The following is a 198,640-nucleotide window of genomic DNA, read 5'->3' as shown; positions in this document are numbered from 1 at the left end:
TAGCCTCAGTTTCCCGAGGTTGGCCGGATCTATAGGGTAGTTTGGCCACGTGTTACTGAGCTATCTGCCACGAGTCTGAACTCGTGCGACTAGCATGGCTAAATCGGACTCCAATAGCAATGACCTCCGGCAGGATCAACCGGAATGGTCTCCCCAGCGCGAGGCTGGGGGGTTGGCGGTGAATGCTACTGCACTCACACTAAATGGGTCCACGTTCGGTGAGCGGCCGCGATCGTGAACCGATCGGGCGTCACCGAACTACCAAGGCTTACATCAGATCCCATCTGTACGGCGGACCGCAGGGGTGGAATCCTCATTTCCTTCGGACGTATTCGTAGGTCGTCTGGGGTACTTAACCCCTTCGACCCCGAACCGTCCGAGCGACGACGCGCTGAGAGTTCAGCGAGTCGCCATCACGCGTTTGTTGCGTCATATCCGAGTGCCCTGGTACACTTAAGGGCATCGTCTCGCGGTGCGGGGCACCGCGAGACGAGACCCGGGTGCCAGCCGAGGTGGCTGACGGGCAGGTGGATATGATGCCAACCTCCGTGCCGGGAAACGGCCGGAGGGGACGTGGCGGCGTGGGCCACGTCGTTCACAGTAATGACGAGGCGAGGGTACATATATAAGGCCGTCGTCTCGCAGGCAGTCTGGTCCGTGTTGGTATGTCTCGGGAACGGGAGTATCACAATCGCGTTACTCAACGGGAGATAGCAGAATTGGAGGTTCTACCCGAAGAATCGAGTTCAGAAAGCGATCGAGAAGAAAATCGTGAGGCGTGACCGATATGATTTACCGGCCGGAGTCGTAGCAAGGGATTATGGACCGATCGGGGTTTGTCAAGCTCTCGGTGGTTGCGTTCGGACTCGTTATTCTGAGTTTCTTCGTACGCGGGTTCAGCCAGCTTGCGTTCGGCCGTGGCGTTGCAGATGTGCTCCAGGCACCGGTTGCGATTGTGGGGTTTGGATTGTTGGTGTATCTATTCGTGCGCGCGACGCTTGATGCGGTGGGACTGTGGGAGGTCGAAGAGTCGGAGAGCGAGAGCTAACGCGGGAAGGAAACCGTTTTTCGCCTGCCGCTCTAATCCGGTGATATGACAATTGACGTGCGTGAGATCGCCGACCTTGGACCGGACGATCGTGTCGCGTTCTTCGATCGGGACGCCGGTATTGAGGCGGTCAGGGGAGACGTTCGAGAGATCGTCAATCGAGTTCACGAGGAGGGAGACGTTGCGGTTCGCGAGTTCACAAGTGAGTTCGACGGCGTCGAAGTCGGGAATCTCGAGATCACGGACGAGTGTGAGCGCGCGTACGAGGGGCTCGATACGGAACTCCGTGAGGCGATCGAAGCGGCGGCGACGAATGTCAGGGAGTTTCACGAGGCGCAGGTGCCGGAGGATTGGCGACGAGAGTTCGGCGAGGGACGAGAGCTCGGCCGTCGGTTTCGACCGATCGAACGCGTCGGCGTCTACGTTCCCGGCGGGGAAGCGGCGTATCCGTCGAGTGCGATCATGGGGGTTGTCCCGGCCGTCGTCGCGGGCGTCGAGCACGTAACGGTAGTGACGCCGCCGGCGGACGAACTGAATCCGGCGACGCTGGGAGCGATCCACGCTGCGGGTGCGGATGCGGTCTACAGTGTGGGGGGTGCACAGGCGGTCGCCGCGCTGGCGTATGGGACGGAGACGATCACGCGCGTACAGAAGATCGTTGGCCCGGGGAACAAGTGGGTCACGGCGGCCAAGGCCGAGGTCCGTGGCGATGTCGAGATCGATTTTCTGGCGGGACCGAGCGAGGTCGTCGTCATCGCGGACGAGACCGCCGATCCCGAACTCGTCGCGGCCGAGTTGGTAGCCCAGGCCGAGCATGACCCGAACGCGTCGGTCGTGGCTGTCACCGATGACGAGGAGACGGGGGAAGCAATTGCCGCTGCCGTCGACGCGCAGGCCAGCGCGCGCGAGCGCGAAGATGTGATTCGAGAGGCGCTTGCGAACGAGGCGAGTGGCATCCTTCGGGCGCGATCGATGAGCGAAGCGATCCTGTTCACGGAAGAATACGCACCGGAACACCTCTCGATTCTTGCAGCGGACGACGAGGAAGTGCTCGCGCGCGTCGACAGCGCCGGCAGCGTTTTCTTGGGGCCCGAAACGCCGGTTGCGGCCGGTGATTACGCCAGTGGGACGAATCACGTTCTTCCGACGAACGGTGGTGCACACGTCGCAGGTGGGCTTTCGGTCGAGACGTTCCTGCGATCGACGACGGTACAGCGGCTTTCGGCTTCGGGACTGTCCGAACTAGGTGAGACGATTACAACGTTGGCCGAGGCGGAGGGACTCGAGGCACATGCAGCGAGTGTGCGAACGCGCATCGAGGGGGCTGAAGCCGAGACGGAGCCGACCGATTCGGAGTAACGCGAGGCGTAATCGGAGCCTACAGCACTTGAATGACCTGGCTACTCCGCAGCCTGGTTTTACGTAGCTACGTCTCGAACCCTATCGTAGATACCAATGCAACCGCGTGAGGTCGACCCTACCGATGAGCGAGTTCTCGAGCGCAACTACGATTATGCACAGCGAAACGTTCGGCTTCTCGCGATGTGGTACGAGTGTGATGTCGAGCGGATACTCGTGTTGCTTGCCGAACACGGAATCGAACTCTCCAGGAACGACCGTCTCGAGTTCGGAACGCAGTATCGAGCAGCCAGAGATCGGTTCGAACGAGATGGTGAGTGGACTCACTGAGGCAAGCAAGAGCGAGTTCCGGGGGCGTCAAGGTTAACATCGTTGCCCGGGAATGAGTGTGTATGAGCACGGACAGCGTGGACGGTGGACAGCAAACGCAGCCGGAGATCGAGGTTACGGAAGAGGCAGCGACGCAGGCGCTTTCGCTGCTCGAAGGCGAGGGGATGGATGCCGGAGAGGCGGGACTTCGACTGTTCGTCCAACAGGGTGGCTGTGCGGGACTTTCGTATGGAATGCGATTCGACGATGCGCCGGACGAGGACGACACGATCTACGAGCATCACGATCTGCGTGTGTTCGTCGATCCGGCGAGTATGAACTATATCGAGGGCAGTGTGCTCGATTACGAGAGCGGACTCCAGGCGGAAGGCTTCCACGTGGAGAACCCGAACGTCGTCAGTGAGTGTGGCTGTGGTGAGTCGTTCCGGACGTAAGCCCGCTCGGTGTTCCGGTGTTTGTTGAGGGCCGGAGCAGGGATAGAGTTCAGACGGCTGCTAGTTCGAGAGGCCGAGAAATCGGCCGTAAAACTGTCCGAGATGTGCTGTGGTTGTGGCTCGTTTTCCTGTCGGTGCCAGTAGTTACTGCGTCTGTGCGCTCAGAACGGCGTCACGCTTCGAGTTCAAACGCGACGGTGACTTCGGCCTGATACTCGCGGTTGTCTGCGGTGGCAACTTCGACGCCGAGTTCGTCGACTTCGATCCATTGGACGTTCTGGAGGGTTTCCTCGGCGCGATCGATCGCATTGTCGGCAGCGGTATCGAAGCCCTCGGTACTCGTTCCGATGAGCGTGATCTTCTTGAAGACCATGGCTGCCTGTGCTACACCGTCGGTACCTGTAAAGCTAGTGCCGGCGTGAGAACGAGGTGTGAGAGCGGTGATTCGAGTGAGTGTGGATTCGAGTGGGTGGGGCAGGTAGGGACGTGAGCGAGCAAGTGGGCGTGAGAGGAGGAAAGCGGGTGAGCAAGTGGACGAATACTGTGCCGTCGTACCGCCGAATCGTGGTTATCGGCTGTCGAGACGATCTCGAATCGCTCCCGTCACGTCCGAGAGGTACGCGCCGCCCCACAGTGCGACGATGATCGCACCGATGGAGTTGAAGATGAGATCGAGCATCGTGTCGTCGAGACCGTACTGGGTGAGGACGGCGTTCATCCCGAGGGCATCTGCCGTGAGTGCGATCGCGAACTCGAGGACTTCCCAGAGGACGCCGAACGCGAGGACGAAAAGCAGGATGAAGATGGCGACGAACCGTGGGGGGAAATGAATTCCTGACGAGTGTTCGTCGAGTGCACGGACCGTTGCGTAGCCGACGCCGGCAACGAGTGAGGACGACAGCGCGTGGGTGACGTGGTCCCACCACCAGACCTGGCTGTAGAACGTCGTGGTCGTCCCTGGGAGTCCGACGGTTCCGAGGGCGTGGAGGAACACTGCGCTGGTGATCCAGAGGGTGAGTCGGGGATCCATGGGAATGCCGTAGTCGCGTTCGAGGATGGACGGCAATCGTGTGACGACGAGCGCAACGCCGGTGTTGATAACGATGCCACCGTTGGCTCGCTCGAGGCCGATAAACAGCATCCCGATCAGCCCGAGTTCCATGAGATGCGTGAGCTGGCGCTGGCGACGCGAAGACAGGCGAAGGGAATCGAGTTCAAACATGGTCTCGGTGGTCTTCGTCTTCTGCTTCGGGGTCCGATTCTACGCGGGGAGCCGGCTCTGAGGGTGGGGGAGAAGTCGAATCAGGTCCTGGTTTTGGATCTGACTCGTCAGTGTGAGGTGGCTCGGATTCTGCTTCCGATGTCGGTGATGCCGTCTTGGGGTCGTCACGACCCGAAACTGAACTCGGGGAACTCGGAGTGCCCGGGCCTGATCGCGAGTTCGGTGGTGTTGCAGCCGACGGGATGGAGTAGGACTGGTCGAGACGGCCGAGTCGTCTGAAGTAGACTTCGAAGACGATGCCGCTCCCGAGGCCGGCGACGGCGGAGTAGACGAACTCCCACATGATTTCGTCGTGGGTGCCGGTAAAGGGAGTATCGAGGAGGCCGCCAATGCTCCATCGAAGGAGGGCCCACAGGGCGGCCGCGGAGAGGGTCGAGACGACGACGAAGATGACGGCGAAACCGGGCGTCATGCGGACGGTGGTAAACATCTGGAGTTCGACGGCGAGGACGAGTGCGATGGCCGCGACGGAGAGATACGATGCGAAGTGGCCTGTTAGCCCGGTGGCGTCGAGTGCCATGCCGAGGATCGGGAGGGCTGCGAGCAACAGGACCTCCCAGGGGAGCATCACGAGCGGAGAGCGGAAGGCGATCGATGGGAGGAGCGCAAGAACGAGAAGTGTCGCTGCGAACGTCGTCCAGAGGACCTCGCCGAGGAGCAACTCGCTGAGTCCGATGCCGGCGATGGCGATGACGAGTAGCCACGAGGCGATCGCGTTGGTTCGCCCGTCGGCGATCAACGTATCGAGTGTTGACCGAGACACGGGCAAGTGTAGCGGTCGGGCGTACAAAAACGTACGTAACCGGCACTGTTCGTGCGCCACAGCGATACCTAGACGGAACCGAGTAGAGAGAGATAGACGATGACGTACGCGAGGAACGCGCTCGTGATGGCGGCGAGCCCCGTGAGTGCGGTTACAAGCAGCGACTCCGTTCGTGGCAGCGAAGGGAGAGCTGGTTGCAACCGCGGATGGCGAGCCGCTGAGACCGGTGAGCCCAGCGTGATGCCGGAGAGGAGGCCGACGCTGAGGATCGAGAAGACGAAGTGATAGGACACATCGAGCGTTGGCGGTGTCGTCACGACTGCGGCGAGTCCGTATCCCGCGGCGAGGCCGGCCCGCGGATCGATCGCCGCGAACGCGCTGCGGTCGGTGAGGCGACAGAAGGTGACCGCCGCCAGCCAGATGGTGCCGAGTTCGATCGCGAACGCGGCGAGGAGGTGAAGCGTGGGGTCGGAGTGAAGGACGACTCGGGACGCGAGGAGGGTCGAGTCGGCGGGAAAGAACCAGTCGGGTGGCGAACCGGTGACGAGGTCGCCCCAGGGGTGAGACCAGAGCCCCCAGAGAGCGGCGAGCGTAAGGGTCGATGGAGAGATTGCGGGGAGTGAAGAGTTCGGTACGGCGGTGTCTCCGAGTGCGGAGGCGAGTGTCGATGCGCGGACGCTGGCGAGGGAGAGGAGTGTGCCGGTCCCGAGAAAGAGACTCATAACGAAGGCGGCGAGCGGGCCGGAACGGAGGAGTGCCGCCAGGACGAGGAGACCGAAGAGCGAGAGTGAGGCGAGTGCGGCGAGTGCGGTGAGCGCGCTACCGATCGGTCGGCGGGGACGATCCGACGCTCGCGTTCGCATCGCGAACGCAACGAGTCCGAACGCGGGGGCGGCGACTGCGCCGACGAGGAGCGAGTGGGTCACGGATCGGTGAACGGTTCGGCTCGCGTTCCAGAACGCGGTCGGTGCACCGAGAGCGCCGTCGGCGAGCAGCCAGTGGCCGAGGCCGGTCAGGGCGTACAGGATGTCGATATCCGGCAGTGCGCCGAACGCGCCGGCGATGACGGCGACGAAGAGCGCGTGTTGGCGCGGCCAGCCACGCCAGTCAGCGATGAGGCCGGCGACGGCGAACGCGAGTAGAGCGTGACCGACGAACACGACGTATCGGGTACGCGATGACTCCTCTTAAGCGACTCGCACGTCGGGTATCGGATGTGAGAAAGCGACCGAGGTCGCCGCTGTCGGTAAGTCTTTGCGAGTGGCACTCGAGCACACATCCATGGCACAGGAACCGTCGATCGAGACGGATCGAGCGCCAGCCGTCGGCGAACTCACGCCTCCGGACCGGACCCTGATGGGGCCGGGGCCGAGCGACGTGCATCCGCGTGTGCGTCGGGCGATGAGTACGCCGCTGGTCGGCCATCTCGATCCGTCGTTCGTCGAGATTATGGACGACGTGCAGGAGTTACTTCGGTATACGTTCCGGACGGACAACGAGTGGACGATTCCGGTTTCGGGGACGGGATCGGCGGCGATGGAGGCCGCGATCGGGAACGTCGTCGAGCCTGGCGACACGATGTTGGTTCCGACGAACGGCTATTTCGGCGGTCGCATGGCCTCGATGGCGCGCCGCGCGGGCGGTGAGGTCGTCGAGGTCGACGCCCCGTGGGGCGAACCGCTCGATCCCGCCGATGTTGCCGACGCCCTCGCGGCGCACGATCCCGACGTTTTCGGGTTCGTCCACGCCGAGACGAGCACGGGCGTTCGCCAGCCCGACGTTCCGGAACTCACCGCCGCGGCGCACGACCACGACGCGCTGGTGATCGCCGACACCGTCACCTCCATCGGCGGGGTCGAACTCCGCGTCGACGGGTGGGACATCGACGTGGCCTACGCCGGCCCGCAGAAGTGTCTCTCCTGTCCGCCGGGCGCGAGTCCGCTCACCCTCTCGGACGAGGCCATGGAAAAGGTCCTCGCACGCGAGGAGGACCCCCGGTCGTGGTACCTCGATCTCACCTTACTCGAGGGCTACTGGGGCGAGGAACGCGCCTATCATCACACGGCACCGATCACGAACATCTACGCGATTCGGGAGGCGCTTCGACTCGTCGCCGAGGAGGGCATCGAGGAACGCTGGGCGCGCCACGAACGCCTCGCCGGCGCGTTGAAGGCCGGCGTAGAAGGGATGGGCCTCGAGATGAACGCACCCGACGAGTTCTGGTTGCCGAGTCTCAATGCAGTCCGCGTTCCCGACGGGGTCGACGACGGCGAAGTCTGTGCCGAACTGCTGGAGCGCTACGATCTCGAAATCGCGAGCGGCCTCGGCGATCTCGACGGGGATATTTTCCGCATCGGCTGTATGGGCTACTCCGCGCGCCCGGAGAACGTGATTTACGTCGTGACGGCCCTGGGTGACGTGCTCGAGTCACTCGGGGCGACGGTCGATCCGGGCGCTGGCGTGACGGCGACACGGCGGGCGCTCTCGGAGTAGCACGAAAAACGGGGAAAATGATTCCGGTTAGGGCTTGGGAGTCAGTTGCGGGCGATTCGAGTGGTGTTCGGGCGGTCAAACCCGCTGGGTCACCGTTGGGTCACGCCGAGACGCGGGGCCCTGGCGGTGCACGTTCGACCTGATAGTCGTCGCCGTCGACGACGATGATCGCCCACTCGTAGCTGGGGTTCGTCCGACGGAGTTCAGCTTCGAGATCGTCGGCGTCCTCGGGCTGGGCGACGAAACAGTGAAACTGCCCCGACGACGATGACGAACGCGGAAGCTCTGCGTTCTCGAGGACTGTGTTTACGTGGACGACTTTCCACGCGCGTTCGGCCCGAAACTCGGGGCCGGTTCCTTCAACGGTGTATCCGAGCTCTGCGAAGATCGACCTGGCCTGCTCGACGAGTCGCATGTTAACAGGACCCATTCATAGAAGCCTACGGTACCCACCGATATAAATGTTGGTCTGGAATAGAAAGCCAAGCGTTGCTATACGAACCGGAGTTCAACGCAGTGTTTTATTGACAATGTTTGTCTACTGATCGGTGCTCGATCCGGTAATATCCAATTAGGAAGCGGTGATACCAGCATCGGTCGAGCGAGAAGACACCGTCACCGAAAGAGACAGGAGAGAGAAGACAGAGTACACGTTCGACAAAAGCGACACTGAACTCGTGTTACTCGTGGGCAGCGTCCCACTCGGTCGGCTTCCGGAAGTTCCCACACTGGTTGCACTTGATTCGTCCCATCGAGTCCATGGCGTTATCGATGCGCTCGCAGTTCGTACAGAACCATCCGTACCGACTCTCTGCGTCGTTCGTCTCGTAGACGATCAGAAACGGCCCTTTCGATCCTCTGTCACCGTCGGTCTCCGAGACAAAGACGGTGCCGGCGTCCTCGGTCGTGATCGATCGCAGCGCCATGGGAACCGGTAGTCACGCGCCCAATAAAGGACTTCTGTCCGACTCGAGTAAAACCGGGATGAGACGCTCACCCACGTGAGAGTAGCGCTAACTGAAACCTTTACCCGCACGGAACTCGTTCGATGCTGTAATGGCGCTTGTCGTGGTTCCCGTTCGGTATCCGCTAACGAAACACTCACGACGAACGCTCGAACGGGCCATCGATATCGCCCGCGAGCGCGAGGCGGCGTTGACAGTTCTGCACGTGGACCTCTACCAGAACGGGAAGAAAGTGACGCGTATCGATTTGAAAAATGCCGTCGAGCGGTCGATCGGGCCCGTCGAAAACGCCCGGTACGTCGTTCGGACCGGATTTCTCGTCGAGGAGAGCATTCTCGACGAGGTGGCAGCGGAGGATGCAGACGTCGTCGTCGTCGGCAGCCAACAGGCAAGCCGATTCCGCCGACTCTTCCGCCGACTGACGGATAACCCGGATATCGACCGGTATCTCCGGACCCATCTCGACTGTGAGGTAATCACTGTCGAGAGCGCCCGCGCATAACCTGTCTCGTCCGTTCAGAGACGCCACAGTCTGAACTTATCCTTCGTTTCCGTCCGACACCACCGACTCACCGTGGGACGGCGCGGCTGAACTCGAATCATCTTCGGCTGTCTCGGACTCGTCGAAAACTATCCGTGCAGTCCCGCTTTGCTCGTTAAACACGTGATGACGGTGCGGATAGGCGAACTCGACATCGAGTTCAGCGAAGCGCTCGCGGACCGCCGACTGTACTCGCGACCGGGCGACCATCCGTTTGTAGGGTCGTTCGACCCAAAAGGAGAGTCGGAGCAGGATGCCGTTGTCGGCGTACGATTCGATTGTACAGACGGGGGCGGCCGCGTACCGCGCGCTACCGATGCGGATGTCAGGGCCGCCGGCGATAACAGTCTCGACGCTGCGTGCGGCGCGTTCGGCGTGACGACGGGCGGCTTTGACATCGCTCTCGTACGTAATTTCGAAATCGACGTCGATCCGAGTGCGCTCGTCCTCGGCGGAGTAGTTGATCACGTCGCGGGTGTAGATCTCGGAGTTCGGAATGACCAGCAGCGTATTTTCGAGCGTGAAAATTTTCGTATAGCGGATCGTGATATCCTCGACGAATCCGGTGTGGCCGACGTCGGCGACCTCGATCATGTCGCCGATCTCGTAGGGACGGTCTGCGAGAACGAAGATGCCGGTGATGAAACTGCTGACGAGGGGCGCAATGACGACGGCAACCACGGCGGAGATGACGGTCACCGAGAGAAGGATCTGCGTGTTGCCGATGTCGAGGATACTGACCGCGACGCCCAGTGTTATCAGCAGGACGGAAGCCCGGACGCCACGTAGGACGGTTCGGGTGACGCTCGGACGGTCGATACGGCGAGCGACTGTGCGGCCGGTAAGTCGTACGACGACCTTCGAGAGGTACCACCCGATAACGAGGACGAGAAGCGCTGTGACGAGTTCAGTCGCGCCGAAGGGGAAGTAGCTTTGGGCTCTCTCGAATGCCTCACTTGCAACACCCGGCCAACCCTCGCGCATGGGGTGACACTCATGGCGGGAGTGGTTAAGGGTTCTGTCCGACCGCGGCTGGCGACGGGGAGCCGGTACGAGGCGTCACGGGGCTCGCTGGTTCGGGCGAGCCCGTCGCTTGCGGCCGACAACAGGATAGCGAACTGAACAACCTAATTTCGAAAATAGATGCTACTCGATGCATAATAAATCATTTAGCCATCGGGATCATAGGGTGTGCTATGGCATCAGACGAACTGCGCTCGACGGTCGAGCGCGTCGGGGATCGGTTCAATCTTGGCGAGTACGAGATCGACGCCTACCTGACCGTCCTCGAACACGGCCAGTTGACGGCGAGTGAAATCGCCGATCGAACCGACATTCCCCAGCCCCGTGTCTACGATACTGTCCGGAGCCTCAGTGACCGCGGTCTCGTGGAACTCCGCGAGTCCCGCCCGATGAAAGTCGTCGCAATCGACCCCGGGGAGGCGTTCGACGACGTCCAGAGTTCGCTCGAGCAGATGATCGACGAACTCGAGGCACGATACACCGCGCCGGCCCGGGACACCGAGGCCGTCTCGCTGGTCAAGTCGCGATCGACAATCCTCCGATATCTGGAGGAGGTTATCGACGCGGCAGAATACGAACTCTCACTGTCGCTCACGCCAGGGCTGTTGACGCGGTTCGAGGACGAACTCCGAGCGGCGATCGATGCTGGTGTCAGCGTGGATCTGATCGTCACGCCGGCCACCGAGGCACCCGATCCGGACGAGTTCGACTACCGGGAGGTTGCGACGACGGCCCGGGCTCGACGCGGGATCACGACGCCGGTGATCGCCGTCGCGGACGGGAACTATTCGGTGTATGCGACGCAGGATGCGCTGCGTGACGATCAGGACCGGTACGGCGTCATCTTCAATCGGTCGTCGCTCGGCTTTCTGGTTTCGGGCTTCTTCGGCACCGTTCTCTGGACGACCGCCGAGCGGACGCTCGGTGAGGACGGGTCGAAGCGGACCTATCCACGCAAGTACGCCTCGATTCGGCGCTGTGTGAAGGACTTGATGGAGGACGGCGGCGAGTTCTACGCGACGATCGAGGGTCGTGATGTGGACGTCGGCGGAACGCGGATCGTTCGCGGACGAGTTCTCGATATTTCCTTCGAGGTCAGCGAGGAGGTCGCGAGTCTGACGGTCGAGACCGAAAGCGGCGAGGAAGTCACGGTCGGTGGTCGCGTCGCGGCACTCGAGGACATCGAGGGTCACGAGATCCACATCGGTCGTGACGAGCCGCCGACAATCGAGGAGTGAGTGCGACGGGGTCGACGAGAGTGGCGAGACGGAGCAACGAGGGCGGCGGGACGGAGGGCGGAGAGTAGCGAGTAGCGACGACGGAGCAATGATCCCGGGCGACTCTGTGGCGCGCAAAACGACCGTTTGTTTCTGTCCCCGGTAACGGCTAACTTCGGTCGATAGCGGTGCCCGTAATAGCGTATTATACGAGTCAGCGGACGCGACTCTCTGGAGTAAGGGCTCGTGTGCAAGCCAATCACTAAGATACCAAGCGGTATTGTATTACGTCGGATGGGTCGAGATACCGTGGACCAGGATCCGAGCCCGAGCCCGAGCCCGGACCCGAATCCGAACCTCGCGCAGCCGAGCGCACCGCGCGACGAACGGGGTCGCACTCGTCGGCAGCGGCTTTCTCGCCGCGCGTTCGTGGCCACAGCCTCGGCGACGGCGCTCGGAGCGACGGCGATCGCAGGCTGTCTCGGCGGCGGACCGGGGCCGAACACAGTTGTCATGACTGGGGCAACCGATTTCGAGGGCATTCTGCACACGCCGGACGACGAACCGGACGTGCAGGAGGCCCTCTGGGAGGCGGGGCTCGACGAGGACATCAGGGTCGAAGTCCAGACGGTCGTCAGCGACTCCGTCCAGCGAATGCAGGAGGCCCAGTCGACGCTTCAAGCCGGGCGCGCCCCGCCGGACATCCACATGATGGACACCGGCTGGACGATCCCCTTCATCCTCCGCGAGCAGACGACGAATCTGACGGAAGAGTTCCCCGACGATGTCGTCGATCGCGTCGAGGAGAACTATCTGGAGGAAATCCTCGAAACGGCGCGCCACCCGGAAACCGGGGATATTCACGGATTACCGCTGTTTCCGGATTTCGGCATGATGCTGTACCGCCGGGATCTGCTGGAAGACGCCGGCCACGATACGAGCGACTGGGCGAGCGATCCGCCGACGTGGGAAGCGTTCGCCGGAGCGGTCGCCGACGCCCAGTCGGAAGCCGGGCTCGACTTCGGCTTTACGACCCAGGCGGCCGCCTACGAGGGACTCGCGTGTTGTACGTTCAACGAAGTCATGTCGACCTGGGGCGGCGGCTACTTCGGCGGCACGGAAACCCTGTTTACGGCGGGCGACCGGCCGATCACCGTCACCGACGACGCCGTGATCGATGCCCTCCGAATGATGCGCACGTTCATCCACGGCGACGAGGACGACCACGCGCTCGAGGGCTACCCGCAGATCTGTCCCTCCGCTATCGTCCAGTGGTCCGAGGACGAATCGCTCGCCTCCTTCTCGAGCGGCGACGCCGTCGCCCACCGAAACTGGCCCTACGCGATCGCGGAAACCGGCGGCGACGACGCGTTCGGCGAGAACCTCGGCGTCACAACGCAACCGTACGCCGTCTCCGAAGACGACGCTGAACTCGAGGGGGTCGGCGGAACGGCCGCCGCACTCGGCGGCTGGAATCTCGCTCTCAGTCCCTACACCGACAAAACGGAGCAAGCGCTGCAAGTGCTGGAGGCGTTCACGCACGACGAGGTCATGCTCACCATCTTCGAACTCCAGGGTTTTCTCCCGCCGAATCTTGACCTGGTTGCGGATGCAAATCCCGACGAAATCGGCCCCGTTGCCCGCTACGTCGAACAGATTCAGATGGCGGGGGAAAACGCCGTTCCCCGGCCGGTCACGGACCTGTGGCCGGAGCAATCGGCGCTCATCTTCCAGGAGGTAAACGCAGTCTACCGCGGCGCAAAAGCGCCGACCGCTGCGATGGACGAGTTAGCGTCTCGCCTCGAGCGGAGCGAATCGGAGGTGGCAGCACAACATGGCGGGTGAACCAGAAGCGGGTTCTGGGACCGGCACCGAAACCGGTGACCCCGGTCACGGCGGTCTGGGAAGCCACCCGGAACGGGAGACCGACCAGAAACGGACCGGCAATCCCGTGATCAACTGGATGGAAAACCTGAGCGAGGCGGCGTACGCCTACCTCCTCTTGCTCCCCGCGTTCGCCCTGCTCACGCTGATCGCTTTCTACCCGCTCATCCGAACGTTCATCATGTCCCTCCGTCGGGACGAAACGCGCGGCGCGGACCCCCTCGGGGGATTCGTCGGCATCGACAACTACGTCGACATTCTCACCGGCAACGCCAGGCTTGCCCGACAGTTCGTGGATATCTCGCTGTCGTCGTCGTTCCCGTTCGTCGAACTCGGCGTCCCGTTCCTGCAGCAAGCACTGTTCGTGACGCTCGGCTTTGCAATCCTTAGCGTCTTCTTCGAGACGGTTATCGGCTTCGGACAGGCCTACGTGCTCGACCAGGACTTCCGCGGCCGACGCTGGGTTCGCGTCGCGATCATCCTCCCGTGGGCAGTCCCCATCGTGATCCAGGGGATGATCTTCTACCTGCTATTCCAGCCCGGAGTCGGCTTCGGTAGCGACCTCATGCAGTGGCTCGGTATCTTCGGGCCGAACCCGCTTGCCGACAGCCAGGATGCGTTCATCATCATCCTCGTGGCGGACATCTGGAAATCCGCGGCGTTCATGGCCCTGCTGATCCTGGCCGGGTTACAGAGCATCGATCGGAGCCTGTACGATGTCGCTCGCGTCGCGGGCGCATCGCCGTGGCAACGGTTCAAGATGATCACACTCCCGCTCGTGTTGCCCGCGCTCCTCGTCGCCATGCTGTTTCGCACGATGGACGCCATGCGCGTCTACGGGCTGATCGAGTCGACTGCCGGCTGTGCGTCCGTCCCCTCGCTCACCTGCCTCGTCGTCGAAGCCATGTTCGGCGGCACGCGAATCTTCGCCACGGCGGCCGCCGTCGCGTTCGCAACCGCGCTCGTGATCGGACTGATCATCTCGGTGTACGTGTTCTTCTTCCGCGACACCGAGGGAGGGCTCTACTGATGACCGACGACAGCACACCCACGGACCACCGACGACACCGCCATCAGAACCAGAACCAGTACCAGTACCAGTACCAACACCAGTACCGGCACCAACACCAACACACCGACGAAGACGAAGATAAAGACGAACACCGCCCCGCCGAAACGGACGGCGGCCAACCCACCGATCGCCAGTCGGACAGCGTGCTCGTCGACGGCGAGGACGCCGAACTCGACCGCGGCCCCCTCCAGCGCTGGGTCGCGAACTCGATCTCGAACCCCGGTCGCGCCTACCGCGCGATGTTTTACACCGCGACCATCTTCTTCCTGTTTACGACGCTGTTCCCCTTCTACTGGCTGCTCATGGTCGCGCTGACGCCGGAAGGACGACAACAGGATATTATCCTCACCCCGAACGGATTCAATCCCGGATCGTTCGTCGAGGTCTTTCAGGTGCTGCCGTTTTACCGGTATATGTTCAACAGTTTCGTCATCGCGACCGCCTCGACCATCGTCGTCCTGATCATCGCGAGCCTCGCCGGTTACGCCTTCGGCCGCCTCGAGTTCCCCGGCAGAGTGCCGTTGATGTTGCTCGTGCTGGTGATCTCGTTTTTCCCACCGGCCGCGTTCTTCATCCCGTTGAACGACCTGTTCAATACGTCGTTCTTCGTCCTCGAACCGATTACGGGCGACGGCACGCTCTACAACACGCCCGGCGCGATGGTATTGCCGCTATCGGCGATCTTCATGCCGCTGGCGATTTTCATCCTGACGACGTTCTACTCGCAGATCCCGGACGGCCTGGAGGACGCTGCGCGGGTGGAAGGGACGACCAGACTCGGCGCGCTGTTCCGAGTCATCATCCCGCTGTCGGCCCCTGGCGTGGCGACCGCCGGCGTGTTGACCTTCATCGCCGTCTACAACGAGTTCTTCTTCTCGTTTCTGATGACCGACGGCCAGCCGGAGAACTGGGCCCCGATTCTCGAGGGAATCCTCGGCTATCAGGGCCAGTATCAGGTGATGTATCACTTGATGGCGGCGGCGAGTATCATCGGGGTCATTCCGGTCGCGATTCTCGTGATCATCGCACAGGAAAAGATCGTTAGCGGGCTCACTGCGGGTGCGCTCAAGGAATAACCGTAATCGACAGTACCCTACACCCTACCACTATGGCACGAGTTCAACTCGAACACGTCACGAAGCGCTACGAAGATATCACTGCCGTCGACGATGTCTCGATGGAGATCGAGGACGGCGAATTCGTCACGTTCGTCGGGCCCTCGGGCTGTGGAAAGTCGACGACGATGGAGACCGTCGCGGGACTCACGAAGCCGACCGAGGGCCGAGTGTATATCGGCGAGAAGGACGTGACGACGCTCGCACCCAAGGATCGTGGCGTCGCGATGGTCTTCCAGAACATCGCGCTGTTTCCTCACATGAACGTCTTCGAGAACATTTCCTTCGGGCTTCGCCTCCGGAAGTACGACGACGAGGAGGTGAGCCGTCGCGTCGAGCAGGCGGCGGACATCGTCCAGCTCGAGGGTATGCTCGATCGAATGCCGGACGAGATGTCCGGCGGCCAGCGCCAGCGGGTCGCGATCGCCCGCGCGATCGTTCGCAACCCGGACGTCTTCCTGATGGACGAACCCCTCGCGAATCTGGACGCGAAACTGCGCGTGCATATGCGGACCGAACTCCAGCGGCTCCACCGCGAGTTGGGGACGACGATCATCTACGTCACCCACGACCAGGCCGAGGCGATGACGATGTCGAGCCGGATCGCCGTCCTCAACGAGGGACGCCTCCAGCAACTCGCTCCACCGCTCGAGTGTTACAACCAGCCTGCGAACCTGTTCGTCGCCGGCTTCATCGGCTCGCCGTCGATGAACTTCATGGAGGGCGAACTGACCGAGGCCGGATTCCAGTCCGACAACGTCGATGTCGAACTCGAACCGGAGCAGGTTCCGGGAGTCGGGGTCGGCGACGGAGTCACACTGGGCGTTCGCCCGGAAGACGTTCACATCGCGGAAACAGCGGACATGATCAGCGAGCAAACCGCGCGAATCGGGGCGGAGACCGACGTGATCGAACCGATGGGTGACGAGATATTCGTCTACCTACTCCTCTCGGAGACGGCAGGGCATTCGATGGAGCAAGATCCTGCGTCCGCCCCGGATCAACTGCTCATGAGCGTCACACCGGATACGGATCTTCGCGCCGGAACAACCGTCGATGTCGTTCTCGATCGATCGAAACTCCATCTCTTCGAGACGGCAACCGGCGATGCGCTCCGTCACGGACTTACGGACCGCTCCGAACCCGGTACCGGAACGACGCCGACGGAGGCCGATAGCTGACTGAAAACCACCAATGGACAAAAGGTGGTCCAGAACGAAGATTCGATATAGCGACAAAGGATGTATCGGCTCGAAACCAGTCGTATCCCTCCCGCCGGTGACTGATCGGAAACCGGGTTCTCCGCAGTCACTTCCCGTCGGATCAGGACGGGAGAGACATCGGCGAGTTCCACACCTCCAATGACAGACGATCGCACTGACATCAAGACCGGTATCGTCGGCCTCGGAAACATCGGGCAGTATCACGCCGAACGGCTTCGTGAACTCGGTGTTCCGTTAGTCGGCGGCATGGACGTCGCGGCGGAAGCGCGGCGACGATTCGCCAGACGCTACGATGTCGACGTGTACGAAGACCATCAGGAGCTGTACGAGACCATCGATGCGGTCGTCATCACGACGCCGAACAAGTTTCACGAGGAGTACGCTATTGATGCCTTCGGCCGGGGCATCCACGTCCTGCTCGAAAAGCCCCTCGCACACAGCTATGACAGCGCACAGCGGATCGCAAGGGCGGCGAGAGACACCGATAGCTACTGCATGGTCGGCTTCAACAATCGCTTTGCAAACACCGTCCAAATCGTGAAAAATCGAATCGATCGCGGTGAACTCGGGGAAGTGACTCACGTCGAGGCGAACTACGTCCGTCGGCGCGGGATTCCCGGTCGCGGCTCGTGGTTCACCCGGCGACAGATCGCCGGCGGCGGAGCACTCATCGACCTCGGCGTTCACGCGATCGATCTCGCGTTGTACCTGCTCGGATACCCCGATGTCGAGGAGGTAACCGGCGTCGATCGAAGCGAGTTCGGCTCGCGCGAGGAATACGCCTATCTCGAGATGTGGGGGGACGATACGGGGCCGCGAGGGTTCGATGTCGACGACTCGGCGAGTGCGTTCGTTCGCTGTCCGGGAAAGCGAACGATCAGTCTCGAGGTGGCGTGGGCGACGAATCGGCCGACGAACCACGAGTTCATCGTGCGAGGAACGAGTGCGGCTGCGCGGTTCGACCTCCTTGAAGGGGATCTGACGATCCATTCGGCGAGTACGTCGGGGCCGGATCATCTCGAGAATACGTCGATCGAGGCGCGACAGAACGACACGCATACGGCGGAACAGCGGGCGTTTTTCGATCGGATCGTTCGCGACAATGGCGGCGATGGAACGGTCGAACAGGCGCTGTCGGTACAGCGGATCATCGACAGCATCTACCGGTCGAGTGAGGAGGGGAAAACGGTGACACTCGACGACGTGTAAGCGTGCCGGTTCGCTGATTTGCCGATCCGCCGATCCGCCGATCCGACGGACTGCTGTCAGTCAGTGCCGTCGCACTTGCGACCCGTTCTGCGTCCTGCATCCTGTGTCCTGCGTCTTTCGAGTGCGCCGGGCGATCGGGACAGCGGATCGTACCGTGGCGGCTGGATCGACGTGTAGCGATCAGTATCGTACCCGCATTTTATTTCATCGTCCATCGTTCGTGAGCCCGTATGCAACTCGGCGTTCACACCCCACCGCTTGCCGACGAATCGCTCGAGGGCGCGCTATCGTACCTCGACGAGCAGGGCGTCGACGCGATCGAGCCCGGCGTCGGCGGCCACCCCGGCCAGGATCATCTGCCGCGTACGGAGTATCTCGACGACGAGACGGCTCAGCAGGAACTACAGAACCTGCTCGCAACGTACGGGATGGAGATCAGCGCCCTCGCGATACACAACAATCCGCTACACCCCGATGACGAACGTGCGGCAACCGCAGATACCGAACTTCGCGAGGCGATTACGCTCGCCGGCCAGCTCGATGTCGGCGTCGTCACCTGCTTCTCGGGCCTGCCGGCCGGCGGACCGAACGACGAGGTGCCGAACTGGATCACCGCGCCCTGGCCGCCCGAACATGACGAGGCGCTTTCCTACCAGTGGGAGCAGGCGACCGACTACTGGGTGGATATCGCGGCACACGCCGATACCCACGGCGTCGATGTTGCGATCGAGATGCATCCGAACATGCTGGTCTACGAGCCCCACGGAATGGCTCGGCTCCGCGAGGAAACCGGAGAGCGAATCGGCGCGAATTTCGACCCGTCGCACCTCTACTGGCAGGGCATCACGATCACCGATGCCATCAGGTATCTGGGCGAACGCGATGCGATCCATCACGTCCACGCCAAAGATACGCAAATCTACGACGCACAGGCGCGGGAAAAGGGCGTTCTCGATACGACAGCCTACGACGACGAGCCGAACCGATCGTGGCTGTTTCGCTCCGTCGGGTACGGCCACGACGAATCACACTGGAAGGACATCATCTCGACGCTTCGGATGGTCGGCTACGACGGCACGCTCAGCATCGAACACGAGGACTCGCTGACGAGTTCACGCGAGGGCCTGGAGAAGGCGATCGACCTCTTAGAGCGTGCGATATTCGAGACTGAGCCGGGAGAGGCCTACTGGGCTGAGTGACTGGTGCTTGTGGCTGGTGAGGGAAAATCTGACCGAGTGGGGACAGCCAGCGACTACGGAACCACGGACCACGGGTCGTGGCCACGAACAGAACCCATCCCGTCACTCGTCGACAGCCCCAACGGACTCGTCCTCGTCGGCGGTGACCCCCTCATCGAGGTCGACAGTCCCATCGCTGTAGACGGTCACCGTGTACCCCTCGTACTCCAGCCGAACGTGGCCGGGAGCGGTTGATTGTGAACTCGAGGATGGAGCGCCATCAGTGGTAGTGTCGGGCCCCGAGCCGGTGCTGTGAAAGAGTGCATCGAGCGCTTCCGGATTAATGGCGGCATACAGCGGGTCGTATGCCGGGGGCTCGATGTCGGTGGGGGCAACTCCCTCGCGTGCAGCGATCGCTTCGATGATCGCCTGGCTGAGAGAGACCGCTCCCTCGAACTCGGGCGGCGACTGGTCGTCCGGGGAGGACATATCGAACGCTAAGGGATTCCAGGGGATAAGGATGATGGCAGTCTTCGCTACGGTAGAGACGGGGCACAGACGCTCTCTATGGAGATATGTCGATCGTTCAGCGGTCCGGAAAGACGTGAATTGAGACCTGTACACGGCCTCGGTTGTGCTTCCCGACGACTGCGACCTCGAGGTCGGTCGCTGCGAGCAGCGTCAGTCGTGTCGGTTCCGGTCACGATCGGCGCGCCCGGCCCGCTGAACTCGAGTGTCGATGTACCGACTGATCGACCCGCTGAGACCCCGAATCGTGTATGTTCGGCCGATATAGACACTGAGGGCTGCGAGTGCTGTTCCGGCGGCGACATCCGAGAACCAGTGGATGCCGAGGTACATCGTCGAGACGGCGATACTGATCGCGAGGGCACCCGAGACGGGGACCCACAGCGGGTACTTCTTGCGCGTCAACCACGCGAGGAAGAAGACGGTCATCGACAGGGACGTGTGCAGCGAGGGAAAGACGTTCGTACTCTGGTTCACCTGGTTCGTCAGGCGGCGCATCTGGGGAAAGCCATCGTAGAGAAGTCCCTCAAACAACAGCGGATCGAAGTTCCGCGGGCCATAGGCGATGAAGAGGACGTAACACGCGAGACCGATCGCGTAGTTCACGGTGAACGCGAGCAACAGCGTCGAGAGATCGTCCATCGTCTCGAGTGCGAAGTATGCGACGATCGGGAACAACAGCAGGAAGGCATAGCCGTAGATGTACACGAAAGCGAAGAACGATGTGAGTTCCGGTGACTGAAACGTCTGGAGCACTGCGACCGGATTCACCGGGAACAACAGCTGCTCCAGTTCGAACAGCTGCGGGGTGATGTTGTTCCCGAGCACGCGGTGCTCGATGCGGACGGCAACGTCGACCGTCGACCAGCGCAGGAATAACACGAGCGCAAGCGCCGCGACCGGGAGGAGGCACATCTCGAGTCGCCATCGAACGTCCTGCAACGCCGTGACGAGTCGGCGAGGCCCGATAACGGCGAGCGCCGCCGTCACGAGCATCGTCGCGACCACGAGGGCGAGTTGGAGTACGACGCTAGCGAGAGCCATACGGGAGTCAACCTACAGCAGGAAGGGATTAATAGCGTCCGGTCGATACCGAAGCGGACAGCGATCTCGGAAGCGAGTCCGAGTCGGAATCGGCCGCGGGAGATAGCGGTACGAACCGGACGGCACCCGATAGCTATCGGAGTAACGCGCCGTCCTCGTACCGGTACCCGATCTCGTCGAACAGTCGCCGGACCCGTTCGACATCGAGTTCACCGTCGGTTCCGGGAAATCCGGCCAGTGGTAGCGGCTCCGATCGGTCGTCGCCGTCGCGGTAGCCGAGAAACGATTCCTGCGTCGTCGGGGCCGTCGCCAACCCGTCGAAGAGTTCGGAGACGATGTACTCGCGGTCGATCAGCCGCGAGAGGATCCGCCGCACGTTCGGGTTGCCGAGTTCGGGGTGGTGCGTGTTGTAGCCGATCAGGTACACCGACGTACTCGGCGCCGTGAGCAGCGATACCGCGTTGTCGTCGGCGAGTGATTCGATCTGCTCCGGCGGGAGGGGGCTTGCGGTGACGTCGACATCGCCGGCAAGCAGTGCATCGACCATCGTGCCAACGTTCGGCGAAAGATTGTATCTGAGGCTCTCGAACTGGGGGAATCCATCGAGGACGGCGGGCACGTCGGTCGACGCCGAATCCCGGAGAACGTGACCCGCGACCGGCTCGAGCACGAGTTCCTCCGGCCCCGCCTCGCTGAACTCGAGGAGGCCGGAACCGACGGGTGCGTCGTTGTTGGTTGTCAGCGCTCTGGTCCGGCGTTCCGCGACGAGTTCGGAACGCGGTTCCCAGATGTGTTCGGGCAGGATCGGGACAGTGAGAAATTGGGCGGCAGCGGGGGCGGTGGTGGTTCCGAACGGGATTTCGAGTGTGAGCCCGTCGATAACCTCGATCTGATCGGGCGTGTCGACGAGCGTCTGGCGCCCGCGATACCTGGGTGCAGGGATACCGCTGTCGGCTGTACCGAGCGATGTGTCGGCCAGAAGCCGGAACGTGAAGGCGACGTCGTCGGCGTCGAGCGGTTCGCCGTCGTGCCAGGTGAGTCCCGGGCGAAGCGAGACCGTCGCGCTGAGTCGACCGGTATCGTCCCAGCGAACGTCGTCAGCGAGCCACGGAACGTACTCCTCCGGGGGGACGGATTCTGCGTTCGACGGGGAGTGAGCCGGTGCGACTCCGGCGGCTCCCTCCCACCCCTCACTCGGCCGGCGGACGAGTGGGGCATACACCAGATCGAGCAGCCCGGGAACGCGATTTCGATCGACTGCGATCGGGTTCAGCCGATCCGTTACGCCGTCGCCGTAGATCCCGACCGTAAGCGGTTCATCGCGATCACCCGCTGCGGCGGGCGCGGTCGAAAGCAGATCGATGAACTCGATCGCGCGCTGTGGCGGGGCGGGGGCATCGATCGACTGGCGGGTGCCACCGATCCGATCCGGGTATGCGACGACGGTAAACGGCGTCGTCTCCGCGAGGTACTCGAATAACTCGTCGAGCGTCTCACGGCGCGTTTCTTCGCTCTCCGTTCGCTGTTGCTCCAGGAGATCATCGGCCGTGACAGACGAGAAGTGAAACGGGTTCTGCCAGCCGCCCTCACTGACGAACTGCGAGTGCAAGAGCCCGTACAGATCGTCGAACTCGTCGAACCCCGGATGCCTGATGACGAACACGTCGTACTCCCCCTCGAGAAGCACGTCCCGATACAGCTCCGACTCGGTGATCGGCTCGGGAGACACATCGATGCCGGCCGCTTCGACGTTCTCCCGGAACCGGCTCATGATCATCGACGCCATCGCGTCATCGTCCGCGGGGACCGTCTTGATCGTGAGCGAGACCTGGTCGGGACCGTTGTTTTCCGCGCGCGACCAGAATCGCTCCGCACAGCCGGCGAGCGCGCTCACGCCGAGTCCGCCTGCGCCCGCCAAGAGGTGTCGCCGCGTCAGCGACGGAGCGCCTCGCGTCATATCGAGACCGATACGCAACCGCGATGTATAGGACTTCCCTTCACAGCGACACGTCAGCGCTACCGACCGAAGGACGAACTCGTGGGGTACACCCTGACCCCGACCCCGACTCCGACTCACGACCCCCAACTCCGAGCGTTACGTCAAGCAGCGAACGCAGTACACTCCGTGACGATTCGAACGGGTCGCCAAACAAGCAGCGGGCACTCGATTCGAACGCTCAGTAGGCGATGACTATCACGAGTTCAAGATTGTTGCAGATCGATGACGGTCTTTTCTCCGTTCGTATGCCCGCCATAACAATAGCTGAATCCGAGGACTATCGATTCGTGGCACCAGTTCGCACGTTCCGGCGCGGTCGAGCAGGTCGAGTGGCGTGGGCGACGAATCGGCCACGCGAACGGGCGAGCGTTCGGCCCGACCGCTCGAGAACCTGGCCACCCGCGGAGCGGACGAACGACCACGAGAGACAACCATGAAGCTCGCACTCATCGGCTTTGGGCAAGCAGGCGGAAAGATCGTCGACGAGTTCCTGGCGTACGACAGCGCCATCGACAACAGTTTCGTCGAGGCTGCAATCGCGGTGAACTCCGCGACGACGGACCTGCAGGGGCTCGATCACGTTCCACAGGAGAACCGCATTCTCATCGGACAGACGCGCGTGAAGGGACACGGCGTCGGTGCGGACAACGAACTCGGGGCGGAGGTAACCGAGGCAGACATCGACGAGCTCCAGGGCGCGATCGACCGCGTCCCGGTCCACGAAATCGACGCGTTCCTGATCGTCGCCGGCATGGGCGGCGGCACCGGCTCCGGCGGCGCACCCGTGCTCGCACGCCACCTGAAACGCATCTATACCGAGCCCGTCTACGGACTGGGAATCCTTCCCGGAACGGACGAAGGCGGCATCTACACGCTCAATGCCGCGCGCTCGTTCAAGACGCTCGTCGACGAGGTCGACAACCTGCTCGTCTTCGACAACGATGCCTGGCGCAGCGCCGGCGAATCCGTCGGGAGCGGCTACGACCGGATCAACCGCGAAATCGTCGAGCGATTCGGACTGCTGTTCGCCGCCGGCGAGGTCGGCCAGAACGATCACGTCGCCGAGAGCGTCGTCGACTCCTCGGAGATCATCAACACGCTCGAGAACGGCGTCTCGACCATCGGTTACGCCAGCGAAACCGTCGAGTCCGCGAACGAGGGGCTGCTCTCGTCGTTCCGCTCCGACACCGAGTTCGACGAAGGCACCGCAACGAACCGGATGACGAGCCTCGTCCGGAAGGCGACGCTCGGGCGACTTACCCTCCCGTGTGACGCCGCAAGCGCCGACCGTGGGCTCGTGGTCGCGACCGGCTCGCCGGAGCACCTGAACCGAAAGGGCGTCGAACGCGGCCGCCAGTGGCTCGAGGACGAAACCGGCAGCATGGAAATCCGCGGCGGCGACTACCCGATCCCCGGCCGCGACGATGTCGGCGCGATCGTCCTCCTCTCGGGCGTGACCGCCGTCCCGCGGATCGACCAACTCCAGCAGGTCGCGATCGAAGCCCAGGAAACGACCGAATCGGTTCGGGCAAACGCACAGGAAGACTTCGCCACGCTGGTCGACACCGGCGGTGAACTCGACGCGCTGTTTTGAGACGGTCGGATTTTGCCACGTGAAGCGACGCGTGTTTTTGCGTTCTTTCCGGTCGGAGATACTGGATCAGTCTCGACCGTCTGCAACGCTGTGTTCGGTTGTGAGAGGCCGAGACGGTCACGGACACCAATCAAGTGGCACTAACTCCGGAGTACAGCAGACACCACTTGACCGCGCAATACCGTTTAACCGCCCGCCATCAAGCGGCGAAGTACCCGAAAAGAGTCCCAGTCGACGAATCACCAGTGTATCAGTACTGATTCTGAACGTCCCCGACAAAACCGAGTCGACGACTGGTTACCAGTGGCGTCAGTCACCGTAACCGGACAATAACGAACTATGATATGATCGATCGATCGGGTATGACGAGACAGCACCGGTCTGGCTGGGGGGCAAAACCATCGATGCGAGAGGCGGTCAAATCCGTTCTCCTCGGACGCGGTGAGACGACAACGATCGAGGAGTGTCGTCGCTGCGGGCGGACGACCGACACACCCGATACCGTCTGCCCAACCTGCGGTTGTACGGAAATCGTCACGTATCGAATCGAGTAACCCGACAGCACACTTCTGGAGCGGGTCGCGAGAGAAAGGGAGAAAGGGAGAAAGAGAAAAAGAGAGACCGTTACGCCAGTGGCAACACATCGATCTCCTCTCGTCGCCCATCGAGCACACTGAACCGCTCCTCACGGCGGCTCTCGAGCCACCGGAGCAACCGTTCCGCCCACGCAAGCTTCCGCGCTTTCATCGAACTCACCGTCTCGTCGTCGAAATCCCACCCGACGAAACCCAACCGGGCCGCGCCGAGGTGATCCGCGAGAAACGCCGCCCGGTCGCCGTCGGTGAACCCCCCGAAATTCCGGACCGGTCCCCGCGGCTCCACCTGCGTCGTCGGCAGGACGAACTCGTCGGCACAATCCGGCACGACGCGCCGAATCGCCGGCATATTGTCGCCGTGGGCGTGAACTGCCACCGGAACACCGTCTGCGGTCAGTCGTCGAACCGTCTCCGGGTTCTTATCCAGGTCCGTCACCATACAGTCCACCTCGATGCCGTTCGACGCGAGCACGTCCACCGCTGTCGAGGCCGCGACGACCACATCTGCGGCCCGCGCTCGCTCGAGTTCAGGATCGGTTTCGAGCGACGGGCCGGCACCCGCGATTGCGACGGTCGCACCGTCGATCGACGAAAGCGTGTCGAGATCGAACGGCGTCGTGAGCGAGGCGAGCACGTCGCGGGCCCGCTCGTCGCCGCTGCGCTCGTAGCCGAACTCGCGACGGATTTGCTCGTAGACGGGGTTCCAGGAATCGAATTCCATTATCGAGGGATGGGCGCGCGTACAGTTGTGTGATTCGGCTTTGGCTGCCCCAGCGTCGCCACTTCGGAGCGTAACACCACAATAATTCCGTGTTGTGGGCCGGGGGTCGCCTCCAAAGTACCCCTACCCGGGAGGCCGCCCGGCGTCCAGTCTTCCATTTCGAAGCCTTCGGTATAAGCTTTCTCTTACGACAGTAGGTTGTCGAGTTCGCGCCCGAGGAGACCGATATCCTCTTCAGACGATATGAGACGGCGAGAAACGTCCGAAAGGCTGCCCATCGTTCCGACCAGGAGCGAACGGTTGTCGGCCGTCTCGAACAGTGCGACAGGCGTCGTACGAACACTGCTGTCGTCGCCCCCGGCGCTAGTACCACGACGGCTACCGCGTCCACGATCGCCAGTGCGAGCGCTTGCCCGCTCCGATCGAACGGTTTCGACGGCCACCGCCACCCGCTCGCGCTGGCTTGCAGACAGCCCCTCGAGTTCGATCGCGTGGGTCTGGAACGCGTCCGCAACGTCGGGATCGACACCGCGTTCGGCGAGCTGGCGGCGGAACGTTCGCGTCGAGTCGATATCGAGTTTCGAAATGGTGACGGACTCGGTTGTTGAACTCGCCCGTTTGGTGAACGCAGCGCCGATACGCGCCGCGTCGCGCGTTTCTGCTACGTCGTGGGTTCGGATCACGTGAGCACCGCGTTCGACCGCCATCGAGGTCGCGGCGAGACTAACCGGGAGTCGGTCCTCGGTCTCGCGGTCCGCAATCGTACCGAGGAAGTTCTTCCGGTTGATCGAGACCAGTACCGGCCGTCCGAGCGCGCGGAACTCGCGGAGCCGTCGGAACGTCTCCCGGTCGTCTTCGAGCGTCTGTGCCTCGCTCCAGCCGCCGAATGCGGGATCGATAATCGTCTTGTCCGTGAGTCCGTTCTGTTTGAGCGCCTCGTAGACCTGATCGACGTAGTCGGCCTCGGCTGCCCACGACGGGGATTTTCGGGCCGCCCAGTCGGTTTCCTCGACCGCGCCGGGGCGCTCTAAATCCGGCGGGCTTGCCATTTTCGCGACAGTTGCGTCGTGGTCTGTACAGACTGCAGGTAACTCGGGGTCAGCGAACCCAGCGATGTCGTTGACCATGTCGAACCCCTGCGAGAGGGCGGCGTCCGCGACCTCGTGGTAGCGAGTTTCAATCGAGAAGATCGCATCGCCGGAGACGCTTTCGATCGTTTCCAGGGCGACGTGAAGGCGGTCGAGTTCTTCGTCGGCCGAGAGCACGTCGAAGCGTTTGTTCGCCGATTCGAGACCGATATCGACGATGTCGGCACCCTCGTCGATCAGTTCTTCGTCGACGTACCGGGCCGCCTCGCCGGGGTCGTCGTAGACGCTCGGATCGTAGGGCGACTCCTCGCTGACGTTCAACACACCCATGATCCGCGGCGGGAACTCGTCGCCGATGTCGAGTCCGCCCGCGTCGACACTGTTCATACCCCGAGTGAGGAGCGGAGACTGAAAATCGACGCGGTTGCGGCGAAGCGGCTACGCACGGATCACGTTACGAACGATGTTCGAACGGTGAGAAACGGTCCTTCGGAGCGTCATACAGGAACCAGCCCAGCGAAGGGTGAGGGTACCCGAGGCAGTGACCGTCCACTGATCACCGGTGACAACTGGATCTGAGTTAAAACGACTAGAGGCGGCTGATTACAGCCAGAGATGACCGATAACGGTGAACTCGAATGTTGACCGTCACTGAGAGTTATGCCCAGTGGCCCACACTCGATTGCTCGTCGTCCGTATCCTGGGGCTCATCGCTCGCTCCCTCCTCCAGCGGCGCGAGTCGTGAATCGCGCAACAGGACCTTCTTCACTATCGACGGATTTTCGAGCAACCGATGTTTCGCGTGCGCCCCGCGTCCGCGTCCCCGCCCCTCGCGTTCGGACTGGATCACGTTGAGGAAGTTCTGCTCCTGGAGGATTTCCTGCACCCGACGTTCCGAGAGCACGTCGAAGTCGAGTCGGTTCGCGACCTCCTTGTACTGGTTGTAGATGATCTTCGTCGGGAACTCCTTTTCCGTGCTGTTCTCGGTGAGCAGCGTCAGCGAGTACAGAATCGCTTTGGCCTGCTGTGGCGAACCCTCGATGAGTTCGTTGAACCGGTCGGCTTCGGTCTTCTCTTTGGCGTCGCGGACGTGATCTGCCGTCACGCGCGTGGCGTTTTGCTTCTTTGCGATCCGGCCCGCGTTCCGGAGGATGTCGATCGCCTTGCGCGCGTCACCGTGTTCCTGCGCTGCCAGCGCCGCGGTCAGCGGGATCACGTCCCCCGAGAGCACCCCGTCGTGGAACGCGTCGCGGCGCTTTTCCAGAATTTCGACCAGCTGATTGGCATCGTACGGAGAGAAGACGAGTTCATCGCGGGAGAGGCTGGATTTGACGCGTTCAGAGAGGTGGTCGGGAAAGTCGATCTTGTTCGAGATGCCGATGATGCCGATACTCGAATCCGAAATGCGGCGGTTCTCGCCCGCCCGCGAGAGTTTCCGGAGGACTTCGTCGTCTTCGAGCATGTCGATCTCATCGAGAATAACAATCGTCACGTCGGTGCACTGGTCGACGGCTTGCCAGAGGCGTTTGTAGTAGTCGCCGGTACCGAGACCACGGTCGGGGATTGTGATGCCGCTCTGGTTCGAGTCGTTGACGATCTGGGCGATCGTTTTGATGATCGAAGCCTCGGTGTTCTGCTCGCCGCAGTCGATAAAGGCATACTTTACCGTCACGTCGTCGCGTCGGGCTTCCGAGATCACGCGCTTTGTCACCGAGCGCGAGATAAGCGATTTGCCGGTGCCGGTCTTGCCGAAGATGAACAGGTGGTTTGGCTCGCTCCCGAAGATGGCCGGGTTCAGCGCGTCCGCCACCCGTTGCATCTGCTCGTCCCGGCCGACGATGCGGTCCGGGCCGGGTAGATGCGTGATTTCGAGCAATCGCTCGTCGGCAAAGACCGGATCGTCGTACCGAAAGAGCGGATCACGATCGTCGTTGGCGGACATTGCAGTACCGGGTGTCTTCCAACTGGACTGAAATAAAGGTATGGAGATCGATCGCGGATGTAAATAAGGGCTGTTCGAGCCTCAAACACCACAATAGAAGCAGTACGAAGGATAGGACCGGAATAGCCGGCCTCGCGCTTCTAACGACACCCGTGAGAGCGTGGAAGTTCGCACGATGGCCCCACGCCCCCGACACCCCCGTCGCGGATGTAAATCCCCGACACGGAAGCGCGATCCGAGCGCAAAAGCAGGCGCTACGAATCCGTTTCCGGAACCGGAGTCAGTCACCGAACTGGCGGAGAATCCGTACGAGTTCAGTGATAAAACTAGGAGCAGCGTTTCGACGGTGGCTGGCGCGGCTGGTACGTCGGGACACACACCCCCGTCGCGGATGTAACGCCGAGAGGGGTGGGGTGGTATTCTCGCAAGCCCTTATTTCGGAAAATACTGTGGGTTCCGAAGCGGATTTTACATCCGCGAGACAGGTGTGTTGTCACACAGACCCTCCCCACGCAAACGGCGTTACAAACGCGAGGGTGGTGTGTCCCTGTTCCACAACGCGACAACATGTTCGCTATTCCGACGATTTGTGTCTTCAAACGCTGCTTGCGGACGGGAGTGAGTTCGACACGGGTGAAAGAGGGGAACACAACGCGAAAGCGGGAAACGAGACGGTATGAGAAGGCTCTATCTAGTAGAGCTAGATCTAGCTAGTCTAGCTAGACTAGAACCGTTCTAGACAAGAGAAACAGAACACAACACCTCTGAGAGAACTCAACAGCTACGAGATATCCGAACAGAAGCCGCCAATACTCTCACGATGGACGACTCGACAGCGACGGCGGTCGATCGTAACGGCAACTCGACCGCACCGACGAACACGTCACTTTTGACCGCTCGCTCGATACTCTGTACACACCCACTCCAGCCGTCATGACCGACACTCACTCCTCTTCGAACGGATCCGACGCGTCCGCTCCGGACCACCGAACGCCGCCAGCAGTCGCCGTCGTCGACGCCAAATTCTCCGGCAACGTCGGCACCATCGCCAGGGCCATGAAGAACTTCGGATTCTCCGATCTGCTGCTCGTCGACCCGCCCGAACTCGACCCCGACGGCGAGGCCTACGGCTTCGCCGGCCACGCCCGTGAGGATGTCCTCCCGAACGCGACCGAACTCTCCTTCGACGAACTCGTCTCGTCCTACCACACCATCGGCTGTACCGCCGTCACGAACGAAGACGACCGCAGCCACATTCGATTTCCGTTCTCGACACCCGCTGAACTCGCCGACCGACTCCCGACCGTCGACGCGCCGACCGCGCTCGTCTTCGGCCGCGAACGCGTCGGTCTGACGAACGAGGAACTCGCCCGAATCGACGAGATTTGTTCGATCCCTGCGAACGAGGAGTACCCCGTCCTCAACCTCGGCCAGGCCGCGACGGTCACGCTTTACGAACTGCGGTCGCTCGCACTTGAGGCGGACGAGACGCAACTCCCCGATGTCGAACGAGTTCGCGCGTCCGAACAGACGATCGATCGGGTCTACGACCAGTGGAGCGAATTACTCGAAACGATCAACCACCCGCCCGAAAAGCGCGAGAAGACGATGCGGATGCTCCGTCGCATCTACGGTCGCGCCGACCTCACGGAGCGCGAGGCGAACTCGCTCCTCGGTCTGGTTCGTCGGGCGGCGGAGCGGCCGGCGGAACGGGACTGAAGGCGAACCGCTCAGTGCCTAAAAACGATCAATACTTGCTCAGTACTGTGACGGTAGTACGGAGCGGCCGATCGGCCGATCGGCCGATTAACGGCGTCCGTCCTTCCCCCTCGATACGTTACCCAAACGAAACGAGGATAACGAGCGCCGCCGACCGTACCGACAATCACCGGACCAACGATTGTAGTGCCGGTGGCCATCGCCGGTCTGAGATTTCCGGGACGGTTATCTACAGTCGATGTGCGACGACGCGCTCACGCTCGCTTCTGAATCTCCTCGCGCAGCAACTGACTCACGAGGTCGCCGTCCGCCTTCCCGCGAAGCGCACCCATGCACTCGCCCATGAGCCCGGAGAACGCCTGCATCCCTTCTGCTTCGACCTGTTCTTCGTTTCGCTCGACGACCTCGACGACGGCCTCTCGCACCGCCGCCTCGTCGGCCCCGCCGAGTCCGGCTTCTTCCGCGGCCTCCTCGGCGGTCCGATCGGGTTCCGCCGCCAGCGCGGTCAACAGGTCCGGCACGCCCTCGTTCGGCAGATCCCCGCTCTCGACCATCTCGAGGACCGATACGATGTGCGTCTCCGTGAGCCGTTCGACGGGCACGTCGTCGCGCCGGAGTTCAGTGAGCGTCGATTCGAGCGTCGTCGCCGCGAGGGTGGGATCGACGCCGTCGCCGTCGCCGTCACCGCCGGCGACCACCTCCTCGAACAGCGGCATGTGCTTGCCGTAGGCGACCTGCTCGGCCAGCCCTTCGCCCAGACCGAACTCGTCCTGGTAGCGCTCGACCTTCTCGGTCAGGAGTTCGGGTTCGGGGACCTCGCTCGGGTCCGGTTCGACCGGCGGCACGTCCGTTTCGGGGTACATCCGCGCCGCACCGGGAAGCGGGCGGAGATAGCGGGTCGTGCCGTCGTCGTTCGCGCCGCGGGTTTCCTCGGGGACCCCTTCCAGCGCGGTTGCAGCCCGTTCGGCGGCGGCCTCGATCGCCGCCTCGGCTACGTCGGTATCGGCGGCGACGATAGCGACGGCGTCCTCGGGTCCTGCGCCGACCGCGTCGCGCAGCGCCGCGACCTCGTCGTCGGTCACGCCGTAGGCCGGGAGTTCGTCGGTGTGGAAGATGCCGCCCGCGCCGTGGCGCTTGGCGTGATCGGAGAGTTCAGTGCCGAGTCGTCGGTCGGGGGCGATCTCTCGGCCGACGAGTTCGTCGAAGCCGTAGAGGGGGACGCCCACGACCGACCCGCCGTCGTCGAGCGCGCCGGCGATGACGCCGCTGTCGGTGTCCTCGAAGACGGCGGTCACGTCCTGCACCTCGCCCACGGACGCTTCCCGGGCTTCGAGTTCGTCGCGGATGGCGACGAGTTCGACCTGGCGGGCGGCCTCGGTGCGGACGATGTCGTCGATGTCGTCGAGACTCTGGACGCCCTTGATCTCGACGCGTGCGCCGTCGGCGATGGAGACGTTGACGTCCTGGCGGATCGTTCCGAGGCCGCGCTTGACCTTGCCCGTCGAGCGCAGGAGCATCCCGATGCGCTCCGCGGCTTCGAGCGCCTGCTCGGGCGTCGAGATGTCCGGTCGCGTCCCGATCTCGACCAGCGGGATGCCGAGCCGATCCAGGCTGTAGCGAACCCCGTCGTCGGTCTCTTCGACGCGCTGGGCGCTTTCTTCCTCCAGCATGAGGTCCTCGATGCCGACCGCGCCCTCGCTGGTCTCGATCTCGCCGTCGGTCGCCATGAGCGTCGAGCGCTGGAAGCCAGAGGTGTTCGAGCCGTCGACGACGATCTTGCGCATGACGTGGGCCTGGTCGACGGGCGACATGTCCATCAGCTGAGCGATCTCGAGGACGGTCTCGAGCGCCTCCGCGTCCAGCTCGTGAGGCGGCTCGTCGTCCTCCTCGACGAGACAGGTCGAATCATACGCGAGATAGCTGAACTCGCGGTCGACGCGGCTCTCTTCGAGGGCGGCCTCGTCGATCTCCCCGAGTTCGCTTCGGGTGGGGTGGAGGTAGCGCGTGAACGTCCGCGCTGCCTCCTCGGGTTCGCGAAGGGCGGTCGGACACTGACAGAACAGTTTCGTCGCCGTATCGAGTTGCTGGTGGATTTCCAGCCCGGCGACGAGGCCGAGTTCGTCGTAATCGTACTCGGTCTCGCGTTCGCGTGTAGTCATTGCGCGGTAGTCGGTGACGGAGGGGTAAAAAACCGTCCAGTTGCGGTCTGGTCGCGTCTAGTCGTCCGACGACTCGTGCGGCGGCGTCGGGCCGTCCGCCGCGTCGTCCGCGTTCGCGGGGGCCGTTCCGTCGTCCGGCATCGTCGCATCCGCGGGCCGCCCGGCGTCCCGGGGCCGTTCGGTGCGTTCCGATTCCGAAAGAGCGGTTGCGACGCCCTCGAGCACGTTCTCGGGTGGCACCTCGACCCCGCGCTTCCGGCAGGCCTCGTACCGCGTTCGCGCCGCCTCGCCCGCCCCCGCCTCGTCCGTCGTCCCCTCCCCGCCCGTACTCGCCCCGCTTCGATCGGCGAACCGCTGCGTGTCCACGACGACGGGCCGCTCGACGGACGCGACGAGTTCGAGAACGCGCCCGGTTTCGCCGCCCAGTGCGGGATCGGCGAGGACCGTCGCGTCGGCGGCGTCGATGCGCGCGGCGAGTTCGTCCCGAGCGTCGGCGGAAACCGGCGCGAAGGGATCGACGCGGATCGTCTCGACGCCCGCTGAACTCGACTCGTCGGTGAGTCGCCGAGCGGCTTCCTCCGCGGCATCGCCGGGCGTGACGGGGCCGATGGAGAGATCGAGTTCGGCGGCGGCGAGGCGGGAGAGGACGCCGGCGGCGGCCGTGCCGGTGCCGATGAGGTGGACGCGAGCGGGATTCGAGCGACTTCCGTCGGTATCCTCGTTATCGTGACTCCCGTCCTCGACGTCCGTGGCGATCGAGTCTCGCACAGTAGCGTCGGGAAGCGCCGTCACCGTCTCCGTCCCCGTGATCGGGTTCGTCGTCACCGTCGCCGTCGCGTCGAAGGCCTCGGCGAGGGCGTCGGTCGTGAGCACGCTCGAGGGAGTGCCAACGTCGTGGACCGCGCCGTCCGCGAGCAACGCGAGGCGGTCGCAGTACCGGGCCGCCAGATCGAGGTCGTGGATCGCCGCGACGGCCGTCCGCCCCGAATCGACGAGTTCGCGGACGAGTTCGAGCGTTTCGATCTGGTGGTTTACGTCGAGGCTGGCCGTGGGTTCGTCGAGCAACAGCGCGGGCGTCTCCTGGGCGATGGCGCGCGCGAGGACGACGCGCTGGCGCTGGCCGCCGCTGATTTCGTCGATCGGCCTGTCCGCTAGTTTCGCCGTCCGCGTCCGCTCGAGCGCTCGTTCGACCGCGGCGCGGTCCGCGGGCGTCGGCGACGAAAACCGGGAGCGATGTGGGTGTCGCCCCATTTCGACCACGTCCCGAACCGGGAACGCAAACGACAGCGCGGTGTCCTGCGGGACGACCGCGACGAGCCGACTGGACGCCCGGGAAGAGACGCCGTGAACGGCGACTTCGTCCACGGCGACCGTTCCCGCGTCGGGTTCGAGCGCCCCGCTGATCGCTCGCAGGAGCGTCGTCTTACCGGCCCCGTTCGGCCCGACGACGCCGACGAACTCGCCCGGCTCGACCGAGAGGGAGACGTTCTCGAGCACGGGCACCTCGCCGAACGACAGCGAGAGACCGTCGACGGCGATCGACGCCGGTTCGAGTGCTGTTGTCGCCGTCTCTGTCTCCGCGGTCGTCGCTGACTCTGTCTCCGTCCCTGTCGCCGACTCTACTGCGTTCTCGCGTGCGCGCTCACCCGCGTCGGCGTCGCTCGGCGTCGGAGATTCGGTCACAGCGAGTGCACCTCCCGGCGAACGAGCAAGAAGAGGAAAAACGGCGCGCCGACGAACGCGGTGACGATGCCGACGGGGACCTCGGCCGGACCGATGCGAGCGATCGTGTCCGTCGCGACGAGGAACGACGCCCCGGCGAGCGCGCTCGTCGGGAGCAAAATCCGGTGATCCGGGCCGACGATCAGCCGCATGATGTGGGGAACGACGAGGCCGACAAAGCCGATGACGCCGGCGACCGCGACGCCCGCCGCGGTGATGACACTCGAAAGCGCGAGCAGGAGGAGCTTGGTCCGTTCCACGTCCACGCCGAGGTGGTGGGCGTCCTCCTCGCCGAGTAAGAGCACGTTTAACTCGCGGGCGTAGGCCCCGAGAACGAAGACGCCGAGCAGCGCCACCGGCAGCGCGAAGCGAACGTCGCCCCAGGTGGTGTTGCTCAGGTGGCCCATCATCCAGACGACGGCCCGTCGCAAGTCGTCGCCGCTGTGGACCAGCATGTACGAGATCAACGCGCCCAGAAAGGCCTGAACCGCGACGCCGGCCAGCAGCAACGTGGCCACCGGCGTTCGCCCGCCCTCGGTCGCGATCCCGTAGACGAGAAACGCGGTCCCGAGCGCGCCGACGAACGCCGAGAGGTGGATGCTCGCAAACGGCGCGAGCACGGGAAACGCGATCGCGGCGACGGCTCCCGCCGCCGCACCCGAGGAGACGCCGATGATCGAGGGGTCCGCAAGCGGATTCCGGAAGAACCCCTGCATGACCGTCCCCGCGGCGGCCAGCGAGAAGCCGACCGTCGCGGCCAGCGCGATCCGCGGGAGCCGAATCGTCTCGACGATCAACTGGTGGGATCCAGTCACCTCGAAATCGAAGACGCCGGTGAACTCGAGCGTCGGCACCGTCGTCGAGAAACCGAGCCCCGGAACGGTGGTGGTACCCGTCGACACCCCGGTGGGAACGGCGATCGCGTTGAGCGCGGCCATCGCGACCGTTACCGGATCGATCCTGACCGGGCCGAGCGCGGCGCTACCGAGTGCGACGACGACGAGCAAAACCGTCAACCCCGCCGACCACGACGCCGTCCGACCCGGTCGGTACATACGCTACAACCACGATTGCTTTAGCCAAATATTTGTTGAAGTACGCCCCATCACGGTGCAATGCGACGCCATTTCATCCTCGCACTGACCGTCATCACCGTGGTCGCTGCAGCCGTGGCCGCGCCCGCAGCGGCTGCCGGTTCGTTCGCACAGCCACAGACGCAGATGCAGACACACCCTCAGACGCAGGAGCAGGCACAGACACAGACACAGCCACAAACCGCAATCCAAACGCAGAACGACACGCCAACCTGTGACTACCCGATCGAGGTGACCGACGCGACGGGCGAAACGATCACGATCGACGAGGCACCCGACTCCGTCGTCGCGCTTCAGGCCAGCGACGCCCAGACGATGTTCGAAATCAACGCGGCGGATCGCCTCGACGGCCTCCCGTACAGCCCCGCGACGAGCGAACTCGACCGCGGCGACCGCGCGAATATCGGCAGCGGTTGGAACCTCGACCACGAACAGATCATCGCCACCGAGCCGGACCTCGTCTTGGCCGGGAACACGACGCAGGAAGAAGACATCGAAACCCTGCGCGAGGAGGCCGGTCTCACCGTCTACCACTTCGCCGAAGCCGAATCGATCGACGACGTTCGCCAGAACGTCTTCCGGACCGGCGAACTCGTCGGCGAGTGCGAGGGCGCACAGGACACCGTCGACTGGATGGACGACCAACTCGAAATCGTCGACACCGCGCTCGAAGACGCCGACCGGCCGCTCGCGTACTACGCGATGCCCGATGGCTGGACCGCCGGTTCGAATACGTTCGTCCACGACGTGCTGACGACTGCAGGACTCGAGAACGTCGCCGAGGAGGCCGGCATCGAGGGCTACCGAGACATCAACTCGGAGACGGTGGTCGACGAGGATCCCGAATGGATCATCTACCCCGACGACGCAAACGATGAGCCACCGATCCCAGACGCACTCCAGGCGACCACCGCCGCCGAACAGGACAACGTCGTCGCCGTCAACGCGAACCAGCTGAACCAGCCCGCACCCCACGTCGTCTCCGCAGTCGTCTCCATCGTCGAAGAAATCCACCCCGAGGCCTACGCGGAAGCCAGCGCCGAACTCGAGAGTTCACCCGCCGCGAACGATAGCGGGACGGATGGAGACGGGGGTGACGACGCCGATGGCGGCGACTCGATCCCCGGATTCGGCGTGCCAGCGGCTATCGGTGCCGCTCTCGTCACGCTTACCGCACTCGGCGCTCGAACGCGGCGTCGCTAGCGCTCTCGGCTGGCGACGACCGAAGTTGAAAAAGGTTTACTCACCCCCCGACACACGAACGAGCATGGTCGAGAACGTTATCTGGCCCGCCTATCTCGATGTTACCCTCTCGCGGGCCGACGGACGGCGCGTGTCCGAGGATTTGGCGGTCGAGGAGCCATCGGTCGACGAAATCGCAAAGGCCGTCCAACAGATCGGCTACGACGCGACGATCGAACGGGACAAGGCCTACTCGCGAGAGCCGTGGGCCGACCGCGGCCGCGTCGTCGTCCGCGGTGCGGACGATTCGTCGAAGAACGACCTCGTCCAGGCCGTGGCGGCGTACGTCGTCGCGATGCGCGAGTAACCGAGTACCCGAGACGCAACGCCCATACTCACCGGCCCCGACTGAACTCGTAATGAAACGAATCGGAACGGTCGTTCGCACGTCCCAGGGATTGGCGGTGCTGCGAGCGGACGCCACCGAGACCAGCACTGACGATGCAGACGCACACAGCCACCGAATCGGCACGACCGCGCTCGACGATTCCCTCGCGGAAGTCGGCCGCGTCGTCGATGTCTTCGGTCCCGTCGACCAGCCGTATCTGGCCGTCACACCGGACGACGACGTCCACCTGCCGTCGCTCGTCGGCTCGACGCTGTACGCCAGATAACGCCGTGGAGCAACGTGCCTAGCCACCGTCTTGCTCTCGATCCGTTGCAACTACAGCGCTGTTCGTCCCGCAAAACCGGATGCACTCACCGCGAAATCGGAAGAACTGACCGTCAGAGTTGCGCAGAGATCTCGTCGGCCACCGCGGCGTCCATGAACGCAATCACGTGATCCCCCGTTTGAATGACGGTTCCGCCGCGAGGCGTTCGGAGCGTTCCGCCACGAATCACCGCGCCGACGACGAACTCTTGTGGCAGTTCGCTATCCGCGCCCTGGATCGTACTGCCGGCCAAGAGACTCTCTTCGTCGACTTCGATCTCGAGAACTTCCGCCTCATCGTGTTCCAGAACGGCGACCTTCTCGGAACCGCCCTCGTAGATCGTCTGGAGTATCTCCCCGGCCACGATATCCTGCGGATGAACCACCACGTCGAGCCCCGTCGATTCGAACAGGTCGATGACATCGCGATTATCGACAACTTCGACGGTTTGCTCCACGCCGAGTTCACGAGCCAGTTTTGCGAGCAGGTAGTTCGTGTCGTCGTCGACCGTGCCGACGAGCAGATCCGCCTCGGTGAGGTGGTCCCGTGCGAATCCGTCGACGTCCGTCGCGTCGGCTTCGACGACGGTTGAAGTGCCTAATTGATTGGCAAGCCGGGTAACTCGCTCCGAATCGCGCTCGATGACTTCCGGAGCGAACCCGCGGTCTTCGAACAGTCGAGCGACGTTGTATCCGAGGGTGTCGCCGCCGGCAATAACGATGTCGTCATCCGGTTGCAGCGTCGGTCGGTCGGAAACGTCCTTCGCAAACCGGCTCACGCCGTGGGTGCTGCCGATGACGACGAGACAATCGTCCGGTTTGATGACCGTCCCGCCGTTCGGGATGAGCAACTCCCCATCGCGGATAATCGCGGCGAACGTCACCGACGGGTACTGGTCAGCCTCGGCTACTGACTGACCGGAAATGGGTGTCTCCGCTCCGATGTCGAACTCGGCGACCTCCGCCGTTCCGTCGGCGAACGTATCGACGGCCTTTGCCCCCGGTAATACGACGGATCGAACGAGCGACCGTGCAGCGAGCAAATCGATACACAACATTGCATCCACTCCGAGGCCTTTGTCGAACGATTGCCAGGCGCGATAGAGGCCGACATCCTTGACTCGGGCAATCGTATGCGGATCGGTGGCCTCTTTCGCCGCATTGCAGACCATCACGTTGGCCGCATCGCTATCGGTGCTTGCCACGACGATATCCGCTTCGGACAGGCCCGCCTCATCGAGCGTGCCGACGGATCGACCGTCACCGACAACGCCTGCAAGCGCCGCGTCAGCGGTGAGTGCATCGATCCGTTCCGAATCGCGGTCGATGACCGTCACAGCGTGCGAATCGGCGAGGTCGTGTGCAATATTGGTCCCAACGTCACCCGCACCGACGATGAGGATGCGCATAGTTTTACTTCTCAAAGAATAGAAATAAATCTTGTGGGACGTGTCAATGAGCACCGTACTGCTACACCCTTCTCCGTCGTCGCGACGAGTTCAGTCATCGACCGTACCGCCTCAACCGTCTACCGCACATCCCAAACGAGGTGCCGGTCATAGCGCGACCGTGAACGGCGACGACCGAGCCGGAGACGAAAACACCCATACCACCACGCGCCAAACCTCGCGCCATGAACGACCGGATGCGAGTCGGTGCTGCCGTCGGCGTAACCGTCTTGCTATTTCTCGGCGTCCAGCTCGGTGCCCTGGCCCTTACGGAACCGTTCTACGAATCCGGCCACCAGGCCGTCGAGAATCCCGAGGACCCCACCAATAGTATCGCCTACATCGCGGTCATTCTCGTCGCAACCGCACTCATGCTCGCCGCCTTCAAGTACGACCTCCAGGGGCTCATCCGCGCGCTCATCATCGGCGTCAGCGTCATGATCGCCTGGTACGTCTTCGCCGAACTCGTGCCGCCGGTGGTCACCGCCGGGGCGGCGGGCGTGAACGTCCTCGCCGTCCTCGCCGCGGTCGGCGTCGGGGCTGCACTCCTGTTCTATCCCGAGTGGTATGTCATCGACATCGCGGGCGTGTTGATGGGTGCTGGAGCGGCCGCCCTCTTCGGGATCAGTTTCGGTCTCCTTCCGGCACTCTTGCTCCTCTCGGTGCTCGCCATCTACGATGCGATCAGCGTCTACGGCACCGAGCACATGCTCGATCTCGCCGAGGGCGTCATGGACCTCAAAATCCCGGTCGTGCTCGTCATTCCGACGACGCTGTCGTACTCGTATCTCACGTCTGCAGACGAGCGCGAGGACGGTACCGGTGCTGAGAACGACGGCCAGGGTGAGGACACTCCCGACGCCGACACCAGCGCCGAAACGACACCCGAGACCGCCCCAGAAGATACTCCAGATGCGCGGGAGGGCCAGCGTGATGCGCTGTTCATCGGACTCGGCGACGCCGTCATTCCGACGATCCTCGTCGTCAGCGCGGCCTACTTCGTCGAGGAAGGAGCCCTCGACGTCCCCGGACTCACGCTGAATCTGCCGGCACTCGGCGCGCTTTTGGGAACGATGGCGGGGCTCATCGCGCTCATGGCGATGGTCGTTCGCGGCCGGGCACACGCCGGCCTGCCGCTGCTCAACGGTGGTGCTATCGGCGGCTACCTCATCGGTGCGCTCGCCAGCGGCCTGTCGATCGCGGCCGCGCTCGGTCTGTAAGGTGTACGGTGCCCATTTTGTCGTCGCGGTCTCGCCTGTCGTCGGTGCGGTTCGATAATCGCTTGCGACCGTTCTCCAGAACTCGAACGCCCACACCTACTCTTCGACGAGTTCAACGTCGCCGGCCTCCCGGTCGAGACCGTCTCCGTGCTCGACCCCGTCGATGAGCGTATCGATCCGGTCGACCTCGTTCTCGCGTTGCAGGCGCTGGATATCCGGCGTGACGCCGATAAGGACGAGATGATCGCCCTCACTGGTGAGCTGGGCAACGTCAACGAAAATCTCGATCTCGCCGATACTGACGTGCGTCGCCGTCCCCGGAAACGTCTCGACGGTCACCGGCTGGCCGAACGGCTCCGCGGTCCGTCGCTCGACGACGCGATCGTCGATCGTGAACTCGTCGTACTGGTTCTGGACCCGATTGACGAGTTCAGCATTGGACATGTCGCTGATGGGGTTGAGTTGCGTATCGAGGAATCCGATCTGTGGCGTCGTCGCGACGCCGAAGACGCCGACCGCTGGCGTCTCGTCGCCGAAGAGACCGGCGAGCGCATCGATCGTCCGTGTATACTCACTTGCGTAGTTCGTCGCCTCGATGGGCTGACCGGCAACCGTCTCGGTTTCGGTCACTTCTCGCGTACCCTGATACTCGTAGTCGGCCGTCTCGAGGGCTGTCGATGAGACGATCGCCGGCGTCGCGGAAACCGAGGTCACGTCTTCGAGCATGCCGCCGAGACAGCCGGCTGACAGTCCCAGCCCGCTCACTGCGGTGGCTGCGACGAACGCCCGGCGTTCCATACGCGCTCGACGACGAGCGCCGGCAAAATAGCCGCGCCTGCCATCACCCGGTGACGGCCCGATACTGCATATGCGCCGTCGAATCTGTGCAGCGGAACCTATTCGCCCGACGGCAACCGATACGTCGGTCCCTCGTCCGTATCCTGTACTTCGATCCCGAGCGCCTCGAGTTCGTCGCGCAGGTCGTCGGCGCGCTCGTAGTTGCCGCCGTCGCGCTCGCGTTCGCGCACGGCGAGCACGAGATCGACGACATCGCCGGCGAGGGCGGCGCTGCCGGTCGTATCCCCGGTGAAGGAGAGCCCGAGGACCCCGCCGAGTTCTTCGAGGGCGTCGACGGCCCGGCGGAGACCGCGGTAGTCGTAGCCCTTGTTCTCGTCCGCTTTCTCACTCCCACTCCCACTCTCACTCTCACTCTCGCTGCCGCCGACCGCCGGCTCGTACGCTTCGAGATGCCGATTCGCCGCCGAGGCGATCGACAACAGCGCCGACTGCGCCTCGCGCGTGTTGAAGTCGTCGTTCATCGCCATCCTGAACTCGTCGCGGGCCGTCTCGACGGCCGCGCGAAGCTGCTCGTCTTCGACTTTCGTCCGTGCGTCCGGCGAGTCGACGGCCTCGGCGGCCGCCTCGTGGGCGCGCTCGAGTTGGTCCCAGCGTTCCTCGGCCTCGGCGATGGTCTCGTCCGAGTAGAGCTGCGTGCTGTTGTACGAGCCCGCCGTCAGGAACGTCCGCAGGACGTTCGTCCCCCACCGGTCGACCGCCTCGTCGACGGTGACGAAGTTGCCCAGGCTCGAGGACATCTTCTCGTCGTCCATCTGGAAGAGTTCACAGTGGAGCCAGTAGTTGGCGAAGCGCTCGCCGGTCGCGGCTTCTGACTGGGCGATTTCGTTTTCGTGGTGGGGAAAGACGAGGTCGCGGCCGCCGACGTGGATGTCGAGCGTCTCGTCCAGGTGGGTCATGCTCATCGCGGAGCACTCGATGTGCCAGCCAGGGCGGCCCTCGCCCCAGGGGGAGTCCCAGGTTTGCCCCGCAGGCGGGTCGCCGCCGTGGTCGACGCCCTCGTGGCGGTGTTCGGCGACCGCGTCTGCGTCGACGCCGCCGGCCTTCCAGAGCGCGAAGTCAGCGGGGTGGCGTTTCTCGGAGCGCTCGTCGGGGTCGCCCTGGGACTCGATCTCGTCTATGTCCTGGTTCGAAAGCGTGCCGTAGTCCTCGAAACTGGTCACGTCGAAATAGACCGAGCCGTTTGACTCGTAGGCGTAGCCCTTCTCGATCAGCGTCTCGACGAGGTCGATGATTTCGGGAACGTGCTCCGAAACGCGCGGGTAGACCTCCGCGCGCAGGAGATTGAGCGAGCGCATGTCCGCGAGCGTCCGCCCGATGTACGTCTCGGCCACGTCGGCCTCGTCCTCGCCCAGGTCGTCCTCGCCGACGCGGGCGACAATCTTCTCGTTTACGTCCGTAAAGTTCTCGACGTGGCGCACGTCGTAGCCGATGAACTCGAGCCAGCGGTGCATGACGTCGACGTGGACCCACGAGCGAGCGTGGCCCAGATGGGGTGGGTCGGAGACCGTCAGGCCGCAGTAGTAGAGCAAGACGTGCTCGGGGTCCTGCGACTCGAACGGCTCCGTTTCACCCGTCAACGTGTTCGTCACGTGCAGGGTCATTACGAAGGTGTACCCGTGGCCCGTAGTTAAACGCTGTCAATGCCGTACTGCGGGGACAGTGTATCGAGACCAGCAGAACAGCGGACTACGTCGCAGGAACGCGGTCGAGTGCATCCTCGACCGTCCGGACCGCGTTCGCGCCGTCGAGCCGGTCGACGATCACGATCAGCGTCTCGTCGCCGACGGCGGCCGCCACCGTGTCGATCTCGGCAAGTGCGAGCCGTTCGAGTGTCGTCGCCAGTGCCATCGCGTCGATCGCACCCGTCGCGTAGATCGCCGTCAGATCGCCGCCGTTCGACCCAAACGGCGTGCCGCCGACGGTAATGAGTTCACTGGCGGGGTCATCGCCGTCGACGATTCCGATGCCGCTTTCCATTCTGACGCTGACACCGAGCGATTCGGGGTCATACGCCGGCAGTTCGTCGGCGTACCGACGCAGTGCCGTGGCAATCGCGTCTACGTCGCCCTCGACGTCGAGGAATCGCGCGGCAGCGGTGTAGTTGAGGACACCCGTTCGAAGGGCGGTATGGAGAAACGGGTGAGCCTCGACCGCACGCCGCGTCTCGGCTGCCAGTGACATTCTGTCCGGGTGCTCGAACCCGGCGCGTATAAAGACGCCGACTGTCGCTGGGCTGCCGAGCGTTCGCCGACGCCGGCGACCGGGGCGCTTTTGCCCCGAGCGTCCAAGTTCTCTGTATGGATCCAGCGGATGTCGCAACCATCATCGAATCGGAACTCGCAGACGCCGAGGCAACGGTTTCGCGCGCCCGCGGCGAACACGACGACGACCATTTGACGGCCACCGTCGTCTCCCCCGCGTTCGAGGGCCAGTCGCTGGTCCAGCAACACCAGCAGGTCTACGACGCCCTCGACGATCACATGACGACCGATATTCATGCGCTTGAACTCTCGACGTACACGCCTGATGAGTACGAGGAGTGACTGACGGGACTCGGAAACCGGCGGTACTGACGAGTTCAGCCGAAGCCGCCGAAACCGTCGAGAGTCGTGAGTTAAGAGTCGAGAGTTGAGAGTTGAGAGTTATGAGTTAAGAGTTGGTGGTCGATAGTCAGCATGCAGCACCGAACGGAACTCCGACTCTCGAATCCGGAACCGCAGGTTTCTCCTTCGCTCCTGATACGATAGTCGTATGGAATCGCTTCACACCCGGATCAGACTGCTCTGGATCGCCGAGGTGACGATCGGTGCAGTCGTCCTCGGAATCGCCCTCGCCGCCGTCAATTCGCTGTTCATCAGCGTGCCGGTCGCCGCGCAGGCCGGGGTCGTCGTCGTGGGCATCGTCCTCGGGAGCGCCTACGCCGTTCGGCGCTACCAGGTCTGGCAGTTCGACCTTCAACCCGACGCGCTCTACCTCGAACGCGGCGTCGTAACCTTCGTCGAAACCGCCGTCCCCTTCGTCCGCGTCCAGCACGTCGACACCCAGTTCGGGCCGATCGAACGCATCCTCGGCCTCTCGAGCGTCGTCGTCTACACCGCCGGCACGCGAAACGCCGACGTTCGCATTCCCGGACTCACACCTGATCGCGCGCGAGAACTACAGGATACGCTTCGCGACCTCGCCGTCGAGAGCGAGGCCGACGACGCCGTCTGAACTCGATAGTATGAGTGACTCACTGAACCGACTGCATCCGCTCAGCGCGGTGACGTACGCCCTGCAGCACGGGTTCGTCTGGCTCTGGATTCCGGTGACGCTGCTTCTCGTTCTGGCGGGCGTGTTCGACCCGATTCGCGCAGAGTGGATTCCCTTCGTCGCACCGATTGGCTTTCTCGCGGGTGTCGCCTACGGTGTCGTCTATTACTACCGATTCGGGTACGCCGTGACGCCGGACACCGTCGATGTCTCGTCGGGTGTCGTCGCCCGTCGGTCGAGAGAGATTCCTTACAGGCGCATCCAGAACGTCGACATCAAACAGGGCGTCATTCAGCGAGTGCTCGGCCTCGCCGTCGTCTCGATCGAAACCGCCGGCGGCGGCGACAGCGAAGCGACGCTAAACTTCGTCGGCGAGGCCGAGGCGACGCGGCTACAGCGGGAGATCCGCCGCCGGACTGCGGACAGCCGGGAGCGGCGGCGGTCTCGGGACGAGCAGACGGCGGAATCGGAAGCGACGACCGACGCGAGTGAACTCGCCGATACCGGTCCGTCTGGCGACTCTTCTTCGACTCCAGTTCGAACGCCCGACCCCGAGTCATCCTCGCCGTCTGCGGGGCCCGAACCGGGCGAAGCGGGTGAACCGGGCGAACCGAGTGACACAGGTACGGACGAGTTCAGTGAGCAGCGGCGGCAGCCGCTGTTCGCCCTGCAGCCGCGCGAACTATTGTTGTACTCGTTTACGTCAGTCCGGGCCGCGGCGGTTGCAGGGGTGATGTTCGTCTTCTTCCTCGCGACGGACTCGATTTTCGGATACCTGTTGACCGTGGCCGAACCGGTCGGCGGGCCGGCGGATCTCGGCAGCGGGACGGTGGGTAGTTACGGCGTCTTGACGCTGGTCTCGCTGCTGAACGGGATCGGCGTCACGTACGTGTTGAGCGTCGCCTACACGTTCGGAACGTACTACGACTTCCAGCTCGGTCGGATCGGCGAGGATTTCGTTTATGAGCGCGGCCTGCTGCAGCGCTATAGCGGTTCCATTCCGTCGGAGAAGGTCCAGTCGGTGACGATTACGGACAATCCACTCCAGCGGCTGATCGGCTACGCTGGGCTGTGGGTCGAGACCGCCGGGTACGGCCCCGACAGCAACGGCGGCAGTCAGTCGGCCGTCCCGCTCGCCAGACGGGAACGCGTCCACACGTTTACGGAGAACCTGACCGGCGTCGAGACGCCGACGTTCCAGCGACCGCCACCGCTCGCCCGGCGGCGCTATCTCGCCCGGTACTCGCTGCTTGCCGGCCTGATCGTTCTGGTCGCGTTCGGAATTACACAGGTGACGATCTTCGATCGCTGGTACCTCGCCGCCGTTGTCTTCCTCGCAGTCCCGCCGGCGGCGCACCTGCGCTACGTTCACCTCGGCTACTACGTCGGCGACGATCACATCGTGATCCGCCGTGGCTTCTGGAAACGACAGACGACCGTAATCCCCTACTACCGCATCCAGACGGTCTCGACGCGCCGGTCGGTCTTCCAGCGGCGACTCGGCCTGGCCTCGCTCGTCATCGACACCGCGAGTTCGCGGACGATGACCCGATCCGCGCCCCGGATCTACGATATCGAACTTGTGGATGCGCGAGAGACCCACCAAACCAGTCGCGAGCGACTCCAGACGGCGCTCCGGGAGCGTGCGGCGACGGACGATCCGGGTGTTTCGGTGGATTTTACCTGACTGGCCGAGTGGCCCCGCGTATGGGATCTACAGACGGTAGCGACGGAGAGAAATCCGGTGACAACGGCGAGTTCCGCATCGAGGAGGACAGTCTCGGCGAGATGGCGGTTCCGACGGACGCCTACTGGGGCGCACAGACCCAGCGTGCGATCGAGAACTTTCCGATCTCGGGCATCTCGTTCAGTCGCCGCTTCGTCCGGGGGCTCGGCGTCGTCAAGAAGGCCGCCGCGCAGGCGAACCGCGACCTCGACCTGATCGATGACGACGTGGCTGAGGCCATCATTGCGGCCGCAGACGAGGTCATCGCCGGCGAACACGACGACCAGTTCCCGGTCGACATCTTCCAGACCGGCTCCGGGACCTCGTCGAACATGAACGCCAACGAAGTTATCGCCAACCGCGCCGCCGAGCTCATGGGCGCGGAGATCGGCGACCGCGTCGTGCACCCGAACGACCACGTCAACTACGGCCAGTCCTCAAACGACGTGATCCCGACCGCAATGCACGTCGCCGCCCTCGAAGCCGTCGAGAAGGACGTCATCCCCGCGCTCGACACGCTCCGCGAGGCGCTCGAAGAGAAGGAAGACGAGTTCGACGACGTCGTCAAAACCGGCCGCACGCACCTGCAGGACGCAACTCCCGTCACGCTCGGCCAGGAGTTCTCCGGCTATCGGACACAGGTCGAAAAGGGACTCTCCCGCGTCGACAAGGCCCGCGAGCACCTCGCTGAACTCGCACTCGGCGGCACCGCGACGGGAACCGGCCTCAACACCCACGACGAGTTCCCCGGCCGCGCGGCCGAGTACATCACCAAGGAAACGGGCGTCCAGTTCCGCGAGGCGGACAACCACTTCGAAGCCCAGGCGGCCCACGACGCGATGAGCGAGGCTCACGGCGCACTCCGAGTGGTTGCGGGTTCGCTGAACAAGATTGCCAACGACCTGCGCCTGCTCGCCTCCGGGCCGCGCAACGGTCTTGGCGAGATCGAACAGCCCGAGAACCAGCCCGGCTCCTCGATCATGCCCGGCAAGATCAACCCCGTCGTTGCCGAGGCCGTCAACCAGGTCCACAAACAGGTCGTCGGCAACGACGCCGCCGTCTCCGCCGGCGCTGCGGAGGGCCAGATCGACCTCAACCTCTACAAGCCCGTCCTGGCGCACAACTTCCTCGAATCCGCCGAACTCATCTCGAACGCGAGTCAGGTCTTCGCCACCCGGTTCGTCGACCCACTCGAGGCCAACGAGGAGTACTGCGCGGACCGCGTCGAACAGTCGATGGCGATGGCCACCTCGCTGAACGTCCACATCGGCTACGATAAGGCCAGTGAGGTCGCAAAGACGGCCCTCAAGGAAGGCAAGACCGTCCGCGAAGTCGTCCTCGAAAAGGGCTACCTCGACGAGGACGAGGCCGACGAAGTGCTCGATCCCGCGAAGATGACCGAACGCGGCATCTTGGGTCAGGACGACTAATCTGAGACTCCATCTGACTGTCTTTCCGCTCGGCTGCGCTTCTCTACTACCACCTCTCCAAACCCACCCGCTGGAAGTCACTCTCCTTTCTGACCCCTGATGCAAATTGTTGCGTTCTTCCTGCTCTCGTATGCCCCACTCTCTGTGCTTGCACGTACCAACAATCGATGTACTCGTTTCTGCGTAGTATCAGCATCTGACCAGTATTTGTTTCCGAACGCTTGATCACGAATCAGCCTAATGGAGCCGTATCACCGATGATTTCTGCGGAATAAAAATACCCAAGCAGTTTTGGGGGATGCTCGCGTCAGATATACTATGCACACTTGTCGTAACTGCAACCAGTCGTTCCAAACTGAACTCGCACTCGAACTTCACCGCGACACCTGTCAGGAAGGGCAACTGTTCTGTCAGGTCTGTGGCGACCGTTTTCGAGAAGCCGACGCCACACAGGACGGGTGGCACTACGAGTGCCCGAACGAGAACTGCGACGGCGACGGCCTCCAACAGGATCTCTACCGCGTCGAAGACGTCCGCGCCGCGACGCACTGAACTCGGCCTCGTTTGGCACGGGTCACCTCTGTTCTCTCCTGTAGCCCTCGAGTGCTACCCCATTGACCCCTCCCTGTTTCAGTTCTCCACTTCTTCGCACGCGGTGATGGTGGGAACCGTATTGATATAGCGATATTAGATTTATTAGTCTGAAGCCCCACACCATAAGTATACTATACACAACAATAACTCGACTGTATCACTACCTACTAGCGTCTGATTCCGGCCGCCGCTCACGTCGCCGACTGATCCGATACCCCCTCGCTGATCCGGTATTCACCCACAATCTACGGATCGGCAGACAGCACGATAGATATTGAAAGAGCCGTCTCGATTTCCGAGTTCCTGCAGTCCCCGGTCGCGTTCGGAGCTGTTCTTGAGACCAGTAACGCTGGCTCGAACGGTATCTCAGTTGCCTTCGTTGTAGTCGACAGTCGAATTTGATGACATCTGTACTGTCGGTGTGGTTCCGCCATCTGAACTCCTCGTCAGGTGTTGGTCTTCCATCCGGCTGCCGGCCGAGGACGTTCTCCTTCTTCGGCAACGATCCGAACGGTTTGTGTCCGGTCTCTGCACCGAATTCGGGCGGTCCGTTCTCGCCATCGCTGTCCCAGTATTCCGAGGCGCCATTGCTTCCCGCACCGATCCAGTTCGACTACGGCACCGTCCGTTGCCGCTCTGTCTCTCCTCGCGGAATCACCACCCTAACTGACTATGGCTGTCGATCACGACGAATTCGAACCCATACTGAACTCGGGGATGAGCGTCTCGCACTGCCGTCCAGGGACTATCGTGACTTGTACGGTTCATCGCCGCACAACTCCTATGGGCGTTCTAATCGGACGCCTCGTCCGATTTCCGTTTCTATTCGTTCAGGATGCTCTGTCCGCTCACATACGTCTCACAGGTCCGTCTTCCGCTCTTTCTCACTCCTGAACCACTGGTCGTCCTTGGCCACACGCTGCCGTGTCTCCCGGTCTCGTTCTCGATTCGAGAGCGTCGCAAGCCGAACCGGTCTGGTGCACTACTCGCACCGGCAGCACCGCCCAAAAGAATCGATGACGGTCGATACGAACCGTCCGCTCTAGATTTGTCCCCTCCCTTTCGATCTGCCATCCCGACAAACTAGAAGAGCGAGCAAGTCGTCTTCCACTGACTCACCTTCGCCTCTCTTGTTTTCTACTCGAATGGATTGGCCACCGTTCCACACCGTCCAAACAGCGCATATCGATTTGCTCGATATCGTTCGGCTGAGTCTCGATCGAGACTCACGAGTGCATTCAACCGAGCGATTCTGACTCCGCTCTCGAGTTCGTCTTTCTCAGTTGCCAACACCGGGCCGTTCTCTTCGCTCTCGAACAGTATTAATATCCGAATACATAGAACCACAACTGAATAACTTGTATCTTGATTTATGCCCCGTTAGATATCCTAATCCTAATTGGTGTCACCATAATTGCGACACTAGTGGTATCAATAGATGAGATAAGCTCACTTAGCTCGAATAATGGGAATATTGAATATCACGGCGTGTGATAACCATCGTATGAGCGATTCGACTGGCACCGCTAGAAAATCTGTTAAGACATACGTCCCGGCATATCAGAAAGACGAATGGCAATCTCACGCCGACGAACTCGGTATGAGTCAGAGCGAGTTCGTTCGGACGATGGTCCAGGCCGGTCGAAAAGGGTTCGAACCCGCAACAGCGGAACCCGAATCTCCGGGGTCAAACCCTGGGGGTAACGGCCTCGAAACACGGGTTCTCGAATTACTGTCAGCTGACACGTATTCGTGGGACGAACTTCTCGAGGCAGTCAGCGACGACATCGAGTCACGACTCGACGAGACGCTCGAGCAACTGCAGGCGGACAACCGCATTCGATACAGCGGCCGCCATGGCGGCTACACGACGACCGGCGACGGTGATAGTGATGGCAACTGAGGGTGCCGAGGGCGTGGATACCCCGATCGCGTATTTCCTCGACGATCAGCGCTACCACGGGAAGAGCGAACGGACGCTCGAGGCCTACGAGCGCGTCCTTCGTAAATTCGAGTGCTTCGTCGAACAGGAGTTCGAGGCGATCGAGACCATCGGGGAGGCAGACCGGCGGGCCTGTATGGCCTGGATCCACTCCCTTCGCGGCCAGTTCGAATCGAGTACCATCGCGACGTATGCGTCCTATCTCAACCGCTTTTACGACTATATGACCCGTATCGGTGCGTTTGACGAGAATCCAATGGCACTCGTCATGGAGGAACTGTCCGAATCTATCGATACGAACCCGACCAGACGCGAACTCTCCATCAGCGACATGCAGGCGTTCGTCGCCTCGATCGTGCATCCACTCGAACGGGCCGTCGTTGTCATGCTGCTAAAGACGGGGATGCGCGTCGGCGAACTCTGTAATCTCGATTTGCGAGATTTACACGGCGAGTTCAGCTCGCTCGAACTCGAATGGACGCCTCGCGTTGAACTCGATCAACGGCCGTCGTCGGTATATGTGTCTGCGGAGCCAGCGCGCGGGACCGTGGTGAACGGCGAGGAGCGGACAGCATCGAACAAGCGAAAGCGAGAGACTGTTGTTCCAGTCGACACGGAGTTACAGGCCGTTTTACGCGAGTGGTTAGCTATCCGCCCCGACCCGGTTTCACCGGCGAGGGCGCTGTTTCTCGATACCGGTGAGACGTGGGGTGAGCGCTTGACGCCGTCCGATGTGCGCTATATCGTTGAGAAACACGCTCGCGAACAGGGGTGGTACCGAACTGGCGGCGGAACGACCGAAAACGTCACGCCGCATTACTTCCGGCACTTCTTCACGACCCACTTACGTGACCGGACGGGGGATCGCGGCATCGTTCAGTATCTCCGCGGTGATGTTGCCGGCGACGTGATCGATACCTACACCCACAACTGGGGAGACCGTGTTCGAGAAACCTATCTCAACCATATTTACCGGGTAACGGTTTAGTTTCTGTCCGATGTGTCGGTACGAGTTCATCTATCCACGTGATGCCGTTGTCTGTTTCCGACCGGATAAACCCAATTTCGATATATAGAATTCGAGACTTTCGAGTCACCGACGGTGGCTCGAATGCAAACGGAATCCGCCATCGCGGGCGTTTGTCGGTGTTTTGGGTCCGTTCTTGCAGTGAAAGAGGGGTGATTGGCTCGAACTCCATATCCAGTTAGCGTCGGTGACTCCGCTGAGACGGCATTGTAGCGTACGATAGGTGATCGAACAGCGATTGGAACACGTCGCCGGCGTCTCCGTCGTAAACCGTGACGAGGAACGCCGGTGGCTGGTGTGTGTGTGTGTGTGAGTGTGTGTGGCTCCGTGGTTACTCTGGGACTCCTTTCCGGACGAATGCGCGGTGAGCAATCAATACCGAATCCAAGGCGGTTGGGAGAAACGAGTACAGTTGTCCCGGATTCGAGAGGGTCGATTGACGCCGGTTAGTTGCTATCGGGGGTTTCTACGGTTTCGTCTGTTTGGGTGGTTTGGAGGAGACCTCGGACGTAGCTGATTCCGTCGGAGTTTGCTGGGGTTCGTCGCTCTGGGCTGCGCTGTGCCACGTTTCGGTGGGGAGTTCACGCTCTTCGATGGCGTCTTCGAGGTCGCGCATGAACGTCGCGACGGTGTTGCCCATGATATAGACGGGGCGTTCGTTCTCCAACAGTGATTGGAGGACATCGTCGGCCGGTGTCTCCGTCTCGTGAACCGTGACGGGGAACGTCGCCTTCCGAGCGAACGCACTTGTCGTTCCGCCGGCGACGTGGACGCGGTCAAAGACCGGTTCGTCCCGGTCGTACAGGTCATTGAGATAGTGCAGGAACGAAACTGATCGCCCCCGTCGGTCGCCGCGGAGGTAGAGGAACGGCTCGATGCGGTCTATCGCCGGATCTTTTGAGAAGAGTGCCTGGCGTATCATCTCCGTGCTCTGAACGTCGTTGACTTCCGCTGCGTTGTAGACGCGTCCGTCGGCGAGTTGTCGCCATTCGACGTCCATTTGGTTGCGGTACACTGCGAGTTCATCGTCCGTCAGCGGAATCTCGTCGATAGCCCGCAGGATTTCGTTGAGCGCGTAGATTGACTCGATGCCAGGAATGTGTTCGTATTCTTCGGGGACCGTGACGTGACTCACGGTTGCGTTTCGGCGGTTGATTTCGGTCTCGAGGAACTCCCGTATGTGCGGGTCCTGTTCGGCGTTAATGACGTGGGTGCCTTTCGGAATCGCTCGAACCAATCCGCGGGCGACCTTGTACCGGTCGCTGCCGAGGGTCGATAGATGGTCCTCGCGAACGTTGCTCAACACGACGACGTCCGGATCGACGAACCGAGCGTTTACCATTCGGGTAGTGTACGAGGTAATCGCCTGGTTTTCGACGATGAGGGCATCGTCCGGTGTGTGTGAACGAATCTCTCGTTCGTTTTCATAGAGCGTGACGCGGTGTCCGCGAGAAATCGGATGGGTCTCTCCCGAATGGATCGAGACCGGACGGTTGCCGGTTACCTTCGCAAGCACGTCGTACTCCCTGTCATAAAGGATGTCGTAGACCCATCGGGTGAGACTCGATTTGCCGCGAGTTCCCGAGATCACGATCTGCGTATCGATGTCGTCGAGTCGACGCGTGTGGCGTATCCCGCGAAGACACGCGTGTTTCACGCCGCTGATAGTTTTTCTAATCGTGCTTACGATGTCCGTTTCGCGAGTCATGTCGAGCGGAGAGTTTGCGTTTTCCTGTTTGTCGCTCATGCGAGCACCTGCCTGGAGTGGTAGTTGGCAACCGTTTGTCGACGCGTTTCGAGACGATGCATACAGTAAATGCCGAACAGAACCGCGCCGAGAAGGACGGCGAATTCGGCGGCGGACACCGTGGTCAGTATGCCGGTTTCCCGCGGTTCAACGAACGTCCTCGTCCCGGCGAGAAGCAGGGCGTAAAGCGCCGCTGCGAGCGCAACCGATTCGAGGCGTTCGGCGGACGCGACGCGATGGTAGTTGTACGCACTGATTCCCGCGAGCAAGACCGTGAAGTAAAGCGAGAAGCCGACGGTGGTGGGGGCAACGGACGCGACGAGAACGCCGTATCCCATCGCCGTGATGACGCTGAGGCTTAACAAGACGCGTCCGTATATCAGGGTGATCGCATTGATCGCCGTAATGGACGCGTAGACGACGACCACGCCGGCGAGGAACACGCCGAGCGTCCACGCGTTCGCGATCGAGAGGGCGACGAGAAGCGGAATCGCGATCAATCCGCCGAGTCGGACACCCCACCGGGCGTGTGCCAGTTCGGAGAGGACGAGTCCGCCGAGGAACAAGCAGAGCATCCAGACCCGATCGATCGTCGTCGTCGTGGGAACCGAACCGGCGACTGCGTTCCGATACTGAGCAATGTCGGAGGCCGGTGTAAAGAGGATGGACGTGAGGCTCGAGCGGAGTTGCGTGGCAAGCGTCGGCGAAACGAGCGCGGCCGCGATGGCCACTAATCCGACGAACAGTCCGGCGCTCACGAGGAGATCGAGACGGCGATCCTCCGGATCGAGTTTGTGATAGTTGTAGGCGGCAATACCGGGCAAGATCGTCCCGGTGAACGCGAGTTCGACCGTGGAGCCGAGGATCGCCCACCGATTGAAAACGAGTGCGAGAGTCACCGGACCCAGCGCGCCGGCGGCGAGACTCACGAGCAGTAGTTGGCGGCCGTAAATCAGCGTGTGCCGTCGAATAAGACCGACCAGGCAGTACGCGAGAGTCGCCGTGACGAGAAATAGTGGTAGCGCTTCGAACGAATACAGCGAGTACACGGCGAGGAGTGGGACGACGATCACGCCGCCCATTCGGAGCCCTCGGTACTGTGTGACGCCGATACCGATCGCAATGCCGAGAATCGTAATTGCTGCTGCAACAATCATGTACTACGCTCCGTTCCGATTTTCGCAGATCTCTGCTCTCCAGTGTGGCTGTACCGAAGTTCGTACCCGGTACGAATCGCCGTAGATTTTGTCATACACGCAATTAGAAAGTTGCGATGACATCATCTTAATACTTTATACCATGTTCTTTAGTTTTGTATTTTCAAAATAATTACTCTGTTGATACTATTGGCTATAAGCAATAGTGATATCTGTTGGCATGCATCCTGGGAAGAAACAACGGGTAGCGCTATATTCTTAGATATCTGTAGTATAAACTCACCCCAACGAGTATACCGTTCTCAAGAGCCATCTCATAAATGACATATCAGAAACTACATGTGGAACATGTGTGGTGGTTTATACCAGCTACTTCATTACCCATCTCTCAGTGATTCCACACCGTCGGGCACATCGAATGTCCCCGTTTCCGACGGTTACCGTTCGACGCCGAGTTCAGTATCGAGATCACCGTTCAATAACGCGCGAACGTCCTGTACCGCGGTAGTCACTTCAGGAGTGCTCTCTAGCAGGACGGTCTCGCTCGGGAACAACTGTTCGCCGAGAAGCAGCCCGTGCTCGCGGGCGGTCGAACCCGTTACCGTCAGGTAGACGCCGACTCCGGTGTCGGCGATCGCCGCCTCCTCTTCGCGACCGTCGGCCGGATACCTGAACTCGACATCTTCGAGCGCGCTCGTCCCGAGGACGGCCCGGACGAGTCGTTCGTACCGCGGTTCGATACAGAGCGGGCCGTCGTACTCGGCGAGAAAGTCCCGGTCGAGCGACGTCGCAGATGGGACTGCCTCGGGGCTGCCCATCAGCGTGTGATAGACGGTATCCCCGAGTCCGGTGACGACCTGTACGTCAGTATCTGCGGGATCGATCCGGGCGTTTACATCGGCGATTCGGTCGAGCGGCTCGGGTCGGAGTTCGACGACTTCCTCCAGCACGAGATCGGCGCTGTCGAACCCGAGTGCGAACTCGTGGGTTCGAAGCGAGCGAAACGGTTCCTCGCGTCCGACGAGTTGGATTGCGGTATCGTCGGTGGGCACGTCGAGACAGGTGGTGTCGTCGAGCGGGATCGTCACGCTGTCGAAGACGATCCGACGGGGCTTTCCGGCGCGGGTGTCCCGAACGAGGGTGTACTCGGGTTCGGTCGGGTCGTCGACAGCGCTGTAGTCGGCGAGACGATGGTAGACGTTTTCCTCCGCAGGATCGAGCGTTCCCTTGGTCAGGGCCTTTTCGTGACGAAGCGTCGACGAAATCTCGTCTGCAAGGTCGGCGATATCGAGTCGGCTCGCCAGGCGGTCGAGGACCGACTCGAGCGGTCGTCCTTTTCGAGGAACGGCGATCGGGATCGTCTCGCCCATCGATGAGTGCTCACCTGGCGAGGGATAAACGAGTTGCGTTTCGTGCGGTAGTTGTGTGGGTCCGTTTCGCAGGACGTTCGCTTCCGTCTCCCGTCACCCGAGCGATTGTCGAAATACGGCGGTGGTGACTTACGAATCCGAGAACATCGACCCGAGCTGGTCGCGCCACTCCTGAATGTCGGTGACCTCCCCACGGACGTCGTCGAGTTCGTCTTCGACGGTTTCGAGGTCATCTTCGACCGTCTCGACGTCCGATTCGACGGTCGACACGTCGGATTTGACGGCGTCGATCTCCGTCGAGAGATCGTCGATGGACGCAGACAGATCACTCTCGAGGCTGTCGACGGTTTCCGCGAGATCGTCGACGCGCGAATCGACGTTGGAAACGTCGTCGTCGACGCCGTTGAGGTCGGCTTCCAGTTGCTCGACATCGGAATCGACAGTATCGAGGTTGGTTGCGACATCGTCCACGTCGGTTTCGATGCGACCGGTCCGAGAGTCGAGTTCGTCGACGGTGTCCGCGGTAGTCGCGAGGTCATCCTCGATGTCGGTGGTCCACTCGGTCAGCGTTTCGACCTCGGTTTCGAGGCTCGCGACCTGCGAGTGGGTTCCCGAGAGGCGGTCGTCCATCGACGCGAGATCGTCCTCGAAGGTGGCGAGTTCACTTCTGAACTCGTCGATGATCTGCTCGTCGGTGCCGTTCTCGCCGAGGAACGTTTCGAGGGCGTCCGTGTAGGCGGCGACCTCCTCGACTCGGGACTGGAGGTGGTCGATTCTGGCGATATCGGCGCTCGTCGGTGTGGTCGTGTCGGGTTCGGTGGCTTCGTCGTCCGTGTCCGTGCTGTCGAGTTCAAGCTCGGTTCGGAGGACTTCGAGATCGTCCTCGTCGAGATCGTCGTTGCGGATTTCGGCTGCGAGTTGCGCGCCGAGCGGGCGGGCGGTGTCTGCGTCCGTCTCTGCCCCCGCGACCGGAGCCGCGTCAGATTCGGACACTGCGTCGGTATCGGCAGAATCGGTTGCAGCGCCGGCAGCGTCCGTCTTCGTTTCCGTTCCCGTCGGTGGCGTGTCAGTGTTGTCGGTGTCAGCCAGGGCGGTGTCGGTCTCGTCTTCCTCGGACGCTGTGTCGGCCGGGTCGCCGGTGTCGTCCGTCTCGCTATCCAGATCGAGTTCGAGTCCCGGTCCGTCATCGTCCGGTTCGAGTTCGAGCGCTTCGGCGTCGGATTCGTCCGCATCCGCGTCCGCCGCCGACTCGTCGCTGAGTGCGCTCGAGATCGTTTCGTCCTCGTTGAGATCGGTGAGGTCGTCGTCCTCGAAGCCGAGGTCGATGTCCGGCGTCTCGTCGGATTCGTCACCGGACGGCTCCGAGTCGGGTTCCATGTCGATATCGCCGAGGTCCAGGTCCAGATCGCCGGACTCTTCGAGCGGGTCGGTTTCGTCGTCGGGCGTCAGATCGAGCGATTCGGTCTCGTCTTCGAGTTCAAGATCGAGGTCGCCATCGGACGGCGTCTCGGCTGTGTCGTCGTCCATCTCGGTAGCTGTCGTGTCTGCAGTCGGCTCGTCGGCCGCTTCGTCGGAATCGAAATCGGAATCGGGATTAGGATTAGGATCAGGATCAGGATCGGCGTCCGTCGACTCTTCGTCGAGTCCCGGCACGGAGCCGGACTCGCCGGCGATCATATCTTTGACCGCCTGCGTGCGCTCGTCGGAGACGATGCTGTCGATGATGGCGTCGTCGACCTCGTCACCGCCGGTGCTGGCGTCGGCCTCGGAACTGACCTCGACGATCTCCGGTTCGGTAAGGAACTCGGGGACCGTCTCCTCGTCGTCGATTCGAATGCCGTACACCGTCACGAGTTCGTCGCCCGGCTCGAGCGTGTGGGTGAACTCGACGCGGTTGTCCTGGAAGGCGGTCCAGTCCTCGCTGTAGTAGTCGGGGTGGAACCCGACCTTGTCCATCGGGAACGATTCGGGGATGTCTTCGGAGAGTCGGAATGCGACCTGCTCGTCGTGTTCCGATTCGATCTCGAACCGGAGGGCAGGTACGGGAAACTCGTCCGCCGCGAACGTCTTTTGGACGGTCAACCCGTCGGCACTGACCTCGATCACGTCGTCCGTGTCGGCGGTGCTACTCATGGGACCAACGTTACTAGACCATTACTATAAATGATACGGACGGTACCAGCTGCAATCACCGGCTAGCGTTTGCCATCGGCGGCTTCGGTGTCGTGGTGTCAAATCGAGATACTGCGAGCGGATCGACCACTTACGCGGGGAGATCGACCCGGTCGCCGATCTCGATAATCTCGAGTTCCCGCGGGTAGTCGAAGCTCTTCGCGTGGTGGTGGAGCACTTTCGGGTCCGCGGTCAGTCCTTTCCACATGTCCCAGTGAGTCGGTACCACGCGGTCGAGTTCGAGCGCGGCGGCCGTTTCGACGAGCTGGTTCTCGTCGTTGTACCAGCGCGTTCGCTTCGGTTCGCGGGTCTCCTTGTCCGGGATCTGTCCGACGGTGCCGAACGCGAGCACGCCGAGGTCGATGTCGTACGCCTCGCCGATGCGGTCGAACGCCTCGCCCGGTTTCGTGTCGCCGCCGTGGAAGACGGTTCCGGCGTCGTGTTCGAGGACGTAGCTCACGGGGTGGCTTGCGTCCGGATCGTGGGCCGGCTCGACGTGCAGCGTGAACTCGCCGATTTCGACGGTGTCGCCCTCCGCAACTTCGGAGAGCTGGTCATCGCGTACGTTCCACTCGTCGGTCCAGTTCTCGTCTTCGCGCGCGACCGCGAGGCTGTCGTCGGGCGCGTAGAAGGTCGCGCCCGTATTTTCGAGGATCGGTGCCTGGCTCGGACCGTGAACGTGGTCCGTGTGCTCGTGGGTCGCGAGGACGGCGTCGGCCTCGGTCACGTCCGCGGGGGAGAACGGAACGGGGATCATCCGCACCGTCCGCGGCGGGTCGCCGAGTCCGACGTAGGGATCGATGAAGATCGTCGTTCCCTCGCGGCCCTTCACGATGAAGCCGTTACAGCCGAGGTACCAGATCGAGACGCCGTCCGGCGAGGCGTCTTCGACGTCGCGTACGAGCCAGTCGTCCCAGTCGCTGTGAACCATGGGTATCTGACTGCTGTGCGGACTGGCTGGGTAAGTGTTATTGTCTCCGTAGACTGATCGTCGGTGGGACATCGCGTCCGTACCCTCGCACTATGGAGCCGCTGCTTTCGCTCGCCGGGGCAACGCTAACGGAAATCACTCTTGGTGTCTGTCGGTGATGTCGGATCAGCTACTCGGCTCGGAACCCCAGCGACGGAGCATCTTGCAGACAATCGGCGGCGTCGGCGGTCTCGCACTGTTCAGTTCGGCCGCGGCGGGATCGATGGCCGACTCTGACGACTGCGCCCCCGGCGCATCCGGTCGTCCCGACTATCGACTTCCCGAACTCCCCTACGCGTACGACGCCCTCGAACCGCACATCGACGCGCGCATCATGGAACTCCACCACGACAAACACCACCAGTCGTACGTCGACAGCGCCAACGCAGCAGTCGAAGAACTCGAGGAAATGCGAGCGAACGAGGATTTCGAGGGAATTCGATCGACGAAGCGAGACCTCTCGTTCAACCTTTCCGGCCACGTCAACCACACCGTCTTCTGGGCGAGCATGAGTCCCGACGGTGGCGGGACTCCGGACGGTGCCCTTGCGACGGCGATCGAGAACCAATTCGGCTCATTCGAGGCGTTTCAGGCCGAGTTCACCGCAGCCGCGACCGCGGTCGAAGGCGCTGGCTGGGCGATGTTGTTCTACGAACCGCTCGCGGACGCCCTGGTGATCGGCCAGGTCGAGGACCAGAACGAACTCGCCCATCAGGGCGCGACCCCGCTCTTGCCGCTCGATGTCTGGGAACACGCCTACTATCTGCAGTACGAGAACGACCGCGAGGCCTACGTGGATGCGTGGTGGAACGTCGTCGACTGGACCGCCGTCGGGCAGCGATACGAGATCCTCACCGAACTGCGATGCGGGCTGAACCAGGAGACCGGTGATACCGGTAATGCGACCGCTGGCTCCGACACTACGACTGATACGGATACGGATATGGATACGGACACCGACACCACCGCCAAAGACGCCGACCACTCGAACTGAACTCGAGCTCCGGCTCGTGTCGAGTGAACTCGATAGTATTGGCTGTCGGTCGGCGGTCGGCGGTCGATAATCGCTGGCCGGCAGTCGATCCTACTGGGTGTCGACCGCTTGCCGGTACCCGGTCACCGACCGAGTTCACCAGGTGCCGTGGAAGGTATCGAAGGAGAGTTCATCGAGCGGTTTGTTGCCGACGGCGATCTCGTACTCGCCGGGAGTGAGCATCGGTTTGTGGAACTGCGGACCGTCGTCGGTCGTGATTCGCGGGCAGCCGGTGTTGACGAAGGCGTCCATGTCGAAGTTGCGGAGTCGGTCGGGGGTGACTTCGTCCATCGTGATGAGGTAGGCGTCGTTGTTGTCGTCGATGATTGCCTGCGCTTGATCCCAGCGCCCCTGGCCGATTTTGGTGCAGAAGATGACGCCCCACTTCTGGGCGTCCATGGCCTTGTGGACGGAGGCATAGCGCTGTTTCATGAACTTCTCCGTATCCGCGGGGGTGACGACGTTGTTGACGGGGTCGGCGATGACGACGTGTTTGTCGGGGTGTTCCATCGCCAGCCCGAGGGGGTGGAACTTGCCGCCGCCGACGTAGAGAACTTGGTCCGCGGGCACGTCCGCGCTCGCGTAGTTGCAGCCGAGCACCTGGCCCTCGTGGGTGAGTCGCTCGTCTCCGCGGCGGCTGTGGACCTCGTAGCCGTGTTCTTCGAGGAACGCGGTCATCTCCTCATAGCGGTTCATGTGCTGGGCCGTCGTCACGAGGCCGACGTCTTCGGTGTCGTCCGGATCGTCGAGTGTTTCCAGGGCTTCCTCCATGATCGGGAGGACTTCGACGTTCGAGAACAGCGGCACGTAGATGACCTTGTCCGTGTTCTTCATCGGCGAGTGGCCGAAGTGGGCGAACACGTCGGTCCGTTTCATCAGATAGGTGTCCAGGTCACAGGCACCGTAACACGGCTGGCCCGAGAGCATGAACGTCACGTCGTCGTCCGCGAGTTCGCGAAGGTCGTCGGCGACGGAGGGGCCGCGGCGTTTGAGACCCTCCGGGAACTGGAGCCCGACTTTTTCGGCGTCTCGTTCCTCGATGGCGTCGATGATTCGCTCGAGTTCGTAGTCCCACTCGCGGTCGTGCTTGAGTTGCATTCCGGTGTTCCGAAGGTCCCCCTCGGTGTACTCCGACTCCTGACTCATTGACCGTCCTAACGGCCACGAACGTATAACGGCGGCGCTTCTGGGTGTTGGGGTGAGAGTAACTGCTGGCCAATGATCCACGGGTCGCTTTCGTAACTCACCGGGGAATGTTGCTGGTCACGGCTGGCTGATGTTGACGTCCGAGGGAGAACGGCGGAAGCGGCGCACGGGCGGGTGGTGAGCTGTCGTCAAATATATCTACTATGTTGTATTTACTTTCTTCATACCCGTCCCAACAGTCATAGTACTGGAGTCTAAACGGGGTGGTAATGGCAGCGGAACGGCCCACAGACGGCTATCTCTTCGACCTCTACCGCCGATATATCGGCGAACCCGAGAGCAGGACGGATGTCTATCTCGGGTTCGGCCTGTTCCTCGGCGGTATCGGCCTGGCGGTCGTCGCACTGGTCCTCTTTCTCTGGAGTAGTACGTTCAGTAGATCGAATCCGGCGTACTTCACGTGGGTACGACCGGCTTACGCGCTCGGAATGCTGTCGCTTCCGGCGATGATTCTGGGCGTCGTCGTCCTCTTGCCGTCGGATCGGAAGGTCATCGGCATCTCGGGGGCCGGCGCACTCGTCACCCTCGCGGCGACGATCGGCTTCCTGTTCGCGTATCCGGACAACTGGAACTTCATGGCCGAACGCGACTACACCGTCGAGGTAACGGCGACCTACGCGGTCGGACTCGCGGGGATCACCGCCTCGACGGGCGCGGCGCTCGTCGCCCACTACCTCGAACTGGCGCGCCAAACCGAGGCCGTCGACGCTGGCGATGAAGACGAGACGGAAACCGAGGACGACCCCGAGTTCAGCGATGCGGACATCGAGCGCGATATCGACGCGGCCATGGAGGGCGTTGAACTCTCCTGGGGCGGCGTCGAGAAGACGGAGCACAAGCGGCTGAACTTTTCGGGGAACGAGTTCGACGGCGTCTCCGTCGACACGGATGCGGGGACGAAGACGACCCGATCGAGCGGCGTCGACGACCAGGTTGCGGGTCTCAAGGGGCTGAAAGGCGGCGAGACGAAGACGACGACCTCGCAGTCGACCGTGGACGATCAGACGGCGAAGTTGAAGGAACTGCGCGAGCAGCAACGCGAAGACGAGCAGTCGGCCGAGGGCGGTCGACAGGGTGGCGTCGGTGCCAGCGCCGGCGATGGTCCGTTTGCACCACTCACCGCCATTCTTGAACGGGTTCGATCGGCCATTCGCCGAGAGTAACGCGTGTAGCTTATTCGGACAGTAAATTCTTTGTGAATGCCGTCGGTAGGATTTAGGTACATAGTTTTATAATCTATCGGCCGCCTTGCCCAACTATGGCGAAAGGCCTAGACGTCGGAACTATGAACATTCTGTCTGCACAACAGGATGGGAACGACACGGTGTTCGTGCAACAGCGCAACTCCTTCGTAGAGATCGAGTACTCGGATATGGCCGAGCAGATGCTCTCGCGAAGCGAAGTACTTCACATTCGAAAGGACGACAAGGTGTACGTCGTCGGCGACGACGCCCTGAACTTCGCGAACATCTTCAACAAGGAGACGCGGCGGCCGATGAAACACGGGATCCTCTCGAACGACGAGCAGAGCGCGATCCCGATGATGAAGCTCATCATCGAGCAGGTCGTCGGCGAGCCCGCTTATCCCGACGAGAAACTGTACTTCTCGTCCCCGGCGGATCCCATCGACTCGGATCTGTCGACGCTGTACCACCAGAAGACGATCGAGTCGTTCTTAGACGACATGGGATACGACTCCGAACCGATCAACGAGGGCATGTCCGTCATCTACAGCGAACTCGCGGATAACAACTTCACCGGCCTCGGTATCAGCTTCGGTGCCGGGATGACGAACGTCTGTCTGTCCTACTACGCGGTGCCCGTCATGAAGTTCTCCGTCGCCCGCGGTGGCGACTGGGTCGACGAGCAGGCCGCCCGCGCGACGGGCACGCCCGTCGACAAGGTCACCTCGATCAAGGAGGACGACTTCGAACTCGACTTCACGACGGATGTCGGCGGCGTCGAGGGTGCACTCTCGATTTACTACGAGAACCTGCTCGACTACGTTATCGACAACATCGTCTCGGAAGTCGACGAGGAAGACGTCGAGGAAGGCCTCGACGTGCCGGTCGTCGTCACCGGCGGGACCTCGAGCCCCAGCGGTTTCGAGGCCCTGTTCCGCGATCACCTAGAGGACGCGAGCATTCCGTTCTCGATCAGCGGCGTGACGCACGCGAACGAACCGCTGTACAGTGTGGCCCGTGGTGGCCTCGTTGCCGCACGCTCGGACGAGGACGTCGACCACGACGAGGAAGAGGCAGAAGCAGCTGCGAGCGAGTAACGACTCGATTCACAGCCGCAGACTCAGACTCGGATCAAGATTCAGATTCCTTTCGGTCACATCGTTTCAGCGACGGCTCACGGTTTCGCGGTGTAGCGCTTACTACTCGTAGAATCGGTTGAACGCGTCTCGCCAGGACTCGCGCTCTTCGGGCGGTCGGTCGTGCTCGACCGGAATGTCCGCGTACGCACAGTGTGGACACGAGACGGTCGACGCCTCACCCAGCGAGAGTTCTTCGAGCGAGCCCTGACACCGTGGACACTCCATACCTGACTCTCTCACGGACTCTCCTTAACTCTATTCGAATTCCTTGTGAAACTGTCATCTGTGCGGCCCCTCTATGTGCGAAGGTACCGTTTGGTATGAAATATTATTACTGCGCATTTGCAAATCTTTTTGTATGCAACTCATGTATGGTGTTGTATGAGTACCACGACGTCAGCCGACCGAGAAGTGACGCTCGACCACTGTCGCCCTGCCGACGTAACGCCCGTCTCCGTTGAGGCAGCGGCACTCGAGTCGACGGCACCCGGCCACCTCCGTGATCTGAACCGCGAGTTCGCCGAGGAGAATCTCTCGCCGGTCGAGTTGACCGTCGAGGCCTGCTTCGACAAAGATTGCTCGCTCGCGACGCAGGAGCAGGCCGATCAGCTTCGAGAGTACGTCCGTGCGGCGTCGTTCCTCGGCGTTGGAACGCTCACCGTCGCCGTCGACGACGTTGCCAACGCGGAGAAGGTCCGTCCTGCCCTCGCAGCCTGTGCCGAGCGCGCCGAGCGCGAGGGCCTCGTCTTCGATCTCGAGGGACCCATCACGCTCGAGCACTGAGTCGGCGTCATGACAGGCCGGTCCCGGCGCGCCTTGGCTCGCGAACTCGAGTCGCTCGCCGACTTCACCGATCCCTCGCCCGCGTTAGAGCAGTATCTCACGCCCCCGGAAATCGCCGCACATATCACTCACCTCGCCGGTTTACAGGCCGATCTCGAGGGGCCAGTCGTCGACCTCGGTACCGGGACGGGGATGCTCGCTATCGCAGCAGCCCTCGCCGGTGCCGATCGAGTCGTCGGCGTCGATCTCGATCGCGACGCGCTCGAACTCGCACGCGAAAACGCCGCCAGCGTCGATCGGGCGGCCGCCGTCGACTGGGTGCAGGGAACCGTCACGCCTCACTCGCTTCCACTCGCTCCGTCCGAGACGGATGTCGGATTCGAGGGCGAGGGCGGGAACGAAAACGAAAACGAAGGAGGCGTCACTGTACTCTCGAATCCGCCGTTCGGTGCCCAACGCGGCAACCGCCACGCCGACCGCACCTTTCTCGAAACCGCTCGCTCGATCGCCACCGTCTCCTATACGATCCACAACGAGGGCAGCCAGGAGTTCGTCGAGTCCTTCGCCGCCGACGAGGGTGGAACCGTTACGCACGCCTTCCAAGCGGCGTTTCCGATCGACCGTCGCTTCGAGTTCCACACCGAGGCGAGTACCGAACTCGCGGCGGAGGTCTTTCGGATCGAGTGGTCCTGACTCGTTACAGCTCGAGATGCTGGAGTTTGAGCGTACGCCCGACGCGCCAGCCGGTGATTCCCGCGACGACCGTCCCGACGCCGACCGCGAGTGCGAAGCCGACGAGATAGACTTCGGGCGGCGTTTGCAAGAGATTCTCGAAGCCGACGAGTTCGTGTGCGAGTCGGTTGAGTGCGTGCGTGAGCGGCGGGGTAGCGACGATGCCGACGATGCCGCCCAGGAGGCCGATGACGAGGCCCTGGACGGCGATCATCCCCGCGAGGACGTGCCGCGAGAGTCCGATCGCCCGTAGCGCGGCGAGTTCGCGTCGTTGCTGGGAGACCATGAGCGCGAATAGGTTGGTGGTGAGGACGACGCCGCCGATAACGGCGAGACCGACCAGCGTCGTGCCGCTGGCGAGCACGAGCGGGCGATCCGCGACCATGGCCTCGACCTGCTCGTCGCTCGTCCGAACTTCGTAGTCCGGATACTCGGCCGAGAGGTCGTCACGGACGGTCGCCGGATCGACACCGGAAGCCGCATCGGCGGTGATGAACGTCGCCCGATCGGTCCCCGTCGTTCCGGCGACGACCTGCAGGTCGGGCAGCGGAACCGTTACTGCTGGCGTGCCGAGGAACTGCGAGTAGTAGGACGCGGTCCCGACGACGGTGAACTCGTAGTCGGGTGCGGTCTCGCGGCTGGTGCCGACGTAGACGGTGTCGCCGACGGAGGCCCCGACTGCATCCGCAACCTGCGGGTCGAGGACAATTTCGGCCGTCTGGGGCTCCGTTGGGCGCTCGCCGTCGCTCGGCGGTTCGACGCGATCGAAGCCGCGCCCGCTCTGGAAGTCGAAGCCGTCGTGAGTCTCCTGAACGCCGACTGCGGAGGTGCGTTCGAGGTCGTCCGGCTCGGTACCGATGTACACCTCGTGCATCGCGAGCGGTGCGGCGGAGCTCACGTCGTCGCGGGCGGTGAGTTCGGCCGCCGTCCCGTGGGAGTCGGCGATCGGATTCTCGGTGCCGCTCGCCGACGGATCGACGGGATCGCTCGAGATCCAGATATCCCGATTGGCGTTGTCGAGTCCGGTCTCGCCCACCTCGACGACGCCGGCCCCGAGGCTCGCGAGGAGCGTCACCGCCAGGACCGAGAGGCTAACGGCGAGGACGGCGAGGACGGTCCGTCCGGGTGAGCGCCGAAGGTGAGCGAACGCGAGGCCGATCACGGCCCGAGTTCGGACGACCGGATACCGGAGACTCATCGGCTCACCTCCGCGAGCACGGACGTTCGGGCGGCGATGACGAGCGGGTACGGAATCGCGATCAGCCCGGCGACGCACGCGATGACGAGCGCGTACGGGAGGAACAGCGGATGGGTCTCCGCAATCGCTCCCGGTGCGATGGTCCCGCTCGCGACGGCGTTGAGCGCATGGATGCCGACGAATCCGAGCACACCGCCGAGCAGCGCGCCACACAGCGTCAGCGCCTGCGTCGAGATCGCAACGATCGCGAGCCGGCTGTGCGTCGGGAACCCGACGGATTCGAGCACGGCGAGCATCCGCCGATCCTCGTTGACGGTCATCCCCGCCGTCGTCGCGACGAACGCCGCGCAGATCGCGACGCCGACGACGAGCGCGAGCACGCTGGTCACGAACGCCAGCCCGTCGTCGAACAACAGCGATGGATCGGTGCGATCGGGCGTCTCGATGGTCGCGTCCGGATAGGCCGCTGCAGCCTCGTCCGCGGCCGGGTCGGATTCTCCCCAGACCAGCACTCGATCCGCGAGTTCACCCTCGCTCGCGCCCGACAGCGTCTGGAGGGCGCGCAAGTGGCCGAGCGCGACGGGCGTCTCGTCGTCACCGCTCGTCTCCACGACGGCCGTGACGGTCACCGTCGGCGGTGGCGTGTCCGTCATCTCGAACTGTGAACTCGAGACGGCGAGTTCGTCGCCCGCGGTGACACCGAGGCGCTCCGCGGCGGTCGTCGAGAGGACGAGTTCGCGCTGGCCCGGCCCCTGCGCTGCGGTGGCGTTGGTATCGGTTGCGTTAGCGGTGTCGGCGGTGGTATCCGCATCGGACGCCAGTTCACCCGTCGGCAGTCCGGCGACGGTTCGTGATTCGTCGTCCGGGGTGACGCCGACGAGGAGGATGGTCTGCGGGTCGGTTGCGCTGCGGTTCTCGGTCGCGTTCGCTTCGGATCCGGGTTCCGTTTCGTTCGCACTTGTCGCGCTCTCATCACTCGGCCGCTCGAGTCGCATCGGTTCGGTGAGCACCGGCGTCGCGTGGTCGACGCCATCGGCTTCCCGGATCGACGCCGCGCGCTCGTTGGCCTCGCCGAGCCGCGCTCCCTCGACGCCGTTGATGGACGAGAGCAGGTCCGTCGATTCCGGCATCACCTGCACGTCTGCGTCGTTTTCGGTCGTCGTTCCGCCGTCCGCGAGTGCAAGCGCGACCCCGGTCACCATCACGAGCAGCGCGATCGTCAACGCAACGGCGCTGATCGTCGCGACGACCCGCCGCGAGGTCGTCTTCGTCGTTCGCTTCCACAGCCGCGTCACTGCCAGTTGGCCCAACCCAACCCAGCGAGTTCGATTCGTTCGCCGCCCGCTGAACTCGTCGGTCCTTCGCTCATCGAGTTCGGTTTCCCGCTGACTTCGGTTTTCGTCGTCCGTGTTCGGCGGCTGCTTGTCGTCACTGACCATCAGCGACCACCCGTCCATCGCGCAGTGTGATCACGCGGTCGGCGACGGCGAGCGTGCTCTCGTCGTGGGAGGCGAGCAGGACCGCGCGTTCGCGGCCGACGTCGGTTAACAGGTCGAGAACGGCGTCGCCGGTCGCCGTATCGAGTTCACCGGTTGGTTCGTCGGCGATGACGACGGTGGGATCGGTCGCGAGGGCGCGGGCGATGGCGACGCGCTGGCGTTCGCCGCCGCTGAGTTCGGACGGCAGGTGGGTGGTTCGATCTCCGAGTCCGACCTGTGTGAGGAGTTCGGTCGCTCGCTTTCGCCGGGCGCGCTTTGGCACGCCGGTCTGGACGAGCGGGAGGGCAACGTTTGCGCGTGCGGAGAGCGAGGGGAGGAGATGGAAGTGCTGGAAGACGATACCGACGTGCTGTCGGCGCACGTGGGTTCGCTTCCGGGTCGAGAGCGGCGTCAGGTCGGTTCCGACGAGTTCGACGCTGCCCGAAGTCGGGACCAACAGGCCGGCGACGGCGTGAAGGATCGTCGATTTGCCGCTCCCGCTGGGGCCTTCGAGTCCGATCGTTTCGCCGGGCTGAACGTCGATCGAGACGTCCCGAAGGGCGGTTACGGTTCGTTGCTCACCGGCTCGGAGGCGGCCACCCGTCGCACCGTACTCGTGGGTGACGCCGTCGAGTCGGACGGCGGGTGTCGGTTTCCGCTCGTCCGATGGCTGTGATGCCGACGAGGCCAGGGTTCCCAGTATACGGTGGATCATTTGTCCAGCGCTCAACTCGCGTCGATCAACGGCCCACCCGGGCATTGTTTCTGTCTGGCTTCCGTCTGCCACGTGGCGGTTAACGGGTCGTCGCGGTCGGTGCGGTTCGAATACCGAACTGACCGACCCAGACCGGCCGAACATCACCGCTCTCGACGGGTCTGTGCCGATTGCACGCAGCGAACGACGCTGTAGTCACTCCCAACGGTGTGAAACGTCCACGTACGGGCGAGTGTTCCGTCTCGACGACTGTGTGGTCTGTGTGGTCTGTGTGGCCTGTGTAGCCTGTGTGGCCGCTCTCGATCCAGTGCCGGCCGCGGGTACCGCTATCGTCCCGTCTACGTGCGCCGTCGCTACATTCGTACTAGCTCCCCCTGCTGCCCTGCCACGCCGCCGTCGAGAGCGAGCCCGCCGTCGTCAGTACTCGTACCGCTCGACGGCCGCCACCGCCACTTCGGTTCCGTCCACCCTCGCAAAGACCGTGTCACCGACCCGTTCGAACGTAACCCCACCCGCTTCCGTCGTCGCGTTCTCCGACGGCATTCCCGTCGACGCCGTTGCACCGGTCCCGATCGACTCGACGCGAAGCCCGAACTCACCGCCGTCGGTGGTAACCGTCACGGTCCGCTCGGCCAGAATCACTTCGGCACGGGACGAGTCGGACTCGTGGGCGAGCTGGCGCTCGGTTTTCTCACCGTCTTCCCACAGCCAGATCTGATAGACGCTCTCGTTGCCGACCGGCGTCCAGCCGGTCCGCTCGACGTGGGCCGTCTCCCGCCAGCCGGGGCCGCCGACAGTGATCGTATCCTCGCCCGTCGCGTTCAGATACTCTTTCGTCACCGCTTCCTCCCAGAGGTTGTACCGGTCGCTCGAGACGATCACCCCGCTCCCAGCCATGCTCGAATCGTCGATCATCGCGTCGATTCCGATCCCCGAGACGAGTTCGTTCGTCGCGTTCTCGTCGTACTCGATCGTGTAGCCGCGAATATCGATCCCGGACTGCCCCGTCGCGCCGCCGTCGTCCGCGATCACGCTCGTATTCACTGGGATCGCCATCCCCGCGAGTATTGCGAGTACGAGCAGGACAACCATACCCGCCACACCACGCCGTGTCAGTGCCGACGCCCGCCGTGAGTGCCGGCGATTCCCGGTTGTGACCGCTCGAACGCGATCGCTCTTGTCCGTCCCGGCGAGGTCGAGCGTCCGCTCGATCCGCGCGTCAGCGTCGGTTTCGGATTCGGTGTCGCTCGCTGAACTCGACGAGTGTGGTGTTCGCGATACCGTCTGCGTTCCCCGGCGGCGTGCGAGCCAGCGATCGAGTCGTGCGGGGATGATCGGCCGGTCCGAGGCGGTCAGTGCGAGGGTGATGACGAGGGCGAGGACGGTGATGATCACGATGCCAGGTCCGCGAAGGAGGTAGTAGGTGTTACCCTCGCCGTACCAGTAAATCTGCCAGAGGCCTTTAGAGAACGCCACGAGAAGGACGGCAACCCAGACGTGGAGGGGGTTGGGGCGCGTGTCACGACGGGCGAGGAGGAGCATGCCGAGGACGAGTCCGATGAAGAACCCGAGCGCGTGGCCCTGGATCGCGATGCCGGCCCACGACGGTGCCGTCGGCGGACTCGGCGTTGCGGTGTAGCTGAAGATCGGGTCCTGGAGCGCTCGCCAGACCGTCAGCGCCACGCCCTGGAACCCGATTGCCGCGATGAGCGTTCGAATCGGATAGTGGACGATTGCAAACCCCATGAACGCGAAGACGACGCCGGAAAAGCCGATCACGGGACCGAGTGAGAAGAGACTCGTGACCAGCCCGACGGCGATCACGGCGAGCGGAAACCAGACGACCGCTCGAATCCACGGTGTCCGCCACAGGGATCGTCCCGTCCCGTCCGGTCGAGTTCGCGCTTGATCGCTCGGATAGTGTCCCCAGGCGAACTCGGCGATCGGCGCAACGACGGCCGTCCCGGCCAGGTTCGAGATGAGGTGGCTCGGGCTGGCGTGGGCGAACGACGCCGTGAGCATGCCGACCGGCGAAAAGTACGACCAGGCGCGATAGGGAATCGTGACCGGTTCTGCCGGATCGGTCAGCCCGTCCTGCACGAACAGGTAGACGGCGAGGACGACAGCAATCGCGATGAGAGTCCCCCACGGGACGCCAAAGAGCAACCGGGACTGGAGGCTGTCGCGCCAGCGCCGGTCGGGTTGGAGTCGGCTGACGATGCCGACCGAGAGCGCAAGCGTCGCCAGGATGATCCCCGCAAGGGCGGCCGTGAACGGACGCATATGCCAGTGGTTCGACCGTGACCGTATAGTGGTTACTTTCGCTGTCGCCATCGCTTCGCTCTCTGATGGTTGCTACCGATACTCTCCCGACAGACGCAGGCACTGCCGTTTTACCCGAACGACAACTACCTCACACGAGTCATGAGCAACACTCCATCCGATAGCCCGACCGATAGCGGTACGAGTACCGGTACTGACACCGACACGAACGCAGGCACCGCCCGCAACCGAAACGTCCTCAATACCGACGCGATGCAGTGGCTGAGCGCCCTCGTCGCCCTCGTCGGTCTGTGGCTCGTCGCCTCACCGTTCCTCCTCGAGTCCACGGACGCGGCGATCTGGAACGACACGCTCGTCGGCACCGCCATCTTCCTCCTCGCAGGGTACAACTTCTACCGGCTCACCAGAGATCGGTTAGCCAACGTCAGCCTCGCCTCGCTGACCGTCCTCCTCGGCGTCTGGATCGCCATCTCCCCCGCCGTCATCGAGATGGGAAGCAGTGAACTCGCGACGAGTACCACCCTCTCGGGAATCGTCGTCGCAGCGCTCTCCGCCTACAGCGCCTACGCAAACAACAACGCTGATGCACCCGAGCGCGCACGAACGCGAGCCTGACGCCATCCGTGCGCCCCACGCTCCAGACGCGTTTTCTTTCGGTCGTCTCCGTGACTCTCACCGCGCCCGTCACCATCACTCCCATCAGGCCGCTGTGTACTCACGGCTCCGCCTCGAGACCGCGACCAACAGCACCCATACCGCTTCGAAAGGTACAAGCAACTGACGGCCGGATACCCGTCTATGGAACTGCGGGTCACCGAGAGCAGCGAGAACGAACTCTCCATCGAAATCGCCGGCGAGGACCACACGTTCATGAACGTCCTCAAAGGATCACTGCTCGAACACGACGACGTAAGCGCAGCGACCTACGACGTCAACCCCGAGCAGTCGGGTGGACAAACCGAACCGATTCTGACGATCAAGACCGAAAGCGGTGTCGACCCGCTTGCGGCCCTCGAAGACGCCGCGGTCGACGTTCGCGAAAAAGCCGTTTCGTTCCGCGATGCGTTCGAAACCGCGGCCTAACGTCGCTCGAAGCGGACGACTTTGCCGTCGAATTTCTCCGTCTCTCCCTCTCTCCGTCTCTCCCTTTCTGTCTCGCCTCTCAGTTGCCGACTCCAACCGCGCCTCTATCGCATGCCGTGAGTTCCAAGGTTGCCACAATCGTTGTGATTTTCAAGACCGTCACAACCGCATACCTACCGGGCGTCTTTGACGCGGCGTCACCGATACGGCCTACTGTACCGAGTTCCTGACGCACCCGCAGGACGGTTCGTTGGTGCGCCGGAACTGATTTCCAGCAGTCCGTAGGAGATAGCTCCGAGCGACTTTTCGGGACGAACAGTCTCAGCAAGCCGCGTAGGACACGTAAATCGTCCCTTCCGGCCCCACGTGAAGATCGAACCCGTCCGCCGCCACGTCGTACTCACTCGTTCCCGCTTCGAGCATGCGGACCACCTCGGTCACGTCAGCCACGAGTTCATCCTCGCCGGTGTCGGCATCGATTGTCGTCTCGAACGGGGCGACGTGGCTGACGACCAGGTCCGTGCGACAGTCGATGTTGAACTCGCTCGGATCGGGGAGTTCGTGATCGCGGTCACCGTCGCCGTGTTCGGTTGCGACGAGGACGCGATTGCGGTACTCGGCGTACGCCGCGAGCCCCTCGTCCGGGGTGGGGTTGTCGTCCGCTCGCGCGGCTGCGAGTTGGTCGTTCGCACGCTCCTCGACGGCGTCCAGATTGATGCCGTTGTACTCGGTCCCGTTGCCGGGGGCATCCGGTGGCGACGGGGTGCCGACGCCGGGAAGGATCGAGGGTGAGACGATGCCGGAGGCGAATAGCAGGGCGACGATGCCAACGACGGCGATGATCGGCGTGTACGGTTTGGCGACTGCGAACCAGCTCGCCGTTTCGAGGGCCTCGTCGACATCGTCGTAGGTCTGTTCGGTCCGTTCGAGGGTCGTGTTTCCACAGCGCGAACAGGGCGGATTGTTCTTGACGTGGACGCGACCACAGTCGGTACACGTCCAGACGTAGGTTGTGCCTGTGTCGACGACCGTCTCGGTCCCAGTCGCCGTGTCATTACTGCTGTCACTCTCAGTGTCGGTGTCGTCCGTCTGTTCGCGCTCGTCCTGGCGGACGATCGCCTTCTCGAAGGCGTTGTGTCCGCAGTTGTCGCAGGGTGGATCGTCCTCCGCATGGGGTTTGCCACACCACGTGCACCGCCACTCCATTGTATAAGACGGATTCCTCCGTTACGATAAGTATATTGAATCTGAACGGATCGGGTACAGAAGCTGGGAGGCAGAAGACGGTGAACGGCCGGTGCGTTGGAGAGTCAAAGCGGAGCTCGAACGGGGGGACGACCACCGAACTCAGCGCCGCACCGGAACGCCGCGCTCGTCGAGATACGCCTTCGTCTCCTCGATCGAGTAGTCACCGAAGTGGAAGATCGACGCCGCGAGGCCGGCGTCCGCGCCAGCGTCGGTGAACACGTCGTACATGTCTTCGGGACCGCCACAGCCCGAGGAAGCGATAACCGGCGTGTCGACGGCGTCACAGACCGCGTCCGTCAGCGGCAGGTCGTAGCCGTCTTTGGTGCCGTCCTTGTCGATCGAGTTCACGAAGAGTTCGCCCGCGCCGCGGGACTCGGCCTCTGTGGCCCACTCGATCACGTCGATGCCGGTTCCCTCGCGGCCGCCTTTCTTGGTGCATTCGAACCAGCAGGATTCGCCGTCGATCTCGACGTAGTGTTCGCCGCGTTCGTCGAAGCGGCGTTTCGCGTCGACGCTGATGACGATGCACTGGTTCCCGAACGCGCGTGCGCCCTCGTTGATGAGTTCGGGACGTTCGAGCGCGCCGGTCGTGATCGAGACCTTGTCCGCGCCGGCCCGAAGCGTCTCCTTGATGTCCTCGGTCGTCCGAATGCCGCCGCCGACAGTGAGCGGGATGAAGACCTCGTCGGCGACCGCGCGGACGACGTCGAGCATCGTCTCACGCCCCTCGGCGGAGGCGGTGATGTCGAGGAAGACGAACTCGTCGGCCCCGGATTCGTTGTACGCCTTGGCCATCTCGACGGGATCGCCGGTGTATTCTAAGTCCTCGAAGTGGACGCCGGTGTAGACCGCGGGATTCCCGTCCTCGTCCAGATCGACGTCGATACACGGGATGATCCGCTTTGTCAGTGCCATTTCTTACCGGGTGTTGGCTCCCCGGGTAGTAAAGCCGTCTGGATCGGGCGAATGCAGCCTGCTGGCTCGCGGCCCGCGATAGCCGTCTTTAAGGATTCGAGCGCCGAACTCGGAGTATGGCAGACGACACTGACGATACAGCGGACCACGATTCGGGTGCGGACGTCGGTCACGACCTCGGTGCCGAGCGGACGACGGCCCCGATGAGCGAGTATTCCTCGCGCGCCGTCGGGATCGGATTTCTCGTTCTGATCGTCGGCATCGCTATTTCGTTCGGGATTCCGCTCGCAACGACTGGACTGTAGCTGTTTCTCGTACCTGTCTCTCTCAGTCCCTGTACCTGTCCCTGCAACCGTAGCCTCTCGGCTGTTCGCGTCCAAAACAAAGTCGTGGTCACTCGTCGAGTGAACGAACAGAGCGTTAAAAGACGTACTCGTCGTCGTGACCCATCATTCCGTCGTCTTCGAGGCCGGTACCGCCGGTCGTCTCCTCTTCGTCCATCGGCCCGCTGGTCTTGTAGGCTTTGATGCCCGTCGACAGGAGGTCCTCGATGGCTTCCTCGCGGTTGACGAACTCGCCTCGCTCGACCATCTGGGCGATCTGCATCTCGAGGTGTTCGGGGATAGTGATCTCTACTTTCGGCATCTGATTCGGCTTTCGGTGAGGGGGTATTTAGGTTTGACGGGGACTCTACAGAACTCGGAATGCCGTTCGTCCGACCGCTCTTCGGACCGTTCATCTGAACTCGTCTCGAAGACGCAGACGGCGCCTGTCCGGCAGAAGAACGCGTGACGGATGGGGTGAGCCGGTTGGGTGGCTCGAGTGGTGCTTAGGCCGGCGTCTGTCTAGCGGTTGCCCATCATTGAGTCGAGGGCGTTCTTGATCGTCGTCCCCGGCTGCGTGATGGCGTCTAACTGCTGGCGCATCTTGCGCTGGTTGACGTAGCTCGCGAACGCGAGGATCGTCGGCGGCCAGAGACCGATAAACATACCGCGATGACGGTCTCCGCGCAGGAAAAAGTAATACCACGAGAGACCGACGGACGCTGCAGCGGCGATAAATGCCGGCCCCATGGCCTGTTCACCGACCGCTTGTGCTGATTCTGTGGGCATCTCCCGTTCTGTCATCTGTTGTTTGTTCGCCATACGGTAGTGGTCTCGGGGAGACTGTACTAAGCGGTGACGAGGGTTTCGAACAGAAGGCCACGACTTGCACCCCCGAAGACACGGTTTCGGATCGTTCCATCCGCCCCGTCGTCGCGCTAATTCGACGTTTCCTCGAGTTCGTCTCGGTTTCTCAGTTCTATCCGGCGTTCGGCTGTCCAGCTAGCTGGCAGATAGTTCCGTGAGACGACTCGATCCGGACCGCGAGCGCCGTGGCGTCACACCTACGTCGCTCGGGACGAAAACATGACTATGACTACCGACCGAACAGACGCCGTCGAGAGTTCAGGTGTCACCGCGACGGAGTCCGATGTTCGAGATATCACTGACCTCTACCACGAGTTCGGCGAGGATCGGGTCCCGGCGGGCCAGCGCGAGACCTCGGCGTTTCCGGTACTCTCGAAGAGCGCCACCCCCGGCTGGGATCCCGATACCTGGGAGTTCACCGTCACCGGCGCGGTCGAGACCGAGCTGACGTTCTCGTGGGACGAGTTCCGCGACCTACCACACGAGACTCAGAAGCAGGACTTTCACTGCGTGACCGGCTGGAGCAAACTCGACTGTGCGTTCACCGGGGTGCCGTTCACCGAACTCGCCGAGCGGGCGGGCGTCACGGACGACGCCGTCCACGTCATGTTTTCCGCGCTCGACGGCTACACGACGGATCTGCCGCTCGAGGATTGCATGCGCGAGGAAGTCCTGTTCGCGTGGGCCTACGACGGCGAGCCGTTGCCCGAGGACCACGGCGGTCCGCTCCGCGTGGTCACGCCGCACAAGTACGCCTACAAGGGGGCGAAGTGGGTCGACGGCGTCGAGTTCCTCACGGAACCGGAACTGGGCTACTGGGAACGGCGCGGCTACTCCGAGACGGCGAACCCGTGGCGAGAGGAGCGATATAGTTAGGCTGAAGGCGCGTCGGTCCCGAACTGTGGTCGATGAATCGTACGTCGGGCGATGGGCAGCTGCCGGGGACAGTTGACCGGGAGGGTACGGGCGAAGCCGACACTAACGCCGGTGCTGATGCTGGTACTGGTGCTAATGCTGATTCGGATATCGACACCGACGCCGGGTCGAACGCCCGTTCTCCTCCCGCGCCGGCTCTCACCCCATCGTCTCTCCGTAGCCGTAGTCGTGAACTCACGGACGTTTCCTTCGGTGCGATCCTGGATACCGACGACGAGGCCCGCATCCAGTGGGCCACCCCCGACGGATTGGAGGTCGTCGGCCGCGGCGTCGCCGCCCGGTTTACCGCGCACGGCCCGGACCGGTTCGAGACCGTCCGCGAACAGGCCGCCCGGACGTTCGCCGAACTCGATCACGACGGGCCGACTGTCGCCCGTCCGCGCGCGTTCGGTGGGCTCTCCTTTCACGAGAGCCACGACGGTCGCGACACCGATACCGCTTCGAATACACCTTGGAGCGGCTTCGCCGCCGCCTCGTTCGTCGTCCCTCGCGTTCTCGTCACCCGCTGTGACGAGGCCACCTGGCTCACCGCCGTCGCCCGCGACGCCGAGACGGCAACCGAGCGATTGCACTCGTGGTACGATCGACTGGCCGATTTCCCGGCGATGCGTCCGAGCGGGTCGGCCCCCGGTGTCGCCGCGACCGAGCGCACGACCTCGCCCGCGGCGTGGACCGACCAGGTCGAACACGCACTCGATCGAATCGAGACGACACCGCTCACCAAGGTCGTTCTCGCCCAATCGCTGTCGGTCTCGCTCGACGAACCGATCGACGTGCCGGCGACGCTCGAACGCCTGCGCCGACAGTATCCGAACTGCTACCGGTTCCTCGTCGATCACGACGCCGATGCCAGTGGAACGTTCTTCGGCACACCGCCGGAGCGGCTCGTCTCGAAACGCGGCGACCACGTCGAAACCGAGGCGCTCGCCGGCTCCGCCCCTCGCGGCGAGACGCCCGAAGCCGACGAGGAATTCGCCGATCAACTCCGGGACAGCGAGAAGGTTCAACACGAACACGGGCTCGTCGCCGATGCGATCCGCGAGCAGCTGACGCCGCTCGCGCGCGAGTTGACCATCGACGAGCAGACGGTTCGCCGACTCGCGACGATCCAGCACCTGCAGACGCCGATCGACGCGACCCTCGACGGCGACCGGCACGTCCTCGAACTCGTCGAGGCGCTCCACCCGACCCCCGCAGTCGGCGGCATGCCGCCCGAGGCGGCCTGGGAGACGATCCGCGAGACGGAGACCTTCGACCGCGGCTGGTACGCCGCGCCGATCGGCTGGTTCGATGGAGACGGCGACGGCGAGTTCGCGGTCGGTCTCCGGTCGGGCGTCGCGACCGACGAGACGGTCACGCTCTTTGCGGGCAACGGTCTCGTCGCCGATAGCGACCCCGCGGCCGAGTGGGACGAGGTACAGTTGAAATTCCGGCCGATTTTGGACGAGTTACAGCCTGCGGGCGCGGACGGGATCGAGAAGGTAACCGGCAATGTGCACTCGCAATGAGCGCACCCAACCGCGCGACCCTCTGGGGTCGCATCCTCGTCGATGAACTCGCAGCGAGTGGGCTGGAGGCGGTCTGTCTCGCCCCCGGCAGTCGATCGACGCCGCTGACGGTCGCGTTCGCCGAGCATCCCGATATCGAGGTCTATTCGCACTTAGACGAGCGGTCGGCGGCGTTCTTCGCCCTCGGGCGCGCCCGCCGCACCGGCGAGCCGACGGCGCTGGTCTGTACCTCCGGGACGGCGGCCGCGAACTTCCACCCGGCGGTGATCGAGGCCGATCAGGCCCGCGTGCCGATGCTCGTTCTCACGGCCGACCGCCCACCTGAACTCCGCGATAGCGGCGCGAATCAGACGGTCGATCAGGTCGAACTCTACGGCGACGCCGTGCGCTGGCACGCCGATCTTCCGCTTCCGGAAGCCAGCGAGCGAACGGTCCGAAGCCTCCGCACGACGGCCGCCCGCGCGCTGCTTGAAACGACCGTCTCCGAACCCGGCCCCGTCCACCTCAACTGTCCTTTCCGCAAACCGCTCGACCCGATCGAAACGACCGGCAGCGAGGCCGTTCCCGACGAGTTCGCCGAGACGCTGGCCGGGGCGGGCCGGGACGGTCCGTTCGTCGAGACCGCCGCGGGGCGACACGCGAGCGAACCCGACGCCGACGGCACCGGTGCGCTCGAGACCCTTCGAACCGCGCTCGAGACCGCGGACAGACCGCTGCTCGTCGCCGGCCCCGCCGACCCGGTGACATCGTCGACGGGTGAACTCGATCCCGCGGCCGTCGTCGCCGTGGCCGATGCGGTCGGCGCGCCGGTGCTCGCGGATCCGCTGTCGACCGTTCGGTTCGGGCCGCACGTCGCCGCCGAGAGCGCTGCCGACGGGAATCGGACGGTCTACGGCGGGTACGACGGCTACATCGACGCGCTGCCGGCCCCGGCTCCGGATGTCGTCGTCCGATTCGGTGCCTCGCCGACCTCGAAGCGGCTCCGGCACGCGCTACGGGACGCCGACGTGCGCCAGTTTCTGCTCGATCCCGTCGGCGCGTGGCGCGAGGCGACGTTCACGGCCACCGACCTTCTCGCCGCCTCGCCCGGCTCTGTCTTCGAGAGTCTTGCAGCGTCTCTCGGGGAGTCCACCACTGCGAACCGCTGGCGGGCGCGATTTGACACCGCAGAGCGGCTCCACTGGGATCTCCGTGACGACGCGTGTACGACTGACTCGCTCGAGTCCGCGCCGTTCGAGGGTGCCGTCCTCGCATCGGTCTTCGAGGCCGCCCCCGATCCGGCGACGATTTTCGTCTCGAACAGCATGCCCGTTCGGGACGCCGACCGGTTCGCCCACCCGCAACCGGCCGACCTGACCGTGCTCGCAAACCGCGGCGCGAGCGGCATTGACGGGATCACGAGTTCGGCGCTCGGCGCAGGCAGTGCGACCGACGAGCCGCTCGTGCTCGTGACGGGCGATCTCGCGTTCTATCACGATTCGAACGGGCTACTCGCGCTGGAGCGCTGCGGCGTCGACGCGACGATCGTTCTGTTGGACAACGACGGCGGCGGCATCTTCCACGAACTCCCGATCGAGGCGGTCGATCCGCCGTTCACGTCGCAGTTCAAAACGCCCCACGGCCTCGCGTTCGACGCGCTCGAAGAGCTGTACGACCTCGAGTTCGAGCGCGTCGAGCCGGCTGCGTTCGAGGGTGCTTATCGCCGGTCGCTCGCGAGCGACGGCACGCAGGTGCTGTCGGTGTCGTTCGACGCGGACGCGAGCCACCGGCGGCGAGCCGAACTCGATGAGCGAGTGCACACTGCGGTCGCGGGGACGGACGACTCAGGGCCGTAGGGCCCACCAGACCACGACCGCGTAGCCGAAGGGGACCCACACGAACGCGAGGGCGAGGGCTCCGTAGATCGAGCCGAGCGCGAGCGGGACCGCATCTATCGTGACCGCGCCGGCCGGTACGAGCACGCTCCAGCAGCCGAAGACGCCGGTCGCGACCTGCGGCATCGTCAGCAGATAGCCGACGAGGCAGAGCGTACACGCTGCAACGATCGCGTTGACGAACAACGAGAACGCCGGCGTTAGGCTCGCGTATACGAACAACGGATACAGCGCCCAGATACAGGCGATCGTCACGACGGTCTGCTGGTCCAGCGACCGGCCGTCCCACTCGAGTTCGATTTCGTCGTCCCAGTCGTGGACGGTGTACTGGAACCCGGCGTCAGAATTCGAATCCGAGTTCGAGTTCGTGTTTGAACCCGAACCCGAACCCGGATCTGAATCCGATTCGGTGTCGGTCCCTCCTGAACTCGTCGTTTCTGTGGCTTGCCCGGTCGTCGCGTGCGTGTGCGTGCGAGTTCGCGATCGACGTGACCGTGATCGCGCGTTCGAGCTGTCCGCCCTCGACCGGGCTTCGCTCCACCCTTCCTCACGCGCGGCCTGCTGGCGAACCTCTTCGAACGACCAGTCCCCGGTCGAACGAGCGTCTCCCGTTTCTCGCCGTGTGTCGCCCGACTCCGATCGTGGCCCGGACCGCCGTGTCTGGCTCGTTTGCGACTCGCGGGTGCGCTCGTTCGCTGAACTCGGATTCGTGCGTGTCGCAGTTGCCCCGCGTTCGGCCGAGTGCTGGGTCGCCTGTACGTAGGTTTCGTGTCCGAGTCGGTCGTACCGCGCCCGCTCGGTTTCGTCAGTAAGGACGGCTCTGGCCGTCGCGACCTGCTGGAACTGCTCGGTAGCGTCGGGTTCGTCGCTGTGGTCCGGATGGGTCTCGAAGACGCGCTCGCGATAGGCCACCTCGAGTTCGTCTTGCGTCGCGTCGCTCGCAACGCCGAGCACGTCGTAGTACGTCTCGCCCACTGTCCATCTGTAGCCTGTTAGGAATCAAATATGTACTGGATGCGACTCGATATCCCCGTTCTGAACTCGGTGCACCGACGCTCCGAGCGGTCGTTTTCGACCGGATAAACAATTAATCGCTATATAGAATTGTGGCTAGCTCGAGCAGTACTACACGGTGTACGAGCTGCTCGCGACAGTCACCGAAACTATTATCTTGTCGTAAACTACCTAGAATTCTGTGGTTTACGAGACTGGAAACCGAACGGTCGACGAGGCGGTCGCCACCGTCCTCGCCGGCGGTGAACTCGACCGGACCGAGGCACTTGCCCTCATCGCTCAGCCGGTCGACGTGCTCGCACCGGCGGCGGATGCCGTCCGGGCGCACTTCGGTGACGACACGGTCGACGCCTGTAGCATCGTCAACGCGAAGGCGGGAAACTGTGCGGAGGACTGCGGGTTCTGCGCGCAGTCGGTTCACTTCGATACCGGGATCGACACCTACGGTCTCCTCGATCCGGACCGAATCCTTGCCGCGGCAAAGCGGGCGGAGCGGGATGGCGCACAGCGGTTCGGCATCGTCGTCGCCGAGAAGGGCGTGAGTAAGGAGCAACGACCAGCGGAGTGGGCGGATGTAATCCGTGCGATCCGTCTCGTTCGCGACGAGACCGCAGTCGAGGTCGATGCGAGTCTGGGAATTCTCACCGAGGAGGAAGCCGAAATTCTGGCCGAGGAAGGGATCGAACACTACAATCACAACATCGAGACCGCCCCCAGATACTTCCCCGAGATCGTCTCGACGCATTCCTTCGAAGACCGGGTGAAGACGCTCGAACGAGCGAAGGCAGCGGGAATGGATCTCTGTGCCGGCGTCATTCTCGGCATGGGGGAAGCGCCGACGGACCGGGTGGACGCCGCGCTCGCGCTCCGGGATATCGGCATTTCCTCGCTTCCGGTGAACGTTCTCAACCCCGTCGCGGGAACCTCGCTCGGCGACGAGTTCGGCGAGTCGGCGGCGATTACGTCGACGGAGATTATCGAGACGATCGCCGTCTATCGGCTGTTACATCCGCGCGCGAGAGTTCGGCTGACGGGTGGTCGCGAGGTCAATCTCGACCGGGACGAGCAGCACCGGCCATTCGAAGCTGGGGCTGACGGGATACTGACCGGGGACTACCTCACGACCGAGGGGCAGTCTCCCGGCGACGACCTCGAGATCGTCGAGCGGGCCGGTCTGCGGCCGAACATGGCAGCCAACGAGTTCGATCCCGAGGCGGTCAAATCGCGGGCCGGGGCGGACGACGATGACGAGGAAGCGACGACGGCGGCCGGGAGCGCGACGAGCAATGCCGAAATGAGCGATTGACTCTCGATGACCGACCTGCCAGACGAACACACAGCTACTGACAATCACGACGCAACGATGAACGAAATCAGATTCGCGGTACTGGGAACAGGAGGTATCGGCCGACGAACGCTCGAGGTATCGACGTACAGGGACGGGTTGACGCCGGTTGCAGCCTGCGACCGTCACGGCGTCGCGATCGATCACGACGGGTTGGACGTGGACGAACTGCTCGCCGCCACGGAGGGAAATATCGCCTCCGATGGGGGCGTCACCCGAGTCAAGGAAACCGGTGAGCAGAAGGGCGTTGCGGCCTCGACGCAGGCAGACCCGACTGCGACCCCGATCGACGATGTAATCGCCGAGAGCGACGCCATCGATGCGGTCCTGATCGCACTCCCGAATTTCGAGCACGAGTTCATCCCGGAGGTTGCGGATCGGTTCGTCGAAGCCGACTATTCGGGTGTTCTGGTGGACGTGCTCAAGCGATCGCGGGTCATCGGCATGCTCGACGAGCGTGCCGACGCGTTCGCGGAGTGTGGCGTTACGTTCGTTTGCGGGGCCGGCGCGACGCCGGGACTGCTGACGGGCGCGGCGGCGCTTGCTGCCCAGTCGTTCGTCGAAGTCGAGGCGGTCGACATCTGGTGGGGCGTCGGACTCAAATCCGGATACGAGGACAACCGCGGCACCGTCCGCGAGGATATCGCACACCTGCCCGACTACGATCTCGAAACCGTTCGCGAGATGGGAGACGACGAGATCGAGGCGGTGATCGACGACCACGACGGCGTCCTGGAGTTCCACGACATGGAACACGCCGACGACGTCTTGCTGGAGCGCGCCGGCATCTGCGAGGCGGCGGACGTGACCGTCGGCGGGATTCTCGACGTGACCTCGGACGAGAAGCCCACGACGACGACCGTCGAGGTGACAGGGACCACGTTCGACGGCGAACGAGGAACCAACACTGTCGAACTGGACGACGACACCAGCATGGCGGCGAACGTCAACGGGCCGGCCCTGGGATACCTAAAATCGGCCGTTCGACGGAATCGAGTAGGCGAGTACGGCGTGTTCGGCCCGGCCGAACTCCTGCCGCGATTCTAATGGCCCGACGATGACAGGCGACCTGAACTCGCGAACCGACGGCGAGGCACCGGCGGACACCTGCGGATTCGCCCTTGCCGACCGACTCGCGGCGCGCGACGCTCGCGGTCTCCGCCGGGATCTCCGACCCACCGACCGCGTCGCCGGCCGGGCGCGGATGGCGGCGGACCCGGGCCGCGGCTGTCCCGTCTACGGCGATGAACAACTCGTCTTCGGGTCGAACAATTACCTGGGCCTGGCGCGCGACGACCGCGTCGTCCGAGCCGCGCAGGAGGCGGCCGCCGCGGTCGGCACCGGAGCGGGCGCGAGCCGTCTCGTGACCGGGGATACGGGCCTCCACCGTGCGCTGGAACGCGATCTCGCCGAGACGAAAGGCACCGAGCGCGCCCTTCTCTTCTCCTCCGGGTACGCCGCCAACGTCGGCACCGTCGCGGCGCTCGACCCGGACGTGATCTTTTCCGACGAACTCAACCACGCGAGCATCATCGACGGCTGTCGACTCGCCGACGCCGAGACGGTCGTCTACGACCACTGCGATAGCGGATCGCTCTGCGAGGCGATGGCCGCTCGACGGGACGAGCGCGACGCCGGCGAGTCGTGGCTCGTCGTGACGGATTCGGTGTTCAGCATGGACGGCGACGTGGCACCGCTTTCGGCGATCTGCGACGCGGCTGACCGACACGACGCGTGGGTGATGGTCGACGAGGCCCACGCGACCGGGCTCTACGAGGGCGGCGGCATCGTCCAGCGCGAGGGTCTCGGCGACCGAGTACAGGTTCAGGTGGGAACGCTTTCGAAGGCGCTCGCCAGCCAGGGCGGCTACGTCATCGGAAGCACCCATCTCGTCGAATACCTGCTCAACGCGGCGCGGTCGTTCGTCTTCTCGACCGGCCTCGCGCCGCCGGCGGTCGGCGCTGCCCGCGAGGCGCTTCGAATCGCGCGCGAGGGGACGCGCTCTGCGCAACTGTGGGACACCGTCGACCGCCTCCGGGACGGCCTCGAATCACTCGGGTACGACGTGCTGGGCGAGACACAGATCCTGCCCGTCGTCGTCGGCGACCGTGACGATGCGCTCGCGCTCGCCGACCGGCTTTCGGACCGCGGTATCGTCGCACCGGCGATACGCCCGCCGACGGTGCCCGCGGGGACGAGCCGCATTCGCATCGCGCCCACGGCCACACACACTGCAGCCGAACTCGAGCGCTGTCTGGACGCCTTCGAACGCGCGGGACGGGAGCTTGATCTGGTATGAATTCCGGGACGAAGACGCCCGAGAACGCGGTCGCCATCGTCGGAACCGACACCGGCGTCGGCAAGACCGTCGTCACGGCGGGGCTCGTCGGCTGGCTTCGTGAAGAGGGCTACGACGCGCGTGCGATCAAACCCGTCCAGACCGGGTATCCGCCAGACGACGACGCGGCGTTCGTCGCCGAGGCCTGTGGAACCGACCGGGCGGCGACGTGTTGTCGTCGCCTCGAACCGGCGCTGGCTCCAGCCGTCGCCGCTACTGTCGCGGACGAACCGCTTTCGTACGACTCACTTCGCGAGGCAGTCACCGCTGAACTCGACGCGGCGACCCCGGGCGTCGTCGAAGGTATCGGTGGACTGCGAGTTCCGCTGGCGGACGACCGCGACGTGCTTGATCTGGTCGCCGACCTCAGTGTTCCCGCAGTGGTCGTCGCCCGGTCCGGATTGGGGACGCTGAACCACACCGCGCTGTCGGTGTCGGCGCTTCGCCGTCGCGGCGTCGACGTAATCGCGGTCGTCCTGAATCAGTACGACGGCGCATCGCTCGCGGAGCGGACGAACCCCGATGCGCTCGCGGAGATGGTTGATTGCCCGATTCACACGCTGCCGTCGTTTTCCGTCGCGGAGCCGTCGGCCGCCGTCTCGACCGTCAGTGCCGCGCTTCCGCGATCGATCTTGGACGAGATTCTTCCCGCGGACCGCGTATAATCTGTAATCTGTAATCTGTAACCGCGAGTTCACCGTCCGGGCCGTTGCACGCTGACCCGCGACGGGTGCGACGGGTTGCAGACGAGACGACCGGCGAGAACCGATACTATATCAGGACTCGTCCCCCACACACGGGCGATGGTTTCGGAACTCTTCGACGAGGACCGCTGGGAGCCGATCGACGAGTTCGACTTCCGCGATCTCACCTACCACCGGGCGGTCGACTCCGGGACGGTGCGGATCGCCTTCGACCGGCCCCACGTGCGAAACGCCTTCCGGCCGGGAACGGTGGACGAACTGTACGACGCGCTGGATCACGCCAAGCGCCAGACGGACGTGGGCTGTATTCTCCTGACGGGGAACGGGCCGTCCTCGAAGGACGGCGGCTGGGCGTTCTGTTCCGGGGGCGACCAGACGGTTCGCGGCGAGGACGGCTACCAGTACACGGGCGAGGACGAGGAGAGCGAGGCCGCGCGCGCTTCAGAGCAGGGACGCCTGCACATTCTCGAGGTGCAGCGGCTCATCCGCCATATTCCCAAGGTCGTCGTCTGCGTCGTACCGGGCTGGGCCGTCGGCGGCGGGCACTCGCTGCACGTCGTTTGCGACCTCACGCTCGCGAGCGAGGAGCACGCGAAGTTCCTCCAGACCGATCCCGACGTGGCGAGCTACGACGCCGGCTTCGGCTCGGCCTACCTGGCCAAGCAGATCGGCCAGAAGAAGGCCCGCGAAGTGTTCTTCCTCGGCAAAACGTACAGCGCCGAGGAGGCGGCAGAGATGGGCATGGTCAACGAAGCGGTGCCCCACGCTGAACTCGAGGAGACGGCCCTGGAGTGGGGCGAGCGTATCAACGCCAAGAGCCCGACGGCGATGCGGATGCTGAAGTACGCCTTTAACATGACCGACGACGGGATGGTCGGCCAGCAGGTATTCGCCGGCGAAGCGACCCGGCTGGGGTACATGACCGACGAGGCCGCGGAGGGCCGAGACGCTTTCGTCGAGGGTCGCGAACCGGAGTTCGACGAGTTCCCCTGGCACTACTGAGACGAACTGCCGGCAGTCAGTTCGCCGCACCCGCGAATTGCCCTGGGTTGCGTTGGGAAATCGATACAGTAGACCGTACGAGTCGTAGCGGCGACGGCAGCGGGCTGTCGCGAGTTCAGCGTGGGCGGCTTTTTCGTAGCGGTCGTTCGCTCGAAAGGAGTAACGCTTTGGACCCTGCGCGACGGTAGTGGTGACTGTGACGCTCCCCGACCGGTCTGCCCTCTCCCGCCGGGCGTACGTTCGGGCGCTCGTCGCCGTCGGCGGCGGGGCCGCCCTCAGCGCCTGTCTCGACGTGACTCGCGACGGAGACGACGATCCCGATCCCGTTCCCGCCGGCACGGACGACCCCGACTCGCTGCCGGCGCGCCAGCACGCCTGGAACGAGTTCAGCGCGCGCGACGAGGACGGGAACGTGCAGTTGCCCGAGCATCACGCGTTGGTTCCGTTATCGCTCGCGTCGGATGCGGCCGGCGACGCCGAGGGCAACAACGGTGACGACAGCACGACCGCGCCGAGCGAGGACGCCCGCCAAACGACCGAAACCGCGCTGCGGACGCTCGAGCGGGCCTACGAGTGGAGCCACGAGGGGCTGGTCTTTACGCTCGGCTACACGCCCGCGTACTTCGACCGGTTCGAGGGCTCGCTGCCCGACTCGGTCGATCTACCGGCACCCGAAGCACTGACGGCGCGCGAGGACCCCGCGTTCGACGAGTTCGACGCGTTGCTCCACCTCGCGAGCGACCGGCCGGACGTCGTTCTCGCCGCCGAGGAGGGCCTGTTCGGCGACCGGAATGAACTCAACGGAATCGACCTCGAAACTGACCTCACCGGCGTCTTCGACCGCCACGACGACCGCCGTCGGACCGGCTTCGTCGGCGCGGGGCTTCCGGCGTCGAAGACCGACGTTCCGGGCGTCCCCGAGTCGGTCCCCAAGGACGCACCGTTCCTGATGGGCTTTCGCTCCGGCTTCGCCCGCACGCAGGCGAGCGAGGACCGTGTGACGATCGACGCCGGCCCGTTCGCCGGCGGGACGACCCAGCACGTCTCCTCGATGGACATCCAACTCGACGTCTGGTTCGGTCAGGACAACCACCACCAGCGCGTCTCGAAACTGTTCAGCCCGACCCACGCCGCGGACGAACTCGTCGGCGAGGTCGGCGACGAACTCGCGGACACGAGCGGCGTAACCGACGACGGGATCGCATCGGCCGAAGACGCCGCGCGCGAACACGGCGTCGTCGGCCACGCACAGAAGGCCGCCGGGGCGAGAGAAGACGGCAACCCGCCGCTCCTGCGCCGCGATTTCAGCACTGTCGACGGCGATCGGCCGGGACAGCACTTCCTCGCGCTCCAGCGGGGCATCGGCGAGTTCGTTCGCGTCCGCGAGGCGATGACCGGCGCGGACCTCGACGTCTCGTCGGCGAACAACGGCATCCTCCACTACCTGTTCGTCAACAGACGGGGGAACTACTTGCTGCCGCCGCGGTCGTTGCGGGCGCTGCCGCCGGCGGCACCGAACTCGTGAGGGCCCCAAGACGCCCGTTCGATAGCGAAAACTACACAATATGGCTCCCGACGATCCGACCGCGGACGATTCAGCCGGAAGCAGCGATCGAAGGACGGCAATAGGCCCTGTCCTGGCCCCGGCTACGGACACGACTACGACGGCCACCCGTCGGACGCTTCTTTCGCGAACCGGTGCGATATCGGGAGCGCTCGCGACGGGACTCGCGGGCTGTCTCGGCCTCGGTGGGGGCGGAGACGACGAGGAGCAAGACGGCGACTACGGCGGCCGACAACCGACGGTGACCGTCGAAGACCCGCCGAACGCGGTCTTCCTGCCGACCCACCGGGAGGCGATGCGGGTCGGAGAGCCCGTGACGGCCGGCGAGTTCAGGTTCGTTCCGATGCTCTCGTATCCGCATCCGTTCTGGACGATCGCCGGCAGCGACGACGCGGCGGTCGAGCGCGAGACGCCAGATGTCGGGCGCGGCGTACACATGATGATCACAGTCCAGGATCGGGAGACGGGGCTCGTGGTGCCGGTCGACGACGGCATTCAGTTTCGGATTCGATCGGACGGCGAGCGGGTCGGCTCGCCGGTGTCGCCGTGGGCGATGCTCTCACAGGAGATGGGTTTTCACTTCGGGGATAACGTTGGGTTGCCGGGAGACGGAACCTACGAAGTCGAGGTGACGATCCCGCCGCTTTCGGTCCGGCGCACCGGCGCGCTGGCGGGGCGAGGTGAAGAGCGCGCGACGGGGACGTTCGAGTTCGAGTACGACGACGAGTTCAGAGACCAGGTTATCGGCGAGATCGACTATCTCGAGCGGGATCGGTGGGGAGAGCGGGGGGCATTGGAGCCGATGGGTGCCGGTGCCGATGGTGGTGGTGGTGATGGTGATGGTGATGATGGTGGTGATAGGAGTGAGAACGACGCTGGCGGCAACGCCGAACACGAAAGCGAGATGGATCACGCACACGTGCCGTATGCGACCGTTCCCGCGGTCGATGCGTACGCGGGAACTCGTCTCGTTGGCGACGCGTCCGCCGGCGCGGACGGCGAAGAGACTGCCGCCGCCGAACTCCCGCGCAGCGACGATGCGCCGATCGTCGCCGTCCTGTTCGAGGCCGACGCCGACACCGACGAATCGGACTTGACGCGCTTGGCCGGCGACGAGAACCGGACCCAGAACCCCGAGCAGTACCTCCTCGTCTCCCCCAGAACCCCCTACAACCGCGTGCCGCTTCCCGACGCCGCGCTCACCGCTTCCATCGAGCGCGACGGTGACCTTGTCGTGGAGCACGAACTCGAGCAGACGCTCGATAGCGAGTACGGACACCATTACGGCGTCGTGGTGTCGGGGACAGGATCGGATACGTCCGATTCGGAGTCGTCGTCGGCCATCCGTTCGGGCGACTCCGTAACCGTTTCCGTCGACTCGCCGCCCCAGGTTGCCAGACATCAAGGCTACGAGACGGCGTTTCTGGAGATGGAAGCGGTGACGTTCGAGGTGCCAGACGGTGCTGAGGGCGGCGACACCGGAAATTAGTCGATTAGCGTCGACGGTAGCCGTGCTGACAGGGCACATGTTCGGCTGCAATGCCAACGTTGACACTCTCTCGAGTCGGACACTTGACCCATGAGCACGGCTGAGGTCGAACTGTCACGTCCGAAGGCGTGGCTACTGGCTGCACGCCCGCAGACCCTGCCCGCGGCCGCGGCACCGGTTATCGTCGGCTCGGGCGTTGCGGCCGCCGAGGGCGTCTTCGAACTGCTGCCGGCGCTGTTTGCGTTCGTCGGTGCTGCGCTGATTCAGATCGGGACGAACTTTGCGAACGATTACTACGACGCGATCAACGGCGCGGATACCGAGGATCGGGACGGGTTCACCCGCGTCACGCAGGCGGGACTCATCCCGGCCCGGCAGGTCAAACTCGCGACGATTATCACGTTCGCGCTCGCGATCTGTTCCGGCACCTACCTGGTCTACGTCGGCGGCGTGCCGATCCTCGTCGTCGGCCTCGTGAGCGTCTTCTGCGGCTGGGCGTACACCGGCGGCCCCTATCCGCTCGGCTACCACGGGCTCGGCGATCTCTTCGTCTTCGTCTTCTTCGGCGTCGTCGCCGTCGTCGGGACGTTCTACGTGCAGGCCGCCGCTGCCGCCGTCGAACCCCTCACAACGACGCTTCCCGAGGGAACCGTCACTCGCGAGGCGATTCTCGCGAGCCTTCCCGTCGCCGCCCTCTCGACGGCGATTATCGTCGTCAACAACGTCCGCGACTTAGAAACCGACGCAGAGACGGGCAAACGCACGCTCGCCGTCCGACTCGGCTATCGCGGCAGCCGCATCGAGTTCACCGCGCTGCTCGCGCTGGCGTACCTCGTTCCGGTGTGGCTCTGGCTCGGCGAAGGACTCGGAGCGAGCGCGTTGTTGCCGCTCGTTTCGCTGCCTTACGCGGCGTCGATCGCGCGGACGCTCTGGACCAGAACCGACGGCGAGGCACTCAATCCCGCGCTCGAGGCGACCGGAAAGCTCCTCGCGCTGTACGCGGCGTTGTTCGCCGGGGGACTGGTGATCTAACCGTGGGGGCGGACGCGAACGCCAACTGCGATCTCGAACTCGCGTATCGGCGGTTCTCGCTCGCGCTGACGTCGCCGCTCGAAACTGCGGCCGGGTCGATCGACGTCCGCGAGGGGTTTCTGGTTCGGATCGTCGACGGCACCGACGCTGCCTCCCCGACCGCCGGCTACGGCGAGGCGACGCCGCTTCCCGGCTGGACCGAACCGATCGAGGACTGCGAGGCAGCGCTCGACCGCGCCGAGCGGGCACTCGAAGGTGGCGGACCGGAAGACGCGCTCGAGGCCGTCGCGGGAAACGGTGCGGCCCGACACGGCGTGTCGCTCGCGCTCGCAGATCTGCAGGCGACCCGCCAGGCGACGCCGCTGTACCGGTATATCGGTCAGGGACCGATGGTCGGCCGCGTTCCGGTGAACGCGACGATCGGCGACGGACCGCCGGACGAAACCGCCCATCAGGCAGCAGCCGCGGTCCAGCGCGGTTTCGACTGTTGCAAGCTCAAAGCCGGCTGTCGGTCGGTCGAGGCCGACATCGACCGCGTCCGGCGAACGCGTGAGGTCGTCGGCCCCGATGTCGAACTCCGCGTCGATGCGAACGAAGCCTGGACGTTCGAGGAGGCGGCCCGAGCGATCGACGCGTTCGCCGAGCTGGGCGTCTCGATTCTCGAACAGCCGCTTCCGGCCGGCGCGCTCGCGGGACACGCCGACCTTCGAGAGCGAGCGGCCGGCACCGTCTCGGTCGCACTCGATGAAGGCGTACTCGAACATGGCGTCGACGCCATCTGCGAGGCCCAGGCCGCCGACGTGGCCGTCCTGAAGCCGATGGCACTCGGCGGGATCGATATCGCACGGAAGATCGCAGCCTGGTTCGCCGAACTCGGCGTGACGCCGCTGGTGACGACGACGATCGACGGCGTCGTCGCACGAACGGGTGCCGTCCACCTCGCGGCGGCGATCCCCAACGTTCCGGCCTGCGGGCTCGCAACCGGCGAGTTGCTCGCCGAGGACCTCGGTCGCGATCCCGTGCTCTTCGAGAGCGGTGCCGCCGTCGTCCCGCAGGCGAAAGGCCTCGGCGTCGAAGGGGTGTGGCAGGAATGACTCCCGCGCACCTCGAGTGGCCGACGCAGGACCTCCTCGCCCACCGCGCGGCGGCGACGCCACAGCGCCGGGCGCTGATCGACATCGAAACGGACACCGCGTGGACCTTCGCCGAGTTCACCCAGCGGGTGGATCGAACGGCCACTGCACTCGAGGCGGCCGTCGATCGCGTCCCCGACAGTCGCATCGGCGTTCTCATAGACACCCGTCCCGCCTTCGCGACCCTCTTTTTCGCCGCGATGCGACGCGGCGCGACCCTCGCCCCGCTGAACGTCCGCGAAACCGCGTCCGAACTGGCCGCGAAAGCCGACCGGCTCGACCTTGACGCGCTCGTTTGCGAGCGCGAGACGGCATCGACCGCGAGCGAACTCGTCGCCGACTCGACGCCGATCCTGTCAGTTGACGACCCGACGACCGAGGGCGTCACGGCGTTGTCGGCTGGCCATCTCTATACCGACTCGAACGAGTCGAACGAGTCGACCGCAGGCGAGCCGCAGGTCGAGATCCAATCAGCTGAACTCGATCGTGATCACACACAGCTGCTCATGTTCACGTCCGGCACCTCCGGCGAGCCGAAGATCGTCCGGTTGACGGTGGGAAATCTGGTCGCCAGCGCGACCGCCTCGGCGTTTCGGCTCGGTGTCGATCCCGCCGACCGGTGGCTCTGCTGTCTCCCGATGTACCACATGGGCGGAATCGCGCCCGTGATCCGGTCCGCGCTGTACGGAACGACTGCCGTCGTCCAGCGCACGTTCGATGACCGCGCGACGGCCCGCGCAATGGACGAGTTCGGGATCACCGGCGTCTCGCTGGTCCCGACGATGGGCAAGCGGTTACTCGACGCCGGCTGGAAGCCGCCCGAATCGCTCCGGTTCGTCCTCCTCGGCGGCGCGCCGGCCTCGACGGAGTTCATCGAGCGCTGTCGCGAGGCGGGCGTGCCCGTCTATCCGACCTACGGCATGACCGAGACGGCCTCCCAGATCACGACCGCGACGCCGTCGGAGGCGACGGCCCACGAGGGGACCGTCGGCCAGTCGCTCGTCGTCACCGACGTGGCGGTCGTGGACGAGACCGGCGATCCCGTTCCGACCGGCGAGCCAGGTGAACTCGTCGTCTCGGGGCCGACGGTGACGCCGGGCTATCTCGATGAGGAACGCACGGCGGACGCCTTCTGCGACCGGGGATTACGGACGGGAGATGTCGGATACCGCGACGACGAGGGGCGGTTGTGGATTCTTAATCGACGCAGCGATCGCATCGTCACGGGCGGTGAGAACGTCGACCCCGGCGAAGTGATCGAGGCGCTGCGCTCTCATCCGAAAATCGAGGCGGCCGCCGTCGTCGGCCTCCAAGACGAGGAGTGGGGCCAGCGGGTGGGCGCGCTCGTCGTGCCGGGCGAGGAGACGGCATCGCTCGCGGTCGAGTCGGTTCGCAAACGCTGCGACGACCGCCTCGCCGGCTTCAAGCGTCCGAAGACGATCGGCGTCGTCGACGAACTCCCGCGAACGCATTCAGGGACGGTCGATCGGGACGCGGCTCGGGATCGATTGCGCGAGATCGGCGTCGACGTGACGGCGTCGCCCTGGTAGTCCCGGGTCGAGATCAGCGATCCGCTCCCGGGACGCTGGCGCAGCTCCGCGACGGCGGATGATTCCGAATCGGGCTACATACGGGGCGTCTCAGCGCGGGATCCGTCGAGGATGTCAACGGCGTACCCCGCGGTCAGTATTTACATCTGGACACCAAATACGAGCGTATGCCCCACGGTCAAGACGTCGAAGACGACACCTCGGAAATAACGTCGGAGTACGAGTGTCTTCAGTGCGGGCAAATAGTCGAGGCCGAGACGAATCCCGGCGAGTGCGAGGAGTGTGGCGGCGACTTCCAGAACCGGGCGAAATCGATCGAGTAGCGGCTTCTTAGTCGCTCCGACAGTTTCTTCGAGCGAACTCCGAGCGCACTCCGAGCGTGCAGCGGCGGACCGAAGTTAAGACGCTCGGTCCCCTAGTCCGGCTGTGTGTACACTGACGCTCGCCTGGCAGGTCTTCGACGACGCACCGGTCGCCGTCGCCGCGAACCGTGACGAGGCTCTCGACCGCGACTCGCTTCCGCCCAAGATATACGGCGAGGACCCGCTCGTCGTCGCTCCTCGGGACGCCGAATCCGGCGGCACCTGGCTCGGTTACAACGAGTTCGGCGTCGCCGCCGGCATCACGAACAAGTGGACCGACGCGGACCTCGCCGGCGACCGGTCGCGGGGATTGCTCGTCGCGGACGTCCTCGAAGCGCGCTCCGTCTCGGACGCAACCGCGATCGTCGAGGACGCGACGGCCGCCGACGAGTACGAGGGCTTCTCGCTCGTGATCGCCGACGCGGCCGCGGCCGTCTGCTACCAGTGGGACGGCGACCTCTCCGTCACCGAGTTCGACCCGGGCGTTCACGTCGTGGTTAACGTCGCCGTCGACGACGACGTCGATCTGCCGTCGAGTCGACTCGATGTCGGACGAACGCAGGCCGACAACGCACAACGGGTTCGCGCTGAACTCGCCGCCGATGCGGACGAATCCGTCACCGAGTGGCTCACCCGCGCCGGTACCGTCCTCGGCGATCACGAGTTCGGCGTCTGCGTTCACGGCGATGGCTATGGGACGCGGTCGTCCTCGCTGCTGGCGGTCGGACCGGGGGCAGCAACGCCGGAGCGGCCGGCCGAAGCGACCTATCGGTTCGCCGATGGGCCGCCCTGCGAAACGCCGTACCGGCCGGTCGAACTCGACCACGAGCGGTTGGTTGGGCCCGTAACCGGTGCCGATCAGGCGTTCGGAACGACGACTCGTCGAAACGAATGACACTGGCGTCGAAGGGCACATTTAAGCGGCTCCCTGCCTCTCATACGCACATGGACGCACACCTGCCTGTCGCGACGAGCATGGAGACGAAGAGGTGGTCACCGTGAGCGTCTCTGCGGCCGAAGCAGAACTCTCCGAGGACGAATACGCCGGCCTGGAACTCGTTCGCGAAACCGGCGGTATCCACCAAAGCGACTTCTGGAAAGAACTCGATGTCTCCTCGCGCAAGGGTAGTCGGATCGTCGAGTCGCTCGTCGAATACGAACTCGTCGACCGGGAGGACACGGTCTACAACGGGCACAACACCTACTACATCACGCCGACCGCTCGCGATCTGGATTTCACGCTCTTGATGGCCGGGGACATGCTCTCGCCGTTTATCGGTGAGGAGGAGGTCGATCCAAACAGCGATGCGTTCTCGCAGTGGATCATGAACCTCGCGTACGAGGAATAGATCGAATAGAGCGGCCGCTGCTTCGATTTTACGGAACTGTCGATCGGTACGTGGGACGCCGAGTTAGCGACGAAAAGTCCTGCCCCTTCCCCTGCTCTTGTCACCGGCCCGGGCCACTCAACTCAGTTGCTCGATTATTCGAGCGCGCTTGCGGCCCGGATGAGCCGTTCCTCACCGAAGGACGGGCCGACGAGTTGCAGGCCGACGGGGAGGCCGTCGGCGTCGCTTTCGCCGGCCGGAACCGAAATCGCGGGGAGATCCGCGAGGTTCACGGGAACGGTGTTCGCGTCTGCAAGATACATCTGCAGCGGGTCATCCAGGCTTTCGCCCTGTTCGAACGGGGTAACCGGCATCGTCGGCGAGGCGAGCACGTCGGCTTCCGAAAGCGCCTCGTCGAAGTCCTGTTTGACCCACGCACGGGCATCCTGCGCTTTCTTGTAGTACTTGTCGTGGTAGCCGGCCGAGAGTGCGTACGTCCCGAGAAGGATTCGGCGCTTGACCTCGTCGCCGAAGCCCTCCTTGCGGACTGCCGAGAAGGTCTCGTTCCAGTTGCCGTCGGCGTCGGTGGCAGGTCCGTACCGAACGCCGTCGAAACGGGCGAGATTGGACGAGGCTTCCGACATCGCGATCACGTAGTATGCCTCGACGGCGTGCTCGACGGACGGGAGCGAGACTTCGTGGTACTCTGCGCCCTGGGCCTCGAGTTCAGCGATGGCGTCCCAGAAGGTGTCGACGACGCCCTCGTCTGCGCCCTCGACCAGTTCGGTTGGGACGCCGATCGTGAGGCCGTCGACGTCGCCGGTTGCGGCGTCGGCGTAGCTCTCCCCGTCGAGTTCCACCGCTCGAGTCGTCGCGTCTCGGTCGTCCGGTCCTGCGATGACGTCGAGCAGCGCGGCGGCGTCTTCGACGGTCTCGCCGAAGGGGCCGATCTGCTCTAGGCTGTTGCCGTAGGCGACGAGGCCGTAGCGCGAGACGAGGCCGTAGGTCGGCTTGATGCCGACGACGCCGCAGAACGCGGCCGGACAGCGGATCGAGCCGCCCGTATCGGAGCCGAGCGCGAGTTCGGCCTCGCCGGCGGCGACGGCGGCGGCCGAACCGCCGGAGGAGCCGCCGGGAACGTGGCCCGGTGCGGCGGGGTTGTCGGTCGGGCCGAAGGCCGAGGTTTCGGTGGTCGTGCCCATGCCGAACTCGTCCATATTGGTCTTGCCGACGATGGTCGCGCCGGCGTCTTTGAGTCGGGAGACGACCGTGGCGTCGTAGGGCGGGACGTAGTCCTCGAGCATCGCAGACCCGCAGGTCGTCCTGACGCCCTCGGTCGAGATGTTGTCCTTGAGGGCGACTGTGCGGCCGGTGAGTGGGCCGTCCGCATCGGTGTCGCCGTCGATTCGCTCGTCGGTGATGAAGATGGTATCAGCCATGTGCTGGTAGCGTCGATCAGGAGACGTTCGGCCCCTTGAAGAAGCCGTCCTCGGTCTCGGGTGCGTTCTGGAGTGCCGCCTCGCGGTCTACGGAGTCACGTACCTCGTCGGGGCGCATGACGTTCGTGAGGTCGGCCTCGCGCTCGACTTCCGGAACCTCGTCTAAGGTCTCGAAGTACTCGAGAATGTCCGCGAACTGGCCGGTGAACGCCTCGACCTCGTCGGCTTCGAGATCGACGCGAGCCAGGTCCGCGACGTGGCGGACCGCCTCGGGATTGACGGCGTCGGCGTCGTCGCTCATACGTGTCCGAACCGCCCTGCGGGGAGTAAGCGTTTCGATACGCTGGGCAGTGTCAGTGCAACGCGGCGGCGATCGGTGCAGTCGAGTTCACTGGACCCGCCATCGCGTGGCCTGGACTCACATAGTGAACGACGGATTACTCGCTCGGACGCGCGTTCACTACCTGTACGATCACAGTCTTTAAGTTTCCGACAGCCGTTACACTGGCTACGAGAGAGCGTTTTCAGCGACGGTTCGATCGGATTCATTACAATGACTGATTCCAGCATTCGAACTCGCAGCGACGAGCAGCGTCAGACCGAGCGAGCGGGTTCCGGCGAACGGACGAGCCAGCCGGCGGAGCGCGAACGGGACGAACAAGACCGAGAACGAGAACAGGAACACGAACACGAGCACGAGCAGTGTCCGGAGTGCGGTGGCCGCCTCGCCTCCGACGCCGAGCACGCTGAAACCGTCTGTACGGACTGCGGGCTCGTCGTTCAGGAAGGAGAGATCGACCGTGGTCCGGAGTGGCGGGCGTTCGATGCCGCTGAGAAAGACGAAAAGTCCCGCGTCGGTGCGCCGACGACGAACATGATGCATGACCAGGGGCTCTCGACCAACATCGGCTGGCAGGACAAAGACGCCTACGGCCGCTCGCTGTCGAACCGCCAGCGCCAGAAGATGCAGCGTCTGCGTACCTGGAACGAGCGGTTTCGTACCCGCGACTCCAAGGAGCGCAACCTCAAACAGGCACTTGGCGAAATCGACCGCATGGCGAGCGCGCTCGGTCTGCCCGAGAACGTCCGGGAGACGGCGTCGGTCATCTACCGACGCGCACTCGAAGAAGACCTGCTCCCCGGTCGCTCGATCGAGGGCGTCTCGACCGCGTCGCTGTACGCGTCGGCCCGACAGGCCGGGACCCCGCGCAGCCTCGACGAAATCGCCGGCGTCAGCCGCGTCGAAAAGGACGAAATCGCCCGCACCTACCGCTACGTCATTCGCGAACTCGGGCTCGAGGTCCAGCCCGCCGATCCGGTGAGCTACGTCCCTCGGTTCGCGAGCGATCTCGAACTCTCCGACGAGACCGAACGCCGCGCCAGGACCCTACTCGAGACGGCGAAGGAGTCGGGTATCCACAGCGGCAAGTCGCCGGTCGGCCTCGCCGCCGCAGCCGTCTACGCCGGTGCGCTGTTGACGAACGAGAAAGTGACCCAGAACGATGTCAGCGAGGTCGCGAGCATCTCCGAAGTGACGATCCGCAATCGCTATCACGAGTTACTCGAGGTCGACGGCGGCGCGCCGGCGTAGGGACGCCGACTCCCTCGATTTCCGTCGATTCCCGCCGTTCAATGAGTTATTTACCGACCGCCGTAGCGGGCTCGCAACAACTGTTGCGAGTTCAGGACGCGCTAATGAGTGCATACTCAAGCGGGTTGTCCTACTGGTGCGGGTATGGAGTGCGATAACTGCCAGGCAACCGACGTTGCATATACCCTTACGACGCACGTCGCCGGGGCGGCGGACGAACAGATCGACTTGCATTTCTGTTCGACGGAGTGTCTGCGCGTCTGGACGTAGCGCCGCTGGTGGCTATCCGCGGGGCCACCCCGCAGTCTACGCGACGAGTTCGTGTTGGCTGACATTCAATAGTCCCGCGTGAATGCTCTCCGTATGGCACGCACCGATAGCCACCCGCCCGCGACCGACGCGTCGGCCCTCCCGTCAGTTGCCGTCGAATCGATGACGCGCGATCTTCCGGACGTTCGCTTGCACGTCGTCGTCGGTGGAAACCCGGACGGACCGCTCGTCGTCCTGTTACACGGCTTTCCCGAGTTCTGGTACGGCTGGCGACACCAACTCGAGGCGCTGCTGGATGCGGGCTACCGGGTCGTCGTTCCCGACCAGCGCGGGTACAATCGCAGCGAGAAACCGACCGATGTCAGCGCGTACCGGCTGCGATACTTGACGCGGGATATCGTCGATCTCATTCGCGCCGAAGGCCGCGAGGCGGCATCCGTCGTCGGCCACGATTGGGGCGGAATCGTCGCGTGGACCCTCGCCACGCGCTACCCTGATGTCGTCGACCGACTCGTCGCCGTCAACGCACCGCATCCGGTCGCGTTCCAGCGCGTCCTTCGATCGACGCCCGAGCAGGTGGGGCGAAGTTGGTACGCGTTCGCGTTTCAGCTCCCCTGGATCCCCGAGCGGCTCCTCGAAGCCGGCGAGTTCAGTCTGCTCGAACGGCTGTTTCGAGGCACTGCCCCACCCGGAACGGTCTCGACGTCGGAACTGGCACACTACCGTCGCGCCTGGGGCCAGGCAGGTGCGCGGAGGGGGATGCTCAACTGGTATCGTGCGGGCGGCCGCTACCCGCCTGTCCGAGCGCGCGCCGGGACTCGAGACACCCTCGTCGACGCGCCGACCCTCGTCGTCTGGGGCGACGGCGATGCCGCGCTGGTTCCTGAACTCGCCTACGAGAGCGTCGGCGTGTGTGCACAGGGGCGACTCAAGCGCTATTCCGGAACCAGTCACTGGGTTCCCCACGAGGAACCTGCGAGACTCACTGCGGACGTTCGGTCGCACCTGCCGCTGTGACTCCACAACCGCGACATCGGTGCTGAACGCCGTTCGACTGCCTGTCTCGACCGACGATTCCCACGGAATAGGAACGCGCCGAACCTATTCGTTCGTTTCCTTCCAACCATCAGATACCGATTGCCATGGCGCAGGCGACACTCACCCTCACGTTGCCAGACCACGTCTGGATTCAGCAGGTATCGGCGGCGCATCCGAATACCACGTTTCGAGTTCTTGCCGCCGTTCCCGACACGGAGACGGGGTTCGCACTCGTCCGTCTCTCGGGTCCAGCGGTCGAGCACGCGCTACAGGACATGAACTCCCACCCGCAGCTCACCGAACTCACGCTCACCCAGCGCAGCGATGGCGAGGCCACCGTCCACTTCGAAACGACCGAACCCCTGCTGTTGTTCTCGTCTCGCGACGCCGGCATGCCCATCGAGCTCCCCGTCACGATCCAGGACGGTCGCGCCACCGTCACGGTCACCGGCTCGCGCGACCGACTCGCTGAACTCGCCGAACAGTTCGACCGGCTCGGGCTCCAGTACCAGATCGACACCGTCAGCGAACAACTCCACGAGAGTCAGCTTCTCTCGGACCGCCAGCTCGAGGTTCTCGTCACCGCCGTCAGGGAGGGCTACTACGACACGCCCCGGCGGTGCTCGCTGACGGATCTGGCTGACCATCTCGGTATCGCCAAGTCGACCTGCAGCGAGACGCTTCACCGCGCCGAGGAAGCGATCATCAAACGATTCGTGGATCAGATCCCCGAGACGACGGCCGACGAGTCACTCGAAGAACCGTTCGCCTGAAACCGACGCAAGGTGGACCTGTTAGCTGAAATAGGTGTTTGCGCGTCCATTTTTGTCCCTTTATATGTACGAATATGTTCGCCCCCATTCTCACGACGTGGAAATCGGCTCGACGGTTCATCGGGCTCAAGTTGTGAGTGCGCTGTAGAGGAACCGCAAATGAACGTATTCAAGTGGGTGCCGTTGCGTACTCACGACATGACTGGAATCGTATGTCAAGAGGTGTTCTAAGCAGATGAGTACGGACGATGAATCGTTCCACCCACTCGGCCAAGAGTGGGAGGATGAACTCGAGACGATGCTCGACGATACCGAGTACGATAGCGACCTCGGTATGGAGATGGCCAAGGACGCGATGCGCGTCACCAAGGGCGAGCTGTCGGAAGCCGACTTCCACGAGAAATATCACGAGGACGTGATGGATGAGTTCGGCGTCGACGACCGCCCGACGGAGGAGGCCTACGAGGAGGCCAAGAAGAACGCCGGCGGCTTCGCCGAGATGCTCAAGAGCTTCGACGGCGACGGCGACGAGAGTCGCCGCGACGTGATGAAGAAGATGGGCGTCGGCGCGGCGGCCGTCGGTCTCGGTGCCTGGGGGACCGCCGAAGGCGGTCAGCCGAACGTCGCCGACGAATCGGGAGGGCACGCAACCGAAGCCCACCGGGAGGGCGACACCCAGTGGGGCATGGCGATCGACCTCGAACGCTGTGACGGCTGTCTCTCCTGTGTCGAGGCGTGTGCCTCGGAGAACAATCTCGATCAGGGTGTCAACTGGATGTACGTCCTCGACTACGAGGACGGCGGTGCGGACACGAGCCAAAATCGCCTTGTCCGACCGTGTCAGCACTGTACCGACGCGCCGTGTGAGAAGGTCTGTCCGACGACGGCCCGCCACACGCGGGACAAGGACGGCCTCGTGCTGACCGACTACGACGTCTGTATCGGCTGCCGGTACTGTCAGGTCGCCTGTCCCTACGGGGTCAACTACTTCCAGTGGGACGAACCGGACGTTTCCACCGAGGAGATCGCAGCGAACCCGGAACACGATGGCGAAGGCGACATGATGGTCGACAAGCGCGGTCGCTGGGTCGACAGCCGTTCGCCGCGCGGAACGATGAGCAAGTGTACCATGTGCCCGTCCCGCCAGGACGGATTAAGTGGCGAGGATAAGGTCGGTACCTCCGCATGCGAGGACGCCTGTCCGCCGGACGCGATCCAGTTCGGCAACATGCGCGACGAGGAAAGCGACCCGCAGCGGTACCTGGATAACCCAAGCCGGAGCCGAACACTGGTTCAGATCGGTGCCGAGAGTGCAATCCCGGAGGTCGCCGGTCTCGAAGAGGATCTCGCGGATGCCGACGCCGATCTCGAGTCCGTTCTCGAGGCGTCCCAAGACCTCGACGAAGAAACGCTTCAGCTTATGAAAGCGACCGAGATCGTCACCGAGAACTTCGGCGAAGGCGATGCCGACTCTGTCGACTACGAGCAGAACATCATCGAGATCTTCGACGTGCTCGAGGAACACGGACTCGACCTCGACAGTCAGGAAGTGTTGGTCGGACTCGATCTCGCCGACGAACCTGACGAAGACGAAGAGTTCGAGGGCGCGGACGAACGCGATGCACAGAACGCTCTCGAAGCCTTCGCCGGTACTCCGGCGTCGAACTTCCGGCTGCTCGAAGACGTCGGTACCAACCCGAACGTCGCGTACCTCGGTAATGAACCCGGTCCGAACGCTGAACAGGTCGAGGGCCCGGTCGCATACGAGGATACCCACTACGAGCGTGCCGACGGATCCGAACCGAACCTCGTCGACAACCGCAAGGAGGAAGTCCTCGACGAGGGCACCGTCGGTGATGTCGGGGTGAGTTTATGAGCACCAAGACGCCATCCAAGGCGGATATTCTTCGCCCCATCGGGACGTTCTCGAAGAAGTACCTCGCGGTCTACAGCGTTGCAGCACTGGGACTCATCGCCTTCCTCATCGCTTGGGCCTACCAGCTCCAGAAGGGCCTGATCGTCACCGGCCTCGGGGACTGGGGTACCGGTGGCGGTGCGACCTGGGGACTGTACATCGGCGCGTTCATCTGGTGGGTCGGCGTCGCACACGGCGGGATCATCCTATCTGCGTCCGTTCGACTCCTCGGAATGGACCGGTATATGCCGGTCGCTCGTATCGCGGAGATGACGACGATCGGTGGCCTTTCGGCCGCCGGATTCTACATTCTGGTCCACATGGGCCGTCCGGACCGGATGGTCACGAGCGTTCTCGGCCACTTCCACATCACGGTTAACAACTCGCCGCTGGTGTGGGACGTGACCGTCATTACGGCCTACTTCGTGTTGTCGGCGACCTACCTCGGTCTGACGATCCGGTACGACGTCAACCGGTTGCGCGACGATCTGCCGGATAAATTCGAGCCGATCTACAAGATTATCACGTTCGGCTATTCCGAGAAGGAAGACGAAATCATCCAGCGGATGGTCTGGTGGCTTGCAGCGGCTGTCATCATCATGGCTCCGCTCTTGCTCCACGGCGGCGTCATCCCGTGGCTGTTCTCGCTGCTGCCGGCGATGCCAGCCTGGACCGGTGGCATTCAGGGACCGATGTTCCTGAGTATCGCGTTGATGTCCGCGATCAGCGGCGTGATGATCATCTCGTATACGTTCCGACGCGTTTACAACTGGGAGCACATCATCACGGACGACATCTTCCGCGGCCTGCTCCTGTGGCTCGGCTTCTTCACGCTGTTGTTCCTGTGGTTCCAGCTGCAGTCCGTTCTCAACGGCGTCTTCCTCGGCCCGCTCAACACGGCACACGCTGCCGAGGGGAAGATGGCCCACCCGGCCTACCAGGTCGCGATGACGATGATCTTCCTGACGCTCGTGTACATCTTCCTGCAGGCAATCCGTCCCGCCCTGTTCAGTAAGACGCGAGCGCTCATCGCCAGCTGTGCGATCCTGGCCGGGACGCTGACCGAGAAGATCCTGTTCGTCGTCGAAGGGTTCTTCCACCCGACGTTCGACATCTACACCGCAACGCCCGGCACGTACTTCCCGAGCCTGATCGAGATCCTGTCGCTCGTCGGAACGGCCTCTCTCGTTGCGCTCCTGTTCCTCAACCTCGCGAAGCTCGTCCCCGTGGTCGAGCTCCACGCGATCGAACACCTGACCGGCGGGCACGACCACGAGCATGGTCACGAAGAGACAACTAAAACCGAGACCGAACCGGAGGTGAAAGCATGAGCCTCATCCCAACACTGATGACTGCCCTCTCGACCGTTCTGTACCACAACTACGACGGTACTGAGGGCTTCACCGGCTTCGCCAACGAAGGGACCTGGGTCATCTTCGCCATCATCCTGGTTCCCGTCTACATCATGCTCATCGCCTGGTTCGTCGGGAAACCGCGCGATACGAAGACCGGACTGCTCGGCGTGACCTACCTCGTCGGGTTAACCACATCGATGTGGGTCGGCATGTTCTTCATTACCATGCTGATCGGCATCCTCTTCTACGGCGGTATGCCCGAACCGATCACCGCTCCCGGCCCGTAACGGAGCCCGTTCACCGACGACTTCGGTTCGATTTTTCTCCGTCGATACGCACACGAGTTCGTCTCGAGTGAACTCGAAGTGATCAACGTTTATCGTCTCTCGTTTCTCGTCGTCCGTCGACCGTCCAGTCCGGTCGCTCTGGTATCGTATCGGCTCTGTTCTCGTTCAACCGTTTGTCTCCGCAGTTTCCGGGTTCCGGTTTCCGAGTTCAGGTCCCGAATATATTCGATGATCGGCACGCGATGGGGCTCCGTACACCGATCGATAGGTCACCCTGAACCATCACACGTATCCCGCTCGACGCCCTCCAATTGACTAACAGACACAGACAGTATGAGTATCACAGAACACGAACTCAAGATCAAACTCGAGGGGATCGAAGACCCGGACATCGGCGAGGACATCATTTCGCTGGGACTCGTCAACGACGTTCGGATCGAGGACGAAACGGCCCGTATCTCGCTCGCGTTTAACGCGCCGTACGCGCCCTCCGAGATGGAACTGGGGAACCAGATCCGCGAAATCTGTGACGAGGCCGGACTTGAGGTTGACCTGCGGGCCCACGTCGGCGAGGAACACGGCTTCGACGACGAGGTTCTCCCCCGCGTGCGCAACGTCATCGCGGTCGCCTCCGGGAAGGGTGGCGTCGGAAAGACGACGGTCGCGGCGAATCTCGCGGCCGGCCTCGAAAAGCGCGGTGCGATGGTCGGTATCCTCGACGCCGACATTCACGGGCCGAACATCCCGAAGATTCTGCCGGTCGAGAGCGAACCCGGCGTCACGCCGAGCGAGGACATCGTGCCGCCCCGTTCCGACGGCGTGCGCGTCATCAGTATGGGCTTCATGACGGAGGAAGACGACGACCCGGCGATCCTTCGCGGCCCGATGGTCAATAAGTTCATGATGAAGTTCCTGGAAGGCGTCGAATGGGGTCGCCTCGACTACCTCATCGTCGACCTGCCCCCGGGGACCGGCGACGCGACGCTCAACCTGCTCCAGTCGATGCCGGTGACGGGATCCGTCGTCGTTACGACGCCTCAGGAGATGGCCCTGGAGGACACCCGGAAGGGAATCCAGATGTTCAACAAGCACGACACGCCCGTCTTGGGCGTCGTCGAAAACATGAGTTCGTTCGTCTGCCCGAGCTGTGGCGACCAGCACGGCCTGTTCGGCACCGACGGCGCGAACTCGATCGTCGAGAAGTACGACGTGCCGCTGATCGGCCAGATCCCGATCCACCCCGACTTCGGCGCGGAGGGCAGCGAGGGTGCGCTCGTCAAGGACGACGAGAGCCCGGTTCAGGAATCCGTCGAGGAAGTCGTCGGCGAGATCGCAGACCGGATCGGCGAGACGAACCGCCGAACCGTCAACGAGCACACTTCCGACGAACCCGACGACCGGTTGCCGACCGAAGTCGAAGACTGACGGCGACACACCGCGACCACGATTCCCGCGATTCTCACGATTCTCACGATTCTCACGATTCGCTTTATCTGTCTCGAGTGCGAACCACTCGGCGCATCATGCCCATCGCACTCGATAGATACGACGACGCCGTCGCCGATCTCGATCCGAACCCGGGCGACCTCGAAACGGCCGAACTCGTCGTCAGCGACGACGCGCTCGTCAAGGCCTTCGCACTCGGCCCCGGCGCTGAACTCGATGCGCACGAACACGGGACGAGTACGAACGTCTTTCACGTTCTCGAGGGAACGGTAACGGTCTTGCAAGGTGACGAGCAGGAACCGGTCGAAGCACCGGGTGTCGTCCACCACGAACGGGGCGTCGCTCACGGCGCGAAAAACGAGACCGACGAGACGGTGATCTTCACCGCGAGTCTGTGCCCGATGCCGTCCTGAAATCCTGCGGTCCTGCAGCCCTGATACAGACGGGAGCCGCTCTAGCCGTCCAAAAGCGACTCGACGTACCTCGTCACGTGGTCGTCCATCCGGCGTTTGTACCCCGCCTGCCGGGCCAGCCGATCGAGTTCACGAGCGACGAGGCTGCCGTACTGGACCGCTTTCTTGTCCCGCTCGGCGATTTCCGTCGGGAGGTAGTCCGCCGCGACCGCTCGGAGTCCACGCTTTCGCGTCTCCTCGTCCGCGAGGAGTTCGTCGGGAAGCCAAAGTGCCGCACTGACCACGTCGTCGTGGAGCACGGGCGCGACGGGTTCGAGCCCGGTCGCTTCGATGGCGCGAACGTCGCGCGGAAGCTGATCGGAGAGGCTTCGAATCTGTTCGCGGACGGCTCCGCGCGTCGTCTCGGCCGCGACGCGGTGGTCGAGTCTGACCACCTTCTCGTAGCCGCCGAAGAGTTCGTCCGCGCCCTGGCCGACCGCGAGCGCGTCGAACCCGTCGGCCGCGGCGCGCTCGCCGACCAGGTAGAGCGGGAGCGCGATCTGGATGTCCATCGCGTTCGTGCGGCCGGTGGCGCGTGCGACCGCGGGGACCGCGCGTTCGAGGTCGGTCGGGTCGAGTTCGACGACGGTCAAATCGCGATCCATCGCGTCCGCGGCGCTGCGGGCGGCGGCGATGTCGTGGCTGTCGGGGAAGCCGACGACGTAAAGCGGAGCGTCGAGGAGTTCGGCGACGAGCGCGGAGTCGACGCCGCCGGAGAAGGCGACGGCGACGCTGGTGGTGTCGGTTCTGAACTCGTCGGTTGCGGACAGGATCGCGGATTCGAGTTCGTCGAGTGCACGCTCGCGGTCGGTGATCGGATCGGGGTCCGGAAGCGTCCAGCGCCGTTCGGGCGTCGAATCGTCCGGGCCGGCGACGGCACCGGCGGGGAACTGGACGGGGTCGTCGAGTTCGGCCGGGTCGAAAGCCCACGCGTCGGTCGGGTCGCGGTCGGCCTCGACGAACAGCGGGACGCGCCCGAGGGTGTCGCGGACGAGTTCGCCGTCGAGTTCGCCGGCGAAGCCGGCGGTGCCGGGGAGCGGGTCGCCGGTGTCGAGCGCCGCGCGAACGGTTTCGGGGTCGGTACCGCGGAGTGATCGTGTCACTGGAACAGTCCCATGACGCTGTTTCGGACGCGGCGGGAGACGCCGCCGGCGGCCTGACGGAAACTGATTCGCCAGGGGGTTCGTTTGCCTTCGACGGAGGTTCGGCCGGCCGCAATGGCGTCGAGGATGGCGTCGACGGACCGCTCGTCGGCGTCGACGCGGGTGACGGCCTGGCCGACCATCTCGCTGATGTGGGCGTCGCTGCCGGCGGTCATCGGGAGGTTTCGGGAGGCGGCGTAGCGCTCGGCCTGGCGGTTGGCGCGACCGGTCAGGAGCCGCGAGTTGTAGACCTCGATGGCGTCGCCCATCGCGAGTTCGTCGCGCGAGATGCGGGCCATGACCCCGTGGCGGGATTCCTGGAAGGGGTGGGGAATCACGGCGAGGCCGCCCTGATCGTGGATCTCCGCGAGCGTCGTTTCGTAGGAGAGTCCGGGTGGGACGGCTTCCTCCAGGCCGAAGCCAAGGATGTGGCCGGCTTTGCTCGAGATTTCCATGGCTGGGATGCCGACCAGGCCGTACGCGGAGGCGCGGTCGGCGGCTTCGAGACTCGCGTCGATCTCGTCGTGGTCCGTCACGGCGATCGCGTCGAGGCCGACGGCTTCGGCCTGTTCCAAGATGAGTTCGATCGGGTCCCGGCCGTCGTACGACAGCGCCGAGTGGGCGTGAAGTTCGACCGACAGCACGCCCGTACGTTTATCTCGCCTGATGAAAAGCGCCTCGGTCCGCCGGGCGGTTCGTAATTCGCTGGCACATGTACGGATATCCACGATTATGGATATGGAAACCCATTTACTCCCCGGCTTTCATCACCTAGGTGAATGAGCCTTGCCGATTCGGATCGCGAACTCGTCGTCGAGGAGTTGGGGCGAGAGCCAACCCGAGCGGAGGCGGCGCTGTTCGAGAACCTCTGGAGCGAACACTGCGCGTACCGCTCCTCGAGACCGCTGCTGTCGGCGTTCGAGAGCGAGGGCGAGCAGGTCGTCATCGGCCCGGGCGACGACGCGGCCGTCGTTGCCCTGCCCGAGCGGGACGACGGTGCGGGAGACGGCACGACCGAGGAAACGGGTGCAACCGAGAGCGGGGACGGAGACGGAGACGGGTCGCGGACATACATCACGATGGGGATCGAGAGCCACAACCATCCCTCCTACGTCGACCCGTTCGACGGCGCGGCAACCGGCGTCGGCGGTATCGTCCGAGACACCCTCTCGATGGGTGCCTATCCCATCGCGCTTGCGGACTCGCTTTACTTCGGCGAGTTCAGTCGCGAACACTCGCGGTACCTGCTCGAGGGCGTCGTCGAGGGGATCAGTCACTACGGCAACTGCATCGGCGTCCCGACGGTCGCCGGCAGCGTCGATTTCCATCCCGATTACGAGGGCAATCCGCTGGTGAACGTCGCCTGCGTCGGCCTGACGAACGAGGAGCGACTGGTCACCGCCGAGGCCCAGGAACCGGGCAACAAACTCGTGCTCGTCGGCAACGCGACCGGCCGCGACGGCCTCGGGGGCGCGAGCTTCGCCAGCGAAGACCTGGCCGAGGACGCCGAAACCGAAGACCGCCCCGCGGTCCAGGTCGGCGACCCCTACGCCGAGAAACTCCTTATCGAGGCCAACGAGCAACTCGTCGACGAGGGCCTGATCGAATCCGCTCGCGACCTCGGTGCCGCCGGCCTCGGCGGTGCCTCAAGTGAACTCGTCGCCAAGGGCGGCCTCGGTGCCGAAATTGAACTCGAGCGCGTCCACCAGCGCGAGCCGAACATGTCCGCGCTCGAAATCCTGCTCGCCGAGTCTCAGGAACGGATGTGCTACGAGGTCGACCCCGAGAACGTCGATCGCGTCCGCGAAATCGCAGAGCGCTTCGATCTGGGTTGTTCGGTGATCGGCGAGGTCACTGAGGGCAACTACGTTTGTACCCACCGAGACGAGACCGTCGTCGACGTCGACGCGCACTTCCTTGGCGAAGGCGCGCCGATGAACGACCTCCCTACTGTGGAACCTGCAACGCCCGAGACCGACCTCCCTGACGCTGCAATCGAAGACGCCTTCAACGCCGTCGTCTCGAGCCCGAACACGGCCTCGAAGCGGTGGGTCTACCGCCAGTACGATCACGAGGTCGGCGTCCGGACGAGCGTGGGGCCGGGCGACGACGCGGCTCTTATCGCCATCAGAGAAGCCGAGCAGGGCCTCGCCATCTCCTCCGGCGCGGCACCGAACTGGACCGCCGCCGCGCCCTACGACGGCGCACGCGCAGTCGCACTCGAGAACGCGACGAACATCGCGGCTACGGGCGCGACGCCGCTCGCCGCCGTCGACTGCCTCAACGGCGGCAACCCAGAGAAACCCGACGTTTACGGCGCGTTCACCGGCATCGTCGACGGACTCGCCGACATGTGCGCGACCCTTTCGACGCCCGTCGTCGGCGGCAACGTCTCGCTGTACAACGACTCCGTCGCCGGCCCCATCCCGCCCACGCCGACGCTCGCGATGGTCGGGACGAAAGCGGGCTACGACGCGCCGTCGCTGTCGGTCCGGGCTGCCAACGAGAGCGAACTCCTCCTCGTCGGCGACCGCGCGCTCGACGGCGACGATGAAGAGTTCAGCCTCGGCGGTTCGGAGTACCTCGCGCAGTTCGACGGCAGCGATCGGTTCCCCGCGCTACCGAGCGAACCGGCTGAACTCGTCGAGACGCTGGCGGCCGTCGCGGACGACGAGGCGACGCTCGCGGTGCACGACGTGAGCCACGGTGGCCTCGCGGTCGCGCTCGCGGAGATGGTGACCGACGACGCCGGCCTCGACGTGTCGATTCCGGCTGGTGACGCGCTCGGGGCGCTCTTCCACGAACAGCCGGGTCGCGCGCTGATCCAGACCGACTCGCCCGCAGCGGTCCGGGAGGCGTTCGACGGCGTCGCCCCGGTCGTCTCCCTTGGCTCCGCGACCGACGACGGCACGCTTAGGCTCTCGGTCAGCGACGACCAGGTCACGATCGCGGCGGACGAAATCCGGGAGCGACGTGCGACCATCGAGACTGAACTCGCGTAGGGCGACGGGATCGTCTCGTTCCATCCCGATATGTTGATATATTTGTAGGGAGACTGCCCTGACGAACCGGTCGTCACCGTGACGACCGCCGGAGGACCCCGTTTCATGGCTACCGACACCCCGACCGTCCTGATCGTCGAGGACGAACCCGATCTTGCAACCCTCTACACCGTCTGGCTCGGCGACGAGTACGAGACGAGAACCGCATCCGACGGCACCGAGGCACTCGACGCAATCGACGCGGCCGTCGACGTCGTCCTGCTCGACCGTCGGATGCCCACCCTCTCGGGCGATACCGTCCTCGAGACGATCTGCGAGCGCGACCTCGACTGTCGCGTCGCGATGGTCACTGCAGTCGAACCGGACTTCGACATCGTCGGCATGGGCTTCGACGACTACCTCGTCAAACCCGTCTCGAAGGATGAACTCCTGCAGGTCGTCGACCAACTCCTGTTGCGCTCGACTTACGACGACCAGCTCCGGCAGTTCTTCTCGCTGGCCTCGAAAAAGGCTCTACTCGACTCCGAGAAGACCGACGCCGAGTTGCTCGCCAGCCAGGAGTACGCCGCACTCGAGGATCGCCTCGCCGTCTCCCGCGTCCGCATCGACGAGACGATGATCGCTCTTATCGATCAGGACGCCCACCGCCAACTCTGTCGCGAGTTCATGCGCGAGCCGATGGCTGAACTCGTACAGGGCGATGGCGAGAACGAGGGCATGACCGACACTGCAAGCGACCAGAGCAGTAACAAGCGATAGGACGCCCGCTACAGCGGTTCGAGCGTCGTTACGTCTCGCACTTCGATTCGGGTGCCGTTCGTCGCGTCGTCGACCGAGAGCGTCCAGTCGTGCGCATCGGCGATGGCACGGACCAGCGTGAGGCCGAGGCCGTCCATTCCCCGTTCGTCGGCGGCCGTCGGATCGAACGCGCGCTCGTCCAGCGTTGCGGGCCGTTCTGCGGCGGTATCGAGCAGGTAGAACCCGCGGGACTGTTCGTGGCCCGTTTCGGTGCCGATGACGGCCTGCGTTTCCTCGTGTGTCGGCTGGTCGTCGTCGATTCCGAGGAGTCCGACGCTGACGCGAACGGGGTCGGTAGTGTCGTCGGGACCCTCACCGCCGGCCTCGGCCCCGGCTCCGGCCCCGACTTCGCCTCTCGTCTCACTTGCCTCTTCACTTTCCGATGCCTGTGCGCGGGCCGCGATGTCGTCGAACGCCGTTTCCAGCAGGTGGCCGAACCGCTCGGCGTCGGCTCGGAGCGCCGCCGCGCACTCGAGTTCGAACTCGAGTGCCGACTCGTCGAGTTGCGAGTTCGCCGCGGCGTCTCGGATGGCTCGTTCGAGGAGGATGCGGTTTCGCGGGCCGACGGCGGTCGCGTTCCGGGCGAACTCGCGCACGTCGTCGACGAGGCGCTCCGTGCGGTCGAGCATCGTCGTGACCGAGTCCTCGGCGAGCGGGAACTCCCAGGTGTCGTTACCGGTCCGGGCTCGTTCGTCCTCGAGTGCGTCGGCGACGGCGTCGAGTTGGCGTTTTAGATCGGTCGAGAGGACCTCGGCGATGCCTTCGAGGCGTTCGGTCTGACGTTCGAGTTCGGTCGTGCGGTCGCGAAGCAGTTGTTCGCGGTCGGCCCGGTCGAGGGCTGCGCGGATGTTTTCGACGAGCGTCGAGAGCAGTTCGACATCGGTGTCGTCGAATCGGTCGGCTTCGAGGGAGCCGGTCATCAGGACGCCGTGGGTGCCGATCGGGGCAATGATTTCGGACCGGATCGGCGAGTCGGGATTGTACAGGCCCTCGACCGACGAGAGGTCGTCGAACCGCTCGACGCTGCCGGATTCGAACACGTCCCAGATGAGCCCCTCAGGCGGGGTAAACCGAGGGAGTCCACCGAACTCTTCGTAGGCCCCGGCGGTGCCGGCCACGGGATCGAGATACCCCTGTTCGTCGTCGAGCAACCAGACGCCGCTGATCGGCAGATCGAGCAGATCGCTGCCGGCGTGGACCGCAATCGAACAGATCTCCTCCGGATCGTCAGATTCGAGCAACCACCGGGTGATCTCGTGGAGCGAGGCCGCGACGCGCTCGTACTCGTGCTGATCGGTGACGTCGCGGACGATCCCGGCGATCGTCGCCCGAGTGTCCTCGACGGGGACGAATCTGAACTCGCCCACTCGATCCGCTCCACTGGCGTCGGTAAACGGCACCTCAACCCGGCGCGTCTCGGCCGTGCCGATGTCTACGTCGGTGATCGCGCGCCCGATTTCGACGGCGTCGTCGTCGTTGATTGCGGCTCGCTCCGGAATGATCTCGACGTGTTCGCCGAGCAGCACCGCTCGATCGACGCCGAGGAACTGCTCCATGGCCTCGTTGACCGAGACGATCTCTCGGTCGCCGTTGAGCGTGACGACGCCGTCCGAAATCGCCTCGACGGCGGCCGCGTGCTGGGCGAGCGTCCGCTCCTGTTGTTTGCGTTCGGTCACATCACGCATGTACACCGAGAGCCCGGTTTCGGAGGGGTAGGCCGTCGCCTCGAACCAGGTTTCGAGTCGCGCGTGATAGATGTCGAACGAAACCGGCGTCTGGGTATCCATGGCGCGATGAAAGCCGTCCGGAAACTGCGTCTCGACGGTCTGGGGGAATTCATCCCACATAACGCGCCCGATCAGATCCGCCCGCGAGCGTTCCAGCAGCGTCTCGGCTCGGTCGTTGAGGTAGGTGAACCGAAAGTCCGTATCGAGTGCGAAAAACGCGTCCGTAATACGGTCGACGACCGGCACAGACCGCAGTGTCACGGTCGCTCACCCATCGTCACCGCTACGTCCACGTCGGACCCTCCCCCGAGGGAATCGGCTCTCGTGATAGCCATTACCAGCTACTCTAGGGATACTTATCGAAGCCCGTATTTCAGTGTCGCGGCCGAGAACGCAACACAGGGTAGACAGGTTAGAGTGCAACTTTCGTCCCAACGTCGCGTGACACCGCTCGATCGAAAATCGCCTCGGCGCTCGCCGCATCGAGCACCGCCGACCCGACACTCTCGACGACGAGTATCTCCTCGTCCGCCTCGCGCCCGCGATCACCCGCGATGACGGCCCCGAACGGTTCGACCTCGCGGTCGACGTGGCCTCGAAGGTCACCCGTCTCTGCGGCTTCTTCGGGCACGTCCCCGAAAATCCGGGCCGCACGCTCGACCGTCTCGTCGTCGAGTTCACGCATCTCGGGCGTGTACGCCCCCACGGCGATCACGAGCGTCCCCGGCGCGAGTTCGTCGCCGGGGAACACCGGTTCCGAACTCGTCGTGGCGGTGACGACGACGGTCGCGTCAGCGATTGCATCGCGCGGGCTCGAAACTGGGTGTGCGGGAACGTCCAGTTCGGCCTCGAGTTCGGCGGCGCAGTCGACCCGGGAGTCGCTGGGGGCGTAGATGCGGATCGACTCGAGGGCGTCGGTCGCGGCGGCGATGGCGCGGGTCTGCCAGCGGGCTTGCTTGCCGGCACCGATGACGGCCAGGTCGATGGGGTCGTCGACGGCGAGTTCGCGGGCGGCGACCCCGCCGATACAGCCGGTGCGGGCGTTGGTAATGCGGTTGCCGGCGAGGTAGCCGACCGGTTGTCCGGTTTCCGCGTCCGTCAAGGCGAGCTGTGCGGTGACGGTCGGGAGTCCGCGAGCGACGTTGTCCTCGCAGACGGCGACGAGTTTCGTCGCGACGTAGTCTGCACCGTGGACGTACGCCGGCATACAGAGTCCGGTGCCGGTCGGTTCCGCGGGCGCGCCGGGGTCGAGACCGGTCCCGAACGGATAGTGCGGTCGATCGGGTCGTTCGACCGCGCCCGCGTGTTGCTTTTCGAACGCCTCGGCGACGACGGGCAGGAGCGCGTCGATATCGAGCACCGACGCGACGTTATCGGCAGAGAGTACGCGAACCATTGCGCTGTTCTACTCGACCGTTGGTCGGCGGCTACTTCAGTCTATGTTGCCGATTGAGGCGACCCGATTCTGAACAGCGGGAAAGATCGATCGCAGCCGAACGCTTATTGATACCGTGGCGGTAACCAACAGCGTACAATGAAGGGAGTCGTCATCGGCGGTGGAATCGTCGGCCTCTCGAGCGCGCTCGAACTCGCCGAACGCGGTGTCGACGTGACCGTCTGTGAGCAGGGATCGATCGGCACCGGGAGCACGGAACGGTCCGCCGGTGGCATCCGCGCACAGTTCTCGTCGCCGATCAACGTCGAACTCTCCCGCGAGAGCATGCGCGTCTGGGACGAGTTCACCGAGCGGTTCGACGCCGAAATCGACTACCGGAAGACGGGGTATCTCTTCCTCGCCCGAAGCGAAGAAACGGCCGCGGCGTTCGAAGAGCGAGTCGCGATGCAAAACGACCGCGGGGTTCCGAGCGAGGTTCTCGATCCGTCCGAGGCGTGCGAAATCTGTTCCGGGATCGATCCCGATCAGTTCGTCGCAGCGACGTACTCGCCGACGGACGGTTTCGCCGACCCGCACCTGGCGCTGCAGGCGTACGCCCGGGCTGCGGCTGCTGCGGGTGTCGATGTTCGGACGCAGACGCCCGTTACCGACGTGATTCGAGCCGGCGACCGCGACCCCGGCGACGGTACTGGCGGGGCGCGGGTAACGGGTGTCGAAACACCTGACGGACGCCTCGAGGCCGACATCGTCGTCAACGCCGCGGGGCCGTGGGCGCGCGAAATCGCTGCGATGGCCGACGTATTCTTGCCGATCACGCCCAAGCGCCGGCAGATCGCCGTCGTCCAGCCGGAGACGCCGGTCCCCGAGACCGACCCGCTGGCGATCGACCTCGAGAGTGGCTCGTACTTCCGGCCGGACCGCGACGGTGATGCACTCGTCGGCGGGCATTTCGCCGACAACGATCCGGCGTCGGATCCGGACGGGTATCCGCGGTCCATGGACTTCGAGTGGTCGATCGACGCGCTCGAAGCCGCCGCCGAGTGGACCACCTACTTCGGCCCGGAATCCGCGGTCAAGCGCGGCTGGGCGGGTCTGTACGCCGTGACGCCCGACGATACGGCCATCGTCGAGGAGACGGTTCCCGGTTTCATCACGGCGGCCGGCTTCTCCGGGCACGGCTTCCAGCACGCCCCCGCGACCGGCCAACTCGTCGCCGAACTCGCCGTCGACGGCGAGGCGTCGCTGCTCGGTATCGACGCGCTCTCGAGCGACCGCTTCGAGGGGACGGACGAGGAGAGGGCTGCCGAACGAACGGAGCGCAATGTCGTCTGAGCGCGGCCATCGGGTAACGCGACTACGTCAACTGAGACGATGAGCGAACTGCTCCTCTACATCGCCGCGAGCGTCGACGGCTTCATCGCAACGCCGGACGGCGGCGTCGACTGGCTCGACGAGTTCCAACAGGAGTCGGACGTCGCGAATTCGGACGACGACGGCTTCGACGAGTTCTTCGCGAGCGTCGACTGCCTCGTCATGGGATCGCGGACCTACGAACAGGTGCTCGAATTCGGCGCGTGGCCCTACGAAGACCGGCCGACGTACGTTCTCACGAGCCGCGAGTTGCCCCTCGCCAGCGACGCCGTGTCGCTGGTCGACGAGGAGCCGGCCGAACTCGTCGCCGACCTCCGAGCGAACCACGACAGAATCTGGCTGGTCGGCGGTGGCGCACTCGTCCGGTCGATGCTGCGTGCGAACTGCGTGGACGAACTTCGATTGCACCTCGTTCCGGTGAGACTCGGCGGCGGGATCTCGCTGTTCGGGACGGACGAGCCGCGACGCGACCTGGAGTTACTCGAGACGACGACCCGCGGAGGCGGTCTCGTCGAACTCCGGTACCGGATCGAGTCGGCGACCGAGCGCTGACTCCGGTCGTGTCGCTTTCTGTATAGACGAGTAATAGTTACAGCCGATCCCCGTAGACTGAATCGAAGCGAGTGTATACTGCCGCAAATGCGATGAAGACGCCGATTGCTCCGACAGCGACACCAATCCAGTCTCCGTATGGAACGCCGTATTCTAACAGGCCGATACCGAGTCGTTCTCCAACAACTGCCATCGCCATGATGACGCCGAATCCGAGGAGAAATCTCACAGCGAAATTCCGCTCTACGAAGTTATGTTCCATATTTAATGCTTCTCGTGAAACATTATAGGTTTTCCTCTGCTGTTCAGTGCACCGGTCTCTTCTGTTATGGCGTCCTTTTGCAGCGGTTACTAGAGGGGACCAGCATCCTTTTCTCGTCCGTCTCGAAACAGGGCGCTATGGGCCTTCAAGAACACTTTGAATCCGATATCCGCTTTTATTACGCGATCGGAATGTTCATCATTCTGGTCTATCTCGGTGGCATCGCCGCGGCGGCGGTTCTGGAACTCGCCGTTATCGATAGACGACTGATTCCGCTCACCGCCGGCTTCTTCCTGTTCATGTTCGTTTACTTCATCGCGATCAGCGTCCAACGGCTCGAACCGGACGAGGCGTAACCGTCGTTCCAGTGGGCGATGAGAGAGAATACGGGTCGAAATCGCGTCTACCGTACTGCGAGTTCACAATCACAGTTCACAGTTACAGACTCGAGGTCGCCCAGTTGCTCGCGTCGCGATTCCGGGCCGAGTGCATCGACGGGTGCGAGTGTGGTGGGTTCGATGGTGATGGCGGTGGTGGTGATCGTCTCGAACACCCGCCGGCACTCGGCTGGCCGCCGCGACGCGAGTTCAGTTCGTGAACTCGTTTCGCGGTGGCTTAGTCCGGCCCGGATCGGTCGGGGGCGGGGTCGGTGTCGGTGTCGGTGTCGGAGTCTAAGTCTGATTTTGAGTTGGAGGTGCGATCGGGATCGGGGTCCGGCGGGGCGACGCGACAGCCGCAGGGACCGGCGATGGCCTCGCCGGGGCCGATCATGGTTCGCTGTGCGATCGGCGTCCCACAGCGGGGACAGCGTGGCGGTTCGAACGGCTCGGAACGGCTGGGATGGTCGGTGTCGTTCGCACTGCTGTCGGTATCGCCGTCGGCGTCAGCGTCGTCACTCATCCCAATTGCCACCCGTTGTGCTCGTAATTCCGTGGAAGAACCTCGCTGCTGGTCGAATCGTACGATACATCAGTCGTGCGGGATGTTTATATCCCGTGAGAATGTACGCAAGCATGGCTTCAACGCAAGCCGCGTTTGGAAGCCACGTCTCGGATGCTGGTACATCCGGGACACTTTCGTGTCCGGTGTGGCTTCCGTTCTAATTTGTAACCTATAGTGACTTATATCTACCGCTGAGCGTCGGGAAGGAGTGTCACCAGTCGCGGCTCAGAAGAACTCGCCGAGGTAGACGGGCGTCTTCGGCACGAGTTCAGCGAGCGTCGACACAACTTCTCGGTCCGCTGCCTCCAGTCGGTTCGTCCGCGCGAGGTCGGTCGCGGAGCGGGTGCCGACGGCGAGTTCGGAGAGCGCGGCGATGTCGAGTGTCGCATCGGCCGTCGCGTCGTTGTCGCGGGTTTCGCTCACACGCCCACAGCGAGCGCGGCCGTCGGCCACCGTCAGCTCGAACAGCCCGTCGTTCCACTCCGCGAGCGGGTCCGTCACCGAAAGCGTGAGCGCGGTTTCTGAACTCGTCGGGTAGGAAAGCGACGACAGCACCTCTGCAACGTCGACGATCCGAACCATCGGCCCGTTCGTCACCGTCGTCTCGACCTCGTCGGGAGCCCGGACCGCCTCGCGGAACGGGGCGTCCGCCGGCAGCCGAAGCCGCACGCGCTCGACCTGCGAATCGTGCGTGTGACAGAACGACAGCAGCGCCAGGAACGCCTCGTGGTCCGCGGCGACGAGTTCCGAAACGGCCATCGTCCAGTCGCCTCGGTCCCCGTCGATCGTGTAGACGAGATAGCCCGCGACGCGGCCGTCGCGCTCGAAGGCGTAGACGTAGGGATCGACGTCGTGACCGCCGAAGGTGCGGTGTCGCCACCAGTCCTCGTCGCGATCGATCGCGAGCGCGTACCGCTCGGCGTGGCGCTCGTAGACCGGCACGAGTTCGCCGAACTCGTCGGCCTCGACCGGCCGAAACGAGCCCACCGACGCCGCGTCCGCCGCCGTCGCGAACGAGCACACCTCGGGATCGAACTCGTGGGTGACGATCCGGTTGCTCGTCTCCCAGCCGTACTTGTGATAGAAACCGTAGGAAAACGGCCACAGGACGGAGAACCGACGGTCTTGCTCGCGGTACTCGGCGAGCGAGTTCGCGAGCAGTTCGCGGACGTACCCCTGCCGGCGGAACTCGGGCGGCGTCGCGACGGAGGCGAGGCCGGCGATCGGATGCGTCTCGCCGCGGACGGTGGCGTCGAGCCAGTAGTGCCGACAGACGCTCCGCGGATCGTCGTCGGCCGCGTCCGCGCTCTCGTAGATCCCGCGGCGCGAGCCGCGCAGCGCACGCGGCGTGTCGTGGTCGTCCGGTTCGTACGGCGGGACGCCCGAATCCGGTCTGAACGCGTAGCTTCTGAACTCGTGAAAGACGGCTCGCTGATCCGAAAGAGGGCGGTAATCGACCATACGAACGCAAGCGGTGGCGACCGGGAAGAACGTTCCTGTGGTGTGTGGGTGCGTGGCTCGCCCGTCTAGATCTGTCGGTTAGACGTGTTCGTCGACGAACGCTTCGATTCGGTTCAACGCCTTGCGGAGGTCACCCAGCCCGGTCGCGTAGGACACCCGGAGGTGACCCTCGCCGCCCGCGCCGAAGACGTCTCCCGGCACGACTGCCACGCCCTGCTCGCGGAGCACGTCCTCGGCGAACTCCTCCGCGGTCCAGCCGTCGGGGACCTCGGGGAAGCAGTAGAACGCGCCTTTGGCCTCGAAGACGTCCAGCCCGATCTCGCGAAAGCGCGAGAGGACGAACTGGCGGCGACGGTCGTACTGACCGACCATCTCGACCACGTCGTTCGCACAGGAGTCGAGCGCCTCGATCGCCGCGTGCTGGGCCGTCGTCGGTGCCGAGAGCATCGTGTACTGGTGGATCTTATTCATCGCGTTGATCGCCGCCGACGGGCCGAGGGCGTAGCCCAGTCGCAGCCCCGTCATCGCGTGGGCCTTCGAAAACCCGTTGAAGACGATGGTGCGCTCGCGCATCCCCTCGAGCGTCGCGATCGAGGTGTGTTCCCCGTCGTAGGTCAATTCGGCGTAGATCTCGTCCGAAAGCACCGTCAGGTCGTTCTCGCGGGCGAACTCGGCAACCGGTTCGAGTTCAGCCTCGCTCATGATGGCCCCGGTCGGATTGTTGGGATAACAGAGGACGAGCAGGTCCGCGTCGGCGGCCCCGGCCACGTCGAGTCCCTCCGCCGTGAGTTTGAACTCGTCGGCTTCCCTGGTGGGGACCGACAGCACCTCGCCGCCGGCGAAGATCACGCCGGGTTCGTAGGAGATGTACGACGGCTGGGCGATCGCGACCGTGTCGCCGGGATCGACGAGCGCGCGGAAGGCGAGGTCGACGGCCTCGCTTGCACCCGCGGTGGTGATGATCTCCTCGGCGGGGTCATAGCCCAGGTCGAAGCGGTCCGCGACGTAGTCGGAAATCTTCTCCCGGAGTTCGCGTTTGCCCCGGTTTGCGGTGTAGGAGGTCTTCCCTGCCTCTAAGGAAGCGATCGCGGCGTCGCGGGCCGCCCAGGGCGTCGCGAAGTCGGGTTCGCCGACGCCGAGCGAGATCACGTCGTCCCGTTCCTCGGCGATTTCGAAGAACCGCCGGATACCGGAGGGCGGAACCGTCTGCACGCGGTCTGAGAGTTCGATAGGCATACTAATACTATTAGGGTGAGAACGAGAGTCGGTCGTCGTCCTCGCCGTCGCCGAACTCGATCCCATGTTCCTTGTAGGAGGTCATCACGTAGTGGGTGACCGTCTGGGTGATCTCGGGGACGGGCGCGACCTGTTCGCTGATGAACTGCGACACTTCGCGGATGGAGTCGCCCTCCACCTCCATGTCGAAGTCGTAGTCGCCGCTGACGAGTCTCAGGGCTTTGACCTCCGGGAATCGGGCGAGGCGCTCTGCGATGTCGTCGTAGCCGGTTTCGCGGTCGAGGCGGACGTTCAACTCGACTTCGGCTCGGACGCGCTCGGTTTCGAGTTCGTCCCAGTCGACGACAGCCTGGTAGCCGCGGACGACGCCTGCTGCCTCTAGATCGTCGATTACGGCGGCGACCTCGTCCTCCTCGAGGTCGGTCATTCGCGCGATATCGGCCGTCGAATAGCGCGCGTTCTCACGAAGCAACTCGAGCACCTCGCGTTCGCTCATACCACTGCGAAGCGCGACCGCGAGTAAAAACGTTGTTCTTTGTCGTTTTTCGTTATAGTGGTCGCGGCGGACGTGGATTGCGAACCGCGACCCGGCAGATTACCGATAATTCTTGAACAACAGCGCCCGCACGTCGTCTTTCGTCTGCACGTCCTCCGTCGACCCGTCGGGAAGGGTGACGGTGTAGCGGTAATCCGACGAAGACGACTCCTCCCACTTGTCGTCGTGGGTTTCGAGGAGGCTCATCATCTCGTCTAACATCTCGTCGTCGTCGGCGTCACCGCCGTCCTCGCTCTCGCTCTCTCCCTCGTCGTCTCCACCGTCTTCCGCGTCGCTATCGGCGTCGGCGCCCGTCTCATCACTACTGTCGGCCGAATCTGCAGCGGTATCGCCATCGCTCTCATCGTCATCGTCGTCACCGCCGAGTTCACCAGACTCGTCGTAGGAAATCTCCTCGAGCGCGTGGGGATCTGCCTCGCCGTCGATCGCCGCGCCGACGGACGCCGCCACGTCCTCGGTCGCGGAGAACTCCGCGTCGATGTCGATCGCGTCCGCAACCTCTTCGTCGATATTGTCGATCAGGAACTGTAACGCGTCCTGCTCGCGAACGAACCCGTACCGGCCGACAACGTCCCGAGAGATCTCCTCGCGGAGTCGCTGGATGAACTCGTACTGTTCGTCGGTAACTTCGAGCGTTTGCATACCCCATCGATGCGGCGGCGGGTACAAATATGTAGGTTGTCGTGGAACACACGAGCGCTGACCGGTCGCTCGCGCGTACTCTCGTTTCGCTCACTCTCCCGGCACGGAACCTCGTCTCTCCGCTCGCCTGCGCGGCCCGCCGTTCATACTCGCGCCCTTGCGTCGGGAGTTATATGACGGAACCTGACAAAACGATTCGTATGGCGAAAGAATCCGATACCGAACTCGCGGCCGGCGATACCGCCCCCGCGTTCGAACTCGAGGGCACGGACGGCGAGACGTACACGCTCGAGTCGTTCGCCGACAACGAGGCGCTGCTCGTCGTCTTCACCTGTAACCACTGCCCGTACGCGCAGGCGAAGTTCGACCTGTTGAACGACCTCGCCGCCGAATACGACGAGGTCGCCGTCGTCGGCATCAACCCCAACGACGAGGTGGAGTACCCCGATGACTCCTTCGAGCGCATGCGCGAACTCGTCGACGACGGAACGGTCCGGTACGACGCCTACCTCCGCGACGAGTCCCAGGATGTCGCCGCGGCCTACGGTGCGGCCTGCACGCCGGATCCGTTCCTCTTCCGTCGGACCGACGGCGACGGGAGCGACAGCAGCAGTGACGGTACCACCGCATTCAGTCTCGCCTATCAGGGTCGACTCGACGACGCCCTCAATCCGGACGACGAGCCGACACGCTTTCACATCCGCGAAGCCATCGACTCGGTCCTCGCCGGCGAGGAGGTCGAACTCGAGTGGCAGCCCTCCCGCGGTTGTTCGATCAAGTGGAAAGACGAGTAGCTGAGAACTGGGTTCGTGGCGTCACTCGCTCACGATCCGAACGTCCCCTTCCATGGTGTCGTGTGGCTTACACCGATAGGTGGCGATCTCCTCGCTCGCCGTGACGCCGTCTAACGTCTGCGTTTCGCCCTGTTTTTGCATCAGATCGGTTCCGTAGTCGTCATCGACGAGTTCACCGGTTTCGTCCCAGAGTTCGATGTTGTGCGGGCGGCCGTCAGCGTTGGTCCAGGTGAACGTATACTCTTGACCGGCAAAGAGGACGAGCGTGGGGTTGGTCTCGCCGGCGATCGGATCGGGGGCGACGCCCTCCCAGCCGTTCATGACGCCGCGGAGTTCGATCGTCTCGACGTCCGTCCACGCTTCGGGGTTGACGTGCTGGTCGGTTTCGCCCTCGTCTTCAGCGTCCGCATCGTCGTCGGTCGTGCCGTTCTCGCCGCCGTTCTGGGTTTCGGTCTCGTTTTCGGTTCCGTTCCCGTCGTCAGCCCCGCTCAGACAGCCGGCCGCGAGGACAGTTCCCGCCGTCGCGCCCACGGTCCGCAGGACGGTCCGCCGGCGCTGATTTCGATTGCTCATCGTGTCGTCTTCGAGTATCTGCCCGAGCTAGTTGAAGCGCAGTGGACACTCTCACTCACTGAAACCTGCCCTCTAAAATCTGAAACATGAAACGTCTATTCACTTAGAGCGTGGCCGGCGTCGCAGGCTTACTGAACCGCCCGGCGATACTGAATCGGCCACGCCGATTCACCCTCCCCATCGAGTTCATCCGCGGCCCGCAGGCCGAAGTACGGATCGCGCAGGAACTCGCGGCCGACGAAGACGAGGTCGGCGCGTCCGTTGCGGACGAGCGCGTCCGCCTGTTCGGGTTCGGTGATCCCGCCGACGGTGCCGACGGCGAGGTCCGCGCCCTCGTCGACTCGTTCAGCCAGCGGCACCTGGAAATTCGGCCCGCCATCGATTCGCTCGTCGGGGTGGAGGCCGCCGGAGCTAACGTCCATTAGGTCGATCCCGATTTCGGCGAGGTCTGCCGCGAGACGGGCGGACTGCTCGGCGTCCCACGACTCGCGGTCGTCGAGCCAGTCGGTTCCCGAGATGCGGACGAAGACCGGCTTGTCGTCCGGCCAGACCTCGCGGACGGCCGCCGCGACTTCGCGGACGAACCGCGTTCGGTTCTCGAAGCTGCCGCCGTAGTCGTCCTCGCGGTGATTCGTCACCGGCGAGAGGAACTCGTGGAGCAGGTAGCCGTGTGCGGCGTGGACCTCGGCGATTTCGAAGCCGGCGTCGAGCGCCCGTTCTGCGGCGTCGCGGTAAGCGTCGATGACGCCTTGGATGTCCTCGACGGTCGCCTTTCGCATCGCCGGCCGATCGCCGGGGAAGGAGGGGTAGGCGTCGGGCGACGGCGAGAGCACCTCCCAGCCGCCGTCGTCGGGCTGGAGCGGCAGGTTGCCCTCCCACGGTTTTGCCTTGCTCGCCTTCTGCCCGGCGTGGGCGAGTTGAATCGCCGGGACGGACCCCTGCTCGCGGATGAACTGGGTGATCGGCTCGAGTTCGGTGGCATGTTCGTCCGTCCAGATGCCGAGGTCGTGGGGGGTGATCCGCCCGCGCGGTTCGACGGCGGTGGCCTCGGTCATGACGATGCCCGCGCCGCCGACGGCGCGGCTACCGAGGTGGACGCGGTGCCACTCGGTCGGGAGGCCGTCGGTCTCACAGGAATACTGACACATCGGCGAGACGGCGATTCGGTTCGGAATGTCGAGTTCGCGAAGCGAAAGCGACGATCGCAGATCGGCATCGTCGACATCGGAGTCGGTGGTTGCCATCGACGGGTTTAGCGATGGCGCGAAGAAAACGCCCGGGGACGGCGATGGCCTTGCCGACTCGCGATCACGTCGGCATGGCGCACGCCAGAGAGTCCCCCTCATTTATCGGTCTCACGACGGAGTCTGCAACATGGCACCACGGATTTCGCTTTCGGACCGGTTCGCCGGCGACCGACCGGTGATCGGCATGCTTCACCTCCCAGCGCTCCCCGGCGCTCCCGACTCGAGCGGGGATCGGGATGCGATCCGCGACCGCGCACTCGAGGACGCGAGACGGCTCGAATCGGGCGGCGTGGATGCGATTCTCGTCGAGAACTTCGGCGACGCGCCGTTCTATCCCGACGACGTACCCGCTCACGTCGTCGCCGATATGACCGCGCTGGCGTCGGTCGTTCGGCGCGCGGTCGACGTGCCGCTCGGAATCAACGTCCTCAGGAACGATGCCAACGCGGCGCTCTCGATCGCGGCCGCAGTCGACGCCGCCTTCGTTCGCATCAACGTCCACGTCGGCACGGCCGCGACCGACCAGGGAGTTCTCGAGGGACAGGCGCACGATACCGTCCGACTCCGCGACCGAATCGCACCTGCCGTGGCGATTCTCGCGGACATACATGTCAAACACGCCACACCAGTCGGCACGCCCTCCCTTGAGCGGGTCGCACGCGAAACCGTCGACCGCGGCAAGGCCGACGGCGTCATCGTCTCCGGATCGGGGACCGGCTCCCAGACCGACCGCGGCGACATTGAACGCGCCGCCACTGAACTCGCGGCACGGGATAGCCACGCCCGGCCGCCGGTCTTCGTCGGCAGCGGCGTCACCGAAGACACCGTCGCCACGTACTTCGATGCCGGCGCGGACGGCGCTATCGTCGGCACGGCGCTCAAGGAAGACGGCGAGACGACCAACCCCGTGTCGACGGATCGTGTCGAGGCGGTCGTCGCGGCGGCGCTCGACCCCTAACTCGCTCATACGGACTGCTGGCAGTCAGTTCTGGCGCACCCGCGACCGTCCGGATTGCGCCGGCAAATAGGCACAGCAGACCGTCTCAGAAGCCAACCAACAACGGACCGATCAGCACGCCCATCAGATGAACTCGGCGGGCGCGCAACCGGACCGGGACCAGTCCGATCACGGTCGCGACGACGAATATAGCGATGCCGAGCAGCCCCGTGAACAGATACGAGAGCACGAGCAGTAGCCCCAGGACGGCCGTCGAAATCTTCCAGTACGCAACGCGGCCGGCGAGTTCGAGATACGTCTCGCCGACGACGATCACGAGAACGAACCCGATCAGCCCGGCGAGGACGACGGCCACGAGGAGGATCGGTAGTTCGAGCGGCGCGTTCACGTTCTCGAAGGCGACCATGACGCCAGTGCGCGGCTGGCCGATGGCGACCAGTGCGAACAGCGCGAAAATCGTATTCGCGGTGTCGACGCCGCTCGTCGCGACGATATAGCCGCGATCGTCGGCGTTTCCAGGAACGAAGACGAGCACTGCAACGGCGGCGATAGCGGCCGAGATTCCCGGTATGTAGCCGACGATCGCACCCGCCAGCGAACCGGCGAGAGCCGTCGCACCGACGAGTCGACGAGACATCGCAATCTCGCCGTCGCGCTGCGGCGGAAGGCCCGACCCGGCGAGTGCATCGATCAACACCGGCGCTCCGAAGAGGCCGGCGAACAGCGGTGCGAGGGTCCCGCCCGCCTCGAGCGGTGCATCCGGCGAGAGGTCGAGGGTCAGCAGTCCCAGGCCCGCCGCGAGCGAAAACGAGAGCAAGCCGGCGAGGCGAGCCCGCCAGGTGAACTCCGAGGCGATCAACGCGACGACGACCATGGCCAGCACGAGCGACAGATTCGCTCGAACTGTCGGATACACCGCCGTCATCACCCGCGTGACCGGAATCGCGAGCGGCACCGCAACGAGGACGGCGAGCACGCTCCCGAGCGCCGACAGCCGGATCGCCTCGTATCCGCGTCCGTCACGCACCATTCGATGTCCCGGTAGCGCCGTCACCGCCATTTCTGCATCCGGCACGCCGAGTGCCATCGCCGGGACGGCGTTGAGAAAGGTGTGGACGACGCCAGCCGCAAGCATCGCACAGCCGATGAACAACGGCGGTCCAGGGACCGAGACTGCGACGCCGGCAAGCAGGAGCGCAAAGTTATTGGCGTGGAGCCCGGGAATCAGTCCGCTCAGACTCCCCAGGCTCGCCCCCGCCACCGTCCACGCGAGCAGTTGCAGGGTCAGGGCTGGGTCCGCGACGAACTCGACCGGGGCAACAGCCATCGCTTCATCTGGCCGCGTCTTCGGATTTAAACTCGCGCCCGCGGCGCGCTCTCGCCAATTCGCTTCCGCTCGGCTCGTCCCGACCCGCCTACGCCTGCGATGCGAACGGCCCCTCGAGCGCCGCGGGAAGCGAATCGTCGTCGAGCAACTCACCGACGCTCGAGACGATGCCGTCCGCAGCGGCGGCGTCCTCGGCGGCAACCGAACCGCCGTCGACGTACACGGTCCGAAAGCCAGCCTCGCGAGCCCCGACGATGTCCTCGTCGTAGCTGTCGCCGACGTAGACGAACTCGTCCGCATCGAGGCGCGCTTTCGCGAGTTCAAAGAGTTCGCGGTCGGGTTTGCGCACGCCGTGGCTGTTCGAGACGAGGACTTCGTCGACCCGGTCGTCGAGCCCGTGGAACTCGAGTTTCGCTCGCTGCTGCTCGCCGTCGCCGTTGGTGATGATGCCGGTCGGATTCGTCGCGGCGACAGTATCGAGGACGCGTTTCGCATCCGCCGTCACGACCGTCGCGTCGACTTCGATGTCGCAGTAGTCGGCGGCGAGCGCGGCCGGCGTCGCGTCGAGGTCGATCTCCTCTGCGACGGTTTCGAACCCGCGACGGTAGGGGTCGGGTTCGCAACGATCGAGCGCGGTGAGCAGGCGCTCGACGTAGGCTTCGTACGCTGCGTCGGTCGGCGTTCCGTGGGGGGAGACGGCCCGTCGAAACAGCGACTCGAACGACTCGTCGTACGTACAGAGCGTTCCGTCGAGGTCGAAGTACACGGCGGTTGTCACGAGTACGCAGTTACGCGAGACCGAGAAGTAACTGTCGGCGGTGGATGTCGAAAGAAATCGGAAGTAACCGTGTCGTCGCGATAGCGGGCCGACTTAGCCGAAGAGTTCGCCGAGGCCTTCGCCGTCTGCCTCGTCGTCTTCGTCGTCTTCGTCCGTGGTGTCCGGGACGTCGCTGGTTTCTTCTGCTTCTTCCTCGCCCTCATCAGCAGCCTCGTCGGCTGCGGCGGCACCGCCTGCAGCGCCACCGGCGGCGGGGACGGCGGCGGCCTCGGAGACAGCGTCGTCGATGTCGACGTCTTCGAGTGCGGCGACGAGTGCCTTGACGCGGGATTCTTCGACGTCGACGCCGGCGGCGTCGAGTACGTCGGTGAGGTTGTCTTCGTTGATCTCTTCGTCCGATTCGTTCAGGATGAGTGCAGCGTAAACGTATTCCATTGGTGTATCCTCCAGTTGTGTTGATTAGCCGAACATTGCGCCGAGTCCTTCCGCACCGTCACCGTCGTCTTCGTCGTCATCATCGTCATCGTCGGTGTCGGCCTCGGCGTCCTGGTCGTCTACCGATTCGTCTGCATCTTCGCCCTCATCGTCCGCGCCGGCCGCGCCTGCGGCGGGTGCGGAGACGTCCTGCAGTTCGTCAGGCAGGGCCTCCTCGTCGTCGATCTGGGCGGCGAGCGCACGAAGCTGTGCGTCGGCCTTGCTGACGAGGTCGGGCATGAGGTCTTCGTCCTCGATGGCGGCCTGCAGGCCGAGGCTCTTGGCCTCGCCCGTGGCCTTGGCGATGAGTGTCGGAGCCGTCGTCGCGGTCGGGAACGGCGCGTTGAGCGAGAGGTTCCGGGCGCGAGCGGCGGCCGTCTGCACGTCGCTCTCGTAGGCCTCGATGTCGATGTCGAGGTCTTCGGGGTCGAAGAGCACGCCCTCGGCGACGACTGCGCGAAGGTCAAGCCCGACTTCCTTGGGCTCGATGCCGAGTTCGTTGAGGACGTTCGCCAGATCCGCAGAGACTTCCCCGCCGGCCTCTAAGACCGTCGAGTCCTCCATGACCTGGATCGAACCGTCCTCGATGCGTGCGTTCGCGCCGATGCTCTGGAGTTCACCGACGAACGGCCCCGGGTCGACACCGGTGTCACCCTCGGGGATGACGATGTCGTTCGGGGCGACCTCGCCCTCGTTGATCGGGGCGGGCGTCTTCGAGGCCTCGAGTTCCTTGTAGAGGGCGAACGGATTGTCGTTCGTTCCGATCAGGCCGACCTGGCCCTCGACGTCGTCGACGAGATCGTCGAGACCAGCGGTTTCGAGCGCACGGACCTGCAGCGTGTTGCGGCTGACGCGCAACTCTGCGGTGCCGTGGAGATCACGGCGCATGTCCTGGAGCTGCTTCGAGGGAATGCCGGCGATGCCGACGATGCCGACGCTCTCGTAGTTTTCGATGAGTGTTTCGAGGTCGGCGACTTCCTCTTGCTTCCACTGGGGAAGGTTCTCCGTTTTGCGATCTGCCTGGGCGCTCATATTAGGCCACCTCCACGGATGGGCCCATGGTCGTCTTTATGTAGACGGCATCGATGTTCTGGGGCCCCTTCTCGAGGTCGGCGTGCAGGCGACGCAGGATGACGTCGATGTTGTCGGCGATGTCTTCGGCGTCCATGTCTTCGGCGCCGACGAGCGTGTGGAACGTCCGCCGGTCGCCGGAGCGAAGCTGCACGGTGTTCTTGAGTCGGTTGACGGTCTCGACGACGTCGTCGTCGGGCGAGAGCGGGTCCGGCATCTTCCCTCGCGGACCGAGGATAGTACCGAGATGCCGGGCGATGTCTTGCATCATCGCCTCTTCGGCGATGAAGAAGTCGGTCTCGTCCGCCATATCTTTGGCGTCGTCGTCGTCCAGATCCGCGACGTCGTCGACCGAAAGGACCTCGTCCGCGGCCTCTTCGGCGCGAACACCGGTCTCTCCTTCGGCGATAACGACGATACGCGTCTCCTGTCCGGTGCCGGACGGGAGGACGACGGACTCGTCAACACGATTCGACGGTTCGTTCAGGTCAAGGTCGCGCAGATTTATCGCGAGGTCGACCGTCTCGGTGAAGTTCCGATCGGGCGCGTCCTCGAGTGCGCGATCCACTGCGGTTTCGATATCCGAATCTGCCATCGTTCACCTCCGTAGTACGCAGGAGTGCTCCTACGGGTCAGTGAAACAGGCAATGCCTGTCTCTGTTGAGAGAAGTGCCATGTCGAACTTAAACCCGTCGAACTGGATTCCCGACCGGTTCAGTGTTCCACTCTCGGTCTCCGCAGAGCGTGCACCGACCAGAAGTTCTATGAAGAGTGACAGTGATGAATTCGAATATGTGGCCAGCAGATTTATACGTGGGGATGGGTGCATCCGAGTCCGGGTCCGAGTCCGCGGTCGTCGAGGTACTCACGTCGGGGGCAGCGGTTGAGGCGTATCGGTCACTCGGATCGCTCGGGCGGGTCGGGTTTCAGTTCGCCGCAACGGTCGTTCTCGCGTTGGTCGTCCTGGGATTGGTTCAGGGATATGGCACGCGGACCGTCGAAACGGCGCGACGAAGTCCCGTGATTTCGATCTGTATCGGCCTTCCGAGCGGGCTGGTCCTCGCCGGGCTCGCAAGCACCGGCTATATTCTCGTCGGACAGAGCGTCGGGATCTTCTTTGGCATTCCACTGGTTCTTCTCGGGGGAACGACCCTCCCGATACTCCTGGTGCTCGGATTCGTTGCTGTCGGACGGGCAACGATGGCCCGACTCGGTCGGGACCGGCTCGGCTCCGGAATTCTTGCCGGGGGAGCGCTCTGTGGCGTCGCAGGGTTTTCGATAGGGGCCACCATCCTCCTCGCCGTCCTGGTTGCCTCGCTCGGTATCGGCGCGTTCGTTCGCGTGCTGATGAGTGCCGGCGGCACGACTGCTCCGGATGAGCGCACCGTTCCGCCTGCAAACAAGATTTAAAAACTAATTGCCGCCTCTTTCCAGACACCTGTGTTCTGCAGCCCCATCACTTACCGCCCGCTACGGCGGTATTTCAGCTATTTACATCCGCGACGTGGGTGACCGTGACAGACGAGTCTCGACCCTCGATATCGACGGGTGAAAAATGAAATAACTCGTGACCACGGCCCGCCATCACGCGCCGTTACTAGCGGTCAGCGATATCCCGATTAGGCGAGCGCGTCGTCGTACTCGCCGTCGTCGACTTTCGCTTTGAACTCGCGGGCGTCCACGCCTTCGATGGTGACGCCCATCGAGGCGCAGGTGCCGACGACTTCCTTTGCGGCGTTTTTCGTATCGTACGCGAGCAGGTCGGGATGTTTCTGCTCGGCGATCGTTTTGACCTGGTCGATCGAGAGGTCCGCGACGAAGTCCTCCTGGGGTTCGCCACTCCCTGTCTCGAAGCCAGCCTCGTCCTTGACGAGTGCCGCCGTCGGTGGGACACCAACGTCAATTTCGAAGGAGCCGTCGTCCTCGTAGTCGACGGTGACGGGCACTTCAGTGCCGTCGAACGCTTCTGTCTGGTCGTTGATATCCTGTACGACCGCCTGCACGTCGACGGGGGTCGGTCCGAGCTCGGGACCGAGCGGTGGGCCAGGGTTGGCCTGGCCACCCGGAACGAGCACTTCGATGGTTCCAGCCATACCCGTCACAACCCGTGCGCGAGTTTTAAGGGTTGCTTTTTCGGGCAGTCCTCGTCTGTGACGGTCTGACGCACGCCTCGCAGTAAACCGCGGACACGCGACGGTGCTACTCGACGCTCTCCGCACGCCACGCCGCGAACGACTCGAGTTCAGCCGTCTCGTCGAAGCGTTCGATGCACGGAACATCGTAGGGGTGGGCGTCCTCGACGCGAGCCGCGAGTTCATCGTAGGCGTCGTCGGTGGTCTTCGCGAGGAGGATGGTCTCTTCGTCGCGGTGCACGTCGCCGTCCCAGCGGTACGTCGAGGTCGTCGAGAGTCGGTTGACGCAGGCGGCGAGGCGCTCATCGACGAGCATCTCGGCGAGTTCGGCGGCCGATTCGGGCGGTGCGGTGATGTAGACTGTTGGCATCGAGCGTCCTGTACGGCGTCGGGATACAAAGATGGAGCCACGGAGACGGTCGGGTCGGTGCGAGAGCGACCGACGGGCATCGACGCGCGCGGCTGTTCGAGTGTACCCGAACTGAATAGCGCCCCTGGAGAACCCGCTTGCTGCTGGCTGTCGGGCGTCAGCGATCGGCTGTCGCCTGCTGCAGCCGTTTTCCCGTTACTCGTCTGTCGCGACCGGGTTGAAGTTCCCGTTGATGTCCCACTCGTGGAGACAGTGCGGGCTGCCGACCTGTTTTGTGCCGCTCTCGCGGGCGATCTGCCAGGCTTCGAGGTCGTCGTCCCAGTGCTCAGCGCGCCCGCACGACTCACAGACTCGTGCGGTTGGTTTTCGCAACTGTACGCTCATGACTGGTGATGAGAACTGGACGCACATAACAGTATGGCTGTCCGGCAAGGTCTGCCTTCGACGTTCGTGAACTCGACGCCGGGTTTCGAAATCGATCGTCACGTTTCTGATGCCGTTCCGGATACTGGAATTCCCGGATTCCATTCGGGCTCCGACACCGACCGACTGTTCGACCGTCCGTCGCTCAGTAGACGGCGTCGACGATGTCGTCGCGAAGGTCCTCGAACTGGGCGAGATACTCCTGTCGTTCAGCACGGAGTTCGGCGATCGCTTCGTCGTAGTCGTCGACGTGATCGGGGACGTAGTAGTCCTCGATATCGAGTTCGGGAACGGATTCGGGGATGGTGAGACCGGTTCGGTCGTCGTCGGTCCACTCGATCGTGCCGCGGGCGGCTTCGGTGAGGATCGTGACCGATTCGGTGACGCCGATGTCCTGGGATCGTTCACCGAGATAGCCCGTGTTGATAACGTAACAGTCGACGTCGAGGATGTCGATCAGGTCGTGGAAGATGTTGCCTTCCTCGCCCTCGGAGCCGATGATGAACGGGTTCGTCCCGACGACGCGGATCGACTCGCCGGCCCGCGAGGGATCGCCGGCGCTTGTTTCGATCGATTCGCCGAGCATGAACGCGACGGCGGCCTGGTCGTTGCTGAGCTTCGCGACGGGGGGCATCAACGGGTTTCGGGTGATGAAAAAGACCTGGTCGATGTCGTCCAGATCGATCTCGTCGTCCGCGCTCTCGAGTTCGTCGCGGCGGACGACCGCGCGCGAGTTCGTCGTGTATCGGTCCTCGTCGAAGTGGACGGTGCCGTCGTCGTCGACAGCGACGTTCTCGAGAATGGCGGAGTCGTCGGTGGCGGCGCGGTAGAGGCCGGGCTGTTCGTCCTCGTCGAGGCCGATGGTTTTGATAAAGAGGCCGGTGGCCTCGCTGCCGGCGACCGAGCCGTCGGGGAGGAGCGCACAGACGTCGTCCTGGCGCATCGAGGCGTCTTCGGGGTCGTCGAGCCAGCAGCCGTGGGAGGTAAGCGTCGACTTGCCGGTCGCGGAGAGGCCCATGAACGCCTGGCCGACGCTCTGGAGGTCGCCGTCTTCGTCGCGAACGCGAACGTGCTTGCTGCCGGCGTGAAGGCCGAGCCCGCCCTGTTGTTTGATCCGGTACATGAACAGGCGGAGGAACGACTTCTTGGCCTCGCCGATGTAGTCGGTTCCGAGCACGGCGGTAAAGCCGGTTTCGGGAAGGACGCGGATCGCTCGCTCCTCGTAGTCCGGCAGGTGGACGGTGTACAGATCGGGCTCGCGCCCATCGGACGGCTCGAATAAGTTTGCCCAGCCCAGTGCGAGACGGGCGTGTTCGACGGGGACGAACAGTCGGCAACAGAAGGTCGCTTCCGGATGTCGCCCCATCAGCCGGTCGACACAGACCAGTTCGCGCTCACTCGCGAGTTCGACTGCATCCTCGACGAGCGCGTCGTCGGCCGCGGTGAACTCGTGGTCGACGGCGTTTTTCGTCCGGTCTGCGCTCCGCGAGCGGACGTCGCTGACGTAGGATGGCGATCCGAACTCGGTGGTCGTCTCCTGGTGGGAGGCGAGGTCGCGAAGTTCGGTGAGCGATGGATTGTGCCGAACGTTCGACGCTGTTACTGGGTCGGGAAGCTGTTGATCCAGCGGACGGGGTTCCGTCCCTGTTTCGGACATATACATAACCCACCACCATCCTGATGTATAAACGTGGAGGATTTTGCGCTGAGTGTGTCATGACTTCCCGAACCGTGAATCAATGTTTGGTGTTTCATACGTCTCTACGCCCGATATATAGTCGCCTCCTTCTCAACGGTATGATTGTCTGAAATCAGAGGTGTTTCGATGAGAACTCACATCAGAAATAATTCTAACTCCAAGGGAAAGACGTGCCGTTGTTTCGCGGTCTGCTGTGTCCACCCCGTCGGTAATCCGTGCGTTCTGGTCTGTGCTGTGTTGTCAACCACCAACTGAAACTAATGGGCATACATAAACAATAGTATCTCGTTACTACGCGCGATGGCCTCCCTGGATCGAATTCGTATTCACCCGATCAAGTCCCTCGATGCAGTGACGCTCCAGACAGCCACAATTCAGACTGGGGGTGGGCTGGCGTGGGATCGGCGCTACGCGATCGTCAAGCGAAACGGTGAGAACGAGCCCCTCGACGACACGCCACCGATTTCGAGTTCAGATCTCCCGCTGCAGGCGAGTGATACCTACGTCAACGGCAAGCGCGAACCGGCGGTTCACGGACTGCACATTGAGTACGATCTCGAGCGCGAGACGGTGACGCTCTCGGACGTTGACGATCCGACTGCAGACGGCGATACGTTTCACCTCGAACTCGACCGGGACTGTCTCGCCTCGTGGCTCTCCGAGTATCTCGGCTATCCCGTTGAGCTCGTTCGTAACGAGGCGGGCGGATTTCTGGACGATACCGACGCGTCCGGCCCGACCGTAATCGCCGGAGCGACGCTCAAGACGGTGGCATCGTGGTACGACGGTATCGATGCGGCGGAGGTGTGTCGCCGGCTTCGGCCGAACCTCGTGGTCGAGGGCGTTCCGGCGTTCTGGGAGGACCGCCTCTACGGCCCTCCCGGACAGGGAGTTTCGTTCACTATCGGCGCAACCACGTTCCAGGGGATCAACCCATGCCAGCGGTGCGTGGTTCCGACGCGAAACCCCGACACCGGCGAGCCGACCGACGGGTTTCGGGAAACCTTCGTTGAACGCCGCCGGGAGACGTTGCCGGACTGGGCGAGCGAGGAGTGGTTCGATCACTACTTCCGGATAATGGTCAACACGACTGTCCCCGAGGCGTCGTGGGGGACAGCGATCGAGACCGGGGACGCAGTTTCGGTCGGGAAGCGACGGCGCGCCCCGCAGTAGCTCCGTCAGCAGCCCCGCGCCCGTTTTCACATCTGGTACTCACAGGCAAAGTACCAAGAGTAACCCCTGGGTTGTCGTCGCATGGACTACGGTCTCGATATCGGTGCGGACGCGATTCGGCTGGCGAGCGGCCAGCCTGCGGCCCCGTCCGTCGCGTCGACACCCACGCTCGTGCTCGCGGCATCGGCGCTCGAAGGGACGCCGCCCGAGGGCGATACTGAACTCGTCGAAACCGCTGACGCAGCGTATCGCGTCGGTTCGGATGTACTCGCGGCGGCGGAGGCGGAAGACGAGGAACCCGAGTCGCTGTTCCGGAACGGCGTGCTCCCGCCTGCTCCTCACGGCGACGCCGCGTTTGCCGCACTCGTTGAGAGCGTCTTCTCCGAACAGGAGGCCCAGGGGCCGGCACAGACACAGTCGGCCGAAACCGGCGGTCGACTCTATTACACGATACCGGGCACGCTCGTCGACGCCGACGCACCGACCGACGCCCACCGAGAGACCGTCGCCTCGACGCTCGAAACTGTCATGAATCGTCACGGTGACGAGAACAAGAATGAGAGCGAGAGCGGAGGCGGGGACAGGAACGAGGACGAGTTCGGTGTCGGTGTGACGCCGATCAGCCGGGGCTTTGCGGTCGTCTACGACCAGTTCGCTGCGGACAACTACACCGGACTCGGAATCTGTCTGGGACCGCAGACGACGAGCGTCGCGCTGGCGTACTACGGCGTCCCGGTCCTCGCGTTCGCCGTTCCGCGGGGCACCGACTGGATCGTCGACCGGGCGGCCGATGAAACCGGTCACGCACCCGAACGGGTCCACAGCGTGCTCGAAACGTTCGAACTCGACCCCGACGCGGACACCGGCCCGATCGAGCGTGCACTCGCCGCGGCGTTCGACGACCTCGTCGGTGAACTCGGCGACGCACTCGGTGTGCAGGCGACCGAGGCCGACCTTCAGCGGGGCGTCGCTGTGCCGATCGCAGTCGCAGGCTCAGGTGCCGTCGAAGGGCTCGAGTTCCTGCTGGGCGGTCGATTCGATGCGGCGGGACTGCCGCTCTCGATCCGCGGCGTGCGACTCGCTGACGACCCCGAGGCGAGCCCGGCGCGCGGCGCGCTCGCAGCCGCTGCGGACGAAGTCGAGCCCTACGAGGACGTAACCTGGGGCGATGGGCCGAAGGATGAACCGTCGGACGAGCCACCGGAGAGCGAGCGCGTAATGCCGACGGTACAGGCCGACGATGCGACGCTTTCGTTCGACGATACGGGCACCGATAGCGACGCCGCCGGCGACGCCGCGGACGCCGCGGACGCAGCTATCGACACCCTGTTCGACCGGCTCGCGAACCGAGACGACGAGATTCGGGGCCTCACGGCCGATCTCGAACGGCTCGAAACCACCGTCGAGACCGTCAGCAATCGAACGGCCGACACTACCGACCTCGATGCCGTCGAAACCGAACTCGAGCGTGTTCGGGAACGCATCGACGACCTCGAAGCCGCGAGCGACGACCACGCCGAGGCGGACACCGTCGCTGAACTTGAGTCGACGGTAACGACGCTCTCGGAGCGCGTTGCGGACCGCGAAGACGAGATCGATACCGCGCTCGAAACCGCCGAAACGCGGGTGGACGGCGTCGCCGGTCGCCTCGAAGAACAGGCGACCCGACTCGACGCCGTTTCCGGACGGATCGAAGAACTCTCGGCCCGTACCGACTCGCGCATCGACGATGCCGACGCTGCGCGCGATGAACTCGCCGCGGACCTCGACGCGGTCGAAGAGCAACTCGCGGAGACGACGGCGGCGCTCGAAACGGATCTCAACGCGGTCGAGACCAGGACCGACGACATTGCGGCCGATACCGACCGCCTCGCAGACGAGTTCACCGCACTTGCCAATCGCTGTCCGGAGGGTGACCTCGCAACTCGTAGCGCTGTTACGGCGCTCGAAGACGAACTCGAATCCGTTCGGACGACCCTCGAAGAACTCGAGGAACTCGCGGATCGCGTCGACGCGGCCGAAGCGGCCAGCGAAACCGCGGACGCGGCGTTCGAGGACCGACTCGCGACCCTGGCCGACCGACTCGACGCAATCGACGAGCGAGTGGCCGACTCCGGTGACCGCCTCGAATCTGTCGCCGCCGACGCGGATTCCGTCGAAGCGGACGTGACGGGTGTTGCCGATGACGTAGACGACATCGAGAGCGAACTCGCTACCGTTGTGGCCGACGTTGCTTCGCTCGACGATAATGTAACGGCGCTCGACGAGCGGACAACCGCTCTCGAGGACGCCGAAACGACGCTCGAGGACTCCAAAACCGCACTCGACGAGTTCAGTCGTGACCTCGAGACGCTCTCGGCTGCCGTCGAGTCCACCCCTGCCGCCGCAACGGTCGACGACCTCGCCGCTGAGACGGACCGGGTAGCCGCCGATATCGACGCGGTCCGCGAAACCGTCTCGGCCGTCGACTCCGAGCAGACCGCACTCGAGGAGCGACTCGACGAACTGAACACCGCCCTCGAGGACACCGTGAGCCGAGACGAGTTCGCCGCGCTCCGTTCCGAACTCGAAGACCGCGAGGAACGGGCGTCGTCGCCGAGTTCACTCGGCGGCCCGCTGCTCGCCGGTGGCGGCGGCGCTGGCGTCGTCGCTGGCGCGCTCGTCGCACTCGCGGTACCCGGAACGGGCGGGGTCGGCGTCGCCGCAGCCGCGATCGGTGTCGCGTTGCTCGCGGCCGCCGTCGCGGTGACTCGGTAGACGACTCCTGTTCCGGCTGCGGGTGGTCACTTCCTCTCAGCTTCGAGCCGTCGTTTCGTCCTCGACGATCGAATCGTCCGCGACGTTCGGCGCACCGATCGCGAGCACGCGACTCTCCTCGACGGCCTCGAGTTGCCGCCAGGACTCGGGCGGGACGACCATGAACTCGTGTTTCGTGAGCGTGACGACGTCGCGTTCGGTCTCCCGTTCGACCGTCACATCGACGGTTCCCTCGAGAACGACGTACAGTTCCTCCTGCTCGTCTTGCCGGTGGTAGGTGCTTTCCTCGCCGCGGTCGTAGTGCCAGACGCTCGGACGCATCTGCTCGGGTTGCAGGTCGAGTCCGATGGGAAACAGCGTCGGTTCGAGTTCGTCCAGTTCGCGCGACTCGACGGTATCGAGGGACGCAACCGAGTACAGCGACATGGACGATAGGTCGACGACCGGGGGCAAAAAACCGCGGCAGGGACAGGAGTCTACTCAGTCGTGGATCGGTTCGACGTTTCGCATCTCGCCCCCGCACTGTCGACAGGTACTGACGAGTGCGTCGGCAACCGCTTCCCGGCGGCCGCACTGGACGCACTCGAACTCGACCGGTTCGACGAGTGTCATACCACCCGTAGGGATTGAGATGTGTTAACTCTTTTCGTGATGTGCGGGTCGGTCAGTATGCCAGAGAACGATGGCGAGACCCGTCGCGACGATAATGGAGGCGGTCAGCAGCCAGAACGCCGGCTGGAAGCCGGCGGCGTCCGAAATCACGCCGACGATCGCCGGCGAGATCGCACCGGCCGCCATGAGCAGCGTTCGGACGACGCCGAGTCCTCCGCCGGCCACGTCGTCCGGAATCGCCGACATCAGATACGCGCCCCTGACAGGCCGAAACCCGTGCGAGCCGATGCCTGCAGCGATGAGCGCGCCGCCGAGTACGATCGGACCGGCGGCGTTCGTCAGCGAGACGAACGCGATCAGCGCAAGCGACGCGAGACCAAGGGTTGCGGTAATAAGCGGCAGTCGGCCGACCCGGTCGCTCAGATCGCCGGTCACCAACTGCACCAGACTCGCCAGAAAGAGCCCGCTGAAGAGGACGTTCGCCATCCCGTCGGTCAACCCGACTTCCGTCGTTAGATACTGCGGCGCGAACGAGACCAGGCCGTTGTACGTAAACGAAAACAGCACGGTCAACAGTGCGAAGGCCGCAAACCGCGGGTCGCGAAAGAGCGACGCGTACTCCCTGAACTCGTCGAGACTAACGCCACTGGTCGTGCCGCCGTCCGTCGTTTCGTCCGGGACCCGCTGTGGCACGCGGGTCCAGAAGAGCGCGGCCAGGACGAGTCCACAGAGTCCGGCACTCAGGAAGACCAGCCGCCAGCTTGCCCCGAGCACGAACGGCACGCCTGCAACGAGCACGACGGCCCAGGGCGCGACGACGCCGGCGAACGCACCGAACGTATCCAAAACCCCGAGCGCGCGGCCGGTTCGCGCTGGATACGCTCGCGAGAGCAGTCTGACGGCGACGGTCTTGTGCGCGCCAGTCCCCGCGCCCATAACGAGCATCACGCCGACGAGGACGAGAAACGACGAGTCGACGACGAGGGCGAGTGCGGACCCCGCGGCGACGAACACCCCGGTCGTGATGACCGTCACCGAGCCGAGGCGGTCGGCGAGCACGCCCGAGGGGAACTGCATCGCCGCGTACACCAGCATGAATCCGGAAAACGCCGTCCCCAGGGCAGCGTTCGAGACGTGATACGTTTCCTGAAACGAACCGAAAAGCGGCGGGAAAACGTATCGCAGAAACTTCGCCAGAAACCAGATTCCGGCCGTCAACAACAGCGCGTCGAAGTGGCCGACTCGTCGTACCGCCGTCCTAACCGACATTCGGTTCTCGTTTCCCGTAGGACGGGCAGCCGACGAGAAGCCTCCGGTCCCGGCAGATCTCTTGGCTACCGCCACGGGGACATGGACGCATCGCGATCGGCGCTCGACCTGAAATGAGAATGTGGTTAAATCACATATTATTGTATTCTCCCCTAGCAGGCAGCATTTATATATGGATTCGTCGTACTCCGCTCTACGCATGGCAGTAACTACAACCGACTGGTCCGATCCCGTTTCGTGCCCGTTCTGCGGCGACGAACTCGCCTCGCCGGGCGCTGGCTTCGTCGATCACATCCACGAGAACGAAGCCTGTGAGGACGAGTTCACGTTCTGGCGCGAGAACGTAAGCGGGGACCTAGCGGGAGGGTGGGCGGGCTAAGCCGAGACTGGAGACTACGACAAACCACCGAGCCGTCAGTCGAAATCCGGCAGGTCCTCCGGCGGTTCGTACGCCGCCTCCCAGTCGATGTACTCTGCTTTTAAGGTCACCGAGACGACCTGTCCGAACTCGGTCAACGCGGCGTTGATCGCCGAGACGGTGCCCCAGGTATCGAGTTCGGGATGGTACTCCCGCGCCTGCCAGTCCTCCGGAATACCGGGTGCGTGGTAGCCGACTCGGTCGGCAAAGTCGTCCCAGAAGAAGTCGAACTCCGCGAAGAGATCGAGGTCGCGAGCGATACCGAACTCGCGTTGATCGAGGTTGGTGTCCGTTCGCCACTCCTCGAAGGCGTCCTCCCAGGCACCGTTCTCGAGGAACTTCTGAAGTTCTTCGCGGCGGTAGTCGATGTCCTCGGAGCCGCCGCTGATCGTCGCGTCCTCGTACTCGTTGGGATCGACGAAATCGAGCGTCGGCGGTTCTGGGGGGTCGACCGCGAGTGTCATACGTCACGCTCGGACTGCCGAGGGGTAAATACCATCGGTCGTTCGACGAGTTCGACGGGTTCGTTCGGCAGCCCAGGCGTCGGTTTCCCCCACAGTTATTCGGCTCGCCCGTGACACTCCCGTATGGGCAATCGTAGCGGGCGCGGCGCTGAGCGGGCCCCCGAAACCGGGAGCCGAGGCTACGGCTACAGCCTCCCGGAAATCTTTGCAATTACGTTCGTCCTTGCGGATGTAATCGTCATCGCGGTGGCGCTGTTTGCCGGTCCCCTGTATGCGGTCGTTCTCACCGTATTGCTCGTCGCCAGCGCGTTTCTCGTCTGGTTTCTCGCGCGACAGGCGTCCAAACAGGATCGCGAGGCCGAGATCGGTCGGTCCACTGACCGCGAGACGAGCGAGGACGCCGACTCGCCCGTCGGAACCGATCCGGTGACGACGCTCCAGCGCCGGTACGCCGAGGGCGAACTGACGGAAGCCGAGTTCGAGCGCCGACTCGATCGCGTTCTCGACGCGAACGAGCGCGCGGCCGACGCGGACATCGATACTGCCGATCTCGAACTCGAGCGGTCGTCGTAACAGGGATACGACGGGGTATCCGTCTCGACCGACGACACGTAGAATCCTGCTAATATTTATGAATGGGTGACATGAATCGCAAGTATGGAACGGCTCGCCCGCACGATCCGAACGAGTTCGTACGCGCTTGCACTCTTCCTGGTGGGTGTGATTCCAGGGAGTATCGTCCTCGGCTCGATAGTGGGGTTCTTCGGCTGGTCGCTCGCTGGCCTCCCGATCGATGGCGAGACGGTGACACCCATCGTGTTTGTCGTGGTGCCAGCGTTGCTTCCGCTGTCGTTGGTCGCCCGGGCGGCGGTCGGTGAGAGTGCCGTCGAGAAGGTGTTTGCGGCGCTTTCGGTGCCGTGTCTTTGCGTCTCGCTGTGGGCTGGCTACAGTAGTGTCGCTGCGTCCGGAATCGTCGGCATCAGCGGGGTACTCTCGTTCGGCGCGGGCGTCTTCCTCGCCCTCATCGTGCTCGCCGACGCCGTCATCGAGTGGCGGCTAGCGGACCCTCGCGCGTCGGTGCAGCGCTCCGGATAAACAGTGTGAACACGGAACAATGGTGCGGTAGCATTATACAATTCTACTGAGCAGTAGTCGCCATGCCGTCGTTTGTAACCCCACCGCCGCTCGAACGCGGTGACAAGATCGCGGTGATCGCCCCGTCGTCGAACCCGACGACCGAGTTCAGCGAGGTCTACGAACTCGGTCTCGAACGCCTCCGCAAGGTGTTCGACCTCGAACCGGTCGAGTTCCCGACGGTATCGCACGACGACGAGTTCCTGCTGGAGCACCCGGACGTCCGTGCACGGGATATCATGGACGCGTTCGAAGACCCGGACATCAAGGGAGTCATCGCCGTGATCGGTGGGAACGACCAGATTCGGGTGCTCGAACACCTCGATCCCGACGTTCTCCGGGAGAATCCGACGCGGTTCTACGGCTACAGCGATAATACAAACCTCGCGCTCTACCTCTGGAACCTCGGCATCGTCTCCTACTACGGCCCGACCGTGATGGCTGAACTCGCGATGGACGGGCACCTGTTCGAGCACACCGTCGAGTTCACCGAGCGCGCGTTCTTCGAGGAGTCAGTCGGCGAGATCCGCCCCGCCGGGGCGTTCACGGACGAACCCGGCGACTGGGCGACCCCCGAACTGCTCGACGAACCCCGCGAGACCGAGCCGAACCCGGGCTGGCGGTGGGCGGGCGGCGACGAGTCCGTTTCGGGACGAGTCTGGGGCGGCTGTCTCGAAATCCTCGACCAGCAGTTTCTCGCGGGACGATACCTGCCGGACGAGACCGAACTCGACGGAACGATCCTCGCGCTCGAAACCTCCGAGGAATTGCCCGAACCGTCCTGGGTTGCGGGCGTCCTTCGGGCGCTAGGCGAGCGCGGACTGCTCGAACGGTTCGATGGCGTTCTCGTCGGCCGGCCGGCAGCGCGATCTCATCTCGATGCTCGGCCGGCCGAGCGTCGCGCGCAGTACCGCAATCAGCAGCGGACGGCGATCACGAAGGCCTTCGAGCGGTACAATCCCACCGCCCCGATCGTCTTCAACGTCGACTTCGGGCACACCTGGCCGACGACGCCAATCCCGATCGGTGCGCGCGTTGAACTCGAGCCGGGAACCGAAACGGTTCGGTTCTCGTGAGGTTTGCAAGGGCCTCTCGAGCAATACCGAGATTTCGAGTTCCGGTGACCGCAGAACCGCAACCGAGTTCAGTATCAGTATGAAAGAGAGTTGGCTTCGGTTTGGTGCTGTCAGTCCCGGTTCCGATACTCGCGCTGTTCGTTCGCAAGCGCCCGTTCGCGTCGCCGCGCTCCCTCGTCAGTACTGACCGTGAGTTCGGGAACCGTTGTCGGCTCGTTGTCCTCGTCGATCGCGACGTAGACGAAGTACGACTCGGTCGTCTTCTCGCGCTCGCCGGTTCGGGGGTCCTCGCGCTCGGTGATCAGGCGAACGCGGACGCTCGATTCGCCCGCATCGTAGACGTAGGCCGTGATGTGCGCCGTGTCGCCGACGGCGATCGGTCGTTCGAAGTTCATCTGGTTGACGCGGGCGGTGACGCAGGTCTCGCCCGAGAACCGCATGGCCGACATCGCGCCGACTTCGTCCATCCACTTCATGACGTTCCCGCCGTGGGCCGAGTCGAGCATGTTGGCGTGGTTCGGCTGTACCATCTCTCGGTTCTCGACGAGCGTCTCCATCAGATCGGTCATTGCCCGCAGTTTCCCCACGACGACAATCAGTCTTGCCGTCGCCGTACACGGCTGGGACGCGCTACCATCGCGCAGTTCGATACTGGTAAAAGTCGTGGCCGAGTTGATCCGGTAATGAGTAATGCAGGCGACGCCGACGCGCCGGACCCCCCCGATCCCGTCGCGGCCGGCGAGACGGATACGTCGCAGGACGGTTCCGTCACCGTTCTCGGAACTGCCCACGTCTCGCAGGCGAGCGTCGACGACGTTCGCGACGCCGTCGCAGAAGAGCAACCCGACGTGGTCGCCGTCGAACTCGACGAAGGCCGGTACAATCAGATGCAAGGCGGCGCTCCCGACGACATCGAATCCCAGGACCTCCTCTCGGGGAACACGGTCTTTCAGTTCCTGGCCTACTGGATGCTCTCGTACGTCCAGTCACGGCTCGGCGATCAGTTCGACATCGAACCCGGTGCCGACATGCGCGCCGCGATCGATGCGGCCGAACGCAACGGGAGCGGCGTCTCGCTCGTCGACCGAGACATTCAGGTAACGATCCAGCGATTCTGGAACGGCCTCTCGTTTACGGAGAAACTGAAGATGGTTGGCGGTCTCGCCCTCGGTATCACCGATCCCCGAACGATCGGTCTCACCTTCGGGGCCGTCGTCGGCCTCCTCACTGGCCTCCTCTTTGCCATCTTTATCGCCCCGATGGTCGGTCTCGGTGACTTCTTCTTGCTCGGGATCACCGGCTCGCCGGCGCTTCAGACCGTCGGTGCGCTCGGTCTCGGAACGATCGCCGGTGCGTTCGTCGGGCTCCTCTTCCTTCCCTCGATCAAGGCGGCCGACCGCTACGGCGGCGAGTTCATAAACGGCGTTTCGGCTCGCACGCTCGCCGGCATCGCACTCGGGGTCGGCGGGTCGCTGGCGCTTGTCGAGACGGGGACGTTCGTCGGCCCGATCTCGGCGGCGCTGTTCGAGAACGCCGGCAGCTACTCGCTCCGTAGCGTGGTCGGCGCGCTCACCGGGCTCGGCGTCGGCGTCTCGGTCGGGGCTCTCCTCGGAGTTCTTTTCGGCCTGCTTAGCGGCGATGTCGAGGAGGTAGAGGAGATCGATATCGAGGAGATGACCGACGGCGACGTCGTCTCCGCGATGATGGAGGAGTTCCGCCAGTTCAGCCCGCGCGGGGCGAACGCACTGATCGACGAACGGGACGCCTACATCGCACACAACCTGCATACGCTGCGCGAACATGGGTACGACGTGCTGGCGGTGGTCGGTGCTGGCCACAGAGCCGGTATCGAGCGATACCTCGAGCATCCGGACGAACTCCCGCCCATGGAGTCGATAACTGGAACGGCCTCGAGTCGACGCTTCTCGCCGTTGAAGATACTCGGCTACCTGGCTATGGTCGGTTTCGTCGGCTTTTTCTTCCTGCTGATGATGGCCGGCGTGCAAGACACGTTCTTGCTCCAGCTGTTTGCGGCGTGGTTCCTGTTCAACGGCATCTTCGCGTTCACGCTCGCCCGACTCGCCGGCGCACGCTGGACCAGCGCCGGCGTCGGCGGCTGTGTCGCCTGGCTGACCAGCATCAATCCGCTGCTCGCGCCGGGCTGGTTCGCCGGCTACGTCGAACTCAAACACCGCCCGGTCAACGTTCGCGACATCCAGACGCTGAACGAAATCGTCGGCGACGCCGACCGCCCGATCTCCGAGGCAATTGATGACATGTTCAACGTGCCGCTGTTCCGACTGATCATGATCGTCGCGCTGACGAACATCGGCAGCCTGATCGCGACCATCCTGTTCCCGTTCGTCGTCCTCGAATGGCTGGCCCCGGGTATCGGCGGCGTCGACGCCCTCCTTGCCGAACTGCTTCACGGAGCCGAAAACAGCCTCGAACTCCTTCGAGGGTTGCTCCCATGAGCGTTCAAACCGGTCGTCGGTCCGAACCCGAACTCTCCTTTAGCGACAAGGAACTGCTCGACCTGGCGCTTTCCTGGATCACGCTCAGCGTCGCGTTCGCGCTCATGCTCGCCCCGATCCACCGCGGGGCCACCATGGGAAGTTTCATCCTAATGGTCGGACTGAGCTTCGTCACCGTCGGCGTCGCCTTCCTGCTTCACGAACTCGCACACAAGGTTGTCGCCATCGAACATGGCCAGATTGCGGAGTTTCGCGCCGACTACCAGATGCTTTTCATGGCGATCATGAGCGCCCTGATCGGCTTTCTCTTCGCTGCACCCGGGGCCGTCTACCATCGCGGCCGGATCACGAAGCGCGAGAACGCGATGATCTCGCTCGCGGGCCCGGTCACGAACCTCCTGCTCGCATTGTTGTTCCTCCCGCTGATGATCTTCCCCAATCTTCTCGGGACGATCGGCCAGATGGGCGTCTGGATCAACCTCTTCCTGGCCGCGTTCAACATGATTCCGTTCGGCCCGCTCGACGGCAAGTCAATTTACAACTGGAACAAGGGCGTCTTCGCACTCGTCTTCATCCCGAGCATTCTGCTCGCGGGGTACGTCGTGTTGTTCGTCGGGCTGTTCTGATCTGCGCCGGCCTTGATTCTTCCACTTTCCTGCTGTGGCTTCGACGGACCGGTGATCTTTTGCTCGCCCCGCGCGGTCGTTCCCACATGACGGAGTCCGCGGACGACGGGAACCAGCACGACGACGAAGAACGGCTCACCTACGCCGACACCGGCGTCGACATCGACGCCAGCGAGGACGCGACCGCGGCCCTGCTCGAGGCCTTCGGCAGCGACCTCACGACCGAGTACGCCGGCCTGCTCGACATCGGCGACCGATACCTCGCCCTCGCCACCGACGGCGTCGGCACGAAACTCCTCGTCGCCGAAGCCGTTGGCGACGCTTCGACCATCGGCATCGACTGCATCGCGATGAACGTAAACGACCTCGTCGCTGCAGGTGTCGACCCCGTCGGCTTCGTCGACTACCTCGCGATCGACGACCCCGACGAAACGCTGACCAACGAGATCGGCGAGGGCTTGGCCGTCGGCCTCGAACGGGCCGACCTCACCATGCTCGGCGGCGAAACCGCTGTCATGCCCGATGTCGTCGAGGGTTTCGACCTCGCCGGAACCTGCGTCGGACTCGCCGACAAGGACGCCGTCTTCGACGGCGAGGCACAGGTCGGGGACGCGCTCGTCGGCTTCCCCTCGAACGGTATCCACTCGAACGGCCTCACGCTCGCCCGCGAAGCCGTCACGCGCGAGCACGACTACGACGACGAGTTCCCGCTCGTTCCCGAGCGAACCATCGGCGAGGAACTCCTGCGACCGACCCGAATCTACACGGACCTCCTCGAACCGATGTGCGACCACGGCGTCCATGCGGCCGCCCACGTCACCGGCGGCGGCTGGACGAACCTGCTGCGCATGGGCGACCGACGGTACGTGATCGACGACCCGCTGCCGGCACAGTCCATCTTCGAGTTCATCCAGCGGGAGGGCGCGGTGACCGATGAGGAGATGCACCGCACCTTCAACATGGGTACCGGGTTCGTCGTCGCACTTCCCGAGGATGCGGCGAGTGAACTCGCGGCCGAGACGGACGGTCGGATTATCGGCCGCGTTGCGGAAGGGAAGACGGTCGACATTCGCGGGCTATCGCTGTCCTGAGCGGTCTGGGCGGGTACTCGCTATCGATCGGCAGCCCCGGTATCGTTCATTTCGGACTGTTCTGCCGCCCCGGTCGCAGCGCGGATCGTCTCGTACTCCGCGTCGCCGTACGCGATGAATCGAACGTCCGTCAGCGAGTTCGGGTCGGAGGCGGCGATTTCGTCGCCGATGATCGCTGCGCCGTCGGCGAGATCGAACCCGGCGACGCCGCAGCCGAGCGCCGGGATCACGAGCGACTCGCAGCCGAGTTCGTCCGCTCGCTCGAGCGCGTTTCGGGTCGCCTCGCGAATGCTTTCGGCGGTCGCCTCCCCGTCGCCATAGTGAGGCATTGCGGCGGCGTGGATGACGTACTCGGCGTCTAAATCGTAAGCGTCCGTGACTGCGGCTGCCCCGAGCTCGACCGGCCCGCGTTCCATCGCCTCGTCGTTAATTTTCTCGCCCGCACGTTGGCGGAGCGCCCCGGCGACGCCGGAGCCCATCCGGAGACTGGTGCCGGCCGCGTTGACCAGTGCGTCTGCGGACTGTGCGGCGATGTCGCCCTGGATCACGTCGAACTCCATACAGTACGTATCCGGACCGAGGCCAATGAATCCGGGTGTCGCTTCTGCTTCGAGAACAGTACTCTCGCCGGCGAGTAGCCGGTCCGCTTACGCCGTGTGAATCCAGTTCCCGGCCGCCTGCCGGTCGTCGATGTCGTCGTTGGCGACGCCGTAGAACTTCTCGCGGCCGACCGGCGTCCGGAGTCGCAGTACCATGGTGTACTCCGTGACGGCGAACGCGGTAATCTCCCGATTCGAACCACGACACTCGAGTGTGAACTCGCGGGAGGCGTCGTCGTCAGTGGTCACACGAGTGCCGAGGGACCAACTCAGCGATTCGATGTTTTCGGGATCGATTCCGAACACCTGGGCGATCGCTGCCCGTCCGCGGTGTCGGCTGCCCGACCCCTGTGAGCAGCCATCATGGGAACTCATAGCCAAACGAACGAAACCAACCATGAAAAAAGATCCCATTTCGAAAGGCGACCAAAACCCTTTTAGATTTAGGCCCACCTAATCCCTCGTAATGGACGTGCCTGCCCGTAACGTGGACCCGACGACCGACGATGAACTCGACCTCCCCGCGGTGGCTGTTTCCTGCCACGAAACCCGGCCCGGGAAGATCGTCTTCACCGAGCAAGACAACAACGACGGCTGGATCGCGACCGACCTAACCGTCGACCTCGAGCCGTAAGTCCGATTCAGTCAGATCCGCTCGACACGCTGGCACCCGCTGGTTGGTCCAGTTATCGCGCCTTCGTTTCTCCAGTGTTCTCTGCCGGATGGCACGGACACCGCGACAACACTTCTCCTTGGTGGGATACTGGATGGCGTCATGTCGCCTATCAGTCGTCTATCGTAGGCACGTAGACGGGCAAAAATAATCCGCCGTCGACGCGGTCGGCTCCTAATACCTTAGTGCGTCGCCTCTTCGAGCACCAGCGTGTCGTCTTCGAGGTAGTGCTCGAAGTGGTGACCGTCGTCCTCGAGCGTCACGAGGATGTCCCGGAGGATTTCCGCAGTCGCGTAATCGCCGAGGTTCTCGGCGAGTTCGATGCTGTCACGCATCGATTCGATGATGTCGCCGTACATCTCGAGGTCGTTCTCGAACGCGGACCGGATGTCGAGGACGTCTTCGCCCTCGAACTCGACGGTTGCCCGCTCTTCCTGGTTCGATGGCCCGGAGACCGGGACGCCGCCGAGGGCCTGCGCGCGCTCTGCGATCTCGTCGGCACCCTCTTCGACGTGCTCGTAGGACTCTTCCAAGAACTCGTGGAGCGGCAGGAACTCGGCGCCCTCGACGACCCAGTGGTGCTTCTTGAGCTGGTGGTAGAGGACGTACGAGTTCGCCAGTTCGGTGTTCAACGCGTCGACGATCTGCTCGGCTTTGTCCTGTTCGAGGCGGAGTTCGTTCTCCTCGACGGTATCGGCCGATTGACGGACGGTCTTCTGAGTGCTCATCTCATTCGGTGATACACGCGCTTTCCACTTAAAGGTTTCCCCAACACAGAACATTTTTTTGGCTATCCGAAAACAGAGTTCTTGTAGCGGCGCTATTATTTGCTATAGTGGAATCGATGTATCGTTCACCACTACGGTCAAAAATTGTGCCGTTTTTTCGGGGCTGAGTAAACATTTTCAGTGTGGGGGTCGAAAGGGAACGTATGGCAACAAGAGCGGCACAGCGGCGAGAGCGGATCTTCGTCGATGGGGACTGGCTCGAAACCGACGAGACCATCGCAGTCTCGGACCTCGCCGACGGCGGAACCTTCGCTCAGGTCGGCGCGACCGGGCCGGCCGCAGCGCGGACGGCACTCGAAGCGGCCCACGAGATCAAACCCGAACTGCGCCAGACGACCGTCGTCGAGCGCGCCGAGTGGTGCGAAGCGATCGCCGAAGGTCTTCGCGAGCGCGAGGAAGAACTCGCCGAAGTTATCGTTCGTGAGGCGGGCAAGCCGATCTCCTCGGCTCGCGGCGAGGTCGGCCAGGCGGCGGAGCGCTTCGATCGCGCCGCCGAGGAGGCCCGAAACATCGTCAGCAAGGGCGAGTTCCGCGAGGGATCGACCGCGGGCCACGAGGGCTGGAACGCGATCGTCAAACACGAACCGATCGGTGCGGTGCTCTGTATCACGCCGTACAACTATCCACTTGCGACGACGGCATTACAGGTTGCCCCTGCACTCGCCGCGGGTAACAGCGTTCTGCTCAAGCCCGCAAGCAAGACGCCCGTCTCGGCTGCGATTCTCGCCGATGTCATCGCCGACGTCGACGGCATCCCGGACGGTGCATTCAACTTCGTTCCCGGTGACGCGAGCGAGATCGGCGACGTCCTGTCCGGAGACGACCGCATCAACGCGATCGCGATGACCGGTTCCTCGGGCGCGGGGAAACACGTCGCCGGCGAGAGCGGCATGGTCAATCTTCACATGGAACTGGGCGGCAATGCACCCGCTGTCGTCTTCGACGACGCCGACCTCACGGACGTTGCCGGCAACTGTGTCAAGGGCTCGCTGAAATACGCCGGCCAGCGTTGCTCGGCCGTCTCCCGCGTGCTCGCTCACGAATCGATCCACGACGATCTCGTCTCGCAGATCGACCGCACGATGGACGCCTGGGAAGCCGGCGATCTCTTCGACGAAACCACCGCCTTCGGTCCGCTCATCAGCGAAGACCAGGCCGAGTGGGTCCAGGAACTCGTCGACGACGCCGTCGAGAAGGGCGCAGACCTCGTCCGCGGCGGGGAGCGACGGGCCCCCGAGGGCGTGCCGGACGAACTCGCCGACCAGTTCTTCGAACCGACCCTGCTCGCCAACGTCCCCCACGACGCCCGTATCGTCGACGAGGAGCAGTTCGGCCCCGTCGCCGCTATCACGACGTTCGAAGACGAGGACGAAGCGATCGAACTCGCCAACGGTTCGGATCTCGCCCTCGACGCCGCGGTCTTCACTTCCGACTACGATCGCGCGATGCGACTGGCCGATCTGATCGACGCCGGTGCCGTCCGCATCAACGGTGCCCCCTCCCACGGCCTCGGCGACGTTCCCTTCGGCGGCAACAAGGACTCGGGTATCGGCCGCGAGGGCCTCGACGCCTCGATCCACGAGATGATGCGCAAGAAGAGCATCATTCTGTAGCCAACGCGACAGCCCCGCGTTGCTCGGCTCTCCGGCTCTTTGTAGTCTTTTAGCTTTTAGTCCTCTCGGACCAGGTCGCACTCACGGGTAGCGTCTCAACCGCCTGCCACACGGGAACGGCGATCGCTACAGAGCGATCTAGAACGCGACCGATCGGCTGGCAACGACCGTTTCAGTCTCACCGGCGACCACAATCGTCCGTACCGTCGTTTCGTCGCCCTCGTCGTACGCAAACGTCACGCTCTCGCCGACCGCAGCGATCGCGTCGCTTCTTCCCGCCCCGTCGATGATCTCGACCCGGTCGGCATTCCCGAGCGATGTGACTATCGTCGTGACGCGCCGGTCCACGCTATCGACATCGATGGTGACTCCCGCCTGTGCCTCCTGTTCGACCCGCTCTCCGCCCCAACTCGAGAGAGACGGAAGTTCAATTTCGGCGGTCGGAACCGTCGTCTCCGCCACGGCAACCGAGTGCAGCGCCTCGACCGAGAGCGTCTCGAACTCGTCCGCCAGGGAACTCCGTTCGAACTGGTCGGCGAGCGCAGCGGGGTCGGTGCCGTCCCCGGGTACCGCAACGAACGACACCGTCGACGTTTCTCCCGATACCGAAACGGCGTGACTGTATGCCGCAGGGTCCGACTCGCCGCCGTCTCCCACTCGCCCGACCGCGATCGCCGTCGTCTCGAGCCGATCGAGTACCGTCTCGAAGTCCGCGTCGGTTGCGACGCGCCGCACCGCGTCGTTTCGTCCGGCGTCGAGGATGGCATCGACGCCGACCCCCGCCGCTCGACTGGCGAGGAGCCACTCCGTCGAGACGGCGACTGCGCCGTCCTCGCCCTCGTAGACGGCGAACTCGTCGACCGACCACGTCGGCTCCGTCTGGACCCCGTCCCGGTCGAACGAGCCGGCGATAGCGACGTTGTCGTTCCCGCTTCCGGTGCCGAACGAGAGCGCGGCGTCGAGTTCAGCGCCGGCGAACTGGTCGGCAGCCGACACGCCGAAATCGTCGAGGCTGAACGCCGTCGACTCGCGAACGTCGGGACTGAACTCGGCGTCGTGCGCGCGAAGCGCGTCGAGGTCCGCGTAGTGGAAGACGAACTCGTCGTCGCCGGTCGTTTCGTCCGACGTGAGCGAACTGGGAACCCATCGTGCCAGTGCGGAGACGTCAACGCTAGCCCCGATCTCCGTCTCGAGGGATCTAGTCCCGTTCGCGTCGTCCGTCGTTCCGTTCGAACCGGACTCTGCTGGCGTCTCCGACTCAAAACCGTCGAGACAGCCTGCACTGATCGAGAGGACACCGATACTGCCGACCCCACCGGTCGTCACCAACAACCGGCGACGCGAATACTCGTCAGTCATCTCTGCTTCCACAAATTATAATTATAACAGGATATAATCCACGATCAGTCTCTGCGGATAGACGCGGTCCTCGAACGCAAGCGAGAGAGCGGACGGGAGGCTGCATCTATCCGATTGTCCTACTCTATGAGTACTGATCCGTCCATCCTCGTCGCTGGCGAAACGCTGATCGACTTCCTGCCGGAACGGCCCGGATCACTCACCGCGGTCGATAGCTTCGACCGTCGCCCCGGTGGCGCACCCGCAAACGTGGCCGTCGGCCTCGCTCGACTCGGAACCACACCGCTGTTCTGGACCCGCGTCGGCGACGACCCGTTCGGCCACTATCTCCGGGAGACGCTCACCGACGCCGGCCTCTCCGACCGGTACATCGAGTTCGATCCCGCGGCGAAGACGACGCTCGCGTTCGTCACCCACGACGCGGACGGCGACCGCGAGTTCACCTTCTATCGCGACGAAACGGCGGACACGCGACTCGAACCGGGCCGAATCGACGACGAGACGCTCGCCTCACTCGAGTGGGTTCACGTGGGGGGCGTCACGCTTGCCAGCGGCCCCGCCCGGGCCGCGACGCGCGACCTCATCGACCGGGCCGGCGAGGCCGGCTGTACGGTTTCGTTCGACCCGAACGCCAGACCGGAGCTGTGGCACACCGAGGAAACGTTTGCAAGCGTCTGTCGCGACGCGCTCGAGGGCGTCGACGTCTGTAAGGCAACCGCGGGTGAACTCGAGGCGCTCGGCTTTACCGGAGCGACGCCGACTGAACTCGGGCAAGCGGTGGTCGCTGGATCGACGGGTCCCCACACCGCCTTCGTCACGCGGGGCAGTGAGGGGGCCGTGGCCGTCGCCGGGCCGGATGCACCGTGGGGTAGCGGACACGCGGGAGCGTCGTCACTGGCCGTCGTCGAAACCGACGGCTACACCGTCGAGACGGTCGATACGACGGGAGCGGGCGACGCGTTCGTCGCCGGCATAATCACAGCGCTTCAGGGCGGCAAATCGGTGTCCGAAACGCTCGCTAGTAGCAGCGCTATCGCCGCGATTACGACGACCGAAACCGGTGCGATGACCGCGTTGCCGGACCGCGAGACGGTACGGGCGTTCCGTCGAGGGCGCTCGTAGTCCCCGCTTCGAGAGGCAGACCGCGGTGCACCGTTCGAGGCGGTGGCGATAGCACCGACGACGCATTGGGCACATCCAGGCGAACCACATATCTGGATTGACGGTGTGGCTTCGCTATGGCAACCGAACGCGAAGACGGCGGTGTCGCCTCGTTTGGCAAGACCGTAGTCGCTGGCATACAGGAGAAAAACGTTTCCTTCATGGCCGCTGGAATCGCCTATCAGGCGTTCATCTCGCTGCTTCCCCTTCTCGTCCTCGTCTTTTTCGTCGTCACCGTCGTCGGCGACGAGCAGTTCGCGGCCGAGGTCGCAACGGCAACGAGTGGCTTTCTGCCCGAGAGCGGTCAGGTCATGGTCGAGAACGCCATCTCCGAATCGCCGGCAACGGCGGGATCGACGCTCATCGGTGTCGTCGTTCTCGTGTGGGGGGCGCTCAAAATATTTCGCGGACTCGATACCGCGTTCTCTGAAATCTACGATTCGGCCGCGGAGAGTTCATTTGTCGGACAACTTCGCGATGCGGTGATCGTCCTCGGTGCGATCGGTGGTGCGTTGATCGCGGCAGGCGCGGCGAGTCTCGTCGTCGCGGTTTTCCCGGACGTTCCCTTCCTCGAGTTGGTGAACCCGATCCTTCTCGTGATCGTGCTCACGATCGCGTTCCTGCCGATGTACTACTACTTCCCGGACGTCGACGTCTCTCCCCGCCAGGTGCTTCCCGGCGTCGTCGTCGCAGCGGTCGGCTGGACGGTGCTCCAGTCGCTCTTTCAGGTCTACGTCTCGTTCGCGGGGAGTTCGGACTCTGCAGGCCCGGTGGGCGCGATCTTGCTCTTGCTCACCTGGCTTTACTTCGGCGGACTCATCTTGCTCGTCGGTGCCGTCGTCAATGCAGTCAGAAGCGGTCACTTCGATCAGTCGGACGCGGACGATCCAGTCCTGGAGACGTCGATTACCGCAACGGACCGTCCGTCCTTCGTCGACGACGCACAGCGCGACCGGACCCGTCTCCTCGATCGGATCGACCGCCTCGAACGCGAACGCGACCAACTTCGAAACGACCTCGCCGCCCAGCGCGCACGGCGATACCGCCTCGAAGATCGCGTCACCCACCTGGAAACGCTCACTCGCGATCTCGAAGACGAGACCGCGACCCTCCAGCGCGAACTCGACCAGCACGAGGACCCGCCGTGGAAACAACAGTTCCAGACGGCCCTCTCACACGTCGAGACCATCCGTATCGGTGTCGTCGAAGATCGAGGCGACTGACGGCGGTCACGACTGCGATTGCGGGACCGGACACGAGAGTCGCACTCGAGAGCGCTTATTACGCTCCCCGCCGACACCCCACACATCGTGTCTCACCCAGTACGGGCCGCCAGGCGACGGCTCTGTGACGACCACGCAGATACTATCGCAGCGATCGACGACTGTGCGGATCGCGTCACTACCTCCTGGGACACCGCTCGAACGACGAACCGCGACGCACTCGTCGACTCCCTGCGCGCCGAACTCGTGGCCGCAGGTATCTTCGATCGACTTCCGGCGGTCCTGGCAGCGGCCGTCGATGCGACAGCATCGGACCTGCAGGCAAGTCCCGTCCCTGCAGCGCCGTACGTCGTTGTAACGAGTCGCGGGCCGCTCCTTCGGGCGACGATCGATCCCGGGCGACTCGTCATCAGATTCGATGTTTTCGAAATCGTCCGCTCTGACGGTGCCGGTCATCGACCGGAGTACCACCGCGTAGACGGCGTTCGGCTGCACGTTTCGCTCGAACACTGAACGGATCACAACGAAAAGTAAGTCGGAGACGAGTCAGCGTTTTTACGGTGCAGTCGAAAGGTGCTATCGAATGTCGAACATGCACCCACGCGCACAGGCGTTCGCCGATCGGGCGCGCGACGAGTTCAGTTTCGAGCCGACGGTCGAGGAGTTCCCGGAGGGAACGAAGACGGCGGCAGACGCAGCGGCGGCAGTTGGCTGTCGGAAAGCCCAGATCGCGAGTTCGCTCGTCTTCGACGTGGACGGCTCGCTGGTGGTGTCGGTGACGAGCGGCGCGAATCGCGTCAGCGAGGCGGCGCTCGGCGAGGTCTTCGACGCGCCGGCGGCCGCGGTGTCGATGGCCGATGCCGAGCGGATTCGAACTGAACTCGGCTGGTCGATCGGCGGTGTGCCGCCGTTCTGTCACGAGCGGGCGGTCCCGGTCGTGCTTGACGAGACGTTGCTCACGTTCGAGACGGTCTGGGCGGCTGCGGGGACGCCGGAGGCGGTGTTTTCGATCGATCCGACGGCGTTGCAACAGTATGCAGATGCAGAGCCGGTGGCTGTTAGTGAGTAGACGACGGTTCAGTTTTTCGTCGTCACCGATGGGGCCTCCTGGTGAGCTACCGCCGAGTAGTTATTAATCTACCGTGCTGTATGATGGCCGGATTATTAACAGCAAGGTTCCGTATAATAACATATTTAGTCGACGGGCAATTGGTTCGGATATGGAACTCGAACGACGGACGTTTTTGGCGGCGAGTTCAGGATCACTCGCGGCCGGGGCACTGGCGGGGTGTCTCGATGACGTGGCTCGCGGGAGCGATGGGGTCGAGTCGGGGTATGCCGCATTTTTTGCGCTGTGGGATTGGGCCGATACCATTGGTGGCGATTCGGTGACGTTCGAAAACCCGGTCGGGACCGGCGAGGTTGGGCACGGCTGGGAGCCCGAAGCGGACTTGCTCGCGGAGATTGCAAAGAGTGACGCGTTCGTCTACCTCGATCTGCCGGAGTTCGCCTGGGCGCAGGAGGCGGCGGCGACGCTCGAGTCGGACTACGAGACGGTAGCCGTAATCGATGCGCTCGAGGGACTCGACGACGAGTTACTGGCGTGGAATCACGAGCACGATTCCGACGAACACGACGGGCACGATCACGATCACGACCACGAACACGAGGAGGACTCCCACGACCACGCTACCGATGAGGGAGACGACGCTGAGCACGATCACGACCACGACGACGGAGGATCTCACGATGGGCACGACCACGGCGCTGTCGATCCCCATGCCTGGGTCGACCCGGTCCTCGCCCAGCGTATCGTCACGACTATCGCGGATGGCCTCGCCGACGCCGATCCCGATAACGAGGAGACGTTCCGGGAGAACGCCGAAACGTACACCGACCGGCTCGCCGAACTCGACGACGAGTTCAGCACCATCACTGGGGAAGCCGAGCACGATGTCGCCATCCTCGCCGGACACAACTCCTATCAGTACCTCGAACACCGCTACGATATCGAGGTGCACACGCCGTCCGGCGTGTCACCGCAGGACGAACCGAGTATTACCGATATTTCGGAGACGATCGATCGCATCGAGGACCACGACATCGACACGATTCTCTACGATCGCTTCGAGGTCACGTCCGAGGATGAATTCCCGCCGCTCGCCGAGACGATCCTGGCGGAGAGCACCGCGACGAACGCGGTTCCGGTCACGTCCGGGGAGGGGACACTCCGGGCCTGGCAAGAATCGGGCTGGGGGTACGTCGAACAAATGGAAGAGCTAAACGTTCCCGCGTTCAGAGAAGCACTTGGAGCGGATCACTAGTGACTGCAGTCGTCTCTCTCGAGAACGTGACGTTCGCCTACGGCGAGCAGCCGGCCGTCCGCGACGTGTCCCTCACCGTCGATCAGGGCGATTTTCTCGGTCTTATTGGCCCGAACGGCTCCGGAAAGACGACGCTCTTGCATCTCATGCTCGGCCTGCATAGTCCCGACAGCGGCTCGATCGAACTCTTCGGCGAGCCCGCCTCGGCGTTCTCCGAGGGCGAACGGATCGGCTACGTTTCCCAGCAGGCGACCAGCCGCGGCGGCACGATGCCCGTTACCGTTCGCGAGGTCGTGACGATGGGCCGGTTCGCCCACGTGGGCCACGGTCGGCTGACCGAGGCAGATCACGACATCGTCACGGACGCCCTCGAAACGGTCGGCATCACCGCACTCGCCGATCGACAGGTCACGCAGCTCTCGGGCGGCCAGCGCCAGCGGGCGTTCATCGCTCGCGCGCTCGCCTCCGAGGCCGACCTGCTCGCGCTCGACGAACCAACCGTCGGCGTCGACGCTGAGTCCCGTGACGAGTTCTACCAGTTGCTCGACTCGCTCAACGACTCGGGCATCACGATCATCCTCATCGAACACGATATCGGCGTCGTCACCGACCGGGCAAATCGTATCGCCTGTCTCAACACGGAGCTATACCACCACGGCGATACCGAATCGTTCGTCGAGAGCGACGCGCTCACGGAGGCCTACGGGACGACCGGACATGTCGTCGAACACCATCATTAGTCGATCGAATGCGGGACCTCACGCCGCTCATTGGGAGCGAGACCGGTACCGAGACGAGTGCCGATGCCAACGCCGACACCGACGCCGACACGACCACCAACACCACTGACACACACCACACACGGATGCACGACACCAGACGACGACTCGAACTCGGCGGAATCGCGCTGACCGGCTTGCTCGCCGTCGCGATGCTCGGATTTCTCACCCTCGATTGGCTACAGGAGTATCCGTACGCGTCGGCGCTGTACGAGCAGTTCCGGATCGCCGGACGGTTACTGGACTACTACCTCGGGACGAACGTCTTCTCTCACCCCTACCTGTGGCGGTCGATGGCGACGGGTGTTCTCATCGGCGTCGTCGGGCCGCTGGTCGGGACCTATCTCGTCCACCGCGAGATGGCACTGATCGGCGAAACGCTCGCGCACACGGCGTTCGCCGGCGTCGCGATCGGACTGTTGTTCAGTTCGACGACGGACTGGAGCGGCTCGCTCTTGCTCGTCGCGCTCGTCGTCGGGATCCTCGGTGCACTCGGCGTGCAGTGGCTCACCGAACGCACGGACACGTACGGCGATGTGCCGATCGCGATCATGCTCACCGGCAGTTTCGCCGTCGGCACGCTCATCATCAGCTACGGACGCGGACTCACGGGGCTTAACATCCAGAACTTTCTCTTTGGCAATCTCTCCGTGATCACGCCCTCCGGAGCGCGGCTGATGGGAATTCTGAGCGTCGTCGTCGTGGCAGTCGTCGCGGTGACGTACAAGCAACTGCTCTTTATCACGTTCGACGAGCAGGCCGCTCGCGTCGCCCGGCTGAACGTCACCTGGTACAACACGCTGTTGATCGTGATGACGGCCGTCGTCGTCGTCGGCGCGATGCAGGTCCTCGGCGTGATCCTCGTCGCGGCGATGCTCGTCATTCCCGTCGCAGCCGCAACGCAACTCGCACACAGTTTCCGCGAGACGCTGTATCTCTCGATACTCTTTGGCCAGGTCTCGATCATCGGAGGCTTCGCGCTCTCGATCTCTCAGAGCCTCCCCGCCGGCGGCTCGATCGTCGTCGTCGGAATCGTCGCCTACCTGCTCGCCGTTCTCGTTTCGGACCAATCCGCAGCTGCGGTGTCGGTTCACTGACCGCTCGGCCCTCCTTCCGTTTCCCGCTCGGCACGATCGTCGATCCACCACCGGTTCGTCTCGTCAGCAGCCATGGTCGTCTTCTAATTCGGTATCGTTCATCGCCAGCACGTGGGAACGTCACCCTACGTTTAACACGACTCTCGGCGAATTCACTCACGATGGGACGGTTATCCGAGCTGTTCGCACCCGATACCGTCGGCGTGATCGGCGCAACCGACCGCGAGGGCGCAGTCGGCCGCGCGATCCTCGAAAACCTGCGCGACGAGTTCAGCGGCGAGGTCGTGCCAGTCAATCCGAGCCACGACACGGTGCTCGGGATCGACGCGTATCCGGATGTAAAGAGCGCGCCGGCACTCGATCTCGCGGTCGTCGTCGTCCCGCCGCCTGTCGTCCTCGAGACGCTTCGTGAACTCGGCGAGTCGGGGACCGAACACGTCGTCGTCATCACGGCGGGGTTCGCCGAGACGGGCGGCGAGGGAGCCGACCGGGAGCGAGAACTCCGCGAGATCGCCGCCGAGTATGACCTCAATATCGTCGGCCCGAACAGTCTCGGCGTGATGTCGACGCCGGTCGACCTGAACGCGACGTTCGGGCCGGAGGGCGCGCTGGACGGCTCTATCTCGTTTATGAGCCAGTCGGGGGCGTTCATCACGGCCGTCCTCGACTGGGCGAACGAGCAGGGGATCGGCTTTCAGGATGTCGTCTCGCTCGGCAACAAGACGGTACTCGACGAGACGGACTTCGTCCGCGAGTGGGGCGACGATCCGGAGACGGACGTCGTCATCGGCTATCTCGAAGACATCGACGCCGGCGACGAGTTCATCCGGACGGCCCGCGAGGTCACCGACGACACGCCGATCGTGCTCGTCAAGTCGGGTCGGACCGACGCGGGGGCGCAGGCTGCCTCCTCTCACACGGGTGCGATCGCCGGGAGCGAGCGGGCCTACGAGGCCGGGCTGGAGCAGGCCGGCGTCCTGCGAGCGAACTCGGTCCAGGAGCTGTTCGATGCGGCGCGGGCGCTCTCGGGACTGCCGGAGCCCGACACCGACGGGGTCGCCGTCGTGACGAACGCTGGCGGGCCGGGCGTGTTGACCACCGATGCGGTCGGCGACTCGACGCTGGGGATGGCCGAGTTCAGCGACGAGACGATCGCGGCGCTGACCGAGACGATGCCCGATGAGGCGAACGTCTACAACCCAATCGACGCGATCGGGGATGCCGACACCGACCGCTTCGGCGACGCGCTCGAACTCGCGCTCGACGACCCGAACGTCGGGAGTGCGGTCGTCGTCAGCGCACCGACGGCGGTGATCGAGTACGACGAACTCGCCGAGGTCGTCATCGAGAAGTGCGAGGAATTCGACAAGCCCGTCGTTACCTGTATGATGGGCGGCGAACGGGCCCGAAACGCCGAGTCGGTGCTTCGCGAGTTCGGGATTCCGAACTACTTCGACCCGGCCCGGGCGGTCGGCGGACTCGACGCGCTCGCGCGGTACCGGGATATTCGCGACCGAACGGCCGACGACCCCGAGCGGTTCGACGTCGATCGCGAGCGAGCCCGAGAGATTTTAGAGCGAGTCGAGCGGCGAGATGACAACCGCCTCGGAATCGAATCGATGGAGTTGCTCGAGGCCTACGGCATCCCGACGCCACCGGGAGAGATCGTCGACGATCCGGCCCGCGCTCGCGAAGTCGCCGAGGGCATCGACGGCGATGTCGTCATGAAGATCGTCAGCCCGGACATCACCCACAAGTCCGACATCGGCGGCGTGAAAGTCGGCGTGAGCGACGACGAGGTGTACGACGCCTACGAAGACGTGGTCGCCAGAGCGCGCAACTACCAGCCCGATGCGACGATCCTCGGCGTACAGGTCCAGGCGATGCTCGATCTCGAGGAGACGACCGAAACCATCGTCGGGATGAACCGCGATCCGCAGTTCGGCCCGCTCTTGCTGTTCGGCCTCGGCGGTATCTTCGTCGAAATTCTCGAGGATACGTCGGTTCGCGTCGCACCGATCGGCGAGCGCGGGGCCCGCGAGATGATCGACGAGATTCGGGCGGCCCCGCTGTTGCGCGGGGCGCGCGGTCGCGAGCCGGCAGCAACCGACGCCATCGTCGAAACGATCCAGCGACTCTCCCAGCTGGTGACCGACTTCCCGGCGATTCTCGAACTCGACGTGAACCCGCTCGTCGCCGGCCCGGACGGCGTACAGGCGATCGACCTGCGATTGACCGTCGACACGGAGGAACTCCGATGACTGATACCGATACCGACACCGATACTGAAACCGAACTCGAAACCGACACCGACACTGGAACCGGTACTGAACTCGACACGGACGCCACGACGACCGAGGCCGATCCCGATACTGAGACGCTCCTCGTCGCCTCGCTCGAGGAAAGCACCGGCAAAACCGCGATCACGCTGGCCCTCGCCCGCCTCGCACGGGATCGCGGCGAGCGGGTCGGCTACATGAAGCCGAAGGGCACTCGTCTGCAGAGCAACGTCGGCAAGACCCTCGACGAAGATCCGTTACTCGCGCGCGAACTCCTCGATATCGACGCCGAGATGCACGACTTAGAACCCGTCGTCTACTCGCCGACATTCATCGAGCAGGCCATTCGGGGACGCGAGGACCCCGCCGAATTGCGCGAGCGGGTCGTCGAAGCCTACGAGACACTCGCCGCGGACTGCGATCGCATGTTTCTCGAGGGCGGCGGCCGGTACGACCTCGGCGGAATCGTCGATCTCACCGATGCCGATATTTCGGCGACCCTCGACACCCGCGTCGTCCTCGTCTCTCCCTACCAGAAACCCGGCGACATCGACACCGTTCTTACCGCCGCCGACGCGTTCGGTGATCGCCTCGCCGGCGTCGTCTTCAACCGCGTCTCTGACGTTGCCTACGACCAACTCGAAACCGATGTCGTCCCCTTCCTCGAAGGTCGCGGCGTTCCCGTCGTCGGAATCATCCCCAGCGAACGGTCCCTCTCCGGCGTCACCGTCGCCGACCTCGCGGACGAACTCGGTGGAACACTCGTCGCCGAAGCCGGCACCGACAGCTACGTCGAGCGCTTCGCCGTCGGTGCGATGGGTGCCGACAGCGCCCTGCGATACTTCCGGCGAACGAAAGACGCCGCCGTCATCACCGGCGGCGACCGAGCCGAAATACACACCGCGGCGCTCGAAGCCCCCGGCGTCAAGTGTCTCATCCTGACCGGCGGCCACCGCCCATCCGGCGCTATCGTCGGCGAGGCGACCGACCGAGAGATCCCGGTTATCTCCGTCCAGACCGACACCCTCACGACCGTCGAACGCGCCGAAGATATCGTCCGAAGCGGTCGAACGCGCGATGCCGCGACGGTCGACCGGATGGAGACGCTGCTCGCCGATCACACCACAGTCACGTCGCTGCTCGACTCGACCTAAGCCATCCTGTGAGGAAAATCCCTGGCGCGTCGTCGGGCAGCCCACACGCCAGGATCTGCCGGTTTGTCAGAGGCACCCCGGCACTGACCGTTGTCCTCGGACTCTTATCCCTTCATCTGTCGAAATCTGACCCAGGCCATTCTTCTTCGACTTAACTGTTTCTGTGTTTTATATACTAGTAGGTGATTCGAGTTCAGATACCTTGTTCCAACGGACCACGATTCACCCGACTGCGCCGCCGTCTTCAAACATTGCCTGGTAGCACCGACCGCAATCGGTCACCAGCCTTATACCGCTGTCACCCGACGACTCCCTATGGTCGGAGCGCCGCGATTGCTCGCCCTCGTGGACCGACGCGAATCGCTACTCCGCCACCTCGCAACCACTCCCGCTCGCCCCAGCGACCTCGCCGCTGCACTCGAGTGTTCCCGTTCGACGGTCGACAGAGCCCTCTCGGAACTCCAGGACGCCACCCTGGTCGAACGCGACCCTGATCGGGACTCGTATCACCTCACCGTCGCCGGTGAACTCGCACTCGAAGAGTTCAGCCAGTTTTCGACGCGACTCGAGCGAACGGCGTCTGCGAGCGGCCTGCTCGCATCGCTGCCGACTGACGGCGATTGCTGGCTGCCGTGGCAATTCCTCGACGCGGCGACCGTCGTCACGAACGCCCGCGACCCTGCACGACTTGCAGCGTCGCTTCCGGCGGGAATCGACCGGCAGACGCTGCGAACCCGTGCTGATTGTACTGGCGATTCGGATGGAGAGAGCACGACTGAGAGCGACCTTCCAACCCGGACGCTCGAAGCGCTGCTCGCCCTCGGACGCAATCCACACCATCAGGTGCTCGTCCCCGGCCCCATGCCCTGTCTCGCCAGCGCCTACCGCGCCACGGCTCCTCCGACCCCGGACGCAGCCGCTTCCGACGACGCTGACCCCTCCCGTCGTGAATTCGAGATTATCGGCCCCAGTGCAGTCATCCAGGGCCTGCTCACCGAGTTCCGGGAAGCCACCGCCGACGCCCTTTCGAGGGGCGACCTTTCCCTTCACGAACTCGACTCAGCACAGATACCACCGTACGGGCTGGTCGTCATCACGTGGGAGACAGCGACTGCCACCGGGGTATCCGAGACCCCTGAGACACCCGAGACATCCAAAACATCCGTAACTACCGACTCGACCGCCGGCAGTCCGTCCTCCGCTCGCGGTCCCTCCTCACCGACGCCGGCCACCCGCTCACCGTCGCCAGTCACTGAACTCGTGATCCTCATCGTCTGCCCCGACACCGAACTCGAGGGCTTGCTCGTCGCAACGACTCACGAGGCGTGTACGTGGGCTCGAGAGTTGATCGAGTCAAGACAAAAGGCAGCACAACGGCTATCAACGCCCTCTCCGGAGTGATGGGTGTGGGCCACTAGCACGAGTCCGTCAACAAGTGACTGTCGCGTCTGACCAACAATTAAGAGTTAGCCGCGCATGGACCCAGACATGGACGACACACCCCAGGAGATCACCTCCCTCGTCGGGCGCGAGGTCTACTCGAACAGCGGCGTCTTCGTCGGCGAGGTCGAAGACCTGCAACTGAACGTCGACGGCCAAACCGTCACCGGGCTTGCACTCGGCAGCCTGAACTCGGAGCTATTCGCCGAGGAGTCGACGACGGGACAGGGCGTGATCGTGCCCTACCGGTGGGTTCGGGCGGTCGGTGACGTAATCCTCATCAACGAAGTCGTCGAGCACGTTCGGGACCCGGACGAAGAGGAGTCGGAACTGGTGGCCTGATACGGACTGCTGTCAGTCATTTTCGGAGCGACTGGGAGCCGTCCTGCGGTCGCTCCGGAAAACAGTGACAGCAATCCGTATGGGTCGGGTCGTTAGCCGCCGTTCGATCCTTCCGTTCCGTCGACACCCATCGCATCGAACAGCGTTCGCTTGACCGCTTCCTCGGTCAACTCGAGCAGCGTATCCCGCGTGTCCTCCGAAATTTCGATGCCGGTAAAGATGCCGAGCGGGATCTCCGCACTGGCCTGGGTCGAGTGGCCGGCGGTCTCACCCATCTCGCCGTAGGCGTCGTCTAACACCTTACCGATGTTGATCCGGATGTCCTTCGAACGGCCCGCGAGGAAGATCGTCTCGTCGGCGATGCCGAAGACGGCCGTCGTGGTGACGCCCTCGAGATCCAGCAGATGACTCGCTGCCTGCGTTAGGGCCTCACGGTCGCGGACGAGACCGGCGTTAGAGACGAGGTGACTCCCCTGGACATCGCGGTTGGTGATCGCCTCGGCGAGCACGTCCAGCGTCTCCGGGGACATCGACGGTGATTCGACCTGTTCGAGGGTGTCGTGGTTGGCAAATGGATAGAGATAGGCCGCAGCGGTGAGATCGGCGGGGGTTGTGTCGCGTTTGAAATCCAGCGTCTCCGCGCGGATGCCATAGAGCAGGGCCGTCGCAACCTCCTCGGAGACGTTCATATCGAATTCCTGGATGTACTTCGTCATGATCGTCGAGGTCGAGGACATGTTCGGCCGGATGTCGACGAACTCGGGCTCGAACTCCTGTTCGGCCTCGCGGTGGTCGATCACGGCATCGACGGAGAGATCGAGTGCGGTCGACGTTTCGCGGTCGACCAGGGCGACGGTGTCGTAGACCGAGTGGTCCTCGATTTCGTCCCATTGGACGAGGTCGATGCCGAGGAGGTTGACGAACGCGCGGTTTTCCTGGTGGCCGACGTCACCCAGGTAGATGATGTCAGATTCGACGCCGAGGTGGCTGGCGATCGCCTGTAATGCGGCGGCGCTCGCGATGGAGTCCGGATCGGGGCTGTCCTGGGTGATGATTCCGAGCCGCGTACCAGTTTCTTCGACGAGTTGGGCGAGTTTGCCCGCGTTGTACTCGAGTTCACCTGACTCGAGGGCGCGAAGTGCGGATTCGGCGATGACGGAGGAGGGGTTGATGACGATGTCAGCGCCGAGGTCGGCGAGTTCGTCGCCGGAGACGGGATCGCTCGCGCGGGCGACGAGGAACTGGTTGTCGTTGTTGGCGCGGATGTGTTCGACGGCCTGTTTGTTCGCTTCGACGTTGGACGCGAGGATGAGGACGACATCGCGATCGGCGACGAGATCGGCGGCTTCGGGTTCGCGGATGTCGGCGGTACGTGCGTCTAAGTCCTGGTCGCGGAGGGATTCGACGCGGCTTTCGTCGCGGTCGATAATCAGAACGTCCTTGCCCTGTTCGACGAGTTCTTCTGCGACGGCGTACCCGACGCTCCCGCAGCCTAAGATAGCGTAGTCAGAGATCGATGAAATGGTTACCCCCGTACTCATGTGAACGTGTGGTCGGACCGACCGCACTTAACCTTCCCGAAGAGTGTGACGTTATGGTACGGTGGATAGTTCTCCGATCGTGAGTTGGTGTTCGTTATAGCATTGTAGCGGGTGTCGTGACTGTGGCGTGTGACGGAACGCGTTTCCGGGTTGGTTTCCGGCTCGGAGCAGAGGGGGTGGAACTCGTGTGAGTGGAGACGAGACGATGTGGGCCGCTATCGAGCAACCGGTGGTGGGACGTGCGTGGGCCCCTCTGTCATAACGGTCCTCAAGGGAAACGTATTTTACCGGCCGAGAAAAAGTCGGAGGTGAAGGGCCGGTAGCTCAGTCCGGCAGAGCGTCTGACTCTTAATCAGACGGTCGCGTGTTCAAATCGCGCCCGGCCCGCTTCTCCGCAGCGTGCATCCAATTCCCAAGGGTGTACCGTATCTCTTGCTGATATTTGATTGCCATTGCGGGTGGGTAACTTGGTGTCGGGTTGTAAGAGTCTTAGCGTCCATATCCTCAGCGGTGACGTGATACTGCGCAGTGAAGCCACTTATACTGTCGAGCAGAACTATATTATAATTTGTCACTCCGTGTCTCGAAGCATTATGTTCAGCCCTACCTCAACTTCCCGACTCTCTTGTTGAACGATGACACCGACTGGTTCCGCAAAATCCAAAGTTACGAGTCATCGATATGAGCGACCCGTTGATATCAAAAAGTCGTTAACTATAACATCAAATATTTTTTATTATAGTATAAAAAGATAAAATAGTTCCGAATATAATACCTGAAATACCTAGGAGGAATAACGTGGCAAAATCATTATAGAGGGTAACTACCTGAAGACATGCTAGTCCAACTAATGTTATTTGAATTCCGAGAGTCATCAATATCTGATTATTCTTGAGGGGCATTTGTACTAGTATAATTTATTGCAGTATAGTGGTAGTTGTCGTATTCGAGACGAGCTAATCGATTTATTCAATCATCTCTGATTGATATACCTTAATATCGTTACCATCTGGATCAGTCACAACTGGATGCTCTGTAACATCAAAGGAAGGATCGAATTCAATCATAGGATTCGACAAGTCACAAACATAACTATTCAGAGCAGATATTATCCACTCATCATATGCGGAATCATCATCATCAAATTACCACTACTCTTCGCAGTAGTGGTTCCCATAGGCGTACCTAGCATTCCAGATGCACTTACTGCCTTAAGCAGGGTTCCTCCCTGCATACTATTATGTACTAACAATCAATTATTGAATCTGTCTATCTTATTCACTTATAATACTAAGAAGTGTTGGGTTTGTTCGAAGCTGGTTTGAGAGAACAAGATCAAGGAGTCAATTATAGGGGTTGTACTTCTTGACGGTCAATACGATAGTTCCCAGAGAGTATTACCGACTACCGATCGTCTCGAACGCCGGCGGGGAACTCGTTGCCCGATAACTCCACGGCACCGGAGTCGCTCGTGATGCGAAGCGAGTTGGCGTTCGCAATCGGCTGGGCGGCGGAGTTTTCGATCGTCACGTCGGCCGCGCCGTTGACGACGATCGGTGTGTCTCGCGTTTCGAACTCGCTGTCGGAGATGGTGTAGTTCTCGCCGCGGAGTTCGATGCCGCGCCGTTTGGTGTCGCCGGGTTGGTCGATATCGAGCCCGGTGAACTGGCAATTGTGGCGCTGACAGAAGATTGCGTGCCGAAGCGTGGTCCCGGGTGCATCGCCGGTGACGCGGACGTTCGACAGGTCGACGCCGCCGCCGTCCTCGCCGAGGATGCGAACGGCATTTGCGCTCCCGGCCATGTCGACGGTGACGTTTTCGATGGTCGTCGGCCCGTTGCCGGAATCGAGTCGGATCCCGTTTGCGGGTTGTGCACCGACGCTGATATCGGTGTTCGAAATGGTCGTTTCGTCGACATCGCTCATGACTCTGATGGCGTCGCCGTTTGGTTCCGGGACGGCGATCGTCGCATCTTCGATGGTAAATCGATCGCCGCCGTCGAGTCGGATCGCGTGTTGGCCCGCCGAGCCGTGTGGGTCGTCGTCGACGACGACCGTTGCGCCGCTGACCGCGGCGGTCGAGCCGTTGAGTCGGATCGAGGCAGTCCCGCTGTTTCGGAAGTAGCCACCACTGATGCCGACGCGACCCGTCTGGTTCGAGGAGTACAATCCGTTATCGGGGAACCCACCCAGAATACAGTTCTCAAACACGAGCGTCCCGCGGTGGTTCCCGTTGACGTGGATGCCGGTTGCGCCACGCCACATGTTGCCCTCGTTCGGCGTCTCGTCGACGTGGACGGCACCGTCAGGCGCCTGGAAACAGTTGACGAGTCCCTCGCCATCGGGGTCGAGCACGTTGAACAGGCCCGGCCCCCAGGTTCCGCTGTCGTGGACGCCATCGATTCTCACGTTCCGAACGATAAGGCCGTCCTCGACCTCCGCGTTGATGACGCGAATACCCGTCTCCGATGCGGTCTGGTCGACGTCGAACCCTTCGAACCGAAGATCGTTGCCGGGAACCTCGTGCGTTCCCAGTCGGAATAGTCGGTATTGTGGGCCGTCGAACTCGTGATAGTTTGCCGGAACGAGCGTCGCGTCCTCCCCCACGAAGCCGACGTTTTCGAATCCAGTGAATCGGAGCTGTTCGTCCATGTAGTATCGCCCTTCGGGGAACTCGAGGAGCGTATCGTCTCCAACGTGCTCTCGAAGGACGGGCGTAATTGATTCGTTTCCGTCGGGGTCTGCACCGGCTTCAACGACGTCGATGACGGTGTCGTACTGACTCCGTACATCGTCGTCGGCCGCTGCTACTGAGCCGACGCTGGCAAGTGAGGCCACCGATCCGGCCGCAACGAGACTGCCTTTTAGATACGATCGTCGACTGAACTGCTGACTGCGTCCGTCGTTTGAAGTCACGTCCTCCCTTCTGGAGGTTGGGGTATTACGTATATTCTGCGTAAATTTTCTATTAATTCCCAGAGTATTCGAACGACGATTGACCGTTCGTCAACAGCGACGATAGCTTGCGATTTTGCGAGTTACTCGCGTTCGGTTTCGCTGTTCAAAACAACGTGACTGTCTCCGCTGCTGTGGTGAGCGAAACAGTTCTGCTTCCAGAACGATTTTAGCGCGCTGCAGGCCATCGTTTTTCACGCTGATTTCGGCGTAACTGACTCTAATGCTGGTTTATATACCATCGATAGTGACTGTCAAGATTGTCATCGCTAATATCTTTGGATGAGGGGTTATTGCGCTCCTTATCCTACGATTGAACCGAATCCATGACATCGATCGCAGACATCGAGTTCACGGCTGACGGGACCGGACTGGGCGACCTCTTCGAGGCCGTTCCCTCACTGACCTGCGAGATGGAGAGTGTGATCGCCTCGCAAGGACACGGGCTCTGGCTCTCAGGGCCCTCCCAGGAGATGATCGACGACGCGTTGGCGACCTCGTCCGCGATCGATGAGTACTCGCTGATCAACAGCGACGACGACCGCTGGCTGTACGACATCGAGTTCACACCGGAAACGGTCAACGTCTTCGAGCTGGTTATCGAGGAGGGCGGGACCGTACTGAGCGCCTCCGCATCGAACGGCACCTGGCTGTTGAGCGTTCGCGTTCTCGAACGAGATCACGTGAGTTCGCTCTATGATCGGCTCACCGAAGACAGCGTCTCGCCGACGATCGTTCGCCTGTTCGATCTGGAGTCCGAGAGCAACTCCCAGTGTGGGCTGACCGCTCGACAGTACGAAACACTGGTGGCCGCGATCGATCACGGGTACTTCGAGATCCCACGGGAGGTCTCGATGCAAGAACTATCAGAAGAGCTCGATATCTCTCACCAGGCGCTGTCCGAGCGATTGCGTCGGGCCTATCGAGCGCTCGTCACGTCGGAACTCAACGTCACCGAGGATGCACCGATCACCGAACCGATGCCCTCCGACTGACGGACTGACGATGCAGGTGGAACCGCCGTCGAGGAACGGGCTGGAACATCACCATTAATAGTTGCCCGTCTGTCTATCCGGTATGGATATCGACAGCGATGGCGGCGTCCTGACAATCACTTTTGATCGGCCCGAGGTCCGCAATGCGATATCTCGCGAGACGGCAACGACGCTGGCGGAGACGATCGCCGACGCATCCCCCGATGAGTATCACGCGATCGTTATCACCGGCGACGGCGATGCCTTCAGCGCCGGCGGCGATATCGAGGCGATGGCGACGGAGCCCGACCCGCCGCGTGAGGCCTACGAAGACCTCACGAACTCGTTCGGCCGCGTTGTCGAAGCCATGCTCGAGTGTCCGGTTCCGATCGTCGCGAAGGTCTCCGGCGACGCGGTCGGTGCTGGGCTTGCGATCGTCGCGCTCTCGGACATTGCTTACGCCACCGAGGAGGCGACCTTCTCCTGTGCGTTCGTCCGCGTCGGCCTCATTCCGGATACCGGCGGCACCTTCATGCTCCCGCACCTGATCGGCCTGCGCGCCGCGAAAAAACTCGCGTTCACCGGCGAGTTCGTCGACGCCGAGCGCGCCGCGGATCTCGACCTGATCAACGAAGCGGTTCCTGCGAGTGAACTCGACGGGAGAGTGACCGAAACTGTCGAGCGACTCGGTCGACGACCGACGGACGTGATCGGCATAACGAAGCAGGCGATGCACGAGAACCTGGGTCGTCGGTGGACCGAGGCGCTAGATTACGAGAATCTACTCCAGGGACACGCTCGCGAGACCGATTCTCACGAGGAAGGTGTTGCTGCGTTTCTCGAGGGGCGCGATCCGGCGTTCAACGAATAGGCGCTCCGTAACCACAGATAGTTGGTAATACGGGTGTTCTTGCGGTTCTACCGTTTATGGGAGCTACTGCTGTGGTATGGGCACGCAAGCCAGCGCAAGCAGCACCGTCTTGGTCGTCTTTGACGGACATTTGAGTGCAATGTCTCCACAATTTACGGACGACGACGTCGGCAAGAGCGTCATCAACGCCGAGGGTGATGAGGTCGGTATCATCGCCGACGTCGAACACGGCACCGCGCACGTCGAACCGGACCCCGGAATCACGGATACGATCAAGGCGAAACTCGGGTGGGGTGGAACAGACGATGCGTATCCGCTGCAGGAGAGTTCAGTCGCAGATGTCACAGCGGACGAAGTCCACTTGCAGAGTGATCTGTCCGGAACAGGGGCTGGTATGAGTAGTGACACAGCCGCTGGGGCTGGTACCGGTGCCGGCTCGAGTCAAACGCGCGATACCGGGATGGATACGGACACCGGGAGGGGAACCGATACGGAAGGACGGACGGGGACGACGCGCGAGGATCGCGAAGACGATAGTGGACTGACGGACGACGATGACGAATTGATCGGCGATAGTGACGACGATAGCGGCTTAATGGACGATGACGACGATGATAGCGGGCTGATGGACGATGACGATGACGATAGTAGCTTGATGGGCGATGACGATGATGACCGTCGTAACGACACGCGATAACCCATCGTCCTCTCCCAACCAGTGAATCAGTTCTCCAGCCAGCAACGATTTCCTCACCCGACGCGCCACCAGTTGCCGGTCACTTCGGCTCGCCGTGTGACACGCCGTCGCGTTCGTCCGCTCGCCGCCGCCGCAGTGCCGCCCGTGCGTTCGAAGCCTCGTAGCCAAAGAGGACGCTCTCGCCGTAGTGTTCTGCCACTTCGAGTGCGCGGATCAGGTTCTCGACCTCGACGTTGACCGCGTACAACTCGATACTGAACGGCGTCTCGAGTTCACTTTCGAACCCCTTTGCGATCGTCTCGAGCCAGTAGGTCGTCTCGTAGGCCATATCGTACAGCGGCACGACGAACTCGTCGACGTAGTCTTCGAGGGCCGCGAGGTCGAGGCCGGCCCGTTCGTAGAGGTGACCCGGATACGGGTCAGGGTAGAGCGTTAGATAGACCCGTCCCGGTATGCGATCGGCGGCTTCGGCGACGAACTCGGTGATGACGCTCGCGCGCCACTCGTTTCGATCTTCGTATTCGCTCTCTGCAAATGCCTGCTCACAGACGCCACAGCGACAGTATTCGGGTCGAGGAAACCCGACGTCGTCGAGTCTCACGTCCTCGTTCGCCTCGACACAATCGTCGATGATTTCGAACAGCCCCTCACGATAGTCCTCGCGCGAGGGACAGATGTAGGCCCAGTCGAAGTACCGGCGATCCCTGGTTGCGGGTCGCCCCATGTCGTCGACCGGAACGAGCGACGGATCGGCGTCTGCGGCCGCGTTGTCGCCAAAACAGGAGACCATGTTCACCCCGTCCGCGATCGGCTCTGCGGACCGGCCGGTCACGTCCTTGACCTCGTAGAAGCCGCGGTCGAACTCCGGCCACTGGACCTCTTCAGCGTTGCGGGTGACGACGCCGTACATAGCTCACGGTACGACGCCGTCCCCGTAAGCCGTTCGGATCGGGGTGATCGTAGTCGTAGTCGTAGTCGTCTCCACACCCGGACGCCGCCGTGTCCTCATCCTCAGCGTCGTAGTCGTAGTCGTACGAGTATGAGTACGCGAACCGACCCGATAACTCACGCGCGGGTCAACTGTGAACTCGTGTGCGTTCTGTGGGTGTCAGAACGATGTCTCGGGTCGGTTCGGTCGTTTCTGAAACAGTGCAGGTTCGTTCTTACTCGGCTGGCTCGTATTCGATTTCCTCGGTGTCGATCTCCGACGAGCTGGTGAAGACGACCTTCCAGAGGACGGCGATAACGACCAGGGCAAGCAGGACTTTAACCGTACGTGACATATCCGCCTAGAGTTTCGGTCGGCACCTACTTAGCTATTCTGGATAGTCCTCTCGATTCGAAAATGCACATATTCGACATCGGTGTAGGGCGTCCATAGAGTCGCCGATTGGCTGGACTGGTGGGCCCGGTCGTTGCGGTCAGGCCGCGTCGATCAACGATGCGATCTCCTCTCGGACGATCGTCTCACAGTACGCACAGCGAACGCCGTCCGAGAGCACCTCGAACCGCGATGTCACGGGTTCGTCGCCGGTCGTGATACAGTCCGCGTTCGGACAGGATAACACGCCTTCGACGTACTCGGGGCGCTCGACGCGATGCTTTTCGACCACCTCGTAGTCACGAACGATGTTGATCGTTGCGTCGGGCGCGATCAGCGAGAGGACGTCGACTTCGTCTTGACTCAACTCCCGGCCCTCGACCTTGACGATGTCTTTGCGCGCGAATCGATTCGACGGGACGTTCATCCCGACGGAAACCTCCTCGCCCTCGGTCCCGTCGATACCGAGAATCGCGAGGACGTTAAGCGCCTGACCGCCGCGGACGTGATCGATGACGGTGCCGTCCTGAATCTTGCTTACCCGGAGTTCGTGTGCCCCGTTGTCGTCGTGATGGTCGTGGTCGTCACTCATCGGCTTCACCTCCGTCACCATTCGCGGCGTCAGCCGTCGCTGTCGCTGCCCCTGTCTCTGTCTCTGTCCCTGTCCCGTGATCGCGCAAGAACAGATCGAGCAACGCCATCCGGACCGGCACGGCATTGTGTGCCTGCTCGAAGTACGCCGCGTACTCGGTATCGTCGATCTCGGGGGCGATTTCGTCGACGCGCGGAAGCGGGTGCATAACCGTCAGATCATCGCTTGCAGCCTCGAGCGTCTCGGTGTCGATCTGGTACTCACCCGCGACCTTCTGGTACTCCTCTTCGTCCGGAAACCGCTCCCGCTGAATTCGAGTCACGTAGAGCACGTCGAGCGAGGAGAGGACCGGCTCGAGTGCGTCGTGTTCTCGAATCTGTGTGTCCTCGCCCTGCTGGTGGAGGTCGTAGACAACCTCACGAGGGAGTTGCAGGCTCTCAGGGCTGATGAAGTGCTGGCGCGTATCGAAGTTAGTCAGCGCGTAGGCCAGCGAGTGGACGGTTCGGCCGTACTTCAGATCTCCCATAATGCCGATAGTCAGGTCGTCGAGTCCCGCGTTCTCCTGGATCGTATAGAGGTCGAGCAGGGTCTGGGTCGGATGGTGACCCGCGCCGTCACCGGCGTTCAGCAGGGGGACATCGACGAACTCGCTCGCCATCGCCGCGGCTCCCTGTTTCGGATGACGCAGAACGAGCGCGTCGGTGTAGCCCTCGATGACCCGAACCGTGTCTGCGAGCGTTTCCCCCTTTTTGACGCTCGAGGATTCGACGGACCCCATGTCGACGACATCGCCTCCGAGCCGTTTCATTGCGGTTTCGAAGCTCATCTTCGTGCGCGTACTCGGCTCGAAAAAGAGGAGTCCGAGCAGCGCGTTCGCGTGGCGATCGGCGACCGCCTCCGGATCGGCGTCGATTTCGGCCGCCCGGTCGAGAACGGTCTCGATGTCCGCCCGCGAGAGTTGTTTGCTCGTGATGAGGTGATCGTGGCGCATTCGTTCGTGTTGGCTCCTCCATTCCCCTTGAATCCCCCCATTCCGACCGGCGTTGTGACTCGTCAGTCCGCCCCGCAGTACTCCAAAGGCAAAGAATTATACAGGAACTACAGAAAGACACCACAACCGTATGGTAGATCGGCTGGAAACCGGGATCGACGTGCTGGACCGAAAACTCGATGGCGGGCTCCCCCCGGGCTGTCTCGTCGCGTACACCGCCGCCCCAGCCAGCCAATCGGAACTCCTGCTCTACGAGCTCACCGCCGCGCGTGGAACCCTGTATCTCTCGACCGAACGCTCCGAGGAAACCGTCCGTCACGCCGTTGAGAGTTCACCCTCCGATGTCGGCAACCCGACGATCAGACACGTTTCCAGCGACACACCGATCGAGGAGACCATGCAACTCATCGGCGCGCTCCCCGACGGCGCAAACCTCATCATCGACACGATGAACGTCCTCGAACGAACGGACACGGACGAGTTCATCTCGTTTCTCGACGACCTCAAGACGCAGATGCTCGACAAGAACGGAATTGCCGTTCTTCACTGTCTTCGGGGCGATGCGCCCGCGAACCGAACTCGGACCTACCACGCCGTCGACGCCGTGTTCGATCTCCAGACGGCGGTGTCCGGCGCTGAACTCGAGAACCATCTCACGATTCCGAAGTTCCGCGGTGGCGGACAGCCGACGAAGGCGATCAAACTCGAGCTGGTCGAAGAGGTTGCGATCGATACGAGTCGGGATATCGCGTAAGGCCGCGCCATACGTCTCGACTCCGCGGCGGGTGATCCGCACTTTCATCGAGTCATTGCTGTCCCGTCGGAAACGGCGTGATCGCGGCGGTTCGCTCCTCTGTCTGATTCTGCCAAAACGTGGCTCACAGCGGAATGAGTAACGGGTTCTGAGAGATACGGATGCGTCTCAGTTGCCGTGGATAACTGGCCGAAATGCTGCTGAGAACGACCGGCTACCGGCTTACTCTTCGTCCGCTGCGCCTTCGAGTTCGTCGACGATCTCGTCGGCGTCGACGTCGGCGTCTTCGAGTGCGTCCTCGATGTCGCCGCCGCCCATACCGCCGCCCATGCCGCCCATCATGCCGGGCATGCCCATGCCGCCCATGCCGTCGATGACCTCCTGGACGATGACGCGGTCGACACCGATCTGGTCGATGATGTCCTGGCCGATCTGCTGTTTGCCCATCATCCACTGCTGGTTCATCGTCATCTGGGGCGTCGCTTCGAGGTACAGCGTCTCCTTCTCGACGAGTTCGGTTTCGAACTCGGGTTCGGCGTCTTCGTCGTCGTCCTCTTCGTCCTCGTCGGGTTCAACGGGGACTTCCTCTTCGACTTCGTCGGTCTCGATCCAGAGTTCGGGTTCGAGACCGAGGTACATCTCGAACAGGCCGGCAGCCTGCTGTTCGCGATCGTCGACTTCGTCGAGGATTTCGTACTCGTACTCGACGTCTTCGCCGGCCAGCGGGTGGTTGAAGTCAACGCGTGCGCGGCCGCCGATGATCGTGCTGATGTAGCCCTGCTGGCCGTCGACCTGGACGTTCGCACCGGGGTAGCGGTCGTCCTCGTCGATCTTCTCCGCGCTGACGGTTTCGACGTTGTCCGGGTCGTACTCGCCGAAGGCGTCTTCGGCGTCGATCGTCACGGTGCCGGAGTCGCCGGGCTCGCTGCCGACGAGTGCGTCCTCGACGCCCTCGAAGATGTGGCCCTCTCCGATGACGATCGTGCGCGGTTTGAACTCCTGGTTCTGGTCTGCGACACCCTCCTCTTCGGCGACCTCCGGATCGGTCGTATCGACCAACTGGTCACCGTCGGCGGTGTATGCAGTGTATTCGAGTTCGACGAAGTCGCCGTTTTGAAGCCCTTCGGCTTCGTCAGCGTCTCCGTCGGCTTCCGCTTCGACGTCATCGGCCTGCTCATCGAGCTCGGCCTCCTGTTCCTCGGTCATACGTGGTACGTCCCGCCGTCGACATTTAAGTACGACGCTTTGGCTCGAGAGTGACGAACGGGTTCGGTCGAGGGACAGTCCGCCCGAGTGCCCGGAGCGACCGATACTTACCGCCGCTGCCCGTTCGCCCACCTACGAACATGTATGAGGTCGAAGTGAAGGTGCCCGCCGAACTCGACCGCGTCCGGGCACGACTCGAGGATGCACCACTCGAGGTAACGCCACAGGGGGCTGTCGTTCAAACGGACACGTATTACGACGCACCGCACCGATCGTTTCCCGAGACGGACGAGGCACTTCGAATCCGGAACGAGCGCCACCGGTCCGGCCCCGCCGATCCGAGCGAGACGGCCGACTCCGACGCCGAACCACGCGACGACACCGCCGAGGAGACCCGAGTTACCTACAAAGGTCCGCTCGTCGACGAGGAATCGAAGACACGCGAGGAAGTCGAAACCGCCGTCGGCGACGCCGAGACGTTCGACGCCGTGCTGACGAATCTCGGCTTCGAGGCTGCCGCAACGGTTCGCAAGGAACGCGAGCGATACACGGTCGTGCCCGCGGATGGTGAGGGGGACGAGTTCGAGTTCACCGTCACACTCGATGCCGTCGACGACGTGGGCGAGTACGTCGAAGTCGAAACCGAACTCGAGGACGAGCGTGCGCTCGAGTCAGCACGGGACGGCGCATACAACGTCCTTCGCGCGCTCGAACTCGATCCGGACGACCAGATCCGGACCTCGTACCTGGGGTTGCTGCTCGAGTCGTGAGCGTGCGGTCGCTGAACGCGAAAACACTCGGATAACTCCCGGGTATTTTCCGGTGCAGCACTGTTTCCGCAAGTTATAGAAACTCGCTCCGTTTAGTGCCGGCAATGAGCGAGCGGAACATCCGGGTCGAGCCGATCGACCGGCAGGCCGTCGAGGATCAGGAGGTCGAAATCGTCGAGCGAAAGGGGATCGGACACCCGGACTCTATCTGTGATGGGGTAGCCGAGAGCGTCGCCGGCGCGCTCGCCCGCGAATATCTCGATCGTGTGGGGGAAGTGCTTCACTTCAATACGGACGAGACGCAACTCGTCGCGGGCGAGGCAGCACCCGCGTTCGGCGGCGGTGAAGTCGTCGATCCGATCTACCTGCTGATCGTCGGCCGCGCAACCAAACACTACGAGGGACAGACGATTCCGACCGAGACGATCGCGTTGCGGGCCGCACGCGAGTATCTAGAAGAGACGATCCCGCAGCTCGAATACGGCGAGGACATCGTCGTCGACGTAAAACTCGGCGAGGGAAGCGGGGATCTACAGGACGTATTCGGCGAGGACGAGGTGCGTGTTCCGATGGCCAACGACACCAGTTTCGGCGTCGGCCACGCGCCGCTGACCGAGACGGAGCAAATCGTCTCCGAGGCCGAGTCCCGGCTCAACGGCGAGTTCGCCGCGGAGAACCCCTATCTGGGTCCGGACGTGAAGATCATGGGCAAGCGGGAGGGTGACACGATCGACGTCACCGTCGCGGCGGCGATGGTCGACGAGTTCATCGCGGATCTCGACGCGTACGCGGACGCCGTCGAGTCGGTCCGCGCGTTCGTCGCCGAAGTTGCGGGCGACCACACCGACCGCGAGGTCAACGTCCACGTGAACACGGCCGACGACTACGAGGAAGGGTCGATCTACCTCACGGTCACCGGCACGTCGGCCGAACAGGGCGACGACGGCTCCGTCGGTCGGGGCAACCGCGCGAACGGGCTCATCACGCCCAATCGGTCGATGTCGATGGAGGCCACGAGCGGCAAGAATCCGGTCAACCACATCGGGAAGATCTACAACCTGCTCTCGACCCAGATCGCGGAGGAAGTCGTCGCCGAGGTCGACGGCATCCGCGACCTGCGCGTTCGCCTGCTCAGCCAGATCGGCCGTCCGATCGACCAGCCCCACGTCGCCGACGTGCACGTCGTCACCGCCGACGGCGTCGCCCTCGAAGACGTGGAAGACGAAATCAACGCGATCGTCGATACTGAACTCGCGAACGTCACCGAGATCACGCGGAAGGTTATCGACGGCGAACTGACGACGTTTTAGGTCTCGTTCTCGGGGAACCTATTCAGTTGCGTTCTCGGTTGTTGAGTCCGCCGACTCCACCGACTCCACCGACTCCGACAGTTGGCGTACGGTCGAGCGCACCGCCACAACGCTTTCTCGCTGTTCGCGCGTCGACTCGGAGATCGTCTCGAGTTCGTCGCGGAGGCTGTTCATTTCGTCGACGGCGAGGTCGACCGTCGCGGCGATTTCCTCGCTGCCGGCGGCCTGATCGTCGATCGCGGTCGCGACTTCGCCGACGCCGGCCGCCGCGTCGTCGATCGCGGTGGCGATGTCGTCGAGTCGGGCCAGCGCGTTCTCGACGCGGTCGACGCCGTCGTCGATCCGGTCGGTCGTCGTCTCGAACTGGTCGGCCGTGGACTCGATTTCCGCCTGCACGTCCTCGATCGTCGCCTCGATCCGGCCCGCCTGTTCCTGGGTATCTTCGGCCAGTGACTTGACCTCGCTGGCGACGATGGCGAAGCCGGCACCCTCCTCGCCGGCCTGTGCGGCCTCGATCTGGGCGTTGAGCGCCAGGATGTTCGTCTGGTCGGCGATGCCGTCGATAACGTCGACGATCTCGCCGATTTCATCGATGCTCTCGTGGAGCGTTTCGATATCCGCCGACACGTCTTCGGCGGCGTCCGAAACGGACTCCATCGTCTCGATAGCGCCGCTCGCAGCGTCTGCGCCCTCGTCGGCGAGATCGGCGGCCTCGTCGCTGGTTCGTTGTACCGTTTCCGTTGTCGACGCGATCTCTTCGACGGTCGCGCTCTGGTCCGAGACCTCCGAGGCGATGGTCTCCATGCGCTGGGTCTGTTCGACGCCGAGTTCGTGAATTCGCTCGATCGTATTGGTGATCGACTCCGTATTCGCCTCGAGTTCGACGACTTCGGACTGGACCTGTTGGGAGACGGTCTCCTGTAATTCCTCGAACTCCTGGCGCTGGTGGACGAACTCGGTCACGTCCGGCGTCGCCTCGAACGCACCGATAGCGTTCCCGTCGGGGTCCCGAAGCGGAACGGCGTACACCTGGTGGTAGCGATCCGAGTGTGGGACCGTTCGGGTATCGTTCTCCTGAATCGGCTCGTTTCGGCGGATGACCTTCTCCGCGAGGGTCTCGCTCTCGCCTTCGGTTTCGAAGATGTCGTAGGCGTTTTCCCCCAGGACGCGGTCGGCACCCGTCCCGTTGAGATCCGTCATCGCCCCGTTCCAGTTCGTGATCTCGCCGCCCGCAGCGACGGCGAACGCGCCCTCGGGGAAACAACCGACGAGTTGCGTGTACAGCGACCGCCAGAAGTCCCGCTCCCGCCGGAGTCGACTGAACTCGTCAACCTTGTCGGCGCTCCTCCCGTCGGCACCGGCACCTGAACCGGCACCGTCATCGGCTCCACTACCGCTTGCTCGCTCGCCGTGTGCTCTCTCCTCGACCGAGGCAAGATACTGCTCGAGCAGCGCGCTCTCGCCCTGACTGTGACCGGTTCGTGTCGAATCCACCGCTTCAGTACCCGTTCGTGTTTCGCGTGCCAACGGCTCGCTCATTACGCTGGACAGTCCGTCCATCGACTATAATCTCTCTGGCCATCTCCGTTCGATGACGTCGCCGTCTGAGATTGGTTCCCACGAACTTGTCGCTCGTAACCCCCTTATGGCCCGCCTCCCTAACGAGGGGCATGCATCCGCCGGGAGCCGACACCGTCCTCGTCCGCCACGGGGACGTCAACACCAAGAGCAATACCGTCAAGCGGTACATGGAGGACCGCCTCGCCGAGAACATCGAGGCCCTCCTCGCCGACCGGTCGATCCCCGGCGAGGTCGAACGCCGGTGGAATCGCCCGCTGATCCACACCGATGAGGAGCGCGTCGACGCCGCGACCGACGCCGCGACCGACGCGTTCGGCGTCGTCTCCGCCAGCCCCGCCCTGACGGTCGACACCGCCATGGGCGAAATCTGTACGGCGCTCGCGGAAACCGCCCGCGCGTGCTACGACGGCGGCACGTTCGCCGTCGACGCCCGCCGGGCCGACAAGAGCCTCCCATACACGAGCGAAGAACTCGCCCGCGAGGGCGGCACCGCCATCTGGGAGGCCGTCGAGGACGAGTTCAGTCCCGAGGTCGACCTCGATACCCCGGACCTCACCTTCGGCGTCGAGGTCCGTGAGGACTTCGCGTTCATCTACCTCGAGACGGTTTCGGGCCCGGGCGGCCTGCCGCTCGGGGCCCAGGAGCCGGTCATCGCCCTGATCAGCGGCGGGATCGACTCGCCGGTCGCGGCCTACGAGCTGATGAAACGCGGGAGTCCGGTCGTCCCGGTCTACGTCGATCTCGGGGCCTACGGCGGTATCGACCACGAGGCGCGCGCGATGGAGACGGTGCGGACGCTCTCGCGGTACGCGCCGAACTTCGATATGCAGGTCTACAAGGTCCCCGGCGGCGAGACGGTCGATCACCTCGTGGAGACGATGGAACAGGGCCGGATGCTCTCGCTACGGCGATTCTTCTACCGAACGGCGGAGCACCTCGCCGAGCGGGTCGACGCCCACGGCATCGTCACCGGCGAAGCCGTCGGCCAGAAGTCGAGCCAGACCCTCCAGAATCTCGGCGTCACCAGCCGCGCGACGCGACTCCCGATCCACCGCCCGCTGCTCACCCGGGACAAACCGGAAATCGTCGCTCAAGCTCGCGAAATCGACACGTACACGCAGTCGACGATCAACGCCGGCTGCAACCGCGTGGCACCCGACCGCGTCGAGACGAACGCTCGGCTCGAACCGCTGCTCGAACACGAGCCCGACGACCTCTTCGAGCGAGCCGAAGACGCGGCGAAACGCGCTGAACTCGTCGAGCCCTGAACACAGTCCGCTGGCTGTTTTTGTAGCGTGTGTCCGTACTCACTCCTTCTCCCGGTCAACCCCAACTGCCTCCTCGACCGAGTCGAACCCGTCGCGTTCGAGGAGGGCCACGAGCCCGCGGTTGATCCGTTTCGCGGTCGAGGGGCCCCGGTAGACGAAGCCGGTGTACAACTGGACGAGCGACGCGCCGGCGCGGATCTTGCGGTAGGCACTCGCGGCCGAATCGACGCCGCCGACGCCGATGATCGGCAGGTCGCCGTCGGTGTGGTCGGCGATCGTGCGGATGACCGCGGTCGAGCGCTCCTCGAGAGGTTTGCCGCTGAGGCCGCCCCACTCCTCGCGCCGCGGCGAGGCGAGGTTCTCGCGGTCGGTCGACGTGTTCGTCGCAACGATCCCGTCGAGGTCGAACGCCTGAACGATGTCGACGAGTTCGAGAATCGACTCGGCGGGTTCGTCGGGCCCGATCTTCACCAGGATCGGCACGTCCGCGTCGGTTTCGGCTTCGAGTGTCTCGAAAATCTCTCGGAGGTGGTCGGGGGAGGCCTCGTCGAACTCGTCGGGCGTGTTCGGACAGGAGACGTTGACGACGACGTAGTCGGCGAACGGCGAGAGGCGGTCGAAGACGCGCCGGTAGTCCTCGACGGCTTCGCGTTCCGTCGACGAGTTCATCTTGCCGATGTTCACGCCGAGTGGAAAGTCGGGCGTGCCGTCGGTCTCGAGCCGGGACTTCACCCGCTCCATCCCCTGGCCGTTGAACCCCATGCGGTTGACCATCGCCTCGTCCTCGCGCAGGCGGAACAGCCGCGGCCGGTCGTTGCCGCCCTGCGAGTAGGGTGTCACGGTGCCGATTTCGACGAATCCGAAGCCGAGCGCGGCGAGCGCGTGGGTCACCTCGGCGTTCTTGTCGAAGCCGGCCGCGATTCCGACCGGGTTCGGAAACGTCGTATCGAACAGGTCGACGCAGAGTGCGGGATGGTCGTACTGGTAGGCCGCCGCCATGGCCGCCCGCGTCGGCCGGGTGGACTGTGCCGCCCGGAGCGTCCGCTTCCCGAGACCGTGGGCTGTCTCGGCCGGAAGCCGGAACGCGAGCGGGCGAACTCGCGAGTACAGCGTCATCGACAGCCACTCGGTGTGGCTGGTAGGTAAACGTCCCGGGACGGAGCCGCCAGGGGCGCGTGCGAGTTCGCTTCCGTTTCAGGGGTCGTCCGGATCGTCAGTGCGGTCAGCCGTCGGCCCGAACTCGGACGCGAGCAGTTCCGGAACGTCTTCGGGCGTAACGTCCGAGTACCAGGTGTTTCGCGGCTGGATCGTGATCGCGACACCGTCCTCGCTGCACAGGCCGAGACACGAGGTCGTCCCGACGGAAACCGCCGTCCAGAACGCGTCTCGCTCGCGCAACCAGTCTTTGACCGCCGCAACCGTCTCCTCGGCACCGACCGTTCCGCAACTCGCGTGTGCCGACTCGCGGGCGTTGGTACAGACGAAGACGTGCGCGTCGAGGCGCTCGCGCTGGCGCTCGGTCCGCTCGTTCATGAACGCGAACTCGTGGCGAGAGCGACTCGCTGCTCGGTGCTCGTTCGGTCTCGGGCCCGGGCCTGGAGTCGGTCGAAACAGCCGGCGACCAGCGCCCAGAGCGCGGCCTGGCTGAGTGCGGTCAGTCCCCGAAATCCGGTGACGAGTTCGCCCGGGAGTGGGCCGTTCTCGACGATCGTCGGTGCTGCGAGGGTTGTCACGGCCACGAGAGCGACGATCGGGAGGGCTGCAAGACACAGTCCGAGCGGGCGGCTTCGTGTCGAGCCACGGCGGTAGCCGTAGATCGCAGTTGCGGCGATGAGTGCGCCCGCGAGCATGAGTCCGCCGTAGATGGCGATGCGGATCGTCGGGGTGTACGCCTGCTCCGCGCCGGGCGTCGTCGGCGGTAGAACGAGCCACGGGACGCCGGAGACGGCGAGAAATCCAGTGCCGGCCAGCACGTAGCCCTTGACCGACCCGCGTCCGGGGAGTGCGGGTTCGAGGAAGTAGAAGGCGAGTGCGAAGGCGGTTCCGAGCAAGATGCCCCAGAAGACGCCGCTACCGATGCTCACGACAGCAGTCGTCGTTTCGCCGACCGCGTGGGCGTGCTCGCTGGCAGCATGGGCATGTTCGCCGGTGGTATGTGCGTGCTCGGCGGCGTGGGCGTGCTCGTGGCCGCTTTCAGCGCCGCCGGCCCCCTCGGCGAGGGCTTCCATGTATCCGACCAGCGGATTCGCGACCAACATGACGTAGAGGCCGTAGGCGATGCCCGCGATTGCACCTGCGAGCACGCCCCGTTTGAGGTAGTCGACGAGCATCAGTGACAGGTCACACCGACTGCGTGTCGGAAGTTGTGCAGCGAGTCGTGAACGAGCGGTTCTTGGACGAACAGGAGTGTAAACGCCAGCGTCGCAACGAGCGCGAAGACGAGCGCTAATTGCGCGGTCGTGTGATCGTTGCGGGCGGTTCCGATTCGATCGTGAACGGTTTCGGTCTCCATAAAGTCAACTTTCTCTACTGAAAGTGCAATTGTAAAGATGCCGGTCGTTCATCGATCGTCGCGCCTTCAGTCGGCGTCCGTTACCCGGTCACGAGACCGAGGCTGCCCGTCCCAACATCGCGATAGCGTCGCCCAATCGTGCTGGTAGATAACGAAATCGTTTTCCTACAGCTACCGCTTGAATCGACTAACGACGAGAGTCATGAGTATTCAACGCCGGTCACCAGGAGGGATGTGCCGTGGCGGCTAAACGAGTTCTCGTACCGCTGTCGGACACGGTGACCGTTCGACAGACGGTCGGGTACGCCGTCCGAGCCGCACTCGAGGACGCCGATGCGGTCGAGTTCCATCTCGTTGCCGCCCTCCCCTACGATGCAGCGGTCCCGGAGGGGCGCTCGCTGACCGAGGACGCCGAACAGTTGCTCACCCGCGCCGAAAACTGGGTCGAGGAAGACGTAGACGACACGGACACGACGGTCGAGATCGAAACCGCCGTGGTCGGGACGAACGAGTATCTCTTCGGGCCGCGCGACTTTGCAGAGGTATTCGAGGCGTACGCGACGAGCCACGATATCGACCGGATCGTTCTCGACCCGGAGTACCAGCCGGGACAGACGGCACAGCTAATTCAACCTCTCGAACGTGAATTCGACGCCCTCGGCCTCCCCTACGAGGAGGCACCCGTCGACCGCCCCGCCCGTCACGAACGTCTGATCGGCGGCGGGACCGAACGGTTCGACCAACTGTTTGCAACGTTTTGGATCTCCTACGGATTCTATCTCATCCTCGGCGATCCAACCTACCCCTTCGACCTCGTCACCGGCGCTGCGGTCGCCGGTATCGTCTCGATTTCGCTCGCGTACGTCACCTTTACCTTTCCACTCGGCCGGCTCCGGTCGCCGCTGCGGACCGTCCGGTTCGCCCTGTACATCCCGTATCTCCTCTATGAAATCGTCAAGGCGAACCTCGCCATCTCGGTCGTCATCCTCCGGCCGTCGATGCCGATCGAACCCGTCCTCACCCGGGTCAACGCACGCGTCAGGGGCGGCCTTCCACTGCTCGCGCTCGCAAACAGCATCACGCTCACCCCGGGCACGCTGACGGTTCGCGCCGACGACCAGCGACTGATCGTCCACACGCTCATCCCCGGCGCTCGAGACGACCTCTTCGACGGCGCGCTCGAACGCGCCGTCAGATTCGTCTTTCACGGCCGCTCCGGGGCGCGCATCCCCACCCCCCGCGAACGTGACGATACCGAGATCATCGGTGGTGACGACGTGTGAGCCCCGCGCTGTCTCCGGCGGCGCTTCCGACCCCCGAGAACCTGGCGCTCACTGAACTGTTCGTCCCGGCAGCCGCGCTGTTCGTCGTCCTGGCCATCATGCTGTTCTACCGCGCCGTCGCCGGGCCGACGACGCAGGATCGGCTCCTCGCGGTGAACGTCCTCGGGACGAACACGGTGGTGATCCTCGCGTTGCTCTCGGTCGGCCTCGACGAACCGTGGTTTCTCGACGTGGCCCTGGTCTACGCGCTGTTGAACTTCCTGATGGCGATCGCCATCTCGAAGTTCACCGTCGAACGGGGTGGGGTCCTGTGATCGACCAGCTCCAGTTCTGGGCGGTCTTGCTCTGTCTCGCCTTCGGACTGTTCTTTACGTTCGTCTCCACCGTGGGCGTGCTCCGCCTGCCGGATGTCTACTCGCGAGCACACACCGCCTCACAGACGGACACGCTCGGCGCGGGGCTCTCGCTGGCTGCCGTTGCACTCGCGCTCGGCTGGGAGAGCACGACGATTTACACCGTCCTGTTGCTGTTCTTCGTGTTCCTCACCAATCCGACGGCTGCACACGCGATCGCGCGCTCGGCCGCCGAATCCGGCATCACGCCGCTGACGGCCGAAGATGAACTCGAGTCCGAGACGCCCGACGACGGGACGTCCGCTGCAGGCGACACCGCCGTCAACGCCGGCGAGGAGGGGGGTGACCACGCATGAGCGCCCTTGCGTACACGCTTGCCATCTTCATCCTCCTGACCGCCATTGCGACGGCGCTGTTCAGAGACGTGCTCTCGGCAATCGTCGTCTTCGGTGCCTACAGCCTTGGGATGGCCATTCTCTATACGTTCCTGCTCGCCCCGGACGTTGCCATGACCGAGGCCGCGATCAGCGCCGGCGTGACGACGATCCTGCTCCTGTTGACGATTTCGCGGACCACGCGACCGTCGACGGACCGGATCTTCGAACGGGTCAACGTTCCCGCCGTCGTCGTCGTCGGTGCGTTCGTCACGGTTCTCGGAACGCTCGTCCTGCCGGAGATGTACGCAGTCGGCGATCAGACGGCACCTATCTGGGGCTGGCCGGGTCTCGACATCTCCCCCTCCGTCTACTACCTCGAGAACACGGTCGCCGACACGCACGCTCACAACGCCGTCTCAGCCGTTCTCGCATCCTACCGCGGATTCGACACGTTCGGCGAGGCGATCGTCATCTTTGCCGCCGCAATTGCGGTTCTCATCGTATTGAAACGGGAGGTGTTCACGTAATGTCACGATCAGAAACCCAGTCCGATACCTACTCGGAGAGCCACGTCATCCTGACATCGGTCAGGATTCTCGCCCCGTTTACGCTTACCTACGGGCTATTCCTGGCTCTCCACGGGACAGACACTCCCGGCGGGAGTTTCCAGGGTGGCGCGATCATCGGTGTCACCGTCTTGATGCTCGCGTTCGCCTTCGGGATCGAACCGACCCGCAGATGGCTCAAAAACTCATTCATCACCGGGCTCGTTACCGGTGGCGTCGTCATCTTCGCTGCGACCGGTCTCGCAACGATAGCCCTCGGCGGTGCGTTCCTCGATTTCGACGCGTTCACCGACGCCTTCGGACTCTCACACCACTGGGGGATGGAAGCCATCGAAGTCGGCGGCGTTGCGCTGATCGTCTCCGGGGTCGTCGTGACCCTCTTCTTCGCGATGGCGGCGGGCTTTACGCCCGAACGCTACAACGCCGTCCAGGAGGACGGTGCCGAGGTGAGCGACGATGATTGACACTGCCCTCGACATCCTCGCCTCCCGCTACGCCTACGCCCTGCTGTTCGTCCTCCTCGGGACCGGGCTATACATGGTGATCGCCAACGAGAACCTCGTCAAGAAGCTGATCGGTGTCAACCTCTTTCAGTCCGCGATTTTCCTGTTCTTCATCGCGATGGCCTACGTCGACGGCCGCGCCCCGATCATCAAGGGCAAATCACACGGCGTCGGCGAAATTGCAAGCCCGCTGCCACAGGTGATCGTCCTGACCGCCATCGTCGTCGGCATCGCGCTGACGGCGGTCGGGCTCGCGCTAATCATCCGGATCTACGCGGAGTACGGCACGCTTCGCGAGGACACCCTTCGGGAGGTGCGCGCCGATGAGTAGCGTCGACCTCCTCCTGCCGTTGCTCGTCGCCGTCCCCATGTTGCTGTCGACGGTCCCGATCATCCTCGGCCTCCGCTTCGACCGAACCGGCTGGTCCGTCGCCGCACTCACCACGACCGCCCTCGTCGCCGCGACGACCACCCTCGCAAGCGTCGTCTACACCGACGGCGTGGTCACCCACAGACTGGGCGGTTGGTCGCCGGCCTACGGCATCGAACTCGTCCTCGACGAGTTCTCCGCGCTGATCGCGGTGCTGGTCGCTGTCACAGCCGCCGGCGTCCTCGCGTACACCCGCGTGGGCGGGCCGCGCGGGAACACGTTCTACAGCGGCTACCTCCTGTTGACCGGCGGCCTCCTCGGGATTTCGGTCACCGGCGACGTGTTCAACCTGTTCGTCTTCCTCGAGATCGTCGGCCTCGCCACCTACGCGATGATCGCAAGCGGCGACGGGCCGGAATCGGCTGTTGCAGCCCTGAAATACCTTATTCTGGGTACCGTCGGCGCGTCGATGTACCTGATCGGTGTGGGGCTCATCTTCATGGCGACCGGCACGTTAAATATGGGAGTGCTTGCGGAGGTACTCCCGGCCGCCGTTGAGCGCGATCCGACCCTCGTTCGGGCCGGCTTCGCCTTCATCTTCGTCGGCTTCTCGATGAAGGTCGCCCAGTGGCCGCTGCACACCTGGCAGCCCGACGCCTACCAGCACGCCCCCGACGGCGTGACGCCCGTCATCGCGGCACTGGTCTCGACGGCCTACGCGTACGCGTTCGGCCGCCTGCTGTACTCCGTCTTCGGCCCCGAGTTCCTCACGTCCACGCCCTATCTGACTGAACTCGTCGTGACGGTGGGTTGCGTGAGCGTCGTCGCGGGGAGTGTACTCGCGGTGATCCAGACCGACGTGAAGCGGATGTTCGCGTTCTCTTCGGTCTCGCAGTTCGGATTGATCGTCGCCGCGTACGGACTGGTCACGGAGTCGGCGTTCATTGGTGCGACGATTCACCTCGTCGGCCACGCGGTGATCAAGGCCGGACTGTTCGCCGCAGCGGGCGTCATCGCCATTTGCTACGACGCACGGACCGTCGACGAGTACGCCGGGCTCGCGGACGAGCACCCCATCGTCGCCGGGACGATGGCGCTGCTGCTGGTCTCGTTGATCGGCATTCCGCCGTCGGCCGGCTTCGTCGGCAAGTGGTACATCGCGCTGGGTGCCGTCGAGGCCCAACTGTGGCCCGTCGCGATCGTGATCCTCTTTAGCACGCTGCTGACGCTCGCCTACAGCGCGCGGTTGCTCGAGAAGATGTACTTCACTCCCGCGACGCCGCTCGAGGCACCGCACGTCCCGGAGTCGGTCGCGACGGACGGCGGCGAGAACGAGGATAATGCCGAGACGGCTGCCGGCGCGGACGCCGCGAACGACGGCGACGACGGAACTCGTGACGGCACCGAAACTGCCGCTCTCGATGCGACCGCCACAAACGGTGATCGCAATACCGTCTCGTACGGCATGCTCGCTCTGGTCGTCGCGTCTGCCCTGCTTGCGATCTCGCTCGGATTCGCGGGCGGATTCCTCGCCGGCTTGCTCGATCCGTCGTTCATCACGGAGGTGTTCAACTAGATGTCTGAGTCAATTCTGCCGCTCGCTGCCGTGCTCACCTCGGCAGTTGCGGTCGTCCTGATCGTCGCATCGTATCGCCGTCCGAACGTCCGCGAGGGATGGTCCGTCCTCGCGGCACTGACGCAGTTCGGAATCGTCCTCAGCATGCTCCCTGGCGTCCTGGACGGAACCGTCTACGAGTGGAGTCTGCAGCAGTCACTCGGCGTCGAGTTCCTCGCCGGGATCGACTTCGTCCTGCGGGCGGACCTGCTGGGAATGTTGTTCGCACTGCTTGCGAGTTTCCTCTGGATCTTCACGTCGTTCTACGCCACGGGCTACATGCGCGGGCTGGACGAGCACGACCAGACGCGGTTCTTCGCCGCGTTCGCGGCGAGTCTCTCCTCGGCGGTCGGCATCGCCTTCGCCGGGAATCTGGTGACGATATTCGTCTTCTACGAACTGCTGTCGCTCGTCACCTACCCGCTCGTCGCTCACGACGGGGACAGAGAGGCCCGGATCGCCGGCCGGAAGTACATCGCCTACACCTTCTTCGGCGGCGGCGTCATCCTTCTGGCGGGAACGGTCATGGTCTACTGGCTCACGAGCCAGACCGGCACCGCGACGACGGCCTTCGAAAGCGGCGGTATCGGTGCCCTCGCTGAAGGCGCGGCAACCGACCCCACCGCCGCCCAGATCACGTTCTACCTCCTGATCACCGGCTTCGCCGTCAAGGCCGCGGTGATGCCGCTTCACTCCTGGCTCGCGGACGCGATGGTCGCGCCGACACCCGTCTCCGGCCTGCTACACGCGGTCGCGGTCGTCAAGTCCGGCGCGTTCGGTATCGCGCGCGTCATCCTCGAGGTGTACGGCCCCGAGACGATCCGGGACCTTCCGCTTTCGGTCCCCGGTATCGGCGAGGTCGGCCTGAACGTGCCGCTTGCGATACTGGCGGCGTTTACGCTGACCGCCGCGAGCATCATCGCGCTGCGGAAAGACCACCTCAAGCGCCGGCTCGCGTACTCGACGACGGCCCAACTCTCCTACATCGTCCTCGGGCTGTCGATGCTTCACCCCTACGCGATCCTCGGCGCGCTGTTTCACATCCCCGCCCACGCCTTCGCCAAACTCACCCTGTTCTTTTGCGCCGGGTCGGTCCACGTCGAGACCCACACCGACTACATCAGCGACATGGCCGGCATCGGCAAGCGCATGCCCCTGACCATGTCCGCGTTCACCATCGGCGCTGCCGGCATGGCCGGCATGCCGCTGATCTCAGGCTTCGTCAGCAAGTTCTACATGCTCCTCGGAGCCGGCTACGTCGGCGGCGAGTACTGGCTCTTTGCCGCCGCGTTGCTCCTCTCGGGCGTCCTCAACATCGCGTACTTCTGGCCCGTCGTCTACACCGCCTTCTTCGAAAGCGAAGACCGCCACGACGCCAAACCGCTTCTCGAGTTCCCCGCCGGCGGCATCCGCCAGTTCGTCGGCGATGAACTCGCGACCGACGGCGGCAAACGCGACGAGGAAACGGAACTGAACTCGGACGGCGATAACGGTGCCGGTGCCGATTCTGATGCTGATTCCGAAGCCGACTACGAGTACGCCGTCGACCGGTATCCGAGCGATGCGGACGTTCCGGGCGGCCCCGGGGGCTCACCCGCCGAGGACGATGTGGATTCGAGTGTAAAGACGGGTACGGAGACCGCTGGTTCCGGTCACGATCACGGCCACGCCGGTGCTCACGACGACCACCACGAACACCACGGCGGGCCGCCGGCTGACGGCTGGACCCGCCACTCGCCGCTCACCGAGAGCACGTGGCTCATGCTCGGTCCGATCGCAGTCATTGCGACAGGGGCGGTCGTCCTCGGGATTATCCCCGGACACGCCGCCTTCCTCGATCTGGCGACCGAGATCGTCACGTCGGTCTTCGACGCCGACTCACTCGAGCAGTTACGGGGCCCGCTTTCGGCGGCCCTGGAGGTGAGTTCCTGATGATCGAGTCCGAACTGCTGACGATGGCCTACCCGCCGCTGTTGGTGTTCGCCGCGGCGATACTCGTCTGGCTGTTGCCACGCGCCGTCGGGTTCACGTTCGGCGCGCTCAGCCTCGCCGCCGTGCTCGCGATTTCGCTGGTTGTTCCCGAGGGGTCGTACCTGACGGGAACCTTCCTCGGGCACTTCGACGTCGTTCCCTTCTTCGTCGATCCGTTCTCTCGGTTCGTCGGAATCGGCCTCGGGCTCCTCGGCGTCTGCACCGTGATCTACGCCTATTCGAGCGGCGCGAGCCGCACGTTTACGGCGATCGCGCTCTCGTACGTCGCGTCCTCGATCGGGGCGGCGTTCGCGGGCGACTGGCTCGTGCTGGTGTTCATGTGGGAGATCATGGCGATTACGAGCACGGTCGTCGTCTGGTACTACGGCGGCGATGCGGTGCGAGCCGGCTACCGGTACGCGCTCTTGCACGGCACCGGCGGCGTGCTGGTGATGTTCGCCGTCGCAGCCCACTACGTGACGACCGGGACGTTCGTCTACGACCTGAGTGCCGGACTCGCGGACGGATTGCCCCAACTGCTCGCGATGCTCGGGATGGGAGTCAACGTCGCCTTCATCGGGCTGCACTATTGGCTTCCTGATACGTATCCACGGCCCAGCTTCGTCGCGTCGGCGTTCCTCGCGGCCTACACGACGAAGACGAGCGCCTTTATCCTCTATCGGGCGTTCCCCGACGACGGACACCTCTTCCTCGCGTACATGGGCGGCTTGATGTCCATCTACGGCGCGACGTTCGCCCTGTTGCAACACGACATGCGAGCGCTGCTGTCCTATCACATCCAGGCACAACTCGGCTACATCGTCGCGGGGATCGGCATCGGCACGTCGATCGCGACTGCTGGTGCGATAGGCCACCTGTTCAACAACATCCTGTTCAAGAGCCTGCTGTTCATGGCCGTCGGCGTCGTCATCTACCGGACCGGCGAGAACGATCTCTACGAACTCGGCGGTCTCTGGCGCGAGATGCCCCTGACGGCGATCGCGTTCGGCCTCGGCGCGTTCTCGATCACCGCGATTCCGGGCTTCAACGGCTACGTCAGCAAGGGGATGCTCTTCGACGCGGCCGATCCGCACTACTTCGGCGCACCGGAGTACGAGGCGCTGTACTGGCTGTTGTACATCGGAGCGATCGGAACCTTGCTCTCGTTCATCAAACTCGGCTACTACGTCTTCTTCCACGGCGAGAGCGATATCGAGGTTCCCGACGCCAAGCCGGGCCAGGTGATCGCGATGTTCGGCCTCGGCGGCGCCTGTCTCCTCTTTGGCGTCTGGTGGCAGGGCTTCGCCGACCTGATGCCGGTGATCGAGGAGTCAACGCACACGTTCATGGCCAACGGTGCTGAGAAACATCTCCACCCCTACAGTCCGAGTCACCGTCGGACGGCTGCAACGCTGACCGCCATCTCGCTCGTCACCTTCGTGATCGTCCGCAAGCCGCTCTCGAAGCTCGAGTTCACCGATCCAGGAAGCATTATCTACCCTATCGGCTACTATCTGGGCCGGTGGTCGATGCTCGCGACGACGAACCTGTACGCCGCCGTCGACCGCCTCGCCGTCGCATTCGTCAAGCGGTGGTACTGGATCGGGAACAACCCGGTCCTGGCCGTCGATGCGGCCGCCCGTCGGCTGCCGATGGTCGACGTTGCAGAACGCCAACCAGCGGATGGCGGCCGTCCGTCCACGATCCACCTCCGGGCGGGAATCGGCACGACGGTATTGCTGTTGACCGTCGCGCTCACGATCGTCATCTGGTTGCTCGTCTGAGAACTCGAGTTCAGCTCGCGGCGGGATTTCGGATCACCGAACGGAATGCGGGACGGTGTTTTGCTGTCGGTTCGCAACTGCGTTCGAGGAAAGCCGACCGCTGGGGTAGCGAACAGGCCTGTTACTCGCTATCCCACGGCCAGGGGGAACTGGACCCGCGCTCGGGGATCGTGTCCGCCAGGTCGGGGTCGCGGGCGAACAGCGAGCCGTCGGCGGTCTCGGCGAGGAGCGTTTCTACCTGCGCTCGCATGTGCCGGACCATCTTCCCTTCCATTCGCTGGCCGCGGTCGTCGACCTGGCCGGTCATCTCCAGTAGGGCGCTGCCGTACCCGCGGATGCCGTACGCGTTGCGAGCGATGTTCGCACCCGTGCCGCCGGGATACTGCGACATATTCGCGAAACCGAACTCGTCGTCGACCTCGTCGTACATCGCCCAGTTCATCCGCTTCGAGAGTTCGACGGCGTCCGGTTGGGCTGCGGCGGCGATCGGCCAGAACGTCGACGCGCTGATTGACTCGCCGTCTTCGTCGACGTAATCCCCGGTCTGGGTGTGCAGGTCGGCGACCCACTCGGGTTCGAGATCGGTGACGTAGTCGATCATCGCCTGCGTTTCCGGCGACGGGTTGTCTGTCGCGCCGGGCTCGTAGTCGTGCTGTCGGTTCGGATCGATACCGTCGGCGTTCGTCCGCTGATTTCGCATGCCGCCGTCGGGGTTGTGCATGGGAAGCGCGTGGACGGTCAGTTCGTCGCGGACCGGCCCGGTGGCGTTCCCGCCCGCGGCGAGCCGTTGTAGAACCTTCAGGAGTGCGACGGTCCCCGTCGGCTCGTCCCCGTGTTGCTCGCTCGTCAGGAAGACGTCAGTGTCTCCGTCGCCCACGGTCGCGACGACGAGTTCACGTCCCTCGATACTGTCGCCAATCGTCTCCAGGGAGACGGCTCCCTGGCTGGTGTGTTCGTATGTCGCCAGTTGGTCCATCACGTCCGCGTGCGTGTGCCACCGCGAGTTCTCTCGCGGATAGTCCTGTGCGCTTGCAATCCCGATACCGGGCCCGAGTACGCTCGTTCCGGCTCCGGCGATGCCGCCGATCAACGAAAGTGCGTTACGCCGCTTCATAATTGCCTATGACTGTAACTGATGGTTATATTTAATTCTTGTATTACAGTCCTGTCAGGTACGCCGATAAATACAGCCGACGGTTGGTGATAGCGACAGCGAGCGGGAGGATCAGATTCGAAGAAGAGGTGTCAATCGACGAGGGATTCACTCACCGCTCGGTACCGGCAGTCCGTCGAGCGCGAACGCACGAGCGGGACGAACTCGTCTCGGTTCTCGACGGCTGTCAGTTCTCCTCGGCTCCGTTCGGTTTCCCATCCGTGTCGGTCACGTCCGTCACATCGATTCGGAGCGGTTCGTCGACTGGAACGGCGATCGCTCGCTCGCCGGTCGAGATCCGCAACGCCGGCTGTTCGTGCGTCGCCTCGCGCCGCGTTCGCTCGCCGTCGGCCGGCCGCCCGTTCGTTCGCTCGAGTTCGCCGCGGACGCCGCGCGGGGTCAAGTAGTCGCCGTCGACCGCGAGCCCGATGTCCGCACAGAGGCGTTTGAGCACCGATCGGGCTCCTTCGGTCGTGATCGCCGGCGGGGCAATGGCTCGTTCGCGGGCGAGTTCGGTCGCCGTCGCGTCCGCGAGCAGGGATTCGATCTCGCGCTCGTCGTACCCGCGGTCATCGAGTACCGTCCTGACCCGGCGGGCGATCGAGGGAGCGTGTCGCGTCGGAAAGAGGGGCCAGTCGTTCGAGGGCGGATCGAGGACGACCCGGTACCGGCGCAGCGGCGTGCGGGCGGGGGCAAAGAGGGAGACGTCCTCCAGGCGCTGGGATTTCCCGAGGACGCGAATCGTCCCAGTGTAGAAGTCGACGTCGTTCCAGGTCGCGCCGGTCCGTCTGTCGTCTTCGGGCACGCGAAACAGTTCCGAGCCGCGGACGGCGGAGTGGGCGAGGAGCGCGACCATGGCGTACTCGCGCAACCGCGTTCGCCGTTCGACCGGGTCCTGTCGGGTCGTCTCCGAGAGGGCGCGGTTGCGGACGTGGGTTTCCAGTCGGCGGCGCTGTTTGGCACTCCAACTGTCGGCGTCGTCGCGGTCGGTTGCACTCGGCAGGGCCGATTCCGCGAGTTCAGTTGCGGCCGGATTCGTTTCGAGGATGCCGCCGCGGACGCACCACGAGAGGAAGGCCCGGACGACGGCGAAGTAGGTCCGAGCGGACGAGGCGGTGTAGGTACCGCGCTCGGTCTGTCTGTGTAGCTCCTCGGCGTAGGCGCGAGCGTGATCGCTCTCGAGGGCGAACAGCGAGGTCAGACCGAACTCGCGGTCGAGCCAGTCGGCGAATCGACGGAGAATGGATTCGGCGTTCGACGCGTACGCGCCCGCACCCGGCCCGTCGGGATCGCCGACGGCCTTTCGCTGGAGGTAGGCGTCGACGGCGTCCGTGACGGTGACCTCGGCGCTGCTGTCGCCGGCGGCCGGTTCACGGTCAGGCACGCCGGCTCACTCTCCTTGTCCCGTCGATGCGACGACAACGGCGGCCGAGACCGGAATCGTCGCGTCCCGTCATCTGTGTCTCCTACTGCGTCGGCGCGGTAAATCCGTGTTTCGGTGACCCGAGTTCAGAAAAAACACCACCATTTTTCAGATCCTGATTAGTTGGGCTAAATATGGAGACTCGACGGTGGAGAGTGAAGATTGGCAGTTGGGGAGCCATAGCGGTTGGTATCCTCGGGTCAGCCATCTCCCTCACGTTCTTCGAAACGGGTGGATTCCTCTACATGGTTCTGTTTAGTATATTTGGCATCGGTGGTGCATTGCGACTTAGCGGTCGTGCGAAGCTCTACTCTTATTTGCTCCCTGTCATGGGTTTCCTTGCCTTTTTCCTCTCACTAGCGCGCTATCTCAGAGACGGACTTACGACACTAACACTCGCGCTCTTGCTTCTCACTATCGTCGTATTTCTGCGGAGTCTTCAAGGCTACCGCGCTTACTCCTGATACAGCGTATCTCCGATAGACGGCCGTACTGTCCGTACTGATGTGTTACAGGCATCTGAATAGAACCTGTGTTACTATCGACTGGCAGCGCTGCTTACTCGAGATAGCCCAGATCCGCGAGCCGCTGTTCGACCCCCTCATCCGCGGTTTCGACGACTTCACCGTCGTTGCGTCTGTCGTAGGTCGTCTCCCCGCTCGGATCGACACACGGGAGCACCGTCCCGTCCATGCGCTCGTCCGCCGGGACGCCGAGCGTCGCCAGGACGGTCGGTGCGATATCGAAGAGGTGTGCGCTTCCGACGCCAGCGGCGCAGTCGACCCCTGCACCCGTGACGGCGACCGTCCCCTCGAGTTTGTGGTTCCAGGGCTCGCTCGGCGGCCCGAACTGCTCCTCCCGCAGCGTCGCCGACAGGAAGTGCTCGAAGTCCGTCGGAATCGTCACGATGTCGACGGCGCGCTCGCTCTCGGGGCCGTGGAAGAACTCTTCGCGCGGACGGACCGCCTCGAAAACCGGCTCGCCGTCCGGCGTCCGCACCGAGCGGAGGGCGTCGATAACCCGCGTGCGAACCGCCTCGTACTCCGCCTGCGGTACCTGGCCGTTCGGCTCGCGGCCCTCGAGATTGAGCCGGACCCCGAGTTCGATCCGCGAACGCACGTACGCCTGCGAGTTCGGAAAGTCGACCTGGGTCGCGCCCGCGCTGACGAGCCCCGACGGGACGGCAGCGGCGACGAGGTCGGCGAGGCCGAGGCGCTCGAGAATAGCGCCGAGTCGCTGGCTCGTGAGGCCGGCTTTGGCGGCGGCGGCCATCGTCCGCTCCGACAGGCCCGGATCGCGTCGTGTCGTCTCCTCACCGGCCTTGAGGGAGTCGTCTCGGACCGTCGCCCAGGTGGGCATTCCCTCGCCGCCGTCTTTCGTCTCGACGTAGCCCTCCCGGCGGAGGTGTTCGTTCGCCCTGAACTCGTGGCCCGCGTAGGGGCCCATGCCGTGATCGCTGGCGACGATGACGGTGTCGGGGTCGTACGTTTCGAGGATGTCGGCGAGCTGCCGGTCGAGTTCGCGATAGATCGCCCGAATCGCTGCGTCGTTTTCGGGCTCCTTGTGGAAGATGGAGTCGGTCACCTGGAACTCGAGGAAGCCGAACTCGGGGTCGAACCGGTCGGCCAAATACCGGAACGCCTCGCCGCGCATGCGGACGCAGTCGCTGGAGGCGCTGGCGAGGTCGTCGGCGTCTTCGTCGGGATAGACGCGGTACTCGCCGAGTTCGTCCCTGACGTCCGCGAGCAACCCGTCGGGGTGGCAGGCCGGGTCCTCCGGTGCGGTGTAGCCCGGGATCAACGCGCCGCTGAACTCGCGGGGCGGGTGCGTGACCGGGACGTTGACGACGACGCTCGTGATGTCGTGCTCGGAGAGCAACTCCCACAGCGCCAGTTCGCGCACGTCGCTTGCGTTGACCACGTCCCAGTCGTAGCCCTCGAAGGAGAGAAAGCCGAAGACGCCGTGCTTGCCGGGATTCTTCCCGGTGTACATGGACGGCCAGGCGCTCGCCGTCCACGGCGGAATCTGGGATTCGAGGGGGCCGCTCGTCCCGTCCTCGTAGAGCGATTCCAGCGTCGGTACGTCGTCGTTGGCAAACAGCGGCTCCAACACGCGGTCGCAGGCTGCATCGATCCCGACGAGCAGGGTCTGCAGCGAGGAATCGTCGTCCATTGCCGTCGTCTCCGCGGCGGTTCCCTTTCGTTATGGGCGGGGTTACCGCGAGCCGCCAGTTTCTGGGCCTCCACCGGGATCACGATCACCGAAAGCCACCGAGGACCGGGTGTCGGTCAGCCGCCGTGAAACGACGGGTAGCCGCGTCCTACCCTCGTCTCCTCTCCCGTTCCTGGTCTCTCCGCACTCCCAACCCTCTCGTCTAACCCAATGCCGACTACTTGACCGAATCGTACAGCGACGCCACCGTCCGCATTCCCCACGACCCGTACTCCAGACTGTAGTACGTCTCCAGCTCCGGATTGAACTTCGCCTTGTACCGATTGATTCGGCGCGTATCCGCGCCGACGAGATCGTACGTCTCGAGTTCGCGATCGCGGGCGTCCTCCATGATCGCCCAGTCGAGCAGGTCGTTCGTCGGCACGTCCACGTCCGCATCCGTCCGGACGCCGCCCATCCACCGCCCCGTCGTGTCACCGTATTCGAGCGCCAAAATGCCGCCGACGAACTCGCCGTCGACGCGAAGTGTGTACGGTCGGACGTGCCCGTTCGCCGTTCGCTCGGCGAGGTCGAGGACGAACTCGGCCGGCACGTCGAAACCGATTCCCTGCGATTCGTACCGGTTTTTCACCTGCTCGTGAATCAGGCGAATCTCCTCGGAACCGCCGACCGCGACCTCGTAGGCGTCCTCGTCGGCGTTCGTGATATTGCTCCGCGCGTCGCTGCTGAACGACTTCAAGAGTTCGTTGCGCTCTCGCGTGAGGTCAACCGCGTAGGTGTACTCCGGCGTCGCGTCGAACTCGTTCCACTTGAACGGCCGCGAGTCCGCGACGCCCGTGCTCGTCCTGACGTGGGCGTACCGCGGCGAGAGTTCGGTTCGAATCCAGTCGAGACAGCCGTCCGTGAACCGCTGACGACGGCGCTCGCGCTTTCGCTGTTTCAGTTTGCCCATGTTCAGAAACGCCGGGCCGAGGTACGGCACGCGGATGTGTGGCGGCGGCGAGAACACCGTCGTCACGAACTGTTTCCGGAGTTCGAAGACCGGAAAGAGGCCGACCGGTTCCTGCCCCTTGAACCCGATCAGCGGATGGAGCGTCGCGCCCGAATGGTTCGCCTGGACCTCCAGGGCCTCGAGTTCGTGACACAGCGTTCCCTGCGGGGAGCGCTCGACGAACTCGTTCCAGCGCTCGCGGTCCTCGTCGGTCGCAGTGCGAACGTCGATGCTCATCGCGTCACCCCTCCGTGTAGCCGACGAACTCGGGCGTCGATCGACTCGTTCGGAGCGCTCTCGTGGGATGCCTGCAGCGTCGCTCGGCCAGTCATACCGACAGCCTCGCACCGCGAGCACTTTGTAAGCGGCCCGTTTCCACCGGCGACGATCCGACGAGCGGGGCGAACGAGGAGCGAAAGCGGCCACGAGCGGCGTTCTGCGGGATCGTGCGACGTGGGGAGTCTCCGCTCAAGTTCTCGGTTCGGATCGGCCGGTTACGCGACTCGTAACAATGGTGGAACCAGTCGACGCCCGGATAACTGCCTCATACATGAAAGAGCGTTTGACGAATACGACCGAGCCGTCCGCCGCCGTCGGCCAGGGACCCAAAGCTATCGCGTCCCGCCTCCCGACCGACTTGATCGGCGTCGCCGGATTCACTGTACTCGCGGCCGCCCTCCTGCTCGTCGTCGAGCTCACGATGCCGGTCGCTCGCGTCGCGATCGGGTTTCCACTGTTGTTTCTCGCGCCCGGGTACGTAACCGTCTCCGTGCTGTTTCCGCGGGACGAGCCGCCGGCGCGGACCGAACGCGTGCCGCTGATCGGGCAGACGCTGACGGTAACCGGGACCGAACGCGCGGCGCTCTCTTTCGGGCTGAGTTTTGCGCTCCTGCCGCTGCTCGGTCTCCTCATCGCTGCTACACCGCTCGTGTACACGGTAACGGGCGTCGTTGGAACCGTGAGCGGGTTCGTTCTCGTCGGGACCGCTCTCGCCGCTGTACGCCGCGCTCGCGTGCCACGATCCGACCGCTACCGGTTCAGTCTCGGTCGTATCATCGACGCGCTCTATACGGCGGTATTCGGCACGAGTTCACCCGTCCACACGGCGGTCAACGTCGTGTTGGTCGTGAGCATGCTCGTTGCGCTCTCGAGCGTGGGGTACGCGCTCGTCGCGCCGCAGGACGGCGAGCAGTATACGGATATGAAACTGCTCACGGAGGACGACTCCGGTGAACTCGTTACGGCTGACTACCAGACGACGACGGAGCCCGGCGAGTCAGTTCCCATGACGATCAGCGTCGAGAATCAGGAGAACGCCGAGCGGGAGTATACGGTGGTCGTGCAAGAGCAATGGGTCGAGGAGGGGAGCGGAAACGTGTTCAACCGAACGGAACACGAGCGATACTCGTACGAACTCGGAGACGGGGACCGCGAACTCACGAACGGCACCGTGACGCCGGACGCCGAGAGCGGGACGGTTCGAATCGCGGCGTTGCTCTACGAGGGCGAGGTGCCGGAGTCGCCGACGATGGCGAACGCCGACCAGTCGACGTACCTCTGGACGACGATCGAGGAGGCCAGTGGGGACGAAGATACGGACGGGTAACAGTAACGGCAACGAGACTGAACTCGCCGTTGACGACGGGTTCGTTCTTCGGCACACGACAGTGCTATCGACCGCTGCGTACCGTCGCAGCGTCGTGCTGACTTCGAAGACAGCAGGGTTCCGTTGCCACTATTACCGACTGCAACCGTCTCCACGCCGACCGCACACCTGCTTCCCGAACTCGTTCCAGATACCTTCTCTCAAATGAGGGTATCTAGAACGAGTATCACGCCACAGGCTGCTATTGCTGTGCCGCCGACGCGTCCGATCAGAACGGAGACCTCGCTCATCTGGATATCGACCGGACTTTGCGTTGTTCCGACAGACTTCGTCCACCGGTTGAATAGATCGATGAGTGGATGGTTTATAATCAGCGGGATACCAATAAGGATCAACAGCACACCTGACAGCACCTTTGCGAGGGGAGTCACGTGATACGCATCCGATTCTACCCGTATGTATTGTCCGATACACGCTATTTGAAAGGGTTGGACGACGGGGTACGCGGCCACTCAACGTCTCCTTCGGGCCGCTACCCTGCGGTGGCCGTCTCGATCCCTCACTCTTGTCACTACACCATCCCTGCTATCGCTTCTTTGCCAGCGCCCGTTGCAGGGAATCTGGAGCGCAATATAGTAGCCACTGAAAGTCAGTGCACACCTGATCGTGCGACAGCTGTACGATCAGTGTGTAAACCGTTTCAGTTGTTACTATACGCCTCGTTTCGTCGGGTAACTCCGGCCGCTTCGCACTGTTTCTCGTATCGAACGAACGGTACACGCAGACTTACGGTCAGCAATCGGTGAATAACAAGGATAGCTATCGGATAACGTCGCAGCAGCACCGAATGTCTTCCCAGTCAGCCGCCTCTGACGATCCGTTTCGGAAACTCGCGCTCGCTATCGGCTTCCTCACGGTCGCCGTCACCGCGTTTCTCGCCCACGAGTCGCCGGCGGCCGGATACGAACTCTCGATATACACGATGACCCCCGACCAGGTCTGGGTCGGTCTGCTCGTGGCGATGAGTATCGCCCTCGCCGTCGCGTTCGTACCGGGCAGGCGCTCTGGCGACGGTAACGACGCCACCAACGGAAACGACGGCGACGAACCGTCGCGCGGACTCTTTACCAGCCGCCTGCTCGCTCTCGGACTCGGCGGGCTGGCGATGACCGTCTTCGCCGCACTGCCCATCATCCGCGGCTACCGCTTTTTCGGGCACCACGACGCGTTAACGCATCTGGGCTGGGCTCGCGCCATCGCCGAGGGGACGATCGTGCCGTTCGACCTGTACTATCCCGGTATCCACACCGTGACCGTCCTGGTCAACGCGGTCCTCGGCACCTCGCTGGAACACTCCCTGATGCTGACCGTCTTCCTCTCGCTCGTCGTCTTCTGGGTGTTCGTCCCGCTCTGTATCGGAACGGTCGTCTCGGACCGACGAGCAGTCGTGATCGCTACGTTCTCCTCGTTCTTGCTGTTGCCGATCACGACGATCTCGATGTTCATGACCGCCCACGCGATGTCACAGGCGGTGCTGTTCTCGGCGCTGCTGTTCTACCTGTTCGTGAAGTATCTCCGCGCGGACCGGACACTGGCGTCGGTTTCGGCCGTCGGCATCGCGCTCGCAGTCACCTCTATCGCGACCGTCGTCTACCACCCGCAACTCGTCGCCCACTTGATCGTCGTCTTCCTCGGAATCAGTCTCGTCCAGTTCCTCGCCCGGCGGATCGCAGCGACCGGTCGGATCGCCTCGCAGACGCCCATGTACGGCCAGTCACTCTTTCTGGTGGCGCTGTTTCTCGTCTGGACCTCGAATCACGGCTTCTTCGGCGGCATAATCGACCACTTCCTCGGTTCGGCGGTCGAGTTCATCCTCGCGGGGAGCAACACTGCGGGTGATTCGGTCGCGATGCAGGGGGCGTCGCTCGGTGCGATCGGGGGCAGCCTCGTCGAGATCTTCCTCAAGTTATTCCTGCCACAGCTCGTGTTTTCGATACTCGCTGGCGGATTGATTCTCGTTGCCGTCTTCGTCCGAGGCTCGGACTGGCTGGCGAGGATTCGACCCGAAACGCTGTACTTCGGGGTCGCTCTGGTCGGGCTCGTGCCGCTGTTTGGCATCTACTTCCTCGCGCCGGATTCGACGATGTACTTTCGGGTCTTCGGGTTGATGATGGTCTTCGTAACCCTCCTC

The 198,640-nt window shown here is 63.6% G+C and carries 192 protein-coding genes, 1 tRNA gene and 1 rRNA gene (1 of these 194 running past the window's edge); 109 read left to right on the top strand and 85 right to left on the bottom strand.

The window, feature by feature from the left end; all coding sequences use genetic code 11:
• Nucleotides 1-146, bottom strand: a 16S ribosomal RNA gene (locus SM755_RS06035); the annotation flags it as partial.
• Nucleotides 147-820: 674 nt separating this feature from the next.
• Between SM755_RS06035 and SM755_RS06030 the strand changes: the two genes are divergently transcribed.
• The 4 genes from SM755_RS06030 to SM755_RS06015 all read left to right on the top strand — a co-directional run bounded on the left by SM755_RS06030 (nt 821) and on the right by SM755_RS06015 (nt 3,171).
• Nucleotides 821-1,048: a hypothetical protein gene (locus tag SM755_RS06030; protein WP_323171862.1), complete on the top strand. Its 228-nt coding sequence runs from the start codon at nt 821-823 to the stop codon at nt 1,046-1,048.
• 45 nt (nt 1,049-1,093) lie between these two features.
• Nucleotides 1,094-2,407 carry a histidinol dehydrogenase gene (hisD, locus tag SM755_RS06025; RefSeq protein ID WP_323171861.1) on the top strand — a complete coding sequence of 438 codons (1,314 nt, stop codon included), beginning with the start codon at nt 1,094-1,096 and terminating at the stop codon, nt 2,405-2,407.
• A 96-nt stretch (nt 2,408-2,503) separates the two neighbouring features.
• A complete protein-coding gene (locus SM755_RS06020; RefSeq protein ID WP_323171860.1) occupies nt 2,504-2,737 on the top strand; it encodes a hypothetical protein in 234 nt (77 codons plus the stop codon).
• A 62-nt stretch (nt 2,738-2,799) separates the two neighbouring features.
• Nucleotides 2,800-3,171 carry an iron-sulfur cluster assembly accessory protein gene (locus tag SM755_RS06015; RefSeq protein WP_006663669.1) on the top strand — a complete coding sequence of 124 codons (372 nt, stop codon included), beginning with the start codon at nt 2,800-2,802 and terminating at the stop codon, nt 3,169-3,171.
• A 172-nt stretch (nt 3,172-3,343) separates the two neighbouring features.
• Here SM755_RS06015 and SM755_RS06010 read toward each other — a convergent pair whose 3' ends face one another.
• From SM755_RS06010 to SM755_RS05995, 4 genes are all read right to left on the bottom strand, one after another.
• Nucleotides 3,344-3,544, bottom strand: a complete 201-nt coding sequence (locus tag SM755_RS06010) for a dodecin (protein ID WP_006827403.1) — start codon at nt 3,542-3,544, stop codon at nt 3,344-3,346.
• A gap of 195 nt (nt 3,545-3,739) precedes the next feature.
• Nucleotides 3,740-4,393, bottom strand: coding sequence for a hypothetical protein (locus SM755_RS06005; protein WP_006827404.1), 654 nt, complete (start codon nt 4,391-4,393; stop codon nt 3,740-3,742).
• Nucleotides 4,386-5,216 carry a hypothetical protein gene (locus SM755_RS06000; RefSeq protein WP_323171859.1) on the bottom strand — a complete coding sequence of 277 codons (831 nt, stop codon included), beginning with the start codon at nt 5,214-5,216 and terminating at the stop codon, nt 4,386-4,388. The genes SM755_RS06005 and SM755_RS06000 overlap by 8 nt, the downstream gene beginning before the upstream one ends.
• Before the next feature lie 68 nt (nt 5,217-5,284).
• Nucleotides 5,285-6,376 carry a metal-dependent hydrolase gene (locus tag SM755_RS05995; protein ID WP_323171858.1) on the bottom strand — a complete coding sequence of 364 codons (1,092 nt, stop codon included), beginning with the start codon at nt 6,374-6,376 and terminating at the stop codon, nt 5,285-5,287.
• A 121-nt stretch (nt 6,377-6,497) separates the two neighbouring features.
• Between SM755_RS05995 and SM755_RS05990 the strand changes: the two genes are divergently transcribed.
• Nucleotides 6,498-7,709 carry an alanine--glyoxylate aminotransferase family protein gene (locus SM755_RS05990; protein ID WP_323171857.1) on the top strand — a complete coding sequence of 404 codons (1,212 nt, stop codon included), beginning with the start codon at nt 6,498-6,500 and terminating at the stop codon, nt 7,707-7,709.
• A gap of 100 nt (nt 7,710-7,809) precedes the next feature.
• Here SM755_RS05990 and SM755_RS05985 read toward each other — a convergent pair whose 3' ends face one another.
• Together SM755_RS05985 and SM755_RS05980 are read right to left on the bottom strand one after the other, a co-directional pair.
• The gene (locus SM755_RS05985; protein WP_323171889.1) at nt 7,810-8,124 is read right to left on the bottom strand and encodes a hypothetical protein; all 315 of its coding nucleotides are present in this window, start codon (nt 8,122-8,124) and stop codon (nt 7,810-7,812) included.
• A 265-nt stretch (nt 8,125-8,389) separates the two neighbouring features.
• Nucleotides 8,390-8,629 carry a DUF5816 domain-containing protein gene (locus SM755_RS05980; protein WP_323171888.1) on the bottom strand — a complete coding sequence of 80 codons (240 nt, stop codon included), beginning with the start codon at nt 8,627-8,629 and terminating at the stop codon, nt 8,390-8,392.
• A 136-nt stretch (nt 8,630-8,765) separates the two neighbouring features.
• Between SM755_RS05980 and SM755_RS05975 the strand changes: the two genes are divergently transcribed.
• Nucleotides 8,766-9,176 (top strand): universal stress protein, encoded by a 411-nt coding sequence (locus SM755_RS05975; RefSeq protein ID WP_323171856.1) that lies wholly within the window; start codon nt 8,766-8,768, stop codon nt 9,174-9,176.
• Between the two features lie 36 nt (nt 9,177-9,212).
• On the opposite strand, the gene SM755_RS05970 is transcribed toward SM755_RS05975, so the two are convergent.
• On the bottom strand, nt 9,213-10,199 hold the full coding sequence (locus SM755_RS05970) for a mechanosensitive ion channel family protein (protein ID WP_323171855.1): 987 nt from the start codon (nt 10,197-10,199) through the stop codon (nt 9,213-9,215).
• A gap of 212 nt (nt 10,200-10,411) precedes the next feature.
• Between SM755_RS05970 and SM755_RS05965 the strand changes: the two genes are divergently transcribed.
• The 7 genes from SM755_RS05965 (at nt 10,412) to SM755_RS05935 (ending at nt 19,157) form a co-directional block, all read left to right on the top strand.
• Nucleotides 10,412-11,476 (top strand): HTH-type sugar sensing transcriptional regulator TrmB, encoded by a 1,065-nt coding sequence (locus tag SM755_RS05965; RefSeq protein ID WP_323171854.1) that lies wholly within the window; start codon nt 10,412-10,414, stop codon nt 11,474-11,476.
• 273 nt (nt 11,477-11,749) lie between these two features.
• Nucleotides 11,750-13,300, top strand: a complete 1,551-nt coding sequence (locus SM755_RS05960; RefSeq protein WP_323171853.1) for an extracellular solute-binding protein — start codon at nt 11,750-11,752, stop codon at nt 13,298-13,300.
• Nucleotides 13,290-14,369, top strand: a complete 1,080-nt coding sequence (locus SM755_RS05955) for a sugar ABC transporter permease (RefSeq protein ID WP_323171852.1) — start codon at nt 13,290-13,292, stop codon at nt 14,367-14,369. Before SM755_RS05960 ends, SM755_RS05955 begins: the two co-directional genes overlap by 11 nt.
• Nucleotides 14,369-15,487 carry a carbohydrate ABC transporter permease gene (locus SM755_RS05950; protein WP_323171851.1) on the top strand — a complete coding sequence of 373 codons (1,119 nt, stop codon included), beginning with the start codon at nt 14,369-14,371 and terminating at the stop codon, nt 15,485-15,487. Before SM755_RS05955 ends, SM755_RS05950 begins: the two co-directional genes overlap by 1 nt.
• Nucleotides 15,488-15,519: 32 nt before the next feature.
• Complete coding sequence (locus SM755_RS05945; protein WP_323171850.1) at nt 15,520-16,707, top strand: ABC transporter ATP-binding protein; 1,188 nt, start codon at nt 15,520-15,522, stop codon at nt 16,705-16,707.
• Between the two features lie 180 nt (nt 16,708-16,887).
• Nucleotides 16,888-17,958 (top strand): Gfo/Idh/MocA family oxidoreductase, encoded by a 1,071-nt coding sequence (locus tag SM755_RS05940; RefSeq protein WP_323171849.1) that lies wholly within the window; start codon nt 16,888-16,890, stop codon nt 17,956-17,958.
• 230 nt (nt 17,959-18,188) lie between these two features.
• Nucleotides 18,189-19,157 (top strand): sugar phosphate isomerase/epimerase, encoded by a 969-nt coding sequence (locus SM755_RS05935; protein ID WP_323171848.1) that lies wholly within the window; start codon nt 18,189-18,191, stop codon nt 19,155-19,157.
• Between the two features lie 102 nt (nt 19,158-19,259).
• Here SM755_RS05935 and SM755_RS05930 read toward each other — a convergent pair whose 3' ends face one another.
• The 3 genes from SM755_RS05930 to SM755_RS05920 form a co-directional block, all read right to left on the bottom strand.
• A complete protein-coding gene (locus SM755_RS05930) occupies nt 19,260-19,625 on the bottom strand; it encodes a HalOD1 output domain-containing protein (protein WP_323171847.1) in 366 nt (121 codons plus the stop codon).
• Between the two features lie 192 nt (nt 19,626-19,817).
• Nucleotides 19,818-20,708: a phosphatase PAP2 family protein gene (locus SM755_RS05925; RefSeq protein ID WP_323171846.1), complete on the bottom strand. Its 891-nt coding sequence runs from the start codon at nt 20,706-20,708 to the stop codon at nt 19,818-19,820.
• Between the two features lie 133 nt (nt 20,709-20,841).
• Nucleotides 20,842-22,665: an ABC transporter substrate-binding protein gene (locus SM755_RS05920; protein ID WP_323171845.1), complete on the bottom strand. Its 1,824-nt coding sequence runs from the start codon at nt 22,663-22,665 to the stop codon at nt 20,842-20,844.
• 475 nt (nt 22,666-23,140) lie between these two features.
• Here SM755_RS05920 and SM755_RS05915 point away from each other — a divergent pair, with 475 nt between their 5' ends.
• Together SM755_RS05915 and SM755_RS05910 are read left to right on the top strand one after the other, a co-directional pair.
• Entirely contained in the window at nt 23,141-24,301 is a 1,161-nt protein-coding gene (locus SM755_RS05915) for a tubulin/FtsZ family protein (protein ID WP_323171887.1), read from the top strand.
• A 344-nt stretch (nt 24,302-24,645) separates the two neighbouring features.
• Nucleotides 24,646-24,855 (top strand): hypothetical protein, encoded by a 210-nt coding sequence (locus SM755_RS05910; protein ID WP_323171844.1) that lies wholly within the window; start codon nt 24,646-24,648, stop codon nt 24,853-24,855.
• Between the two features lie 70 nt (nt 24,856-24,925).
• Here SM755_RS05910 and SM755_RS05905 read toward each other — a convergent pair whose 3' ends face one another.
• The 3 genes from SM755_RS05905 to SM755_RS05895 form a co-directional block, all read right to left on the bottom strand.
• Nucleotides 24,926-25,618 (bottom strand): 6-hydroxymethylpterin diphosphokinase MptE-like protein, encoded by a 693-nt coding sequence (locus tag SM755_RS05905; RefSeq protein ID WP_323171843.1) that lies wholly within the window; start codon nt 25,616-25,618, stop codon nt 24,926-24,928.
• A gap of 185 nt (nt 25,619-25,803) precedes the next feature.
• Nucleotides 25,804-27,093 carry a dihydropteroate synthase gene (gene folP, locus SM755_RS05900; protein WP_323171842.1) on the bottom strand — a complete coding sequence of 430 codons (1,290 nt, stop codon included), beginning with the start codon at nt 27,091-27,093 and terminating at the stop codon, nt 25,804-25,806.
• A 271-nt stretch (nt 27,094-27,364) separates the two neighbouring features.
• Nucleotides 27,365-28,648, bottom strand: a complete 1,284-nt coding sequence (locus tag SM755_RS05895; RefSeq protein ID WP_323171841.1) for an orc1/cdc6 family replication initiation protein — start codon at nt 28,646-28,648, stop codon at nt 27,365-27,367.
• A gap of 933 nt (nt 28,649-29,581) precedes the next feature.
• On the opposite strand from SM755_RS05895, the gene SM755_RS05890 reads away from it, so the two are divergent.
• Nucleotides 29,582-30,367 carry an RNA methyltransferase gene (locus tag SM755_RS05890; RefSeq protein ID WP_323171840.1) on the top strand — a complete coding sequence of 262 codons (786 nt, stop codon included), beginning with the start codon at nt 29,582-29,584 and terminating at the stop codon, nt 30,365-30,367.
• A gap of 254 nt (nt 30,368-30,621) precedes the next feature.
• Here the strand turns inward: SM755_RS05890 and gatE are convergent, their stop codons facing one another.
• From gatE to btuC, 3 genes are read right to left on the bottom strand one after another with little or no spacing between them, the layout of a single operon-like run.
• Entirely contained in the window at nt 30,622-32,526 is a 1,905-nt protein-coding gene (gatE, locus tag SM755_RS05885) for a Glu-tRNA(Gln) amidotransferase subunit GatE (RefSeq protein WP_323171839.1), read from the bottom strand.
• A 57-nt stretch (nt 32,527-32,583) separates the two neighbouring features.
• Entirely contained in the window at nt 32,584-34,209 is a 1,626-nt protein-coding gene (locus SM755_RS05880) for an ATP-binding cassette domain-containing protein (protein WP_323171838.1), read from the bottom strand.
• A complete protein-coding gene (gene btuC, locus SM755_RS05875) occupies nt 34,206-35,303 on the bottom strand; it encodes a vitamin B12 ABC transporter permease BtuC (RefSeq protein WP_323171837.1) in 1,098 nt (365 codons plus the stop codon). The genes SM755_RS05880 and btuC overlap by 4 nt, the downstream gene beginning before the upstream one ends.
• A 60-nt stretch (nt 35,304-35,363) precedes the next feature.
• Here btuC and SM755_RS05870 point away from each other — a divergent pair, with 60 nt between their 5' ends.
• The 3 genes from SM755_RS05870 to SM755_RS05860 all read left to right on the top strand — a co-directional run bounded on the left by SM755_RS05870 (nt 35,364) and on the right by SM755_RS05860 (nt 37,198).
• Nucleotides 35,364-36,545, top strand: a complete 1,182-nt coding sequence (locus SM755_RS05870) for a PGF-CTERM-anchored ABC transporter substrate-binding protein (RefSeq protein ID WP_323171836.1) — start codon at nt 35,364-35,366, stop codon at nt 36,543-36,545.
• A 64-nt stretch (nt 36,546-36,609) separates the two neighbouring features.
• Nucleotides 36,610-36,891: a signal recognition particle subunit SRP19 gene (gene srp19, locus SM755_RS05865; protein WP_323171835.1), complete on the top strand. Its 282-nt coding sequence runs from the start codon at nt 36,610-36,612 to the stop codon at nt 36,889-36,891.
• A 52-nt stretch (nt 36,892-36,943) separates the two neighbouring features.
• Nucleotides 36,944-37,198 carry a Gar1/Naf1 family protein gene (locus SM755_RS05860; protein WP_323171834.1) on the top strand — a complete coding sequence of 85 codons (255 nt, stop codon included), beginning with the start codon at nt 36,944-36,946 and terminating at the stop codon, nt 37,196-37,198.
• Nucleotides 37,199-37,310: 112 nt separating this feature from the next.
• On the opposite strand, the gene trkA is transcribed toward SM755_RS05860, so the two are convergent.
• Nucleotides 37,311-38,645, bottom strand: a complete 1,335-nt coding sequence (gene trkA, locus SM755_RS05855; protein ID WP_323171833.1) for a Trk system potassium transporter TrkA — start codon at nt 38,643-38,645, stop codon at nt 37,311-37,313.
• Between the two features lie 224 nt (nt 38,646-38,869).
• Here trkA and SM755_RS05850 point away from each other — a divergent pair, with 224 nt between their 5' ends.
• On the top strand, nt 38,870-39,904 hold the full coding sequence (locus SM755_RS05850; protein WP_323171832.1) for a presenilin family intramembrane aspartyl protease PSH: 1,035 nt from the start codon (nt 38,870-38,872) through the stop codon (nt 39,902-39,904).
• A gap of 96 nt (nt 39,905-40,000) precedes the next feature.
• Here SM755_RS05850 and SM755_RS05845 read toward each other — a convergent pair whose 3' ends face one another.
• The 3 genes from SM755_RS05845 to SM755_RS05835 form a co-directional block, all read right to left on the bottom strand.
• Nucleotides 40,001-40,702, bottom strand: a complete 702-nt coding sequence (locus tag SM755_RS05845) for a DUF6517 family protein (RefSeq protein WP_323171831.1) — start codon at nt 40,700-40,702, stop codon at nt 40,001-40,003.
• A gap of 98 nt (nt 40,703-40,800) precedes the next feature.
• Nucleotides 40,801-42,363: a cysteine--tRNA ligase gene (gene cysS / locus SM755_RS05840; RefSeq protein ID WP_323171830.1), complete on the bottom strand. Its 1,563-nt coding sequence runs from the start codon at nt 42,361-42,363 to the stop codon at nt 40,801-40,803.
• 85 nt (nt 42,364-42,448) lie between these two features.
• Nucleotides 42,449-42,943 carry a hypothetical protein gene (locus SM755_RS05835; protein WP_006663703.1) on the bottom strand — a complete coding sequence of 165 codons (495 nt, stop codon included), beginning with the start codon at nt 42,941-42,943 and terminating at the stop codon, nt 42,449-42,451.
• A gap of 116 nt (nt 42,944-43,059) precedes the next feature.
• On the opposite strand from SM755_RS05835, the gene SM755_RS05830 reads away from it, so the two are divergent.
• The 7 genes from SM755_RS05830 (at nt 43,060) to SM755_RS05800 (ending at nt 50,694) form a co-directional block, all read left to right on the top strand.
• Nucleotides 43,060-43,305, top strand: a complete 246-nt coding sequence (locus SM755_RS05830) for a BolA family protein (RefSeq protein WP_323171829.1) — start codon at nt 43,060-43,062, stop codon at nt 43,303-43,305.
• A 208-nt stretch (nt 43,306-43,513) separates the two neighbouring features.
• The gene (locus tag SM755_RS05825) at nt 43,514-43,975 is read left to right on the top strand and encodes a PH domain-containing protein (protein WP_323171828.1); all 462 of its coding nucleotides are present in this window, start codon (nt 43,514-43,516) and stop codon (nt 43,973-43,975) included.
• Nucleotides 43,976-43,985: 10 nt separating this feature from the next.
• Nucleotides 43,986-45,701 (top strand): PH domain-containing protein, encoded by a 1,716-nt coding sequence (locus SM755_RS05820; RefSeq protein ID WP_323171827.1) that lies wholly within the window; start codon nt 43,986-43,988, stop codon nt 45,699-45,701.
• 20 nt (nt 45,702-45,721) lie between these two features.
• Nucleotides 45,722-47,170 (top strand): class II fumarate hydratase, encoded by a 1,449-nt coding sequence (locus SM755_RS05815; RefSeq protein WP_323171826.1) that lies wholly within the window; start codon nt 45,722-45,724, stop codon nt 47,168-47,170.
• A 318-nt stretch (nt 47,171-47,488) separates the two neighbouring features.
• Nucleotides 47,489-47,722 (top strand): transcriptional regulator, encoded by a 234-nt coding sequence (locus SM755_RS05810; RefSeq protein WP_323171825.1) that lies wholly within the window; start codon nt 47,489-47,491, stop codon nt 47,720-47,722.
• A gap of 1,546 nt (nt 47,723-49,268) precedes the next feature.
• Nucleotides 49,269-49,667, top strand: coding sequence for a DUF5805 domain-containing protein (locus SM755_RS05805; protein ID WP_323171824.1), 399 nt, complete (start codon nt 49,269-49,271; stop codon nt 49,665-49,667).
• Entirely contained in the window at nt 49,657-50,694 is a 1,038-nt protein-coding gene (locus SM755_RS05800; RefSeq protein ID WP_323171823.1) for a tyrosine-type recombinase/integrase, read from the top strand. The genes SM755_RS05805 and SM755_RS05800 overlap by 11 nt, the downstream gene beginning before the upstream one ends.
• Nucleotides 50,695-51,199: 505 nt before the next feature.
• On the opposite strand, the gene SM755_RS05795 is transcribed toward SM755_RS05800, so the two are convergent.
• The 5 genes from SM755_RS05795 to SM755_RS05775 all read right to left on the bottom strand — a co-directional run bounded on the left by SM755_RS05795 (nt 51,200) and on the right by SM755_RS05775 (nt 58,110).
• Nucleotides 51,200-52,480: a Mur ligase family protein gene (locus SM755_RS05795; RefSeq protein WP_323171822.1), complete on the bottom strand. Its 1,281-nt coding sequence runs from the start codon at nt 52,478-52,480 to the stop codon at nt 51,200-51,202.
• Nucleotides 52,477-53,637, bottom strand: a complete 1,161-nt coding sequence (locus SM755_RS05790; RefSeq protein WP_323171821.1) for a poly-gamma-glutamate biosynthesis protein PgsC/CapC — start codon at nt 53,635-53,637, stop codon at nt 52,477-52,479. Before SM755_RS05790 ends, SM755_RS05795 begins: the two co-directional genes overlap by 4 nt.
• Before the next feature lie 437 nt (nt 53,638-54,074).
• On the bottom strand, nt 54,075-55,007 hold the full coding sequence (locus SM755_RS05785) for a hypothetical protein (RefSeq protein ID WP_323171820.1): 933 nt from the start codon (nt 55,005-55,007) through the stop codon (nt 54,075-54,077).
• 129 nt (nt 55,008-55,136) lie between these two features.
• Nucleotides 55,137-57,140 carry an AAA family ATPase gene (locus SM755_RS05780; protein WP_323171819.1) on the bottom strand — a complete coding sequence of 668 codons (2,004 nt, stop codon included), beginning with the start codon at nt 57,138-57,140 and terminating at the stop codon, nt 55,137-55,139.
• Nucleotides 57,141-57,270: 130 nt separating this feature from the next.
• A complete protein-coding gene (locus SM755_RS05775) occupies nt 57,271-58,110 on the bottom strand; it encodes an MBL fold metallo-hydrolase (RefSeq protein ID WP_323171818.1) in 840 nt (279 codons plus the stop codon).
• A 157-nt stretch (nt 58,111-58,267) separates the two neighbouring features.
• On the opposite strand from SM755_RS05775, the gene SM755_RS05770 reads away from it, so the two are divergent.
• Nucleotides 58,268-59,143 carry a superoxide dismutase gene (locus SM755_RS05770; protein WP_323171817.1) on the top strand — a complete coding sequence of 292 codons (876 nt, stop codon included), beginning with the start codon at nt 58,268-58,270 and terminating at the stop codon, nt 59,141-59,143.
• A 135-nt stretch (nt 59,144-59,278) separates the two neighbouring features.
• On the opposite strand, the gene dph2 is transcribed toward SM755_RS05770, so the two are convergent.
• Nucleotides 59,279-60,328, bottom strand: a complete 1,050-nt coding sequence (gene dph2 / locus SM755_RS05765) for a diphthamide biosynthesis enzyme Dph2 (RefSeq protein ID WP_323171816.1) — start codon at nt 60,326-60,328, stop codon at nt 59,279-59,281.
• A gap of 269 nt (nt 60,329-60,597) precedes the next feature.
• On the opposite strand from dph2, the gene SM755_RS05760 reads away from it, so the two are divergent.
• Together SM755_RS05760 and SM755_RS05755 are read left to right on the top strand one after the other, a co-directional pair.
• Nucleotides 60,598-61,551: a permease gene (locus SM755_RS05760; RefSeq protein WP_323171815.1), complete on the top strand. Its 954-nt coding sequence runs from the start codon at nt 60,598-60,600 to the stop codon at nt 61,549-61,551.
• A gap of 95 nt (nt 61,552-61,646) precedes the next feature.
• The gene (locus tag SM755_RS05755; protein ID WP_006109129.1) at nt 61,647-62,669 is read left to right on the top strand and encodes a hypothetical protein; all 1,023 of its coding nucleotides are present in this window, start codon (nt 61,647-61,649) and stop codon (nt 62,667-62,669) included.
• 102 nt (nt 62,670-62,771) lie between these two features.
• Here the strand turns inward: SM755_RS05755 and SM755_RS05750 are convergent, their stop codons facing one another.
• Entirely contained in the window at nt 62,772-62,936 is a 165-nt protein-coding gene (locus SM755_RS05750) for a zinc finger domain-containing protein (RefSeq protein ID WP_006109130.1), read from the bottom strand.
• A gap of 156 nt (nt 62,937-63,092) precedes the next feature.
• On the opposite strand from SM755_RS05750, the gene SM755_RS05745 reads away from it, so the two are divergent.
• Together SM755_RS05745 and SM755_RS05740 are read left to right on the top strand one after the other, a co-directional pair.
• A complete protein-coding gene (locus SM755_RS05745) occupies nt 63,093-63,494 on the top strand; it encodes a hypothetical protein (RefSeq protein ID WP_323171814.1) in 402 nt (133 codons plus the stop codon).
• 9 nt (nt 63,495-63,503) lie between these two features.
• Nucleotides 63,504-64,187 carry an METTL5 family protein gene (locus SM755_RS05740; RefSeq protein WP_323171813.1) on the top strand — a complete coding sequence of 228 codons (684 nt, stop codon included), beginning with the start codon at nt 63,504-63,506 and terminating at the stop codon, nt 64,185-64,187.
• A gap of 4 nt (nt 64,188-64,191) precedes the next feature.
• On the opposite strand, the gene SM755_RS05735 is transcribed toward SM755_RS05740, so the two are convergent.
• The 4 genes from SM755_RS05735 to SM755_RS05720 all read right to left on the bottom strand — a co-directional run bounded on the left by SM755_RS05735 (nt 64,192) and on the right by SM755_RS05720 (nt 69,900).
• A complete protein-coding gene (locus SM755_RS05735; RefSeq protein ID WP_323171812.1) occupies nt 64,192-65,424 on the bottom strand; it encodes an ABC transporter permease in 1,233 nt (410 codons plus the stop codon).
• A complete protein-coding gene (locus SM755_RS05730; protein ID WP_323171811.1) occupies nt 65,421-66,881 on the bottom strand; it encodes an ABC transporter permease in 1,461 nt (486 codons plus the stop codon). Before SM755_RS05730 ends, SM755_RS05735 begins: the two co-directional genes overlap by 4 nt.
• Nucleotides 66,853-67,617, bottom strand: a complete 765-nt coding sequence (locus tag SM755_RS05725; protein WP_323171810.1) for an ABC transporter ATP-binding protein — start codon at nt 67,615-67,617, stop codon at nt 66,853-66,855. The genes SM755_RS05730 and SM755_RS05725 overlap by 29 nt, the downstream gene beginning before the upstream one ends.
• Before the next feature lie 417 nt (nt 67,618-68,034).
• A complete protein-coding gene (locus SM755_RS05720; RefSeq protein ID WP_323171809.1) occupies nt 68,035-69,900 on the bottom strand; it encodes a rhomboid family intramembrane serine protease in 1,866 nt (621 codons plus the stop codon).
• A gap of 141 nt (nt 69,901-70,041) precedes the next feature.
• On the opposite strand from SM755_RS05720, the gene SM755_RS05715 reads away from it, so the two are divergent.
• Together SM755_RS05715 and SM755_RS05710 are read left to right on the top strand one after the other, a co-directional pair.
• Nucleotides 70,042-70,515: an SPW repeat protein gene (locus SM755_RS05715; RefSeq protein WP_323171808.1), complete on the top strand. Its 474-nt coding sequence runs from the start codon at nt 70,042-70,044 to the stop codon at nt 70,513-70,515.
• 183 nt (nt 70,516-70,698) lie between these two features.
• Complete coding sequence (locus tag SM755_RS05710; protein ID WP_323171807.1) at nt 70,699-70,983, top strand: DNA-directed RNA polymerase subunit L; 285 nt, start codon at nt 70,699-70,701, stop codon at nt 70,981-70,983.
• Nucleotides 70,984-71,304: 321 nt separating this feature from the next.
• On the opposite strand, the gene SM755_RS05705 is transcribed toward SM755_RS05710, so the two are convergent.
• Together SM755_RS05705 and hisF are read right to left on the bottom strand one after the other, a co-directional pair.
• Nucleotides 71,305-72,189 (bottom strand): hypothetical protein, encoded by an 885-nt coding sequence (locus SM755_RS05705; RefSeq protein WP_323171806.1) that lies wholly within the window; start codon nt 72,187-72,189, stop codon nt 71,305-71,307.
• A gap of 141 nt (nt 72,190-72,330) precedes the next feature.
• On the bottom strand, nt 72,331-73,146 hold the full coding sequence (gene hisF / locus SM755_RS05700; protein WP_323171805.1) for an imidazole glycerol phosphate synthase subunit HisF: 816 nt from the start codon (nt 73,144-73,146) through the stop codon (nt 72,331-72,333).
• A gap of 116 nt (nt 73,147-73,262) precedes the next feature.
• Here hisF and SM755_RS05695 point away from each other — a divergent pair, with 116 nt between their 5' ends.
• Entirely contained in the window at nt 73,263-73,451 is a 189-nt protein-coding gene (locus SM755_RS05695) for a hypothetical protein (protein ID WP_323171804.1), read from the top strand.
• Between the two features lie 115 nt (nt 73,452-73,566).
• Here the strand turns inward: SM755_RS05695 and SM755_RS05690 are convergent, their stop codons facing one another.
• Complete coding sequence (locus SM755_RS05690) at nt 73,567-73,791, bottom strand: ribbon-helix-helix domain-containing protein (RefSeq protein ID WP_006109142.1); 225 nt, start codon at nt 73,789-73,791, stop codon at nt 73,567-73,569.
• 200 nt (nt 73,792-73,991) lie between these two features.
• Complete coding sequence (locus SM755_RS05685) at nt 73,992-74,291, bottom strand: hypothetical protein (RefSeq protein ID WP_323171803.1); 300 nt, start codon at nt 74,289-74,291, stop codon at nt 73,992-73,994.
• Nucleotides 74,292-74,561: 270 nt separating this feature from the next.
• On the opposite strand from SM755_RS05685, the gene SM755_RS05680 reads away from it, so the two are divergent.
• Genes SM755_RS05680 through menD form a run of 3 tightly spaced genes read left to right on the top strand, consistent with a single transcriptional unit; the run spans nt 74,562 to nt 78,615 of the window.
• Nucleotides 74,562-75,212 (top strand): sulfite oxidase-like oxidoreductase, encoded by a 651-nt coding sequence (locus SM755_RS05680; protein ID WP_323171802.1) that lies wholly within the window; start codon nt 74,562-74,564, stop codon nt 75,210-75,212.
• A 32-nt stretch (nt 75,213-75,244) separates the two neighbouring features.
• Nucleotides 75,245-76,780 carry an isochorismate synthase gene (locus tag SM755_RS05675; RefSeq protein WP_323171801.1) on the top strand — a complete coding sequence of 512 codons (1,536 nt, stop codon included), beginning with the start codon at nt 75,245-75,247 and terminating at the stop codon, nt 76,778-76,780.
• A complete protein-coding gene (gene menD / locus SM755_RS05670) occupies nt 76,777-78,615 on the top strand; it encodes a 2-succinyl-5-enolpyruvyl-6-hydroxy-3-cyclohexene-1-carboxylic-acid synthase (protein ID WP_323171800.1) in 1,839 nt (612 codons plus the stop codon). The genes SM755_RS05675 and menD overlap by 4 nt, the downstream gene beginning before the upstream one ends.
• Here menD and SM755_RS05665 read toward each other — a convergent pair.
• The gene (locus SM755_RS05665; RefSeq protein WP_323171799.1) at nt 78,604-79,629 is read right to left on the bottom strand and encodes a DnaJ domain-containing protein; all 1,026 of its coding nucleotides are present in this window, start codon (nt 79,627-79,629) and stop codon (nt 78,604-78,606) included. The genes menD and SM755_RS05665 overlap by 12 nt on opposite strands.
• Nucleotides 79,630-79,849: 220 nt before the next feature.
• On the opposite strand from SM755_RS05665, the gene bioB reads away from it, so the two are divergent.
• From bioB to SM755_RS05600, 13 genes are all read left to right on the top strand, one after another.
• Nucleotides 79,850-80,974 (top strand): biotin synthase BioB, encoded by a 1,125-nt coding sequence (gene bioB / locus SM755_RS05660; protein ID WP_323171798.1) that lies wholly within the window; start codon nt 79,850-79,852, stop codon nt 80,972-80,974.
• Nucleotides 80,975-81,031: 57 nt separating this feature from the next.
• A complete protein-coding gene (locus tag SM755_RS05655; RefSeq protein WP_323171886.1) occupies nt 81,032-82,060 on the top strand; it encodes a transcriptional regulator in 1,029 nt (342 codons plus the stop codon).
• 10 nt (nt 82,061-82,070) lie between these two features.
• The gene (locus tag SM755_RS05650; RefSeq protein WP_323171797.1) at nt 82,071-83,312 is read left to right on the top strand and encodes an 8-amino-7-oxononanoate synthase; all 1,242 of its coding nucleotides are present in this window, start codon (nt 82,071-82,073) and stop codon (nt 83,310-83,312) included.
• Nucleotides 83,309-84,016, top strand: coding sequence for a dethiobiotin synthase (bioD, locus tag SM755_RS05645; RefSeq protein WP_323171796.1), 708 nt, complete (start codon nt 83,309-83,311; stop codon nt 84,014-84,016). The genes SM755_RS05650 and bioD overlap by 4 nt, the downstream gene beginning before the upstream one ends.
• Nucleotides 84,017-84,154: 138 nt before the next feature.
• Nucleotides 84,155-85,057 (top strand): 1,4-dihydroxy-2-naphthoyl-CoA synthase, encoded by a 903-nt coding sequence (locus SM755_RS05640; RefSeq protein WP_323171795.1) that lies wholly within the window; start codon nt 84,155-84,157, stop codon nt 85,055-85,057.
• A 196-nt stretch (nt 85,058-85,253) separates the two neighbouring features.
• On the top strand, nt 85,254-86,582 hold the full coding sequence (locus tag SM755_RS05635; protein WP_323171794.1) for a Tat pathway signal protein: 1,329 nt from the start codon (nt 85,254-85,256) through the stop codon (nt 86,580-86,582).
• A gap of 40 nt (nt 86,583-86,622) precedes the next feature.
• A complete protein-coding gene (locus tag SM755_RS05630) occupies nt 86,623-88,110 on the top strand; it encodes a hypothetical protein (protein ID WP_323171793.1) in 1,488 nt (495 codons plus the stop codon).
• Between the two features lie 90 nt (nt 88,111-88,200).
• Entirely contained in the window at nt 88,201-89,142 is a 942-nt protein-coding gene (locus tag SM755_RS05625; RefSeq protein WP_323171792.1) for a 1,4-dihydroxy-2-naphthoate polyprenyltransferase, read from the top strand.
• 2 nt (nt 89,143-89,144) lie between these two features.
• On the top strand, nt 89,145-90,236 hold the full coding sequence (locus tag SM755_RS05620) for an o-succinylbenzoate synthase (protein ID WP_323171791.1): 1,092 nt from the start codon (nt 89,145-89,147) through the stop codon (nt 90,234-90,236).
• Nucleotides 90,233-91,825, top strand: a complete 1,593-nt coding sequence (gene menE, locus SM755_RS05615; RefSeq protein ID WP_323171790.1) for an o-succinylbenzoate--CoA ligase — start codon at nt 90,233-90,235, stop codon at nt 91,823-91,825. Before SM755_RS05620 ends, menE begins: the two co-directional genes overlap by 4 nt.
• A 167-nt stretch (nt 91,826-91,992) precedes the next feature.
• Nucleotides 91,993-92,148 carry a rubrerythrin-like domain-containing protein gene (locus SM755_RS05610; RefSeq protein ID WP_323171789.1) on the top strand — a complete coding sequence of 52 codons (156 nt, stop codon included), beginning with the start codon at nt 91,993-91,995 and terminating at the stop codon, nt 92,146-92,148.
• Between the two features lie 103 nt (nt 92,149-92,251).
• Nucleotides 92,252-93,082 (top strand): NRDE family protein, encoded by an 831-nt coding sequence (locus SM755_RS05605; RefSeq protein WP_323171788.1) that lies wholly within the window; start codon nt 92,252-92,254, stop codon nt 93,080-93,082.
• Nucleotides 93,083-93,185: 103 nt separating this feature from the next.
• A complete protein-coding gene (locus SM755_RS05600) occupies nt 93,186-93,536 on the top strand; it encodes a hypothetical protein (protein ID WP_006109160.1) in 351 nt (116 codons plus the stop codon).
• Nucleotides 93,537-93,670: 134 nt separating this feature from the next.
• Here SM755_RS05600 and gatA read toward each other — a convergent pair whose 3' ends face one another.
• Nucleotides 93,671-94,954, bottom strand: coding sequence for an Asp-tRNA(Asn)/Glu-tRNA(Gln) amidotransferase subunit GatA (gatA, locus tag SM755_RS05595; RefSeq protein ID WP_323171787.1), 1,284 nt, complete (start codon nt 94,952-94,954; stop codon nt 93,671-93,673).
• A gap of 16 nt (nt 94,955-94,970) precedes the next feature.
• The gene (gatC, locus tag SM755_RS05590) at nt 94,971-95,255 is read right to left on the bottom strand and encodes an Asp-tRNA(Asn)/Glu-tRNA(Gln) amidotransferase subunit GatC (protein ID WP_323171786.1); all 285 of its coding nucleotides are present in this window, start codon (nt 95,253-95,255) and stop codon (nt 94,971-94,973) included.
• Nucleotides 95,256-95,507: 252 nt separating this feature from the next.
• Here gatC and SM755_RS05585 point away from each other — a divergent pair, with 252 nt between their 5' ends.
• The 9 genes from SM755_RS05585 to SM755_RS05545 all read left to right on the top strand — a co-directional run bounded on the left by SM755_RS05585 (nt 95,508) and on the right by SM755_RS05545 (nt 104,042).
• On the top strand, nt 95,508-96,545 hold the full coding sequence (locus tag SM755_RS05585) for a transcription initiation factor IIB (protein WP_323171785.1): 1,038 nt from the start codon (nt 95,508-95,510) through the stop codon (nt 96,543-96,545).
• Between the two features lie 144 nt (nt 96,546-96,689).
• Complete coding sequence (locus SM755_RS05580) at nt 96,690-96,815, top strand: hypothetical protein (RefSeq protein ID WP_006663748.1); 126 nt, start codon at nt 96,690-96,692, stop codon at nt 96,813-96,815.
• A 93-nt stretch (nt 96,816-96,908) separates the two neighbouring features.
• Nucleotides 96,909-97,832, top strand: coding sequence for an alpha/beta hydrolase (locus SM755_RS05575; RefSeq protein ID WP_323171784.1), 924 nt, complete (start codon nt 96,909-96,911; stop codon nt 97,830-97,832).
• Between the two features lie 125 nt (nt 97,833-97,957).
• A complete protein-coding gene (locus tag SM755_RS05570) occupies nt 97,958-98,626 on the top strand; it encodes a helix-turn-helix domain-containing protein (RefSeq protein ID WP_323171783.1) in 669 nt (222 codons plus the stop codon).
• 235 nt (nt 98,627-98,861) lie between these two features.
• Complete coding sequence (locus SM755_RS05565) at nt 98,862-100,502, top strand: 4Fe-4S ferredoxin N-terminal domain-containing protein (RefSeq protein WP_323171782.1); 1,641 nt, start codon at nt 98,862-98,864, stop codon at nt 100,500-100,502.
• Nucleotides 100,499-101,872, top strand: coding sequence for an NrfD/PsrC family molybdoenzyme membrane anchor subunit (gene nrfD, locus SM755_RS05560; RefSeq protein WP_006663752.1), 1,374 nt, complete (start codon nt 100,499-100,501; stop codon nt 101,870-101,872). Before SM755_RS05565 ends, nrfD begins: the two co-directional genes overlap by 4 nt.
• Complete coding sequence (locus SM755_RS05555; RefSeq protein ID WP_006663753.1) at nt 101,869-102,183, top strand: hypothetical protein; 315 nt, start codon at nt 101,869-101,871, stop codon at nt 102,181-102,183. The genes nrfD and SM755_RS05555 overlap by 4 nt, the downstream gene beginning before the upstream one ends.
• Before the next feature lie 333 nt (nt 102,184-102,516).
• Nucleotides 102,517-103,608 carry a P-loop NTPase gene (locus SM755_RS05550; protein ID WP_006663754.1) on the top strand — a complete coding sequence of 364 codons (1,092 nt, stop codon included), beginning with the start codon at nt 102,517-102,519 and terminating at the stop codon, nt 103,606-103,608.
• Between the two features lie 98 nt (nt 103,609-103,706).
• Nucleotides 103,707-104,042, top strand: coding sequence for a cupin domain-containing protein (locus SM755_RS05545; RefSeq protein ID WP_323171781.1), 336 nt, complete (start codon nt 103,707-103,709; stop codon nt 104,040-104,042).
• 41 nt (nt 104,043-104,083) lie between these two features.
• Here SM755_RS05545 and SM755_RS05540 read toward each other — a convergent pair whose 3' ends face one another.
• Together SM755_RS05540 and SM755_RS05535 are read right to left on the bottom strand one after the other, a co-directional pair.
• Nucleotides 104,084-105,184: an asparagine synthase-related protein gene (locus tag SM755_RS05540; protein WP_323171780.1), complete on the bottom strand. Its 1,101-nt coding sequence runs from the start codon at nt 105,182-105,184 to the stop codon at nt 104,084-104,086.
• Nucleotides 105,181-105,867 carry a PHP domain-containing protein gene (locus tag SM755_RS05535; RefSeq protein ID WP_006663757.1) on the bottom strand — a complete coding sequence of 229 codons (687 nt, stop codon included), beginning with the start codon at nt 105,865-105,867 and terminating at the stop codon, nt 105,181-105,183. The genes SM755_RS05540 and SM755_RS05535 overlap by 4 nt, the downstream gene beginning before the upstream one ends.
• A 135-nt stretch (nt 105,868-106,002) precedes the next feature.
• Here SM755_RS05535 and purL point away from each other — a divergent pair, with 135 nt between their 5' ends.
• Both purL and SM755_RS05525 read left to right on the top strand, forming a co-directional pair.
• Entirely contained in the window at nt 106,003-108,225 is a 2,223-nt protein-coding gene (gene purL, locus SM755_RS05530) for a phosphoribosylformylglycinamidine synthase subunit PurL (protein ID WP_323171779.1), read from the top strand.
• Nucleotides 108,226-108,330: 105 nt separating this feature from the next.
• Complete coding sequence (locus SM755_RS05525) at nt 108,331-108,984, top strand: HalX domain-containing protein (protein ID WP_323171778.1); 654 nt, start codon at nt 108,331-108,333, stop codon at nt 108,982-108,984.
• A gap of 8 nt (nt 108,985-108,992) precedes the next feature.
• Here SM755_RS05525 and SM755_RS05520 read toward each other — a convergent pair whose 3' ends face one another.
• Nucleotides 108,993-111,011 (bottom strand): PAS domain-containing protein, encoded by a 2,019-nt coding sequence (locus SM755_RS05520; RefSeq protein WP_323171777.1) that lies wholly within the window; start codon nt 111,009-111,011, stop codon nt 108,993-108,995.
• Between the two features lie 151 nt (nt 111,012-111,162).
• Nucleotides 111,163-112,146, bottom strand: a complete 984-nt coding sequence (locus tag SM755_RS05515; RefSeq protein ID WP_323171776.1) for an ornithine cyclodeaminase family protein — start codon at nt 112,144-112,146, stop codon at nt 111,163-111,165.
• Nucleotides 112,147-112,284: 138 nt separating this feature from the next.
• Here SM755_RS05515 and SM755_RS05510 point away from each other — a divergent pair, with 138 nt between their 5' ends.
• Both SM755_RS05510 and SM755_RS05505 read left to right on the top strand, forming a co-directional pair.
• The gene (locus SM755_RS05510) at nt 112,285-113,478 is read left to right on the top strand and encodes an FAD-binding oxidoreductase (protein ID WP_006663762.1); all 1,194 of its coding nucleotides are present in this window, start codon (nt 112,285-112,287) and stop codon (nt 113,476-113,478) included.
• A 39-nt stretch (nt 113,479-113,517) separates the two neighbouring features.
• The gene (locus SM755_RS05505; RefSeq protein WP_323171775.1) at nt 113,518-114,069 is read left to right on the top strand and encodes a dihydrofolate reductase family protein; all 552 of its coding nucleotides are present in this window, start codon (nt 113,518-113,520) and stop codon (nt 114,067-114,069) included.
• A 37-nt stretch (nt 114,070-114,106) separates the two neighbouring features.
• On the opposite strand, the gene SM755_RS05500 is transcribed toward SM755_RS05505, so the two are convergent.
• Nucleotides 114,107-114,331, bottom strand: coding sequence for a hypothetical protein (locus tag SM755_RS05500; protein WP_323171774.1), 225 nt, complete (start codon nt 114,329-114,331; stop codon nt 114,107-114,109).
• 137 nt (nt 114,332-114,468) lie between these two features.
• Here SM755_RS05500 and SM755_RS05495 point away from each other — a divergent pair, with 137 nt between their 5' ends.
• Nucleotides 114,469-114,687 (top strand): hypothetical protein, encoded by a 219-nt coding sequence (locus SM755_RS05495; RefSeq protein ID WP_006663765.1) that lies wholly within the window; start codon nt 114,469-114,471, stop codon nt 114,685-114,687.
• 259 nt (nt 114,688-114,946) lie between these two features.
• Here SM755_RS05495 and SM755_RS05490 read toward each other — a convergent pair whose 3' ends face one another.
• The 5 genes from SM755_RS05490 to SM755_RS05470 all read right to left on the bottom strand — a co-directional run bounded on the left by SM755_RS05490 (nt 114,947) and on the right by SM755_RS05470 (nt 119,168).
• Entirely contained in the window at nt 114,947-115,231 is a 285-nt protein-coding gene (locus tag SM755_RS05490) for a hypothetical protein (RefSeq protein WP_323171773.1), read from the bottom strand.
• Between the two features lie 267 nt (nt 115,232-115,498).
• Nucleotides 115,499-116,734, bottom strand: a complete 1,236-nt coding sequence (eis, locus tag SM755_RS05485) for a GNAT family N-acetyltransferase (protein WP_323171772.1) — start codon at nt 116,732-116,734, stop codon at nt 115,499-115,501.
• Between the two features lie 78 nt (nt 116,735-116,812).
• Nucleotides 116,813-117,970, bottom strand: coding sequence for a pyridoxal phosphate-dependent aminotransferase (locus SM755_RS05480; protein ID WP_006663768.1), 1,158 nt, complete (start codon nt 117,968-117,970; stop codon nt 116,813-116,815).
• A gap of 10 nt (nt 117,971-117,980) precedes the next feature.
• The gene (locus SM755_RS05475) at nt 117,981-118,466 is read right to left on the bottom strand and encodes an Lrp/AsnC family transcriptional regulator (protein WP_006109185.1); all 486 of its coding nucleotides are present in this window, start codon (nt 118,464-118,466) and stop codon (nt 117,981-117,983) included.
• Nucleotides 118,467-118,565: 99 nt separating this feature from the next.
• Entirely contained in the window at nt 118,566-119,168 is a 603-nt protein-coding gene (locus SM755_RS05470) for a hypothetical protein (RefSeq protein WP_323171771.1), read from the bottom strand.
• Nucleotides 119,169-119,368: 200 nt separating this feature from the next.
• Here SM755_RS05470 and SM755_RS05465 point away from each other — a divergent pair, with 200 nt between their 5' ends.
• Entirely contained in the window at nt 119,369-119,962 is a 594-nt protein-coding gene (locus SM755_RS05465; protein ID WP_323171770.1) for a thioredoxin family protein, read from the top strand.
• Nucleotides 119,963-119,983: 21 nt separating this feature from the next.
• Here SM755_RS05465 and SM755_RS05460 read toward each other — a convergent pair whose 3' ends face one another.
• Together SM755_RS05460 and SM755_RS05455 are read right to left on the bottom strand one after the other, a co-directional pair.
• The gene (locus tag SM755_RS05460) at nt 119,984-120,535 is read right to left on the bottom strand and encodes a plastocyanin/azurin family copper-binding protein (RefSeq protein WP_323171769.1); all 552 of its coding nucleotides are present in this window, start codon (nt 120,533-120,535) and stop codon (nt 119,984-119,986) included.
• Nucleotides 120,536-120,663: 128 nt separating this feature from the next.
• Nucleotides 120,664-121,779: an NADH:flavin oxidoreductase/NADH oxidase gene (locus SM755_RS05455; protein WP_323171768.1), complete on the bottom strand. Its 1,116-nt coding sequence runs from the start codon at nt 121,777-121,779 to the stop codon at nt 120,664-120,666.
• A 130-nt stretch (nt 121,780-121,909) separates the two neighbouring features.
• Here SM755_RS05455 and SM755_RS05450 point away from each other — a divergent pair, with 130 nt between their 5' ends.
• A complete protein-coding gene (locus tag SM755_RS05450) occupies nt 121,910-122,740 on the top strand; it encodes a BtpA/SgcQ family protein (protein WP_323171767.1) in 831 nt (276 codons plus the stop codon).
• An 85-nt stretch (nt 122,741-122,825) separates the two neighbouring features.
• Here the strand turns inward: SM755_RS05450 and SM755_RS05445 are convergent, their stop codons facing one another.
• From SM755_RS05445 to SM755_RS05425, 5 genes are all read right to left on the bottom strand, one after another.
• Complete coding sequence (locus tag SM755_RS05445) at nt 122,826-124,067, bottom strand: tripartite tricarboxylate transporter permease (protein ID WP_323171766.1); 1,242 nt, start codon at nt 124,065-124,067, stop codon at nt 122,826-122,828.
• 88 nt (nt 124,068-124,155) lie between these two features.
• Nucleotides 124,156-124,833: an HAD family hydrolase gene (locus tag SM755_RS05440; protein WP_323171885.1), complete on the bottom strand. Its 678-nt coding sequence runs from the start codon at nt 124,831-124,833 to the stop codon at nt 124,156-124,158.
• Nucleotides 124,834-124,938: 105 nt separating this feature from the next.
• Entirely contained in the window at nt 124,939-125,280 is a 342-nt protein-coding gene (gene rpl12p / locus SM755_RS05435; RefSeq protein WP_323171765.1) for a 50S ribosomal protein P1, read from the bottom strand.
• 24 nt (nt 125,281-125,304) lie between these two features.
• The gene (locus tag SM755_RS05430) at nt 125,305-126,351 is read right to left on the bottom strand and encodes a 50S ribosomal protein L10 (protein ID WP_323171764.1); all 1,047 of its coding nucleotides are present in this window, start codon (nt 126,349-126,351) and stop codon (nt 125,305-125,307) included.
• Between the two features lies 1 nt (nt 126,352).
• A complete protein-coding gene (locus SM755_RS05425) occupies nt 126,353-126,985 on the bottom strand; it encodes a 50S ribosomal protein L1 (protein WP_006109195.1) in 633 nt (210 codons plus the stop codon).
• Nucleotides 126,986-127,209: 224 nt separating this feature from the next.
• On the opposite strand from SM755_RS05425, the gene SM755_RS05420 reads away from it, so the two are divergent.
• Nucleotides 127,210-127,800 carry a hypothetical protein gene (locus tag SM755_RS05420; protein WP_323171763.1) on the top strand — a complete coding sequence of 197 codons (591 nt, stop codon included), beginning with the start codon at nt 127,210-127,212 and terminating at the stop codon, nt 127,798-127,800.
• A 209-nt stretch (nt 127,801-128,009) separates the two neighbouring features.
• Here the strand turns inward: SM755_RS05420 and SM755_RS05415 are convergent, their stop codons facing one another.
• The 4 genes from SM755_RS05415 to SM755_RS05400 form a co-directional block, all read right to left on the bottom strand.
• Complete coding sequence (locus tag SM755_RS05415; RefSeq protein WP_006109197.1) at nt 128,010-128,483, bottom strand: 50S ribosomal protein L11; 474 nt, start codon at nt 128,481-128,483, stop codon at nt 128,010-128,012.
• Nucleotides 128,484-128,589: 106 nt separating this feature from the next.
• Nucleotides 128,590-128,892 carry a divalent-cation tolerance protein CutA gene (cutA, locus tag SM755_RS05410; protein ID WP_323171762.1) on the bottom strand — a complete coding sequence of 101 codons (303 nt, stop codon included), beginning with the start codon at nt 128,890-128,892 and terminating at the stop codon, nt 128,590-128,592.
• Between the two features lie 195 nt (nt 128,893-129,087).
• Entirely contained in the window at nt 129,088-129,276 is a 189-nt protein-coding gene (locus tag SM755_RS05405; RefSeq protein WP_323171761.1) for an HEWD family protein, read from the bottom strand.
• A gap of 184 nt (nt 129,277-129,460) precedes the next feature.
• Nucleotides 129,461-130,972, bottom strand: coding sequence for a phosphoenolpyruvate carboxykinase (ATP) (locus tag SM755_RS05400; protein ID WP_323171760.1), 1,512 nt, complete (start codon nt 130,970-130,972; stop codon nt 129,461-129,463).
• Between the two features lie 342 nt (nt 130,973-131,314).
• Here SM755_RS05400 and SM755_RS05395 point away from each other — a divergent pair, with 342 nt between their 5' ends.
• Entirely contained in the window at nt 131,315-132,187 is an 873-nt protein-coding gene (locus tag SM755_RS05395) for an MOSC N-terminal beta barrel domain-containing protein (protein ID WP_323171759.1), read from the top strand.
• An 81-nt stretch (nt 132,188-132,268) separates the two neighbouring features.
• Nucleotides 132,269-134,944, top strand: coding sequence for a chromosome segregation ATPase (locus SM755_RS05390; protein ID WP_323171758.1), 2,676 nt, complete (start codon nt 132,269-132,271; stop codon nt 134,942-134,944).
• Between the two features lie 36 nt (nt 134,945-134,980).
• On the opposite strand, the gene SM755_RS05385 is transcribed toward SM755_RS05390, so the two are convergent.
• From SM755_RS05385 to SM755_RS05375, 3 genes are read right to left on the bottom strand one after another with little or no spacing between them, the layout of a single operon-like run.
• Nucleotides 134,981-135,370, bottom strand: a complete 390-nt coding sequence (locus tag SM755_RS05385) for a cupin domain-containing protein (RefSeq protein WP_323171757.1) — start codon at nt 135,368-135,370, stop codon at nt 134,981-134,983.
• Between the two features lie 54 nt (nt 135,371-135,424).
• Complete coding sequence (locus SM755_RS05380; RefSeq protein WP_006663785.1) at nt 135,425-135,556, bottom strand: rubrerythrin-like domain-containing protein; 132 nt, start codon at nt 135,554-135,556, stop codon at nt 135,425-135,427.
• 24 nt (nt 135,557-135,580) lie between these two features.
• Nucleotides 135,581-136,825 carry an MFS transporter gene (locus SM755_RS05375; protein WP_323171756.1) on the bottom strand — a complete coding sequence of 415 codons (1,245 nt, stop codon included), beginning with the start codon at nt 136,823-136,825 and terminating at the stop codon, nt 135,581-135,583.
• 199 nt (nt 136,826-137,024) lie between these two features.
• Between SM755_RS05375 and SM755_RS05370 the strand changes: the two genes are divergently transcribed.
• Nucleotides 137,025-137,204, top strand: a complete 180-nt coding sequence (locus tag SM755_RS05370; RefSeq protein ID WP_323171755.1) for a hypothetical protein — start codon at nt 137,025-137,027, stop codon at nt 137,202-137,204.
• Between the two features lie 35 nt (nt 137,205-137,239).
• On the opposite strand, the gene SM755_RS05365 is transcribed toward SM755_RS05370, so the two are convergent.
• Nucleotides 137,240-137,707 (bottom strand): hypothetical protein, encoded by a 468-nt coding sequence (locus SM755_RS05365; protein WP_323171754.1) that lies wholly within the window; start codon nt 137,705-137,707, stop codon nt 137,240-137,242.
• A gap of 123 nt (nt 137,708-137,830) precedes the next feature.
• Here SM755_RS05365 and SM755_RS05360 point away from each other — a divergent pair, with 123 nt between their 5' ends.
• The 3 genes from SM755_RS05360 (at nt 137,831) to SM755_RS05350 (ending at nt 139,917) form a co-directional block, all read left to right on the top strand.
• Entirely contained in the window at nt 137,831-138,280 is a 450-nt protein-coding gene (locus SM755_RS05360) for an SHOCT domain-containing protein (protein ID WP_323171753.1), read from the top strand.
• Between the two features lie 84 nt (nt 138,281-138,364).
• On the top strand, nt 138,365-138,802 hold the full coding sequence (locus SM755_RS05355) for a hypothetical protein (RefSeq protein ID WP_323171752.1): 438 nt from the start codon (nt 138,365-138,367) through the stop codon (nt 138,800-138,802).
• A 62-nt stretch (nt 138,803-138,864) separates the two neighbouring features.
• Nucleotides 138,865-139,917 (top strand): S66 peptidase family protein, encoded by a 1,053-nt coding sequence (locus SM755_RS05350; protein ID WP_323171751.1) that lies wholly within the window; start codon nt 138,865-138,867, stop codon nt 139,915-139,917.
• Between the two features lie 110 nt (nt 139,918-140,027).
• Here SM755_RS05350 and SM755_RS05345 read toward each other — a convergent pair whose 3' ends face one another.
• On the bottom strand, nt 140,028-140,486 hold the full coding sequence (locus SM755_RS05345; protein ID WP_006663792.1) for an acyl-CoA thioesterase: 459 nt from the start codon (nt 140,484-140,486) through the stop codon (nt 140,028-140,030).
• A 114-nt stretch (nt 140,487-140,600) separates the two neighbouring features.
• Here SM755_RS05345 and SM755_RS05340 point away from each other — a divergent pair, with 114 nt between their 5' ends.
• From SM755_RS05340 to purM, 3 genes are all read left to right on the top strand, one after another.
• A complete protein-coding gene (locus SM755_RS05340; RefSeq protein WP_323171750.1) occupies nt 140,601-142,391 on the top strand; it encodes a TraB/GumN family protein in 1,791 nt (596 codons plus the stop codon).
• Nucleotides 142,388-143,017: a peptidase M50 gene (locus SM755_RS05335; RefSeq protein WP_006663794.1), complete on the top strand. Its 630-nt coding sequence runs from the start codon at nt 142,388-142,390 to the stop codon at nt 143,015-143,017. Before SM755_RS05340 ends, SM755_RS05335 begins: the two co-directional genes overlap by 4 nt.
• 86 nt (nt 143,018-143,103) lie before the next feature.
• Nucleotides 143,104-144,108: a phosphoribosylformylglycinamidine cyclo-ligase gene (purM, locus tag SM755_RS05330; protein WP_323171749.1), complete on the top strand. Its 1,005-nt coding sequence runs from the start codon at nt 143,104-143,106 to the stop codon at nt 144,106-144,108.
• 20 nt (nt 144,109-144,128) lie between these two features.
• Here purM and SM755_RS05325 read toward each other — a convergent pair whose 3' ends face one another.
• Nucleotides 144,129-144,668, bottom strand: coding sequence for a macro domain-containing protein (locus SM755_RS05325; RefSeq protein ID WP_323171748.1), 540 nt, complete (start codon nt 144,666-144,668; stop codon nt 144,129-144,131).
• Nucleotides 144,669-144,755: 87 nt separating this feature from the next.
• The gene (locus SM755_RS05320) at nt 144,756-145,013 is read right to left on the bottom strand and encodes a hypothetical protein (RefSeq protein ID WP_006663797.1); all 258 of its coding nucleotides are present in this window, start codon (nt 145,011-145,013) and stop codon (nt 144,756-144,758) included.
• A gap of 160 nt (nt 145,014-145,173) precedes the next feature.
• Here SM755_RS05320 and SM755_RS05315 point away from each other — a divergent pair, with 160 nt between their 5' ends.
• Complete coding sequence (locus SM755_RS05315; RefSeq protein ID WP_006109216.1) at nt 145,174-145,341, top strand: hypothetical protein; 168 nt, start codon at nt 145,174-145,176, stop codon at nt 145,339-145,341.
• 221 nt (nt 145,342-145,562) lie between these two features.
• Here the strand turns inward: SM755_RS05315 and dpsA are convergent, their stop codons facing one another.
• Nucleotides 145,563-146,108, bottom strand: a complete 546-nt coding sequence (gene dpsA, locus SM755_RS05310; RefSeq protein WP_006663798.1) for a DNA starvation/stationary phase protection protein DpsA — start codon at nt 146,106-146,108, stop codon at nt 145,563-145,565.
• A 203-nt stretch (nt 146,109-146,311) separates the two neighbouring features.
• On the opposite strand from dpsA, the gene SM755_RS05305 reads away from it, so the two are divergent.
• Nucleotides 146,312-147,781, top strand: coding sequence for an aldehyde dehydrogenase family protein (locus SM755_RS05305; RefSeq protein WP_323171747.1), 1,470 nt, complete (start codon nt 146,312-146,314; stop codon nt 147,779-147,781).
• Between the two features lie 138 nt (nt 147,782-147,919).
• On the opposite strand, the gene SM755_RS05300 is transcribed toward SM755_RS05305, so the two are convergent.
• Nucleotides 147,920-149,140, bottom strand: a complete 1,221-nt coding sequence (locus SM755_RS05300; protein ID WP_323171746.1) for a hypothetical protein — start codon at nt 149,138-149,140, stop codon at nt 147,920-147,922.
• Between the two features lie 126 nt (nt 149,141-149,266).
• On the opposite strand from SM755_RS05300, the gene SM755_RS05295 reads away from it, so the two are divergent.
• The 11 genes from SM755_RS05295 (at nt 149,267) to SM755_RS05245 (ending at nt 160,939) form a co-directional block, all read left to right on the top strand.
• Nucleotides 149,267-150,262: a carbohydrate kinase gene (locus SM755_RS05295; RefSeq protein WP_323171745.1), complete on the top strand. Its 996-nt coding sequence runs from the start codon at nt 149,267-149,269 to the stop codon at nt 150,260-150,262.
• A 116-nt stretch (nt 150,263-150,378) separates the two neighbouring features.
• Nucleotides 150,379-151,524, top strand: a complete 1,146-nt coding sequence (locus tag SM755_RS05290; RefSeq protein WP_323171744.1) for a YhjD/YihY/BrkB family envelope integrity protein — start codon at nt 150,379-150,381, stop codon at nt 151,522-151,524.
• Nucleotides 151,525-151,611: 87 nt separating this feature from the next.
• A complete protein-coding gene (locus SM755_RS05285; protein ID WP_323171743.1) occupies nt 151,612-152,037 on the top strand; it encodes a hypothetical protein in 426 nt (141 codons plus the stop codon).
• Nucleotides 152,038-152,116: 79 nt separating this feature from the next.
• Complete coding sequence (locus tag SM755_RS05280; RefSeq protein WP_323171884.1) at nt 152,117-152,593, top strand: YbaK/EbsC family protein; 477 nt, start codon at nt 152,117-152,119, stop codon at nt 152,591-152,593.
• A gap of 151 nt (nt 152,594-152,744) precedes the next feature.
• Nucleotides 152,745-153,848, top strand: coding sequence for a metal ABC transporter solute-binding protein, Zn/Mn family (locus SM755_RS05275; protein ID WP_323171742.1), 1,104 nt, complete (start codon nt 152,745-152,747; stop codon nt 153,846-153,848).
• The gene (locus tag SM755_RS05270) at nt 153,848-154,588 is read left to right on the top strand and encodes a metal ABC transporter ATP-binding protein (protein WP_006663806.1); all 741 of its coding nucleotides are present in this window, start codon (nt 153,848-153,850) and stop codon (nt 154,586-154,588) included. The genes SM755_RS05275 and SM755_RS05270 overlap by 1 nt, the downstream gene beginning before the upstream one ends.
• A 125-nt stretch (nt 154,589-154,713) precedes the next feature.
• A complete protein-coding gene (locus SM755_RS05265; RefSeq protein WP_049903038.1) occupies nt 154,714-155,724 on the top strand; it encodes a metal ABC transporter permease in 1,011 nt (336 codons plus the stop codon).
• Between the two features lie 161 nt (nt 155,725-155,885).
• Entirely contained in the window at nt 155,886-157,985 is a 2,100-nt protein-coding gene (locus tag SM755_RS05260; protein ID WP_323171741.1) for an acetate--CoA ligase family protein, read from the top strand.
• Nucleotides 157,982-159,157: a phosphotransacetylase family protein gene (locus tag SM755_RS05255; RefSeq protein WP_323171740.1), complete on the top strand. Its 1,176-nt coding sequence runs from the start codon at nt 157,982-157,984 to the stop codon at nt 159,155-159,157. Before SM755_RS05260 ends, SM755_RS05255 begins: the two co-directional genes overlap by 4 nt.
• A 315-nt stretch (nt 159,158-159,472) precedes the next feature.
• Nucleotides 159,473-160,558: a helix-turn-helix domain-containing protein gene (locus SM755_RS05250; RefSeq protein WP_323171739.1), complete on the top strand. Its 1,086-nt coding sequence runs from the start codon at nt 159,473-159,475 to the stop codon at nt 160,556-160,558.
• 75 nt (nt 160,559-160,633) lie between these two features.
• Nucleotides 160,634-160,939: a PRC-barrel domain-containing protein gene (locus tag SM755_RS05245; RefSeq protein ID WP_006109231.1), complete on the top strand. Its 306-nt coding sequence runs from the start codon at nt 160,634-160,636 to the stop codon at nt 160,937-160,939.
• A 92-nt stretch (nt 160,940-161,031) separates the two neighbouring features.
• Here the strand turns inward: SM755_RS05245 and SM755_RS05240 are convergent, their stop codons facing one another.
• On the bottom strand, nt 161,032-162,480 hold the full coding sequence (locus tag SM755_RS05240; protein ID WP_323171738.1) for a DHH family phosphoesterase: 1,449 nt from the start codon (nt 162,478-162,480) through the stop codon (nt 161,032-161,034).
• 313 nt (nt 162,481-162,793) lie between these two features.
• Between SM755_RS05240 and SM755_RS05235 the strand changes: the two genes are divergently transcribed.
• A tRNA-Lys gene (locus SM755_RS05235) sits at nt 162,794-162,867 on the top strand.
• A gap of 1,017 nt (nt 162,868-163,884) precedes the next feature.
• On the opposite strand, the gene SM755_RS05230 is transcribed toward SM755_RS05235, so the two are convergent.
• Nucleotides 163,885-165,318: a hypothetical protein gene (locus tag SM755_RS05230; RefSeq protein WP_323171883.1), complete on the bottom strand. Its 1,434-nt coding sequence runs from the start codon at nt 165,316-165,318 to the stop codon at nt 163,885-163,887.
• Nucleotides 165,319-165,761: 443 nt separating this feature from the next.
• On the opposite strand from SM755_RS05230, the gene SM755_RS05225 reads away from it, so the two are divergent.
• The 3 genes from SM755_RS05225 (at nt 165,762) to SM755_RS05215 (ending at nt 167,977) form a co-directional block, all read left to right on the top strand.
• A complete protein-coding gene (locus SM755_RS05225) occupies nt 165,762-166,430 on the top strand; it encodes a helix-turn-helix domain-containing protein (protein ID WP_323171737.1) in 669 nt (222 codons plus the stop codon).
• Nucleotides 166,431-166,512: 82 nt separating this feature from the next.
• Entirely contained in the window at nt 166,513-167,280 is a 768-nt protein-coding gene (locus SM755_RS05220; protein ID WP_323171736.1) for an enoyl-CoA hydratase-related protein, read from the top strand.
• 139 nt (nt 167,281-167,419) lie between these two features.
• Nucleotides 167,420-167,977, top strand: a complete 558-nt coding sequence (locus tag SM755_RS05215; protein ID WP_323171735.1) for a hypothetical protein — start codon at nt 167,420-167,422, stop codon at nt 167,975-167,977.
• A gap of 79 nt (nt 167,978-168,056) precedes the next feature.
• Here SM755_RS05215 and SM755_RS05210 read toward each other — a convergent pair whose 3' ends face one another.
• The 3 genes from SM755_RS05210 to pyrB all read right to left on the bottom strand — a co-directional run bounded on the left by SM755_RS05210 (nt 168,057) and on the right by pyrB (nt 170,881).
• Complete coding sequence (locus SM755_RS05210) at nt 168,057-168,887, bottom strand: hypothetical protein (protein ID WP_323171734.1); 831 nt, start codon at nt 168,885-168,887, stop codon at nt 168,057-168,059.
• A 511-nt stretch (nt 168,888-169,398) separates the two neighbouring features.
• Nucleotides 169,399-169,890, bottom strand: coding sequence for an aspartate carbamoyltransferase regulatory subunit (gene pyrI, locus SM755_RS05205; protein WP_323171733.1), 492 nt, complete (start codon nt 169,888-169,890; stop codon nt 169,399-169,401).
• Nucleotides 169,883-170,881 carry an aspartate carbamoyltransferase gene (gene pyrB, locus SM755_RS05200; RefSeq protein WP_323171732.1) on the bottom strand — a complete coding sequence of 333 codons (999 nt, stop codon included), beginning with the start codon at nt 170,879-170,881 and terminating at the stop codon, nt 169,883-169,885. The genes pyrI and pyrB overlap by 8 nt, the downstream gene beginning before the upstream one ends.
• Before the next feature lie 130 nt (nt 170,882-171,011).
• On the opposite strand from pyrB, the gene SM755_RS05195 reads away from it, so the two are divergent.
• Nucleotides 171,012-171,635 (top strand): transcriptional regulator, encoded by a 624-nt coding sequence (locus SM755_RS05195; RefSeq protein WP_323171731.1) that lies wholly within the window; start codon nt 171,012-171,014, stop codon nt 171,633-171,635.
• 222 nt (nt 171,636-171,857) lie between these two features.
• Here the strand turns inward: SM755_RS05195 and SM755_RS05190 are convergent, their stop codons facing one another.
• A complete protein-coding gene (locus SM755_RS05190) occupies nt 171,858-172,841 on the bottom strand; it encodes a peptidylprolyl isomerase (protein ID WP_323171730.1) in 984 nt (327 codons plus the stop codon).
• A 140-nt stretch (nt 172,842-172,981) separates the two neighbouring features.
• Here SM755_RS05190 and cyaB point away from each other — a divergent pair, with 140 nt between their 5' ends.
• Both cyaB and SM755_RS05180 read left to right on the top strand, forming a co-directional pair.
• Entirely contained in the window at nt 172,982-173,611 is a 630-nt protein-coding gene (cyaB, locus tag SM755_RS05185) for a class IV adenylate cyclase (protein WP_323171729.1), read from the top strand.
• Between the two features lie 104 nt (nt 173,612-173,715).
• On the top strand, nt 173,716-174,921 hold the full coding sequence (locus tag SM755_RS05180) for a methionine adenosyltransferase (protein ID WP_323171728.1): 1,206 nt from the start codon (nt 173,716-173,718) through the stop codon (nt 174,919-174,921).
• Between the two features lie 18 nt (nt 174,922-174,939).
• Here the strand turns inward: SM755_RS05180 and SM755_RS05175 are convergent, their stop codons facing one another.
• Nucleotides 174,940-176,460 (bottom strand): methyl-accepting chemotaxis protein, encoded by a 1,521-nt coding sequence (locus SM755_RS05175; protein ID WP_323171727.1) that lies wholly within the window; start codon nt 176,458-176,460, stop codon nt 174,940-174,942.
• A gap of 131 nt (nt 176,461-176,591) precedes the next feature.
• On the opposite strand from SM755_RS05175, the gene SM755_RS05170 reads away from it, so the two are divergent.
• Nucleotides 176,592-177,770 (top strand): tRNA sulfurtransferase, encoded by a 1,179-nt coding sequence (locus tag SM755_RS05170; RefSeq protein WP_323171726.1) that lies wholly within the window; start codon nt 176,592-176,594, stop codon nt 177,768-177,770.
• Nucleotides 177,771-177,809: 39 nt separating this feature from the next.
• Here the strand turns inward: SM755_RS05170 and SM755_RS05165 are convergent, their stop codons facing one another.
• The 4 genes from SM755_RS05165 to SM755_RS05150 all read right to left on the bottom strand — a co-directional run bounded on the left by SM755_RS05165 (nt 177,810) and on the right by SM755_RS05150 (nt 180,282).
• The gene (locus tag SM755_RS05165) at nt 177,810-178,886 is read right to left on the bottom strand and encodes a quinone-dependent dihydroorotate dehydrogenase (RefSeq protein WP_323171725.1); all 1,077 of its coding nucleotides are present in this window, start codon (nt 178,884-178,886) and stop codon (nt 177,810-177,812) included.
• A gap of 78 nt (nt 178,887-178,964) precedes the next feature.
• The gene (locus SM755_RS05160) at nt 178,965-179,303 is read right to left on the bottom strand and encodes a (2Fe-2S) ferredoxin domain-containing protein (RefSeq protein WP_323171724.1); all 339 of its coding nucleotides are present in this window, start codon (nt 179,301-179,303) and stop codon (nt 178,965-178,967) included.
• A complete protein-coding gene (locus SM755_RS05155; RefSeq protein ID WP_323171723.1) occupies nt 179,300-180,100 on the bottom strand; it encodes a CbtA family protein in 801 nt (266 codons plus the stop codon). Before SM755_RS05155 ends, SM755_RS05160 begins: the two co-directional genes overlap by 4 nt.
• A complete protein-coding gene (locus tag SM755_RS05150) occupies nt 180,100-180,282 on the bottom strand; it encodes a CbtB domain-containing protein (protein ID WP_323171722.1) in 183 nt (60 codons plus the stop codon). Before SM755_RS05150 ends, SM755_RS05155 begins: the two co-directional genes overlap by 1 nt.
• A gap of 239 nt (nt 180,283-180,521) precedes the next feature.
• Between SM755_RS05150 and SM755_RS05145 the strand changes: the two genes are divergently transcribed.
• From SM755_RS05145 to SM755_RS05105, 9 genes are all read left to right on the top strand, one after another.
• On the top strand, nt 180,522-181,565 hold the full coding sequence (locus tag SM755_RS05145; RefSeq protein WP_323171721.1) for a monovalent cation/H+ antiporter subunit E: 1,044 nt from the start codon (nt 180,522-180,524) through the stop codon (nt 181,563-181,565).
• A 98-nt stretch (nt 181,566-181,663) separates the two neighbouring features.
• Nucleotides 181,664-181,879, top strand: a complete 216-nt coding sequence (locus tag SM755_RS05140) for a cation:proton antiporter (protein WP_369335240.1) — start codon at nt 181,664-181,666, stop codon at nt 181,877-181,879.
• Nucleotides 181,876-182,274 carry a monovalent cation/H(+) antiporter subunit G gene (gene mnhG / locus SM755_RS05135; RefSeq protein ID WP_323171720.1) on the top strand — a complete coding sequence of 133 codons (399 nt, stop codon included), beginning with the start codon at nt 181,876-181,878 and terminating at the stop codon, nt 182,272-182,274. The genes SM755_RS05140 and mnhG overlap by 4 nt, the downstream gene beginning before the upstream one ends.
• Nucleotides 182,271-182,822 carry a DUF4040 domain-containing protein gene (locus SM755_RS05130; protein ID WP_006663833.1) on the top strand — a complete coding sequence of 184 codons (552 nt, stop codon included), beginning with the start codon at nt 182,271-182,273 and terminating at the stop codon, nt 182,820-182,822. Before mnhG ends, SM755_RS05130 begins: the two co-directional genes overlap by 4 nt.
• Nucleotides 182,822-183,325 (top strand): MnhB domain-containing protein, encoded by a 504-nt coding sequence (locus SM755_RS05125; protein WP_323171719.1) that lies wholly within the window; start codon nt 182,822-182,824, stop codon nt 183,323-183,325. Before SM755_RS05130 ends, SM755_RS05125 begins: the two co-directional genes overlap by 1 nt.
• Nucleotides 183,318-183,695 (top strand): cation:proton antiporter subunit C, encoded by a 378-nt coding sequence (locus SM755_RS05120; protein ID WP_006663835.1) that lies wholly within the window; start codon nt 183,318-183,320, stop codon nt 183,693-183,695. Before SM755_RS05125 ends, SM755_RS05120 begins: the two co-directional genes overlap by 8 nt.
• Complete coding sequence (locus SM755_RS05115) at nt 183,688-185,310, top strand: proton-conducting transporter membrane subunit (RefSeq protein ID WP_323171718.1); 1,623 nt, start codon at nt 183,688-183,690, stop codon at nt 185,308-185,310. Before SM755_RS05120 ends, SM755_RS05115 begins: the two co-directional genes overlap by 8 nt.
• Nucleotides 185,311-187,281: a monovalent cation/H+ antiporter subunit D family protein gene (locus tag SM755_RS05110; protein ID WP_323171717.1), complete on the top strand. Its 1,971-nt coding sequence runs from the start codon at nt 185,311-185,313 to the stop codon at nt 187,279-187,281. It abuts the gene before it with no gap.
• Nucleotides 187,281-189,104 carry a Na(+)/H(+) antiporter subunit D gene (locus SM755_RS05105; protein WP_323171716.1) on the top strand — a complete coding sequence of 608 codons (1,824 nt, stop codon included), beginning with the start codon at nt 187,281-187,283 and terminating at the stop codon, nt 189,102-189,104. Before SM755_RS05110 ends, SM755_RS05105 begins: the two co-directional genes overlap by 1 nt.
• Nucleotides 189,105-189,225: 121 nt before the next feature.
• Here the strand turns inward: SM755_RS05105 and SM755_RS05100 are convergent, their stop codons facing one another.
• The 4 genes from SM755_RS05100 to SM755_RS05085 form a co-directional block, all read right to left on the bottom strand.
• Complete coding sequence (locus SM755_RS05100) at nt 189,226-190,218, bottom strand: M14 family zinc carboxypeptidase (RefSeq protein ID WP_323171715.1); 993 nt, start codon at nt 190,216-190,218, stop codon at nt 189,226-189,228.
• Between the two features lie 226 nt (nt 190,219-190,444).
• Complete coding sequence (locus SM755_RS05095; protein ID WP_323171714.1) at nt 190,445-191,641, bottom strand: recombinase XerD; 1,197 nt, start codon at nt 191,639-191,641, stop codon at nt 190,445-190,447.
• A 597-nt stretch (nt 191,642-192,238) separates the two neighbouring features.
• A complete protein-coding gene (locus SM755_RS05090) occupies nt 192,239-193,852 on the bottom strand; it encodes an alkaline phosphatase family protein (RefSeq protein ID WP_323171713.1) in 1,614 nt (537 codons plus the stop codon).
• A gap of 217 nt (nt 193,853-194,069) precedes the next feature.
• Nucleotides 194,070-195,080 (bottom strand): GNAT family N-acetyltransferase, encoded by a 1,011-nt coding sequence (locus SM755_RS05085; RefSeq protein ID WP_323171712.1) that lies wholly within the window; start codon nt 195,078-195,080, stop codon nt 194,070-194,072.
• 274 nt (nt 195,081-195,354) lie between these two features.
• Between SM755_RS05085 and SM755_RS05080 the strand changes: the two genes are divergently transcribed.
• On the top strand, nt 195,355-196,449 hold the full coding sequence (locus SM755_RS05080) for a DUF1616 domain-containing protein (RefSeq protein ID WP_323171711.1): 1,095 nt from the start codon (nt 195,355-195,357) through the stop codon (nt 196,447-196,449).
• 200 nt (nt 196,450-196,649) lie between these two features.
• Here SM755_RS05080 and SM755_RS05075 read toward each other — a convergent pair whose 3' ends face one another.
• Nucleotides 196,650-196,880, bottom strand: a complete 231-nt coding sequence (locus SM755_RS05075; protein ID WP_323171710.1) for a hypothetical protein — start codon at nt 196,878-196,880, stop codon at nt 196,650-196,652.
• Nucleotides 196,881-197,296: 416 nt separating this feature from the next.
• Here SM755_RS05075 and SM755_RS05070 point away from each other — a divergent pair, with 416 nt between their 5' ends.
• Nucleotides 197,297-198,640, top strand: partial view of an MFS transporter gene (locus SM755_RS05070; RefSeq protein WP_323171709.1) — the 5' portion only. 543 nt of this gene lie beyond the right edge of the window; only the first 1,344 of its 1,887 coding nucleotides appear in the window; its start codon is at nt 197,297-197,299; its stop codon lies beyond the right edge, outside the window.

The sequence above is a fragment of the Natrialba sp. PRR66 genome, assembly GCF_034808065.1.
Classification (GTDB): Archaea; Halobacteriota; Halobacteria; order Halobacteriales; family Natrialbaceae; genus Natrialba; species Natrialba aegyptia.
Note: the sequence above shows the minus strand (reverse complement) of the source record. Positions and strands in the feature narration are given on the sequence as shown.

Coding starts and splice junctions, on each gene's coding strand:
- SM755_RS05925 (WP_323171846.1), bottom strand. CDS start 20,708: ATGGCTCTCGCTAGCGTCGTACTCCAACTCGCCCTCGTGGTCGCGACG.
- cyaB (WP_323171729.1), top strand. CDS start 172,982: ATGTATGAGGTCGAAGTGAAGGTGCCCGCCGAACTCGACCGCGTCCGG.
- SM755_RS05245 (WP_006109231.1), top strand. CDS start 160,634: ATGGACCCAGACATGGACGACACACCCCAGGAGATCACCTCCCTCGTC.
- SM755_RS05375 (WP_323171756.1), bottom strand. CDS start 136,825: ATGTCGGTTAGGACGGCGGTACGACGAGTCGGCCACTTCGACGCGCTG.
- SM755_RS05345 (WP_006663792.1), bottom strand. CDS start 140,486: ATGACCGATCTGATGGAGACGCTCGTCGAGAACCGAGAGATGGTACAG.
- SM755_RS05825 (WP_323171828.1), top strand. CDS start 43,514: ATGGAATCGCTTCACACCCGGATCAGACTGCTCTGGATCGCCGAGGTG.
- SM755_RS05265 (WP_049903038.1), top strand. CDS start 154,714: ATGCACGACACCAGACGACGACTCGAACTCGGCGGAATCGCGCTGACC.
- SM755_RS05405 (WP_323171761.1), bottom strand. CDS start 129,276: ATGAGCGTACAGTTGCGAAAACCAACCGCACGAGTCTGTGAGTCGTGC.
- SM755_RS05395 (WP_323171759.1), top strand. CDS start 131,315: ATGGCCTCCCTGGATCGAATTCGTATTCACCCGATCAAGTCCCTCGAT.
- SM755_RS05905 (WP_323171843.1), bottom strand. CDS start 25,618: ATGGAATTCGATTCCTGGAACCCCGTCTACGAGCAAATCCGTCGCGAG.
- SM755_RS05970 (WP_323171855.1), bottom strand. CDS start 10,199: ATGCGCGAGGGTTGGCCGGGTGTTGCAAGTGAGGCATTCGAGAGAGCC.
- SM755_RS05715 (WP_323171808.1), top strand. CDS start 70,042: ATGAGCAACACTCCATCCGATAGCCCGACCGATAGCGGTACGAGTACC.
- SM755_RS05415 (WP_006109197.1), bottom strand. CDS start 128,483: ATGGCTGGAACCATCGAAGTGCTCGTTCCGGGTGGCCAGGCCAACCCT.
- SM755_RS05565 (WP_323171782.1), top strand. CDS start 98,862: ATGAGTACGGACGATGAATCGTTCCACCCACTCGGCCAAGAGTGGGAG.
- SM755_RS05400 (WP_323171760.1), bottom strand. CDS start 130,972: ATGTCCGAAACAGGGACGGAACCCCGTCCGCTGGATCAACAGCTTCCC.
- SM755_RS05115 (WP_323171718.1), top strand. CDS start 183,688: ATGAGTAGCGTCGACCTCCTCCTGCCGTTGCTCGTCGCCGTCCCCATG.
- SM755_RS05745 (WP_323171814.1), top strand. CDS start 63,093: ATGAGTACCACGACGTCAGCCGACCGAGAAGTGACGCTCGACCACTGT.
- SM755_RS05140 (WP_369335240.1), top strand. CDS start 181,664: ATGCTGTTCTACCGCGCCGTCGCCGGGCCGACGACGCAGGATCGGCTC.
- SM755_RS05800 (WP_323171823.1), top strand. CDS start 49,657: ATGGCAACTGAGGGTGCCGAGGGCGTGGATACCCCGATCGCGTATTTC.
- hisD (WP_323171861.1), top strand. CDS start 1,094: ATGACAATTGACGTGCGTGAGATCGCCGACCTTGGACCGGACGATCGT.
- SM755_RS06030 (WP_323171862.1), top strand. CDS start 821: ATGGACCGATCGGGGTTTGTCAAGCTCTCGGTGGTTGCGTTCGGACTC.
- SM755_RS05740 (WP_323171813.1), top strand. CDS start 63,504: ATGACAGGCCGGTCCCGGCGCGCCTTGGCTCGCGAACTCGAGTCGCTC.
- SM755_RS05155 (WP_323171723.1), bottom strand. CDS start 180,100: ATGCTCGTCGACTACCTCAAACGGGGCGTGCTCGCAGGTGCAATCGCG.
- SM755_RS05835 (WP_006663703.1), bottom strand. CDS start 42,943: ATGTCACTGGCAGCCGAGACGCGGCGTGCGGTCGAGGCTCACCCGTTT.
- SM755_RS05495 (WP_006663765.1), top strand. CDS start 114,469: ATGGGCCTTCAAGAACACTTTGAATCCGATATCCGCTTTTATTACGCG.
- SM755_RS05570 (WP_323171783.1), top strand. CDS start 97,958: ATGGCGCAGGCGACACTCACCCTCACGTTGCCAGACCACGTCTGGATT.
- SM755_RS05420 (WP_323171763.1), top strand. CDS start 127,210: ATGGGTGCATCCGAGTCCGGGTCCGAGTCCGCGGTCGTCGAGGTACTC.
- SM755_RS05940 (WP_323171849.1), top strand. CDS start 16,888: ATGACAGACGATCGCACTGACATCAAGACCGGTATCGTCGGCCTCGGA.
- SM755_RS05365 (WP_323171754.1), bottom strand. CDS start 137,707: ATGACACTCGCGGTCGACCCCCCAGAACCGCCGACGCTCGATTTCGTC.
- SM755_RS05150 (WP_323171722.1), bottom strand. CDS start 180,282: ATGGAGACCGAAACCGTTCACGATCGAATCGGAACCGCCCGCAACGAT.
- SM755_RS05755 (WP_006109129.1), top strand. CDS start 61,647: ATGGCGAAAGGCCTAGACGTCGGAACTATGAACATTCTGTCTGCACAA.
- rpl12p (WP_323171765.1), bottom strand. CDS start 125,280: ATGGAATACGTTTACGCTGCACTCATCCTGAACGAATCGGACGAAGAG.
- gatC (WP_323171786.1), bottom strand. CDS start 95,255: ATGAGCGACGACGCCGACGCCGTCAATCCCGAGGCGGTCCGCCACGTC.
- SM755_RS05080 (WP_323171711.1), top strand. CDS start 195,355: ATGGTGGAACCAGTCGACGCCCGGATAACTGCCTCATACATGAAAGAG.
- SM755_RS05110 (WP_323171717.1), top strand. CDS start 185,311: ATGTCTGAGTCAATTCTGCCGCTCGCTGCCGTGCTCACCTCGGCAGTT.
- SM755_RS05860 (WP_323171834.1), top strand. CDS start 36,944: ATGAAACGAATCGGAACGGTCGTTCGCACGTCCCAGGGATTGGCGGTG.
- SM755_RS05990 (WP_323171857.1), top strand. CDS start 6,498: ATGGCACAGGAACCGTCGATCGAGACGGATCGAGCGCCAGCCGTCGGC.
- SM755_RS05130 (WP_006663833.1), top strand. CDS start 182,271: ATGAGCGCCCTTGCGTACACGCTTGCCATCTTCATCCTCCTGACCGCC.
- SM755_RS05215 (WP_323171735.1), top strand. CDS start 167,420: ATGTCTCCACAATTTACGGACGACGACGTCGGCAAGAGCGTCATCAAC.
- SM755_RS05760 (WP_323171815.1), top strand. CDS start 60,598: ATGGCAGCGGAACGGCCCACAGACGGCTATCTCTTCGACCTCTACCGC.
- SM755_RS05195 (WP_323171731.1), top strand. CDS start 171,012: ATGGTAGATCGGCTGGAAACCGGGATCGACGTGCTGGACCGAAAACTC.
- SM755_RS05655 (WP_323171886.1), top strand. CDS start 81,032: ATGAACGAAATCAGATTCGCGGTACTGGGAACAGGAGGTATCGGCCGA.
- SM755_RS05220 (WP_323171736.1), top strand. CDS start 166,513: ATGGATATCGACAGCGATGGCGGCGTCCTGACAATCACTTTTGATCGG.
- SM755_RS06020 (WP_323171860.1), top strand. CDS start 2,504: ATGCAACCGCGTGAGGTCGACCCTACCGATGAGCGAGTTCTCGAGCGC.
- SM755_RS06005 (WP_006827404.1), bottom strand. CDS start 4,393: ATGTTTGAACTCGATTCCCTTCGCCTGTCTTCGCGTCGCCAGCGCCAG.
- SM755_RS05165 (WP_323171725.1), bottom strand. CDS start 178,886: ATGACGCTGTACTCGCGAGTTCGCCCGCTCGCGTTCCGGCTTCCGGCC.
- SM755_RS05515 (WP_323171776.1), bottom strand. CDS start 112,146: ATGGTTCGCGTACTCTCTGCCGATAACGTCGCGTCGGTGCTCGATATC.
- SM755_RS05295 (WP_323171745.1), top strand. CDS start 149,267: ATGAGTACTGATCCGTCCATCCTCGTCGCTGGCGAAACGCTGATCGAC.
- SM755_RS06010 (WP_006827403.1), bottom strand. CDS start 3,544: ATGGTCTTCAAGAAGATCACGCTCATCGGAACGAGTACCGAGGGCTTC.
- SM755_RS05250 (WP_323171739.1), top strand. CDS start 159,473: ATGGTCGGAGCGCCGCGATTGCTCGCCCTCGTGGACCGACGCGAATCG.
- SM755_RS05455 (WP_323171768.1), bottom strand. CDS start 121,779: ATGGCAACCACCGACTCCGATGTCGACGATGCCGATCTGCGATCGTCG.
- SM755_RS05555 (WP_006663753.1), top strand. CDS start 101,869: ATGAGCCTCATCCCAACACTGATGACTGCCCTCTCGACCGTTCTGTAC.
- SM755_RS05640 (WP_323171795.1), top strand. CDS start 84,155: ATGGTTTCGGAACTCTTCGACGAGGACCGCTGGGAGCCGATCGACGAG.
- SM755_RS05500 (WP_323171774.1), bottom strand. CDS start 114,331: ATGGAACATAACTTCGTAGAGCGGAATTTCGCTGTGAGATTTCTCCTC.
- SM755_RS05725 (WP_323171810.1), bottom strand. CDS start 67,617: ATGATCCACCGTATACTGGGAACCCTGGCCTCGTCGGCATCACAGCCA.
- SM755_RS05575 (WP_323171784.1), top strand. CDS start 96,909: ATGGCACGCACCGATAGCCACCCGCCCGCGACCGACGCGTCGGCCCTC.
- purL (WP_323171779.1), top strand. CDS start 106,003: ATGAGCCTTGCCGATTCGGATCGCGAACTCGTCGTCGAGGAGTTGGGG.
- SM755_RS05675 (WP_323171801.1), top strand. CDS start 75,245: ATGAATCGTACGTCGGGCGATGGGCAGCTGCCGGGGACAGTTGACCGG.
- SM755_RS05505 (WP_323171775.1), top strand. CDS start 113,518: ATGAGCGAACTGCTCCTCTACATCGCCGCGAGCGTCGACGGCTTCATC.
- SM755_RS05275 (WP_323171742.1), top strand. CDS start 152,745: ATGGAACTCGAACGACGGACGTTTTTGGCGGCGAGTTCAGGATCACTC.
- SM755_RS05300 (WP_323171746.1), bottom strand. CDS start 149,140: ATGACTGACGAGTATTCGCGTCGCCGGTTGTTGGTGACGACCGGTGGG.
- SM755_RS05945 (WP_323171850.1), top strand. CDS start 15,520: ATGGCACGAGTTCAACTCGAACACGTCACGAAGCGCTACGAAGATATC.
- SM755_RS05180 (WP_323171728.1), top strand. CDS start 173,716: ATGAGCGAGCGGAACATCCGGGTCGAGCCGATCGACCGGCAGGCCGTC.
- SM755_RS05960 (WP_323171853.1), top strand. CDS start 11,750: ATGGGTCGAGATACCGTGGACCAGGATCCGAGCCCGAGCCCGAGCCCG.
- SM755_RS05290 (WP_323171744.1), top strand. CDS start 150,379: ATGGCAACCGAACGCGAAGACGGCGGTGTCGCCTCGTTTGGCAAGACC.
- pyrB (WP_323171732.1), bottom strand. CDS start 170,881: ATGCGCCACGATCACCTCATCACGAGCAAACAACTCTCGCGGGCGGAC.
- btuC (WP_323171837.1), bottom strand. CDS start 35,303: ATGTACCGACCGGGTCGGACGGCGTCGTGGTCGGCGGGGTTGACGGTT.
- SM755_RS05935 (WP_323171848.1), top strand. CDS start 18,189: ATGCAACTCGGCGTTCACACCCCACCGCTTGCCGACGAATCGCTCGAG.
- SM755_RS05480 (WP_006663768.1), bottom strand. CDS start 117,970: ATGCCTATCGAACTCTCAGACCGCGTGCAGACGGTTCCGCCCTCCGGT.
- SM755_RS05735 (WP_323171812.1), bottom strand. CDS start 65,424: ATGAGTCTCCGGTATCCGGTCGTCCGAACTCGGGCCGTGATCGGCCTC.
- SM755_RS05920 (WP_323171845.1), bottom strand. CDS start 22,665: ATGACGCGAGGCGCTCCGTCGCTGACGCGGCGACACCTCTTGGCGGGC.
- SM755_RS05525 (WP_323171778.1), top strand. CDS start 108,331: ATGGCTACCGACACCCCGACCGTCCTGATCGTCGAGGACGAACCCGAT.
- bioD (WP_323171796.1), top strand. CDS start 83,309: ATGAATTCCGGGACGAAGACGCCCGAGAACGCGGTCGCCATCGTCGGA.
- SM755_RS05895 (WP_323171841.1), bottom strand. CDS start 28,648: ATGTCCGCCAACGACGATCGTGATCCGCTCTTTCGGTACGACGATCCG.
- SM755_RS05930 (WP_323171847.1), bottom strand. CDS start 19,625: ATGTCCTCCCCGGACGACCAGTCGCCGCCCGAGTTCGAGGGAGCGGTC.
- SM755_RS05225 (WP_323171737.1), top strand. CDS start 165,762: ATGACATCGATCGCAGACATCGAGTTCACGGCTGACGGGACCGGACTG.
- SM755_RS05695 (WP_323171804.1), top strand. CDS start 73,263: ATGGCAGACGACACTGACGATACAGCGGACCACGATTCGGGTGCGGAC.
- SM755_RS05335 (WP_006663794.1), top strand. CDS start 142,388: ATGAGCGTTCAAACCGGTCGTCGGTCCGAACCCGAACTCTCCTTTAGC.
- SM755_RS05255 (WP_323171740.1), top strand. CDS start 157,982: ATGACTGATACCGATACCGACACCGATACTGAAACCGAACTCGAAACC.
- SM755_RS05090 (WP_323171713.1), bottom strand. CDS start 193,852: ATGGACGACGATTCCTCGCTGCAGACCCTGCTCGTCGGGATCGATGCA.
- SM755_RS05890 (WP_323171840.1), top strand. CDS start 29,582: ATGACCGACACTCACTCCTCTTCGAACGGATCCGACGCGTCCGCTCCG.
- SM755_RS05950 (WP_323171851.1), top strand. CDS start 14,369: ATGACCGACGACAGCACACCCACGGACCACCGACGACACCGCCATCAG.
- folP (WP_323171842.1), bottom strand. CDS start 27,093: ATGAACAGTGTCGACGCGGGCGGACTCGACATCGGCGACGAGTTCCCG.
- SM755_RS05280 (WP_323171884.1), top strand. CDS start 152,117: ATGCACCCACGCGCACAGGCGTTCGCCGATCGGGCGCGCGACGAGTTC.
- SM755_RS05460 (WP_323171769.1), bottom strand. CDS start 120,535: ATGAGCAATCGAAATCAGCGCCGGCGGACCGTCCTGCGGACCGTGGGC.
- SM755_RS05730 (WP_323171811.1), bottom strand. CDS start 66,881: ATGGACGGGTGGTCGCTGATGGTCAGTGACGACAAGCAGCCGCCGAAC.
- SM755_RS05910 (WP_323171844.1), top strand. CDS start 24,646: ATGATCGATCGATCGGGTATGACGAGACAGCACCGGTCTGGCTGGGGG.
- hisF (WP_323171805.1), bottom strand. CDS start 73,146: ATGGCACTGACAAAGCGGATCATCCCGTGTATCGACGTCGATCTGGAC.
- SM755_RS05830 (WP_323171829.1), top strand. CDS start 43,060: ATGGATCCAGCGGATGTCGCAACCATCATCGAATCGGAACTCGCAGAC.
- SM755_RS05355 (WP_323171752.1), top strand. CDS start 138,365: ATGGAACGGCTCGCCCGCACGATCCGAACGAGTTCGTACGCGCTTGCA.
- SM755_RS05805 (WP_323171824.1), top strand. CDS start 49,269: ATGAGCGATTCGACTGGCACCGCTAGAAAATCTGTTAAGACATACGTC.
- SM755_RS05390 (WP_323171758.1), top strand. CDS start 132,269: ATGGACTACGGTCTCGATATCGGTGCGGACGCGATTCGGCTGGCGAGC.
- SM755_RS05370 (WP_323171755.1), top strand. CDS start 137,025: ATGGCAGTAACTACAACCGACTGGTCCGATCCCGTTTCGTGCCCGTTC.
- SM755_RS05795 (WP_323171822.1), bottom strand. CDS start 52,480: ATGAGCGACAAACAGGAAAACGCAAACTCTCCGCTCGACATGACTCGC.
- SM755_RS05580 (WP_006663748.1), top strand. CDS start 96,690: ATGGAGTGCGATAACTGCCAGGCAACCGACGTTGCATATACCCTTACG.
- SM755_RS05260 (WP_323171741.1), top strand. CDS start 155,886: ATGGGACGGTTATCCGAGCTGTTCGCACCCGATACCGTCGGCGTGATC.
- SM755_RS05770 (WP_323171817.1), top strand. CDS start 58,268: ATGTCGGATCAGCTACTCGGCTCGGAACCCCAGCGACGGAGCATCTTG.
- SM755_RS05170 (WP_323171726.1), top strand. CDS start 176,592: ATGCATCCGCCGGGAGCCGACACCGTCCTCGTCCGCCACGGGGACGTC.
- SM755_RS05380 (WP_006663785.1), bottom strand. CDS start 135,556: ATGACACTCGTCGAACCGGTCGAGTTCGAGTGCGTCCAGTGCGGCCGC.
- SM755_RS05190 (WP_323171730.1), bottom strand. CDS start 172,841: ATGACCGAGGAACAGGAGGCCGAGCTCGATGAGCAGGCCGATGACGTC.
- SM755_RS05850 (WP_323171832.1), top strand. CDS start 38,870: ATGAACGACCGGATGCGAGTCGGTGCTGCCGTCGGCGTAACCGTCTTG.
- SM755_RS05975 (WP_323171856.1), top strand. CDS start 8,766: ATGGCGCTTGTCGTGGTTCCCGTTCGGTATCCGCTAACGAAACACTCA.
- purM (WP_323171749.1), top strand. CDS start 143,104: ATGACGGAGTCCGCGGACGACGGGAACCAGCACGACGACGAAGAACGG.
- SM755_RS05425 (WP_006109195.1), bottom strand. CDS start 126,985: ATGGCAGATTCGGATATCGAAACCGCAGTGGATCGCGCACTCGAGGAC.
- pyrI (WP_323171733.1), bottom strand. CDS start 169,890: ATGAGTGACGACCACGACCATCACGACGACAACGGGGCACACGAACTC.
- SM755_RS05325 (WP_323171748.1), bottom strand. CDS start 144,668: ATGGAGTTCGACGTGATCCAGGGCGACATCGCCGCACAGTCCGCAGAC.
- SM755_RS05965 (WP_323171854.1), top strand. CDS start 10,412: ATGGCATCAGACGAACTGCGCTCGACGGTCGAGCGCGTCGGGGATCGG.
- SM755_RS05350 (WP_323171751.1), top strand. CDS start 138,865: ATGCCGTCGTTTGTAACCCCACCGCCGCTCGAACGCGGTGACAAGATC.
- SM755_RS05160 (WP_323171724.1), bottom strand. CDS start 179,303: ATGAACGAGCGGACCGAGCGCCAGCGCGAGCGCCTCGACGCGCACGTC.
- cysS (WP_323171830.1), bottom strand. CDS start 42,363: ATGACCCTGCACGTGACGAACACGTTGACGGGTGAAACGGAGCCGTTC.
- SM755_RS05465 (WP_323171770.1), top strand. CDS start 119,369: ATGGCGAAAGAATCCGATACCGAACTCGCGGCCGGCGATACCGCCCCC.
- SM755_RS05490 (WP_323171773.1), bottom strand. CDS start 115,231: ATGAGTGACGACGCTGACGCCGACGGCGATACCGACAGCAGTGCGAAC.
- SM755_RS05985 (WP_323171889.1), bottom strand. CDS start 8,124: ATGCGACTCGTCGAGCAGGCCAGGTCGATCTTCGCAGAGCTCGGATAC.
- SM755_RS05445 (WP_323171766.1), bottom strand. CDS start 124,067: ATGGCTGTTGCCCCGGTCGAGTTCGTCGCGGACCCAGCCCTGACCCTG.
- SM755_RS05625 (WP_323171792.1), top strand. CDS start 88,201: ATGAGCACGGCTGAGGTCGAACTGTCACGTCCGAAGGCGTGGCTACTG.
- SM755_RS05450 (WP_323171767.1), top strand. CDS start 121,910: ATGGCACCACGGATTTCGCTTTCGGACCGGTTCGCCGGCGACCGACCG.
- SM755_RS05085 (WP_323171712.1), bottom strand. CDS start 195,080: ATGAGCATCGACGTTCGCACTGCGACCGACGAGGACCGCGAGCGCTGG.
- SM755_RS05100 (WP_323171715.1), bottom strand. CDS start 190,218: ATGAAGCGGCGTAACGCACTTTCGTTGATCGGCGGCATCGCCGGAGCC.
- gatE (WP_323171839.1), bottom strand. CDS start 32,526: ATGACTACACGCGAACGCGAGACCGAGTACGATTACGACGAACTCGGC.
- menE (WP_323171790.1), top strand. CDS start 90,233: ATGACTCCCGCGCACCTCGAGTGGCCGACGCAGGACCTCCTCGCCCAC.
- SM755_RS05685 (WP_323171803.1), bottom strand. CDS start 74,291: ATGGCGAACAAACAACAGATGACAGAACGGGAGATGCCCACAGAATCA.
- SM755_RS05360 (WP_323171753.1), top strand. CDS start 137,831: ATGGGCAATCGTAGCGGGCGCGGCGCTGAGCGGGCCCCCGAAACCGGG.
- SM755_RS05210 (WP_323171734.1), bottom strand. CDS start 168,887: ATGTACGGCGTCGTCACCCGCAACGCTGAAGAGGTCCAGTGGCCGGAG.
- SM755_RS05585 (WP_323171785.1), top strand. CDS start 95,508: ATGACTGATTCCAGCATTCGAACTCGCAGCGACGAGCAGCGTCAGACC.
- SM755_RS05780 (WP_323171819.1), bottom strand. CDS start 57,140: ATGAGTAGCACCGCCGACACGGACGACGTGATCGAGGTCAGTGCCGAC.
- SM755_RS05705 (WP_323171806.1), bottom strand. CDS start 72,189: ATGGAGTGGCGGTGCACGTGGTGTGGCAAACCCCATGCGGAGGACGAT.
- SM755_RS05125 (WP_323171719.1), top strand. CDS start 182,822: ATGTCACGATCAGAAACCCAGTCCGATACCTACTCGGAGAGCCACGTC.
- SM755_RS05810 (WP_323171825.1), top strand. CDS start 47,489: ATGCACACTTGTCGTAACTGCAACCAGTCGTTCCAAACTGAACTCGCA.
- SM755_RS05845 (WP_323171831.1), bottom strand. CDS start 40,702: ATGGAACGCCGGGCGTTCGTCGCAGCCACCGCAGTGAGCGGGCTGGGA.
- SM755_RS05680 (WP_323171802.1), top strand. CDS start 74,562: ATGACTACCGACCGAACAGACGCCGTCGAGAGTTCAGGTGTCACCGCG.
- menD (WP_323171800.1), top strand. CDS start 76,777: ATGAGCGCACCCAACCGCGCGACCCTCTGGGGTCGCATCCTCGTCGAT.
- SM755_RS05915 (WP_323171887.1), top strand. CDS start 23,141: ATGAAGCTCGCACTCATCGGCTTTGGGCAAGCAGGCGGAAAGATCGTC.
- SM755_RS05610 (WP_323171789.1), top strand. CDS start 91,993: ATGCCCCACGGTCAAGACGTCGAAGACGACACCTCGGAAATAACGTCG.
- SM755_RS05785 (WP_323171820.1), bottom strand. CDS start 55,007: ATGGGCGAGACGATCCCGATCGCCGTTCCTCGAAAAGGACGACCGCTC.
- SM755_RS05105 (WP_323171716.1), top strand. CDS start 187,281: ATGATCGAGTCCGAACTGCTGACGATGGCCTACCCGCCGCTGTTGGTG.
- SM755_RS05550 (WP_006663754.1), top strand. CDS start 102,517: ATGAGTATCACAGAACACGAACTCAAGATCAAACTCGAGGGGATCGAA.
- SM755_RS05630 (WP_323171793.1), top strand. CDS start 86,623: ATGGCTCCCGACGATCCGACCGCGGACGATTCAGCCGGAAGCAGCGAT.
- SM755_RS05430 (WP_323171764.1), bottom strand. CDS start 126,351: ATGAGCGCCCAGGCAGATCGCAAAACGGAGAACCTTCCCCAGTGGAAG.
- gatA (WP_323171787.1), bottom strand. CDS start 94,954: ATGGCTGATACCATCTTCATCACCGACGAGCGAATCGACGGCGACACC.
- SM755_RS05650 (WP_323171797.1), top strand. CDS start 82,071: ATGACAGGCGACCTGAACTCGCGAACCGACGGCGAGGCACCGGCGGAC.
- SM755_RS05340 (WP_323171750.1), top strand. CDS start 140,601: ATGAGTAATGCAGGCGACGCCGACGCGCCGGACCCCCCCGATCCCGTC.
- SM755_RS05720 (WP_323171809.1), bottom strand. CDS start 69,900: ATGCGTCCGTTCACGGCCGCCCTTGCGGGGATCATCCTGGCGACGCTT.
- nrfD (WP_006663752.1), top strand. CDS start 100,499: ATGAGCACCAAGACGCCATCCAAGGCGGATATTCTTCGCCCCATCGGG.
- SM755_RS05315 (WP_006109216.1), top strand. CDS start 145,174: ATGGACGTGCCTGCCCGTAACGTGGACCCGACGACCGACGATGAACTC.
- SM755_RS05955 (WP_323171852.1), top strand. CDS start 13,290: ATGGCGGGTGAACCAGAAGCGGGTTCTGGGACCGGCACCGAAACCGGT.
- dph2 (WP_323171816.1), bottom strand. CDS start 60,328: ATGAGTCAGGAGTCGGAGTACACCGAGGGGGACCTTCGGAACACCGGA.
- SM755_RS05815 (WP_323171826.1), top strand. CDS start 45,722: ATGGGATCTACAGACGGTAGCGACGGAGAGAAATCCGGTGACAACGGC.
- SM755_RS05545 (WP_323171781.1), top strand. CDS start 103,707: ATGCCCATCGCACTCGATAGATACGACGACGCCGTCGCCGATCTCGAT.
- SM755_RS05790 (WP_323171821.1), bottom strand. CDS start 53,637: ATGATTGTTGCAGCAGCAATTACGATTCTCGGCATTGCGATCGGTATC.
- SM755_RS05120 (WP_006663835.1), top strand. CDS start 183,318: ATGATTGACACTGCCCTCGACATCCTCGCCTCCCGCTACGCCTACGCC.
- SM755_RS05470 (WP_323171771.1), bottom strand. CDS start 119,168: ATGCAAACGCTCGAAGTTACCGACGAACAGTACGAGTTCATCCAGCGA.
- SM755_RS05240 (WP_323171738.1), bottom strand. CDS start 162,480: ATGAGTACGGGGGTAACCATTTCATCGATCTCTGACTACGCTATCTTA.
- SM755_RS05820 (WP_323171827.1), top strand. CDS start 43,986: ATGAGTGACTCACTGAACCGACTGCATCCGCTCAGCGCGGTGACGTAC.
- SM755_RS05690 (WP_006109142.1), bottom strand. CDS start 73,791: ATGCCGAAAGTAGAGATCACTATCCCCGAACACCTCGAGATGCAGATC.
- SM755_RS05175 (WP_323171727.1), bottom strand. CDS start 176,460: ATGAGCGAGCCGTTGGCACGCGAAACACGAACGGGTACTGAAGCGGTG.
- SM755_RS05710 (WP_323171807.1), top strand. CDS start 70,699: ATGGAACTGCGGGTCACCGAGAGCAGCGAGAACGAACTCTCCATCGAA.
- SM755_RS05510 (WP_006663762.1), top strand. CDS start 112,285: ATGAAGGGAGTCGTCATCGGCGGTGGAATCGTCGGCCTCTCGAGCGCG.
- SM755_RS05870 (WP_323171836.1), top strand. CDS start 35,364: ATGCGACGCCATTTCATCCTCGCACTGACCGTCATCACCGTGGTCGCT.
- SM755_RS05475 (WP_006109185.1), bottom strand. CDS start 118,466: ATGAGCGAACGCGAGGTGCTCGAGTTGCTTCGTGAGAACGCGCGCTAT.
- cutA (WP_323171762.1), bottom strand. CDS start 128,892: ATGCCAACAGTCTACATCACCGCACCGCCCGAATCGGCCGCCGAACTC.
- trkA (WP_323171833.1), bottom strand. CDS start 38,645: ATGCGCATCCTCATCGTCGGTGCGGGTGACGTTGGGACCAATATTGCA.
- dpsA (WP_006663798.1), bottom strand. CDS start 146,108: ATGAGCACTCAGAAGACCGTCCGTCAATCGGCCGATACCGTCGAGGAG.
- SM755_RS05305 (WP_323171747.1), top strand. CDS start 146,312: ATGGCAACAAGAGCGGCACAGCGGCGAGAGCGGATCTTCGTCGATGGG.
- SM755_RS06015 (WP_006663669.1), top strand. CDS start 2,800: ATGAGCACGGACAGCGTGGACGGTGGACAGCAAACGCAGCCGGAGATC.
- SM755_RS05385 (WP_323171757.1), bottom strand. CDS start 135,370: ATGTCGCTGTACTCGGTTGCGTCCCTCGATACCGTCGAGTCGCGCGAA.
- eis (WP_323171772.1), bottom strand. CDS start 116,734: ATGGTCGATTACCGCCCTCTTTCGGATCAGCGAGCCGTCTTTCACGAG.
- srp19 (WP_323171835.1), top strand. CDS start 36,610: ATGGTCGAGAACGTTATCTGGCCCGCCTATCTCGATGTTACCCTCTCG.
- SM755_RS05775 (WP_323171818.1), bottom strand. CDS start 58,110: ATGGTTCACAGCGACTGGGACGACTGGCTCGTACGCGACGTCGAAGAC.
- SM755_RS05750 (WP_006109130.1), bottom strand. CDS start 62,936: ATGGAGTGTCCACGGTGTCAGGGCTCGCTCGAAGAACTCTCGCTGGGT.